This window comes from Actinomycetospora chibensis (assembly GCF_028737215.1).
GTDB lineage: Bacteria > Actinomycetota > Actinomycetes > Mycobacteriales > Pseudonocardiaceae > Actinomycetospora > Actinomycetospora chibensis.
In genome coordinates, this window is sequence record NZ_JAQZAM010000002.1 from 1 (window position 1) to 230686 (window position 230686).

216 protein-coding genes, 4 tRNA genes, 2 pseudogenes and 1 riboswitch (1 of these 223 cut by a window edge) are annotated in these 230686 nt (G+C 73.9%); of the genes and pseudogenes, 87 read left to right on the forward strand and 135 right to left on the reverse strand.

Features of this window, described 5'->3' with window-relative positions; genetic code table 11:
• Positions 1-55: 55 nt before the first annotated feature.
• The 8 genes from cobA to PH189_RS02485 all read right to left on the reverse strand — a co-directional run bounded on the left by cobA (position 56) and on the right by PH189_RS02485 (position 8671).
• The gene (gene cobA / locus PH189_RS02450) at positions 56-1273 is read right to left on the reverse strand and encodes a uroporphyrinogen-III C-methyltransferase (RefSeq protein ID WP_274187167.1); all 1218 of its coding nucleotides are present in this window, start codon (positions 1271-1273) and stop codon (positions 56-58) included.
• On the reverse strand, positions 1270-3051 hold the full coding sequence (gene cobT / locus PH189_RS02455; protein WP_274187168.1) for a nicotinate-nucleotide--dimethylbenzimidazole phosphoribosyltransferase: 1782 nt from the start codon (positions 3049-3051) through the stop codon (positions 1270-1272). Before cobT ends, cobA begins: the two co-directional genes overlap by 4 nt.
• Positions 3048-4106, reverse strand: coding sequence for an Rv2231c family histidinol phosphate aminotransferase CobC (gene cobC, locus PH189_RS02460; protein ID WP_274187169.1), 1059 nt, complete (start codon positions 4104-4106; stop codon positions 3048-3050). The genes cobT and cobC overlap by 4 nt, the downstream gene beginning before the upstream one ends.
• Complete coding sequence (locus tag PH189_RS02465; RefSeq protein WP_274187170.1) at positions 4103-4384, reverse strand: hypothetical protein; 282 nt, start codon at positions 4382-4384, stop codon at positions 4103-4105. Before PH189_RS02465 ends, cobC begins: the two co-directional genes overlap by 4 nt.
• Before the next feature lie 106 nt (positions 4385-4490).
• Positions 4491-4616: riboswitch (cobalamin riboswitch) on the reverse strand.
• A 136-nt stretch (positions 4617-4752) separates the two neighbouring features.
• Positions 4753-5370 (reverse strand): helix-turn-helix transcriptional regulator, encoded by a 618-nt coding sequence (locus PH189_RS30280; protein ID WP_337994120.1) that lies wholly within the window; start codon positions 5368-5370, stop codon positions 4753-4755.
• A gap of 30 nt (positions 5371-5400) precedes the next feature.
• Entirely contained in the window at positions 5401-6363 is a 963-nt protein-coding gene (locus PH189_RS02475; RefSeq protein ID WP_274187171.1) for an asparaginase, read from the reverse strand.
• Complete coding sequence (locus tag PH189_RS02480) at positions 6360-6899, reverse strand: cyclodeaminase/cyclohydrolase family protein (RefSeq protein WP_274187172.1); 540 nt, start codon at positions 6897-6899, stop codon at positions 6360-6362. Before PH189_RS02480 ends, PH189_RS02475 begins: the two co-directional genes overlap by 4 nt.
• 74 nt (positions 6900-6973) lie before the next feature.
• Positions 6974-8671, reverse strand: a complete 1698-nt coding sequence (locus PH189_RS02485; RefSeq protein ID WP_274187173.1) for a formate--tetrahydrofolate ligase — start codon at positions 8669-8671, stop codon at positions 6974-6976.
• A gap of 204 nt (positions 8672-8875) precedes the next feature.
• On the opposite strand from PH189_RS02485, the gene PH189_RS02490 reads away from it, so the two are divergent.
• Positions 8876-9655 (forward strand): cutinase family protein, encoded by a 780-nt coding sequence (locus PH189_RS02490; RefSeq protein WP_274187174.1) that lies wholly within the window; start codon positions 8876-8878, stop codon positions 9653-9655.
• Positions 9656-9686: 31 nt separating this feature from the next.
• Positions 9687-10634, forward strand: a complete 948-nt coding sequence (locus PH189_RS02495; protein WP_274187175.1) for an AEC family transporter — start codon at positions 9687-9689, stop codon at positions 10632-10634.
• Positions 10635-10636: 2 nt separating this feature from the next.
• On the opposite strand, the gene PH189_RS02500 is transcribed toward PH189_RS02495, so the two are convergent.
• Positions 10637-10870 carry a hypothetical protein gene (locus PH189_RS02500; protein ID WP_274187176.1) on the reverse strand — a complete coding sequence of 78 codons (234 nt, stop codon included), beginning with the start codon at positions 10868-10870 and terminating at the stop codon, positions 10637-10639.
• 98 nt (positions 10871-10968) lie between these two features.
• On the opposite strand from PH189_RS02500, the gene mobA reads away from it, so the two are divergent.
• The 3 genes from mobA to PH189_RS02515 are packed head-to-tail and all read left to right on the forward strand — an operon-like array spanning position 10969 to position 12483.
• Positions 10969-11613: a molybdenum cofactor guanylyltransferase gene (mobA, locus tag PH189_RS02505; protein ID WP_274187177.1), complete on the forward strand. Its 645-nt coding sequence runs from the start codon at positions 10969-10971 to the stop codon at positions 11611-11613.
• A 10-nt stretch (positions 11614-11623) separates the two neighbouring features.
• Entirely contained in the window at positions 11624-12049 is a 426-nt protein-coding gene (locus PH189_RS02510; RefSeq protein ID WP_274187178.1) for a PPOX class F420-dependent oxidoreductase, read from the forward strand.
• On the forward strand, positions 12046-12483 hold the full coding sequence (locus tag PH189_RS02515) for a cupin domain-containing protein (protein ID WP_274187179.1): 438 nt from the start codon (positions 12046-12048) through the stop codon (positions 12481-12483). The genes PH189_RS02510 and PH189_RS02515 overlap by 4 nt, the downstream gene beginning before the upstream one ends.
• 17 nt (positions 12484-12500) lie before the next feature.
• Here the strand turns inward: PH189_RS02515 and PH189_RS02520 are convergent, their stop codons facing one another.
• Positions 12501-16049: a transglycosylase domain-containing protein gene (locus PH189_RS02520; protein ID WP_274187180.1), complete on the reverse strand. Its 3549-nt coding sequence runs from the start codon at positions 16047-16049 to the stop codon at positions 12501-12503.
• A 332-nt stretch (positions 16050-16381) separates the two neighbouring features.
• Between PH189_RS02520 and PH189_RS02525 the strand changes: the two genes are divergently transcribed.
• Positions 16382-16693 (forward strand): hypothetical protein, encoded by a 312-nt coding sequence (locus PH189_RS02525; protein WP_274187181.1) that lies wholly within the window; start codon positions 16382-16384, stop codon positions 16691-16693.
• 7 nt (positions 16694-16700) lie between these two features.
• On the opposite strand, the gene PH189_RS02530 is transcribed toward PH189_RS02525, so the two are convergent.
• The 5 genes from PH189_RS02530 to PH189_RS02550 all read right to left on the reverse strand — a co-directional run bounded on the left by PH189_RS02530 (position 16701) and on the right by PH189_RS02550 (position 21515).
• Positions 16701-17459 (reverse strand): SDR family NAD(P)-dependent oxidoreductase, encoded by a 759-nt coding sequence (locus tag PH189_RS02530; protein ID WP_274187182.1) that lies wholly within the window; start codon positions 17457-17459, stop codon positions 16701-16703.
• A 20-nt stretch (positions 17460-17479) separates the two neighbouring features.
• Positions 17480-18490, reverse strand: coding sequence for an acetamidase/formamidase family protein (locus PH189_RS02535; protein ID WP_274187183.1), 1011 nt, complete (start codon positions 18488-18490; stop codon positions 17480-17482).
• A gap of 16 nt (positions 18491-18506) precedes the next feature.
• Positions 18507-18875: a hypothetical protein gene (locus PH189_RS02540; RefSeq protein ID WP_274187184.1), complete on the reverse strand. Its 369-nt coding sequence runs from the start codon at positions 18873-18875 to the stop codon at positions 18507-18509.
• Positions 18876-18997: 122 nt separating this feature from the next.
• Positions 18998-20782, reverse strand: a complete 1785-nt coding sequence (locus PH189_RS02545) for a serine/threonine-protein kinase (RefSeq protein WP_274187185.1) — start codon at positions 20780-20782, stop codon at positions 18998-19000.
• Between the two features lie 82 nt (positions 20783-20864).
• A complete protein-coding gene (locus PH189_RS02550; RefSeq protein ID WP_274187186.1) occupies positions 20865-21515 on the reverse strand; it encodes a DUF1707 SHOCT-like domain-containing protein in 651 nt (216 codons plus the stop codon).
• Between the two features lie 68 nt (positions 21516-21583).
• Here PH189_RS02550 and PH189_RS02555 point away from each other — a divergent pair, with 68 nt between their 5' ends.
• Both PH189_RS02555 and PH189_RS02560 read left to right on the forward strand, forming a co-directional pair.
• Positions 21584-22486: a DUF3048 domain-containing protein gene (locus PH189_RS02555; RefSeq protein WP_274187187.1), complete on the forward strand. Its 903-nt coding sequence runs from the start codon at positions 21584-21586 to the stop codon at positions 22484-22486.
• 57 nt (positions 22487-22543) lie between these two features.
• Positions 22544-22717 carry a CsbD family protein gene (locus PH189_RS02560; protein WP_274187188.1) on the forward strand — a complete coding sequence of 58 codons (174 nt, stop codon included), beginning with the start codon at positions 22544-22546 and terminating at the stop codon, positions 22715-22717.
• Between the two features lie 57 nt (positions 22718-22774).
• Here the strand turns inward: PH189_RS02560 and PH189_RS02565 are convergent, their stop codons facing one another.
• The gene (locus PH189_RS02565) at positions 22775-23020 is read right to left on the reverse strand and encodes a hypothetical protein (protein WP_274187189.1); all 246 of its coding nucleotides are present in this window, start codon (positions 23018-23020) and stop codon (positions 22775-22777) included.
• Between the two features lie 291 nt (positions 23021-23311).
• Between PH189_RS02565 and PH189_RS02570 the strand changes: the two genes are divergently transcribed.
• Positions 23312-23647, forward strand: coding sequence for a hypothetical protein (locus PH189_RS02570; protein WP_274187190.1), 336 nt, complete (start codon positions 23312-23314; stop codon positions 23645-23647).
• Between the two features lie 2 nt (positions 23648-23649).
• Here PH189_RS02570 and PH189_RS02575 read toward each other — a convergent pair whose 3' ends face one another.
• From PH189_RS02575 to PH189_RS02605, 7 genes are all read right to left on the reverse strand, one after another.
• Positions 23650-23985 carry a VOC family protein gene (locus tag PH189_RS02575; protein WP_337994121.1) on the reverse strand — a complete coding sequence of 112 codons (336 nt, stop codon included), beginning with the start codon at positions 23983-23985 and terminating at the stop codon, positions 23650-23652.
• A gap of 8 nt (positions 23986-23993) precedes the next feature.
• Positions 23994-24161 (reverse strand): VOC family protein, encoded by a 168-nt coding sequence (locus PH189_RS02580; protein WP_274187192.1) that lies wholly within the window; start codon positions 24159-24161, stop codon positions 23994-23996.
• A gap of 20 nt (positions 24162-24181) precedes the next feature.
• Complete coding sequence (locus PH189_RS02585) at positions 24182-24685, reverse strand: hypothetical protein (RefSeq protein WP_274187193.1); 504 nt, start codon at positions 24683-24685, stop codon at positions 24182-24184.
• Positions 24682-24939 carry a hypothetical protein gene (locus PH189_RS02590; protein ID WP_274187194.1) on the reverse strand — a complete coding sequence of 86 codons (258 nt, stop codon included), beginning with the start codon at positions 24937-24939 and terminating at the stop codon, positions 24682-24684. Before PH189_RS02590 ends, PH189_RS02585 begins: the two co-directional genes overlap by 4 nt.
• Before the next feature lie 298 nt (positions 24940-25237).
• The gene (locus PH189_RS02595) at positions 25238-26146 is read right to left on the reverse strand and encodes a bile acid:sodium symporter family protein (RefSeq protein WP_274187195.1); all 909 of its coding nucleotides are present in this window, start codon (positions 26144-26146) and stop codon (positions 25238-25240) included.
• Positions 26147-26303: 157 nt separating this feature from the next.
• Positions 26304-26376 (reverse strand) — tRNA-Arg (locus PH189_RS02600).
• Positions 26377-26419: 43 nt separating this feature from the next.
• A tRNA-Ser gene (locus PH189_RS02605) sits at positions 26420-26509 on the reverse strand.
• Between the two features lie 157 nt (positions 26510-26666).
• Between PH189_RS02605 and PH189_RS02610 the strand changes: the two genes are divergently transcribed.
• Positions 26667-27698, forward strand: coding sequence for a zinc-binding dehydrogenase (locus PH189_RS02610; protein ID WP_274187196.1), 1032 nt, complete (start codon positions 26667-26669; stop codon positions 27696-27698).
• 83 nt (positions 27699-27781) lie between these two features.
• Here PH189_RS02610 and PH189_RS02615 read toward each other — a convergent pair whose 3' ends face one another.
• Entirely contained in the window at positions 27782-29512 is a 1731-nt protein-coding gene (locus tag PH189_RS02615) for a phosphatidylglycerol lysyltransferase domain-containing protein (protein ID WP_378014946.1), read from the reverse strand.
• Between the two features lie 81 nt (positions 29513-29593).
• On the reverse strand, positions 29594-30346 hold the full coding sequence (locus tag PH189_RS02620; protein WP_274187197.1) for a dienelactone hydrolase family protein: 753 nt from the start codon (positions 30344-30346) through the stop codon (positions 29594-29596).
• 88 nt (positions 30347-30434) lie between these two features.
• On the opposite strand from PH189_RS02620, the gene hisC reads away from it, so the two are divergent.
• Positions 30435-31487 carry a histidinol-phosphate transaminase gene (gene hisC / locus PH189_RS02625; RefSeq protein WP_274187198.1) on the forward strand — a complete coding sequence of 351 codons (1053 nt, stop codon included), beginning with the start codon at positions 30435-30437 and terminating at the stop codon, positions 31485-31487.
• A gap of 59 nt (positions 31488-31546) precedes the next feature.
• On the opposite strand, the pseudogene PH189_RS02630 reads toward hisC, so the two are convergent.
• Together PH189_RS02630 and PH189_RS02635 are read right to left on the reverse strand one after the other, a co-directional pair.
• A pseudogene (locus PH189_RS02630) lies at positions 31547-32509 on the reverse strand (acyltransferase family protein); the annotation flags it as partial.
• Between the two features lie 67 nt (positions 32510-32576).
• Positions 32577-33293: a DUF1990 family protein gene (locus tag PH189_RS02635; protein ID WP_274187199.1), complete on the reverse strand. Its 717-nt coding sequence runs from the start codon at positions 33291-33293 to the stop codon at positions 32577-32579.
• An 82-nt stretch (positions 33294-33375) separates the two neighbouring features.
• On the opposite strand from PH189_RS02635, the gene PH189_RS02640 reads away from it, so the two are divergent.
• Positions 33376-34053, forward strand: coding sequence for a DUF1990 family protein (locus tag PH189_RS02640; protein WP_274187200.1), 678 nt, complete (start codon positions 33376-33378; stop codon positions 34051-34053).
• A 7-nt stretch (positions 34054-34060) separates the two neighbouring features.
• Here PH189_RS02640 and PH189_RS02645 read toward each other — a convergent pair whose 3' ends face one another.
• Entirely contained in the window at positions 34061-34876 is an 816-nt protein-coding gene (locus tag PH189_RS02645; RefSeq protein WP_274187201.1) for a PIG-L deacetylase family protein, read from the reverse strand.
• A gap of 123 nt (positions 34877-34999) precedes the next feature.
• Between PH189_RS02645 and PH189_RS02650 the strand changes: the two genes are divergently transcribed.
• The 6 genes from PH189_RS02650 (at position 35000) to PH189_RS02675 (ending at position 40606) form a co-directional block, all read left to right on the forward strand.
• Positions 35000-35191 (forward strand): hypothetical protein, encoded by a 192-nt coding sequence (locus PH189_RS02650; RefSeq protein ID WP_274187202.1) that lies wholly within the window; start codon positions 35000-35002, stop codon positions 35189-35191.
• Positions 35192-35507: 316 nt separating this feature from the next.
• A complete protein-coding gene (locus PH189_RS02655; protein WP_274187203.1) occupies positions 35508-36485 on the forward strand; it encodes a 3-oxoacyl-ACP synthase III in 978 nt (325 codons plus the stop codon).
• Positions 36482-37399 (forward strand): alpha/beta fold hydrolase, encoded by a 918-nt coding sequence (locus PH189_RS02660; protein WP_274187204.1) that lies wholly within the window; start codon positions 36482-36484, stop codon positions 37397-37399. The genes PH189_RS02655 and PH189_RS02660 overlap by 4 nt, the downstream gene beginning before the upstream one ends.
• Complete coding sequence (locus PH189_RS02665; RefSeq protein WP_274187205.1) at positions 37396-39045, forward strand: fatty acid CoA ligase family protein; 1650 nt, start codon at positions 37396-37398, stop codon at positions 39043-39045. Before PH189_RS02660 ends, PH189_RS02665 begins: the two co-directional genes overlap by 4 nt.
• The gene (locus PH189_RS02670; protein ID WP_274187206.1) at positions 39042-40058 is read left to right on the forward strand and encodes an NAD-dependent epimerase/dehydratase family protein; all 1017 of its coding nucleotides are present in this window, start codon (positions 39042-39044) and stop codon (positions 40056-40058) included. Before PH189_RS02665 ends, PH189_RS02670 begins: the two co-directional genes overlap by 4 nt.
• 89 nt (positions 40059-40147) lie before the next feature.
• Positions 40148-40606 (forward strand): VOC family protein, encoded by a 459-nt coding sequence (locus tag PH189_RS02675; RefSeq protein WP_274187207.1) that lies wholly within the window; start codon positions 40148-40150, stop codon positions 40604-40606.
• Here the strand turns inward: PH189_RS02675 and PH189_RS02680 are convergent.
• From PH189_RS02680 to PH189_RS02690, 3 genes are all read right to left on the reverse strand, one after another.
• A complete protein-coding gene (locus tag PH189_RS02680; protein ID WP_274187208.1) occupies positions 40590-41213 on the reverse strand; it encodes an SRPBCC family protein in 624 nt (207 codons plus the stop codon). The genes PH189_RS02675 and PH189_RS02680 overlap by 17 nt on opposite strands.
• Positions 41214-41569: 356 nt before the next feature.
• A tRNA-Ser gene (locus tag PH189_RS02685) sits at positions 41570-41654 on the reverse strand.
• A gap of 19 nt (positions 41655-41673) precedes the next feature.
• Entirely contained in the window at positions 41674-42141 is a 468-nt protein-coding gene (locus PH189_RS02690; RefSeq protein ID WP_274187209.1) for a MarR family winged helix-turn-helix transcriptional regulator, read from the reverse strand.
• Between the two features lie 43 nt (positions 42142-42184).
• On the opposite strand from PH189_RS02690, the gene PH189_RS02695 reads away from it, so the two are divergent.
• Positions 42185-43195, forward strand: coding sequence for an NAD(P)H-quinone oxidoreductase (locus PH189_RS02695; protein ID WP_274187210.1), 1011 nt, complete (start codon positions 42185-42187; stop codon positions 43193-43195).
• A 167-nt stretch (positions 43196-43362) separates the two neighbouring features.
• Here the strand turns inward: PH189_RS02695 and PH189_RS02700 are convergent, their stop codons facing one another.
• Positions 43363-44580 carry a cysteine desulfurase-like protein gene (locus PH189_RS02700; RefSeq protein WP_274187211.1) on the reverse strand — a complete coding sequence of 406 codons (1218 nt, stop codon included), beginning with the start codon at positions 44578-44580 and terminating at the stop codon, positions 43363-43365.
• Positions 44581-44680: 100 nt separating this feature from the next.
• Between PH189_RS02700 and PH189_RS02705 the strand changes: the two genes are divergently transcribed.
• The 5 genes from PH189_RS02705 to PH189_RS02725 all read left to right on the forward strand — a co-directional run bounded on the left by PH189_RS02705 (position 44681) and on the right by PH189_RS02725 (position 51663).
• A complete protein-coding gene (locus PH189_RS02705) occupies positions 44681-45259 on the forward strand; it encodes a bacterial proteasome activator family protein (RefSeq protein ID WP_274187212.1) in 579 nt (192 codons plus the stop codon).
• Positions 45260-45327: 68 nt separating this feature from the next.
• Positions 45328-46281, forward strand: coding sequence for a galactan export ABC transporter permease subunit Wzm/RfbD (gene wzm / locus PH189_RS02710; protein WP_274187213.1), 954 nt, complete (start codon positions 45328-45330; stop codon positions 46279-46281).
• Positions 46282-46303: 22 nt separating this feature from the next.
• Positions 46304-47104, forward strand: coding sequence for a galactan export ABC transporter ATP-binding subunit Wzt/RfbE (gene wzt / locus PH189_RS02715; RefSeq protein ID WP_274187214.1), 801 nt, complete (start codon positions 46304-46306; stop codon positions 47102-47104).
• Positions 47101-48018, forward strand: coding sequence for a galactofuranosyltransferase GlfT1 (gene glfT1, locus PH189_RS02720; RefSeq protein WP_274187215.1), 918 nt, complete (start codon positions 47101-47103; stop codon positions 48016-48018). The genes wzt and glfT1 overlap by 4 nt, the downstream gene beginning before the upstream one ends.
• A 90-nt stretch (positions 48019-48108) precedes the next feature.
• On the forward strand, positions 48109-51663 hold the full coding sequence (locus PH189_RS02725; protein WP_274187216.1) for an arabinosyltransferase domain-containing protein: 3555 nt from the start codon (positions 48109-48111) through the stop codon (positions 51661-51663).
• Positions 51664-51843: 180 nt separating this feature from the next.
• On the opposite strand, the gene PH189_RS02730 is transcribed toward PH189_RS02725, so the two are convergent.
• Positions 51844-52278, reverse strand: a complete 435-nt coding sequence (locus PH189_RS02730; RefSeq protein ID WP_274187217.1) for a GtrA family protein — start codon at positions 52276-52278, stop codon at positions 51844-51846.
• 97 nt (positions 52279-52375) lie between these two features.
• On the opposite strand from PH189_RS02730, the gene PH189_RS02735 reads away from it, so the two are divergent.
• The 6 genes from PH189_RS02735 (at position 52376) to PH189_RS02760 (ending at position 62387) form a co-directional block, all read left to right on the forward strand.
• Positions 52376-55528: an arabinosyltransferase domain-containing protein gene (locus tag PH189_RS02735; RefSeq protein ID WP_274187218.1), complete on the forward strand. Its 3153-nt coding sequence runs from the start codon at positions 52376-52378 to the stop codon at positions 55526-55528.
• Positions 55512-58589 (forward strand): arabinosyltransferase domain-containing protein, encoded by a 3078-nt coding sequence (locus PH189_RS02740; protein ID WP_274187219.1) that lies wholly within the window; start codon positions 55512-55514, stop codon positions 58587-58589. Before PH189_RS02735 ends, PH189_RS02740 begins: the two co-directional genes overlap by 17 nt.
• 11 nt (positions 58590-58600) lie before the next feature.
• Positions 58601-59971 (forward strand): decaprenylphosphoryl-beta-D-ribose oxidase, encoded by a 1371-nt coding sequence (locus tag PH189_RS02745; RefSeq protein ID WP_274187220.1) that lies wholly within the window; start codon positions 58601-58603, stop codon positions 59969-59971.
• An 8-nt stretch (positions 59972-59979) separates the two neighbouring features.
• The gene (locus PH189_RS02750; RefSeq protein WP_274187221.1) at positions 59980-60735 is read left to right on the forward strand and encodes a decaprenylphospho-beta-D-erythro-pentofuranosid-2-ulose 2-reductase; all 756 of its coding nucleotides are present in this window, start codon (positions 59980-59982) and stop codon (positions 60733-60735) included.
• An 81-nt stretch (positions 60736-60816) separates the two neighbouring features.
• Complete coding sequence (locus PH189_RS02755) at positions 60817-61173, forward strand: YciI family protein (RefSeq protein ID WP_274187222.1); 357 nt, start codon at positions 60817-60819, stop codon at positions 61171-61173.
• A complete protein-coding gene (locus tag PH189_RS02760) occupies positions 61173-62387 on the forward strand; it encodes an RNA polymerase sigma factor (protein WP_274187223.1) in 1215 nt (404 codons plus the stop codon). Before PH189_RS02755 ends, PH189_RS02760 begins: the two co-directional genes overlap by 1 nt.
• Before the next feature lie 60 nt (positions 62388-62447).
• On the opposite strand, the gene PH189_RS02765 is transcribed toward PH189_RS02760, so the two are convergent.
• Positions 62448-63809: an acyltransferase family protein gene (locus PH189_RS02765; protein ID WP_274187224.1), complete on the reverse strand. Its 1362-nt coding sequence runs from the start codon at positions 63807-63809 to the stop codon at positions 62448-62450.
• 344 nt (positions 63810-64153) lie between these two features.
• Between PH189_RS02765 and PH189_RS02770 the strand changes: the two genes are divergently transcribed.
• A complete protein-coding gene (locus PH189_RS02770) occupies positions 64154-64726 on the forward strand; it encodes a GNAT family N-acetyltransferase (RefSeq protein ID WP_274187225.1) in 573 nt (190 codons plus the stop codon).
• A gap of 12 nt (positions 64727-64738) precedes the next feature.
• Here PH189_RS02770 and mscL read toward each other — a convergent pair whose 3' ends face one another.
• From mscL to PH189_RS02785, 3 genes are all read right to left on the reverse strand, one after another.
• Positions 64739-65185 (reverse strand): large conductance mechanosensitive channel protein MscL, encoded by a 447-nt coding sequence (mscL, locus tag PH189_RS02775; protein WP_274187226.1) that lies wholly within the window; start codon positions 65183-65185, stop codon positions 64739-64741.
• Between the two features lie 334 nt (positions 65186-65519).
• On the reverse strand, positions 65520-65837 hold the full coding sequence (locus PH189_RS02780) for a hypothetical protein (RefSeq protein ID WP_274187227.1): 318 nt from the start codon (positions 65835-65837) through the stop codon (positions 65520-65522).
• 142 nt (positions 65838-65979) lie between these two features.
• A complete protein-coding gene (locus PH189_RS02785) occupies positions 65980-66285 on the reverse strand; it encodes a hypothetical protein (protein ID WP_274187228.1) in 306 nt (101 codons plus the stop codon).
• A gap of 421 nt (positions 66286-66706) precedes the next feature.
• Here PH189_RS02785 and PH189_RS02790 point away from each other — a divergent pair, with 421 nt between their 5' ends.
• Positions 66707-68038 (forward strand): MFS transporter, encoded by a 1332-nt coding sequence (locus PH189_RS02790; protein ID WP_274187229.1) that lies wholly within the window; start codon positions 66707-66709, stop codon positions 68036-68038.
• A gap of 7 nt (positions 68039-68045) precedes the next feature.
• Here the strand turns inward: PH189_RS02790 and PH189_RS02795 are convergent, their stop codons facing one another.
• The 4 genes from PH189_RS02795 to glf all read right to left on the reverse strand — a co-directional run bounded on the left by PH189_RS02795 (position 68046) and on the right by glf (position 72999).
• Complete coding sequence (locus PH189_RS02795; protein ID WP_274187230.1) at positions 68046-68747, reverse strand: hypothetical protein; 702 nt, start codon at positions 68745-68747, stop codon at positions 68046-68048.
• Between the two features lie 50 nt (positions 68748-68797).
• Positions 68798-69367 (reverse strand): DinB family protein, encoded by a 570-nt coding sequence (locus PH189_RS02800; protein ID WP_274187576.1) that lies wholly within the window; start codon positions 69365-69367, stop codon positions 68798-68800.
• A gap of 184 nt (positions 69368-69551) precedes the next feature.
• Positions 69552-71594, reverse strand: coding sequence for a glycosyltransferase (locus tag PH189_RS02805; protein WP_274187231.1), 2043 nt, complete (start codon positions 71592-71594; stop codon positions 69552-69554).
• Between the two features lie 208 nt (positions 71595-71802).
• The gene (glf, locus tag PH189_RS02810) at positions 71803-72999 is read right to left on the reverse strand and encodes a UDP-galactopyranose mutase (protein WP_274187232.1); all 1197 of its coding nucleotides are present in this window, start codon (positions 72997-72999) and stop codon (positions 71803-71805) included.
• Positions 73000-73052: 53 nt separating this feature from the next.
• On the opposite strand from glf, the gene PH189_RS02815 reads away from it, so the two are divergent.
• Positions 73053-73493: an SRPBCC family protein gene (locus tag PH189_RS02815; protein ID WP_274187233.1), complete on the forward strand. Its 441-nt coding sequence runs from the start codon at positions 73053-73055 to the stop codon at positions 73491-73493.
• On the opposite strand, the gene PH189_RS02820 is transcribed toward PH189_RS02815, so the two are convergent.
• A complete protein-coding gene (locus PH189_RS02820; RefSeq protein ID WP_274187234.1) occupies positions 73490-74917 on the reverse strand; it encodes an amidase in 1428 nt (475 codons plus the stop codon). The two genes, PH189_RS02815 and PH189_RS02820, sit on opposite strands and share 4 nt — an antisense overlap.
• Before the next feature lie 130 nt (positions 74918-75047).
• On the opposite strand from PH189_RS02820, the gene PH189_RS02825 reads away from it, so the two are divergent.
• The gene (locus PH189_RS02825; RefSeq protein ID WP_274187235.1) at positions 75048-76010 is read left to right on the forward strand and encodes a helix-turn-helix transcriptional regulator; all 963 of its coding nucleotides are present in this window, start codon (positions 75048-75050) and stop codon (positions 76008-76010) included.
• Here the strand turns inward: PH189_RS02825 and PH189_RS02830 are convergent, their stop codons facing one another.
• From PH189_RS02830 to PH189_RS02865, 8 genes are all read right to left on the reverse strand, one after another.
• On the reverse strand, positions 76011-77135 hold the full coding sequence (locus PH189_RS02830; RefSeq protein ID WP_274187236.1) for an alpha/beta hydrolase: 1125 nt from the start codon (positions 77133-77135) through the stop codon (positions 76011-76013).
• The gene (locus PH189_RS02835; protein ID WP_274187237.1) at positions 77132-78559 is read right to left on the reverse strand and encodes an APC family permease; all 1428 of its coding nucleotides are present in this window, start codon (positions 78557-78559) and stop codon (positions 77132-77134) included. Before PH189_RS02835 ends, PH189_RS02830 begins: the two co-directional genes overlap by 4 nt.
• Positions 78556-79056 (reverse strand): hypothetical protein, encoded by a 501-nt coding sequence (locus PH189_RS02840; RefSeq protein WP_274187238.1) that lies wholly within the window; start codon positions 79054-79056, stop codon positions 78556-78558. The genes PH189_RS02835 and PH189_RS02840 overlap by 4 nt, the downstream gene beginning before the upstream one ends.
• Positions 79053-82553, reverse strand: coding sequence for a lysine--tRNA ligase (gene lysS / locus PH189_RS02845; RefSeq protein WP_274187239.1), 3501 nt, complete (start codon positions 82551-82553; stop codon positions 79053-79055). The genes PH189_RS02840 and lysS overlap by 4 nt, the downstream gene beginning before the upstream one ends.
• Position 82554: 1 nt before the next feature.
• Positions 82555-83355 (reverse strand): hypothetical protein, encoded by an 801-nt coding sequence (locus PH189_RS02850; RefSeq protein ID WP_274187240.1) that lies wholly within the window; start codon positions 83353-83355, stop codon positions 82555-82557.
• Positions 83352-84230 carry a DMT family transporter gene (locus PH189_RS02855; protein ID WP_274187241.1) on the reverse strand — a complete coding sequence of 293 codons (879 nt, stop codon included), beginning with the start codon at positions 84228-84230 and terminating at the stop codon, positions 83352-83354. The genes PH189_RS02850 and PH189_RS02855 overlap by 4 nt, the downstream gene beginning before the upstream one ends.
• 78 nt (positions 84231-84308) lie before the next feature.
• Positions 84309-85859, reverse strand: a complete 1551-nt coding sequence (wsfD, locus tag PH189_RS02860) for a glycan biosynthesis hexose transferase WsfD (RefSeq protein ID WP_274187242.1) — start codon at positions 85857-85859, stop codon at positions 84309-84311.
• Positions 85860-85983: 124 nt separating this feature from the next.
• Positions 85984-87378: a glycosyltransferase family 87 protein gene (locus tag PH189_RS02865; RefSeq protein WP_274187243.1), complete on the reverse strand. Its 1395-nt coding sequence runs from the start codon at positions 87376-87378 to the stop codon at positions 85984-85986.
• A 174-nt stretch (positions 87379-87552) separates the two neighbouring features.
• Between PH189_RS02865 and PH189_RS02870 the strand changes: the two genes are divergently transcribed.
• The 6 genes from PH189_RS02870 (at position 87553) to PH189_RS02895 (ending at position 97483) form a co-directional block, all read left to right on the forward strand.
• Positions 87553-88209, forward strand: a complete 657-nt coding sequence (locus PH189_RS02870) for a hypothetical protein (RefSeq protein WP_274187244.1) — start codon at positions 87553-87555, stop codon at positions 88207-88209.
• 82 nt (positions 88210-88291) lie between these two features.
• On the forward strand, positions 88292-89188 hold the full coding sequence (locus PH189_RS02875) for a class I SAM-dependent methyltransferase (RefSeq protein WP_274187245.1): 897 nt from the start codon (positions 88292-88294) through the stop codon (positions 89186-89188).
• A 133-nt stretch (positions 89189-89321) separates the two neighbouring features.
• Positions 89322-91199, forward strand: coding sequence for a glycosyltransferase (locus PH189_RS02880; protein ID WP_274187246.1), 1878 nt, complete (start codon positions 89322-89324; stop codon positions 91197-91199).
• On the forward strand, positions 91196-93229 hold the full coding sequence (locus tag PH189_RS02885) for an SGNH hydrolase domain-containing protein (protein ID WP_274187247.1): 2034 nt from the start codon (positions 91196-91198) through the stop codon (positions 93227-93229). The genes PH189_RS02880 and PH189_RS02885 overlap by 4 nt, the downstream gene beginning before the upstream one ends.
• Positions 93230-93288: 59 nt before the next feature.
• A complete protein-coding gene (locus PH189_RS02890; RefSeq protein WP_274187248.1) occupies positions 93289-95370 on the forward strand; it encodes an acyltransferase family protein in 2082 nt (693 codons plus the stop codon).
• Between the two features lie 163 nt (positions 95371-95533).
• Positions 95534-97483 (forward strand): DUF6541 family protein, encoded by a 1950-nt coding sequence (locus PH189_RS02895; protein WP_274187249.1) that lies wholly within the window; start codon positions 95534-95536, stop codon positions 97481-97483.
• Here PH189_RS02895 and PH189_RS02900 read toward each other — a convergent pair.
• Positions 97459-98580, reverse strand: a complete 1122-nt coding sequence (locus PH189_RS02900; protein ID WP_274187250.1) for a glycosyltransferase — start codon at positions 98578-98580, stop codon at positions 97459-97461. The two genes, PH189_RS02895 and PH189_RS02900, sit on opposite strands and share 25 nt — an antisense overlap.
• Positions 98581-98724: 144 nt before the next feature.
• Between PH189_RS02900 and PH189_RS02905 the strand changes: the two genes are divergently transcribed.
• From PH189_RS02905 to PH189_RS02915, 3 genes are all read left to right on the forward strand, one after another.
• Complete coding sequence (locus PH189_RS02905; RefSeq protein ID WP_274187251.1) at positions 98725-99783, forward strand: FkbM family methyltransferase; 1059 nt, start codon at positions 98725-98727, stop codon at positions 99781-99783.
• A gap of 94 nt (positions 99784-99877) precedes the next feature.
• Positions 99878-101212 (forward strand): hypothetical protein, encoded by a 1335-nt coding sequence (locus tag PH189_RS02910; RefSeq protein ID WP_274187252.1) that lies wholly within the window; start codon positions 99878-99880, stop codon positions 101210-101212.
• Between the two features lie 12 nt (positions 101213-101224).
• Entirely contained in the window at positions 101225-101965 is a 741-nt protein-coding gene (locus tag PH189_RS02915; RefSeq protein WP_274187253.1) for a methyltransferase domain-containing protein, read from the forward strand.
• An 18-nt stretch (positions 101966-101983) separates the two neighbouring features.
• Here the strand turns inward: PH189_RS02915 and PH189_RS02920 are convergent, their stop codons facing one another.
• The 4 genes from PH189_RS02920 to PH189_RS02935 all read right to left on the reverse strand — a co-directional run bounded on the left by PH189_RS02920 (position 101984) and on the right by PH189_RS02935 (position 105147).
• Positions 101984-102409, reverse strand: a complete 426-nt coding sequence (locus tag PH189_RS02920; protein WP_274187254.1) for a DUF2304 domain-containing protein — start codon at positions 102407-102409, stop codon at positions 101984-101986.
• Entirely contained in the window at positions 102409-103122 is a 714-nt protein-coding gene (locus PH189_RS02925) for a glycosyltransferase family 2 protein (protein ID WP_274187577.1), read from the reverse strand. The genes PH189_RS02920 and PH189_RS02925 overlap by 1 nt, the downstream gene beginning before the upstream one ends.
• Before the next feature lie 142 nt (positions 103123-103264).
• On the reverse strand, positions 103265-103978 hold the full coding sequence (locus PH189_RS02930; RefSeq protein WP_274187255.1) for a class I SAM-dependent methyltransferase: 714 nt from the start codon (positions 103976-103978) through the stop codon (positions 103265-103267).
• Between the two features lie 23 nt (positions 103979-104001).
• Positions 104002-105147: a glycosyltransferase family 4 protein gene (locus PH189_RS02935; protein WP_274187256.1), complete on the reverse strand. Its 1146-nt coding sequence runs from the start codon at positions 105145-105147 to the stop codon at positions 104002-104004.
• A 130-nt stretch (positions 105148-105277) separates the two neighbouring features.
• Here PH189_RS02935 and PH189_RS02940 point away from each other — a divergent pair, with 130 nt between their 5' ends.
• Positions 105278-108595, forward strand: coding sequence for an arabinosyltransferase domain-containing protein (locus tag PH189_RS02940; protein WP_274187257.1), 3318 nt, complete (start codon positions 105278-105280; stop codon positions 108593-108595).
• Between the two features lie 3 nt (positions 108596-108598).
• On the opposite strand, the gene PH189_RS02945 is transcribed toward PH189_RS02940, so the two are convergent.
• The 4 genes from PH189_RS02945 to PH189_RS02960 all read right to left on the reverse strand — a co-directional run bounded on the left by PH189_RS02945 (position 108599) and on the right by PH189_RS02960 (position 112938).
• Entirely contained in the window at positions 108599-109294 is a 696-nt protein-coding gene (locus tag PH189_RS02945) for a class I SAM-dependent methyltransferase (RefSeq protein ID WP_337994128.1), read from the reverse strand.
• Positions 109291-110511, reverse strand: coding sequence for a lipopolysaccharide biosynthesis protein (locus PH189_RS02950; RefSeq protein WP_274187258.1), 1221 nt, complete (start codon positions 110509-110511; stop codon positions 109291-109293). The genes PH189_RS02945 and PH189_RS02950 overlap by 4 nt, the downstream gene beginning before the upstream one ends.
• Positions 110512-110630: 119 nt before the next feature.
• Complete coding sequence (locus PH189_RS02955) at positions 110631-112583, reverse strand: aconitate hydratase (protein ID WP_274187259.1); 1953 nt, start codon at positions 112581-112583, stop codon at positions 110631-110633.
• Positions 112584-112677: 94 nt separating this feature from the next.
• On the reverse strand, positions 112678-112938 hold the full coding sequence (locus PH189_RS02960) for a helix-turn-helix domain-containing protein (protein ID WP_274187260.1): 261 nt from the start codon (positions 112936-112938) through the stop codon (positions 112678-112680).
• A 148-nt stretch (positions 112939-113086) separates the two neighbouring features.
• On the opposite strand from PH189_RS02960, the gene PH189_RS02965 reads away from it, so the two are divergent.
• The 3 genes from PH189_RS02965 (at position 113087) to PH189_RS02975 (ending at position 114081) form a co-directional block, all read left to right on the forward strand.
• Positions 113087-113335: a hypothetical protein gene (locus PH189_RS02965; protein WP_274187261.1), complete on the forward strand. Its 249-nt coding sequence runs from the start codon at positions 113087-113089 to the stop codon at positions 113333-113335.
• 120 nt (positions 113336-113455) lie between these two features.
• Positions 113456-113608 carry a hypothetical protein gene (locus PH189_RS02970; protein ID WP_274187262.1) on the forward strand — a complete coding sequence of 51 codons (153 nt, stop codon included), beginning with the start codon at positions 113456-113458 and terminating at the stop codon, positions 113606-113608.
• A gap of 77 nt (positions 113609-113685) precedes the next feature.
• Positions 113686-114081: a DUF2267 domain-containing protein gene (locus PH189_RS02975; protein ID WP_274187263.1), complete on the forward strand. Its 396-nt coding sequence runs from the start codon at positions 113686-113688 to the stop codon at positions 114079-114081.
• On the opposite strand, the gene rfbA is transcribed toward PH189_RS02975, so the two are convergent.
• The 17 genes from rfbA to PH189_RS03060 form a co-directional block, all read right to left on the reverse strand.
• Positions 114078-114986 carry a glucose-1-phosphate thymidylyltransferase RfbA gene (gene rfbA / locus PH189_RS02980; RefSeq protein ID WP_274187264.1) on the reverse strand — a complete coding sequence of 303 codons (909 nt, stop codon included), beginning with the start codon at positions 114984-114986 and terminating at the stop codon, positions 114078-114080. The genes PH189_RS02975 and rfbA overlap by 4 nt on opposite strands.
• Positions 114983-116008: a dTDP-glucose 4,6-dehydratase gene (rfbB, locus tag PH189_RS02985; protein WP_274187265.1), complete on the reverse strand. Its 1026-nt coding sequence runs from the start codon at positions 116006-116008 to the stop codon at positions 114983-114985. Before rfbB ends, rfbA begins: the two co-directional genes overlap by 4 nt.
• 109 nt (positions 116009-116117) lie before the next feature.
• Complete coding sequence (locus tag PH189_RS02990; protein ID WP_274187266.1) at positions 116118-116612, reverse strand: Asp23/Gls24 family envelope stress response protein; 495 nt, start codon at positions 116610-116612, stop codon at positions 116118-116120.
• 65 nt (positions 116613-116677) lie between these two features.
• On the reverse strand, positions 116678-116965 hold the full coding sequence (locus PH189_RS02995; protein ID WP_274187267.1) for a gas vesicle protein K: 288 nt from the start codon (positions 116963-116965) through the stop codon (positions 116678-116680).
• On the reverse strand, positions 116958-117221 hold the full coding sequence (locus PH189_RS03000; protein WP_274187579.1) for a gas vesicle protein: 264 nt from the start codon (positions 117219-117221) through the stop codon (positions 116958-116960). The genes PH189_RS02995 and PH189_RS03000 overlap by 8 nt, the downstream gene beginning before the upstream one ends.
• 41 nt (positions 117222-117262) lie before the next feature.
• On the reverse strand, positions 117263-118045 hold the full coding sequence (locus PH189_RS03005) for a GvpL/GvpF family gas vesicle protein (protein WP_274187268.1): 783 nt from the start codon (positions 118043-118045) through the stop codon (positions 117263-117265).
• Positions 118042-118599: a gas vesicle protein gene (locus PH189_RS03010; RefSeq protein WP_274187269.1), complete on the reverse strand. Its 558-nt coding sequence runs from the start codon at positions 118597-118599 to the stop codon at positions 118042-118044. The genes PH189_RS03005 and PH189_RS03010 overlap by 4 nt, the downstream gene beginning before the upstream one ends.
• Positions 118600-118638: 39 nt before the next feature.
• Positions 118639-119754 (reverse strand): gas vesicle protein GvpO, encoded by a 1116-nt coding sequence (gvpO, locus tag PH189_RS03015; RefSeq protein WP_274187270.1) that lies wholly within the window; start codon positions 119752-119754, stop codon positions 118639-118641.
• Positions 119751-119984, reverse strand: coding sequence for a gas vesicle protein GvpG (locus PH189_RS03020; RefSeq protein WP_274187271.1), 234 nt, complete (start codon positions 119982-119984; stop codon positions 119751-119753). Before PH189_RS03020 ends, gvpO begins: the two co-directional genes overlap by 4 nt.
• A gap of 13 nt (positions 119985-119997) precedes the next feature.
• The gene (locus PH189_RS03025) at positions 119998-120804 is read right to left on the reverse strand and encodes a GvpL/GvpF family gas vesicle protein (protein WP_274187272.1); all 807 of its coding nucleotides are present in this window, start codon (positions 120802-120804) and stop codon (positions 119998-120000) included.
• A gap of 10 nt (positions 120805-120814) precedes the next feature.
• The gene (gvpJ, locus tag PH189_RS03030) at positions 120815-121198 is read right to left on the reverse strand and encodes a gas vesicle protein GvpJ (RefSeq protein ID WP_274187273.1); all 384 of its coding nucleotides are present in this window, start codon (positions 121196-121198) and stop codon (positions 120815-120817) included.
• A gap of 83 nt (positions 121199-121281) precedes the next feature.
• Positions 121282-122553 (reverse strand): SRPBCC family protein, encoded by a 1272-nt coding sequence (locus PH189_RS03035; RefSeq protein ID WP_274187274.1) that lies wholly within the window; start codon positions 122551-122553, stop codon positions 121282-121284.
• A complete protein-coding gene (locus tag PH189_RS03040; protein ID WP_274187275.1) occupies positions 122546-123463 on the reverse strand; it encodes a hypothetical protein in 918 nt (305 codons plus the stop codon). The genes PH189_RS03035 and PH189_RS03040 overlap by 8 nt, the downstream gene beginning before the upstream one ends.
• A 445-nt stretch (positions 123464-123908) precedes the next feature.
• Positions 123909-124616 carry a PadR family transcriptional regulator gene (locus PH189_RS03045; RefSeq protein WP_274187276.1) on the reverse strand — a complete coding sequence of 236 codons (708 nt, stop codon included), beginning with the start codon at positions 124614-124616 and terminating at the stop codon, positions 123909-123911.
• The gene (locus PH189_RS03050) at positions 124613-125698 is read right to left on the reverse strand and encodes a ParA family protein (protein ID WP_274187277.1); all 1086 of its coding nucleotides are present in this window, start codon (positions 125696-125698) and stop codon (positions 124613-124615) included. The genes PH189_RS03045 and PH189_RS03050 overlap by 4 nt, the downstream gene beginning before the upstream one ends.
• 126 nt (positions 125699-125824) lie before the next feature.
• A complete protein-coding gene (nhaA, locus tag PH189_RS03055; protein WP_274187278.1) occupies positions 125825-127120 on the reverse strand; it encodes a Na+/H+ antiporter NhaA in 1296 nt (431 codons plus the stop codon).
• A 156-nt stretch (positions 127121-127276) separates the two neighbouring features.
• Positions 127277-128755 carry an alpha/beta hydrolase gene (locus tag PH189_RS03060; RefSeq protein WP_274187279.1) on the reverse strand — a complete coding sequence of 493 codons (1479 nt, stop codon included), beginning with the start codon at positions 128753-128755 and terminating at the stop codon, positions 127277-127279.
• Between the two features lie 158 nt (positions 128756-128913).
• Here PH189_RS03060 and PH189_RS03065 point away from each other — a divergent pair, with 158 nt between their 5' ends.
• The 4 genes and pseudogenes from PH189_RS03065 (at position 128914) to PH189_RS03080 (ending at position 132058) form a co-directional block, all read left to right on the forward strand.
• The gene (locus tag PH189_RS03065; RefSeq protein ID WP_274187280.1) at positions 128914-129201 is read left to right on the forward strand and encodes a PASTA domain-containing protein; all 288 of its coding nucleotides are present in this window, start codon (positions 128914-128916) and stop codon (positions 129199-129201) included.
• 256 nt (positions 129202-129457) lie between these two features.
• A pseudogene (locus tag PH189_RS03070) lies at positions 129458-129565 on the forward strand (LLM class F420-dependent oxidoreductase); the annotation flags it as partial.
• The gene (locus PH189_RS03075) at positions 129562-130377 is read left to right on the forward strand and encodes a TIGR03557 family F420-dependent LLM class oxidoreductase (protein WP_274187281.1); all 816 of its coding nucleotides are present in this window, start codon (positions 129562-129564) and stop codon (positions 130375-130377) included. The pseudogene PH189_RS03070 and the gene PH189_RS03075, both read left to right, overlap by 4 nt.
• A 61-nt stretch (positions 130378-130438) precedes the next feature.
• Complete coding sequence (locus PH189_RS03080; RefSeq protein ID WP_274187282.1) at positions 130439-132058, forward strand: peptide chain release factor 3; 1620 nt, start codon at positions 130439-130441, stop codon at positions 132056-132058.
• A 6-nt stretch (positions 132059-132064) separates the two neighbouring features.
• On the opposite strand, the gene PH189_RS03085 is transcribed toward PH189_RS03080, so the two are convergent.
• Complete coding sequence (locus PH189_RS03085; RefSeq protein ID WP_274187283.1) at positions 132065-132442, reverse strand: hypothetical protein; 378 nt, start codon at positions 132440-132442, stop codon at positions 132065-132067.
• Between the two features lie 138 nt (positions 132443-132580).
• The gene (locus tag PH189_RS03090; protein WP_274187284.1) at positions 132581-133048 is read right to left on the reverse strand and encodes a hypothetical protein; all 468 of its coding nucleotides are present in this window, start codon (positions 133046-133048) and stop codon (positions 132581-132583) included.
• Positions 133049-133459: 411 nt separating this feature from the next.
• Here PH189_RS03090 and PH189_RS03095 point away from each other — a divergent pair, with 411 nt between their 5' ends.
• From PH189_RS03095 to PH189_RS03105, 3 genes are read left to right on the forward strand one after another with little or no spacing between them, the layout of a single operon-like run.
• On the forward strand, positions 133460-134566 hold the full coding sequence (locus tag PH189_RS03095) for a protein kinase domain-containing protein (protein ID WP_274187285.1): 1107 nt from the start codon (positions 133460-133462) through the stop codon (positions 134564-134566).
• Positions 134566-135828 (forward strand): PP2C family protein-serine/threonine phosphatase, encoded by a 1263-nt coding sequence (locus tag PH189_RS03100; RefSeq protein WP_274187580.1) that lies wholly within the window; start codon positions 134566-134568, stop codon positions 135826-135828. Before PH189_RS03095 ends, PH189_RS03100 begins: the two co-directional genes overlap by 1 nt.
• A complete protein-coding gene (locus PH189_RS03105) occupies positions 135825-136298 on the forward strand; it encodes an FHA domain-containing protein (RefSeq protein ID WP_274187286.1) in 474 nt (157 codons plus the stop codon). The genes PH189_RS03100 and PH189_RS03105 overlap by 4 nt, the downstream gene beginning before the upstream one ends.
• Positions 136299-136316: 18 nt before the next feature.
• Here PH189_RS03105 and PH189_RS03110 read toward each other — a convergent pair whose 3' ends face one another.
• The 4 genes from PH189_RS03110 to PH189_RS03125 form a co-directional block, all read right to left on the reverse strand.
• Positions 136317-136811 (reverse strand): GtrA family protein, encoded by a 495-nt coding sequence (locus tag PH189_RS03110; protein ID WP_274187287.1) that lies wholly within the window; start codon positions 136809-136811, stop codon positions 136317-136319.
• A 36-nt stretch (positions 136812-136847) separates the two neighbouring features.
• Positions 136848-137897: a decaprenyl-phosphate phosphoribosyltransferase gene (locus PH189_RS03115; RefSeq protein WP_274187288.1), complete on the reverse strand. Its 1050-nt coding sequence runs from the start codon at positions 137895-137897 to the stop codon at positions 136848-136850.
• Positions 137894-138466 (reverse strand): phosphatase PAP2 family protein, encoded by a 573-nt coding sequence (locus PH189_RS03120; protein ID WP_378014948.1) that lies wholly within the window; start codon positions 138464-138466, stop codon positions 137894-137896. Before PH189_RS03120 ends, PH189_RS03115 begins: the two co-directional genes overlap by 4 nt.
• A 127-nt stretch (positions 138467-138593) precedes the next feature.
• The gene (locus PH189_RS03125) at positions 138594-139406 is read right to left on the reverse strand and encodes an HAD family hydrolase (RefSeq protein ID WP_274187289.1); all 813 of its coding nucleotides are present in this window, start codon (positions 139404-139406) and stop codon (positions 138594-138596) included.
• 86 nt (positions 139407-139492) lie between these two features.
• On the opposite strand from PH189_RS03125, the gene PH189_RS03130 reads away from it, so the two are divergent.
• Entirely contained in the window at positions 139493-140092 is a 600-nt protein-coding gene (locus PH189_RS03130; protein WP_274187290.1) for an endonuclease, read from the forward strand.
• Here PH189_RS03130 and PH189_RS03135 read toward each other — a convergent pair whose 3' ends face one another.
• From PH189_RS03135 to PH189_RS03150, 4 genes are all read right to left on the reverse strand, one after another.
• Complete coding sequence (locus tag PH189_RS03135) at positions 140093-143209, reverse strand: arabinosyltransferase domain-containing protein (protein ID WP_274187291.1); 3117 nt, start codon at positions 143207-143209, stop codon at positions 140093-140095.
• 121 nt (positions 143210-143330) lie between these two features.
• On the reverse strand, positions 143331-143768 hold the full coding sequence (locus tag PH189_RS03140) for a DUF350 domain-containing protein (RefSeq protein ID WP_274187292.1): 438 nt from the start codon (positions 143766-143768) through the stop codon (positions 143331-143333).
• Between the two features lie 51 nt (positions 143769-143819).
• Positions 143820-144980, reverse strand: a complete 1161-nt coding sequence (locus PH189_RS03145) for a glutathionylspermidine synthase family protein (RefSeq protein WP_274187293.1) — start codon at positions 144978-144980, stop codon at positions 143820-143822.
• Between the two features lie 24 nt (positions 144981-145004).
• Positions 145005-145913, reverse strand: coding sequence for a hypothetical protein (locus PH189_RS03150; protein ID WP_274187294.1), 909 nt, complete (start codon positions 145911-145913; stop codon positions 145005-145007).
• Positions 145914-146031: 118 nt separating this feature from the next.
• Between PH189_RS03150 and PH189_RS03155 the strand changes: the two genes are divergently transcribed.
• Positions 146032-147267, forward strand: coding sequence for a septum formation family protein (locus PH189_RS03155; protein ID WP_274187295.1), 1236 nt, complete (start codon positions 146032-146034; stop codon positions 147265-147267).
• Between the two features lie 88 nt (positions 147268-147355).
• Positions 147356-147700, forward strand: a complete 345-nt coding sequence (locus PH189_RS03160; protein WP_274187296.1) for a metallopeptidase family protein — start codon at positions 147356-147358, stop codon at positions 147698-147700.
• A 45-nt stretch (positions 147701-147745) separates the two neighbouring features.
• On the opposite strand, the gene PH189_RS03165 is transcribed toward PH189_RS03160, so the two are convergent.
• Genes PH189_RS03165 through PH189_RS03175 form a run of 3 tightly spaced genes read right to left on the reverse strand, consistent with a single transcriptional unit; the run spans position 147746 to position 150321 of the window.
• Positions 147746-148405 (reverse strand): histidine phosphatase family protein, encoded by a 660-nt coding sequence (locus tag PH189_RS03165; protein ID WP_274187297.1) that lies wholly within the window; start codon positions 148403-148405, stop codon positions 147746-147748.
• Positions 148402-149376 (reverse strand): prephenate dehydratase, encoded by a 975-nt coding sequence (pheA, locus tag PH189_RS03170; RefSeq protein ID WP_274187582.1) that lies wholly within the window; start codon positions 149374-149376, stop codon positions 148402-148404. Before pheA ends, PH189_RS03165 begins: the two co-directional genes overlap by 4 nt.
• A gap of 42 nt (positions 149377-149418) precedes the next feature.
• Positions 149419-150321, reverse strand: coding sequence for a hypothetical protein (locus PH189_RS03175; protein WP_274187298.1), 903 nt, complete (start codon positions 150319-150321; stop codon positions 149419-149421).
• 122 nt (positions 150322-150443) lie between these two features.
• Between PH189_RS03175 and PH189_RS03180 the strand changes: the two genes are divergently transcribed.
• On the forward strand, positions 150444-151271 hold the full coding sequence (locus PH189_RS03180; protein ID WP_274187299.1) for a DUF2470 domain-containing protein: 828 nt from the start codon (positions 150444-150446) through the stop codon (positions 151269-151271).
• Here PH189_RS03180 and PH189_RS03185 read toward each other — a convergent pair.
• Complete coding sequence (locus PH189_RS03185) at positions 151243-151578, reverse strand: DUF3817 domain-containing protein (RefSeq protein ID WP_274187300.1); 336 nt, start codon at positions 151576-151578, stop codon at positions 151243-151245. The genes PH189_RS03180 and PH189_RS03185 overlap by 29 nt on opposite strands.
• The gene (locus PH189_RS03190) at positions 151575-152012 is read right to left on the reverse strand and encodes a hypothetical protein (RefSeq protein ID WP_274187301.1); all 438 of its coding nucleotides are present in this window, start codon (positions 152010-152012) and stop codon (positions 151575-151577) included. The genes PH189_RS03185 and PH189_RS03190 overlap by 4 nt, the downstream gene beginning before the upstream one ends.
• Positions 152013-152210: 198 nt before the next feature.
• On the opposite strand from PH189_RS03190, the gene PH189_RS03195 reads away from it, so the two are divergent.
• On the forward strand, positions 152211-153029 hold the full coding sequence (locus PH189_RS03195; protein WP_274187302.1) for a CPBP family intramembrane glutamic endopeptidase: 819 nt from the start codon (positions 152211-152213) through the stop codon (positions 153027-153029).
• Between the two features lie 78 nt (positions 153030-153107).
• On the opposite strand, the gene PH189_RS03200 is transcribed toward PH189_RS03195, so the two are convergent.
• Positions 153108-154019: an SDR family NAD(P)-dependent oxidoreductase gene (locus PH189_RS03200; RefSeq protein ID WP_274187303.1), complete on the reverse strand. Its 912-nt coding sequence runs from the start codon at positions 154017-154019 to the stop codon at positions 153108-153110.
• A 38-nt stretch (positions 154020-154057) separates the two neighbouring features.
• Here PH189_RS03200 and PH189_RS03205 point away from each other — a divergent pair, with 38 nt between their 5' ends.
• Both PH189_RS03205 and PH189_RS03210 read left to right on the forward strand, forming a co-directional pair.
• Positions 154058-155278: an arginine deiminase gene (locus tag PH189_RS03205; protein ID WP_274187304.1), complete on the forward strand. Its 1221-nt coding sequence runs from the start codon at positions 154058-154060 to the stop codon at positions 155276-155278.
• Between the two features lie 165 nt (positions 155279-155443).
• A complete protein-coding gene (locus PH189_RS03210; protein WP_274187583.1) occupies positions 155444-156400 on the forward strand; it encodes a Rieske (2Fe-2S) protein in 957 nt (318 codons plus the stop codon).
• 11 nt (positions 156401-156411) lie between these two features.
• On the opposite strand, the gene PH189_RS03215 is transcribed toward PH189_RS03210, so the two are convergent.
• Positions 156412-157158 carry a class I SAM-dependent methyltransferase gene (locus tag PH189_RS03215; protein WP_378014949.1) on the reverse strand — a complete coding sequence of 249 codons (747 nt, stop codon included), beginning with the start codon at positions 157156-157158 and terminating at the stop codon, positions 156412-156414.
• 408 nt (positions 157159-157566) lie between these two features.
• Here PH189_RS03215 and PH189_RS03220 point away from each other — a divergent pair, with 408 nt between their 5' ends.
• Entirely contained in the window at positions 157567-158961 is a 1395-nt protein-coding gene (locus PH189_RS03220; protein WP_274187306.1) for a ferric reductase-like transmembrane domain-containing protein, read from the forward strand.
• Positions 158962-159004: 43 nt separating this feature from the next.
• Positions 159005-159559, forward strand: a complete 555-nt coding sequence (locus PH189_RS03225) for a ferritin (RefSeq protein WP_274187307.1) — start codon at positions 159005-159007, stop codon at positions 159557-159559.
• Here PH189_RS03225 and PH189_RS03230 read toward each other — a convergent pair.
• The 22 genes from PH189_RS03230 to PH189_RS03335 form a co-directional block, all read right to left on the reverse strand.
• Positions 159488-160528 carry a DUF4328 domain-containing protein gene (locus PH189_RS03230; RefSeq protein WP_274187308.1) on the reverse strand — a complete coding sequence of 347 codons (1041 nt, stop codon included), beginning with the start codon at positions 160526-160528 and terminating at the stop codon, positions 159488-159490. The genes PH189_RS03225 and PH189_RS03230 overlap by 72 nt on opposite strands.
• 17 nt (positions 160529-160545) lie before the next feature.
• The gene (locus tag PH189_RS03235) at positions 160546-160875 is read right to left on the reverse strand and encodes a rhodanese-like domain-containing protein (protein WP_274187309.1); all 330 of its coding nucleotides are present in this window, start codon (positions 160873-160875) and stop codon (positions 160546-160548) included.
• Between the two features lie 93 nt (positions 160876-160968).
• Positions 160969-162573 carry a solute symporter family protein gene (locus PH189_RS03240; RefSeq protein WP_274187310.1) on the reverse strand — a complete coding sequence of 535 codons (1605 nt, stop codon included), beginning with the start codon at positions 162571-162573 and terminating at the stop codon, positions 160969-160971.
• Positions 162570-162929 carry a DUF485 domain-containing protein gene (locus PH189_RS03245; protein ID WP_274187311.1) on the reverse strand — a complete coding sequence of 120 codons (360 nt, stop codon included), beginning with the start codon at positions 162927-162929 and terminating at the stop codon, positions 162570-162572. Before PH189_RS03245 ends, PH189_RS03240 begins: the two co-directional genes overlap by 4 nt.
• A gap of 228 nt (positions 162930-163157) precedes the next feature.
• Complete coding sequence (locus PH189_RS03250) at positions 163158-164897, reverse strand: sodium/solute symporter (protein ID WP_274187312.1); 1740 nt, start codon at positions 164895-164897, stop codon at positions 163158-163160.
• 5 nt (positions 164898-164902) lie between these two features.
• Complete coding sequence (locus PH189_RS03255) at positions 164903-166117, reverse strand: hypothetical protein (protein ID WP_274187313.1); 1215 nt, start codon at positions 166115-166117, stop codon at positions 164903-164905.
• Positions 166114-166971 (reverse strand): LytR/AlgR family response regulator transcription factor, encoded by an 858-nt coding sequence (locus PH189_RS03260; RefSeq protein ID WP_274187314.1) that lies wholly within the window; start codon positions 166969-166971, stop codon positions 166114-166116. The genes PH189_RS03255 and PH189_RS03260 overlap by 4 nt, the downstream gene beginning before the upstream one ends.
• Positions 166972-167178: 207 nt before the next feature.
• Positions 167179-167541 carry a hypothetical protein gene (locus tag PH189_RS03265; RefSeq protein WP_274187315.1) on the reverse strand — a complete coding sequence of 121 codons (363 nt, stop codon included), beginning with the start codon at positions 167539-167541 and terminating at the stop codon, positions 167179-167181.
• The gene (locus PH189_RS03270; protein ID WP_274187316.1) at positions 167538-168296 is read right to left on the reverse strand and encodes an ESX secretion-associated protein EspG; all 759 of its coding nucleotides are present in this window, start codon (positions 168294-168296) and stop codon (positions 167538-167540) included. Before PH189_RS03270 ends, PH189_RS03265 begins: the two co-directional genes overlap by 4 nt.
• The gene (locus tag PH189_RS03275) at positions 168293-169807 is read right to left on the reverse strand and encodes a hypothetical protein (RefSeq protein ID WP_274187317.1); all 1515 of its coding nucleotides are present in this window, start codon (positions 169805-169807) and stop codon (positions 168293-168295) included. Before PH189_RS03275 ends, PH189_RS03270 begins: the two co-directional genes overlap by 4 nt.
• Positions 169808-169922: 115 nt before the next feature.
• Positions 169923-170807 carry a S49 family peptidase gene (locus PH189_RS03280; protein WP_274187318.1) on the reverse strand — a complete coding sequence of 295 codons (885 nt, stop codon included), beginning with the start codon at positions 170805-170807 and terminating at the stop codon, positions 169923-169925.
• A gap of 129 nt (positions 170808-170936) precedes the next feature.
• Positions 170937-172139 carry a histidine kinase gene (locus PH189_RS03285; protein WP_274187319.1) on the reverse strand — a complete coding sequence of 401 codons (1203 nt, stop codon included), beginning with the start codon at positions 172137-172139 and terminating at the stop codon, positions 170937-170939.
• A 4-nt stretch (positions 172140-172143) separates the two neighbouring features.
• Positions 172144-173004 carry an Fpg/Nei family DNA glycosylase gene (locus PH189_RS03290; protein WP_274187320.1) on the reverse strand — a complete coding sequence of 287 codons (861 nt, stop codon included), beginning with the start codon at positions 173002-173004 and terminating at the stop codon, positions 172144-172146.
• A 17-nt stretch (positions 173005-173021) separates the two neighbouring features.
• A complete protein-coding gene (locus PH189_RS03295) occupies positions 173022-173477 on the reverse strand; it encodes a hypothetical protein (RefSeq protein ID WP_274187321.1) in 456 nt (151 codons plus the stop codon).
• A 9-nt stretch (positions 173478-173486) separates the two neighbouring features.
• Entirely contained in the window at positions 173487-175145 is a 1659-nt protein-coding gene (locus PH189_RS03300) for a class I adenylate-forming enzyme family protein (RefSeq protein ID WP_274187322.1), read from the reverse strand.
• Between the two features lie 10 nt (positions 175146-175155).
• Positions 175156-175992, reverse strand: coding sequence for an alpha/beta fold hydrolase (locus PH189_RS03305; protein ID WP_274187323.1), 837 nt, complete (start codon positions 175990-175992; stop codon positions 175156-175158).
• On the reverse strand, positions 175989-176396 hold the full coding sequence (locus PH189_RS03310; RefSeq protein ID WP_274187324.1) for a helix-turn-helix domain-containing protein: 408 nt from the start codon (positions 176394-176396) through the stop codon (positions 175989-175991). The genes PH189_RS03305 and PH189_RS03310 overlap by 4 nt, the downstream gene beginning before the upstream one ends.
• Positions 176397-176401: 5 nt before the next feature.
• Positions 176402-176767: a hypothetical protein gene (locus PH189_RS03315; RefSeq protein ID WP_274187325.1), complete on the reverse strand. Its 366-nt coding sequence runs from the start codon at positions 176765-176767 to the stop codon at positions 176402-176404.
• 109 nt (positions 176768-176876) lie between these two features.
• Positions 176877-177065 carry a hypothetical protein gene (locus PH189_RS03320; protein WP_274187326.1) on the reverse strand — a complete coding sequence of 63 codons (189 nt, stop codon included), beginning with the start codon at positions 177063-177065 and terminating at the stop codon, positions 176877-176879.
• Positions 177066-177237: 172 nt separating this feature from the next.
• Positions 177238-178989 (reverse strand): PHA/PHB synthase family protein, encoded by a 1752-nt coding sequence (locus PH189_RS03325; RefSeq protein ID WP_274187327.1) that lies wholly within the window; start codon positions 178987-178989, stop codon positions 177238-177240.
• 129 nt (positions 178990-179118) lie between these two features.
• A complete protein-coding gene (locus PH189_RS03330; protein WP_274187328.1) occupies positions 179119-179988 on the reverse strand; it encodes a class I SAM-dependent DNA methyltransferase in 870 nt (289 codons plus the stop codon).
• A gap of 209 nt (positions 179989-180197) precedes the next feature.
• A complete protein-coding gene (locus PH189_RS03335) occupies positions 180198-180821 on the reverse strand; it encodes a hypothetical protein (RefSeq protein WP_274187329.1) in 624 nt (207 codons plus the stop codon).
• A gap of 166 nt (positions 180822-180987) precedes the next feature.
• On the opposite strand from PH189_RS03335, the gene PH189_RS03340 reads away from it, so the two are divergent.
• Positions 180988-182232, forward strand: coding sequence for an alpha-hydroxy acid oxidase (locus PH189_RS03340; protein WP_274187330.1), 1245 nt, complete (start codon positions 180988-180990; stop codon positions 182230-182232).
• Positions 182233-182250: 18 nt separating this feature from the next.
• On the opposite strand, the gene PH189_RS03345 is transcribed toward PH189_RS03340, so the two are convergent.
• The 7 genes from PH189_RS03345 to PH189_RS03375 all read right to left on the reverse strand — a co-directional run bounded on the left by PH189_RS03345 (position 182251) and on the right by PH189_RS03375 (position 190397).
• On the reverse strand, positions 182251-182730 hold the full coding sequence (locus PH189_RS03345) for a nitroreductase family deazaflavin-dependent oxidoreductase (RefSeq protein WP_274187331.1): 480 nt from the start codon (positions 182728-182730) through the stop codon (positions 182251-182253).
• A gap of 20 nt (positions 182731-182750) precedes the next feature.
• Positions 182751-183785, reverse strand: a complete 1035-nt coding sequence (locus PH189_RS03350; protein WP_274187332.1) for a hypothetical protein — start codon at positions 183783-183785, stop codon at positions 182751-182753.
• Positions 183782-184609, reverse strand: a complete 828-nt coding sequence (locus tag PH189_RS03355; protein ID WP_274187333.1) for a hypothetical protein — start codon at positions 184607-184609, stop codon at positions 183782-183784. Before PH189_RS03355 ends, PH189_RS03350 begins: the two co-directional genes overlap by 4 nt.
• A 78-nt stretch (positions 184610-184687) precedes the next feature.
• Positions 184688-185737 (reverse strand): aldo/keto reductase, encoded by a 1050-nt coding sequence (locus tag PH189_RS03360; RefSeq protein WP_274187334.1) that lies wholly within the window; start codon positions 185735-185737, stop codon positions 184688-184690.
• Between the two features lie 131 nt (positions 185738-185868).
• Positions 185869-187356, reverse strand: coding sequence for a GDSL-type esterase/lipase family protein (locus PH189_RS03365; RefSeq protein ID WP_274187335.1), 1488 nt, complete (start codon positions 187354-187356; stop codon positions 185869-185871).
• Between the two features lie 87 nt (positions 187357-187443).
• Entirely contained in the window at positions 187444-188817 is a 1374-nt protein-coding gene (locus PH189_RS03370; protein WP_274187336.1) for a purine-cytosine permease family protein, read from the reverse strand.
• Between the two features lie 242 nt (positions 188818-189059).
• Complete coding sequence (locus PH189_RS03375; protein ID WP_274187337.1) at positions 189060-190397, reverse strand: DUF1996 domain-containing protein; 1338 nt, start codon at positions 190395-190397, stop codon at positions 189060-189062.
• Positions 190398-190810: 413 nt separating this feature from the next.
• Here PH189_RS03375 and PH189_RS03380 point away from each other — a divergent pair, with 413 nt between their 5' ends.
• On the forward strand, positions 190811-191497 hold the full coding sequence (locus PH189_RS03380) for a response regulator transcription factor (protein WP_274187338.1): 687 nt from the start codon (positions 190811-190813) through the stop codon (positions 191495-191497).
• Between the two features lie 13 nt (positions 191498-191510).
• Here PH189_RS03380 and PH189_RS03385 read toward each other — a convergent pair whose 3' ends face one another.
• The 4 genes from PH189_RS03385 to PH189_RS03400 are packed head-to-tail and all read right to left on the reverse strand — an operon-like array spanning position 191511 to position 197088.
• Entirely contained in the window at positions 191511-193046 is a 1536-nt protein-coding gene (locus PH189_RS03385) for a hypothetical protein (RefSeq protein ID WP_274187339.1), read from the reverse strand.
• 58 nt (positions 193047-193104) lie between these two features.
• Positions 193105-194745 carry an NAD-dependent malic enzyme gene (locus tag PH189_RS03390; protein ID WP_274187340.1) on the reverse strand — a complete coding sequence of 547 codons (1641 nt, stop codon included), beginning with the start codon at positions 194743-194745 and terminating at the stop codon, positions 193105-193107.
• Positions 194746-194770: 25 nt separating this feature from the next.
• Positions 194771-195547, reverse strand: a complete 777-nt coding sequence (locus PH189_RS03395) for a PIG-L family deacetylase (RefSeq protein WP_274187341.1) — start codon at positions 195545-195547, stop codon at positions 194771-194773.
• A gap of 23 nt (positions 195548-195570) precedes the next feature.
• A complete protein-coding gene (locus tag PH189_RS03400) occupies positions 195571-197088 on the reverse strand; it encodes a hypothetical protein (RefSeq protein WP_274187342.1) in 1518 nt (505 codons plus the stop codon).
• A 247-nt stretch (positions 197089-197335) separates the two neighbouring features.
• On the opposite strand from PH189_RS03400, the gene PH189_RS03405 reads away from it, so the two are divergent.
• Together PH189_RS03405 and PH189_RS03410 are read left to right on the forward strand one after the other, a co-directional pair.
• A complete protein-coding gene (locus tag PH189_RS03405) occupies positions 197336-198595 on the forward strand; it encodes an SAM-dependent methyltransferase (RefSeq protein WP_274187343.1) in 1260 nt (419 codons plus the stop codon).
• A 66-nt stretch (positions 198596-198661) separates the two neighbouring features.
• The gene (locus PH189_RS03410; protein WP_274187344.1) at positions 198662-199420 is read left to right on the forward strand and encodes an SDR family NAD(P)-dependent oxidoreductase; all 759 of its coding nucleotides are present in this window, start codon (positions 198662-198664) and stop codon (positions 199418-199420) included.
• A gap of 1 nt (position 199421) precedes the next feature.
• Here PH189_RS03410 and PH189_RS03415 read toward each other — a convergent pair whose 3' ends face one another.
• Positions 199422-201188, reverse strand: a complete 1767-nt coding sequence (locus PH189_RS03415; protein ID WP_274187345.1) for a TM0106 family RecB-like putative nuclease — start codon at positions 201186-201188, stop codon at positions 199422-199424.
• Positions 201189-201326: 138 nt separating this feature from the next.
• Between PH189_RS03415 and PH189_RS03420 the strand changes: the two genes are divergently transcribed.
• The 7 genes from PH189_RS03420 (at position 201327) to PH189_RS03450 (ending at position 208200) form a co-directional block, all read left to right on the forward strand.
• A complete protein-coding gene (locus PH189_RS03420; RefSeq protein WP_274187346.1) occupies positions 201327-202070 on the forward strand; it encodes a DUF6474 family protein in 744 nt (247 codons plus the stop codon).
• A gap of 372 nt (positions 202071-202442) precedes the next feature.
• Entirely contained in the window at positions 202443-203429 is a 987-nt protein-coding gene (locus PH189_RS03425) for an IclR family transcriptional regulator (RefSeq protein WP_274187347.1), read from the forward strand.
• Positions 203426-204112, forward strand: coding sequence for an ABC transporter permease (locus tag PH189_RS03430; protein ID WP_274187348.1), 687 nt, complete (start codon positions 203426-203428; stop codon positions 204110-204112). The genes PH189_RS03425 and PH189_RS03430 overlap by 4 nt, the downstream gene beginning before the upstream one ends.
• Positions 204105-205226, forward strand: coding sequence for an ABC transporter ATP-binding protein (locus PH189_RS03435; RefSeq protein ID WP_378014893.1), 1122 nt, complete (start codon positions 204105-204107; stop codon positions 205224-205226). The genes PH189_RS03430 and PH189_RS03435 overlap by 8 nt, the downstream gene beginning before the upstream one ends.
• Positions 205223-206035 (forward strand): ABC transporter permease, encoded by an 813-nt coding sequence (locus tag PH189_RS03440; RefSeq protein ID WP_274187349.1) that lies wholly within the window; start codon positions 205223-205225, stop codon positions 206033-206035. Before PH189_RS03435 ends, PH189_RS03440 begins: the two co-directional genes overlap by 4 nt.
• Before the next feature lie 79 nt (positions 206036-206114).
• Positions 206115-207137 carry a glycine betaine ABC transporter substrate-binding protein gene (locus PH189_RS03445; RefSeq protein ID WP_274187350.1) on the forward strand — a complete coding sequence of 341 codons (1023 nt, stop codon included), beginning with the start codon at positions 206115-206117 and terminating at the stop codon, positions 207135-207137.
• A gap of 103 nt (positions 207138-207240) precedes the next feature.
• On the forward strand, positions 207241-208200 hold the full coding sequence (locus PH189_RS03450; protein ID WP_274187351.1) for a glycine betaine ABC transporter substrate-binding protein: 960 nt from the start codon (positions 207241-207243) through the stop codon (positions 208198-208200).
• A gap of 5 nt (positions 208201-208205) precedes the next feature.
• On the opposite strand, the gene PH189_RS03455 is transcribed toward PH189_RS03450, so the two are convergent.
• Entirely contained in the window at positions 208206-208898 is a 693-nt protein-coding gene (locus tag PH189_RS03455; RefSeq protein WP_274187352.1) for an NAD(P)H-binding protein, read from the reverse strand.
• 171 nt (positions 208899-209069) lie between these two features.
• Between PH189_RS03455 and PH189_RS03460 the strand changes: the two genes are divergently transcribed.
• Together PH189_RS03460 and PH189_RS03465 are read left to right on the forward strand one after the other, a co-directional pair.
• Positions 209070-210137: an amidohydrolase family protein gene (locus PH189_RS03460; RefSeq protein ID WP_274187353.1), complete on the forward strand. Its 1068-nt coding sequence runs from the start codon at positions 209070-209072 to the stop codon at positions 210135-210137.
• Positions 210134-210877: a metal-sulfur cluster assembly factor gene (locus PH189_RS03465; RefSeq protein WP_274187354.1), complete on the forward strand. Its 744-nt coding sequence runs from the start codon at positions 210134-210136 to the stop codon at positions 210875-210877. Before PH189_RS03460 ends, PH189_RS03465 begins: the two co-directional genes overlap by 4 nt.
• Before the next feature lie 118 nt (positions 210878-210995).
• Here PH189_RS03465 and PH189_RS03470 read toward each other — a convergent pair whose 3' ends face one another.
• The 3 genes from PH189_RS03470 to PH189_RS03480 are packed head-to-tail and all read right to left on the reverse strand — an operon-like array spanning position 210996 to position 213965.
• Positions 210996-212123, reverse strand: coding sequence for a 5-methyltetrahydropteroyltriglutamate--homocysteine S-methyltransferase (locus tag PH189_RS03470; RefSeq protein WP_274187355.1), 1128 nt, complete (start codon positions 212121-212123; stop codon positions 210996-210998).
• A 10-nt stretch (positions 212124-212133) separates the two neighbouring features.
• Positions 212134-212967 (reverse strand): IclR family transcriptional regulator, encoded by an 834-nt coding sequence (locus PH189_RS03475; protein WP_274187356.1) that lies wholly within the window; start codon positions 212965-212967, stop codon positions 212134-212136.
• A gap of 17 nt (positions 212968-212984) precedes the next feature.
• Positions 212985-213965: an aldo/keto reductase gene (locus PH189_RS03480; protein ID WP_274187357.1), complete on the reverse strand. Its 981-nt coding sequence runs from the start codon at positions 213963-213965 to the stop codon at positions 212985-212987.
• Between the two features lie 132 nt (positions 213966-214097).
• Here PH189_RS03480 and PH189_RS03485 point away from each other — a divergent pair, with 132 nt between their 5' ends.
• Entirely contained in the window at positions 214098-216455 is a 2358-nt protein-coding gene (locus PH189_RS03485) for a glycoside hydrolase family 65 protein (RefSeq protein ID WP_274187358.1), read from the forward strand.
• Positions 216456-216464: 9 nt separating this feature from the next.
• Here the strand turns inward: PH189_RS03485 and PH189_RS03490 are convergent, their stop codons facing one another.
• Entirely contained in the window at positions 216465-216863 is a 399-nt protein-coding gene (locus PH189_RS03490) for a hypothetical protein (RefSeq protein ID WP_274187359.1), read from the reverse strand.
• Between the two features lie 136 nt (positions 216864-216999).
• On the opposite strand from PH189_RS03490, the gene PH189_RS03495 reads away from it, so the two are divergent.
• Positions 217000-217875, forward strand: coding sequence for a helix-turn-helix domain-containing protein (locus PH189_RS03495; RefSeq protein ID WP_274187360.1), 876 nt, complete (start codon positions 217000-217002; stop codon positions 217873-217875).
• Between the two features lie 61 nt (positions 217876-217936).
• Entirely contained in the window at positions 217937-218293 is a 357-nt protein-coding gene (locus tag PH189_RS03500) for a DUF397 domain-containing protein (RefSeq protein ID WP_274187361.1), read from the forward strand.
• On the opposite strand, the gene PH189_RS03505 is transcribed toward PH189_RS03500, so the two are convergent.
• On the reverse strand, positions 218290-219735 hold the full coding sequence (locus tag PH189_RS03505; RefSeq protein WP_274187362.1) for a serine/threonine-protein kinase: 1446 nt from the start codon (positions 219733-219735) through the stop codon (positions 218290-218292). The two genes, PH189_RS03500 and PH189_RS03505, sit on opposite strands and share 4 nt — an antisense overlap.
• A 253-nt stretch (positions 219736-219988) precedes the next feature.
• Here PH189_RS03505 and PH189_RS03510 point away from each other — a divergent pair, with 253 nt between their 5' ends.
• Positions 219989-220531, forward strand: a complete 543-nt coding sequence (locus PH189_RS03510) for an antitoxin (protein ID WP_274187363.1) — start codon at positions 219989-219991, stop codon at positions 220529-220531.
• Positions 220532-220558: 27 nt separating this feature from the next.
• Positions 220559-221368 (forward strand): thioesterase family protein, encoded by an 810-nt coding sequence (locus tag PH189_RS03515; RefSeq protein ID WP_274187364.1) that lies wholly within the window; start codon positions 220559-220561, stop codon positions 221366-221368.
• A gap of 14 nt (positions 221369-221382) precedes the next feature.
• Here PH189_RS03515 and serS read toward each other — a convergent pair whose 3' ends face one another.
• Both serS and PH189_RS03525 read right to left on the reverse strand, forming a co-directional pair.
• The gene (gene serS / locus PH189_RS03520) at positions 221383-222678 is read right to left on the reverse strand and encodes a serine--tRNA ligase (protein ID WP_274187365.1); all 1296 of its coding nucleotides are present in this window, start codon (positions 222676-222678) and stop codon (positions 221383-221385) included.
• 199 nt (positions 222679-222877) lie between these two features.
• Positions 222878-222960 (reverse strand) — tRNA-Leu (locus tag PH189_RS03525).
• Positions 222961-223134: 174 nt separating this feature from the next.
• Here PH189_RS03525 and PH189_RS03530 point away from each other — a divergent pair.
• The 6 genes from PH189_RS03530 to PH189_RS03555 form a co-directional block, all read left to right on the forward strand.
• The gene (locus PH189_RS03530; RefSeq protein WP_274187366.1) at positions 223135-224433 is read left to right on the forward strand and encodes a DUF3662 and FHA domain-containing protein; all 1299 of its coding nucleotides are present in this window, start codon (positions 223135-223137) and stop codon (positions 224431-224433) included.
• Positions 224434-224452: 19 nt separating this feature from the next.
• Complete coding sequence (locus PH189_RS03535) at positions 224453-224932, forward strand: FHA domain-containing protein FhaB/FipA (RefSeq protein WP_274187367.1); 480 nt, start codon at positions 224453-224455, stop codon at positions 224930-224932.
• An 88-nt stretch (positions 224933-225020) separates the two neighbouring features.
• A complete protein-coding gene (locus tag PH189_RS03540) occupies positions 225021-226391 on the forward strand; it encodes a PP2C family protein-serine/threonine phosphatase (RefSeq protein WP_274187368.1) in 1371 nt (456 codons plus the stop codon).
• 83 nt (positions 226392-226474) lie between these two features.
• On the forward strand, positions 226475-228001 hold the full coding sequence (locus PH189_RS03545; protein WP_274187585.1) for an FtsW/RodA/SpoVE family cell cycle protein: 1527 nt from the start codon (positions 226475-226477) through the stop codon (positions 227999-228001).
• Positions 227998-229479, forward strand: a complete 1482-nt coding sequence (locus PH189_RS03550; RefSeq protein ID WP_274187369.1) for a peptidoglycan D,D-transpeptidase FtsI family protein — start codon at positions 227998-228000, stop codon at positions 229477-229479. Before PH189_RS03545 ends, PH189_RS03550 begins: the two co-directional genes overlap by 4 nt.
• On the forward strand, positions 229479-230686 hold the 5' portion of the coding sequence (locus tag PH189_RS03555) for a serine/threonine-protein kinase (protein WP_274187370.1). The gene runs 205 nt beyond the window's last position; the window shows 1208 of its 1413 coding nt (coding positions 1-1208); the start codon lies at positions 229479-229481; the stop codon falls past the right edge of the window. Before PH189_RS03550 ends, PH189_RS03555 begins: the two co-directional genes overlap by 1 nt.

The window sequence follows — 230686 nt, forward strand, 5'->3', positions numbered from 1 at the left end:
CACCTTCCGCGCCACCCTGGCCTGGCTCTCATGAACCACCAGACACGCGCTAGCGCTAGCCCAGATCCGCGACCGCGCCGATCACGATGACGGCGGGCGGGCGCAGGCCGGCGTCGGCGATGGCGCCGGGGAGCTTCGCGAGCGTCGCCCGGGTCGTGACCTCGCCGGGCAGGCCGCCCTCCTGGACGGCCAGCGCCGGGGTCTCCGGGTCGCGGCCCGCCGCGACGAGCGCCTCGGTGATGGCGCCGATGTTCTCGACGGCCATGAGCAGCACGATCGTGCCGCGCAGGCGTCCCAACGCCTCCCAGTCGACCAGCGACTGCGCGTGCCCCGGCGGAAGGTGGCCCGAGACGACCGTGAACTCGTGCGTGACGCCGCGGTGGGTCACCGGCACGCCGGCGAGCGCCGGCACCGCGATCGCGCTGGTGATGCCGGGGACGACCTCGACCTCGACGCCCGCCGCGACGCAGGCCTGGATCTCCTCGACGCCGCGGCCGAAGACGAACGGGTCGCCGCCCTTGAGCCGTACCACGCGCCGTCCGGCCAGGGCTTCCTCGACGAGCACCTCGTTGATCGTGTCCTGGCTCATGTAGCGCCCGCGCGGCAGCTTCGAGGCGTCGATGACGGTGACGTCGGGCGGCAGCTCGTCGAGCAGCGGCTGCGGCGCGAGCCGGTCGGTGACGACGACGTCGGCCGAGGCCAGCGCCTGGCGCCCGCGGACGGTGATGAGGCCAGGGTCGCCCGGCCCGCCCCCGACGAGGGTGACGCCGGGTCGTACGACGCGGTGGCGGCGGTCGGCCAGCGTGCCGCTGCGCAGGGCCTCGACGGCCCCGTCGCGCACCCCCGTGGCGCGCCGCGGGTCGCCGCCGCCGTGCACGGCCACGGTGATGTCGTCGTAGCGACCGACCGCGGGCGTGACGGCCGTGCCGGCGTCCGCGATGTCGGCGCGCACGCAGAACACGCGCAGCAGCTCGGCCTCGGCGGCGACCGCGGCGTTGACCTCCACGTCGTCGGTGGCCGCGACCGCGTACCAGGCGTCGGCGAGGTCGCCGTGGCCGTAGGGCCGGGCGTGCCAGGTGATCTCGCCGGAGTCCGCGAGGGCCTCGAGGGCGGTGGTGAGGGTCGGGCTCACGACGAGCGTGTCCGCGCCGACCTCGTGCAGCCCGGCCACCCGGCGCTGGGCGACGGACCCGCCGCCGACCACGACGACCCGCCGGTCCTGCAGGCGCAGGCCCACCGGGTACACGCGGGCGGGCGGCTCGCTCGGGCTCACGGTGCGTCTCCCCTGCTCTCCGTCGGATCCTCCGTAGCCAGATCCTTCTCGGCACGGTCCTTCTCGGTCACCCCGGCCGCGTCGAACGTCGCGACGTCGGCGAGCGCGCGGGCCGCGGCGGTCACCACCGGCACCGCGAGCAGCGCCCCGGTGCCCTCGCCGACCCGGAGTGCCAGGTCCAGCGCGGGCGCCAGGCCCAGGTGCTCGAGGGCCAGGGTATGGGCCGGTTCGACCGAGCGGTGCCCCGCGATCCAGGCGTGTGACGCAGTCGGGGCCAGCGCGGCCGCCACGAGCGCCGCCGCGCCGGACACCACGCCGTCGAGGAGGACGGGCGTGCGCAGTGCCGCCGCGCCCAGCAGGAACCCGGCGACCCCCGCGTGCTCCAGGCCCCCGACCGCGGCGAGCACGCCCAGCGGGTCGGCGGGGTCCGGGCGGTGGAGGGCCAGGGCCTCGCCGACGACGTCGGTCTTGCGGGCGTGGGTGGCGTCGTCGATGCCGGTGCCGCGGCCGGTGACCTGCTCGGCGGAGGCGCCCGTGAACGCGGCCACGAGCGCCGCCGAGGCGGTGGTGTTGGCGATGCCCATGTCGCCGGTGACCAGCAGCCGGCTGCCGGCCGTGACCAGGTCGCGGGCGGTCTCGACGCCGGCCCGCATCGCGGCACGGGCCTCGTCGCGGGTCATCGCGGGCCCCGCGGTCATGTCCCGGGTGCCGTGACGGACCTTGCGCGGCAGCAGGCCGGCCGCGGGGTCGAGGTCGGCGGCGACCCCGACGTCGACCACCTGGACCTCGGCGCCCACCGTCGCGGCGAAGGCGTTCACCGCGGCGCCGCCGGCGAGGAAGTTCGCGACCATCTGCGCCGTGACCTCCTGGGGCCACGGCGTCACCCCGCGGGCGTGCACCCCGTGGTCCCCCGCGAAGATCGCGACGACGGCCGGCTCCGGGAGCGGCGGCGGGCAGCTCCCGGCGAGCCCGGACAGGCGCACGCCGAGCTCCCCGACCTCGCCGAGCCCGCCGGGCGGCACGGTCATGCGGGTCAGGTGCTCGCGCGCCGCGGCCTCGCCCTCGGCGGTGTCGAGGTCGGCGAGCGCCGCGAGCGTCTCGTCCAGCGGATCCATCGCGTGGTTCCCCCAGGTGTCGGTGTGCACGGCCCACGCCAGGGGTCGGCGTCGGGCCCATCCGGCGGTGGCGAGCTCGGGCTCGTCGGCGAAGCCCTCGACGTGCCCGACGCACAGGTAGGCGACGACCTCGAGGTGGAGGGGCATCCCGACGCGCTCGTGCAGCGTCCGGGCCAGCACCCGCTCGTCGAAGAAGCTCACCCAGCCGACGCCGAGATCCTCGGCGCGGGCGGCGAGCCACAGGTTCTGGACCGCGCCGGCCACGGAGTGCGCGGCCATGCGCGGCTGGGTGTGCCGCCCGAGGACGTGGCGCCCGCCGCGGGTCGGGTCGCAGGTGACGACGACGCCCAGCGGGGCCTCCCGGATCGCCTCGACGCGCAGGCCCGCGAACTGCCGGGCGCGAGCGGCGGGCAGGGACGCCGCGAACTCCCGGCGCTGCTGCTGGGCCAGGGTGGCCAGCTCGTCGCGGAGTCCGGGCGAGCGCAGGACGAGGAAGTCCCAGGGCTGCGAGAACCCGACGCTGGGCGCGGCGTGGGCGGCCGCGAGCACGCGGTGCAGGCGCTCCTCGCCCACCGGGGTGTCGACGAAGCCGGTGCGCACGTCGCGGCGGGCGCGCAGGACGCGGTGCAGGGCGTCGCGGTCGCCGGGCTGCAGGGCGCTCACAGGATCTCCCTGAGCGTGGCGACGAGGTGGTCGGTGATGTCGGAGGACCGCACCGCGATGCGCACGTGCTCGACGTCGAGACCGGGGAACGTGTCGCCGCGGCGGACGGCGAGGCCGCGCTCGCGGAGCCGTTCGCGGACGTCGGAACGTCCCGGGGTGCGCACGAGGACGAAGCTCGCCGCCGGGGTGCCGCGGACCTCGAGGCCGGGGAGCTTCTCCAGGGTGGCGACGAGGTGGTCGCGGTCGGCCTTGACGATGCGGGCGGCATGGTCGGCCTCGGCCCGGGCGCCCTCGGTGCTGCAGGCCTCGAGCGCCACCAGCGCCGGCGTCGACACCGACCACCGCGGAGCGGCGGCGCGCAGCGCCCGGGCGAGCTCCGCCGGCGCGAGGGCGTAGCCGACACGCAGGCCGGCGAGGCCCCAGGTCTTGGTCAGGCTGCGCAGCACCACCAGGCCGGGGAGGTCGCGGCGCTCGGCGAGGCTGTCCGGTTCGCCGGGCGCGGTGTCGATGAAGGCCTCGTCGACCACCAGCGTCCGGCCGGGCCGGGCCAGCGTGGCGAGGACCGCGGCGGGGTGGCGCACGGAGCTGGGGTTGGTGGGGTTGCCGACGACCACGAGGTCCGCGCTCGCCGGGACCGCGTCGGGGTCGAGGGTGAGGTCGCCGTGGGGATCTCCCTGGTCGAGCACGACCCGGTCGACCTCGTGCCCCGCCGCCCGCAGCGCCGCCTCCGGCTCGGTGAACTGGGGATGCACGACGACCGCGTGGCGCGGCCGCAGGGCCCGTGCGAGCAGCACGAATCCCTCCGCGCCCCCGGCGGTCGGCACGACCTCGCTCTCCGGTCGCCCGTGGCGGGCGGCGACCGCCGCGGTCGCCGCCGTCGGGTCCGGGTAGGCGGCGAGGTCGCCGAGACTCGCCGTGAGGCACTCGCGCAGCCACGTCGGCGGGGTCCCCGCGCGGACGTTGACCGCCAGGTCGACGAGACCCGGCCCGACCTCGGCGTCGCCGTGGTGGTGGAGGTCGTACAGGGTCGGGTCCGCCTCCCGGGTCCGCGTCACCGGCGGGCGCGCGCGGCCCGCAGGAGCACCGTCTCGGCCTCGGGCACCGACGCGGCGAGCACCGACGTCACGGCCGACGGCGCGGCGCCCTCGTCCCAGTCCGCGTCGCGCATCCGGGCGACCAGCTCGCGCGCGAGGGTGTCGACGCGGGCGGCGGCCTCGGCGCGGTCGCGGACCGGGCCGTCACCGAGCAGGTCGAGCGGGAGGTGGCCCGTGCCGGCGAGCACCCGGCGCAGGTCGAGCAGCAGCCGTTCCTCACGTCCCCGGGTGCGAGTCACCGGGGGGTGGGATCGAGCGTGCGGGGTCACGGGTGCGTGCATCGTCGCCGGCCTTCCTCGGGGTCCTCGCCCGATGTCTGCCTGAAGCCTTCCTCGCGACGGCCGGAGTCTCCTGGCTCCCGGATCGCTGCTCGCCCCGGCCTTCCCGCCGGCAGGTGCCGGCCGTGGCCTCTCGTGGGGTCCGCTCACCGGTGACAGTGGCGGGACCGCGCCGGAATCACACCGGCTTCCTCCGCGTCCGTCGACGGCTCAGACGACCACGCAGGTCACGAGTGCGTCAACGTCGCAGCGGGGTTCGAGTGCGTGGCGTTACGGACACCGAGTGTCTGCGGAGTGCCGCCGCTGACACGAGTGCTCCGCCGAACGGCTCAGCGCAACAGGCCCTGACGGAAGCCGCGGGCGACGGCGTCGGCGCGGTCGCCCGCGCCGAGCTTGCGGAACAGGCGCCGGGCGTGGGTCTTCACCGTGTCCTCGGCGAGCACGAGCTCGGCGGCGATCTCGGCGTTGGACAGGCCCTCGGTCATCCCGAGCAGCACGTCCATCTCGCGGTCCGAGAGCTCGGTGGTGGCGGGGCGGGCGCCGGGCAGGGCGGAGGGGTCGACGAGGTCGCCGGCGCGCAGGAACCCGCGGGCCCCGAGACGCAGGGCCCAGGCGGCGCGCTCGTCCTCGGCCGTGGCGGCACCCGGGGCCGGCGCCGGGCGCTCGGGCAGGGGGTCGAGCTCGGTCGACGGCGCCTCGCCCACGACGAGGACCGGCGTCTCCGGGGCGTGGCGACGCACCTGGCGGACGGCCTCCATCCAGACGCTGCCGTCGTCGGCGCCGACGAGCACGACGTCGGGCCCGTGCCCGTCGACGAGGTGGCCGAGGCCGACGACGAGGTCGGGGACGTTGTCGACGCACGGGAGGTCGTCGAAGACCGAGGAGAGATGGCCGACCAGGCGTTCCCGCGCGGGCGTCGCTCCGGCGAAGACGAGGCACGATCCCATTTCACACTCTCCTCACCCCGATGAGTGCTCTCACGATCGCACACGGTGAACGCCGATCGGGTGACCCCCTCCTCGGACGAGTGGCGCGGCGATGGTGGTCAGTTCGGCCGTCCGGTCGAGGTGGTCGAGGCCGCGACGGCGCAGCACCTCGAGGAGCACCGGGCCCACCGCCCGGCCCGCACCGTCGACGACGGCGAGCGCGAGCGACGCGCCGTCGGGCAGGACGGCGAGCAGGACGCCCTCGGCCCCGACCTTCGACAGCGCGCCGGGCGCCACGGTCATGAGGACGGTGTCGAGGCGGTCGGGGCCCGCGACGAGTCCGGGGTGGGCGCGCATCGCGGCGGCGACGCGACCCTCGGGGGTGTCGGCCCGCGCGGCGTCCAGCGCCAGCCCGAGGCGCGCCACGGCGAGGAGGTCGGTGGCGAACGCGGGCGCCCCGCAGCCGTCGACGGTGACGGCGCGGACGGGGCCCGCGAGGCGCTCGAGGGTCGCCCGGACCCCGCGCTGCAGCGGGTGCTCGGGGGCGAGGTAACCCTCGATCGGCCACTCCCGCGCCACGCAGGCGGCGAGCATCGCGGCGTGCTTGCCCGAGCAGTTCATGGCGAGCCGCTCGGGGGCCCGCTCGCCCCACGCGTGGTCGGCGGCGACCCCGAGCGGGCGCGCGGGCGGACAGCCCAGTGCGTCGGCGTCGAGGCCGTGGCGCGCGAGCAGCCCGGCGGCGAGGACGAGGTGCTCGGGCTCGCCGGAGTGCGAGCCGGCGGCGAGCGCCAGCTCCCGGTCGTCGAGGTCCGCGGTGGTCCCGGCCAGGGCCTCCAGCACCGCCACCGCCTGCGCCGGCTTGAGCGCCGAGCGCGGCAGCATCGGGACGTCCACGGCCTCGGTCCGCAGCGCCGTCGTCCCGTCGGGCTCGAGCACCACCAGCGCGACCCGGTGCTCGGACTCCACGAGCTCGCCGCGGGTGACCTCGACGACCCAGGGCCCGGTGGGACTCACACCAGCCGCTCCGCCAGGGCCCGGGCGTGGCCGGCACGTTCCTCGACGTGCTCGAGGCGGGGGTCGGCGAGCTCACCGGCATCCGCGATGTTCGCGCCGACCAGTGCCGCGGCGCTCTCGGCGGCCGCGGCGGCGAGGAAGGCGGCGGTCACCGCGTCGCCGGTGAGGTGGTCGGGTCCGCTCTCGGCCAGGAGCGCCGCCAGCTCGGCGACCCGCACGGCGAGGGCGACGACGTCGGAGGGCACCTGGACGATCGCCTCGGTCGCCGCGGGGCCCCCGCCGGGCTTGCGGCGGGCCTCGAGGAAGCCCGCGAACGCCTCGACGTCGTCGTCGGCGAGGCGCAGGGCCTTCGCGCGCAGGGCGTCGAGCTCCTGCACGGCCTCCCGGTCGGCGGCGGCCTTCGCGACCTTGGTGGCGAGCCCCGCGGCGAACGAGGCGGTCACGGCGGCCGTCGACCCCGCCGCCGGGCCGGGCCCGGCGGCGGCGAGGACCTCCCCGAACCGCGCGACCCCCAGCTCACCGATCGGCCGGCTCACGGGTGCGCCTCCGGCGCACGGGAGCACTTTCCTGCGCTACAGGGCACGAAAGTGCTCACACGGGAGGAGCCCACCTAGAACAGCCCCACGATCGTCCCGTCGGGCTTGACGTCGATGTGGTGCGCGGCCGGGTTCTTGCCCAGGCCCGGCATGGTCCGCATGTCGCCGCAGATCGGGTAGATGAATCCGGCCCCGACCGACGCCCGGACCTCGCGCACCGGCATCCGCCAGCCCGTCGGCGCACCGAGGAGCTTCGGGTCCGACGAGATCGACAGGTGGGTCTTCGCGATGCACACCGGCAGGTTGCCGAAGCCGTTGCGCTCGTAGAGGTCGATCGAGGTGTTCGCGGCCGGGGCGTAGTCGACGCCGTCGGCGCCGTAGACCTTCGTGGCGACCGTCTCGATCTTCTCGCGCAACGAGGCGTCGTCGGGGTAGAGCAGCTGGAAGTGGCTCTCCTCGTTCGCGGCCTCGGCGACGGCCTCCGCGAGCTCGGCGGCCCCGCGCCCGCCGTCGGCGAAGTGCGTCGACACCGCCACGCGCGCGCCCATCGACTCGGCGATCTCGCGGATGGCCTCGTGCTCGCTCGGGTGGTCGGTGGGGAACGCGTTGATGCACACCACCGGGGACACGCCGTGCAGGCGCATGTTCTCGATCTGCTTGCGCAGGTTGGCGCCGCCGACCTGCACCTCCTCGGGGTTCTCCTCGAGCAACGCCGGGGGCAGGTCCTTGCCGGCCACGATCTTGTGGTTGCCGGAGTGGGCCTTCAGGGCGCGGACGGTGGCCACCACGACCGCGGCGTCCGGTGTCATCCCCGACGCCCGGCACTTGATGTTGAAGAAGCGCTCGGCCCCCATGTCGGCGCCGAACCCGGCCTCGGTGACGAGGTAGTCGCCGCCGTGGATGCCGATGCGGTCGGCGACGATCGACGAGTTTCCGTGCGCGATGTTGCCGAACGGCCCGGCGTGCACGAGGACCGGCGTGTTCTCGAGCGTCTGCATGAGGTTCGGCTTGAGCGCGTCGCGCATGAGCGCGGCCATCGAGCCGGCGGCGTGGATGTCCTCGGCCGTCACCGCGTCGCCGTCGGGGGTGTAGCCCACGACGATCCGGCCGAGGCGCGCCCGCAGCTCGGCGAGGTCGTTCGACAGCGCGAGCACCGCCATCACCTCGGACGCCGAGGTGATGTCGAAGCCGGACTCGCGCGGCACGCCGTCCATGCGTCCGCCGAGGCCGGTGACGACGTTGCGCAGCGCGCGGTCGTTGACGTCGAGCACCCGACGCCAGGTGACGCGGTACGGATCCAGGCCCGCCGCGTTGCCCTGGTAGAGGTGGTTGTCGAGCACCGCGGAGAGCATGTTGTGGGCGCTCGTGACCGCGTGGAAGTCACCGGTGAGGTGCAGGTTGAACTTCTCCATCGGCACGACCTGCGAGTAGCCCCCACCCGCGGCGCCGCCCTTGATGCCGAACGTCGGCCCCATCGACGGCTGGCGGATCGCGACCACGCCGCGCTTGCCGATGTGGGAGAACGCCTGGCCGAGCCCGACCGTCGTCGTCGTCTTGCCCTCGCCCAGCGGGGTCGGGGTGATCGCGGTCACGACGACGTACTTCGCGCGCGGCCGGTCGGCCATCGCCTCGATGGCGTCCAGCTCGATCTTCGCGACGTCGTGGCCGTGCATCTCGAGCATCTCGAGAGGCAGGTCCATCTGCCGGGCCACGTCGTCCAAGGGCTTCAGCGTCGCCGCCTGCGCGATGTCGAGGTCCGACGGAATGCTCACTCGAGTCCTCCTGCAGTCCACGCCACCCCGGCTCCGGCACCGCCGCCGGGGGACTCCTTGGAGGGGAACGCTGGCAGAACCGGGACGACTTGTCAGTACGGCCGGTCACGCTCGGTGTGTGCAAGCCCTGCGTCCACGCTGACGCTCAACGCCAGGAAATCCACATCCTCGAGTGCTCCCCGGCGGTGTCCCCCATCGGCGAGGATGTCCGATGTGGCGGGGGCGGCGGGGCGACGACTGCTGCTCGGGCTCGTGCTCCTGCTCGGAGCCGGGTTCCTCACGGCGCCCCTGGCCACGGCGGCGCCGGCGTGCCCCGCGGTGGCCCTCTTCGCCGTCGCCGGCACCAACGAGACGTCCGAGGCCGCCGACCCGGCGCGCTCGGTCGGGCTGCTCGCCGGCCTCACCGATCCGCTCGCGCGCCGCTGGGGTGAGGACCTGTCGGTGCGCTACGTCCCGTACCCGGCCTCGTTCGACCGGCCGGTGTTCTACCCGTTCAGCGAGGGCCGCGGGGCCGAGCGCCTCGCCCGCGACGCCGGCGACCTCGCCGCGCGCTGCCCCGACACGACGATCACCCTCGTCGGCTTCAGCCAGGGCGCCGACGTGGTCTCCGACGTCGTCCACCGGGCGACCAACGGCACGATCGCGCTGCCGCCCGACCGCATCGCCGGCGCGGTCATGCTCGGCAGCCCGCGACGCGACCCTCGTGCGCCGAACCTCCTCGACACCCCGGGACGCGGCGTCCTCGGGCCGCGCCCCACCCGCGAGCTCGACGTCTACGACGGGCGGGTCTACGAGGTGTGCGCGCCGGGCGACCCGATCTGCGCCACCGAGAACCTCGACGTCACCGTCTTCCGGGACGGCTGGGCCTCCGGCGCGCACCGCTCGTACCCGACGGTCCGGATCGACGGCGCGCCCCTGTTCACCGTGCTCGAACGGGCGGTGGACGCCGTCGTGGCGCGCGCCACGACGGGACCGGTGAGCTGAGCGCGCCCGTACGCTCGCACAGTGATGCGACGTGCTTGAGCTGCTCGGCCGCGTCCTGCCCGTGTTCGCGGTGATCGCCGTCGGGGCGGTCGCCGGACGCTCCGAGCGCTTCGGCGAGCGCACCGCGACGGTGCTCAACGACCTCGTCTACTGGATCGCGCTCCCGGCCCTGATCTTCATCTCGGTGGCGGACGCCGACCTGTCCTCCGGCGTCCCGTGGTCCGCGCTCGTCGCCTCGACCGCGGTGGTGATCGTCGCGTACGCGCTGGGTGCGGTGGTGGCGCGGGCGGCGGGACGGCCGTCGGGCGAGGCCAACGCGGCCGGGCTGGTCGCGGGGTGGGGCAACGTCGGCTATCTCGGCATCCCGTTGACCGTCTCGGTGCTCGGTCCCGCGACGGCCTTCGCCGCGTCGCTGACCTCGACGCTGCACACGGCCCTGTCCATCTCGATCTTCCTGGTGGCGGCCACGCTGCACGGTCGCGGGCGGGGCGAGGAGGCCGCCACGTCCCTCCCGGTGCTGCTCGCCCGCCGGGTGCTGGGCAACCCCGTCGTCATCGGCATCGCCGCCGGTGTCGCCGTGGCCGCCGTCGGCGTCCCGCTGCCGACGCCCGTCGCGAGCACGATCGGGCTGCTCGGCGACCTGGCCGCGCCGGGAGGCCTGTTCGCGCTGGGCATCCTGCTGCGCGGGGCCGTCCGGTCGCTGCGGGGTGCGACGGACCAGTGGGTCCCGATCGCCGCCGCGGTGCTCGTCAAGCTCGTGGCGATGCCGGCGCTGGCCCTCGGCGCGGTGGCGCTGCTCGATGTGCCGGCGCCGTGGGCCGCCGTGCTCGTCGTCATGTGCGCGCTGCCGGATGCTGCGACGGTGTTCGTCCTCACGGCGCAGTACCGGACCTGGTACCGCGAGAGCACCGCCGCGGTGGTGCTGACGACGGTGCTCTCGCTGGTGACGCTGCCGTTGACCCTGCTGGTCCTGCCGTGAGGTCAGTCGCGGTCGCGGAAGGCCGCGCGGCGCTGCTCGTGGGTCCGGGCGTCGTCCATGCGGCGCACGTCCGCCTTCTGGTCGTCGGTGGCCGTGCCCGTGGCGACCGCGCGCTCGGCGGCGGCCATGGCGCGGTCGGCGGCGGCCTCGACCGCGTCCGCCGGAGTGGGGGCGACCCACCCGCGGTGGGCGTCCTCGGGCTCGCTCGGACGCCGCTTCTCGGTGCTCCCGATCATGATGCACACCTCCATCGGCACGCTGTTGTGCCTCGCCCGGCATTCCCTCGCCCCGTGGCGGCGAACCGGTTGCATACATCACCGCGGGTCGGGCAGCGATGAGCGCCGGCGTCGTGCTCGCGGGCGGTCGCTCCCGCCGGATGGGCACGGACAAGGCGTCCCTGCCCCATGGCGCCACCACCCTGCTCGGCCACGTCCTGGACGCCCTCGCCGCCGCCGTCGACGGCCCGCTGCTGGTGGTCGGCGCGGCCGACACCGCCCGGGCGCTGCCGGACGGGAGCTGGCGCGGGCGGTGCCGGGTGGTGCACGACCCGGTGCCGGGTCGCGGACCCCTGCAGGGCCTCGCCACCGGCCTGTCCGCCGCCGCGGCGGACGGCGCGGAGACGGCCTTCGTCGCGGCCGTCGACCTCCCCCACCTGCACGCGGCGTTCGTCCGGGCGGTCCTGGCGTACCGGGTGCCGCCGGTGGAGGTCGCCCTGCCCGTGCTCGACGGGCACCGCCAGCCGCTGCTCGCCGCCTACGCCACCGCCCTCGGCGCCCGAGCCACCGACCTGCTGGCCCGGGGCGAGCTCCGCCCGGGCGCCCTGTTCGCGGCGAGCGACGTGCGCGAACTCGACGCCGCCACGCTGCTCACGGACCCGGCGCTCGCCGCCCGGGACCCCGAGCTCCGGGCGGCCCGCGGCGTGAACACCCCCGAGGAGTGGGCGCGCGCCACGGGCGAGACCCCCGAGCGGCCCACCTAGGCTGACCTCCATGGCCGATCTCACCGACCCTGCGATCCACGCCTTCCTCGCCGAGGGCACCCGCACCGGCAAGATCGGCTGGACCGCGAAGGACGGCCGGCCCCTGGTCACGCCGATCTGGTTCCTCGTGGAGGACGCCACGGTCGTCTTCACCACCGGCAAGGACACCGCCAAGGGACGCGCGCTCGCCCGCGACCCCCGCGCGGTCCTCTGCGTCGACCTCCAGGAGCCGCCGTACGCCTTCGTGCAGGTCCAGGGCTCGGTGACGCTCTCGGAGGACCCCGACGAGCTGCTCCGCACGGCCACCGACCTGGGCGCGCGCTACATGGGCGCCGACCGCGCCGAGGAGTTCGGCCGGCGCAACGGCGTCCCGGGCGAGCTGGTGGTGCGCCTGCACCCGTCGAAGGTGATCGCCGCGCTGGACATGACGGCGTGACCGCACCGCCACCCCTGGCCCGCGCGCTGGACCTCGCGCCACACCCCGAGGGCGGCTGGTTCCGCCGCACCTGGGCCACCGGCCCCACCCTGCAGCCCGCGGGCTACCCCGGCCCCCGCGTGAGCGCCACGGCGATCCACTACGTGCTCGCACCCGGCGAGGAGTCGCGCTGGCACCGCGTGCGCTCCGACGAGCTGTGGTGCTGGCACCGCGGTCCGGCGCTGTCGCTGTGGCTCGGCGGCGACGGCGAGCACCCCGTCGAGGCCGACGCGATCGTCCTGGGGGCCCGGGTCGAGGACGGCCAGGCGCCGCACGCCCTCGTGCCCGGCGGCGTGTGGCAGCGGGCCGCGCCGGAGCCCGGCGCCGACGCCGAGGTGCTGGTGACCTGCGTCGTCAGCCCGGGCTTCGACGAGGACGACTTCACCCTCGCCTGAGGGCCGCCCGAGGCCGGCTAGTTCGCCGCCGGGTCGGCGGCGACCTCGCCCTCGCCGTCGGCCGGGGCACCGCCCGCCGCCGGGTCCTCGGCCGCCGCGGCATCCCCGGCGACGGGCGGGACCTCGTCGGCCGGCTGGGCCGCGCCGGTGTCGGGTGCCGGGGCGGTGGTCGACGTGGGCGCCGAGGTGGAGCTCGGCGCCGAGGTGCTCGACGGCGCGGACTGCGTCGGACTCTCCGCGCTGTCCGCGGTGTCGCCCGGGTCGGTGCCCGCGATCGGTGTGAACGTCCCGAACGTCTGGCGCGGGGTGTCCTCCAGCGCGTCGTCCATGAACGTCTTCCAGATCTCGCTGGGCAGCCCGTGGCCGTAGACGGGGCGCCCGTCGGCCGTGCGGATCGGGGTGTTGTCGTCCGTCCCCACCCACACGACGGTCGAGGCCTGCGGGGTGTAGCCCGCGAACCAGGCGTCGTTGTTCTGGCTCTCGACGTGCGACTGCACGGTGCCGGTCTTGGCCGCCGCCTGCCGACCGCCCTGGAGGCCGACGCCGTCGTAATCCGGCACGTCGCGCATCGCCTCGGTGACGTTGCGCGCCACCCGGGGATCGATGCGCTGCTCGCCGGGGGTCGTCGACTGGTCGTAGAGGACCTCGCCGCTGGCCGTCGTGACGCGCTGGACGAGGTGCGGCCGGTGGTACATGCCCTCGTTGGAGAACGTCGCGTAGGCCGAGGCCAGGTCGACCGCGGTCGTCTCCTGGTTGCCCAGCGAGATGCCCGAGTTCGGGTCGTTCATCGGCTGGCTGATCCCGGCCTGGCGCGCGGCGGCGGCCACGGCCTGCGGGCCGACCCGGTTGCCGAGCGCGGTGAACACGACGTTGTTCGACAGCGTCATGGCGCGCTTGAGGCTGCAGTTCGTGCAGTCGGCGCCGTCGACGTTGCGCACCGTCTGCCCGGGGATCGACCGCCCGTCGAACTCCGTCGAGATGCCGATCGGCGGGTCCTGCTGCAGCGCGGCGAGCAGCACGAACGGCTTGAACGTCGAGCCGGCCTGCTTCTCGACCCGGGCGTAGTCCAGGCCCGAGCCGTTGTCGCCGCCGTAGTAGGCGAGGATGCCGCCCGTTTCCGGGTCGACCGACACGGTCGACGTGCGGAGATTGTCCGGCTGACCCCCCATCTTCGACCGTACCGCCTCGACGGCCTCGCGCTGCGCCTCCGGCTGGATCGTCGTCTGGATCTGCAGGCCCTCGGTGACGAGCGCGTCCTGGTCGATGCCGAGCGTCCGGAGCTCGTCGCGCACCGCGCTGTAGATGTGGCCGCGGTCGTCGTCGGGGACGCCGCCGGTGACGCGACGGGGCGGCACCGTGACGGGGAACTGCGCCGTGGCGCGCTCCGGGGCCGACAGCCAGCCCTGGGCGACCATGCCGTCCATGACGTAGTTCCAGCGGCGCAGTGCGTCGTCGGGGTTCTGCGCGGGGTCCCACTTCGACGGGGCCTGGATGACCCCGGCGAGCAGGGCGCCGTCCGCCGGGGTGAGCGTCTCGACCGGCCGCCCGAAGTACGCCTGCGACGCCGCCTGGATGCCGTACGCGCCGCGACCGAAATAGATGCTGTTCAGGTAGTCGCCCAGGATCTCGTCCTTCGAGCGCTCCTGGGAGATCTTCAAGGAGATGATGAGCTCCTTGTACTTGCGCATCAGCGAGTACTCGTCACCCACCATCGCGTTCTTGACGTACTGCTGGGTGATCGTCGACCCGCCGCCGGAGCCGCCGGTGAGGTTCTTCCAGACGGCGCGGCCGAAGCCGGTGACGTCGAAGCCGCTGTTCGAGTAGAAGGTGCGGTCCTCGGCCGAGAGCACGGCGAAGCGCACCGCGGGCGGCACCTGCTCGAGGCCGACCTTCTGGCGGTTGCCCTGCTCGCCCGGGGCGATCCGCGCGAGGACGGTGCCGTCGGAGAACGAGACGGTGTTGAGCTGGCTCTCCACCGCGTCTTCGGCGTTGGGCACCGGGATGAACACCCAGCCGACGAGCAGCGAGAACACCGGGGCGGCGATCATTGCGGCGACGCCCGCGTAGGCGCTGCGACGGATCCGGCGCCACCGCAGGGCGGCGGGCGCGAGCGTCTCGGGGTGCGGTCCGTCCAGGTAGAGGACGACCCGGGACCGCACGCGGCGGCCGAACGCGACGACCTTGTCGCCGTGGGGCAGGCGAACGACCCGGGCGGCGACGACGGACAGGACCGCGGCGATCGCCAGCGCGATGCGGCCGCGGGGGACGCGGGAGGCGTCACTCTCGACGGCCCGGGTACTGCGCCCGGCGCTCCGGTTCGCGGTGGTGCGGGCGCCCGTGCGGTCGGCCGCGCGGCCCCCGGTGCGAGAGCGGGTGGTGGCGCGACGGGTCGTGTGCCCGGCACCGGTCCGGGTCGGGCGCGCCGCGCGGGTGGTGCCCGCGTCGGCGGCCTCGTCGGGCTCGTCACCGGGCTGGTGGTCGTGCGGGGTCTCGGGGAGGTCCTCGAGGTCGTCGTCGACCGGGGCGGGCTCGTCGTCGCGGCGACCGCCCCGTCCGCGCGGCAGAGGGCCGGACCCGGGACCGCGGGGCGACGGGGCGTCGATCGCGGGCATCGCCGCGGTGCCGCCGGGACGGTTGCGGGTGGTGGCGGCGGTGGCGCTGCTCGTCGCGGGTGCCGACGGCGTCGCCGCGGTGGTGCTGGTCGTCGGGGGTGTCGCGGGCTTCGCCGACGGCGGGGTGCCGTGGGCCGGCGGCGGGGCGCCGCCGCCGGGCGGGCGGCCGGGCGGCGGGGCGGTCGGGCGGCCCGCCGGGGCGGGGCCGCCGCGCACGGGGCCTCGGGTGGGGCCGGCCGGCGGGGGCCCGGCGGGGGCACGGCCACCGGGCGCGGCACCGGGCCGGCCCTCGGGGGCGCGGGGCGGACGGGACGCCGGGCCGGCGGGACGGCGCGCGCCGGCGGGCTGCGCCGGACCGGGAGGCGGGGTGGAGCGCGCGGGACCGGGTCGGGCCGGACCGGATCGGGCGGGCGGGCCGGGCGGCGGTGCCGCGGGGTTCGGCGGTGGGCCCGCGGGCGTGGGGGGCGCCGCCGGCGCCGAGGCGGCCGGACGGCCCGGGGGCGGCGGCACCGTCGGGACGGGCGCCGGCGGCACCGGACGTCCCGTGGGCGCGGGACCGGCCGGGGCGGCGGGCCGGGTGCCCGTGGGAGCGGCGGTCGGACGTGCCGCGGTGGCCGTCGCGGAGCGGGCGCCCGCGGCGGGAGCGGCCGGGCGGGAGGGCGCCGCCGGGGCGGGCGTGGCGCCGGTCGTCGAGCGGCCGGGCCGGAACGACCCGGTCGACAGCGCCGACGGGAAGCCGACGGGCGGTGACGACGGCGCAGGCTCCGAGCGGAGGCGCTCACTCACGTAGTCGCCGTAGTCGCTGTCGCGCTCGCGGTCGAGCCGTTCGCGGTCCTCGCGGCGTGCGCGCCGTCCGCCGGTGGCGCCGGGCGTGCGGCGCTCGCCCTCGTCGGCGGCCTCGTCGGGGTCGACGGCATGGCGCCGCCCCGACGGACGAGAGTGCGTTCCCGCCACCGAGCCACCACCTCCCCGTACCACTCGCGTCCGATAAGCCCTGGTCAGAGGCCCGGCCGGGGTGTCGACCGGACCCACCCGGCCCGCACGCAGACGTACGGGCCCGCACGAAGGCAACGCGTCGGTGACGGCGACGTCGCGCTCTGGCCGGGGGCCGTCCGTGACCGGAGCGCACGATGCGGTGAGTGGTGGTCTGGTGTCACTCCGTCGTGCACCCGGTCCGTTGGGCCCGGCCCAGCGCGCTGAGTGGCGACCCCGATCACCGAGTGCTAACGGCGGCGCACCGCGGACCGATGAGCGGGACGACGGTGATCGGCGAGAGGACTGACGGCATGGAACCCGACCAGGACCCCCGCGTCCCGGCTCCCCGCGACGGGGGCCGCGAGACGGCGGAGGACGGCGGCTACCCCTTCCTGCCCTTCGTCCCGGCCCCGCGCGTCGCCCCGTGGATCGAGCGCATGCCCGTGACGACCCCGCTCCCGACCCCGTCCACCGCGCTCGTGCCCGCGCCGGTCGTCCCCGATGCCGGCCTGCCCGCGCTGCTCCGCACCTGGGGACGGGCCGTCACCCGTGCCGTGCACGTCGCCGTCGACGGCGTCCGGTCGCTGTTCGACGCGCTGGTCCCCGCCCCCGCCTCGCGCTGAGACCGGGCTACAGCTGCACCCCGCGCGTCAGCGCCCCGTCGACGACGAGGTTGGTGCCGCTGATGAACGTGGCCGCGGGGCTGGCCAGGAACGTCACCGCCCGCGCGACCTCCTGCGGCGTGGCCATCCGCCCGGTCGGGTTGAGCCCGAGAGCGTGCCCGTAGAGGTCGGGGTCGTTCTGCTCGATCGACTCCCAGACCCCGCCCGGGAAGTAGACGTTGCCCGGGGAGACCGTGTTGGCCCGGACCCGGCCCGCGAGCTGGTAGGCGAGGCCCTGCGTGTAGTGGACGATCGCGCCCTTGAACGTCCCGTACGGGCCGGCCGCGAAGTCGATCTCGCGGCCCGAGACGCTGGAGATCGTGACGATCGCGCCCGCGTCGCTCGCCTCGAGCGAGGGCAGGGCCGCCTCCACGAGGCGCACGGTCCCGAGCATGTCGGTGGTGAAACTCGCCGCCCAGTTCTCCTCGGTGGACGGGATCGCCAGCGCCGAGACGTTGGCGACGACGACGTCGATGCCACCGCGCTGCGCGGCGGACTCCCGCACCCAGGCCGCGAGCGCGTCGCCGTCGGCGACGTCGACCTCCGAGCCGTACACGTCGTAACCCGCGCCCCGCAGCTCCTCCTCCGCGGTGCGCACGCCGTCCGCCGACCGCGCGCAGAACGAGACGGTCGCGCCCTCGGCGGCGAGCGCCTCGACCACCGCCCGCCCGATGCCCCGGCTGCCGCCGGTGACGAGCGCGGTCCGGCCGTTGAGCTGGAGGTCCATGGGGCTCCTCTACGTCAGGTCTACGTCAGCGAGGTGGCGCGGGCGCGCAGGTCCGCGTGCAGCCCGTCGAGCGGTCGCAGGCCGGGCACGAGCGTCTTGGACACCTTCGTCACGGCGCTGTAGTTGGTGTCGACGACGTTGGCCAGCGGCGTCAGCGACACCTGGGTGAGCAGTTGGTAGGCATCGAGGCGGTCGAGACCGAGCAGCTCGCCGAGCCAGCCGATCATCTCGACCTGGCTGATCCGCCACGCGTCCTCGAGCGGCCGTGACGAGCCGACGACGAGGATCTCGCCGTCGTTCTCGATCCGCGGCCACAGCGGCGCGCGCGCCGCCGAGGCCTTGACCAGGTCGACGATGAGCGTGACGTCCATGGCGCCCTCGACGGCGGTGCCGCAGGACTCGCCCTCGCCCTGGCGGAAGTGGCCGTCGCCGACCGAGAAGATCGCGCCCGGCTCGTTGACCGGCAGGTAGCAGGTGGCGCCGGCCCGCATCTCGGGCGTGTCCATGTTGCCGCCGAAAGCGTCCGGGGTGAGCGACGACCGGACCTCGCGGTTGGCGGGCGCCACGCCGACGGTGCCGAGCATCGGGTCGATCGGCAGGTCGAGGGAGAACTCGCCCTGGTGCGCGACGAACGTGACGGTGCCGCGGGCGCGGTCGAGCTCGTAGATCCAGGTGCGCTCGGGCAGCGGGTCGGCGAGCAGGGCGGTGCGGTCGGTGCCGGTCAGTCCACCGAAGAAGGGGACGAGCGTCGAGGCGCCCCAGTCGCGCGCCGGGGTGAGGTCGACGATGTGCAGCACGAGCGTGTCGCCGGGCTCGGCGCCGCGCACCGCGAACGGGCCGGTCTGCGGGTTGAGGAACCGCGGGTCGAGCGTCGCGCTCGCGAGGTCGGAGACGGTGCGGATGGCGCCGCCGAACGCGTCGTCGCACCACAGCCGCAGCACGGTGCCGGGCTCGATCTCGCGGATCGGGGCGGCGCCACCGAAGGTCCAGGCGTACTGCGACGGCTCGGGCCGGAACTCGACGACGTCCACGACGGCCTCCCGCGGGCTAGTACTTGTCGGTGCCGGTGAGGGCGTGCTCGAGCTGGTCGGCGATGTGCGTGACCAGGCGGAACGGGGCGTCGAACTCGGCGAACGAGAGATCTTCGAGCGGGGTGGCGTGCCGGAACACGGCGACACCGCCGACCGCCACCGCTCCGCCGACGACGGCCTCCTCGGCGAGCTCGAGCAGGCGGCGCGTGTCGATCTCGTCGAGGCGGGCGATCGGCGACTCGATCTGCAGCCAGTCGTGCCCGTCGACCTCGCCCCGGTGGTGGACGTAGACCAGCTGCGTGCGGTCCTCGGTGGTCGGGAGCCGGAACGTCAGGCTGCTCGTGTTCTGCGCCATGACCTCGTACCGCAGGCGAACCCAGGTCACCAAGTCGTCCCACGAGGCCACCGACCACTCACCGTCCTCACGAGGGGTGCCCGGACGGCGCGCCGGGCGGAGCGAGCGCACCGTAACAGCGCGCCTGCGTGGCGATCGTTCGCTGTTCTCGCTCACCGGACGCCTCCGCCGACGAGACGGTCCCAGCCGGCGTGGCCGGCCGCGGACGTGGCGCCGCTGCGGTCGAGCAGGCGCAGCAGCGCGGCGCCGTCGCGGGGCCGGTCGGACGCATCCTGGGCCGTCGCGCGGCGCAGCACCGGGACGAGCCGCGGGGACAGCCGGTGCACGGCGCCGAACGCCTCGGACCCGGGGCCGTCGAGGATGCGCCGCGCGATGTCGAGGATGTTGTCGCCGTCGAAGAGGTGATCGCCGCGGGCGGCGAACACCACGCAGCAGGCCCAGGCCCACACGTCGGTGGCGGGGCCGGCGCCGTTGCCGGTGACCTGCTCGGGCGCCATGTAGCCCGGCGTGCCGACCATGTTCCCGGCCGGCGTGTGGTGGGTCTGCCCCACGACCCGGGCGATGCCGAAGTCGACGACTTTCGGCCCCGCCGAGGTCAGCAGGACGTTGCCGGGCTTGAGGTCGCGGTGGGTGATGCCGTCCGCGTGCAGGGCCGCGAGCGCGCGGGCCAGCGCGATCGCGGTGCGCGTGAGCATCTCGCCGTCGGTGACCGCCCCCGAGGCCGCGACGAACGCGTGCAGGGACGGCCCGTCGAGGCGCTCCATGACGATGTAGGGCATCGACCCGTCGAAGCCGACGCCGTGGACGCGCGCGGTGTAGTCGCCGGTGACCTTCTGCAGGGTCTGGCCCTCGCGCAGGAAGCGGGTGCGGGCGTCGACGTCGTCGAGCAGGTGGGGCGCCAGCACCTTGATGGCCACGACGCCGTGCGTGCCGGCCCGGTGGCCGAGGTAGACGGTGCCCATCCCGCCGGAGCCGAGACGTCCGGTGAGCGTGTACTCGCCGACGGAGCGCGGGTCGTGCGGCGAGAGGGGCTGCTCGGGCGCGGCGAGGTCGACCAGGCGGGTCGACGGGCCGACGACCGGCGGGGGCGGGAGGGGGCGCGACGGCGGCGGCGGGACCGACCGGGCCGGGCCCGACGGCGCCGGCGGGGCGATCTGCGCGCGGCTCACGTCGGGCGCCTTCCGACGAGCGCGCAACAGACGCCGCTCGCGCACCGGGGGCAGCCGCGCGGCCCGCAGCGCCTCGGGGACGACGGGGGCCTCGCGGCAGGCGCGGGGCCGCCCCGCGCGGGCGGTGACCTGGTGGGCGAGCAGGAAGATCGCCGCGCCCAGCCCGACGCCCGGGACCGCCGCGGCGCCGACGGCCAGGACGAGGACGAGGCCGAGCAGCAGGCCGAGCGCGAGCGTCGCCTTCCCGCGGCTGGCGGGCCACGGCCGCGTCACGGGCATGGCGCGCCGGCGCTCGAGGTCCAGGCCGCCGACGTAGAGGCCGGCCACCGTGAGGGAGAGCAGACCGACGACGACGAGCCCGGCGACCGTGATGGTCGGGCCGCTCGTGGTGGGAGCCGGCAGGCCCGCGTCGTCGAGGCGGGCGATGAGCCCCCGGATCGCGAGGCGGCGCCCGGCGGCGAGCTCGTCGGCGACGAGGGACACCGTGAGCACGCCGGTGACGACCGTGACCAGGGCTGTCAGCACCGTCAGGCCGATCGCGCGCGGCACGGGCAGGTCGGCGGCGCGGTGCAGGTGGCGGCGCGCGCGCCGGCGCTCGGCCCCCGACAGGCGCGCGACGCGGTCGGTGACCACGCGGTCGACCAGCATCGCGGTGCGCCGCTGCGCGGCCGCGCGCCGGTGCAGCGGGGCCATCGCGAGGGCGGTCAGCACGCCCGCGACGACCACCACGAGGACGGGTACCGCCGGGCCCAGCTCGGCCAGCCCCACGCCGACCTCCCCTCCCGCCGTCCGCGTTCCCGCGGTCGGTTCGTCCTCCGACGCCGTGCCTTGAGGTTACCGGGGTACCGGATCAGCTCCGGGTGCGGCGACCCGGCGCGCCGTCACCCTCACGCGTCACGGTGGTCTTCCTCCGCCCCGGACGCCACCGAGGCTTGCGGGGGTGGCGCAGGACGACATCGCCGAGACTGTGCCTTCCCCGGATCGCGAGGTGCGGAGTGCCGCGCTCGCGCCGGTGGGTCGTGTCGTCGCGGACCTTGCCCGCGGAGATGAGCAGGTCGTCGACGTCGGCCGTGGCCCCCTCGGGCAGCACCAGCACCGGGGAGCACAGCCCCGTCGCCAGCTCGACCGCGATGACCGGCGCGGTGCACTCGGCGCCCGTGAAGTCCAGCGTCACCCCGCCGACCCAGCTGTGGACGCGCACCACGGGCGGCACCCGCCAGTACCCGCGCCGGGAGATCGCGCCGCCGACGCCCGCGCGCAGGTCGAGCACATCGACCGAGCGCTCGACGTGCAGCGAGGCCCCCGGCAGGTCGTCGAGCAGGCCGACGAGGTCGCCCCGCACACGCGCGGCGAGGGCCGCGGCGGACCGGTCGCTGTACTCGGCCGGGGTGATCTGCCCGGCCACCATGGCCCGCGACAGGAACTGCTGGACCTGCTCGCGCTCGGTGTCCGAGACGCGCAGGCCCGCGGGATCCACCGGCTCCGGGCTCGCGGACGTCACACCGGAATGATAGGTCGCCGCGAGCACCCGGCCGGGAGTGCTCGACGCAGTCGGGACGGAGGTGGGCGGTGCCGCGCGGCCTGGCGCTCGTCGTGGCGGTGCTCGCCCTGGCCGCCGGCTGCGCGGGTGCGAGCCGGCAGGTGTCCCCGCTGACGGGGATGCCCGCGCCGTCGGGTGCGCCGGTGCTCGCGGTGAAGGTGGACAACTCCCCCGCCGGCCGCCCGTGGACCGGTGTCGAGGACGCCGACGTCGTCTACGTCGAGCCCGTCGAGGGCGGCACGACCCGGCTGCTGGCGGTGTTCTCGTCGCGCCTCCCTGCCTCGGTCGGCCCGGTGCGCAGCGCGCGTGAGTCGGACGTCACGGTGCTCGGCGCCTACGGCCGTCCGGCCCTCGCGTTCTCCGGCTCCGCCCCCGAGCTGGCCGGGACGCTCGCCGGCGCCCCGCTCGTCGCGGTGACCCCCGCGACCGCGGCCTCGGCGTTCCGCCGCGACCCCGACCGCCGCGCGCCGGTGAACCTGTACGCCGATCCCGCCGCCCTGCTCGCCGCGGCCGGCGAGGTCTCCCCACCCCGCGACGTCGGCTTCCGGTTCGGCGCGACCCCCACGGGCGGCGAGGTCGTGCGGCACCGCGAGGTGGCGTTCGGGTCCGCGATCGTGGGCCTGACCTGGGACGCCGTCCGCGGCCGCTGGGTGGTCGAGCCCGGCGGCGACCAGGTGGTCCCGTCCGGCGGCGGCGATCCGGTCGGCGCCGCCACCGTGCTCGTCCAGAAGGTGACGACGCGGCCGTCGGCCATCCGCGACGCCGCCGGAGCGGTCTCGCCCTACGCCGTGACGACCGGCGAGGGCGAGGCGGAGGTGCTGCGCGACGGCCGCGCCTTCCCGGCGCGGTGGTCGCGACCGACCCCGACCGATCCCACCCGCGTCCTCGACGCCGGCGGCGCCCCCGTCCCGTTCGCCTCCGGACCACTGTGAGTCCTGCTGATGCCCGAGGGCGGTTGACCGCCCCCGCCACGGGGGTACTCCCGGGGCATGGGAGCCGACGACAAGATCGACAACAAGACCGACAAGCTCAAGGGCAAGGTCAAGGAGGCCGCCGGCACCGCTCAGGGTGACGAGGACCTCCGCGCCGAAGGCAAGAAGGACCAGACCAAGGGCGACGTCAAGCAGGCCGGCGAGAAGATCAAGGACGCCTTCAAGTCCTGATCCCGCCACACGTTCACACGAGCCCCGGGGACCTCGTCCCCGGGGCTTTCGTGTGTCCTAGTAGCCCCGCGACTCGCGTCGTCCGGCAAAGGAGTAGACCGGCGTGCCGTCGCCCTCGCGACGAGCCAGGCGGTGCACCGCGAAGGTGTTGACCCCGGGGATCGAGCCGCCGTGGATCTCGCTGACCTTCTGGCGCGGACCCTGTTCCACCAGCACCAGGAACTCCTCGGGGAGGCTGGCGCCCTCGGCGATCGTCAGGTCGTGGTCGCCCTGACAGGGACCGTCGGCGAGTCGGATACGCACCCGTCACCCCCTCGTCTCGTCGCTGACGGCGACCATGGTGGCACGCCCCCCGGGACGCGGTGGACCGTCCGGACCCGCTCTTTGCGGATGTACTTGCACATGCAAGGATGATCGTCGCCGGTCATGCCCCCCGTGATCGGCAACGGACCCGGTCGGTGTCCCCCCGCCGGCCGGGTCCTCCCACACTGATCGGACGAGCCCGACATCACCGTCCGTCGGTCGCCGACCGAGGTTGGGCCGGTCCCCGAGCGGACATCCTCATGTCGTCCCCGACGGATGATGAGAGCGGACGTGGAGAAGGACGAGGCGGCGGCTGAGCTCGCCCGGCAGGCGTCAGAGGCGCTCGCGGGGCTCCTCGAGCACGAGCGCACCCAACCGCCGGACGGCGACCGCTTCGACCGGTGCAGCGAGACCCTCGACGAGCTCGCCCGGGCCCTCATGACGATCGTCGAGGTGGTCGACCACTGCACCGCGAGCTCGCCCGTCGAGGAGGACCCCGACGGGCTCACGGAGAAGGCCCGCGACCTCGCGACGGCCATCGTCCGGCGCCGGAACTCCCTGCTCGCCGAGAGCGCGGCCGCGCGCCTCAACGTCCTGCGCCCGGCGCCCGTCCCCCACGCGGGCTGAGCTCACCCGATCCCGGCTCCGAGCCCGATCTCGTTGCCGTCCGGGTCGCGGAAGACGACCTTGCGGACGCCACCCGGGTAGTCCTCGTGCCGCGCGGGCTCGAGGCCCCGGTCCGCGGCGGCCGCCACCATGGCGTCGAGGTCGTCGTAGAAGATCGTCTGCTCGCCGTGACCCGCGTGCTCTGGGTCCTGCTTGATGTAGAGCCACCGGTGCTCGGCGAGTTCCCACACGGCCTCGGTCTCCGAGGCGAGGAACGCCGGCTCGCGGCCGAACAGGCGCTCGTACCAGGAACGTGAGGTCTCGAAGTCGCTCACGAACAGTCCGGCGAAGAGGTCCACGGCCACGACTACGGCCCCCACAGCCCGACGCGTTGGCCGTCGGGATCGAGGACGACCAGGCCGTCGTCGATCTCCTCGACGACGTCGATCCGCCAGCCGAGGAGTTCCCCGTAGAACTGGCGGGACCTCCCGGCGTCGCTCGCGGTGACGTCATTCCACACGGACGGGCGTCCCATGGATACCTCCAAGTCCTGTTTCAGGACTGAAAAGTATCAGAGAGGAAGCCCAAGCGGCGACGGCTCCGGGCGAGCCCCAGGCCGACGACCACGACCACCACGGCCGCGGCCACCCGGCCGACCCGGGCCGCGCCCGGCGGGAGGGCCGCACGGACGGGCAGGGCCCAGCCCGCGCGGTCCAGGGTCACGTGGGGGCTGCCGGTCAGCAGCCGTCCCACCCGGCTGGACCGCTCGGGGTCGATCATCGCGACCCGTCCGCGCGGCCCGTGGAGCTCGGCTCGCACCCCGGCGGCGGCGAGCCGGGCGCTCACGCCCTGCGTGGCGCCGCGACCGGCGGCGGCGACGACCACGGCGGGGTCGGTGACCTCGAGATGCAGCCGGTGCCCGGTCCCGACCAGCCGGCCGGACGTGTGGCGCCCGGACGTGTCGGTGACCTCCATGGCGAGGTCGATCTCGGCGACCAGGTGGCTCGGCCCGTCCTCGAACGGGCCCCTCGCCGCAGGCCCGGCGGCGTCGGGGTTCACGCCGACGAGCTCGCGGAGCCCAGCGAACCGCGGCTGTCCTGGTCGCTGGTGCGGATGCGCAACGTGCCGTGCATCTTCCAGGTCGCGCGCGGGGAGTCCGGCCCGGTGGTCTGGGGGACCTCGACGCTCATGTTGTCGAGCTCGTACTCGATCACGGCGCCCTTGCCGGTCAGGTAGGCCCACAGCTCGTGCCCGAACTCGCGGATGTCAGTGGGCGTGGACGTGGTGCCGTTGCCGGTGGTGGTGCTGCTCATGGTGTTCACCAGGTGCTGATCGACGGGTGGAGGACCCGGCGCCCTGCACACGACAGCACCCGGGGACGGCGACCGGGGTCTGGGGCAGCTCTCCCGGATCGGCCCGCCGGCCCCGGCCGAAACCCCCTACCGGCCTCGGTGAGCGGAGTGTCGGGGGGGGGCAGTTCCCGGGCAGCCGTTGCTGTCCGTGCACGTTGATGCAGCGATCGATGTACGGGAGGCCCAGCCCGAGATCGCTCCGACGGGCTGCGCAGGGGCGTCGTCTCGGAGCGACGGGTGGGTTCCCGACGACGCGATCTCACGAGCGTGTGCGAGACGAGCCGACCTCGTCGTCGGGCACGCTCGGCGCCCGAGGTGCGAGCCGGCGCAGGAGGACGCCCGCGCCGACGGCCAGCGGGAACATGAGGACGCCGTAGACCGCGGCCGGCACCGCGAGCCGCTCGGTCTGCAGGACGCTCACCGCGACGGCGATCGCGAGCGTGCTGTTGTGGATCCCGACCTCGAACGCGGAGGCCATCGCCTGCGGGTGCCCGACGCGCAGCAGCCGGGGCACCAGGTAACCCAACGTCAGGCTGATCAGGCAGAACGCCACGGCGACGAGGCCGATCGCAGCCAGGTACTCGCCGAGGTTCTCCCGCTCACCGAGGAGCGCGCCGACGATCACCACGACTAGCACCACGGCCGAGAGGATCCGCACGGGTCTGTCGGCGCGGTCGGCGAAGGTGGGCGACGCGCGGCGGATCAGCATGCCGATCACCACGGGGACGAGGACCACGGCGAAGACCTGGGCGGTCTTGCTCAGATCGAGCCCGAGGCCGACCTCGACCACGGGGCGGAAGTACGCGAGCGACAGGTTCACGACGACCGGCAGGGTGATCACGGCGATCACCGAGTTGACCGCCGTCAGCGTGATGTTGAGGGCGACGTCCCCGCGGAAGAGGTGGCTGAACAGGTTGGCGGTCGTGCCCCCGGGCGACGCCGCGAGCAGCATCGTCCCGACGGCGAGCAGTGGATCGAGCCCCGCTGCGATCACCAACCCGAAACAGATCACCGGCAGCACGACGAGCTGGGTCACCAGAGCCGCCACGACCGCCACCGGCCGTCGCGCCACGCGGGCGAAGTCGCCGAGGGTCAGCGACAGCCCGAGCCCCAGCATCACGACCGCGAGAGCGGCAGGCAGACCGACGGTGGTCAGCGCGGAGTCCATGAACACTCCCGAGGGTGAACAGGGTGCCCATCGTGCCGTCGGGACATCTCGCGAGGAAGCCGTCGAAACACGTCATTCCGGACGTCTGCGGTCGCCCCTCAACAAGACAGAGGGGCCGCAGCAACGCTGCGACCCCTCTGAGCTGCCTCGACCGGCGCGCGCCCGAAGGGATTCGAACCCCTAACCTTCTGATCCGTAGTCAGATGCTCTATCCGTTGAGCTACGGGCGCAGTGTGTACTTGTGAAGCCTCGACCCTTGCCGGACCGCGGCCGCGGAGGCTCCGGGATTTGAACCCGGGAGGGAGCCGAACTCCCAACCGCATTAGCAGTGCGGCGCCATAGACCAGACTAGGCGAAGCCTCCCGAGGTCCCCCTGGGGCCTCCGTCGGGAAACAGTACACACCGCCGTCCGCCCGGTCGTCCGCCACCCCCCGGCCGCGCCGACGTGTGCACGGTCTCGCATGCGAGCGCTCGGGAGATGGGTAGCCCACAACCGAACGTACCCTCAGGAAGGACTGCAGTGAAGGCGACGTTGATCTACGGAGCGGGCGACATCCGGGTGGAGGACGTCCCCGACCCGACGCTCCAGAACGCGGGCGACGCGATCGTGCGCATCACGCACTCGTGCATCTGCGGCAGCGACCTCTGGCCGTACAAGAGCCGCGAGCAGACCGAGCAGGGCGACCGCATCGGTCACGAGTTCATCGGCGTGGTCGAGGAGACCGGCTCCGATGTGGACCGCATCCAGAAGGGCGACCTGGTCGTCGCCCCCTTCTTCTACGCCGACGGCACCTGTGAGTACTGCCGGGCGGGCCTCACCAGCGCCTGCCCGAACGGCAACGCCTGGGGCGCCGACACCGACGGCGGCCAGGGCGAGGCGGCGCGCGTGCCCTTCGCGGACAACGTGCTCATGAAGCTCGACGTCCCGCAGGACTCGGAGCTCATACCGAACCTGCTCACGCTGTCCGACGTCTTCGGCACCGGGCACCACGCCGCCGTGTCGGCGCAGGTGGGGCCGGGCAAGGACGTCGTGGTGGTCGGCGACGGCGCGGTGGGCCTGCTGGGCGTGCTCGCCGCGAAGCGCCTCGGCGCCGAACGGATCGTCCTCATGGGCCACCACAAGGACCGCACCGACCTCGGCCGCGAGTTCGGCGCCACCGATGTCGTGGCCGAGCGCGGCGAGGAGGGCGAGCAGAAGGTGCGCGACCTGCTCGGCACCGACGGCGTCCATTCGGCGATCGAGGCGGTGGGCTTCGAGGAGTCGCTGACCTCGGCGATCAACCTCACCAAGCCGGGCGGGCACGTCGGCATCGTCGGCGTCCCGCAGAGCGGCTCGATGCCGAACCTGGCGCAGAAGTTCTTCAAGAACGTCACCATCGCCGGCGGCATCGCCCCGACGCAGGCCAACATGCACGAGCTGCTGCCCGACGTCCTCGACGGCACGGTCGAGCCGGGCAAGGTGTTCAACCGGACGATCTCGCTCGACGAGACGCCCGAGGGCTACCGCGCGATGAACGACCGCGAGGCGCTCAAGGTGCTCGTGCGTCCCTGACGCCCGACCGCCGAGGGGCGCCCTCGCTGCTCACGACGCAGAGAGGGCGCCCCTCGCTCGTTCCGGGTCCGGCGTCGACCGACTCAGCGCCGCAGCAGGCGCAGCAGCGCCGGCGGGCGGCCCCCGTAGCCCTCGGCCTCGAAGGCGGCGACGGCGATGCGGGGCAGGTCGCGCACGGCGTCGAAGACGAGGAAGCGCGGGACCCAGACGGGCCCGAAGCGGGCGTTGAAGCGGTAGAGCGTCTCGATCTGCCACCAGCGCGACGCGGTGCGCAGCAGGCGGGCCCACAGGCGCGCGACGGGCCCGGCACCGATCTTCTCGCCGCGCTCGAGCGCCGAGCGGAAGACCGCGAAGTTCAGCGAGACCCGGTCGACCTCGAGGCCCCGGCAGGCGCCCAGCAGGTCGGCGATGAGCAGCTCGTTGAGGCCGTTGTCGGGCACCGCGGGGTCACGGACCATGACGTCGAGCGACAGGCCGTCGGAGCCCCACGGCACGAACTGCAGCAACCCGCGCGTCTCCCCCTCGGCGGTGGCGACGACCAGCACGGCGTCGGGATCGGCCGCGGCGTCGGCGGTGCGCGAGAGCGCCATCGAGAAGCCTCGCTCGGCCGGGCCGCCTCGCCAGCGGGCGACGAGCTCGCGGAGCTGCTCGAGCTCCTCGGCAGGGATGTCGGACAGGCGCCGCACGGTCGTGTCGTAGCCCGCGCGACGGACGCGCGAGACGGCCTGGCGCACCGTGCGCATCGAGCGGCCCTGCAGGGAGAAGGTCGCGACGTCGACGACGGCCTCGTCGCCGAGCTCCAGCGCGTCGAGCCCGCCCTCGCGCGCCCAGACCCGCGCGCCGGCCTCGGAGCAGCCGAGCACCGCGGGCACCCAGCCGTAGCGCCGGCAGCTGGCGAGGAACTCCGTGATCGCGCCGGGCCAGGCCTCGACGTCACCGAGCGGGTCGCCCGACGCCAGCGCCACCCCGGCCACCACCCGGTGGGGCACGGCGGCCTTGCCCGACGGCGAGAACACCACGGCCTTGTCGGGCCGCAGCGCGAAGTAGCCCAGGGAGTCGGCGCGGCCGTGGCGGGCGAGCAGCGCCCGGATGCGCTCGGCGTCGTCGTCGGTCAGCGTCCGACGGGGCTCCGCGGAGCGCAGCAGGAAGTAGCCGCCGAGCACGAGCGCGGCGATGCCGAACGTCAGGCCGAGGACCGCGGTGAGGTCGTCGAACCAGGTGACCCGGAACTGCACGGGCCCGCTGACTCCCACCAGCGAGAGCGCCGACTGCGCCAGGATCTCCCCCGTCGACGGCCGGCCCTCGAGCAGCGACGGCCGCACCAGCAGCAACAGGGTGACGACGGCGAAGCCGCCGAGGAGCATCTGGACGACCACCCGCACCGCAGCCAGCGGCCCGACGGGATCGGGCAGGGCCGTGAATTCGCGGCGGGTGAGCAGCAGCCCGACGAGCAGGACGAGCACGACGACGGTCGGGACGAGCGCGTGCCGACCGACGACGTGCGAGACGACCAGCAGAACGCACGCCACGACGGCGAGCTGCCACGCCCGGCGCTTGCGGCGCCGTAGGCCCGTGGCCAGCATCATCAGCCCGACGCCGAGTGTCGCGACGACGACGGAGCCGACGAGCGGCGCCTCCGGCGGCAGCCCGAACCAGGTCGCCGGCTGCAGGCGCCGGCGCAGCAGGGGCGTGAGCAGCGACAGGATCGTCAGGAGCCCGGCGACGCGCGCCGCCCAGGTGACGACCCGCGCGGTGCGCCGTCCGCGCCAGCGGGCGAAGCGCCCCTCGACGGCCGCCGCGGTGGGGCGATCCACCTGCACCCCCGACGCCAATGGGACCTCCGGTCGTGTGAGCACTTCCCCGTGCCCTGGCACGGATGATCGCTCACGAGCGCGTCAGCGCAAATGTGCGTCCAACCAGTTCAGTACCCGGCTGCGCGCCTCCATCTTGGTCGCCTCCTCCGAGTTCCCCTCGTCGAGGGGATCGGGCTGGACGGTGGCGTGCTCGTCGGCGTCGAAACGGTGCTCGCGCGAGGGGTAGACGACGACGTCGACGACGCGGCCGGAGGCGTGTGCGGCCTCGCGGAGGCGGTCGACGTCGGCGGGGTCGACGGGGTCGCCCCGCTCGCCGTAGAGACCGAGCCACGGGCAGGTCAGCTCGCCGACCACGTCGAGCAGCCGCGGCAGGCCCTCGGCCAGCGGGGTCGCGACACCCGCCGCCGAGACCGTGATCACCGCGCCGAGCGAGCGCTGCGCGGCGACGACGAGGGCGGCGGTGGCGCCGAGGTCGAAGCCGAGGACCGCCATCCGGTCGGAGGTGACGCCGCGGTCGGCGAGCACCCCGAAGGCGGCGTCGGAGTCCGCGAGCACCGACTCCCCCGAGATCGCCGCCGCCGCACGGCCGACGGCCTCGTCCTCGCCGGTCTGGTCGTCGATCTCCGGGTCGTCGCGGTGGTAGAGGTGCGGGGCGACCGCGAGCCACCCCTCCCCGGCGAGGGCCTCGACGATCGCCTGCGTCCGCGAGGTGACGCCACGCGACTCGTGCAGCACGACGACCCCGCCCCGGACAGCGCCCTCGGGCTCACCGATCGTCAACCTCAGCTGCGTCTCGTCGACCAGGGGGATGGTCTCCGTGCGCGTCCCCGTCATCCCCTCAGCCTTCCACGTCCCGCGAGTCCCGTCCCACGGACCTCGTCGATCACGAGGGGCCCTGGTGACGCCGTCTACCGTGGTTGTCGTGCCCGTGCGACTCCGTGACGACCTCGCCGCCCTCCCCGCCTACGTGGCGGGACGCACCGTGCCCGGCGCGGTGAAGCTCGCGAGCAACGAGATGCCGCTGCCGCCGCTGCCCGCCGTGCTCGACGCGATCACGCGGGCCGCGGAGGCCGGCAACCGCTACCCCGACATCGCCGTGACCACGCTCACCGCCCGCCTCGCCGAGCACCACGGCATCGACCCGGCCCGTCTCGCGGTCGGCTGCGGGTCGGTCGCCCTGTGCGGGCAGCTCGTGCAGTCGGTGTGCGCGCCCGGAGACGAGGTCGTGTTCGCCTGGCGGTCGTTCGAGGCCTACCCGATCGTCGCGCTGACGGGCCACGCGCAGGCCGTCCGCGTCCCGCTCACCGCGGACCACGTCCACGACCTCGACGCCATGGCCGATGCGATCACCGACCGGACGCGCCTGGTGTTCGTCTGCAACCCGAACAACCCCACGGGCACCGCGGTCGACGAGGACGCGCTGCGGGCGTTCCTCGCGCGCGTCCCGTCCGACGTCCTGGTGGTGCTCGACGAGGCCTACCGCGAGTTCGTCAGCGACGCGCGGGTGCCGGACGGGCTGGCGCTCGCCGAGGAGTTCGACAACATCTGCGTGCTGCGGACCTTCTCGAAGGCCCACCGCCTCGCCGGCCTGCGGGTGGGCTACGCCGTCGCGCCGCCCGAGCTGGCCGCGGCCCTGCGCGGGGTCTCGGTGCCGTTCGCGGTCTCCTCGCCGGCGCAGGCCGCCGCCCTGGCCGCGCTGGAGCACCTCGACGAGCTGCTCGCCGACTGCGCGGGCGCGGTGGCGGAGGTCGAGCGGATGACCTCGGAGCTGCGCACCCTCGGGTACGAGGTGCCGCCGTCGCAGACCAACTTCGTCTGGCTCCCGCTGGGTGAGCGGGCGACCGAGTTCTCCGAGCACGCGCTGGAGAACAAGGTGGTCGTCCGCGCGTTCGCGGGCGACGGCGTGCGGGTCAGCGCCGGGACGTCCGAGGAGGTCGACCTGTTCCTCGCGGCTGCCGGCTCCTTCCCCCGCTGAGAGGGCCGCCGGACCAGCCAGCGGTGCACCGGGCGCTCGACGAGCACGGTGAGCGCCCAGCCGAGCACCACGGCGACGGCCACCACGAGCACCAGCCGCGGCCAGCCGTGGACGCCGAAGCGCGCCTCGAGGCCCCAGGCGACGAAGTAGCCGATCTGCTGGTTCACCAGGTAGATGCCGTAGGAGAGCCCGGCGAGCCAGGTGACGACACGCGGGAGCGCGCCGACCCGCAGCACGCTCCAGTCGCGGCCCGCGGCCGCCGCGGTGATCCCCGCGACGGCGACCGCGAGCACCAGCACCGACGGCAGGTCCGGCGTGTGGACGTACTCCGCGGCGAGCCCGGTGACGACGAGGGCGGCGAGGTGCGGGGCGCTCAGGCGGCCGCGCGACCAGAGCCACACCGCCAGCCCGATCCCGAAGACCTGCCAGCGGTACATCACGAAGCCCTCGAACGCCGAGGCGATCAGGCCCTCCGGCCGGGCCGTCCGCATCACGACGACGGGCAGGACGATCACGGTCCAGGCCACGGCCGGAAGCGTCCACCGGCGGCGCCAGACGTCGCGGCCCAGCCACGCCGCCGCCACCGCGGCGAGGGTGAACATCGTCAGCTGGGCGGGCAGCGTCCAGTAGGAGTGGTCGATGTAGGTGACGCGCGAGTCCCAGCCCTGCAGCAGCAGGAGGTTGCCGATGAGGTCGCGACCGCTGGGCCGCCAGTAGCCGTACTGCGCCGCGTAGAGGGTCGCGAGGTAGGTGACGGCCACGGCGACGGCGTACGCGGGCAGGAGACGGGCGAGCCGGTCGGCCCACCAGCGCGCGGGCGGGCGCGTCGCGAGCGTGACGCAGACGAAGTACGCCGAGACGACCATCAGCGTGTTGGCGCCCGCCTGGATGCTCCAGGTGAACGGCGTGGGCGTCACCCACGGCAGCACGTCGCCGACCGTGTAGGTGGCGTGCTGGACGACCACGCTCGCCACGGCGGCGACGCGCAGCACGTCCCAGCTCAGCTGGCGCGATCCGCTCATCGTGCCGAACGCTAGGAACGCCTCCTGAGGAGTGGCTGAGACGACCCCACGGCGGACCTGAGGCCCGTCAGGACCGCAGCTCAGAGGCCGGGACACGCCGCGTGACGTCGCACACCGACCCCTCGCGCCGCCCCCCGGTGAGACGCGCGGCACCCAGGCAGAACTGCAGCCAGAGCGCCGCCTGGACCTCGCGGCCGATCGCGAGGCGCCGGTAGACGATCTCGGCGGCGCGGTCGCCCGCCCGGGACCAGGCCTCGATCGTGAAGTCGACGACGCCCTGGCCGGCGTCGGCGGCGCGGAACTCGATGACGCCGGCCTCGAGGTGCCCGTCGAGCGTGCCGAAGCGGAACCGGTCCCCGGTCCGTGCCAGCACCCGCACCGGCCCGTCCCACGGCGCCGGCATGTAGACCCGGTACTCGTCGCCGACGTGCATCGCCTCTGGCTCGCCGCGCTCGCGGGCGAACGTCACGACGTGGGGCGGGACCGCGCGGTCGAGGTCGCCGCAGATCATCTCGATGAGCCCGGCCGCGTCACACGTCGCGGCGACCGCGCGGACGGTGAACGTGCGGTGGTAGAGCGGGCCGAAACCGTCGGCGATCGTCTTGGTGCTCCGGTCGACGAGGGCGAGGGGCCAGGGCGCCGGAAGGTCGGTGGCGTTCCCCTCGGAACGGTGCCGCTCGGTGATCGGCAGGGTGCGCAGGTGGCGGACGGCCAGGATCCCCGCGCCCCAGCCACGTCGGAGGCGGCTGGTCGGCGGTCGGCTGGGGAGGAGGCGTCGAGGCACCTCGAGTGGGTAGCCGTCGGGCGCTGACAGCATGCGCCCCCGTGACGACCACCTGTGAGGACCACCCCGTGAGGACCCGCTCGTGAGGCTGCGCCCCCACCCCGACCCCGCTCGAGGCCTGCGGGACATCGCGGCCTACGACATCAACTACGACCCGGCCGAGACCGACGGTCGCGGCTGGCACCACGATCGGGAGCGCCACCTCCTCGGCGACGAGGAGCCCGGCGAGCCCGTGCCGGGCGGGCCGTTCGACATCGCGTGCCGGCTCGTGCACGACTACGAGTTCGCCGACCCGAGGATCATGCATGCGTACTTCCACGCCGACGCGCCGCTCGTCGGGCGGGACATGCTGCTGGAGGGCCGGTTCGTCGTCCTGCGCTTCCCGATGGGCGTGCGCGTCGACGTCGAGGTCGACGAGGTCCGCGACCGCGCCGACGGCACCCGCGAACGCTCGTGGGGCTGGAGCTACCGGACGCTCGAGCACCACCTCGAGCGCGGGCGGCTGATCTACGAGGTGGTCAAGAACCTCGACACCGGGCGCGTGGAGTTCGTCATCACCGGAGTCTCCAGCCGGGCCCACATCCGGAACCCGGTGATCGCCCTCGGCTTCGGCGTCTTCGGCCGCTGGACCCAGACGCGGTTCTACTCCAGAGCGGGCCGACGGCTCGCCCGGCTGGTCGCGGAGGTGTACGCGGGGGGCGAGCGCCCCGTGCCCGACCGGATCGGGCCCGGCGACGTGGTGGTGGCGCCGTCGGGCTGACGCGCCCTCACCCCCCGGGGGTTCGCCGGCGTGCGGCCACGTCGAGCAGCCACGCCCGGTAGAGCGGTCGCAGCCGGGCCGAGCTCAGGATCGACAGGTCGTCGAGGGGCGCCCACTGTCCGGGCTGGTCGAACGTCCGGGCCCGGCCGACGAACCAGCGGTGCCGGTACGCGGTCACCTCCGTGAGCAGCTCGGCGGAGGTCACCGACGCCGCGTCGCCCCGCGCACTGCCGAACCCGAACACCGTCTCGACCCCCCGCACGGCGTTGGCGGCACGCATCGACGTCTGCAGCGCCCGGTAGTCGTTGCGGTCGTTCTCGCCCGCGTGCTGATCGAGCATCCGGGCGCTGGTGCGCAGGTGGTCCTCGCCGCACGGGACCATCAGCGTGGGTCGCGGGAGATCGGTCCAGAGCGGCCACATCCACCAGGTCAGCGGGCGCCGCGAGGTCCACACCAGCTGGCGGATCGCCCGCGCGACGGTCTCGTGACCGTGGTGCCCGTCGCGGGGGTGCGGGCCGATCACGAGCTCGGCGTCGTGGCGCTCGACGATCCCGGCCAGCTCGCGGGTCAGGACCCTGCGGGCGCGGGAGAGGTCGTCGCCGCGGGACAGCCCGGGCAGCGACGGCGACTCCTCGTGGGTGAAGCCCGCGACGCCCAGCGCGGCCGCGAGCTCGGCGCGGCGCCGCTCGTGGTCCGCGGGACGACCGAGGCCCGCCGCGACGTTGACGACGTGCCAGCCGAGGTCCCGGAGGGACAGCAGGGTGCAGGGCGCGCCGAGGCTCTCGTCGTCGGGGTGCGGCGAGATGTGGACGACCGTGGGCACGGGGCGCTCCCGGGTCGGCGGCAGGGGCACCGAACGCTAGATCGTCGGCCGGGTCGTGGGCCCTGCATCGTCGTCGGGGCGACCGGGCACCCCCACCTGCTGTCGGCAACGGGAGGGCCACGCATGTCCGCACACGAGCCCGACGACGATCCACCCGGCCGGCTGGCGGACGCGGTCGAGGACGCCCTGGAGCCCGAGCTCCGGCGGAGCCTCGCGCCCCTCCCCGACCGGCCCGACCAGGACCGCGCCCGGCGCCCGAAGGAGCGCGAGGACGAGATCCTCGAGGACCTCCGCGAGCGCTGCCACGACGAGTGAACTCACCGGTAGGGCACAACCGACCGCTCGGCGAGTGCGGCGAATGTCGCAGGCGGCCGACCGCCGAGAATCGCGCAACCCGTGTATTTTGCGCCGATTCCGGATTTCGCCGCGTTTGTCGGACAGTCGCGAGATCGAGCTGATCCGTTCGGCTCAGCACCGGACAGAGCGTTCCTGTTACCCGGGTTCGTGTGACCGAAAGTAGCGCATTCAGGAAACCCCGCGCAATCCGACGGAGAATCCGCGAGTCGCGCATTCTGAGGACATGCGAGCGACCAAGAGGTACACCCATGTCGCCATCCGGGGCCTGGCGCACGTGGATGCCCCCCACGTCGTCACCTCCGCCGACCTCGAGGAGCGGCTCGCGGAGGCGTTCGGGCGCTTGAAGATCAGCAACGGCCTGCTGGAGAAGCTCGCGGGCATCGTCGAGCGCCGCGTCTGGGACCCGGGGACGATGCCCAGCGAGGTCGCCGCGCGGGCCGGCGAGGAGGCCCTCGCCCGCAGCGGGGTCGCCCGCGAGGAGATCGGCGCGCTGATCAACACCTCGGTGAGCCGCGACCACCTCGAGCCCTCGACGGCGAGCATCGTGCACGGTCGCATGGAACTGTCGCCCGAGGCCGTCAACTTCGATGTCGGGAACGCCTGCCTCGGATTCCTGGACGGCATGAACGTGGTGTCGACCATGATCGAGGCCGGTGAGATCGATCACGGCCTCGTCGTCGCCGGCGAGACCAGCCGATTCGCGATGGACTCGACGGTCGCGCGTCTCTCCGGCCCGGAGGCGTCGCGGGCGATGTTCCACGAGCAGTTCGCCACGCTGACCGTCGGCTCGGGCGCCGTCGCCATGGTGCTCTCGCGCGACGACGGATCGGACGGGCACCGCTACCTCGGCGGGCTCGGTCGCGCGTCGACGGCCGGCAACTCCGGGCTGTGCATCGGGCAGGCCGACGAGATGCGCACCGACACCAAGGGCCTCCTGATGGCCGGCATGGAGCTCGGCGGGCGGACGTGGAAGGAGGCCGTCGCGGCGTTCGACTGGGACGCCGAGGGCTACGACACGTATTGCCTGCACCAGGTCAGCAAGGTCCACACCCGCGCGGTGGCCGACCAGATGGGCCTGCCGATCGAGCGTTTCCCGTCGCTCTTCCCCCGCTTCGGCAACATCGGCCCGGCCGGGGTCCCGACGGTGCTGAGCAAGGCCGTCGAGGACGGCACCGTCACCGACGGCTCGCGGGTGATGCTCATGGGCGTCGGCAGCGGCATCAACGCCGCGGCGGCGGAGGTGGTCTGGTGACCGCCGCCGCCACCGTCGAGCTCGACGGCTACCCCTTCGCCCCGAAGACCGTCGAGGTCAACGGGCACGTGATGTCCTACGTCGACGAGGGCGACCCGGACGCGCCGCCGGTACTGCTCGTGCACGGCAACCCGACCTGGTCGTTCTACTACCGCTCACTGCTGCGCAGCCTCCCCGGCCTCGGCCGCCGGGTGATCGCGCCCGACCACATCGGGATGGGCCGCTCGGACAAGCCGGCGCTGGGCGACTACCCGCACACCCTCGCCCGCCGCGTCGAGGACCTCACGGCGTTCGTCGACGCCCTCGGGCTGAGCCGCCCGATCTCGCTGGTGGTGCACGACTGGGGCGGCCCGATCGGGCTGTCCTGGGCCGCCGACCACCCCGGTGCCGTCGACCGGATCGTCGTCCTCAACACCGGCGCGTTCCCCCTGCCCCACGACCACGGCCTGCCGTGGATGCTGCGCGCCGCCCGCCTGCCCGTCGTGAGCGACGTGCTCGTGCGGCGCCTCAACGCGTTCTCGCTCGGCGCCCTCGTGATGGGCACGGGGCAGAAGTGGCTGCCGCGCGAGGCGCGGCGCGGGCTGCTCGCGCCCTACGCCCGTCCGGAGGACCGCGTCGCCGTCCACGCGTTCGTGCAGGACATCCCGCTCGGCCCCGACGACCCGGCGCACCCGGTGCTCGAGCGGCTCGACGAGCGCCTCGCCGTGCTCGACACCCTCCCCGTACAGGTCCATTGGGGGATGAAGGACCCGGTGTTCGACGGCGACATCCTGGCCCACCTCGAGCAGCGCCTCCCCCACGCCGAGGTGCACCGCTACCCCGACGCCGGCCACTACGTCCTCGAGGACGTCCCCGGCCCGATCGTCGAACGGGTCGGCGCCTTCCTGGCGGGGCCGTCGGCGGAGCCCGCATGACGATCCTCGACGCCGCCACCCTCGACGCGCTGCTCGACGAGCACGCGCGGTCCCGTCCCGACGCCCCGGCGCTCGTCCTACCCCGGCCGGGCCTCGGGGTGTTCGAGTCCCGGCTCGGCGAGCGCGCCACGCAGCGGGTGACGTTCGCCGAGCTCGCCCGCCGGGTCGACGACGTCGCCGCCGGTCTGCGCGCCGCGGGCATCGGCCCGGGCACCCGGACCGCGCTGCTCGTGCCCCCGACGGCCGACTTCTTCGTGATCGCCTACGCGCTGATGCGGGTGCGCGCGGTGCCCGTCGTCGTCGACCCGGGCATCGGGCTGCGCCGCGTGCGCAGCTGCCTGGGCGAGGCGGCGCCCGAGGCGTTCATCGCCGTCCCCCGCGGCCACCTGGCGCGGCGGGCGCTCGGGTGGTGCCCGGACGCGCGGATCGCGATCTGCACCGGCGCGGCGCCGATCCCGGGGACGATCGCGCTGCGACGCCTCGAGCGGACCGGAGCCCGGGGCCCGCGGATGCCGCTCGTGGCCGAGCGCCCCGCGGGCGACCCGGCGGCGATCCTCTTCACCAGCGGCAGCACCGGCGCCCCCAAGGGCGTCGAGCACCGCGACGAGGGCCTGCTCGCCCAGGCCGGGCTCGTCGGCGGGCTCTACGGCCTCGGCCCCGGCGACGTCAGCCTCGCGACGTTCCCTCCGTTCGCGCTGTTCGGGCCCGCTCTCGGGATGACGACCGTCGTCCCGCGCATGGACCCGACCCGCCCGGCCCGCGTGGTGCCCGGCCGTCTCGTCCGTGCGGTGGAGCGCACCGGCGCGACGGTCATGTTCGGGTCGCCGGCCGTCCTCGACCGCCTCGGACGCGGCGCCCCCGACGGCACGCTGCTGCCGACGCTGCGCACCGTGATCTCGGCGGGCGCGCCGGTGCCGCGCGACGTCCAGCGTCGCGTGCTCGCCCTGCTCGCCCCGGGCGCCCAGGTGCACACGCCGTACGGCGCGACCGAGGCCCTGCCCGTCGCGACGATCGGCAGCGACGAGCTGCTCGACCTCCCCGACGACGGCATCTGCGTCGGCCGGCCGGTGCCCGGCGTCGACGTCGCGCTCATGCGCGTCACCGACGGCCCGGTCGCCGCGCTGACGCCGGAGATGCGGGTGCCCGACGGCGAGGTCGGCGAGGTCGTCGTCCGTGGCCCCGTCGTGAGCCGCGCCTACGCCGAGCGCCCGGAGGCGACGGCGGCCGCGAAGCTCGACTGGGACGGCCGGCTCGCGCACCGGATGGGCGACCTCGCGTCGCTCGACGACGCGGGGCGGCTGTGGTTCGCCGGGCGGGTCACGCACGTGGTGCCGACCGCCGACGGACCGCTCTACAGCGTGCCGTGCGAGGAGGTCCTCAACCACGACCCCGCCGTGCGTCGCAGCGCGCTGGTCGGCGTCGGCTCGGGCCCCGTCCGCGAGCCGGTGTTCGTCGTCGAACTGGCCGACGGCGCCCGCCTGACCGACGACGTGCGCGAGCGCCTGCTCGCCGTCGCCGCCTCCGACGCGCGGACCCGCACCGTGCGCACCGTCCTGCCCCACCGTGCGCTGCCCGTCGATCCGCGTCACAACTCCAAGATCGACCGCGAGGCTCTCGGGCGCTGGGCTGCCGGGGAGCTGTCGTGAAAGCACTGGTCACCGGCGGGGGCGGGTTCCTCGGGGGCGCCGTCGTCGACGCCCTGCTCGCCCGCGGTGACGAGGTCACGAGCCTCGCGCGCGGGGCGTACCCCGCGCTCGCCGACCGGGGTGTCCGGGTGCTGCGCGGCGACCTCGCGGAGCTCGGAGCGGCGCGCGAGGCCGTCACCGGTCAGGACGTCGTGTTCCACGTCGCCGCGAAGGCCGGCATCTGGGGCACCGACGCCGACTTCCACCGCAGCAACGTCGAGGGCACCCGCGTGCTGCTCGCCGCCTGCCGCGAGGCGGGCGTCGGGCGGTTCGTCTTCACCAGTACCCCGAGCGTCGTGCACACCGGCGGCGACATCGCCGGCGGCCACGAGGGCCTCCCGTACGCCACGCACTTCGACTCCGCCTACCCACGCACGAAGGCCGAGGCCGAGCGTCTCGTCCTCGCCGCGAACGGCCCCGCCATGGCCACGACGGCCCTGCGACCGCACCTCGTCTGGGGTCCCGGCGACACCCAGCTCGTGCCGCGCATCCTCGACCGGGCGCGGGCGGGGCGACTCGCGCTGGTGGGGGACGGGTCCGCGGTCATCGACACGACCTACATCGACGACGCGGCGCGCGCCCACCTCGACGCGGCCGATTCGCTCGCGACACCCGGCGCGGTCTGCGCGGGGCGGCCGTACTTCGTGACCTCCGGCGACCCGCGCCCGGTCCGCGAGCTCGTCGACGGCATCCTCGCCGCCGGCGGGATGGGGCCGGTCCGGGTCACGGTGCCGCGACCCGTGGCGGTGGCCGCCGGCGCGGCGGTGGAGACGGTGTGGCGGGGTCTCGGCCTCGCGTCCGCGCGGGGCTGGATCGCCGACCCCGGCGAGCCGCCGATGACCCGCTTCCTCGCCCGTCAGCTCGCCACCGAGCACTGGTTCGACATCACCGCCGCTCGCCGTGACCTGGGCTACGCCCCGCAGGTCGACCTCGACGAGGGGTTCGCGCGCCTGGCGATCTCGCTGGCCGGGTGAGTCCGGCCGGCTGTCGAGAACCGCCGGCCGGCTCCGTCCCCGGGGTACGAGCGGCCACGACGGGCCGCGGGACCCGCGGGAGCGCCAACATGTCGATCAAGCGGATGGACCACGTCGGCGTCGTCGTCGACGACCTCGAGGCCGCCGTCGCCTTCTTCGTCGAGCTGGGCGTGGAGCGGGTGGGCGGCGCGGAGTCGGTCGAGGGCGCGTGGGTGGACCGGGTGGTCGGGCTCGAGGACGTCCACGTCGAGATCGCCTTCGTGGCGACCCCCGACGGGCACAGCCGGCTGGAGCTCACGCAGTTCCACCGGCCCGTGGCCACGACCACCGAGCCGAGCGCCCCGGCGAACACGCAGGGGCTGCGTCGCCTGATGTTCGCCGTCGACGACATCCACGACACCGTGACACGGCTGAAGGCCCACGGGGGCGAGGTCGTCGGCGAGATCGCGCCGTACGAGGACGTGTTCCTGCTCTGCTACCTGCGCGGACCGAGCGGCATCATCGTCGCCCTGGCCGAGGAGATCGGCGGAGCTACCCCGCCCCGGTGAAGAAGGCGATCGTGCGGTCCGCGCGGGCCTTCGCGTCGTCGGGGTCGAGGCCGTCCGCGATGCTCACCGGCACCCAGGCCTCGCCGACCGCCGTCAGGAACGCGGCGCCCTCGGGCGAGGCGGCCCACTCCTCGGACTCGCCGTGCGGGGTCCCGCCGTCGTCGAGGTGCCAGGCCAGGCCGACCAGCCCCAGGTCCCACCCCATCCCGGTGGCGGCGGGGCCATAGCGGGGCCAGTGCTCGTCGTCGGGGTGGAAGACGTGCGTGAGGTCGAGCCGGGCGCCGTCCCCGTCCGGGCTCAGCCGGAGCTCGATCCAGCTGACGTCACCGTCGTACTCCCAGGTCGCGTCGAGCGCGTGCGGGGCCTCGCAGGCGGTGATCGTCCCGCCGGCCTGACCCTCGAGCTGGTAGCGCCCACCGACATGCAGGTCGCCGTGCACGGGCAGGAACCACCGCGCGAGGCGGGCGGGGTCGGTGCACGCCGCCCAGAGGTCCTCGACGTCGGTGGGGTACCGGCGGGAGAGGGTGACGACGCGTGCGGTGCCGGCCTCCAGCTCGCGCGTGCCGAGCCGACGGTGGGTCGCGTCGATCTCGCGGCGGATGTCCACGGCCGCAGTGTTCAGCCGATACTTATATAAGTCAAGACGGGTTTAGCGAGCGGACCTCGCCCTCCACGGCGTCGAGGACCTCGGTGAGGGCGCCGGCGTCCGGGTCCTCGATCCAGCGGGTGAGGGCCTCGCCGACGCAGGCGATCCCGATGCCGGCGATGCTCGGCCATCGAAATGACCATGACCGTCTACGGCCACGTCAGCCTCGACAGCCAGCGCGAGGCCCTCGGCCGGCTCGACGACCAGCTCGGCACACCCACCGACGACCAGCCCGAGGAGTGATCCGTTGCTGTCATCGACCGCTGTCACCGGATCATGGAGCGACTGTAGAGACCGTCCGCACCGGCTCTCACCTGCGGAAGCGGGGGGATTCGAACCCCCGGTCACTCTCGTGACGTCCGCTTTCAAGGCGGATGCAATCGGCCGCTCTGCCACGCTTCCGCGGGTCAGGGTAGGGCGATCAGCCGTCGGCGCGCAGCTTGGTCACCACACGCTCGAACACGTCGCCGACGACGCGGCGCTCGTGGTCGTCGAGCAGGTCGACGAAGTGGGCCCGCACGCCTTCGAGGTGATCGGGCGCGGCGCGCTGGAGGACGTCGTAGCCGTGGGCGGTGAGCACGGCGAAGACGCCCCGGCCGTCGGAGGGGCAGAGCTCGCGGCGCACGAGGTCGTCGGCCTCGAGGCGGGACACCTGGTGCGACAGGCGGGACTTCGAGGCCACGACCTCGTCGGCGAGCAGGCTCATCCGCATCCGGTGGTCCTGCTGCTCGGAGAGCCGCACGAGGATCTCGTAGTCGGCCAGCGAGATGCCGTGAGCGTCCGACAGCTCGCGGTTGAGGCGGCCCGCGAGCAGCGCCTGCCCCGCGATGTAGTTGCGCCACGCGTGCCACTCGACGGGGTCGAGCCAGCGCGGTTCCTGCTCGGCCATCCGACCAGGGTACTGCGGGCGCGGCCCGCTAGCGTCGCGCTTCGTGTACGCGATCAGCATCCGTGAGCCCGGCGGCCCCGACGTCCTCGAGTGGACCGAGCACCCCGACCCCGAGCCCGGGCCGAACGAGGTGGTCGTCGACGTCGTCGCGACCGCGGTCAACCGCGCCGACGTGATGCAGCGTCAGGGGATGTACCCGCCGCCGCCCGGGGCGTCGGAGGTCCCGGGCCTCGAGTGCTCGGGCCGCATCGCCGCGCTCGGTCCCGACGTCGAGGGGTGGGCCGTCGGCGACGAGGTGTGCGCGCTGCTCGCGGGTGGCGGCTACGCCGAGAAGGTCGTCGTCCCCGTGCCCCAGCTGCTGCCCGTGCCGCGCGGGGTCTCGCTGACCCAGGCCGGCGGGCTGCCCGAGGTGGCCTGCACGGTGTGGTCGAACCTCGCGATGACCGGCCACCTGAGCGAGGGCGAGACGCTGCTCGTGCACGGCGGGACCGGGGGCATCGGCACCCACGCCATCCAGGTCGGCAAGGCGCTCGGCGCGCACGTGCTCGCCACGGCGGGCTCGCCCGAGCGACTCCAGGTCTGCCTCGACCTGGGCGCCGACCTCGCGATCGACTACCACGACGACCTGCCCACCGAGGTCGCGAGCGCCACCGACGACCGCGGTGTCGACGTCATCCTCGACAACATGGGCGCCTCGGGGCTCAAGGCGAACCTGGCCTCGCTCGCCACCGGCGGCCGCCTCGTGATCATCGGGCTGATGGGCGGGCCGAAGACGGAGATCAACCTCGCGACGCTGCTCACCAAGCGCCTCAGCGTCGGCGCCACCAACCTGCGCGGACGCGCGGTCGAGGAGCCCGACGGCAAGGGCGCGATCGTGTCCGCGGTGCGCGAGAACCTGTGGCCGCTCGTGGAGCAGGGGGCGGTGCGCCCCGTGGTGCACGAGTACCTGCCGGTCGCCGAGGCGTCCCGAGCTCACGCGGCGCTGGACGAGGGCGGGGTCGTCGGCAAGCTGATCCTGGTCGTGCGCGACGAGGACGGGGTGCTGGGCGGCTGAGCTGACCGGAGCGAGGGACGCCTCGGCTGCGTCCCATGCAGCAAGGGTGACCCTCGCTCCACGGCGGGCGGCCGGCCCCCGAGCAACGAGGGACGCCTCGGCTGCGTCCCACGCAGCAAGGGTGACCCTCGCTCCAACACCGCAGCCCGGCGCCCGCGGGCCGAGCCTCAGAGCCGAGCGAGCGCGCTCACGAGCGTGTCGATCTCGGCGCGGGTGCTGTAGTGCGCGAGCCCGACGCGCACCACGCCGCCGACCTCGGCGCCGCCGAGCACCTCGAGCGCCCCGGAGTCGCCGGTGTCGGTGACGACGCAGACGCCGTGCTCGGCGACCCGCTCGGCGACCTCTCGCGCGGTGCGCCCGGCGACGGTGAACGCGACCACGGGGATCCGGCGCGGGGGCTCGCCGATGACCATCACGCCGGGCAGGAAGCGCAGCTCGGAGACGAGGTAGGCGGTGAGGTCGTCCTGGTGGCTGCGGACCGAGCTCATCGAGGTGAGCACCTTGTCGCGACGCGGGCCGTCGGCCCTGTCGTCGAGCTCGGCGAGGTAGTCGATCGACGCGACGAGCCCGGCGAGCAGGGCCCAGGGGGCGTCGCCGACCTCGAGGCGCTCGGGCCCGCGGGCCGAGGCGTCGAGGGACGCGGCGGGCAGGCGATCGAGCAGGTCGGGCGTGCGGAACACCAGCGCGCCGACCGGCGGGCCGCCCCACGCGGCGGCCGAGAGCACCATGACGTCGGCGCCCATCGTGTCGAGGTCGAGCGGCAGGTAGGGCGCCGCGGCGGTGGCGTCGACCACCAGGAGCGGCTCGACGCCGGTGCTCCGCGCGGGCAGGGCGTGCACCTTGCGCGCGATGGCCGCGACCTCGGTGCGGGTGCCGATCGCCGGGCACGCGGCGGTGACGGCGACGGCCCGCGTGCGCTCGCCCAGCAGCTCGTCGTACTGCCAGCTCGGCAGCTCGCAGGTCTCGACGTCGATCTCGGCGGTGAGCACGCGCCCGCCGGCGCGCTGCGCCGCGCGCTCCCACGGGGCGACGTTCGCGAGGTCGTCGAGCCGCGAGACCACCACCTCGTCGCCCAGGCTCCACTCGGACCCGAGGGCGTCGGCGAGGCGTTCGAGCAGCGGGGCGGGCCCGGGGCCGAGGACGACGCCCTTGGGGTCGGCGCCCACGAGGTCGCCCACCGCGCGCCGGGCGGCCTCGACGATGGCGCCGCCGCGCAGGGACGCCGGGAACACCCCGCCGGGGCGCGAGACGGGGGCGCGGAGGGCCGACGACACCGCCGTCGCCACCTGCTCGGGGACCTGCATGCCCGTCGGTCCGTCGAGGTGCGCCCATCCGTCACCCAGGGCGGGCACCAGCCCGCGGACCCTGGCGACGTCGAACGTCATGCTTTCGGAGGGTACGGAGCAGGGTTGCGGGCGGCGACGGTGGTCGGGCGAGGAGACGGTCAGGGGCGCCGGACGGGCGCTGCGCGCCGACGGGTGGAGGATGGGGAGCATGAGCGAGGCACCCTCCGGACCCAGTGCGGGCGACCAGGTCATGGTCGTCGGACCCGACGGCCAGCCGGTCGGCACCGTGCGGATGCCGGGCGGCGAGGACGGCGGCGGCGAGGTCGTGGAGGACTCCGCCCAGGACGCCGAGAACAGCGAGGACCTCTCCGGAGCCGTCGAGGAGCCCGCGAAGGTCATGCGCATCGGTATGATGATCAAGCAGCTGCTCGAGGAGGTCCGCGGCACCGATCTCGACGACGCCAGCCGCGGGCGCCTGCGCGAGATCCACGCCTCGTCGCTGCGCGAGCTCGAGACGGCGCTCTCGCCCGAGCTGCGCGAGGAGCTCGCCCGCCTCGTCGAGCCGTTCGCCGCCGACGAGCCGCCCTCCGCCGGCGAGCTGCGCGTCGCCCAGGCCCAGCTCGTCGGCTGGCTCGAGGGGCTCTTCCACGGGATCCAGACCGCGCTGGTCGCCCAGCAGATGGCCGCCCGGGTGCAGCTCGAGCAGATGCGCAAGGGCCTGCCGGCCGGGTCGTCGGGCGCGGCGGCGGGCATGGGCACCACGGGCCAGTACCTCTGAGCGACGAGGTCGGCGCGCCCCTGCCGGGACGCGGAGCCGCACCCCCCGCGCAGGTACGCTCACCGGTCGTGGCCGTCCCCGCACTCGCGCGCCAGGACGCCGACGACCCGGCGCCCCTCGAGCACGCTCCGTCCCCGCGCAGCTGGGGGCGCGCGTTCGGGGACATCCGCAAGGCCGTGGACCAGCGCGAGCTCTGGGGTCACCTCGGCTGGCAGGACATCAAGCAGCGCTACCGCCGCTCGGTGATCGGGCCGCTGTGGATCACCATCAGCATGGCGGTCACCGCCGCGGCGCTGGGCGGGCTGTACTCGCAGCTGTTCGGGCAGCCCATCGGCACGTTCATGCCGTACGTGACCGTCGGCTTCATGATCTGGTACTTCATCAGCGCCTGCGTGCTGGAGGGCACCGAGACCTTCATCGCCAACGAGGGGCTCATCCGCTTCCTGCCGGCCCCGCTGATGATCTACGTCTTCCGGACGGTCTGGCGACAGATCCTCTTCTTCGCCCACAACGTCGTCGTCTACGTCATCGTGCTGGCGATCTTCTTCGGTCAGCTCGACCAGCCGTACCGGATGGTCAACGTGGTGCCGGGCACCGACGGCGAGCCCGGCATCCTGCACCCCGGCCTGAGCTGGTGGGCGTTGCTCGCGATCCCCGCGTTCATCGTCATCGTCATCAACGGGATGTGGGTGACCCTGCTGTTCGGGATCATCTCCGCGCGCTTCCGCGACATCCCGCCGGTGGTCGGTAGCTTCATGCAGCTGTTCTTCACGATGACGCCGATCATCTGGACCACCGACCTGCTGCAGGGCGGCGCGCCCGGCAGCATCAAGGCGATCATCGAACAGCTCGCGAAGCTGAACCCCTTCTACCACTTCATCGAGATCTTCCGGGCGCCGCTGGTCGGCCAGGTGCAGAGCTGGACGCACTGGGCCGTCGTCGGCGTCATCACGGTCGTCGGGTGGTCGCTCGCGCTGATCGCGCTGCGCAACTACCGCTCCCGCGTCGCGTACTGGGTGTGAGCCGAGCCATGGAAGAAATCTGATGGTCAGCATCGAGGTCCGCGGGGCGTCCGTCGAGTTCCCGATCTTCGACGCCAAGAACAGGTCGTTGAAGAAGTCCGTGCTCGGGCGCGCGGGCGGGCGCATCAGCGAGCAGAAGGTCCCCGTGGTGGAGGCCCTGCGCGACATCGACCTGACCCTCGGCGAGGGAGCCCGCGTCGGGCTCGTCGGGCACAACGGGGCGGGCAAGTCGACGCTGCTGCGCCTGCTCGCCGGCATCTACGAGCCGACCCGCGGGCGCGCGAGCATCCGTGGCCGCGTCGCGCCGGTATTCGACCTCGCGGTGGGCATGGACCCCGAGATCTCCGGCTACGAGAACATCCTCATCCGCGGCCTGTTCCTCGGGATGACGCGCCGCGAGATGGAGCGCCGTGTCGACGAGATCGCGGACTTCAGCGAGCTCGGCGACTACCTCAACATGCCGCTGCGGACCTACTCGACGGGCATGCGGGTGCGGCTCGCGCTCGGCGTCGTCACCTCGATCGACCCGGAGATCCTGATCCTCGACGAGGGCATCGGCGCGGTGGACGCCGCGTTCCTCGAGAAGGCGCGCGACCGCCTGCGCGACCTCGTCGGACGCTCGGGGATGCTCGTCTTCGCCTCGCACTCCGACGAGTTCCTCGTCGAGCTGTGCGACACCGCGATCTGGATGGACGGCGGGGTCATCCGCGAGCAGGGCCCGCTGCGCGACGTGGTCAGCCACTACAAGGGGCGCGACGTGTTCGAGAACCTCAGCCCGGAGACGATCGAGCGCCTCGAGCGGGCGAGCGTGACCGGGCCGTGAGCCCACCGCACGGCACCGACGCCGAGACCGTGACGGCTGTCGTCGTCACCCGACACCGGGCCGACCTGCTCGTCGACGGGCTCGCGGTGGTCGCGAAGCAGACCCGCCCGCCCGACCACCTGATCGTCGTCGACAACGGGCCCGACGAGGCGACCCGCGAGGTCGTCGAGAACTGCGGCCTGCCCGTCACCTACCTGCCGTCGCACCACAACCTCGGCGGCGCCGGCGGCTACGCGCTCGGCATGCTCACCGCGCTGGCGCGGGGCACCGACTGGCTCTGGCTGGCCGACGACGACGGCAGGCCCGTCGACGAGCACGTGCTGGCGACCCTGCTCGACGTCGCCCGCCGGCGCGGGCTGGCCGAGGTCTCCCCGGTCATCGCCGACATCGACGACCCCGACCGACTGGCGTTCCCGCTGCGCCAGGGCCTGCACTGGATGCGGCGCCGCAGCGAGCTCGCCGCGTACGGGGACGACGAGCTGCTGCCCGGCATCGCGCACCTGTTCAACGGCGCGCTGTTCCGCGCGAGCACCCTCGACGTCATCGGAGTGCCCGACCTGCGCCTGTTCGTCCGGGGCGACGAGGTCGAGGTCCATCGCCGGCTGGCCCGCTCCGGGCTGCCCTACGGCATCTGCCTCACCACGGCCTACGTCCACCCCGACGGCTCCGCCGAGTTCAAGCCGATGCTCGGCGGACGCCTGCATGCCCAGGATCCGGGGGACGCCACGAAGCGCTACTACACGTACCGCAACCGTGGCTATCTCCTCGCCCAGCCGGGTCTGCGGCGGTTCGGGGCGATCGAGCACCTGCGCTTCGCCTGGTACTTCCTGGTCTCCCGCCGGGATCCCGCCGCGCTGCGCGAGTGGCTGTCACTGGTCCGTCTCGGACGTCGCGAGCGCTTCCTGCGTCGCTGACGTCCCTCTCGCCCCAGGGGTCACCCGATCGATGAGCCACAGCATGGTCCACCTCACGGTGCCCACCGGCGCCCGGACTAACCTCGCCGCGTGCTGACCTCGGAACAGGCCGTCAGTCCGGCGCGCCCGGGCAGCGGCGACTCCGAGACCCCGGACGGGGGTCGTCCGACCCGGGGGCCGCGATGGCTGCGCTTCACGGCGGTCGGTCTCGGCCTGTTCGGCACGGTGCTGGCGCTGCTCTTCCCGTTCCTGCCCGTCGTGCAGGAGACCGCCACGATCTCGTGGCCGAGCGCGACCACCGGCACCCGTCCGGTCGACGCCCCGCTGGTGGCCTACCGGCCGGAGACGATGAGCGTCACCGTCCCCTGCCGGGCGATCCAGGACCTCGACGGTCGTACCGGCCCTGCGGCGAACGTGCTCTCGACGTACCCGCCGCTCTCGCCGGACGGCCCCTCGGTGGGCATGCGCCTGACCGTCGAGAACGGCCAGCTCGTCCTGAACGACCGCGGGCAGCAGATGGCCGCCGCCGCGGTGCCGCCCGGCGACTGCACGGTGCGCATCGTCTCGGACGCCGGCTCCACGCTCGTCGACCTCGGCATCGGGCAGGAGATCCGGCTGCCGTTCGACGCCCGTCCCCAGGTCGTCGGCATCTACTCCGACCTCGACCAGGACCGCGACGACGTCGCAGGCGTCGCGGTGTCGATCACTCCGGACACCCGTTTCGAGACCAGCCCGACGACGCTGAAGATCCTCGCCGGGCTCCTGGCGGTGCTGGCCGCGGGCGGCGGCGTCTGGGCCCTGCACGCCCTCGACGTCCGCGCGGGCCGGCGCGCGCCGCGCCTGGCGCCCAAGCGCTGGTGGTGGCCGACGAGCCGCGACGCCGTCGTCACCGTCGTGCTCGCGGTGTGGGCGGTGATCGGCAGCCAGACCTCCGACGACGGCTACATCCTGGGCATCGCCCGGGCGCGGGAGTCGGCGGGCTACATCGGCAACTACTACCGCTGGTTCAACGTCCCCGAGGCGCCGTTCGGCTGGTTCTACGAGCTCTACGCGCTCTGGATCCGCCTCGGAGACTCCATCCTGTGGTTGCGGCTGCCGTCGCTGATCATGGGGATCGCCTCCTGGATCCTCATCAGCCGCGAACTGCTGCCGCGCCTGGGCCAGCAGGTCCGGCGGTCGAAGGCGGCGGCCTGGGCGGCCGCGGGCGTGTTCCTCGCCTTCTGGCTGCCCTACAACAACGGGCTGCGCCCCGAGCCGGTCGTGGTGATCGCCGCCCTGCTCGCCTTCTGCGCCGTCGAGCGCGGCGTCGCGACCCGCCGCCTGGCGCCGGTGGCGCTGGGGCTGCTCGCCGCGGCGTTCGCGGTGGCGGCGACGCCAACGGGGCTCATCGCCGTCGCACCCTTCCTCTCCGCGGCCCGCCCGCTGTGGCGCCTCGTGATCGAGCGCGTGCGCTTCGGCGGCTGGCTGCCGGTGCTCGCCCCGGTCTCGGCGGCCGGCCTGCTCGTGCTCGTCCCGATCTTCTCCGACCAGACGTGGGCCGCGGTCTATGAGGCGACGCGGCTGCGCACCCTGCTCGGGCCGAACTGGACGTGGTTCCAGGAGGTCGTGCGCTACCAGTCCCTGTTCGGGACGGCGGCCGACGGCTCGCTCGCGCGCCGCTTCCCGGTGCTGCTGCTGATCCTCGGGATCGTCGTCTGCATGGTGGTGCTGCTGCGCCGCGACAAGATCGCCGGCGCCGCGCTCGGGCCGTCGCAGCGGCTCATCGGCTCGTCGGTGATCGCGTTCGCCGTACTCGCTCTGACCCCGACGAAGTGGACCCACCACTTCGGCGCCTTCGCCGCCCTCGGCGCCGGCATCGCCGCGCTGACGGCGCTGGCGACGTCGTCGGACGTCCTGCGCTCGCGCCGCAACCGCCTGCTGTTCCTGGCCGCCCTGTTCGCGATCCTGGCGCTGGCATTCACCGGCCCGAACACCTGGTGGTACACGAACAACTGGGGCGTGCCGTTCAACGGCGGCCCGCCCTTCTGGGACGGCTGGCCGTTCGCCTACGGCCTCGTCGAGCCGTGGCCGGTCTACTCGTTGTGCCTCCTGGTGTCGGTGATCCTGCTGGCGGCCGCCGGGATCGAGCACGTGCGCGGCGTGCCGCGGCCGCCGGAGGACGACGACGCCAAGCCCTCGGCCGCCTCGGCCGCCGTCGGGGCGGTGCTGGCCCCGCCGAAGGACGCGATCGACAAGCTGCGGGCGACCCGCGGCGGGTCGAGCGTGGAGCGCCGTGCCCGGGCCCTGCGCATCGGCTCGGCGCCGATCGCGCTGGTGTGTGCCGGGCTCCTCGCGTTCGAGATGGTCTCGATGACCGACGGGATCGAGGCCCAGGCCGGCAGCTTCTCGCTCGGCGGCGACGTGCTCGACCACCCCTTCGGCGACAGCTGTGGCCTCGCCGACCGCGTCCGCGTCGAGGGCTCGACGGTCGCCGGTGTCCTGCCGGTCGCGCCGGCGCCGACCGGGATCACCGCCGCCTCCGGCGTGCTGCCGACCGTCGCCCCGGCCACCCCGACCCCGACCACCACGACCGCCGACGGGGCCGGCTCGGGGTCGTCGGCCGGGGAGGGCGCGGGCGGCACCGACGGCGGTGGGACGACGACCACGACGCCGCCGACGACCTCCACCACCCCCGGGGCGGTCACGCCCGGCCAGCCGAGCCCGGCGCCGCTGCCCGCCAACACCGTGCCCGCGTCCGCCCCGGAGGCCCAGCTCGTCGACCCCCAGCCCGGCAACAGCGGGTTCACCGCCGCCGGCGCGACCCCGCCGGTCGGCGGCGGCACCGGGGTCTCGGGCTACGAGTACTCGCTGCGCAACGGCCTCGCCGACCAGGCGATCGGCTCCTACGACGCGGCCGGCACGGGCACCGGCGTCCTGCGCACCGACTGGTACTCGCTCGACGACGACCTCCGCGCGGGCACCACCCCGCTCGTCCTGTCCGTCGCCGGGCGGCTCAACGGCGGCAACTTCCTGACGATCCAGTTCGCCGACCGCCTGCCCGACGGGCGCGTGCGCATCCTCGGCCAGCAGCCGATCGACGACGGCCGCTTCGGCGAGCCGGGGTGGCGCGAGATCCGGCTCAACCTCGCCGGCGGCCCCGGGGCACAGGCCGACGAGGTGCGGCTGATCGCGCAGGATCGGGCGCTGGGCCCGGACGGGTGGCTGGCGATCGCGCCGATGCGCGGCCCCCAGCTCGTGCCGCTGACCCAGATCCTCGGCCCGGAGAACCCGGGCTACCTCGAGTGGCCCGTGCAGTTCGCGAGCCCCTGCCTGCGGCCGTTCGAGGTGCGCGACGGCATCGCCGAGGTCGCCCGCTACCGCCTCATCGGCGACGCGAGCCAGCTGCGCCCGGGTGGCGTGAACTGGTCGTCCTCCAACGCCGGCGGGCCGCTGGGGTGGATCGAGATCCTCGAGCGGCGCACCGAACTGCCGACCTACCTCGAGGGCCAGCCCCAGCGCGACTGGGGCATCGTCGAGCGCCTCGACCCCTACACCCCGAACGCCGCCGCGCCGGCGGTCACCCGCGGCGAGCGGACGATCTCGGGGACCTTCACCCCCGGCCCCATCGGCGACCCGCCGCCCGGGACCCCGTCGCCGGAGCGCTGAGCTCGCCCGCGGCGAACGCCCTGTCGACGTGCTTCACCTGTGGTTCGCCGCTTCTACCCGCGCACGATCCCCGTTCGCCCTCGGGCAGTGGACACGCCCCGCGCTCGCTCGCCCGAACGTCGGCTCGCTGGCGTCCGGATGCGCGCGCGTTCGTCTCAGGGGCGGGACCTCGCGCCGACCTCAGTCGCGGAAGATCACGGTGCGCATGACGATGAAGTTGATCGTCGTCGCGCAGGCCTGGGCGATGAACCAGGACAGGAAACCGGCGAGGGCGCCGGGGTTGATCGACGGCGCGTCCATGACGACCAGGACGAGGCTGGCGACGCCGACGTTGACCGCGAAGGTCGAGCCGTAGAGCAGCACGAAGCCGAGGAACTTCCCCGCGCCGCCGGAGGACGAGGCGAAGGTGAAACGGCGGTTGAGCAGGTAGGCCGTCGTGGTGCCGAGGATGAACGACACCGCCTTGGCCAGCGGCGCCCAGACGCCGAGGGCGAGGAGTCCGGCGTACACGCCGAGGTCGACGCCGGCGGCGACGGCGCCGATCGCCACGAATCGCACGAGCTGCGCCTTGAGCCCCAGGGGGGCGGGGCGCTCGCCGGTCTCGGCCGCGGTCATGGCTCGAGGGTACGAGGGAGCACCGGGCACCACGGAGCGGCCCCGCCGGGTCGGCCCTTGTCAGCGCACCGGGGGCGCGTCGATATCGTCGCAACCCATGGCCGTGGTGGCAGCGCAGGAGAGCCGGCCGGGCCCGGCCCCCGACGCCCCCGGCGACGAGACCGGTCCCGGGCGTCGTGGCGGCTCGCGCGCCGCCGGCTGGTGGCTCGCGGCGCTGGCGGCGCTCACCGTCGTGCTCGGGCTCGCGATCCCGCTGGCGCCGGTGATCGCGGACGACCCCGTCGTCACCTGGCCGAAGGCCGGCACGCCGGCGGCGTCGACGAGCCTGCCGCTGACGCCCTACCGCCCGCTGAGCATGACCGCCGACGTGCCGTGCGCCGCGCTGCGTCCGGGCGGCGACGCGCTGCGCACCCAGCCGGAGTCCGCCGGCACGCCCGGGCGGGGACTGACGGCCGGCACGAGCGGCGGCCGCGTCGTCATCACGAGCTCGGGCGCCACGGTGCTCGACGAGCTCCTCCCGCTGGGCGACTGCACCTACCGGATCGTCGCCGACCAGGCGGGCACGCGGGTGGAGCGCGACGGGCAGCTGCTCGTCGACCGGCCCGGCGCGCTCGTGCCGCAGGTCGCCGAGCTCGCCACCGACGCGCCGGGGACGCCGGGCCTCGCCGCGACCGTGCACACCGACGACCGGTACGCGTCGTTCCCGAGCACCCTGAAGCTCGTCCTGCTCGTGCTCCACGCGCTCGCGCTGGCGGCGACGCTGTGGATGGCGGTCCGGCGGTGGCGCGGCCGGGGACCCGGCCTCGAACGACCACGGTTCCACCCGGCGGACGCCGTCGTGCTGCTCGTCTCGGCGGCGTGGGTGGTGCTCGGGCCGCTGCAGAACGACGACTCCTGGTACACGGCGATGGCCCGGGCCGCGACGCCGACGGGCTACATCGGCAACCAGATCTACATGTTCAACACGACGGAGAACCCGTTCGTGCTGTCCCAGTACCTCATGGCGCTCTGGGGCCACCTCGGCGTCGCGATCGGGCTGCCGGGCTGGGGCCTGCTGTGGATGCGCCTGCTGCCGCTGCTGCTCGGCCTCGTGACGTGGTGGCTGCTGCGGACCCTGCTGGTCACCCTGCTCGGCCGGTCCGGACGTCTGCCCGGTGTCGCGTGGGCGCTGCTGCTCGCGCACCTCGCGTGGTGGCTGCCGTACGGGATGGCGCTGCGGCCGGAGGTCGTCATCGTCCCGCTGTCCGCGGGCGTGCTCGTGCTCGCCGAGCTCGCGCGCCGGCGCCAGGCCGTCGGTCCCCTGATCCCGGCGACGGCCCTCGCCGCGCTCGCGGTGAGCGTCTCGCCGTCGGGGCTGGTGGCCGCGGCACCCGTGGTCGTGGCGCTGCCGTGGTTGTGGCGCTGGCTCGTGGCCCGCGGCTGGCGCTCGCGGCTCGGCGCGGCGGGGGCCGTGATCGCCGCCGGGACGATCGCGATCCCGATCGGCTTCGGCGACGCGACCCTGGGTGACGTCATCGAGGCCACCGACGTCCACAGCTGGTACTACCTGACCTTCCCCTGGTACGAGGAGTGGGCCCACTACCGGACGATGATCGAGACCGGGACGTGGGGACGCCGGCTGCCGGTGCTGCTCACGGTGGTGCTCCTGGTCGTCGTGTCGATCGGCAGCGGACGCGGCCCGGGCAGCGGACGTCTGCGCGACGCCACCCTCGCGACCGCGGTGACCACCGCCGTCGCGCTGGGCCTGCTCGCGCTCGGCCCGACGAAGTGGGTCAACCACTTCGGGGCGGTCGCGGCACCGGCCACCGTGCTGCTCGCGCTGACGCTGCTGCACTCGCCGCTGCCCCGTCGCGCCGGCGCGCTCGTGAGCGGGGCGTCCGTGCTGCTCATCAGCGGCGCGACCGTGCTCGGGTTCGCCGGGCCGAACACCTGGAAGCCCTACAGCGACCGCGGCCAGCCCTTCGGCGACCACCTCGACATCGAGATCTCGATGCTCGACCTCGAGCAGTTCGCCCCGCACTGGGACCAGTTCTACCTGCGCGACGTCTGGTGGTGGCTGCTCGTCGCGGTGGTCGCCTCCGCCTGGCTGTGGTGGCGGCGCCGCGCGAAGAAGCGCACCTACGGCGTGACCCCCGAGCGCGCGGTGCTCGTCACCGCCACGACGGTCCTGGTCGGGCTGCTGATCGCGGTGATGGTGCTGGCGCCCGTGTGGCAGGGCGCGGGCTGGAGCGTCGCGGGCAGCCAGATGCAGGCGCTGGCGGGACGCGGGTGCGGCCTCGGCGAGGCGGCCACGGTGATGGCCCGGACCCGCGAGGACGTCGGGACACCCACCACCCCGGACACCCGCACCGGCGACTTCGCCCTCGCCGCGGACGACCCGTCCCCCGTCCCGGCGCCCAACCCCGGACCGGTGTGGCACGACCAGGTCGAGCTCGTGCCCGGCGCCGACCCCACCATCCCGCCGCCCGGCGTCACCGGCCTCGGCACCCTGACCACCGGTTGGTTCCCGCTGCCCGTCACCGACCCGATCGACCCCGAGGCGCCCACCCACCTCGTCGTCCCCGTCGCGGGCAACGACCCCGATCGCCAGCGGGTCGTCGTCCAGTTCGGCTCCGGCGATCCGAACGCGCCGGTCGAGGCCGAGTCCGTGGTGGCGACGCCCGTCGGCGGGTTCACCGCCCGGCAGTGGCAGGAGGTTCCGGTGCAGCTCCCGGGCAGCCGCCCGACCGCGGCGCGCGTCGTGGTCGAGGACCGCGTCGCCGGGCCGGAGAGCGCCCTCGCGGCCGCGGCGCCGCACCTGGCCCGCATGCAGCCGGTGGGCACCCTCGTGGACGCCGCCGCCCGGCCGGACCCGGACGTGGTCGCCGGCGGGGCGTTCGCCGACCAGCTCTCGGTCGTGCTCTGGCCCTGCGTCGACCAGGTCTCCGTCCAGGACGGCATCGCCCCGACCCCGACCCTGCGTCTCAACGCCGCCGAGAACACCCCCGAGTTCATCCTGACCAACCCGACCTACGAGTCGTGGGGCGGCACGATGGTCCAGTCGGAGCGGACCTGGGCCACCGTGCGCCCGTTCTCCGCGCTCCCCGACGGCGGGGTGCCCGCGCTGCCGTGGGGCACCGTCGAGCGGATCGTCTACGACCACCCGACCGACGGCTACGACCTCCGCGTCGACCAGGTCTCCCGCGGCGGGTTGGAGCGGTTCGCGACGCTGGCGTCCGAGGAGTACTCGGGGCGTGAGTACCTCGGCTGAGACGACCCCGCCCCGGCTCGTCAGGCAGGGTCCCGGGCTGCTCCTGGCCTCGGCCGTGCTCACGCTGCTGTGCGCGATCGCGTTCCCCCTCGCGCCGGTGACGCAGCCCGTCGTGACGTTCTCCTGGCCACAGGCGCCGGGGCAGACCGCCGCCGCGCTGCCGCTCATGCCGTACCAGCCGGTGGCGCTGGACGCCGCGGTGAGCTGCGACGCGCTCGCGGCCACGCCGCCCGGGGCGACGACGCTGGCCACCACCCCGCCGGGCACCCCGTCCGCGCCCGTCGGGGGGCTGACCGTCCGTCCGGTGCCGGGCGGCGCGCTGGTGACGAGCAACGGCGAGGCCCTCGCCGCGGTGGCCCTGCCGCGCGGCCCGTGCACGCTGGGCGTGGCGTCGACACCGTCGGCGACGACGGTCCTCCTCGACGGCCGGGTCGTGGCGTCCCGCGAGGGCGACGTCCGTCCCGTCGTGGCCGCGGTGGTCACCGGGGCGCCGGGCACCGACGGTCTGTCCCTGTCGCTGCGCACCGACACCCGCTTCCAGACCACCCCGGGCGTGCTGAAGTACCTGCTCGGGCTGGGGGTGCTGGTCGGGCTCGCCGGGATGGCCGCCGGCGCGTGGCGACGCGACGGGCGGTCGTTCGCCCGTCCTCGTCGGCCACGACCGCGGCCGGTCGACGCGGTGGTGACCCTCGGTCTCGCCGGGTGGGCGGTGGTGGGCCCCGCGACGGTCGACGACGGCTACATCGCGGGCATCCTGCGGGCGCGCGACTCCAGCGGCTTCACCGGCAACGTCTACCGCTGGCTCAACGCGCCCGAGGCGCCGTTCAGCTGGTTCTACGAGCTCACGCGGGCCTGGGCGGAGCTGGCGCCCGGGGCCCCGTCGGTGCTCTGGCTGCGCGTCCCCGCGACCGTGCTCGGGCTGCTCATCTGGATCCTGCTGCGCCGCCACGCCCTGCCCCGCCTCGGTCCGGCCCTGCGCCGGCCGGGGGCGACGTGGGTCGCCGCGGCGGCGTTCGCGGCGTGGTGGCTGCCGTTCGGGCTCTCGCTGCGCCCCGAGCCGTGGCTCGCGCTGGGCGTGCTGGCCGTCTGGGTGTGCGTGGAGCGGGCCGTGGCCACGCGGACGCTCCTGCCGCTGCTCGGGGCCGGGGTGGTCGCGGGGTTCACGGTGGCGCTGACGCCGGGCGCGCTGCTGGGCCTCGCGCCGCTGCTCGTGGCGCTGCCCGCGCTGGCCCGGGCGGGGCCCGGTAGGCGAGAGGGGTGGTTCCGCACGCTCGTCGTCGTGGCCGGGCTGGCCGTCGCCGTGCTGCCGATGGCCGCCGACCAGTCGCTCGCGGGGCTGCTCGAGGCCACGCGGGTGCGCCAGCTCGTCGGAGGCGGGCAGCCGTGGTGGCAGGAGCTGTCGCGCTACTCCTCGCTCCTGGAGCCGGGCAACGTGCAGGGCGGGATCGGGGCGCGGCTCGCGGTGCTGCTGACCCTGCTCGCGCTGGCCGCCGTCGCGTGGGCGGTGCTCGCGGTCCGGGTGCGCGCGGGGGTCGCGGTGGGCCCGGTGCGGCGGCTGCTCGCCGTCACGGCGCTCGGACCGGTGACCCTGATCGTCAGCCCGACCAAGTGGACGCTGCACTTCGGCGAGCTCGCGGGTGTCGGCACGGCGGTGCTGACGCTGTTCGTGGTGCTGTGGTCGCCGCGGCTCGTGGCGTCGGTCGCGCGGCTGCGAGGGCCCGCCCTCGTCGTCGTGCTGGGTGGCCTCGGGCTCGTGACGACGCTCGTGCTCATCGGCTACAACCAGTGGGCGTGGGCCTCCGCGTGGGGCGTGTTCTGGAACGACATCCCCCCGCAGATCGCCCGCGTGGCACTGGGCGACATCGCGCTGCCGGTGACGATCGTGGGCACGCTGGTGCTCGGCGTGCTCGTGGCCGTGCGCGGACGGGCGCCCCGCCGGCTGGCCCGGGTGCTGGCGCCGGGGACGGTGGCGCTGGTCCTCGTGATCGCGGTGATCGCGCTGGAGGGCGGCTCGTTCCTCAAGGTCACCGCTGACCGGCGCGGCACGTTCAGCTACGGCTCGGACTCCGTCGCGGCCCTGCGCGGCGACCCCTGCGGGCTGGCCTCGGACCTCGCGGTGGAGACCGATCCCCGGGCGGGCGTGCTGGTCCCCGGTCCGCCCTCGATCGACGAAGCGGATTTCCTGGCACCCAGTGCAAGCGAGGACGCAGGGCTTGCACCGGGCACGCGATTCCTGCCCACCTCCCCGCAGACGCCGGCCGCGGTGCCGCTGGCGATCGGGGGGACGGAGCTCCCGGGCTGGGCGGCGCCGGTGACGTCGCCGGACGAGGGCCCCGCGCAGCTGCGGTCGGACTGGTTCGTGCTGCCGCCCGAGGCGCGCGAGCGGCGCGCGCCGGTGGTCGTCACCGCGAGCGGGTCGGTGTCGGCGGGCTCGGTGAGCCTCGAGTTCGCGGCGTCGCCGGGCGAGGCACCGATCGCGGAGACCCCGGGCGGCCCGATGAGCGGCGTCGCCCCGCGCGACCTCCGGGCGCTCGCTCCCGAGGGCACGTCGCTGGTCCGGGTGCGGGCGACGAGCGCGGCGCGCGACGCCGAGGACGCCCGGACCGCGACGCCCGTCGGGCGCACGCCCGACCTCCCGGTCGCCGTCAGCCTGCCCCGGGTGCCGCGCACGGTGCCGTTCGACGACGTCGTCCCGCCCGGCAGCACCGCGCTCGTCGACTGGCCCGTCGCCTTCGCCTTCGGATGCCTCGTCCCGCCGCCGCTCACTGGAGGGACGGCGGGCATCCCGCCCTGGCGCGTGACGCCGCCCGGCCTCGCCGACACCGGCGAGATCGAGGTCGCCCCGACCACCGGCGGCCCGTTCCTCACCCCGCGGCTGCTGGTCGAGGAGATCCGCCTGCCGGTGTACCTCGACGGCGACCCGACCCGCGACGCCGTCGGCCTCGCGCGCTGGGTGCCGCGCCTGCCCCTCGGGGCCCTGTCGCCGCAGGTCGGCGAGGAGACCGTCGCCGGTTGGACCCGGACGGGACGCGCGGGAATCCCCGTCCTGGACACCCCCTAGACTCGCGCGGGATGCCTCGCTCCGTGAAGACGCTCGCCGGGTGGGCGCGCACCGCCCCGAGTCGGGCCACCGTGCTCTCCGGCGACGAGGTCGCCTCCACCGAGGCACTGGCGGAGGCGATCGCCGGAGCAGGGCACCGCGGGGTCATCGCCCGCGGCCTCGGGCGCTCCTACGGCGACACCGCGCAGAACGCCGGCGGCCTCGTCCTCGACATGACCGCCCGCGACCGCATCCACTCCGTCGACGCGGAGACGGGGCTGGTCGACCTCGACGCCGGAGTCTCGCTCGATCGCCTCATGCGCGTCGCCCTGCCCTTCGGGCTCTGGGTGCCGGTACTGCCGGGCACCCGCCAGGTCACGATCGGCGGCGCGATCGCCAACGACATCCACGGCAAGAACCACCACTCGGCGGGCAGCTTCGGCCAGCACGTCGTGTCGATGGACCTGCTCACGGGCACCGGCGAGGTCCGCCACCTCGAGCCGGACGGCGTGGAGTCCGAGCTGTTCTGGGCCACGGTCGGCGGCATCGGCCTGACCGGGGTGATCCTGCGCGCGACGGTCCGGATGACGAAGACCGAGACCGCCTACTTCGTCGCCGACACCGAGCGCACCGCAAACCTCGACGAGACGATCGAACGCTTCTCCGACGGCTCGGACGAGGCCTACGACTACTCGTCGGCGTGGTTCGACTCGATCTCCACGGGGTCGAAGCTGGGGCGCGCCGCGCTCGGACGGGGCTCGCTGGCCCGGCTCGACGAGCTGCCCACGAAGCTCCGCAGCGACCCCCTGAAGTTCGACGCCCCGACGCTCGCGAACCTGCCCGACGTCTTCCCGAACGGCCTGGCCAACAAGCTCACGTTCTCGGCGATCGGCGAGCTGTACTACCGCAAGACGAAGAACAAGCGGGGCCAGATCCAGAACCTGACGGCCTTCTACCACCCCCTCGACCTGTTCGGGGACTGGAACCGGGCGTACGGGTCGAAGGGCTTCCTGCAGTACCAGTTCATCGTCCCGCTGGACGCCGAGGCCGAGTTCCGGGCGATCGTGCGCGACATCGCCGAGTCCGGGCACGTCTCGTTCCTCAACGTCTTCAAGAAGTTCGGCGAGGGCAACCGCGCGCCGCTGTCCTTCCCCATGCCGGGGTGGAACATCTGCGTCGACTTCCCGATCGTCGACGGGCTCGGCGCCTTCTGCCGCTCCCTCGACGAGCGCGTGCTGGCCATGGGCGGTCGCCTCTACACCGCCAAGGACTCGCGCACCGATCCCGACACCTTCGCCGCCATGTACCCGCGGCTGGACGAGTGGCGCAAGGTCCGCGACGCCGCCGACCCCGACGGCGTGTTCGCCTCGGACATGTCGCGCCGCCTCCGGCTCACCTCCTGAGGAGAACCATGATCGACGCTGTCGGCCACCCCTCGTCGCTGCTGCTGCTGGGCGGCACCTCGGAGATCGGCCTCGCCACGGCCGAGAAGTACCTCGAGGGCGGTCCGGTGCGCGTGGTGCTCGCCGGACGCCAGTCGCCGCGGCTCGCCGACGCCGCCGCCCGGCTCACCCGCGCGGGCGCGACGATCGAGACCGTCGAGTTCGACGCCCGCGACGCGGCGGTGCACACCGAGGCCGTCCGCAAGGCCTTCGCCGGCGGCGACATCGACGTCGCGATCGTCGCGTTCGGGCTGCTCGGCGACCAGGAGAAGGCCTGGCAGGACATCGACGTCGCCGTCGAGCTCGCCGAGGTCAACTACGTCGCCGCGGTGTCCGTCGGTGTGGCGCTGGCCGCGGAGTTCCGCCGCCAGGGCCACGGGCACCTCGTCGCGCTGTCGTCGGTGGCCGCCGAGCGCGCCCGGCGCTCCAACTTCGTCTACGGCTCGACCAAGGCCGGGCTGGACGCGTTCTACACGGGCCTCACCGAGGCGCTGCGCAGCGAGGGCATCGGCGTCACGGTCGTCCGCCCCGGCTTCGTGCACACCAAGATGACCGAGGGCCTGTCGCCCGCCCCGCTCTCGACCACCCCGGAGAAGGTCGCCGAGGTCATCGTCTCGGCGGTGTCGTCGGGCAAGGAGCAGGTCTGGGCGCCCGCGCCGCTGCGCGCGGTGATGACCGTCCTGCGCCACATCCCGCGCCCGATCTTCCGCCGCCTGCCCGTCTAGTTCGGGTCGCGGTGTCCGATCCGGGGCCCGTCGTTCGTCAGGATGACGACGGCACCGGATGGACGTGGGAGGAGCGACGCCGTGGCGCGCTACGTGTTCCTGATGTACGACCCCGAGGACTGGCACGACACCGTCGACGAGCAGGGCGTGGTCGACGAGTTCCGGCTGCACGAGGAGTTCATGACCGCCGTGGTCGAGGCCGGGGCGAGCGTGGTCGGCGGGGAGGCGCTCGAGCGGTCGTCGACCGCGAGCACCGTGCGCCGCGGCGAGGGTGACCCCATGGTCACCGACGGCCCCTTCGCCGACACCAAGGAGGCCCTCGGCGGCTTCTACGTCATCGAGGCCCCCGACCTCGACGTCGCGCTGCACCTCGCGGCGGTGTGCCCGGCCGGGACCATCGAGGTGCGCCCGGTGATGGAGATGCCCGACGGCGTGTGATGGCGGCGCTCGACGAGGTCTTCCGCCGGGCCTGGCCCGTGGTGGTCGCGTCGACGGCTCGGCTGACCCGCGACCTCGACCTGGCCGAGGACTGCACGCAGGAGGCGTTCGAGCCCGCGGTGGCGAGCTGGTCGGCCACCCCGCCGGACAACCCGGCGGGGTGGCTGACCACGACGGCCCGCCGGGTCGCGCTCGACCGGCTACGTCGCGACGCGGTCCTGGCCCGCAGACTGCCGCTGCTGGTGGAGCCGGGCGGCGCGGACGAGGGCGATCCCCCGCCGACCGACCCGCTCCGGCTCGTCTTCATCTGCTGCCACCCGGCGCTGGCCCGCGAGTCGCAGGTGGCGCTGACGCTCCGCCTCGTCTGCGGGGTGGACGTCCCCGCGATCGCCGCCGTCCTCCTCACGGGCGAGGCGGCCGTCGCCCGCCGGATCACCCGCGCCAAGCAGAAGATCGCGACGGCGCGCATCCCGTTCCGCGTCCCGCCCGAGGAGGACCTCCCGGCCCGGCTGGACACCGTGCTGACCGTCGTGCACCTCGCCTACACCGCCGGACACGTCGCGGCCCGCGGGGCGCTGCGCGACGATGCGCTGACCGAGCGCGCCACGGCCCTGGCCCGCATGCTCGTCCGGCTCCTACCCGACGAGCCCGAGCCGCCGGCGCTCCTCGCGCTCGTCCTGCTCACCGAGGCCCGCGGGCCGAGCCGGACGACCTCCGACGGCGACCTCGTCCTGCTCGCCGACCAGGACCGGTCCCGGTGGGATCGCGCGCTGATCCGGGAGGGCCTCGTCCTCGCGACTGCGGCGTTGCGGCACCCGCGGCACGGCCGCTTCGCTCTGCAGGCCGCCGTCGCCGGGCTGCACGCGACGGCCCCGAGCTGGTCGGACACCGCGTGGGCGCAGATCGTGACGACCTACGACGCCCTCATGCGACGGTGGCCGTCACCCGTGGTCGCGCTCAACCGCGCGGCGGCGCGCAGCCGCCTCGAGCACGCCGACCTCGACGAGGTGCTGCACGACATCGACGCCCTCGCGCCCGACCTCGCCGGCTATCCCTACCTGCCGGCGGCCCGCGCGGACGTGCTCGCCCGGCTCGGACGGAGCGACGAGGCGGCGCGGGCTTACGACGACGCGCTGGCGTTGACCACGAACCCCACCGAGCGGCGGTACCTGGCGCGCCGGCGCACCGAGCTCGAGCCTTCCGACGACCGGTGATCGAAGTACCGATACGGACACTGAACGTCTGCGACGGCACTTCGCTGACACTCCGGGCCCCTACGCGGCCGCCGCTGCCGGCCGGACGGCGTGGCTGCCCCCACGCCGCCCGACCGTCCGTCCACCGGAGTGCGGGGTGGCCTCCGGTCGACGGACCTCCGCGACGTCGCGGCGCGCGCTACCCCGGCGCCGCGACGGGTCCTTGTCCCGCATCCAGGCCTGTGCGGGCTCCTCCACCCAGCGGTAGGCGAGATGCGCGAGCAGCAATGACGCCACCGCGAGGTGGGGCACCAGGAGGGCCGCCGCCGCCGTGTCCGGGGCGAGCGCGGGGATGCGCGTCATGGCGACGAGCGCCATCTCGATCAGGGGGAAGTGCACGAGGTAGAGGGCGTACGAGATGCGCCCGCCGTGCCGCAGCCGCGGGGTGCCCAGGGCGCGGGCGACCGGCCCGTCGGTGAGCGCCAGCGCGCCGAGCAGCACCGGCAGCATCGGCACGGCCAGGAAGACGCGGGCGTCGGCGCTGACGGCGGCGGTCGCCGGCGCGGTGGCGGCCCAATAGACGACCAGCGCGATCTCGGCGAGGGCGACCACCAGCACACGGTGCGCCCAGCGCGAGACCACCTGGGTGCGCGGCACCCGGCGCACGACCAGCCAGGTCAGCACGCCCGCGCTGAAGCCGGCGACGAGGCGCACCGCCCAGAAGCCCTCGAACGCGCCGTGCAGTGCGCCCTGCACGGCGAAGACGGCCGTCGGCATCGCCGCGAGCACGGCCAGCACCGCGAGGACCGGGCGCGGCCAGCCCCGCACGAACCAGGCGGCCGCGGCCAGGAGCGGGAAGGCCAGGTAGGCGGCCCACTCGGCGCTGATCGACCACGCCGGCAGGACGAAGGACACGCCGTCGATGCCCGGCGAGTCCCACATCTGCGTCATCGTGACCTGGCGCAACCAGCTCAGGGGGTCCAGGCCGGGCTGGGCGCCCTGCCACGTCACGACGCCGTCGCTCCCCAGGACGGCGCGCGCCGCGCACCACAGCCCGACCAGGACCACCACGACCGCGTACAGCGGCCACACCCGGGCGAGTCGCGCCCAGACGAAGCCCAGCGCCTGCCGCGGCCCCGGCGCACCACGCCAGCGGTCGAGGTAGGAGCGGGCGAGGAGAAAGCCCGAGAGGGCGAAGAACAGGTCCACCCCGAGCGGGCCCGCCGCGAGCAGCGGGGCGATCGGCCCGAACCACGCGGCGTAGCCGGTGACGGGCAGGAAGCTCAGGTGGTGGACGAGGACCCACACCGCGGCGACCGCGCGCAGCCCGGTCAGCGCCGGGATCTCGACGGTGGCCGACCGACCCACCGGGGCCGTCGGGCGGGACGACGTTCCGCCCCGTGGCGACGGGATGTCGTGGTCCTGCCCCACCACCGTCCGCATCGCGCCTCCCCGACGTCCACCGGCGGGATCGGCATCCACCGACCCTCGACCTGGTTAACGGCTCCGAGTGGCCGCTACCTGATACTCCGATCGGTGGATCGGTGGGTGGTGCCGTTCGATCAGGGATCACAAGGGGTCAGCACTGTCGCTGTCCGTCACATGCCACGAACGGAGCAACCACCGGCGGGTGGCGATGACACCGGGTCGAGGGTCGGCCTCCGGACGGCACTGCGGGAGCTCCGTGCACCGCCCGGGCCCGTTCGTACCGCCACGTCCCGCCCGATCGGAGAGACTGGCGCCTCCAGGTGTTCCTCCGTTGCCAATGCTGTGCAACAGTGCCGACCATGACCCTGGCGATCGCGCCGCCCGTCGTCCGCGCCGTGCGTCCCGAGGACCTCCCCGCGGTCGCGCGGCACATGCGCGGCATGCTCGGGCGCGAGCTCGGCGGCTACGACCCACGCCTGCACGCCGACATCGACGACCTCGCCGGCACCTACCTGGGCGCGCGTGGGACGCACCTGCTGGTGTGCCTGGCCGAGGGGCCCGACGGGCCCGCCGTCGCGGGCACCGCGTCCGTGCGCGCCGGGGGACCGAAGCCGCAGTTCACGCCGACGTGGCTCGCTCGCCGCTATGAGGGCCGGCGCATCGGCCAGATCTGCCGGGTCTGGGTCGACCCCGAGCACCGCCGCTCGGGCGTGGGTCGGCTGCTCGCGACCGGGGCCGCGCGATGGGCCCTCGACGCGGGCTACGACCCGGTCTGCCTGCACACGAACGCGTCGATCCCGGGGGCGCTGGCGTTCTGGTCGAACTTCCCCGGCGCGGTGCTGGTGCACGACGCGCGCCCGGACCCCTGGTCGACGGTGCACTTCGAGATCGACCCGGCGACGTTCACGGCCGCTGCGGACCTCGCGGCCTGAGCAGGGCCGGACTCAGCGGTCCTGCTGGGGGATGCGCCCGCCGGCGCCACCCGCGTCGCCGCGGCCGTCACCCGGGACCGGGCGGGCCTGGGCCTTGAGCAGGTCACGGATCTCGATGAGCAGCTCGACGTCGGAGGGGTCGGCCGGGCCCTCCTCCTCGCCGCGGCGCCGCCGTTCCTCGACCACCTTCAGCGGCATGACCACGAGGAAGTAGATGACGGCAGCCGTGAGGACGAGCGTGATGATCGCGTTGATGAAGCTCGCGTAGTCGAACACGACGCCCGAGACCACGAAGGAACCAGCGAATTCGCCCCCACCGGAGAACACCTGGATCAGGGGCTTGAGGAAAGCGTTGGTGAACGCCGTCACGACGGCGGTGAACGCGGCGCCCACGACGACCGCCACCGCGAGATCGACCACGTTCCCGCGGAGCAGGAAATCCTTGAATCCCTTGAGCACGTCTATTCCTCCGGCATACGGATCGCTTTCCGTGCCGAAGGATAGGGGCACCGGTCGGCGTGCCCTCACCGCCCACGCTGGGGAGTCGCGATTCCCGGACGGGCCGGGGGAGAACCCGGCGCGAGACCCTCCCCCGACGGGCGGTCTCGCACCGGGTCCTCGGCCCGGACCCACTCGTCCGGAGAGGGGACCTCTCACGTCCTCGGGCGGGTCCGTGCGATCACACGGCCCGAGCGCCCCCTCGGGGCCGGAAGGCCGGGCCGACCGGCCCGAGGGGGTGCTCGTCCGCGGGGTGCACCGCCGATACGGGGTCGACGGGCACCGGTGGAGAGACCTAGTTGTCGGCGTCCACGGCGTTCGCGCAGCTCTTGCTGACGCCCGCCTCCTGCTCACTGCCCTTCTCCACCGAGCTGAGGATCGGGACGGTGCCGGCGACGTCCTGGACCGGGACCTGCACCCCGAGGACGTTGACCGGGACGTTGTTGCCGCAGACGTTGGTCGGCACGATCGTCTGGACATCGCTGATGTTGACCACACCGTGCTGCTCGGTGCCGTGGTCGTGGTGCTCACCGGCGAAGGCCGCACCGGTGGTGCAGGCCAGGCCGGTGCCGATCAGAGCAGTGGCGGTCAGGGAGCGACGCAGAAGCTTCACAGCAGGGTTCTCCTCGGTTGAGGTCGTCGACCCCGCAACTCGACGGGATCGTGGGGAGCAGCGGCCGACCGTGGAAGGGCAGGTCGCGCCTGCTCTCCCGTCACCGAGCCGCGAAGTGTTGCCAGGAGCGGGTGGGTCCTGCTCAGTCGTTGTCGGCGGCGACGTCGTTGTCGCAGTTCTTCGCGACACCGGCGGCCTGCTCGCTGCCGTGCTCGGCCGGGCTGAGGACCGGGATGGTGCCGGCGACGTCCTGGACCGGAACCTGGACGCCGAGCACGTTCACCGGGACGTCGTTGTTGCACGCGTTCGTCGGGACGATCGTCTGGATCGAGTCGACGTTCGCGAATCCCTCCTGACCACCCTCGTGAGCAAAGGCGGCGCCGGTCGTGCTGGCCAGGCCCGCACCGATGAGCGTGGTCGCCAGCACGGACTTACGGAGAATTCCCACAGTGATGTCCTTTCGCATGGTCCTTCCCGTGCCGGGGCGGCGACGAGAAGCCTTCACCGGCGGCACCGGAATGCCGCGCGGCGGACATTAGTGGTTGATGACCGAGCAGTTCGGGCACAGAGGATCTCGCCTATTGGTCACCCGCTCGTGATCGTCCGAACCCTGATGAGGTGATCGGCATGCAGGCTTCCGTACTCGTCACGGACGGCGGGTGATCATCTGGGCCAGTGATCCACTACGGGGTGCACACCGCACTCACCGAAGATCACGACGGGTGGTGGACTGCTCTTTTCGGGCGAACGCCGAGCGGCTCGTCGACGGCGGTGGGTGGCACGTGTCGCGGTGCGCCAGGCCCATTCGGGCCGCTCGCCCGCCCATCCGGAGCAAGCGCGGACGGGTCCCTTGTCGCTACCGTTCGCGCGTGTCGTCCTCGACCACGCCGTCCGCGTCGACCGTCCGCATCGGGCGTCCCCTCGCGGCCTGGGCCACCTGGGACTGGGGCTCGGCCGCCTTCAACCACGTCGTCACCACCTTCGTCTTCACCGTCTACCTGACGAGCTCGGTCGCCGCCGACGAGGCGGGCGGCTCGGCGGCGCTCGCCACCGCGATCACGGTGTCCGGCATCCTCGTCGCGCTCGTGGCGCCGGTGTACGGGCAGCGCAGCGACGCGGCGGGAGCCGAGACCGGGCGGCAGCGCCGGCTCGGCTGGCTCACCACGGTGATCGTGGTGTGCACGGCGCTCATGGCGTTCGTCGCGCCGGAGCCCTCGTACCTGTGGTGGGGGCTGCTGATGCTCGGCATCGGCACGTTCGCCTACGAGCTCGCGCAGGTCGAGTACAACGCGATGATCTACCGCCTCGCGCCCCCGGGACGCACCGGACGCGTCTCCGGGATCGGCTGGGCCGCGGGCTACGTCGGCGGCATCGTGCTCCTGCTGCTCTGCTTCGTCCTGTTCCTGTCGGACTCGCCCGTGATCGCCTTCGAGGGCGAGGGGACGGCTGTGCGGGTCGTCGTCGTCCTCGCCGCGCTCTGGTTCGCCCTCGCGACCATCCCGGTGCTGCGGATGCGGTTCCCGTTCCCCGCACCCCCCGGGGACACCGAGGCCGCGGTCGGGTGGGCGGCGTCGTACCGGCTGCTGTTCCGCCGTCTGGCGCGCCTGTACCGCGACGACCGCAACCTGCTGGGCTTCCTGGTCTCCAGCGCGATCTACCGCGACGGCCTGACCGCGGTCTTCACCTTCGGCGGCGTGCTGGCGTCGGGGACCTTCGGGCTGACCCCCGGCGACGTCATCATCTTCGCGATCGTGGCCAACGTGGTGTCGGCGGTCGGCGCGATCGTCGGCGGGTGGCTCGACGACCGCGTCGGGCCGAAGATCGTGATCATGGTCTGCCTGGCGGCCCTGGTCGTGACAGCCGGCGGCATGCTGTTCGCGTCCGGGCCCACCGCGTTCTGGATCGGAGGGACGTTCCTGTCGCTGTTCGTCGGGCCGGCCCAGGCGTGCTCGCGGAGCTATCTCGTGCGCCTCGTCCCGCCGGGGCGCGAGGGCGAGCTGTTCGGGCTGTACGCCACCACGGGACGCGCGGTGAGCTTCCTCGCGCCGGCGCTGTTCGCTCTGTTCATCACGCTGTTCGGCGCGCAGCGCTGGGGCATCCTCGGGATCGGGATCGTGCTCCTGCTCGGGCTCGTGACCCTGATCCCCGTCCGGTCGGTGGCCGGCAGCGCGGCGGCCGGCGAGGAGGCCGTCCGCACGTGACGCGCCGTCAGCTCAGGCGCGCCCCGATCCAGCGCACCAGGCGGGCACCGAACTCCGCGACGAGGATCCAGAAGATCGCCGCCAGGCCGTAGTTCACAACGTAGGCGAAGATCGGGTCCGCGAGCACGAAGAGGTCGCGGAAGCCGAGCACCGCGGTGTCGGCGACGCCGCCGATGAACCGCGCGACGCCGTTGGCGACGTTGACCCCGACGATCGTCAGCACGATCGACGCGAGGAGCACGGCGGCGAGGACGTAGCCGATCACCCGCACGACGGTCGCGAGGATCGTGGCCGTCTTCCAGATCGTCTCGCCGACGTTCCGCGGAGCGCGCTCGTCGCGGCCGTGCGGGGCGTCGGCGCCGTCGGTCTGCTCGGCGTGCTGGTCCTGCTTCTGGTCCTGCGACCGGCTCTGCCGGGGCTCCTGCTGCCGGGACTCCTGCTGGTCCTGCCCGGAGTCCTGCGACCGGCTCTGCTGGTCCTGCTCGGCGTCCTGGGACTGCGGGGTGTCGTCGGAGGTCGTCGACTCCGAGGACCTGGTCGAGCTCGAGCCCTCGCTGGTGGACGACGAGGAGTCGGACGACGCCGTCGGGCTCGCACCCTGGTCGGCCGTGCTGCTCGCCGTCCCGGTGTTCTCGCCCCCGGCCGCGCTCTCCTGGTCGTCGGTGTCGGTCCCGCCCTGGGTGCGCTGCGCACCGGCCTGCTCGGTCACGCCCGGCATGATGGCACCGGCTCCGTGACCGAGCAGTACCGAGGGGTAGCTCACATGGATGTCGCGCCGTCGATGTGCTCGCGGAGCATGTCGGCGTGCCCGGCGTGCTGGGTCGTCTCGGCGATGATGTGGAGCAGGACGCGGCGCACCGACCACGAGGTCCCCGGCTCGTGCCAGGGGGCCTTCGGCAGCTCGTGGCGGGCGTTGAGGTCCGGCAGCGTCGCGAGCGTCGCCTCGGTGCGGGCCGCGACGTCCTCGTAGTGCGCGACGACGCCGGCGAGCGTCTCGTCGGGCAGGAGCTTGAACTCGTTCTCGCGCTCGACCAGCCAGGCGGGCTTCTCGTCGAGGCTCGCGATCCAGCCCTCGAAGTCGTCGATCGTCATCCCCTCGGGCAGCTCGAAGCCCTCCTCGGCCGAGGCGCCCTCGACCGCGAAACGCATCCAGCCCTCCTCGACCTTCGCGACGTGCTTGATCAGCCCCCCGAGGGTGAGCTGCGACTGCGTCGGCCGGGACCCGGCCTGCTCGTCGGTGAGGTCGCGGGTGGGGAAGACCAACCAGTGGCGCGCCTGGGCGAGCTCGGCGAGGAGGTCGGCACGCTCGTCGGCGTCGGTGCTGCTCATCGGGGTCTCCTGCGTGGCGGTGACGGTCATCGGGGCCTGCTTTCCTCGTCGTCCCTGATGAGGACGACGTTAGGCAGCCAGGCGGACAGCTTCGGTCCGCCTTTCCCGACGAGTACGCCCGAGGATGCGGATTTCCTGGCACTGGGTGCAAGCGTGGACGCAGGGCTTGCACTCACAGACGGACTCAGCGGAAGCGGTCGAAGACCTGCTCGCGCCAGGCCTCGCGGCTCACCAGCTCGCCCATCGCCTCCTGGTAGCGCGCGCGGGCCGACGGCCAGGCCTTGGCGATCTCGGCGTGCAGCGCCACCGACTCGCGCAGCATCGACCAGAACATCTCGCGGTCACGCTTGCGGAAGGTGACCCCCGAGCCGTCGGAGGTCGTCACCGCGGCCCCGTCGAGCCGGGACAGCATGAACCACTGGCTGTGTTCGGCGGGGACCTCGCGCTGGGGGCGCTCGAGGGCGGCGCGGTCGACGGGGCGCAGCTGGTGGGCGAGCCCGCGGGCGAGGGCGGCGACCTGCGCGACCTTGCCCACCGGCGGCTTCGGCCACAGCTGCGACTCGCGGGCACCCATGGCCGAGCGGGGCACCTCGTCCGCGCCGCGGTGCACCGTGCCGTCCGGGAACTCCGCGCGGGTCGCCCGCACGGCGCCGAGGGCGGTCGGCAGCGCGCCGAACAGGGACTTCGGCCCGGACAGGAAGTCGCGCATCGCCATGTGGTGCAGCGCGATCGTCGAGTACTCGAGCAGGAACAGGTGGCGCAGCGTGCGCTTGAGCGAGTCCGCGAGCATCGCGCGCGGGTTGTCCGGGCCGTGCAGTGCGCCGACGACGAGCCGGTTGCGGACGTGGAAGTACGCCTGCCAGTCGGAGCTGTCGTCCTTCTCCACGAACGAGAGGTGCCAGATCCCGACGCCGGGCACGGTCGCGGTCGGGATGCCGTGGCTGCCGGCGCGCAGGCCGTACTCGCAGTCGTCCCACTTGATGAACAGCGGCAGCGGCAGCCCGATCCGCTCGGCCACCGAGCGCGGGATCAGGCACATCCACCAGGCGTTGTAGTCGACGTCGGTGCGCCGGTGCATCCACAGCGTCTCGCGCAGCGAGTCGACGGCGAAGTCGTGGTCGTCGGTGGTGTGCGGGGCGAGCTGCCAGAAGAACGTGCCGCGGTCGACGACCTCGCCCATCGCGTGCAGGTGCGAGCGCGCCTGCAGCGAGAGCATCTGGCCGCCGACGAGCATGTCCTCGCGGGCGAACCGCGAGAACGCCAGCGCGCGCAGCACCGAGTCCGGCTCGAGGACGATGTCGTCGTCCATGAACAGGATCTGCTCGGCGTCGGTGTTCTCCAGCGCCTCGTACATGATCCGCGCATAGCCGCCGGAACCGCCGAGGTTGGGCTGGTCGATGATCCGCAGCTTGTCGCCCAGCGCCGCGGCCGCCTCGTCGAACCCGGGCTGGTCGCGCACCTTGGACGTGCCCTGATCGGGGATGATCACCGCGGTGAGCGAGTCGCGGACCAGCGGGTCGTCGCCGAGGGCCTTCAGCGTGGCCACGCAGTCCGTCGGCCGGTTGAAGGTCGGCATCCCCACCGCGATCGCGGCCCGACCGGGCGCCTCGCGCTCGGCGTACCAGCCGCCTGCGACGAGCTCGAGGGACGAGCCCTCGCTGGTGAGGTCGAACCACACCCAGCCGCCGTCGCCGAACGGCGCGAGCGAGACGGGGACGACGACCTCGTGCTCGGTGTCGTTCGCCTCGGTGCCGACGACCTCACCGGACACGTGCACGGCCACGCCGCGCGCCGTCGAGCGGTGGACGTCGACCCGTCCGCGCCCGCGCAGCCGCAGCCGCAGGGTGATCCCGTCGAGGATCGACCAGCGCCGCCAGTACGCGGCCGGGAAGGCGTTGAAGTACGCGGCGAACGAGACCTCGCTGCGCTCGGGCAGGCGCACGCCCGTGCGGGACACGACCTCGGCGACACGCTGACCGCTGCGGCGTACGTGCATCACGTACTCGTCGGCGGTCTCGTCGTAGGTCCCGGGACGATGGGCGGTCGGCGCGGTGGTCTTCACCGAGGTCGCGGTGCCCTCGTCCAGGTAGAGCGCGCGGACCGAGGTGGGCTCGGCCGGGCGCGGCAGGATGACGCGCTGCAGCAGTGCCGTGCCCGCGGGACGCACCGACATCTCCACCGTCCCGGTGGCGCCGCCGCGCCGTCCCTTGTCCACCGTGCTCGTCACACCGACGACGGTAGCCGCGAGGGGGCGCCGGACCCGGGAGCACCCCGGCGGGTCGGACGAGCCGTCGTCCCGCACGATCGGGTCGACCGGTTCCCGAGACGCTCAGCAGACCAGGCCGGACGGGCAGTTCCGCGGGTCGTCCTTCGACGGCTGGGTCGGGGCCGTCGACTCATGAACGACCCGCGAAGCGGCCGCACGAGTGACGACGTCAGGCCTCGGCGAGGTCGGCGCCGTCGAAGGACTCGCCCTCGGTGAACCACGGGGCGATGCGGTTCTCGAACAGCGTCAGCGCAGACCCGATCGCCATGTGCATGTCGAGGTACTTGTACGTCCCGAGACGGCCGCCGAACAGCACGCGGCGGTTCGTCGCCTCCTTGCGGGCGAGCTCGCGGTAGCGCTCGAGCTTGGCGCGGTCCTCGGCGGTGTTGATCGGGTAGTACGGCTCGTCGCCGGACTCGGCGAAGCGGCTGTACTCCTTCATGATGATCGTCTTGTCGGTCGGGTAGTGCTTGCGCTCCGGGTGGAAGTGCCGGAACTCGTGGATGCGCGTATAGGCGACGTCGCGGTCGGCGTAGTTCATGACCGGCGTGCCCTGGAAGTCGCCGGTGGTCGTGAGGACCTCGGGCTCGAAGTCCAGCGTCCGCCAGCCGAGCTCGCCCTCGCTGAAGTCGAAGTAGCGGTCGAGCGGCCCCGTGTAGACCGTCGGGACGTCGGCCGGGAGCGAGTCCCGCATGTCGAACCAGTCGGTGTCGAGGCGCACCTCGATGAGCGGGTGGTCGGCCATCCGCTCGAGCCAGGCCGTGTAGCCGTCGACGGGCAGTCCCTCGTAGGTGTCCGAGAAGTACCGGTTGTCGAAGGTGTAGCGCACCGGCAGGCGGCTCACGATCGACGCCGGCAGCTCCTTCGGGTCGGTCTGCCACTGCTTGGCGGTGTAGCCGGCGAAGAACGCCTCGTAGAGCGGGCGGCCGACCAGCGCGACGCCCTTCTCCTCGAAGTTCTGGGCGTCGTCGACGTCGATCTCCGCGGCGTGCTCGGCGACCCAGGCGCGGGCCTCGTCGGGGCTCATCGCGCGGCCCGCGTACTCGCAGATCGTCGCCAGGTTGACCGGCATCGGGTAGACGCGGCCCTGGTAGATCGTGAAGACCCGGTGCTGGTAGCCGGTGAAGTCGGTGAACCGGTTGACGTACTCCCACACGCGGGTGTTCGACGTGTGGAAGAGGTGGGCGCCGTAGCGGTGCACCTCGATCCCGGTCTCCGGGTCCGGCTCCGAGTAGGCGTTGCCACCGAGGTGGGAGCGGCGCTCGATCACCAGGACCCGCTTGCCCAGTTCGGTGGCGGCCCGTTCGGCCACGGTCAGCCCGAAGAAGCCCGAGCCCACGACGACGAGATCCGGATCCGCGCTCACGACCTCGACGGTAGCGGGCGGGTGCGCCGCTCCCGGCCGGGGTATCCGCGGCCATGCCCACCGTCGAGCGCACCGCGCACTCCCCCGCCCCGCCCGGGACCGTCCAGGCCTACCTGCGCGACTTCGCCAACGCCGAGGAGTGGGACGCCGGCACGATCTCCTGCACACCCGTCGACGACTCCCCGGTGGGCGTCGGGAAGCAGTGGCACAACGTCTCGGAGTTCCGCGGGCGCGAGACCTCGCTGACCTACACGCTGGAGGTCGACGAGCCCGGCCACCTGCGCATCGTGGGCCGGAACAAGACCGTCACGAGCGAGGACGACATGTACCTCACCGACGACGGGCCGGGCACCACGGTGACCTACCGCGCGACGTTCACCTTCCACGGCGCCGCCAAGCTCGCGACCCCCCTGCTCGTCCCCGCCCTCGGCAAGCTGGGCGACGACGCCCAGAAGACCCTGCAGAAGGCGATCGAGGGCCTCCCCGTCAGCTAGGACGTCGGCAGGCGGTGCCCGGCCCAGGGCATCGCACGCTCCAGGTCGGCGGCCAGCGCGAGCAGCGTCGACTCGTCGCCGTAGGGCGCCATCACCTGCACGCCGACCGGCCAGCCCTCCTCGGTCCGCCCGAGCGGCAGCGAGATCGCCGGGTTGCCGGTGACGTTGGACAGCGCGGTGAAGCCCGCCGTCGAGAAGATGTGGTCGTACCACCCGCGGGCGTCGCGCGAGGCGTCGTTCTGATCGAGGTACCCCAGCGGCGTGTTCGGCACGTTCATCGTCGGTGTGAGGACCACGTCGTAGCCCTCGTGGAACTCCGCGACGGCCCGCCGGGTCGCGTTGAAGACACGGTCCGCGGCGTAGAGGTCCGACGCGCGCAGCCCGCGCCCGTACTCGGCACACGCCAGCGTCGCCGCCTCGAGGACATCGGGCCCCGGGGTGACGCCGAGGGCCGCGGCCAGCCCGTCGACGCCGTCGGCGAGGAAGCTCGTCCAGGCGACGAGGTTGGCGGCGTCGAACGCGTCGGCGTCCAGCGACGGGCCGGCGACGTCGACGGCGTGGCCCAGGCCCTCCAGCGCCCGCGCCGCCGCCTCCGTGGCCTCGACGCAGCGCGCATCGACCGCGCCGCTCCCCGAGAACGGCGTGGTCTGAACCGCCACCCGCAGGCGGCGGCTGCCCGCCCCGACCTCGTCGAGGTAGGGCCGGCCCGGGTCCGGCAGCAGGTAGCGGTCGCCGGGCTCGGCGCCGTGCACCGCGTCGAGCAGCCCGGCGCAGTCGCGCACCGTGCGGGTGACGACGAACTCGATGCCCATGCCGAGCAGGGGGTCGGCGTAGTCCGGCCCCGGCGACGTGCGTCCCTGGCTCGGCTTGAGCCCCACCAGCCCGCACGCGGCCGACGGGATGCGGATCGAGCCGCCACCGTCGCTGGCGTGGGCCACCGGCAGGGCCCGCGCGGCGACGAGCGCCGCCGAGCCGCCGGACGAACCGCCGGGGCTGCGGGTGGTGTCCCAAGGGTTGCGCACCGGGCCGGTGGCGACCGGCTCGGTCGTGGCGTTGAACCCGAGCTCCGGGGTCGCCGTCACCCCGAGGGTCGCGAGCCCGGCCCGGCGGAAGCGCGCCATGAGGTGGGTGTCGGCCGGCATGGCCACGCCCGCCCCGAGCATGCGGCTGCCGGCGGTCTGCGCCACCCCGGTCGCGTGCAGGATCAGGTCCTTGATCGCGAACGGGACACCGGCGAAGGGACCGTCTGCGGCGTACTCGAGCGGCGCGACGAAACGCTCGCCCACCAGCGCGTTCAGCTGGGGATTCACCGCGTCGAGAGCGGCCGTCGCGGCCTTCTGGACCTCCTCGGCGGAGACCTGTCCGTCGCGCACGAGCGCGGCCAGGGCGGTGGCGTCGAGGTCGGCGTACTCGTGGGCTTCCATGGTTCCTCCCGGGTGACGGCACCTCGGACGCTAGGGCCGGTGAACGGCTTGCACATCGGTCGGTTGACGGACCCGCCCCGGCGAACGGGCGCTGGTCGGTCGGGCACCCGCGCCAGTAGCGTCGCCTCCCATGACCGCCGTGGCGGCCGCCCGCGAGCTGCGGTCGTTCCTCCGGCGCCACGGCAGCCGTACGCCCGGCGCCGCCCGCACCGTGCTCGACGGGCTCCACGACGTCGTGCCCGCCGACTGCGTGGCGATCTCGGTGTGGGACCCGACGGCGGGCGCGCACCGGACCCTCGCGTCGTCCTACCCCGTCGCGACCACCGCGCTGATCGACGGACGGATGCACACCGACCGTCTGTTCACGGCGGTGCGCGCGGGCGGGCGCCCGGTGCGGGTGCGCGACCTCGAGCCCGCGCGACGTCGAGGAGAGATCTTCGAGCGGATCATCGACCCGCACGGCTTCCGGGACGGGGTCACCCAGTGCCTGTTCGCCGCCGACGGCCGCTACGTCGGGATGCTCAACGCGAGCTCGCTCGACGGCCAGCACCCCGACGACGACACCGTGGCCCTGCTCGAGCTGCTCGGCGCGGAGCTCGCCGCCGCCCTCGACCCCGTCCCGGCGCCGTCGGCGCGCACCGGCGGCCTGGGCGACGGCGGCGCGGACGGGGTGGTCGTCGAGCGGGACGGGCGGGTCGTCGTCCTCTCCGCAGGGGCGCGGCCCGACCTGGTGCGTCCGCCCTCCGCGCTCGCCGACCTCGCGGCCTCGGTGCTCGCGGGCGCCCCGGCGCCGGGCCGGGTGCTGCTCGTCGCGGCGACCGGGGAGGTCGTCGACGTCGAGATGCACGCCACCGGGAGGGGCGTGCTGGTGCTCCACCGCGAGGTCGGACCGCCCGCCGGGCTCACCGTGCGGGAGCTGCAGGTGCTCGACGGGGTCGGCCACGGCCTCTCCAACCCCGAGATCGGCGCGCGGCTGGGGATCGGGGCCCGCACCGTCGCCACCCACGTCGAGCACGTGCTCGCCAAGACCGGAGCGCGGAACCGGGCGGCCGCGGCCCGGTGCGCGGCGCGGTGGGGGCTGCTCGTCTCCTGATCAGGACGGTGGACAGGCCACCGGGGGCCCCGCCCCGATCCGCCCGGCCATCCAGGGCAGGGAGTCGGAGAACGCCTGCGAGAACAGCGCGAAGGTGTGGTCGCCGCCGGGCACCACGACCTCGCAGGTGCTGATCCCCGCCCGGCGGGCGGCCGGGACGAGCGTGCCCGCGGCGGCGGCGGGCTCCGGGTCGGCGTCGCCCACCTCGAACCAGCCGCCGAGCTCCGGGAAGCGGCGCGCGGCGAGCAGGTCGGCGGGCTCGTGGGCGGCGAAGGCCTGCTGGGAGCCGCCGAAGAGCTGGGCCACCGCGGAGTCGGTGTCGGCGTTGGTGTCGCCCGCCCGGGGTCCGGCGAGGCCGGCGTAGTCGCCGAACGTCGCGAAGAGATCGGGGTGGCGCAGCGCGAGCATCAGCGAGCAGGACCCGCCCTCGGACAGGCCGGCGACGGCCCAGCCGCGACCCGGGGGCGCGGTGTGGAACACCTGCTCCACGAAGCTCGGGACATCGACGGTCAGGTAGGTCTCGACCTTCCCGCCGGGGCCGTCGACGCACTCGCTGTCGCCGTCGATCGTGCCGTTGACGTCGGGCATCACGAGGATCGGCGCCCTCCCGTCGTGCGCGGCCGCGTAGGCGTCGGCGGTGGCCGCGGCCTGGCCCCCGTCCAGCCAGTCCTGCGGGGTGCCCGGAGTGCCGTGCAGCAGCACGACCACCGGGAGCTCCGGCCGCGGGCGGGCGAACCAGGCCGGGGGCACGTAGATCGTCCCGGGGCGGCCGACGAACCCCGAGCGCTTGCCCGGTAGCGCCGTGGTGGTCACGACACCGCGGTCGGGGACGTCCTTCCGGGCCAGCAGGGCGGCGAGCTCCACCTCGTCCGACGGAGGCAGCCCCATCACGTCGCCGAAGGTGCGGAAGTAGTCGAAGTGCGCATTGATTCCGGCGCCTGCGCCGACCAGCACGAGGAGCGTGGTCACCAGCACGACGATCGACCGGCCGAGCCTGCTGAAGCGCCTGACGCGGGTGCGCAGCACGAGCACCAGCCCGATCACGACGACGAGGGCCGCGATCGCCCCGACGCCGAGGAAGGAGTCCGTCGTGATGTCGATCTCGGCGATGCCGTTGACGCTCACCCGGCCGCCACCGCCGTCTCGTCACCGGCCTCGCGCTCGCTGCCGTCACGACCCGCACGCCGCCGTGCCAGCGCCGCGAAGACGAACGGCGGCGCCGACAGGACGACCACCGCGGCCGCGAGCAGGAGCACGTAGGTGACGGTGCTGCCGGTGGCGAGCTGGCCGGGCGGCACGAACCCGAGCACGAAGGCGAGCAGGCACCCCACGAGCCCGATCCCGCCGACCGCGTACACGCCGGGCAGCCCACCCGGGATGCGGTAGGGCCGGGGTGTGTCGGGCTGGAGGTGCCGCAGGCGCACGACCGCCGCGAACATCAGCCCGTACATGATGATCACGATCTGCGCCGTGACCGCCGACAGCATCCAGTACGACGTGCTGACGCTGGGGACCAGCAGGAACAGCAGGGTGAAGACGGTGCCGGCCGCACCCTGCAGCAGCAGGAGCGTCACCGGCACGCCGTGCGCGTTGAGCCGCCCGAGCCGCGCGGGCACCGACCCCTGCCGGGCCACCGCCGCGACCCCGTTCGCGGGCCCGAGGATCCACGGCGCGAGGTGGGCGATCCCGCCGAACGCCACCACCAGCGCGAGCGGTGCGACGGCCCACCCGACGCCGAGCCGGTCGAGCACCCGGGAGAACAGCTCCATCGTCCCGGAGACCAGGCTGATCTCGCTCGCGGGCACCACCATCGCGAGGAAGAGCGAGCCGACCACCGAGAACACGACGACCACCCCGACGCACAGGGCGATCGCGCGCGGGACGGTGCGTCCGGGGTCGCGGGTGTCGCGGGCGTGGAAGCCCGCCATCTCCATGCCGGTGAACAGCAGGATGATCCCGCCGAGGAACGCCAGGTTGTTGAGCTGCACGTCGGGCACCAGCGCGCCGGCCGAGAACGGGATCTCGCTCGGGTTGCCCTGGGCCAGGTACGCGACGGCGAGCAGGACGAGACCCACCGCCGGGATGATCGAGCCGGCGAGCGTGCCCACCGAGCCGATCCACGACGAGGTGCCGACCCCGCGCAGGCTCACGATCGTCGTCGCCCAGAAGAACGCGAGCATGACCACGACGAGGAAGAGCTTGTCGTTGGCCAGGGACGGGTCGATCGCGTAGGCGAGGCTCGCGGCCATGAACGAGAGCACGGTGGGGAACCAGGCGACGTTCTCGGCGTAGTCGCACCAGACGGCCAGGAAGCCGGCGCGCTCGCCGAACGCCTCCTTGACCCAGGCGTAGACGCCGCCGTCACGCGGCCAGCCCGTGCCGAGCTCGGCGGCGACCATCGCGATCGGCACGAGGAAGACCACGATCGACAGCGCGAACAGCGCCAGCATCGACCAGCCGTACTCGGCCATCACCGGCAGGTTGCGGATGCTGACGATCGCCGCGATGTTGATCATCGCGAGGGCCAGGATCCCGAGCTTGGCGTTCACCGGGCGCCCTTCGCGAGCAGCATCGCGTCGATCCGGTCGGCCACCACGTCCTCCGCTCCTCCGCCGACGACCACGACGAGATCGCCGTAGGTGCGCACGGTCGTCGACGTCCGCGTGCGCTCGGGGCCCTCGACGCTGCGCGCCGCGGCGTCGCGGTCGGCGTCGTCGGCGAAGGCGTCGGCCTGGACCGTCGCCGTCTCACCCCCGCGGCACCGGACGGCCACGACGAGCGTCCGCGCGGCGACGGCGTCGGTCGCCCGCGGGTCGGGCAGGTCGGTGCGCGAGCAGACGACCAGCCCGGCCGCGGTGATGTCGGCCTGCAGCGCGTCGAGCGCCCCGGCCCCGCGCGGTCCCTGGGGCGACCGGTTCCCGCCCGCGGCGATGACGACGACGGTGACCACGACGGCCAGCGCCATGCCGACGAGCAGGACGATCAGCACGACGTCCCCGAACCCGCCGCCCTTCGTCCGGCGCGGGTGCGTCTCGATGACGCTCACGCGGCGGTCGCGCCGGGTGGTGCCGACGCCTCGGGTGCGGTGCTCGACGGCGAGGGGGCCCCGCCCACGGCGGCCGGGACGAACAGCGGGCCGAGCCCGGGGACGGCGAGGAAGCCCTCGGCGCCCGCGTAGAGCAGGCCGACCCGGGGCAGATCGGCGGGGCTGCGGTAGGCGAGCACGCGCGGCAGCCACTGCGGCCCGAACTTCTCGTTGAAGTCGTGCAGCGACCGGACCTGGAAGAACGGGTTCAGCACGCCGACCGCGCGCCGGGCCAGCTTCTGCGTCGGCGTGAAGGGCACGTCGTCGGCGAACAAGCGGCCCCACATCGCGAAGTTCATGGACAGCCGCGTCACCCCGCGCTCGTCCAGCGCCGAGGCGCTCTTCGCGATGAGGAACTCGGTCATCCCGTTCGGGGCGCCGGGGTCGTGGCGCATGAGGTCGAGCGTGTAGCCGAACGTCGTGCCGGTGGCCGGGCCGCCGTAGGCGGGCACGAGCCGCAGGAAGCCGCCGGGCACGCCGTCGGCGTCGAGGGCGACGCAGAGCAGGAAGTCGCGGTTGGCGTCGGACCCGGTGATGTCCTGCGAGAGCGACATCGTGAAGCCGCGCTCGGGGTCCTTGCCGCGCCACTTCTCCGAGATCGCGTTGAGCGCCGCGACGAGCTTCGGCGACGCCGCCGACTCGGCGATCATCTGGAACCGGTAGGTGCGCTCCACCCGCCGCACGGCCGCGCGCACGCTCTTGCGCTCGCGGCCCTCGAGGGTGAACGACGGGCAGTCGATGATCGCCTCGTCGCCCAGGTAGAACGACCGGAAGCCCCGCGAGGCGAGCAGACCCCCTTCCTGCGTGTCCTCCTCGCGCGCGGCGAGGAACGCCGGGGTCCAGGCGCGCTGGGCGCACATCGCCAGGAACTCGTCCACGACGGCCGGCAGCGACGCCTCGTCGCCGATCGGATCGCCGGCGGCGAGCGCGTAGCCGCCCAGGTACGTGTACGCGATCATCGCGCGTCCGTCGGAGCCGAAGAAGAAGCTCTTGTCGTCGCGCAGGGCGAAGGCGGCGAGCGTGTCCCACCCGTAGGTCTGCACCAGGAGCCGCGCGCGGCTCCAGTCGTCCCGCGTGTGCGGGTCGCGCGCCGTGAGCGGCCGGAACAGCAGGATGAGGAAGACGACGAGCCCGACGACCCCGAGTGTGAGCAGCGCGGCCGGGAACGTCTCGGCGAACAGCCGCCGCGAGAACGTGTACGGCCCGTCGATCCCCACGAGCCCCCCGAAGATCGTCTCGAGGCCGCCGAGGAAGGTGAGCTCGGGCGTCATCCGGCCGCTCTGCAGCCCCAGCGAGACGAAGCCGAACGCCAGCACGGCGGTCAGGTAGATCGGGACGAAGCGCACCAGGCGCAGCAGGGACGGCGGGTCGGCCGGCGCGCGGAAACTCTTCCGGGCGACGAGCAGCAGGACGAGCAGGGCGACGCTGATGCCGAGCCCCACCTGGTGCGGGCCCTTGAGGACGTGGGCCACCACCGCGAGTGCGGAGAGGACCACCGCCACCCGCCACGCCGCCTGCTTGCGCTTGGCCAGCTGATCGGCGAGCAGCAGCAGGAGCAGGCCGATCGCCGCGGAGAGCACGTGCCCGGTGACCGCGAACCACGGTGGGACGAGGTCGACGTTGATCCGGTCGCCCAGCCGCTCGTGGACGATCGGGACGTGCACCATGAGGTGCAGCAGGCCCGCGAGCGCCGTGAGCCCGGCGATCACGGTGACCACCCAGGGCCGGCCCGGTGGACCGTCGTCGGTCGCCGAGGCCCTGGCGGGCACCGCCGTGACCGACGCCGGCGGTGTCGCCGCCGCGAGGGCGGCGGCGGGCATCGGCGTGGGCGGCAGGACCGGCCGGTGGGCGCCGCCCGGGCCGCCGCCGGGCGGCGGGGCGAACTCGGGGCGCAGGGTCGGGAACAGGATGACCTCGCGGATCGAGTCGACGCTCGCCAGCAGCATGACGAGCCGGTCGATGCCGATGCCCAGCCCGCCGGTGGGCGGCATGCCGTACTCGAGGGCGCGGACGTAGTCGAGGTCGATGTCGCCGGCCTCGGGGTCGCCGTCGCGCTTGGCCTGCGCCTCCTCCTCGAAGGCCGCCATCTGCACGACCGGGTCGTTCTGCTCGGAGTAGGCGTTGCACAGCTCGAAGCCGGCGACGATCAGCTCGAAGCGCTCGCTGTAGGCGGGGTCGTCGCGGTGCGCGCGGGCCAGCGGGGACACCTCGCGCGGGTAGTCGATGCAGAACACGGGGCCGACGACGTCGTGCTGGACGCGCTCGTCGTAGACCTCCTTCATCAACCGGCCCGGGCCCCAGCCCTGCTCCCACGCGATCCCGAGGCGGTCGAGGGCCGCCCGGGCGTCGGCGATCGGCATGTCCGGGTGCATCACCTCGCCGGTCTTCTCGGCGATCATGTCGGCGAAGCGTCGCCGGGGCCACGGCGGCCGGAGGTCGATCTCCTGGCCCTGGTAGCGCACGGTGAGGTCGTCCCCCAGGGCGGCGTGCGCGGCCGCGGTGACCATGCCCTCGGTCAGGTCCATCATGTCGTGGTAGTCCGCGAAGGCCTGGTAGGCCTCGAGCATCGTGAACTCGGGGTTGTGGCGGGTGTCGACGCCCTCGTTGCGGAACACCCGCCCGAGCTCGAACACCCGCTCCATGCCGCCCACGATCAGCCGCTTGAGGTGCAGCTCGAGGGCGATCCGCAGGTACATGTCGAGGTCGAGCGCGTTGTGGTGGGTGACGAACGGCCGGGCCGAGGCGCCCCCCTGGATGCTCTGCAGCACCGGGCCCTCGACCTCGGTGAAGCCCTTCTCCGCGAGGTGGTTGCGGATGGCGTGGACCGCCGCGTGGCGGATGCGGAAGATCTCGCGGGTGCGCTCGTTGACCTCGAGGTCGGCGTAGCGCTGGCGGTAGCGGGTCTCGACGTCGGCGAGGCCGTGGTGACCGCCGGCCGGGGGCCGCAGCGCCTTGGCCAGCAGGGCGCACTCGTCGACGCGGATCGAGAGCTCGCCGCGCCTGGTGGTCATCACCGTGCCGCGGACGCCGACCCAGTCGCCGCGGTCGAGGTCGTCGATCGCGACGTGCGCGTCGTGCCCGACGACCGCGGTGTCGACGAAGAGCTGGATGGTGCCGCTGCGGTCGCGCAGCGTCCCGAAGCTCAGCCCGCCCTGGCGGCGCAGGCCCATGAGCCGGCCGGCGACGTGGACCTCCTCGCCGGTGAGCGTGTCGGGGGCGAGGTCGCCGTGGGCGGCGCGGAGGTCGGCCAGCGAGTGGTCCACCGGCCAGCGGTAGGGCTCGGTCTCCCCCGCGGCGCGGCGCGCGGCGAGCTTCGCCGTGCGGATGTCCTGCTGGCCGAGGTGCGCGTCGGGGCCGTTCGAGGCGTCGGGGCCGGCCGCGGAGTCGGGCACATCGGGAGGGGCCTCGCCGTGGGCGTCCGTGGGGGCGTCGGTGTGGGCGTCGGTGTGGGCGTCCATGTCAGCGCGCTCCCTCCTGCTCCCGTGGCGTCCCGGTCTCGCCCGTCGACCCGGCAGGGGGGCCGTTCGGTGGATCGTTCTGGGGCTCGTTGGGCCTCCCGGCGATCGCCTCCACGACCGCGTCCCAGCGCCGGCTGTCCCGCTCGGGGAACCGACGGCGGCTGCGCAGGGCCTTGCTCGAGCCCTCGGGGTAGCGCCAGCGCGCCCACGGCGAGGTGGGCCGGGCCAGGCGCACCGCCGCGAACAGCGCGAGCACGGGCACGAGCAGGCCGAGCAGGCCCAGCAGCGGGCGTCCCTTGAACAGGGCCACGATCGCGAGGAGACCGCCGACGACGATCGTGCTCACCACGGCCACGACCCCGTCGCCGGTGTCGGAGTCGAACGGGTTGGCCCCGACCACGAGCAGCGCCATCAGCGCGCCGACGATCAGCACGGCGTCCACCGAGACGCGGCCCTCCCGCTCCCAGTAGACGTCGGAGAGGTGCAGCCAGAGCGCGAACTCGTCGAGCGTCAGCGCCGCACCCGCCCCGAAGGCGGCCGCGAGCACGTAGAGCCAGGGGCCCTCGGGCTGGTAGGTGAACTCGCCGACCCCCGCGACCAGCATGAGGAAGATGCCCCACACCAGGTGGTGGAGGTGGACGCCGCCGACCGACTGGTTGCGGAACGGGCCCTTCCCGGCGCGGATCAGCCGCACGACCAGCCGCGTCCCGAGGAACACGACGATGAACGAGCCGAGCATCCAGGCAGCGGCGGCCCGGGACTCGAGATCGAGGCCCAGATCGAGGTTCACGTCGGGACTCACGTCGGGGCTCCCACGGTTTCCGGTTCGGGCAGGGCCGCCGCCGACGAGCGCGACAGCGCCGCCGTGGCCACGATCATCAGGACGACGAGCAGACCGATGAGGCCCCACTCGAGGCCGTCGGCACGCACCTGCTCACCGAGCACGACCACCCCGAGCACCGCGGCGACGATCGGCTCGCCCACGGTCACCGCCGGCAGCGACGCCGCGAGCGGGCCGGCCCCGAAGGCCGTCTGCTGCAGCAGCGTCCCGCCGAGCACCGCGGCGATGAGGACCCAGGTCTCCCACGAGGTGATCAGCGCGAGCGGCCCGTCGCCCAGCAGGTCGACCACGGACTTCGTCAGCGCGGCCACCAGGCCGTAGGCGAGGCCCGTGGCCACCGCGAGCAGGGCCGCGCGCCGGGGACCGCGCTTGCGTCCCGCCGCGAGCACGCACACGGCCAGGAGCACGAGCAGCGTCGCCAGCGACGGGAGCCACCCGTCGAGCGGGGCCTGGTCGACGCCCGCGGTGGGCTCGCCGATCACGACGAACAGCGCCAGCGCGGCGACCAGCACGACGGCCCAGCGGATCTCGGGACGCCCGATCCGCCGGCCGGTCAGGCGCGCCTCGAGGGGCAGCGCGAAGAGCACGGTGGTGACGAGCAGGGGCTGGACCAGCAACAACGCCCCGACGCCGAGCGCCGCGGCCTGGACGACGAAGCCCCCGGTGTCGCCGATCGTGCCCGCCCACCAGCGGGGCGAGCGGACGAGGCGGACGATCAGCCGGCCGCCGCGCGCCTCCTCGTCGGGCACGTCGGCCGCCGCGCCGCGCTGGGCCACGGAGGCGATCGCGAAGAGCAACGCGGCCAGCACCGCGAGCGCGCCCGCCAGGAGGGTCACCTCCGCGTCCGATCAGCCCACGTCACCGCGCCAGTGCATCACCGGGCGGGCACGCAAAGCGACAGGATCTTCGCGTCGTCACCCGATCGGTGGAGAGATCATCGATCGGCCTGTCGCGGATGTGACCTGGCGTATCTTGGCGGCGCCGCTCTCGTCCGGTGATCCGCCACTGCGTGGTCCAGCCGTCGGCGCTGGACGCCGTAGGACGCGGGACGCCGCGGCCCTGATGACCACGGCAGCGGCCACGGCGAGGGCGACCACGACCACCGCCAGGCAGTAGGCGCCGAGCCAGACGTGCTTGAAGACCTCGAGGTAGCCGTCTCCGAGCACGGCCGCGGCAGCGAGCATCACCCCGGTCAGCGCGGCGACGCCCGCGATCCGGCCTGCCGCCGCGGCCCGGGGAGCAGCCCTCCGCGTGGCGCGCAGTGCACCGAGAGCACCTGCGACGACGCCGAGCAGGGCCACCAGCGACGGCGCCCAGGGAACCGGGGTCGCATCGAGCGTGGCGCGGAAGCGCGGGATGTCGGCCCCCTGCTCGCCCATCGGCGGGTCCGGCTTCGGTGGGTAGGAGGACTCCGGAAGCCCGAGCGGCAGGGACGGGAGGTAGCCGAGATCCGCTCGCAACGTCGCCTGCATCCCGACGCCCAGGACGGTGACGAGGACGGTCGGTCGTTCTGCCAGCAGGCGGTAGGTCGTGGAGCGGGCACGAGCCGGGTCGTCGGCGATCGCCTCGGTCCACCCGGGGATCCCCTCCGCGTTGCGGACGTAGTAGCCCTCGCCGCTGCGGTCGTAGGCGCTCGGGGGGAGGCCCAACGGCGCGGTTGCCGTCGGTCCGAGCTCCGGCAGCGCCAGGGTGAACACGAGGTTGTGAGCATTGATGCTCGCGTAGGCGCGCGCCTGGTGGTCCACCGACGCCACCAGCAACGGGACGGCGGCGACGGCGAGCGCGACGGCTGCGGTCGGCCCCGCGAGTCGACGGAGCCGGGCGCGTGCGCCGACGGTGGTCGCCGTGCACACCAGCAGTCCGACCAGGGCGACCGGGGCGTAACCCGGTTTAGCCGCGGCCGCCACGACCGCACCCGAGACCACGAGGGCCAGGCCCGTCAGTCGCGGTGCTCGCTCCTCCGGTCCGGTGACCACGATCGTCGTGGCCCCGAGCAGGAGCGCGACTGTGCCGAGCAGCCCGGCGGGCTCGCTGAACGTGGACACGAAGAACCGCGAGAACGCGGCGAGGACCAACGGCGCCAGGGGGACTGCGAGCCATGCCGCACGGCGGGCGCCGCTGGCGAACGCGGCGACGGCGGTGACCGCTCCCACCAGGGCGGCGTAGAGGAGTCCCAGGCGGTTGAGGGACCAGGTCGGCCCCGCGCCGAGGGTGGCGGCACGGAGGATCGGCAGGGCCGAGGACGCGGCGTGGTCTTCGCACGGCGGGTGACCGGTCGTGAACCGCATGACGACCGCGTTCTTCCAGTTGGATGCCTGGTCGGCGGTGTCGGGCCGGATGCCCGCGGCGCAGTAGAGCCGGTACCCGTCCCCGTTGTCGCCTGCGCCCGTCGGGGTCGGGCCCACCAGCCCGAGCACCGCGACGACCAGGACGGTCGCGAGGAGTCCCGCGGCTGCGGCGACCACGCTCCGGCGGACGCGTTGGCGACGTCGCGTCGGAGCAGGAACGACGGGCGGCATCCTGCTAGTGAACCGGCTGCCCACGGTGCCCGCCCGGGTCGGGGGACCCGCCGCCCTCCTCCGCCCCGGATCAGCCGATCGCGTGCACGTCCATCGTCGAGAACCCGTTGAAGCCGAACGTCACCACGCCACCCTCGCGCACCACCACCTCGTGCGTGGCCGGCGTGGGTGGACCAGGCGGAACCCAGCCCGGATAGAGCGCCCGTAGGAGCGGCGAGTCCGCGAGTCGCTGTTCGATCACCGGCGCGATCCGGGCCCGGTCCGAGAGCGGATCCACCACCGTGCACCGGTCGGCGCAGAAGAACGCCACCGCGCCGAGCTCCTCGTAGGTCTCGACCACGGCACGGTCGGGAGCCCGGGCCACGACTGCGGCGTACTGCGACGGGGTGGCCCGGTTGTAGTTGAACGGTGAGCCGGTGCCGGCATAGTCGTGCCGGACCACATACGCGGCGCCCACGGAGACGAGGACTGCGCACGCGGCGACGGCGACCCATCGGGCCATCCCGGGAGCACCGGCGGCGAGGGCGAGCAGCACCAAGCCGGCGCCGACCGCCGGCGCCGGGTACCACGGGTACGGCGCCACGTCGAGCAGGTAGAGAAGGAAGACGTGGGTCAGCGCCCCGACCGCCAGCAGCGCGACGGGGCGACGCCGAGGAGCTCGCCACAGCAACCACAGAGCGGCCACGACCCCCGCGGCGGCGCCGGCCAGGGACAGCCACGTCGCCGCCGGCCACGTCCGGGCGAAGAGGACGACGGCCTCGCCGAACATGTAGCCGCGCAGTCCGGCCTTCTGCCCCGGTGACTGCTTCCAGATGAGCGTGTCGGGCAGCACGGTGCCGAAGCGCAGGAGCGACACGACCAGCCAGGGCAGCACGGTGAGCGCGGCGGCCGTCACCGCCACGAGCACGCGACGTCCCGTGAGCGCCACGGCCAGGATCGCCACGACCCCGAGGTCGGGTCGCACCAGCAGTAGCGCCCCTGACGCGATCCCGACCCCGACCGGTCGGCCGACGGCGACCTCGTGCGCGGCGACCGTCAGCACGGCCACCGCCAGGAGCGACTCGAGCCCGAAGGCGGCCTGCGTCGTGGGCGAGGACGCCAGCAGCGCGGCGGCGACGGGCCCTGCCCACGCCGACCACCCCCACCGGCGGGCGAGCCCGGACACCGCGGTCGAGATCACGGCCATCAACCCCGCCGACACGATGCCGAGGGCGGGTACCGGCGGCAGCACCAACATCGGCAGCGCCAGCAACACGACCCACAACGGGCTGGTCGCCGTGTTGGACGCGAGGTCGGGCGTGACACACCAGCATCCGTGCTCAGCGAGGTTCCGCGCGTAGGACAGCGTGATGAAGGCGTCGTCGAGCAGGGCCTGGTGAGCGATGCCGGTCAGCACCACGCCGAACACGGCACCGAGCAGCGCGGGCGCCCACCGACGAAAGCCACGGACTATCTCCGGGTCCACCAGGTGCCTCGTCGGCGCCGGGAGGACCCCCACCGGCTCATCAGTCACCGTCATGCACCCACCGTGCCGTCACCGGAACCGGACCATCCGGTATCGGTACCCACCTGCGGCGTGTCGCACGATCGTCACCGGCCGAGCCCCAGCAGCCGGACGAACTTTGGAACAGTGTGATGGATGCGCGTCCCGACGGCAGTCGCTGCCACCGCCCTCCCGGCCCTGGCCCTCGCCGTCCTGGGGTCCTCGCACCCCGCGATGCTGACGCCGGAGTCGGCGCCGTGGTGGCGCGACCTGCACCTCATCGGGATCGTGCTGTTCCCGCTGCTGGCGCTCGGCCCGTGGGCGGTGGTGCGGGCGTCCCGCCCCGCCGGACCCGTCGGGTGGGTGCTCGAGGGCCTCACCGTCGTCCTCGGGTTCGTCTACGCCGGCTTCTACACCGCGCTCGACGTCCTGGCCGGCGTCGGCGGGGGCCACCAGACGATGCGCCTCGGCCCCGGACCCTGGGTAGCCTCGCTGTTCGAGATCGCCGACGTCGTGACGGTGCCCGGCGTCTACGCCTACCTCGCCGCGACCGTGCTCGCCGCCGTCCTCGCGCTCGTGCGTGCCCCGGGGGCCTGGCGCCTGCTCGCGGCCGTCGGCGCCCTGTTCGCCGTCGTCGGCGCCTGGTCGTTCCTCACCAGCCACATCTACTACCCCTACGGCGTCGCGACGATGGTGATGCTGGCCCTCGGTCACACCCTGCTCCTCGTGGCCGCGACCCGGCGACCCGCGACCCGCCGACACCGCCGGGCGACGTCCCCCGCCCCCGCGGAAGAGGCCGCGGCCACCCCGTAGCGGGCGCCCGACCGTCCACCCGCCGGACCCCGCCGACCGGTCCTCGACGGGTCCTCGACGCCGAACCGGCCTGTCCGATTCCATGGGCGACGTGCTCCCCCGCCTGTCCCGCCTGCGCCACGCCCTTCACGTCCGGTTGATCCGCGCTGTGGAGCGCGGGACGGCCGCTGCGCTCGATGCGCGGGTGACGCCGCGACTCGACGATCTCGAGGCGCGCGTCCGGGAGCAGAGGGCCGAACTTGCCGCGGTCCGGGACGAGCTCGCCGCGACGCGCCGTGACGCGCAGGCTCGTGATGTGCGGGTCCACCGGGACATCGTCGCGGCCGGGGAGCGCGACGCCGCCGCCTCGAGCGCCCACTTCGTGCGCCAAGCGATGCCCGGCGCGCGGACGTTCCCCCTGCCGGCCGCCACCCTCGCCCATGCGCTCGGGCTCGCGCCGCGCGGTGGGATGGCGCTCGAGTTCGGGGTCTACACCGGCACCACCCTGCGCGCGATCGCCGCGGCCCGCACGGACGGCAAGGTGTACGGCTTCGACTCGTTCCAGGGCCTGCCCGAGGACTGGCGGGCAGGCTTCGCCGCCGGCGCCTTCGGCGGCGTCGAGCCCCCGGACGTGCCCGGTGCCGAGCTCGTCGTGGGGTGGTTCGCCGACACGCTGCCCACCTTCCTCGACGCCCACCCCGGCCACGTCGACCTCCTGCACCTCGACGCCGACCTGTACACGTCGACGGCGACGGTGCTCGAGCAGGTCGGTCCGCGCCTGCGCCCGGGCTCGGTCGTCGTGTTCGACGAGTACCTCAACCACCCGGGGTGGGAGGAGGGCGAGCACCGCGCCTGGACCGAGTACGTCTCCCGCACAGGGCTCGGCTTCACCTACGAAGCGTTCACCCAGGACAACGAGCAGGTCGTCGTGATCATCACGTCGACACCGCCTCCGCGTGAGGCCCCGCTCCCGCGGAGCGCCGCCGAGATCGCCCGCTGACCTCACGGCGGCCGCCGCTCGCCCGGCGCCTACGCCGCGACAGGGCGTCGTGGGCCGTGCCGCCCGGCGTGTCTCCTACTCTGGGAGTCGGCCTGCACGGGAGACACCCGACCCACCGCCGGGAGCCGCAGACATGACCGACGTCCACGCCGTCAGAAGCGCCACGACCACCTCGCGCGCCGCGCGGGCCGTGGTCGCGCGAGGACTCTTCGCCGGCCCCACGAGCGACACCCCGGACGAGCTCTACGCCGAGATCGTGCGGGGACGCGCGGAACGACGTCGGCACCACGTGCGGGTGGGCGAGTACAGCCACATCAGCACGAACACCTACTTCGGCCGCTTCTTCGCGAGCTACTGGCAGCGCTGGGCCACCGCCACCGAGGTCCGCTTCGAGGGGCGCATCCGCGGCCACGGTCGGGTGTCGCTGCGCGCCTCCGACACCAACGGCGTGCCCCGCACCCTGGCCGTGCACGATGTCGGCACCGGGGACCTCTCCCTGTCCGCCACCCTCGACCGGTTCCTCGACGGCGGCGGGCTGTGGATCGAGATTCAGACCGACGACGAGGAGCTGCTGCTCTCCGAGAGCCGCTGGACGGTCGCGGCGCCGACCACCGACCGGCGCACATCCCTCGTGGTCTGCACCCACAACCGGCCGGTCGACTGCGTCACCACCCTGCGGGCGATCCTCGACGACACGACCGCGCTCGAGACGCTCGACCGGATCGTCGTGGTCGACCAGGGCACCGACCGCGTCGAGGACCAGCCGCGGTTCGCCGAAGTGGCAGGCGACCTCGGGGCGCGGCTCACCTACCTGACCCAGGGGAACCTGGGCGGCGCCGGAGGCTTCACCCGTGGTCTCTACGAGCTGGTGGAACTCGGCTCGGACCCACACACCGATGTGCTGCTCATGGACGACGACGTCCGCTGCGAGCCCGAGGTCGTCGTCCGACTGTCCGCCTTCGCGCGCCACACCGCGGTACCGACGATCGTCGGGGCGCAGATGCTCAACCTGCTGCATCCGACCCAGGTGATCGCCGGCGCAGAGCGCGCCGACTTCGTCGATCTCGCGTGCGGGCGGCGACCCGAGGGCGCGATCGGCGAGTCGGATGTGACCGGCTACTTCCCCGACGGGACCAAGAACGTCCAGGACCGCCGCGTCGACGCGGACTACACCGGGTGGTGGGCGTGCCTCATCCCCGCCGAGGTCACCCGGGCCATCGGCTACCCGCTCCCGCTGTTCTTCCAGTGGGACGACGTCGAATACGGCTACCGGGCGCGGGCGCACGGGTTCCCGACGGTGACCCTGCCGGGCGCGGGGCTGTGGCACGCGGACTTCATGTGGAAGGACTGGGACGACTGGCGGCGGTACTTCAACCACCGCAACGCGATGATCACCGCGGCGATGCACTCGGAGTTCCCGGTGCGCGCGATCGGGCGCACCATCCGTGATCACCTCTTCCGGTACGTGCTCGCCATGAACTACGGCCTCGCGGCCACCCTGATCAAGGCGGTCGACGACTTCCTGGAGGGTCCCGGCGTGCTCGCCGACGGCGGTGTGAGCGCGGCGTTCGCCATCCAGGAGGAGCGCCGCCGCTACACGGAGACGACCCTGCACTCCGTGCACGACGTTCCGGGGCTCCCGGGCGTCGAGATGCCCATCGCGCGCGCCGGTTTCGAGCCGTCGCGGCCCGGGCTCGTCCGCGCCAAGCGCGTCGTCCAGCAGGCGACCGGCCGTCTCCCGCACCACGGCGGCCTCATCGGCGCCGGTGAGGCCCACTGGTGGCACGTGTCCCTGTTCGACCGTGTCGGTGTCGTGGATGCGGGGCAGAACGGGGTACGGCTCCGCCGTCGCGACCCGGCGCACCTCAAGCACCTGTCGCGGGAGAGCGCCCGCGTGCTGTGGCGCTTCGCGCGCGAGGGCTCGGCGGCCGCCGAGCGCTGGCGCGCCGCCCAGGGCTCCCTGACAGCACCCGCGAGCTGGCGCCGCCTCTTCGGCCTCGACGAGGCGTGAGTCTCCGGCCCCGCAAGGACGGCGCGACCGTCCTCGCGGGCGACCCGGAGGTCGCCGCCGTGCCGGGGGCGCTGCGGGGGTTCGGGGGGATCGCGGTCGGGCTGCTCGTCGCGCTCGGCGTCCTGGGCGAGGAGCCGCGCGCCGCGGTCGCGCTCGACGTGCTGCTGGTCCTCGCCGGGTTCCTCGTCGTGCGCCACGGGCTCGCGGCCGTGCACGGCGGCTCCTGGTCGGTGGGACGGGGCCTGACCCGCGCCCTGCGGACCCTGCTGCCCGTCACCGTCGTGGTGCTGCTGGCCGCCGCCGTCGCGACCGCCGTGTCGCTGCCCTCCTCGTGGTGGCCCCAGATCCAGGCCGACGTCGTCGCCTCGGTGCTCCTGGTCCAGAACTGGCACCTCGCGCTGTTCGCGCCGGCCACCGCCCCGGGTGGCGCGCTGGCCGGGCCCCTCGCCTACCTCTGGGCACTCGCGGTCCTCGGTCAGCTCCTCCTCGGAGTCGTCCTCGTGCTCGGCCTCGCCGTCGCGCTGGCAGGTCGGCTCGGACGTCGCGTCGAGACCGTCCTCGCGGTCCTCCTCCTCGTGATCACGGTGGCGTCCGGGGTCTGGGCGACGGTCGGCCCGGCTCCGCTCGACACCGCCGCCCGGGCCTGGGTCTTCGCCGGCGGGGGACTGCTCGCCACCGCACCCGGGACGTGGGCCCTGCGCTCCCGCCCCACGGTGGGTCTGTCGACCCTGGTGGGACTCGCCGGGATCGCCGCGGCACTGCTCTCATCCTCGCCGCTCGTGCCGATCGTCGCCGTGCTGGGCGCCCTGACCGTCGTCCACGCCCTCGCGCACGGCCCGGCGACAGCGGTGTCCCGACTGCTCGGGCTCCTCCCGCTGCGGACCCTCGGAGCGGTCGCCCTCCCGCTCTACCTCTGGGCCGGCCTGGTCCTCGGTTTCTACCTCGTGTGGAGGGGCCGGCCCGAGGTCGGTCTGCGCGGGAGTGCCGTCGTCCTCGGCGTCGCCGTCGTCCTGGCGCTCGTCACCAGAGCGGTGCGCCGCTGTGCTCCGCGGTCACGACGAGGCGGTGACGGCAGTGGCGGCGGCGGTGTTGGTGGCGTCGGCCGCCTGCGGTCCATGGCCGCCCTGGTCGTCACGCTCGTCCTGGCCACCGGCGGCTGGTACGTGGCCTCGACTCTGCGCCCAGGCGCGTTCGTCGCGGCCGCCGACCCCGCCCATCCCGGTGCCGCCGCGCGGCTCCCCGGCTACGGCGAGGTCCCGGCCGGACCCGTGCTGCCCGGGCCCGAGTCGCGCGCGGCGGACTGGGCCCCGGGCGCCAGCCGGTGCCGGACGTCCCCGCTCGAGGCGACGCTCCGCATCTGCGGCGAACCGGTCGCAGACCCGCCGTTCCGCGTGGTCGCCGTGGGCGACTCCCACGTCGAGCAGCTGCTGCCCGCGGTGCGCCCGATCGTCGACGAACGCCGCGGTCAGCTGGTGACGATGCTGCGCGGCGCCTGTCCGTTCTCGACCGGGTCGGACACGGTGCCCGGCGACGGCGAGTGCGCCGCCTGGAACCGCGCCGCGATCAGCGAGATCGTGGCGCTGCGGGCAGACCTCGTGGTCACCCTCGGCTCCCGCGACGGTCGCTCGGCGCTCACCGAGGAGACACCGGCGGGCTTCGTCGAGGCCTGGCGCGAGCTCGAGCGCGCGGGGATCCCGGTGCTCGCGATCCGGGACAACCCGCGCCTGCCGTTCTCGCCGACCGACTGCGTCGACGCCCAGCCGACGGACCCCGGCGTCTGCGCGGCGCCGCGGGCGCCGCTCGTGGCGGCGAGTCCCCCCTGGACCCGGTCGGGGCCGCTTCCGGGCAACGTCGTCTTCCTCGACCTCGCCGACACCTACTGCACCGACACCGCTTGTCCGGCCGTGGTGGGCAACGTCCTGATCTACCTCGATGCGAACCACGTCAGTGCGACGTTCACCGGTACTGCGGCACCGGTCGTCGCACCCGCGCTGCTCCGTGCGATGGAACACGTCACCCCGGGGTACTGACGGATCACCTGGCCTCGCGTCGTAACGTCAGGTGAACGGACCGACACGCTGGGAGCCGGATGACTGCGAGCGGGGCCACCACGCCGATGCCCGCGTCCGGGGTCACGACGCCGATCCCGGCGTTCGTCACCCCGGGTCGCCACCGGATCGATCGACCGGTCACCGAACGCCGCTTCCGCCCCGAGCTCCAGGGGCTGCGGGCGCTGGCTGTGGGCCTGGTCGTGATCTACCACGTGTGGATCGGACGCGTGTCCGGCGGCGTCGACGTCTTCTTCGTCATCTCCGGCTTCCTGCTCGCCGGGCAGATGACCCGCGCCGCCGAGCGCGGCGCCGTCGACGTCCTCGCCTACTGGGGCAAGACCGCGAAGCGCCTTCTCGCCCCGACGTCGATCGTGCTGGCCGGCGTTGTGCTCGCCTCGCTCGCGATCCTCCCCCAGTCCCGCTGGCCGCAGACCGTCCACGAGATCGTCGCGTCGGCACTGTTCTTCCAGAACTGGCAGCTGGCCGCCGACTCGGTCGACTACTACGCCGCCCACAACACGGCGAGCGTGGTGCAGCACCTGTGGTCGCTGTCGATCCAGGGGCAGTTCTACCTCCTGTTCCCCCTGGCGGTCGTACTCGTCGCGCTCGTCGCCCACCGCCTCGGAGCAGATGTCCGGCGCGCCGTGACGGCGGGCCTGATCGTGCTCTCGCTCGGCTCGTTGGCCTACTCGGTAGTGCTGACGGCGACGTCGCAGCAGCTCGCCTACTTCCACTCGGCGACGCGGCTCTGGGAGTTCACGCTCGGCGGCCTGCTGGCCGTCGCCGGCTCCGGCCTGGCGTTGCCCCGGTGGGTGGCGATCGCCGCCGGCTGGATCGGGGTCCTCGGCCTCGTGCTGACCGGGGTCGTGCTGGACGTCGAGGGCGGCTTCCCCGGCTACCTCGCCCTGTGGCCGGTGCTGTGCGCGCTGGCGATCCTGCTGGCCGGCGAGACCCGCCACCGCCTCGGCGCCGACCGCTTCCTGTCGTCGCCGGTGATGCAGTACCTCGGCAACATCAGCTTCCCGCTGTACCTCTGGCACTGGCCGGTCCTGCTGTTCACGCTGGCCCTGACCCGCCAGCCCGACCTCGGCCCCGAGGGCGGCCTCGTGGTCATCGCCCTGTCCGTCCTGCTGGCCGTGATGACCCGCCACCTCGTGGAGGTCCCGCTCGAGGCCGTCTCACTCGGCCGGCCCTCCCGCTGGGGCAACCACCGGGTCGCCGTCGTGCTCCTGGTGCCCGTGCTCGTCCTGGCCTTCGCGTGGCAGGGCCTCATCAGCCTGGATCAGCGCGCCACGGCCGACCTCGGTCAGGGACAGCACCCGGGCGCGATGGCGCTCGTCGACGGCGCCGCCGGGGAGGAGGGCGCACCGACGATCCCGTCGTTCGTCGCACTGAACGGGGACTGGGAGCCCGCGCCGCCGGAATGCCGGTTCTCGACCTACGAGCCCACGATGCAGGTGTGCGCGTCCCCGATCGACGGTGAGCCCACGAGGCGGCTGGTGCTCGTCGGGGACTCCCACATCCAGCAGTTCACGGCGGCCCTGCTCCCCTACGCGGAGAGCCAGCGGTGGCAGCTCGTGACCATCCTCAAGGGCGCGTGCCCGTTCGGTCTCGGTGCTCCGTCCGACGGCGAGGCCGCCGGGTGCCAGGAGTGGAACCAGCAGGCCCTGCAGGAGGTCCGTGACCTGCGACCGGACGCCGTGGTCACCATCGCGTCGCGCGAGGTGCGCGTCGGCCAGACCGAGAACACCCCACCGTCCTTCGTCGAGGGTTGGAAGGCCCTGGATTCCCTCGGAATCCCGGTCCTGGGTGTGCGCGACAACCCGCGGTACGACTACGCACCGGCGGCCTGCGTCGAGGGGCAGCTGCCGCCGGACATCCCCTGCGCCCAGCCGCGGGCGGCCCTCTACCCCGAGGTGCCGTCCTACGAGCGCGCCGGCGAGCTCCCGGGCAACGTCTCGTTCCTCGACCTCAGCCACTACGTGTGCACCGCGACCGAGTGCCCGCCCGTCATCGGCGGCGTGTTCGTCTACCTCGACAACAACCACCTGACCGCCACCTACGGACGCTCGATGTCCCCGGTGCTCGGACCGGAGGTCGCCCGCTTGATGGGTTGGTGACGATGGCGACACGGCGACGCGAGGCGGTGCGTGACGACCACGCCCTCGCCCCTACGCTCGGGGCGAAGCCGGTCCGACGCCGGATCAGCCGCTCGGGGTGGGCCGGTCAGGACCCGGAGTGGGTCGTGACCGGGCTCGTCGAGCACGGTTCCGAGGGGGCGCAGTGACGATTCCCGTGGTCGGCGTCGCGGACGTCGGCCTGGTCCTCCTCTACGTCCTGGTGCTCTGGCTCCCCGGCGCGGCGGCCCTGGCCGCCTCGGGGAGCAGGGGATGGGCCGTGGCGGCGGTCGCCCCGCTCGCGACCTACGGGATCGCGGGCGTGGCAGGTCCCGTCAGCTCCGGGATCGGGGCCCGTTGGGGCGTCCTGAGCCTGGTGCTGGCCACGGTGGTCGCTGCCCTGCTCGGATTCGGGGTACGGCTTCTGACCCAGCGGTGGGCCGAGGGCACGTCGGCGACACCACCGGGCTGGCCGAGGCCACAGACGATCGTCGTCGCCGCCGCGACCAGCCTCGCCGCCCTCATCGGCGGCCTCGCGGTCCTCGGTGGGTTCCGGAGGCTCAGCACCCTCCCCCAGGACTGGGATGCGGCGTTCCACGCCAACGGCATCGCGTGGATCGCCAACACCGGCGACGGCGGACTCACCGGGATGAGCCGGATCGTCTGGTTCGGCAGCGCGCCGCCGCAGTACTACCCGAACTCGTACCACCTGCTCGGCGCCGTGGTCACCGAGCTGACGGGGCGGGACATCCCGTCCGTGCTGAACGCGAACACCGTCCTCATCCCCGGGGTCCTCGCGCTCGGCATCGCCGCGCTCTGTCGCCAACTCGGGAGCCGAGCCCTCCTCGCGGTCGGCGCAGTGCTCGCCGTCGTCGGCATCTCGTCGGTGTACGACATGCTCTGGCGAGGCCCGCTGCTGCCGTTCGCGATGGGCGTGGCGCTGATCCCCGCCCTCCTCGTGACCCTGCTCGAGTACCTGGCCGCACCACGAGTCCCGCGCCGGCTGCCGACTCTGGTGCCGCTCAGCCTCGCGGCCTGCGGACTCTTCGCGCTCCATCCCGGCGCCTTCATCGCCGGAGCGCTCTTCGCGATACCGATGATCGTGTCGGCGTGGATGGCCCGACCACGGACGATCCTCGTCGACCTCCTCTCCCTCGGGATCGCCGCGCTCGTCGCCGTGGTCGCGCTCCTCCCTCACCTCCTGGGGTCGTTGAAGAGCGCGGCCGACGCGACGAGTGACTGGCCGGCCGTGGGGAACGCCGCCGAGGGTCTCGGCGAGGCCCTGCTCTTCGCGCACGACTCGGAGACGGTGCAGGTGTGGTTCGCGCTCCTGCTGGTCGTCGGTGGGATCACCTGGCTGCGGATGGGCTCGTTGCGCTGGACGATCGTGCCCGCACTCCTGTTCGTCGGGCTGTTCGTGACCGCGTTCGCGAGCGACGCGCCGATCCTCGACGCGCTGACCCGTCCCTGGTGGAACGACCGCTACCGCTTGATCGGCATCGCCGCGATCCCGCTGGCGTTGTTCGCTGGGCACGCCGTCGCGCAGGTCCACGCCACCGGCGTCGCCGCGACCGCGAAACTGATGCCCGCCACGGCGGCCCGCCGAGTCGGGGTGGTCGTCCGCTGGTCGCTCGCCGGGGTGATCGTCGCCCTCCTGCTCGGCGTCACCGGCGCCAGCTATCTGGTGCGCAACCAGGAGCTCATGGCCAGGAACACCGGCGAGGGACCGGCGCTGTCCTCGGCGGAAATCGAGGGGCTCCGGGTCCTCGGCGGGATGGTCCCGCCCGGAGAGCGGGTCATGAACGACCAGGGCGACGGCTCGGTGTGGATGTACGCCCTCGGGGGCGCACTGCCCGTGGCCGGTCACTACAACCAGTCGTTGGTCGACCCGGACGTCACCCTGCTGTCGAAGAGGTTCGACGACTACGACACCGACCCGGCCGTGCGTGCCGCCGCCGGCCGTCTCGATGTGCGCTGGGTGGTGCTGGGACGCGGGTTCCTGCGGGAGAGCGCGACCCGGCAACCCGGTCTCGACGACCTCGGCCGCGTGTCGGAGCTCCGGCTCTCGTACCAGAACCCCGACTTCGCGATCTACCGGCTCGACGCGGCGCGCTGACGTCCCCGGGCGGCGACCTCTCGCACGGCCGCGTCCATCTCCCTGCCGGACCGCTCCCAGCTCATGGCAGACACCGACTCCCGGGCTCTCTCGACCCGTGCCCGGTCCCACGGCTCGCCCAGCATCTCCTCGAGCTCGCGGGCGAACGTCGGCCCGTCGTCGGCCTGTCGGACACCCCGGCGGATCGCGTCCGACAGGCCACGAACGCCGACGGAGGTCGTCAGGAGGTCCCGACCCGCGGCGAGGGGCTCGAGGACCTTGTTGTTCATCCCGGCTCCCCGCGTCACCGGCGCGACGACCGCACGCGCACCCCGGTATACGTCGGCGAGCTCCTCGACGAATCCGCCACGGCCCATGATCGCCGCCGCCCGGGCGGCGTCCTCTCCGGCGTCAGCCGCCGCCCAGGGCTCACCGTTGCCGAACAGCGTCACTCGAGCGAGCACGTCGTCGGACAGCAGCGGTGCGACCTCACGGGCGAACCACCGCAGTGACTCCTGGTTGGGCGGATAGATCCAGTCCGCGAGCCAGGCCAGGTACCCGTCCTCCGGTGGCGCCTCCGGCTCGACGGCCGACAGCTGCGGGTGAATGCCGTTCGGCACGACATGCGTCGACGGGAGTCGACGGACCCGCGCGGCATCGGCCGTGACGTCCTCGTCGGAGATGTAGGAGACCGCGTCCGCCATCGGCAGCAGTACCTGCATCACCGGGACGAGCTGGGCGTCCTGAGCGACGGCCGACACCCGCTCGCGCACCGTCGAACGCGGCGCAGACCCGACGAGCCGGTACGGGCTGTCGACCAGGTCGACGAGCACCGGGACACGGGTCCGGCGGAGGGCCGGCATCATCGGCAGACAGAAGACGTCCCCGAGCAGGACCACGTCGACCGCGTGCACGCGCCGCCGGAACGCGGGGGTCAACGACACCCACGTCGCGCGAGCGGCCGAGCGCGGGCCGGGGCGGGCCGGGATGTCGAGCCGGTCGACAGTGTGCCCGCTCGCGCGCAGGCCCCGCACGACGTTGTCGCGTCGCAGCCGACCGCCGGTGAGTGCGGTGTGGTCGCCGTAGCTGGTCACCACGAGTACGTGCAGTCCGCTCATCGTTCCCCGGTCGTCCGATCGACAGGGAGCGCGACGTTACCAACGGGGGCCGGGACCCATCGCGCCGACCACACCCACGCCGGCCCGGACGCGTCTCCCCCGACCCGCCGGTGGCCCGGTGGTCGATGGCGGGAGGATGGCGCGGTGACGGGCAAGCACGCGGGAGCAGGTCGACCGACGGCGGCCGAGCCGCTCGGGCCGACCGGACCGGACGACCCCGGGCCCGACCCGAGGGCCCTCGACGACGTCCGGCCCGAGGTACCCCTCCGGGACATGGCGCCCCTACGTCGCGTGCAGACCGTGGCCCGCTGGGGTCTGCGCCAGATCGGCACCCGCCGTGGCCGGCGTGTCGTCCTGCGCCGGGTGGCGTTCGGCATGGCCCGTTCCCTGACCTCGGTAGTAGCCGTGGACGTCGCCGGTGAGAAGTACCTGGTCAGCACGCACGATCGCGCGATCGGGGCGATCACCTTCAGCGAGGGCGGGCTCGACCTGGACCTCATGACCGCGGCCCTGGAACTCGTCGAGGCCCGTACCGGGCGGGCACTGCGTGGTCGCACGTTCGTCGACATCGGCGCGAACATCGGGACCGCCACCGTCCCCGCCCTGGTCCGGTTCGGGGCCGCCGGCGGCGTCGCCATCGAGCCGGCCTCAAACAACCTCAAGCTCCTGCGCTGCAACCTCATCGCCAATGAGCTCGCCGACCGGGTGGTCGTCGTCGAGGCCGCACTCTCGGACAGCCTCGGCACGGCGTTCCTCGAGCTCGGCGAGTCCAACTGGGGCGACCACCGGGTCCGGGCGAGCACCTCGTCCGGCCCGGCGCGGTACGGCGAGGACGGACGTGCGGTCGACGAGGTCCGCCTCGTCACCTTCGACTCGCTGGTCGAGGACGGGACCGTGGACGTCACGTCGATCGGTGTCGTCTGGGTCGACACCCAGGGCCACGAGGCCCAGGTGCTCGCCGGCGCGGAGGCGCTCCTCGCGAGCGACGTGCCGGTCGTGATCGAGTACTGGCCGTACGGGCTCCGGCGCGCGGACGGGCTGGAGCAGCTGCACGCCCTCATCGCGAGCCGGTACCGCACGGTCGTGGACCTCCGGGCCTCCGCCGCGAAGGGCCGGCCCGTGGAGTTCCCCGCCTCCGAGATCGAACGGCTCGCACCGATCTACGTCGGGACCTCGTACACCGACCTCCTCCTGGTCTCCTAGGCGGATCGGCCGCGCCCGCAGGGCCCGGACGCGGTTCGGGTGCCCGTCGGGACGTGCGTAGCCTGGCCCCGTGCTGGGCCGTCGGGGTGCGCGGATGGCGAGCCCCGCCGTGCGCGCCGCCCTCGGCGTACCGGCCAGCCAGGTGCTCCTCGCCGCGTCCGGCTACCTCGTGCTCGTCATGGCGGCCCAGCGGCTGCCCGCGAGCGGGTTCGCGATCCTCAGCTCGTTCTATCTCCTGGTGAACACCATCGGCCGCGGCGTCTTCGTGGCGATCGAGCTGGAGGTGACCCGGGCGATGGCCGCGGCGATCGCCCGCGGAGAGAGCAGCGCGCCCACCCTGACCGTGGCGCTCCGGCGTGCCGCGGTCTTCGGAGCGGCGGCACTCGTGCTCGTGCTCGTCTGTGCGCCCCTCGTCCTGGGGACCGGCGGAGGACCGGCCATCGTCGTGCTGCTGGGGTTCGGTGCGTTGTCCACAGCGACGACCTATCTCGTGCGCGGGCCGCTGGCCGCACAACGGCGTTTCCACGCCTACGGCGCGACCTGGTGGGGTGAGGCCGCCATCGCGCTGGCCGGGGCCGGGGTGCTGCTCGGCCTCGGCGTCTCGGACACGGACCTCTGGGCTCTGGTGTTCGTCGTCGCCCCCGTGTCCACGACCGTCATCACCCTCGCGATCGTCCTGCGCGGGCGGCTGGTGGCGAGGCTCCGTCTCCAGCTGTCGGACCTCCGCGACACCGGCGTCCGACCCAGCCCGGACGCCCACCTGACCAACGCCGCCCTCGTCTGGCTCGTCCTCCTGTTCCTGTCCTCCCAGGGCGTGTGGAACCTGGTGCCCGTCTTCGTCACGTCGCGGCTCGGCGCCGAGCCCGCGGCCGCCGCCGCCTTCGTCTCCGTCGCCATCCTCATCCGGGCGCCGGTCTTCGTGTTCCCGGCCGTCCAGGCGTTGCTCATGCCGTCTGCCTCCAGCGCGGCGACCCGTGGCGACCGGGAAGCGCTGGACCGCACGTTCCGGCCCGTGCTGGTGCTCCTCGCGGCCGGCGGCCTCCTCTGGATCGCGGCATGCGTGAGCGTCGTCCCGTGGTTCTCGCGGGTCGTGTTCCGGGCTGCGCAGACCCCGAGCACGACGGTCCTGGCCCTGCTGGGGCTGTCGACGCTGCTGGGTGCCGCGGCCATGGTTCCCCAGACGAAGCTGGTGGCCTCCCTCCGGCACCGCCAGGCGGCCCTCTCGTGGCTGGCCGGCCTCGCCGTCGGCCTCGGCGTCGCCACCGTCGGGCTCCGCCCGGAGCTGGCGGGCGCCCTGGCCCAGCTCGCCGCGGCGTGCGCGGTCGTCGGTCTGCTCTGGTTCTTCGACCGCCGCGCCGCGCGGGGACCCGACCGGGCGGTCGGGCTTCCGGCGGACGGCGGGCCGGGGGGACCCCTCACGGGCGGCTGATACCTTGCCCGCGTGGTGAGCGTGGGCGTCGTCAGGGTCGAGGCCACCAGGGTCTGGAACCGCGCGAACAAGATGGTGCGGGAGGACGGTGCCGGACGCACCGCCGGCTTCTTCGCCGGTCAGGCGTGGGAGCACGCCACCCTGCCGCTGCTGCGCCGCCGCCGCGCCGAAGCCCGGTTCACCTTCGACGGGGCCGAGCTCCCTTACGAGTACTCGCTCTACGGGCAGACCTGGCGCAACGAGCGGACGATCGAGATCGCGATCGCCCGGCACTTCCTCGCCGCCCGGGATGCGGGCCGGATGCTGGAGGTCGGCAACGTCCTCAGCCACTACGGCATCCACGGACACGACGTCCTGGACCGCTACGAACGCGCCGTCCCGGGCGTCCTCAACGACGACGTCATCACGTTCGACCCCGAGACCCGGTACGACACCATCGTCTCCATCTCCACGCTCGAGCACGTGCGCTGTGACGAGGAGGAGAAGGACCCCCGTGGCTCCACGAAGGCGCTGGGGAACCTCCGTCGCCTGCTCGCCCCGGGCGGGCGCATGCTGGTGACGGTGCCGGTCGACTGGCACGCGGGCCTGGACGCTGATCTCGCCTCCGGCCGGTTCGCCCTCGACCGCGGGACGTTCTACCGGCGGACGACCCGCTTCGACTGGGTCGTGGCCGAGCCCGAAGAGGCGCTCGCCATGCGCTACGGATCTCCCTACGAGGCCGCCAACGGCCTGTTCGTCACGACCACGCCCTGACCCGGCCCACCGACCGGATCACTCGGGCTCGCCACGGGTCGGCAGAGGTTCCGCGAGGTCCGAGGTGGAGCCCTCCGCGGCGGCCTCGGCCTCGGCGCGCCACCGGGCCTCGCGCTCCACGGTGAGCCGCAGGGCGCCGACCTCCTCCGCGAGACGCCTGGTCTGCTCCTCCAACGTGCCCACCTCACGGGACAGTTGCAGCGACACGGCGAAGAGCACCAGCAGGGACATCAGGAAGAGCAGGTTGCTCGGCACGGCGACACCGAGGACGGCCGCGGCGCGCACCAGCAGACTCGGGAAGATCGAGAGCAGAACGACGATGCCGGCGACGACGATCCAGAGGGCTGCGTACTTCTCCCGCAGCTTGCGGCGGCGCAGCAGCTCGAAGACGAGCACGAACGCCGCCAGCGCGATCACGAGCGTGATCACCGTGAGCCGGGCCATCAGGCACTCGCGTCCGGCGGCTCGCGGCGCGCGGGCCCCCGCCGGGCCACTGCCAGGAGGATGGCCGCGACGGCCCGCACGAGGTAGGCGGACGACCGCAGCGCACCCTGGCTGGGCCGGCCGGCGGTGCGCTGCCTCATGGCGACGGGCACCTGCTCGATCGTGAGACCTGCACGATGGGCGATCACGAGCGCCTCGACCGTGTCCCCCAGGTACTCCTCGGGGAAGTCGAACGCGAACAGCTCGAGGGCACTCGGTCCGATCATCCGGAACCCCGACGTGGGGTCCGAGACGGGAACACCGGTCAGGCGCGAGAGGATCACCGACAGCGTGCGCATCGCCCACCGGCGCGGGCCGCGCATCGCGTAGTCGCCGACACCCGCGAACCTCGCTCCGATCGCGATGTCAGCCCGCGACATCGTGGTCAGCAACCGCTGGATGTCCTCCGGGTCGTGCTGCCCGTCGGCGTCGACCTGCACTACGTGGCTGTAGCCCGCCTCGAGGGCATAGCGGTAACCGGCCCGCATGGCGCCGCCGACACCGAGGTTGAAGGGGAGGCGCATGACCTGTGCGCCCGCGTCCGCGGCACGCTCGGCGGTGGCGTCGGTCGAACCGTCGTCGATCACGAGCACGTCCGCGGACGGCTGCGTCCGGCGGATCTCCGCGACCACCGACGCGACCGACGCCTCCTCGTTCAGCGCGGGGAGCGCGATGAGGAGGCTCGCACCACGGGTGCGCGCCCGGTGACGTCTCGCACCCGCGAAGAGAAGCCGGTCCTCTGCGTCGGCAGTGTCCGAGACCACGGGCTCATGGTAGGGCGCGAGAGGCCACTCGTTCGGCAACCCCCCGCGCGCGTCAGCCGGGCGTCGTGACGTACAGCCGGCTCTGCCAACGGTCGCCGGCGCTGGTGTCGGGGTCGGCCGTGACGACGCGGGCCCCGCTCCTCTGGACCAGGGCGCGGACCTCGCGCTCCGGCGTCCCGTGCATCTCCATGCCCCTGCGCAACCGGACGGCGACCCTGTTCGGCAGGAGACGCAGCGCGAGCCCGGCCGGGGTGCGGGCCGGGGCGGTCGGCACCTGGAACACGACGACCCCGCCCGGACGGACCACCCGGTGGAACTCGCGGGCGTAGCCATGGGCCAGGGACGGGGGCATGTGCTGGAGGACGCGGCACGAGTAGACGAGGTCGACCGAGTCGGTGGCGACCCCCGCGAGGTCCGCACCGACCACCTGCTCGAACCGGCAGGCGGACGCGGTCACGGTGCGTCGGGCCGCCGCGAGCATCGTCGGCGAGATGTCCAGGCCGAGCACGTCACCGAACCCCGCCTGCGCGAGCCCGTGACTCAGGCGGCCCGCACCGCACCCGAAGTCGAGGGCGCGCCCCCGCCCGGGGTCGAGGCCGAGCTCGGTGAGCCGGGCGAGGACCGCGGCGATCTCCTCGGCGCCGGTCGCCAGGAAGTCCTCCTCGCGCCAGCGCCCGCCGGCCTTGTCGGTGTCGGTGAGCACGGCCCAGAGGGGGTCCTCCTCGCCGAGGCGGGTCCAGGTCCTCGAGACCTCGTCGATGCCCAACTTCTCGCTCCTGGTCGCTCGGCTCACCGGTCGGCAGCCTTGGTGAAGACCGCCTCGTACGCGTCGAGGACGGCCTCGACGCCGAAGTGCTCGTCGGCGGCGGCCCGGCCGGCCGCAGCGTCCGGCGGATCGTCGCGGAGGCGGCGCAGCGCCGCGGTCAGCTCGCGGACGTCGCCGGGTGGGACGACCTCGCCGAAACCGGTGGTCCCGACGACGGTGCGGACGCCCGGCAGATCGCTCACGACCGCCGGGACCCCGGCGCGCATGGCGACGACCTGCACGATGCCGAACGCTTCGAACGCGTTCACCGACGGCAGAGCGAAGGCGTCCAGCGAGGCGTAGAAGTCGTCGAGGCGCTCGTCGGCCACGAAACCCAGCAGCGAGATCCGGGGATCGTCGCCGGCGTGTCGCCGGACCCGATCGACGACGCTCCCGCCCGCCACCCCGAGATAGTCCCCGCCGATGAGCAGCCGGGCGCCGGGGTCGTCGAGGGCGCGGAACGCGTCGACCAGGTGCTCGACGCCCTTCTCCTCCACCAGCCGGCCCAGGAAGCCGACGTGGAAGCCGGTGCCGTCACGGAAGCCGGGCCGACCCTCGCCGCGCGGGAGGCACGGGGGCGGGATCTCGGCGAGAGCCGGCCGGATGACGTCCCACATCCGGCTGTGCCGGGCGTAGTCCTCGCTGCTCACCACCGTCGTCACCGAGTGGCGCAGTGCCCCGGCGCTGGCGCGGTCGATCGCCCGCCGCTGCAGGCCGTTGACCAGTCCGGGGGGCAGGGTCACGTCGCAGTGGTAGGTCGACACCACCGGTACCGACGACAGCCGGCTCAGCAGCCCGGCCTCGATCAGCGGCAGGTGCAGGTTGGCCACCCGCGAACGACGCATCTCGTGGAGCGCCATCCGGGTCAGATTGATCCCGATGGTCCCCTTGCCGACGCGGGCGAGCACCGGCGCGCGCACGATCCGGACGCCGTTCCGCTCGTCGTGGGTGGGCAGCGCCGGGTCGTGCTTGCTGGTGACGACGCACACCCGCCACCCGCGCGCGGCGAGGCCCTCGGCGACGTCCCGGGCGACGTTGGTCAGGCCCGACACGTAGGGCGCGTAGTAGGTGAGGACGATGACGACGTCGTTCACGACGTCCTCGGCGGTGGGCGGAAGCCCTTCCTGCACCGATCGACCTCCCCGCCCGTGGCGTCCGAACCGTCCCGTTCCCCGGGCCCCGACGGTACGGGGGTCGGAGCGCTGCCGGCGCAGTGGGCGGTTAGCGTGGCGACCTCGGCGATCAGGTGGGAGCGGAGGCTTGAGCACGGACGCCCCGTCACGGGACCAGCCGGTCCTCGACAACCCTCCGCAGGGACCTCCGGACCGCGTGCGGCCCATCGCCCGCACGGTCGCCGTGGTCGCCGGACTGGTCGCGATCGTCGGCGCGCTGGTCCTGCCGTTCGCTCCGGTGGACGTGAGCACCCCCGAGGTCCGCTGGCCCGTCGACCCGCGTGACCCCGCGCCGACGATGCTCATGCTCACGGCCTACGAGCCCGTCGACCTCGAGGCCCGCTTCAGCTGCCGGACCGCGCGAGCTGCCACGGCCACGTCGGACGGCGTGGTCCTCTCGACCATGGGTCCGGACTCGCGTGACGCGGACTCGGACGCACTGACGGTCACGGCGCGCGACGGCGGGGTGACGATCCGCAGCGGGGGCCAGGCCCTGTTCGCCGGCGCTCTGCCGGACGGTGACTGCAGGTTCGTCGTCTCCGGCGACGCCGCCGGGATGGCTGTCGCGCTCGACGGCACGGTCGTCTCGACGACCGCGAGCCGCATGCCCGACCCCATCGACCCGGACGAGCTCGAGGAGGGTGAGGAGGAACCCCTCCCCGACGCCGAGCCCGAGGTCGAGCCCCTCACCCCGCTGCCCGACGTGGACGTCCTGCGGACCTCGACACCGGCCTCGCCGGACGCCACCGCGGACGACCTGTCGGTGCGCCTCTCGGTCGACGACGCGTTCAACCACGTCCCCTCCGCCACCAAGTCCGCGCTCATCGTGGTGATCGTCCTGGCCCTGGTCGTGGGGGCCGTGGCGATGTCCGTGCTCGCCCTGCACGCCCGTCGACCCGACCGGGGCGACCGCGAGCGGGGGCCGCCCGGTGAGCGGATTGCCGCCTGGGCCCGGCACCACGGGCGGCGCCACGTGCAGCGCCTGCGAGCGGCGCCGTGGAGGGCGCTGCCGCGCCTCGTGGACCTCGTCGTGCCCGCGGTCCTGATCGCCTGGCTCTTCCTCGCGCCGATCACCGACGACGACGGCTACTACAGCGCGATGGCAGCCAACGTGCCCTTCTCCGGGTACGTGCCGAACTACTACCAGCTCTACAACCAGGGCTTCACGCCGTTCTCCTGGCCCTACTACGCCCTGTCCTGGTGGCAGACGACGTACGGCGTCGGACCGGTGACGCTCCGGGTCCCCTCCCTCGTCCTCGGGATCGCCACCTGGTTCGTGGCCCGGGCGTACGTGGCACGCACGCCACTGCCGGGCTCGGGCCGGTGGACGCCGGCACTGGCCCGGCTGGCCCTGGCAGCGGGATTCCTCGCCTGGTGGCTGCCCTACAACATGGGCGTGCGGCCGGAGCCGGTGGTCGGGTTCTTCACGGTCGCCGCTCTCGTCGCGGTCGCCGAGGGACTCGAACGCCGCCGGCTCGCGCTGCTCGGTCTCGCCGTCGGCCTGGCCACGGCGGGGCTGATGGCCGCGCCGACGGGGTTCATCGCCCTGGCGCCCCTGGTGGCCGCCGCACCGGCGACATGGCGACTGATCCGTGAGGGCTCGGCGACGTGGTGGGCGGCGGTCGGCCGGTGGGTGGTGGTCCTCGCCCCGGGCGCGGTCGGGAGCCTGCTCGGCTTCTCGGACGGCGCCTATCGCGACTTCGTCCGCTCCCAGGCCATCTTCGCCCCGATCCAGCGCGCGCAGACCTGGTACCAGGAGCTCTCCCGCTACGAGTCGCTCCTGGGCACCGCGAACCAGTTCGGGTCCTACGCCCGGCGTGCCGCGGTCCTGGTCTGCCTGCTGGCCCTGGTGTGGTTCCTCGTCCTGCTCGTGGCGACACGGGCCCGCGACATCGTGGTGCCGGCACGCCTCCCCCTCGCGGGGTGGGCGACGCTCCTCGCGTTCGTGCTGCTGCTGCCCACCCCGAGCAAGCCGACCCACCACTTCGGGGCGTTCGCCGGGCTGGGCGCGGTGTTCCTCGCCCTGCTGCTGATCGCCGGCCCCCGGCTGGTCGCCGCCCTCGACCGGGAGCGACGGATCCCGCAGGCCGCGCTGGTCGCCACCGGGCTCTCGGCCGTGCTCGTGCTCGCCCTCGCCGGGCACGGCCGGGACATCTGGCCGTACAGCTGGGGCCTCGGGCAGCCGGCCTACGGCGACTACCCGTCGGTGCGCGGGCTGGATTTCGACCAGCCGCTCTGGTGGGCGCTCGGGCTCGTCGTCGTCGCGGGGGTGCTCGCCCTCGTCGCTCACCTCCGCGCACCGCACCTACGCCGTCTCGCCCTCGCGGGCGCCGTGCCCGTGATGGTCGGCGTCCTGCTCGTGGGGTTCACCGTGTGGACGGTCGGCGACTTCATCCGCGCCGCAGATCGCACGTCGGCCACCTGGTCGCCCCAGGTCGACGCGTGGCGGGACCCGGCGGGAACGCGGTGCGGGCTCGCGCAGCAGATCGACGTACTCGACCCGCGCGGTGCCGAGGTCCTACCGACGGCGGTCCTGCCCGGCGGGACCCCTCCTCCGCCCCTGCTCACCGTCGACTCGCCGGACGCGCCACCTCCTGAGCAGCGCACCGAGCCCTTCGTCCCCGGCGCGGTCTACCCCGACAGCCTTCCGTCGGAGGAGGTGCCGGCCGGGACGCCGACGTGGGGGAGCTTCCTGGTGCCCGAGGAGGGGGCGACCGCCGACGCCCGTGTGGGCGCCTTCACCACCGACTGGTTCCGGCTCCCTCCGGCCGCCACCGACGCGGGGATCGCCGTGGCCGTGTCCGGTCGGACCGGGCGGGACGTCTCGCTGGAGGCGGAGTACGGGCGCGAGACGGCGGACGGATTCACGCTCCTCGGGACCCAGTCGGTCGCGACGCAGGAGGAGTCGACCACGTGGCGGACCGTGCCGCTGATCGACGACGACGCCCCGCCCGCCGGTGCGGACGTCGTGCGTCTCGTCGCGAACGACGCGAGCACCACCACCGGCGGCTGGCTGGGGTTCAGCGCCCCCCTCGAGCGTCGTTGGACGCCCCTGCAGCAGTACCTGCAACCCGACGGTGCGGTCGGTGTCGCCTGGCAGCTCAAATCGCTCTTCCCCTGTCAGCGCCAGCCCCGCCAGGCGAACGGCATCACCGAGCCCGGGATCGCCGCCATCGGTTACGGTGCGACGCCCGAGGCGGCGCTCGGCGACTGGACATGGGACCCGGAGCGGGGCGGCCTCATGGGTCACGCCGAGCGCGAGTCCGACGTCACCCTGCTCACCACCCGGGTGCGGGCCGTCGGCGACGACGTGGACGACGTTCACGTCTGGGACTTCCGCGAGCCCTACCCGAGCCACGCCTACGAGCTCATCCGGAACCGGCAGACCGTCTCCGGACTTCCGTGACGATCAGTCGCGGCGCAGCACGAACAGCGACGACTCACCGCTGCCCGGACGCACTAGCATCCGGCCCGAGAGGAACTGCACGAAGGCCGGCACCGCGTGGACCCCGGCGTCGAGCAGCTTCGGCAGGCGCGAGTACGGGACGTCCCACAGACCGTCGCTGCCCTCGCGCTCGACGGTGAAGCCGTGGGCGGTGAGGAACTCCCGCCACGCGGCATGGGGCTTCAGGTTGATGTGCGTCGGGTCGGCGAAACCCATCCACCGCTCGCCCGCGAGCCGCCGGCCCCGTCCGGCGGGGTCGGGCATGACGACCAGGGCGTGCCCGCCGGGACGCAGGATGCGCCGCCACGTCGTCATGGTCTGGACGGCGACGTCGTCGGTCAGGTGCTCGAGCACGTGGATGGCGGTGAGGGCCCCGAACGACGCCGGCGGGAGCTCGTCCGCCCTGGTGTGCACGGCGCAGCCGGGGGCGTGGCGACGGGCCTGCTCGGCGGAGTACTCGGACACCTCGAACCCCGTCGCCGGGCCCAGCGCCGACAGGCGCCGGACGAGGTGCCCCGTGCCGCACCCGAAGTCCAGGTAGGGGCCGCCGTCGGCGTAGCGGGCGACCAGGCGGGTGTAGTACCGCAGGGCGGGCCGGTCGTCGGCCTGCCCGTTGGAGCGGTAGTAGGCCTCGTCGTAGGTGGTGTGCTCGGGGTTCAGCGGAGGCTCCTCTCGGCGTGACGCATGATCAGGAGGGCGGCCGCGCTCACCAGGACGCCCGCCGCCGACCCGGCGAGGAACCCCACCTCGGCGCCGAGGACGGGGCCGGGCAGCAGCGCGTACGCGAGGCCGGCGGTGACGAGGGCGGCGGCCCAGCTCAGGGCGACGATCCCGTGGCGGGCACGGGCGACGTGCACCTGGGTGACCACGACCAGCCCGATGTGGACAAGGACGCCCGTCGCCATGAGGGCGAGGTCGATCCCACCGACCGCATAGTCGTCGCCGAAGATCAGCGAGATCACCTGCGGCCCCAGCCAGAGCATGACGGGCACCGCGAGGGCGATCAGCCCCGTCATGGCGGCAGCGCCCTTCGCGAGCAGCACCATGACCTCATGCCGCCGCCCCGCGCCGATAAGGCGGGTCAGGGTCGGGACGATCGCCGACTGGAGCGGGACCACCATCGCCAGCGGCGCCTTGATGAGGGTGAACGCCGCGACGAACGCGCCCGCCGTCGCCTCCGCCGCCTCCGGGGACTGCGCGACCACGAGCACCGGCAACCCGTTGAGCAGCAGCTGGGCGCACACCGAGCCGAGCAGCAGGGGCACGCACGCGGCAGTGACCTGACGCGTCGACACTCCCCCGCGGGGGGCCGACGGCGGTGTGTCGGCGACCGCGCGTCGCCACACGTGCGGGAGCTGCGGGAGGTGCGCGAGCGCGATCGCCGCGACGAGGGCCCAGCAGAACGAGGCACTGTCGGCTCCGCCGACGAGGAAGACGGCGACCGCCAGCCCCAGCCGTAGCAGTGCGTCGAGCACCATGATCCCGGCGTGCCGGACCAGACGATCGGTGCCGATGAGCGTGCCGCGCACCAGGAACTGCCCCGCCGAGACCACGCACAGCGCGCCGAGCGCGACGAGGGACGAGACGTTCCCGTCGAAGGAGCGCAGGACGAGCGGGACGGCGAGGAAGAGGACCACCAGCGCGACGGCGGCGAGGACCCCCGCCGCGCCCACACCTGCCCGTAGGAGGGCGCGCCGGTCCTGGAGCTGGGGCAGCCGACGAGCCAGCTCCTGCTCGAGCGGGAGGAACGCGCCGAAGCCCAGCACCATCGCGAGCGCCCAGAAGGCGCCGAACGTCGCGTACTCGGCCGGGGGCAGGATCCGGGCCACGACCGCCAGGTAGACATTGACGATGAGCCCGGAGAGCAGGACCCCCACGCCCGCTGCCCCGACGAGTCGGCGTGCGCTCGGTCGGCCGCGGTCGTGCCAGACGGTGCGGTGCTCCTCGCTCGTGATCCCGATGCCGACAGACTATCCGGACGCCGCCGAGCGGACCCTCAGGCCTGACCCTCCGCGAGCTGCCGGATCAGCCCGCCCGCGAGCACCATGGACACCTGGCGGTCCGAGAGCTGGTGACGGAAGGTGTACTCGGTCCCGTCCACCCGGCCGGTCACCTCGTGCCCCTGCTGCAGCTGCTCGTGCACGTTCTCGAACGACAGGGTCGCGCCCTGGTCGATCTTCGGGTGCTCACCCTCGTCGCCGAACTCGAGCGCGAGGATCCCGAAGTTGGCCAGGTTCTGCCAGTGGATGCGGGCGAAGGACTCGGCGATCACCACACGCAGGCCGAGGTAGCGCGGGCAGATCGCGGCGTGCTCGCGGGACGACCCCTGGCCGTAGTTGGCGCCGCCGACGATCGCGTGGCCGGTCGAGTCCTTGATCTCCTCGGCGTTCGCCGGGTAGTCGGGGTCGATCCGGACGAAGGCGAACTGCGCGAGCTGCGGGATGTTCGAGCGGTAGGGCAGGGCCTCCGCGCCTGCCGGGGAGATGTCGTCGGTGGAGATGTCGTCGCCGACCGCGAGGAGCACCGGCACCTCGAAGGAGTCGGGGAACGGGTCGAACTCCGGCAGCCCGGAGATGTTCGGACCCTTGACCAGCTCCTCGTTCTTCGCGTCCTCCTCGGGCGGCGGCTCCTCGAGCATGTCCGGGATGACGGTGGGCTCGGGGAGGTCCAGGTCGCCCCAGGTGAGGCCGAGCTCCTCGGCGAGCTCGCGGGGGTCGGTGATCTCGCCGCGCAGCGCGCTGGCCGCGGCGGTCTCGGGCGAGCACAGCCAGACCTGGTCGTCCTTGCCGGCCCCGGAGCGTCCGGGGAAGTTGCGGGGGAAGGTCCGCAGGGAGTTCGTGCCGGGCGCGGGGGCCTGGCCCATCCCGATGCAGCCCATGCAGCCGGACTGGTGGATGCGGGCGCCCGCCGCGATCAACGAGGTCGTCCCGCCCCAGCGGGTGAGGTCGACGAGGATGGGCCGCGACGTCGGGTTCACGTCGAAGCTGACGCCGTGGTGGGTCTGGCGGCCGTCGACCATGCGGGCGGCGACGGCGAAGTCCCGCAGCCCCGGGTTCGCCGACGACCCGATGACCACCTGGCCGACCGGCGTCCCGGCCACCTCCCGCACGGGGACGACGTTGGCCGGCGACGACGGCTGGGCGATGAGCGGCTCGAGCTCCGAGAGGTCGATCGACTCGGTGACGTCGTACTCGGTGCCCTCCTCGGCGAGCAGCTCGGTGAAGTCGTCCTCGCGCTTCTCGCCCGCGAGGAAGCGACGCACCTCGTCGTCGGCCGGGAACACGGTGGTGGTCGCCCCGAGCTCGGCCCCCATGTTCGCGATGACGTGGCGGTCCATCGCCGTGAGCGTCGCGAGCGCGGGCCCGTGGTACTCGAGGATCCGGTTGGTGCCGCCCTTGGTGCCGTGACGGCGGAGCATCTCGAGGACGACGTCCTTCGCCGAGCACCACGGGGGCAGCTCGCCGGTGAGCTCGATGCCCCAGATCTCGGGCATGCGGATGGTCAGCGGCTTCCCGGTGATCGCCAGCGCCACCTCGAGCCCGCCGACGCCGATGGCGAGCATCCCGAGCGAGCCGCAGGCCGGGGTGTGCGAGTCGGAGCCGATCATCGTCTTGCCCGGCGCGCCGAAGCGCTGCATGTGCGTCGGGTGGGAGACGCCGTTGCCGGGCTGGGAGTACCAGAGCCCGAAACGCCGGCTGGCCGAGCGCAGGTAGGCGTGGTCCTCGGCGTTCTTCTCGTCGGCCTGGAGCAGGTTGTGGTCGACGTACTGCACCGACACCTCGGTGCGGGCGCGGTCGAGACCCAGCGACTCCAGCTCCTGCATCACGAGCGTCCCCGTCGCGTCCTGCGTCAGGGTCTGGTCGATCCGCAGGGCGATCTCCTCGCCGGGCGTCATCTCCCCGTCGACGAGATGGGACGCGATGAGCTGGTGGGCGACTCCGTGGGGCATGCGGAACTCCCGAGGGGCGGCGGCGGTGGCCCCTCGGGTACCCGATCAGCGCGGTGACGCTGCATCGGGTGGGCGACGTGTGTGGGCTCGGGTGTCAGGCGGGCTTGGCCGCCGCCTTGGTCACGTAGTCCTCGACGACCTGACGGGCCTCGTAGATCGTCCGGGCCGTGCCCCAGGCATTCGGGTCGAGCCTGTTGTGGACCCAGCCGCCGGGAATCTGCCGCGTCCCGAGGCTCAGGTGCCCGACCTCCCGCTGCCACAGAATCTCGGACTGGAATCCGCGCGGGTCGTCCCAGTGCCAGGAATAGCCGTAGTCCTCCTGCTCCTCGAAGACCTCGACGCCATCGATCTCCATGACACGACCTCCCCGTCGGGGCCCAGGGTGGGACTCCCGATCTAGGATCGGTGGCCGCCGTGGTCCTCACGCGTGGCACTCGGAGCATTTTCGATGTGGCGTCCGGCGCAATTCCCCGCCGCCGGACGGATCGAGGTGGAGGACGAACGTGACGGTTTACGTGTCGGTGCCGCAGATTCCCCTGACGCTGAAATTCGAGGAGGACCTCGGCGCGGTCGTCGCGCGGTTCACGGAGATCATCAATGAGGGCGAGGTGCACCGGTACGCGTTCGCCGACAACCAGGTCGTCCTGGTCAACTACGGCGTCATCGCGTCGGTGACGTTCTCCGAGGGTCCGCGCACCCTCGAGGTGTCCGAGCTGAACCGCGGGCTCGCCGCCCGACTCGACGACGCGTGAGCCGTCCAGGTCCGTGACCTGCGCTGAGCAGAGCATCGGCGTGTCCCGTCCGAATGAACGTGACTGCCGCCCGTCGCACTGGTAGTGACGGATGTTGCTGTGGTGACTACCGTGTGCAGCATGCAACGGGTGTTGGGTCTGCTCGCGTTGGCCCTCGTGCTGTTCTGGATCATCGACTCGCCCGCGACCGCGGCGGCGACGGTCACCAGCATCCTGACGATCCTCGCCGGCTTCGCCGAGTCCATCGTGGACTTCTTCCGGGCCCTCTTCTAGGCCGTCCGCCCCCACGTGTGGGCGGAGCGGGGTGCTGGGCACCCGCCTCGTGACATCACCGTCACGAGAGGAGAACGATGCAGGAGCAGCAGTTCGTGTCCGCGGTCAAGGAGAGCCTGGACCTGCCGGACAACCGCACCGCCGAGCGCGCCGTGAAGGCGACGCTGACCGTCCTCGGCCAGCGGCTCGAGGGTGGTGAGGCCAAGGACCTGGCCTCCCAGCTCCCCGGTGGCCTGGCCGACGCGCTGCCGAACGAGGGCGGCGGCGAGCGCTTCGACGTCGACACCTTCTACCAGCGGATCGCCGAGCAGGAGGGCGAGGGCGTCACCGTCGCGCAGGCCCGTCAGCACGCCCGCGCGATCGCCAAGGGCCTCGAGACCGCCCTGACCGACGGCGAGTGGCAGAACTTCACCAGCCAGCTCCCGAAGGACTTCCAGGACTTCCTCGGCACCGACCCGGTGCAGAACCGCTAGTCGGAATCGTCGGGTCGGGCGCCGGCTCCGGCGCGGCGTGCGACGTCCATGACGTACGCGCCGTAGCCGGAGCTGGCCTGCCGCTCGCCGAGCGCGAAGGCCTGGTCGGGGGTGATCCAGCCCTTGGCCAGCGCGATCTCCTCGAGGCACGCGAAGCGCACGCCCTGGCGGTGCTCGAGGACCTGCACGTACAGGCTGGCCTCGATGAGTGACTCGTGGGTGCCGGTGTCGAGCCAGGCGAACCCACGCCCGAGGTCGATCAGGCGGGCGTCGCCGCGGGCCACGTAGGCCTGGTTGACGTCGGTGATCTCCAGCTCGCCCCGCGCCGACGGGGTCAGTGTGCGGGCGATGTCGAGGACGTCGTTGTCGTAGAAGTACAGCCCGGTGATCGCCCGGTTGCTCCGCGGCGCCGCGGGCTTCTCCTCGATCGTGAGCAGCCGGCCGGTCTCGTCGGCCTCGCCCACGCCGTAGCGACCGGGGTCGCGTACCGGGTAGCCGAACAGCACGCAGCCCTTCTCCGCCTCCAGGCGGGCGACCTGGTCCTGAAGGACCGTCGCGAAGCCCTGGCCGTGGAAGATGTTGTCGCCTAGGACCAGGGCGGCGGTGTCGTCGCCGACGTGATCGGCGCCGATCAGGAACGCCTCGGCGAGCCCGTTGGGCGCGGCCTGCTCGGCGTAGTCGAAGCGGACCCCGAGCTCGCCGCCGTCGCCGAGCAGCCGGCGGAACGCCGGCAGGTCCACGGGGGTGGAGATCACGAGGATGTCGCGGACCCCGGCCAGCAGCAGCACCGAGATCGGGTAGTAGATCATCGGCTTGTCGTAGACCGGCAGCAGCTGCTTGGACACCGCCCGGGTCACCGGGTGCAGCCGCGAGCCGGAGCCGCCCGCGAGCACGATCCCCTTCACGCCCGGCCCCACACCGCGCCGGCACCCTCGACCACCGGCGCCCGGCCGAGCAGCGGGCGCCACCATTCCTCGTGGGTCCGGTACCAGTCGACGGTCGCCGCGATGCCCTCGTCCCACCCGATCCGCGGCGCCCAGCCCAGCTCCGAGCGAAGCTTGGTGGAGTCGAGCAGGTAGCGGCGGTCGTGGCTGGGCCGGTCGGGGACGATGGTCTTGAGCTGTGATGCTTCCTGGGGCCCGAGCCCGAGTGCGCCGAGCACCGCGTCTGCGATGCCCTCGACGTCGACCTCGTGCCCGGAGCCGACGTTGTAGGTCTCCCCGACCCGGCCGTGGTGGACCACGGCGTCGATCGCCGCGGCGTGGTCCTCGACGTGCAGCCACTCCCGGCGGTTCTTCGTCGACGCGTACAGCGGGAGCGGCTCCCCGGCCAGCGCCCGCGTGGTGAACAGCGGGATCACCTTCTCCGGGAACTGGAAGGGCCCGTAGTTGTTGCTGCAGTTGGTGATCGTGATCGGCACGTCGTAGGTCAGCCCGTAGGCGCGCACCACGTGGTCGCCGCCGGCCTTGGCCGCGTTGTAGGGCGTGCGTGGGCGGTACGGCGACTCCTCGGTGAACGACTCGTCGACGTCGAGAGGCAGGTCGCCGTAGACCTCGCAGGTGGAGATGTGGTGGAAGCGGCCCACCCCGACCCGGCGGACCGCCTCGAGCAGGCCCTGGGTGCCCATCACGTTGGTGGCGAAGAAGTCGCCGGGACGGAGGATGGCGAGGCTGTTGTGCGACTCCGCGGCGAAGTTCACCACCACGTCCACGCCGTACGCCCGGAGCAGGTGCTCGACGAGCTCGGTGTTCGCCATCGAACCGTGCACGAACTCGACGCCGTCGAGGCCCTCGACGTTCTCCCGCACCCCGGCGTAGGTCAGCGCGTCCAGCGCCACCACCCGGTCCCCGGGATGCTCACGGCGCCAATACCGCACGACGTTCGAGCCGATGAACCCGGCCGCGCCGGTCACGAGCACGGTCGCCACCGGTGGCCTCCCCTGGTCGTCCCGCGCGCCCGTCGCACCGGGCTGGTCGACGCCCGATGCTGCCACGACCACCGGCGGAGCCGGGCCGGCCCTCCCGGCGCGGGGCCCGCTACAGCGTCGCGGCGGGCGGCGGAGGCGGCGTCGCGCCGGCGTCGGCGTCGTCGCCTCCGGGCAGGTGCACGTCGGTGATGACGATGTTGAGCTCGACGACGGTGACGCCGGCGATCTCCTCGACGGCCTTCGGCACGTGGCGGCGCAGCGCGCGGACGAGCTCGCGGGCCCCGACGCCGTACTCGATCTCGACGTCCAGCCCGATCCGGGCCGTCTGGTTCTCGAGCTCGACGCGGACGCCTGCGGTGTTCTCGGTGCTGCCCGTGAGCGTCTGGCGCACGGCCCCGACGGCGCGGGAGGAGCTGGCTCCGAGCGCGACGACCCCGGGGATCTCACGGGCGGAGAACGCCGTCACCTTCTGGACGACCGAGGGGAGCACCTCGGTGGTGCCGTCGACGGCGGTCGGATCGCCGACGGCGCCGGCGCCGCCGACCGACGTGGCCGTCGGGGTGGGGCTGGAGGGGGTGCTGCTCGGACGCTCGGCGCTGGTCATGTGCCCCGAGTACCCCGCCTCGTCCCGGCGGAGTCCGATCCCGTGCGCACGATCGGGCACCGCGGTCAGCGGTCGCGGGGCAGGAGCGGGCCCAGCGGTCCGAGATCCAGGTTGAGGTCGTCCGCCGTGAGCCCGAACTGCTCGGTGAGCTCGTCCATCGCCTCCGCCAGCAGCATCAGTGAGGTGCCGAGGTCCTCCTCCTGCTGCTCGGTGAGGTCCCCCTGGTCGACGCGCCGGATCGCCTGTCGCTCCATGAGCTGGCGCAGCAGCTCGACGATCGTGAGCACCAGCTTCATGAGATCTCGGCGGACCGCGTCCTTGTCGATCTCGATGCGGTTCGCCCGCTCACTCATCGCCCAGCTCCAGCTCCCGGGCCGTCAGGGCCTTCGGCGCGGCGGCCCCGTTCCGCGGCGTGTCGCCACGTTCGGCCCGCTCCGCGAGCGTGCCCTGCCGCTCCACCGGCGCGATCGACATGACGAGGGCGCGGAGCGAGATGCGCACGAGGTCGACCCCGGCGAGCGAGATCGTCAGGTCGCCGACGAGCACGACGCCGCCGGCGAGCAGCCGGTCGAGCAGGTCGACCAGGGCGACCTCCTCGTTCCCGAACAGCGACGTCGCCCGTGGCTCGAGCTCTCCCGAGGACGGGCCCGTCACGGCGCCGATCCCCCTGAGGAGGAGGTGGCGGCGGCGGCGAAGGAGTAGGGGACCCAGGGCCCGGTGAGCTCGACCCGCACCTTCGGGTGGTCCTGGTAGGAGGCGACGACGGCGCGGAGCTCGTCGACCCGCTCGACCGGCAGCAGGTAGGCCTGGTTGAGGACCATCGGGTCGGTCTGCCCGGACAGCTGGGCGTCCTGGAGCCGGTGGCTCTTCACAGCCGCGGCGAGGGCCGAGACGGCCGCGTCCACCTCGTCCGCGGCCCGTCGGGCGTCCTCGAGCGTCGTGTCGCCCTCGCGCAGGGCCTTCCGTCGCCGGCGGAGGTAGTCCGCACCCGACTTCGGCTTCTCGGCCTCCGCCTCGGCCGCGGCCGGGCTCCCCTTGCGGGCGTAGACCTTGAGGCCCCACTCGGCGCGTCCGGCGAGGCGGTCGAGCACCGCGGAGAAGGTCTCGGCGCTCTCGTCGAGCACGGCCCGCACCCGCTCGTCGTCGAAGTACACCGTCGCCAGCCCGAGCGGCGCCACGAGGTGGTCGCGTCCGAGGGTGTCGACGACGTGGTGGTGCGCCCGGGCGGTCGCGGCCAGCCACTCGAGGTCCTCGAGGCGCTCCTCGAGCGCCCGTTCCTGGAACTCGGCGCGGTCGGCGTCGCTCACCACGGCCGTCACGCCGCGGTGCTCGACGGTCCGGACGGGCCGTCCTCCGAGCCCCTCGAGCCCCGCGACGGCGGCGGGGTCGACCTCGCGGGCGACGGCGTAGACGTAGGTCAGCGTGTCACTCATTCCTCCGCCTTCCGACGTCGGCGCGGAGCGGCCTTCCCCCCGCCGCCCTGTCGCGCCGTCTGCTTCGACCGCCGCGCGGGCTGGGGTTCGGGTTCCTCGGTGTCGTCGACGATCTCGGCGTCGACCAGCTCGTCCTCGTCGTCGGCCTCGTCGTCCACGCCCTCGAGGTCCTCGGGCTCCTCGTCACCCTCGAGGGCCGCCTGCCCGTTGCGGCCCTCCAGGGCCTCGAGGCGCTCCTTCAGCCGGCGGTTCTCCTGTTCGAGCTCGCTGTGTCCCGAGGAGAGGGTGGGGTCGCGCTCCCACCAGTCGATGCCCATCTCCTTGGCGCGGTCGACGGACGCCACGATGAGCCGGAGCTTGATCGTCAGCAGCTCGATGTCGAGCAGGTTGATCTGGACGTCGCCGGCGATGACGATGCCCTTGTCGAGGACCCGCTCGAGGATGTCGGCGAGGTTCGTGCCGTCGCCGCCACCGCCCTGGGCGGCCGGCTGGCGGCCGCCGGCCTGGTTCGGGGCGGACGGCATCTGCCCTGTCCAGCGCACCGGGTCACTCATGGTCACTCCCTCTCGTGTCCCCCGGCTCGCGTCGGGCCGTCACTCGTCGTCGCCGCGACCCCGTGTGTAGCGCTTCAGCCGTTTGTAGCTGATCAGCTCGCCGTCCTCGTCCATCTCGGCCTCGTAGATCGCCAGGATGTCGGTCGACTCGGGGATGCGGTGGCTCTCCACCACCTCCAGACCCACGACGTAACCCTCGTCGGTGCGGCGCACCGAGGTGATCGACTCGCTCTCCTTACCGCTCATCTCCATCACCTGCTCCGCAGCGAAGCGAGCGATCTTGCGAGCGGGGATGGGCTTCTTGGGCGCCGGCTCGGGGTCCGGTTCGGGCTCGGATTCCTCGACGCTGTCCGGCTCCTCGACGCCCTCGGGCTCGTCGAGGTCCTCGGCGTCGTCGGCGTCGTCGACCTCGTCCAGGTCCTCGGGCTCGTCGGCCTCGTCGACGTCGTCGGCGTCGTCGGCGTCGTCGACCTCGTCCAGGTCCTCCGGCTCGTCGATCTCCTCCGGCTCGGCCGCGTCCTCGCTGGTGTCCTCCGCGCGGCGGCGGCGGGGCCGTTCCTGCTCGCTCTCCGAACGGCGCCGGCGGCGCGGACGCTCCTCGCCCCCACCGGAGTCCGTCGGGGCCTCGTCGGCGGCGGGCCGGCGTCGACGACGGGGTCGTTCCTGGTCCGGGGCCGAGTCGCCGTCCTCCTCTGTCCGGCGCCGACGGCGCGGGCGCTCGTCGTCCGATCCGGCGGTGCCGTTCCCGGCGTCGGACGTCCGGCGCCGCTTCGGGCGCTCCTCGTCCGAACCGCTCGACGACTCCGACGTCCGACGCCGCTTCGGGCGCTCCTCATCCGAACCGCTCGACGACTCCGAGGTCCGACGACGTCGCGGCCGGTCGCCCTCCGCCTCGCCCTCCGAACGACGTCGCCGGCGTGGACGCTCCTCGTCCGAGCCGGACGCGGTCTCGGACGTGCGGCGCCGACGGCGCGGCTTCTCCTCGCCCGAAGAGTCCGAGGACTCCGAAGGGGTCGGGTCCCCGTTCGACCGGCGTCGTTCGGGCGCGTCCTCTCCGGATTCCCCGGACGCCGCCGACCGTCGGCGGCGGGGCCGCTCCTGATCGGTGACGCGCGGGGCGTCGTCGTCCTCGGTGACGTCGGCGGACCGCGTCACGTGCCACCCCCGCCCACGAGGCGCTGCAGCAGGACAGTCTGCTGCTCGTCCCGTTCGTCCTCGCTGATCTCACCGCGGTCGAACGCGGCGTCCAGCTCGTCGATCTGCGCACGGATGACGCCGGGGTCGTTCATCTGGTGGTCGACCTGGTCGGCGATCTTCTCGCCGACCCAGGCCACCCCGCGGACCGGGGCGAGGGGCAGGAGCAGCAACTCGGTGAAGAAACCCACGATGCGCCGGCCCTCAGGCCTGGGCCTCGGGGGGCGCTTCGAACTCGGGCAGGAAGTCGAAGGCCGCCGTGGGCCCGATGAGCCGCAGCTCGACCCGTCCCGCCCAGGCGTTGCCCAGGTCGTCGACGGCCTGCTCGAAATCGTCACGCCCGTCGGTCTTGACGAGGAACGCGAGGTGCACGGCCCCGTTCTCGCCGCCCGCCTCCTTCACCTCGGTCGCCACCGCGAACTTCGAGAGCGCGTCGACCGTGGCCTGCGCGTCCTCCTGCCGCAGCTGGTCCATCGCCTTCGAGATCGACTCGCCGAGCTGGATGCGGTCGTAGTAGCTCGCGTCCTCGTCGACCCCGGCGATCTTCTCCCGCAGCTGCTGGATGCGGGGATCGGACTCGACGATGCGGGTGAGGATGACGTCCTGGTTGTAATCGCCGCGCAGCCGGAACTCGAGATGGCCGCGGAGCTGATCGAGCGCGCGCAGGAAGTAGTCCTGGTGCGGCTTCAGCAGCTCCTCGGCGACCGCGTCGTCGTCGGTGACGACCGCCCCGAAACGCATCGGGAGGACGGGCACCTCCTGCGCGATCGCGTTGAGGACGGCCTCGTGCGCCATCAGGTCGCGCCGGGTGCCCAGGGGTCGGTCGGCGGAGACGTCGCTGACGACGGCCGCCAGCCCGCCCTCGGTGACGAGACCCAGCTCGCCGTCCTCGTCACCGTGCGGGATCGGCTCGAGCCCGTCGGGGATGCGCATCCCCGCCGGGACGATGCCGTAGATGTAGGACCCGCGGGTCGTGCTCCGGGACTTGGTGGAGTCCTCCGTCGTGGTCACCTCGGCCCCCTCATGCCTTCTCGCGCTTGCTCTGCTGGCGCTCGCCGCGGACCTCGTCCCACTTCTCCTTGCCGGCGTCGAGCACCCCCTTGGTCTTGCCCTTCGCGCCGCCCTCGGTGGCGCCCTCGGTGAGGCCGCCCATGAACTCCCCGAGGTCCTTGCCACCCTTCTGATGCAGGTCGAGGCGGTTCGTGGCCTCGGCGAACTTCAGATAGGTGTCGACACTGGCCACGACGATCCGGGCGTCGATGGTGATCAGCTCGATGCCGACCAGCGACACCTTGACGAACGCATCGATGACGAGGCCCTTGTCGAGGATGAGATCGAGGACCTCGGCGAGCCCGCCCTGGGGCGCCTTCTGGACGCCGCCGCCCGATTGCTGGCTGATCGTCACGCTGTCTCACTTCCTCCCTGTGCGGATCGCCCACGACGGGCCCCGGTGACCGGGACCCGTCGTGGGCGTCGATCGGCCGGCGATCAGGCCGGGGTGCGCTGACGTCGCGAGCGACGACGCGGGCGGTCGTCCTCCTCGGCGGGGGCGTCCTCCGCGGCCTCGTCCTCGGCGTCCTCCGGGAGGTCGTCGTCGACGTCCTCCTCGGCCTCGTCCTCGAGTTCGTCCTCGAGCTCGTCCTCGTCCGCCTCGTCCTCGAGCTCGTCGAGGTCCTCGTCGGCGTCCTCGTCCTCGTCCTCGGCCACGAGGTCGTCGTCGACGTCCTCGTCCTCGTCCTCGTCGAGGTCGTCCTCGGCGAGCTCGCCCTCCTCGGAGTCCTCGAGCTCCTCGTCCTCCTCGGCCGCCCGCTGCTCCTCCTCGAGGGCTTCCTCGTGGGTCTTGACGACCTCGCTGTCGCGGATCTCGCCGCGCCAGCCCTCGAGTTCCTCACGGTTGATCAGCGTGTCCATCATGACGTGACGGCAGAAGTGCTTGAACTCCAGCCGGGCGCGACGCCCGACCGCACGCCAGAGGTTCCCCGTCTTCTCGAAGAAGCCCTGCGGGTAGTACTCCATGATCAGGACGATGCGCGTCAGGTTCGGCGCGAGTTCACTGAACGTCACGATCCCGTCCGCAGAACCCTTGGCCCCCGACGACACCCACAGAATGTGGCTATCGGGGACCTGTTCGCGGATAGTCGTCTCCCAGGAACGACGCGACCAGAACACCTTCGCGGTCCAGACGACCTTCTCGTCGGACTCCTGATTGACCGTCTCGACCTTCTTCATGAAGCTCGGGAAGTCGGCCATCTGGGTCCACTGGTCGTAAGCCACGCGCAGCGGGACCCCGACGTCCTGGACCTCGTAGATGTTCATGAACTTGAACTTGCCGCGGCCGGTGCTGTTCCCACCGCCACCACCGCCGCCGCTGCCGTCCTCGTCGCCCTCGTCGTCGTCGTCTCCGCCGCCGAGACCGACCGCCCCCAGCGCCTTGTCCTTCACCGTCGAGAGACCGCTCTTGATCGCTCCGCCGATGCCGCCGCCCGACGAGTCGTCGTCATCGCCCGACCCACCGCCGAACGCGGCACCGAGGTTGCCCGGGTTCCCGGCGACGTCGGTGAGCTTGCCGGTCAGCCCCTCGACCTGGTCGAGAGCGGCGTTGACCGCCTTGTCGGTGGCCGCCTTCAGCAGCGTCTGAGCCGCCTGCTTGAGACGGTCGACGGGCAGCACGTCGGTGATCGACGAGCCGGACCCGCTGTCGTCGTCGTGCGGGAGCTGGCCGTTGGAAGCCGCCCGCGGATCGGTCGTGGTCTCAGTCATCGCGCTTCCCCGATCCACGGCGCGAGCCCGAGCCGGCCGTGGCCTTGCTGCGCGACCCCGACGACGTCCGACGCGTCGAGCCGTTGCTGGTGCGGTTCGAGCTGTCGTCGGACGACGAGCCCGACGACGAACGCTTGCGACGCTCCTGGCCGGTGTCGCTGCTGGTCGAGCCACTGCTCGACGAGCTGCTCTTCGACGCCGACGGGGGCCGTGAGGCACGACGGCGCGACGAGGCCCGCGCGGGGGCCTCCTCGGCCTCCTCGGCCTCGTCGGCCTCCTCAGTCTCGGCCACGGCCTCGTCCGACTCGGACTCCTCCGTGTCGTCGACCTCGTCGTCGAGGTCCTCGACGTCCTCGGTCTCGTCGGCGGCGTCCACGCCGTCGTCGACCGGCTCCTCGGCGGCAGCCGCCTTGCGACGACGTCCACCGCGCGCGGCCCTGCCGACCGCGCCGCCGGCACCGCCGACCGCGCCACCGACCGCCGACCCGGCCGACCCGGCCACGTCGCCGACAGCGCCACCGGCCTGGCCGACGGCGTCGCCGGCGGCACCCGCGGTCTGACCGGCGGCCTGCGTCGCCGCACCCGCCGCGTCCGCGGCCGGCTTGCCGAGGTTCTCGACCCGGTTGACCAGGTTGTCGGTGAGAGCCTCCATGCGCGAGCTCGCGACGGCCAGCGCCGCGTCCTTGCCCGCCTCGAGCAGCCGACCCCGCACCGCACTGTCGAGCTTCTGGAGCTCCGGTGACGCCTGGATCAACTTCGAGGCCTGCCCCAGCAGCTGGGCGGGATCGGTGGAGATCTTCTTCCCGGCCAGCGCAGCGCCGAACATGATGGCGAGCTTCATCTTCTTCGTACGACCGAGTAGATAGCCGCCGATGACCGCGAGGGCCAATTTCAGGCCGGTTCCGGGCACCGTGCACCTCCGAATGGATTGGTCCGCCTGTGCGGTGGACCACGGCCCGCCGCCTACGGAGCCGGACATTACATCGCGTGCTTCCGGAATGCGCTAGACCGGTAAGATCAAATTCGCGGTGGGCCGTTCGACCCAATTAGTGATCACCAGAGCACGAAGGGTGATCGCGCATTCGGGTGTCGTTCTCGTGCTTCAAGCATCTGCGTCCGTTCGCTCATTCTGAATGGGCGTACGTCGGGGAGTGCTCGGCCGAATGCGTGGAGTGAGTGTGCGGCGCCGCGATCACCAAGGGTCATGTCGAACGCCATTTCGTTGACGCTCGGCGGTGATTTGGATCATACGGGTGTTCTGCCACCGCCGCCAGCTCTCGGCGGTTGGGCAGCACAGCCCAACGTCGTACCGCTCGATGCGCCGGGGTGTTGCTCCGGCCCCGGACGCGCCGAGGTCAGCCCTCGTCGGCGGCGTCCAGCACCCGGTCCACCGCGCGCCGCACTGATCGCCACGCCCGCACGCGCGCACGGGCGATCCGCGTGCCCAGCTCGGTCAGACGGTAACGCCGCCGATCGGTGTCGGTCCCGAGCTCGACGAGACCGTGCCGGGCGAGGTGATGGAGGGTCTTCTGAATCGTGGTGGGAGGTGGGGCGAGGCCGCCCCCGCTGTCCGCCCGTAGCCGCTCCGCGAGCTCCCGCCCGTTGGCCGGGCCGCGACGCAACGTGACCAGCACCAACAGCTCGACGTGCTCCTGGGAGGCCATCCGGACCGAGCCCCACCGCCGGTTGGCGGTCCCGGCGGTGGCGCCCGAGGCGGGCGCCGGGCGGCGTGCGCCGCGGGGGGCGGGTGCGGCCGATGGGACGTCGTTGGGTGCGGGCGCCGGGGCGACCTCGATCGGCGTGTCGGAGCCGGACTCCGCCCCGGTGACCTCGTCGGGCGCGGGGGTCCGCACGGTGAGGGGCACGACGGCGGCGCGGCGCGCGCCCTGCGCCGGGATCTCAGGCGAACCCGTGCCGGTACCCTCGGCCGCGTCCTGCTCGGAGCTCCGCCGGGGCCGCGGGGGCAGGAGTCCGCGCAGGCTCGCCGTGGCCGACCGCCCGAACGCGTCGCTGAGGTCGGGCGGCTGCTCGTCGTCGCTGGTCATCCGGAAGTCGGCGGTCACGAGGTGGCCTCCTGCTCGGGGCGGTGGTCCGCGGTCGTGGTCTCCTCGGCGGCACGCAGGAGGGTCAGGAGCTCGACCCCGAGGTCGCGGTAGTCACCCGCCACGCTTGCGGCGGTCGGGGACAGGCGACGCCCGGACGAGGTCTTCGAGGTCCCCTCCCGCAGGGCCGCCCACCACGCGGGCTGCGCGGCCACCTCCTGCTCGAGCTCGTGGGCGAGCCGGCCGAGGCGCCGGGCGTCCTGTGCGGTGCGCTCCGCGTGGCGGATCGAGGTGGTGAACAGCGGCGACTGGCCGCCGAAGGCGCGCTCCATCGCCTCGCGGAGCTCGGCGTGCACGACGCGCGAGCGCGAACCGGTGGCGAAGAGCACGGCACCGAGCAGGCCGAGGTCGGGGTTCTGCTCGCGGGCGAGTGCGAAGCGCTCCCCGACCAGGCGCATGCCGACCAGGCCGCCGCCGTCCGACTTCGTGGGCATGAGCACCCACCGGGCGGCGGTGAGCGCGAGGTCGGTGAGGATCGTCGTCTCGGGCGGGCAGTCGACGAAGACGAGGTCGTAGTCGCCCGCCACCGGCGCGAGCACGGTCGCGAGGGCACGGAACGCCTCCCGCCCCTGCTCCTGCACCCGGGACACCATCAGCGGCACGAGGTCCACGAGGCGGGCGCCGCCGGGCACCACGTCGAGGCCGGGGCGGACACCCTCGGCCGGGCGCAGCGGCGAGCCGGCCACGATGCTCATGAGCAGGCCCGCGCCGTGGTCGTCGATCGGCCCGTCGCGGAACCCGAGGTCGTCGGCGAGGTTCGCCTGGCGGTTGAGGTCGACGAGCAGGCACCGGTACCCGGCCGCGGCGAACTGCCCGGCGAGGTTGGCGACGAGCGAGGTCTTCCCGACACCGCCCTTGTCGTTGACCATCGCGATCGTCCGCGTCAGCGCGTCCATGTCCGGGTCCGTGGTGGCCGCCGCGTCGTCGACTCCGACCACGACGGGCGTCGGCGCCCCCGTGCGGTCACCGCCCGCGCGGTCCCTCCCCGCGCCTCTGCGGCGGCGGGTGGCGTTGCGGGCGGCGCGGCCCGCCGGTCCGGTCATGCGGCGAGGGTGCGTCCCGGCCCGTGCCCCGGCAAGGCCGACACGGGCGTCCGGAGCCTCTTGGGGCCGCACGGCGGCAGGAACTCACGCTGTCGGCCCAGTCGACTACGGCAGGCGAGAGGGCCGTCACGCGTCGCGTTCGCGGGTGTCGTCCTCGTAGACGTCGGGCACGTTGTCGTGGTCGGTGTCGACCCGCTCTCGCTCGTGGATCCGCCGGTGCACCCCGTTGCGGTGCCGCAGCACGACCGTGGCGAGCACGGCGGCGAGCAGCGAGGCGGTCAGGACCCCGATCTTCACGTGGTCGTCCGCGCCGCTGCCGGTGCCGAACGCGAGCTCCCCGATGAGCAGGGAGACGGTGAACCCGATCCCCGACAGCAGCGAGAGCCCGAGGACGTCGCTCCAGGCCAGCTCGTCGGCGAGCCGGGCCCGCGTCAGCCGCTGGACGAGCCAGGTCGCCCCCATGATGCCGACGGTCTTGCCCGCGACCAGCCCGGCGATGATGCCGATCGTGATCGAGTCCGTGAACGCCGCGCCCAGACCGCCGCCGACGACGGTCACCCCGGACGCGAAGAACGCGAAGATCGGCACCGCCACCCCGGCGGAGAGCGGCCGCCAGCGGTGCTCGAAGTGCTCGGCGAGCCCGGGTCCCGGGCCCTCCCGCCGCCGGACCACCGGCACGGCGAAGCCCAGCAGCACCCCGGCGACGGTCGCGTGCACGCCCGACTCGTGCACGAGCACCCAGGTCAGGGCGGCGAGCGGGAGCAGCAGCCACCACGACCGCACACGCCGCTGGACGAGGATCGTGAACGCCCCGAGCGGCAGCAGCGCCAGCAGCAGCGGCACGAACGCGAGCTGATCGGTGTAGAAGAGCGCGATGATCGTGATGGCGAGCAGGTCGTCCACCACGGCGAGCGTGAGCAGGAAGGTGCGCAGCGCGTCGGGCAGGCAGGAACCGATGAGGGCGAGCACCGAGAGCGCGAACGCGATGTCGGTGGCCGTCGGGATCGCCCAGCCCGCCGCCCCCGGCCCGCCGAGGTTGATCGCGGCGTAGATCAGGGCGGGCGCGATCATGCCGCCGACCGCGGCGGCCACCGGCAGCAGTGCCCGCGACGGCTCCCGGAGGTCGCCGGCGACGAACTCGCGCTTGAGCTCCAGGCCGGCGACGAAGAAGAAGATCGCCAGGAGACCGTCGGCGGCCCAGGTGGCGAGGGTCAGGTCGAGGTGCAGGGACACCGGACCGATCCGCGTCTCCGAGAGGGCCGTGTAGGCCTCCCGCCACGGCGAGTTGGCCCACAGCAGCGCGAGCGCCGCGGCCACGACGAGCAGGACGCCGCCGACGGTCTCGCGGCGCAGGATGTCCGCGATGCGCGCCGTCTCCGGCCAGGAGCCGCGGGCGAACAGGCGGGGGGTCGACCGGGTCACGGTTCCTCCGGCGGGCAGACGTCAGGGACTGCCGACCAGACTTCCCGGCGCACCGGGAGCGACCCTACGTCACCGCGACACCCGCCCGCCGGTGATCGAAGTGCGCTCACGGACACTCAACGTCAGCGACGGCACTTCGCTGACACCGCCTCAGGACTAGCAGGTCGTGTTCGGCGGGGGCAGGACGCCGTCGAGGAGGTAGCGGTTGACGGTGTCGTCGACGCACGGGACGCCGTTGGTGTAGACCGTGTGGCCCTCGCCGCGGTAGGTCAGCAACGCCGAGCCGGGCACACGCCGGGAGAGCGCGACGCTGTTCTGGTACGGCGTGGCCGGGTCGTTCGTCGTCCCGAGGATCAGCATCGGCGGGCCCGCGTAGTTCTCCAGCGGGGTCAGCGGCTGCTGGGGCGCGGGCCAGTCGGAGCAGGTCAGGCCGCTGACGAGCACGTTGCCGGAGAAGTGGGGCGCGCGGGACTCGGTGACGCGGGCCGCCGCGAGCACCTGCTCGTCCTCGGTCGGCCAGGCGTTGTCCAGGCACGTCACGGCGTTGTAGGTGTCGGAGTTGCTGCCCCGGAAGTAGGCAGTCGCCAGCGAGCGCAGGGGGGCGCCGTCGCCCCGGTCGGCCGCGGCGAGGGCCTGGGCGAGCTGGGGCCAGCTGTCCTGGCTGTAGAGCGGGTAGACGACGCCGATCTCGAGCAGCCCCGCCGAGAGCGGGCTCGTGCCGGCGACGGGCAGCGGGGCGGCGGTGACGCGGGCGCGCACCCGGTCGAGGGTGCCGATCGGGTCGGCCCGCACGGGGCACGTCGGATCGGTCCGGCACGCGGCGTCGAACTGGCGCAGGGAGTTCTCGAAGCTCTCGGCCTGCGCGGAGTCCAGCCCCGGCTTCGTCACGTCGACGACGCCGTCGAGCACGATCGCGCGCAGCCGGGTCGGGAAGAGCTGCGCGTAGGTCTGCCCGATCGACGTCCCGTAGGAGAAGCCCAGGTAGTTGATCCGCTCCTCGCCCAGCGCCTCGCGGATGCGGTCCATGTCGCGGGCGACGTTGCGCGTCCCGAGGTGGGGCAGGAGGTCGCGGTAGCGCTGGCCGCAGGCGGCGTCGTAGCGGTCGACCGCGTCGTTGGTGGCCGCCTCGTCGGCGGGGTCGCCCGGGTCGGGATCGGCCAGATAGGGCGTCTCGGGGCCCAGTGGGCACTGCAGCCCGGTGCTGTCGCCGACGCCGCGCGGGTCGAAGCCGATGACGTCGAAGCGGTCGGTCACCTCGCGCGGGAGCACCCCGGCCTGGACGAGCTCGATACCCGAGCCGCCCGGGCCCCCGGGGTTCACGAGGAGCACGCCCAGCTTGGCGGCGGGGTTCGCCGCGGGCCGGCGCGCGATGGCGATCGGTATGGTGGGCCCGGCGGGGTTCGCGTAGTCGACCGGCACCGGCACGGTCGCGCACTCGAGGTCGCCGCGGCACGGAGTGAAGGCCGGACCGGGCCCCCCGTCCGGACGGGGACTGGGGGCGGCGACCGGCGCCGAGGAGCTCAGCGGGATCGGCGGCACCGCCGGCTCCGGGGCACGGGCGCACCCCGAGAGGACCAGCGCCGCGGCACCGACGACCAGGAGACCCCGCAAGACCGCTCCGTGTCGCTGCGCCATGTGCTCTCCTGCCCGTCCGGGGTCGGTCCGGCTGGGCCGGGCGGCCCATCATGCCCGTCCGCTCGTCGCAACCCCGCGGGGCTCCGGTCCGGACAAGCATCCTCCGGCCACGACCGACCGTGCTGGCCCGCACACCCTGCGCTGGCTACCGTCCCAGCATGAGGACACCCGAGCTCGTGCTCGTGCCCGCGCTCGTGGGGCTCCCGGCGGCGCAGGCCCACGAGGTGGCCATGGCCGCCCGGGTCGTCGCCATCGATCCCGACCCGGACACCCCGCCCACGGTGGAGGGCACGGTGACGGCCCAGCAGCCGGAGGCGGGGACGCGGGTGCCGGCGGGCGAGGCCGTGACGATCTGGGTGGAGCCCGACTCGGGCGGCGGCGGAGGCGGCGGCAACATGCCGCGGGTCCAGCCGGACAAGCCGCTCGACGGCGCCGGCGCGAACTAGGCGCCCGGGGAAGCGGTGAAGGCCCGCGGGATCGTCGGGTCGGGGGTCCGACGACCCCGCGGGGCCACCGGATAGTTCGTCCGTGCCCGGTCGGGCGTTACGCCCTCCGGACGGATCCATGAGATCCCGCGAGACCGGCCTCCGGGTACGACCGCGCGCGACCGGGAACCACGGCCGGAGTCATCGCTCTCCTCCGGAGGTGTCCGTCGTGAGAATCGGCTACAAGCTCATCGCCGAGGCCTACTCGCCGACCGAGATGGTGCGCCAGTGCGTGCGCGCCGAGGAGGCCGGCTTCGACTTCGTCGAGATCTCCGACCACTACCACCCGTGGGTCTCCGAGCAGCAGCACTCGGGCTTCGCGTGGTCGATGCTCGCCGCGATGGCGGCGAAGACCGAGCGCATCGAGCTGGCGACGGGGGTGACCTGCCCGTTCATCCGCTACACCCGGCGATCATCGCCCAGGCCGCCGCGACGACCCAGCTGCTCGCCGACGGCCGCTTCACCCTCGGCGTCGGGTCGGACGAGCGGCTCAACGAGCACGTCGTCGGGCAGGGCTGGCCCGCCGTGCACGTGCGCCACCAGATGTTCCGGGAGTCGCTCGAGATCATCCGCCTGCTCTGGCAGGGCGGGTACCAGACCTACGAGGGCAAGCACCTGACGCTCGAGGACGCGCGGGTGTTCGACCTGCCCGACACGCTGCCCCCGATCGTCGTCGCCACCGGCGGCCTCCGGGCCTCGACGCTGGCCGCCGAGCTCGGCGACGGGATCTTCACCACCGAACCGCGCACCGATCTCATCGAGGCGTTCACCGCCGCCGGCGGGACGGGCCCGCGCTACACTGAGGTGCCGATCGCCTACGCGCCCACCGAGCAGGAGGGGGCGGAGTCGGCGCGGCGGCTGTTCCGCTTCGGGGTCACCGGCTGGAAGGTGCAGTCCGAGCTGCCGAACCCCGTCAACTTCGACGCCGCGACCGCCTACGTCACCACCGAGGACATGCGCCAGGCGTTCGGGTGCGGCCCCGAGGTCGCCACCCACCTCGCCGCCGCGCAGCCGTTCGTGGACGCCGGGTACGACCACCTCGCGCTCATCAACGCCGGCACCGACGTCGACGGGTTCTTCGACCACTTCGCGACCGAGCTCGCCGAGCCGCTGCGGGCGCTGCGCCCGTCGTCGTAGGACCCGGGTCGTACCCTCGGTACGGGCCCGCGCGTGCGGGTCCGTTGCGAGGAGGAGTGCGATGACCGCGGTGTCCGCCGCGCCCAGCGTCGAGGGTGTCCCCGACGACCCCGGGACCCAGGCGCGCCGCCGGCGCACGTTCGCGGTCATCAGCCACCCGGACGCCGGCAAGTCCACGCTCACCGAGGCGCTGGCCCTGCACGCCGAGGTCATCTCGGCGGCCGGGGCGGTGCACGGCAAGGGTGGCCGGCGCGGCGTCACGTCCGACTGGATGGACATGGAGCGCGAGCGGGGCATCTCGGTGACCTCGGCGGTGCTCCAGTTCGCCTACCGCGACCAGGTGATCAACCTCCTGGACACCCCGGGCCACGGCGACTTCTCCGAGGACACCTACCGCGTGCTCGCCGCCGTCGACGCCGCGGTGATGCTCCTCGACGCCGCCAAGGGCCTCGAGCCGCAGACCCTCAAGCTCTTCGACGTCTGCCGCGACCGCGGCGTGCCCGTGCTGACGTTCGTCAACAAGTGGGACCGGCCGGGCCGCGAGCCGCTCGAGCTGCTCGACGAGGTGGAGCAGACGATCGGCCTGCGCCCCATGCCGATCACGTGGCCGGTCGGGATCGCCGGCGACCTGCACGGACTCGTCGAGCGCGCGGACGGCACGATGCACCGCTTCACCCGCGCCGCCCACGGCGCGTCGAAGGCGACCGTCGAGGTCCTCGACGCCGACACCGCCGCGGCCGAGGAGGGCGCGGACTGGGAGCGCGCGGTCGAGGAGCTCGAGCTGCTCGACGAGATCGGCGCCGAGTTCGACCCCGCGCCGTTCCACGAGGGCACGGCGACGCCGGTGATGTTCGGCTCCGCGCTGTCGAACATCGGCGTCGCCCGCCTGCTCGACGCGCTCGTGGAGCTGGCCCCGCCGCCCGGCCCGCGCCCCGACCAGAAGGGCGAGCTCCGCGAGGTCGACGCGCCGTTCTCGGGCCTGGTGTTCAAGGTGCAGGCGTCGATGGACAAGTCGCACCGCGACCGGGTGGCGTTCGTGCGCATCTGCTCGGGTCGCTTCGAGCGCGGCATGGTGCTCACCCACGACGCGACGGGACGCCCGTTCGCCACCAAGTACGCGCAGGCGATGTTCGGCCGCGACCGCTCGACCATCGAGGAGGCGTTCCCGGGCGACATCGTCGGGCTGGTCAACGCCACCGCGCTGCGGCCGGGCGACACGCTCTGGGCCGACGACCCGGTCACGTTCCCGACGATCCCGAGCTTCGCCCCCGAGCACTTCAGCGTGTGCCGGGTGGCGGACATGTCGAAGACCAAGCAGTTCCGCAAGGGCATCGAGCAGCTCGACTCCGAGGGCGTCATCCAGGTGCTGTCCTCGGACCTGCGCGGTGACCAGGCCCCGGTGCTGGCCGCGGTGGGCCCGCTGCAGTTCGAGGTCGTCTCCGCGCGGCTGTCCGACGAGTTCGGCGCGCCGGTGAAGCTCGACCGCCTCGACTACCAGATCGCCCGGCGCACGGACGCCGCCGGCGTGGAGACCCTCAAGGGCGCCGTCGGCATCGAGGTGCTGACGCGCCGGATCGACGGGGAGCTCCTCGCGCTCTTCCCGCACAAGTGGCGCCTGCAGGCCGTGGCGCAGAACAACCCGGGCCTGCTGCTCGCGCCGCTGGTGGCCGACACGTTGTAGAGCGCGTCACGCGGGCAGCCGGCGCGGGGGCAGCGCTTCGTTGATCGTCTTGCTGGTGGTCTCGGGGTCCGGGACCTCGACGACGACCCGGTGGTACGGGTCGCCGCGCAGGTAGATCGCGAGGAGCTGGTCGGCCCGGCGCACCATCCACAGCTGCCGTCGCTCGCCGACGCCGTAGGACCCCGCCCGCAGCACGCGCGGCACGCTCACGCCGGGCAGGTGCACGCGCGGGCTCGCCGAGACCGCGTCACGGCGCTTCATCGGGCGGGCGAGCAGAACGCGGCTCAGCGGCAGGTACACCCCTCGACAGCACGCCCAGACGCGGTCGGAGCCGGTGAAGCGCACGACGACGCCGTCCGCGGTGATGCGGAGCTGGACCGCCATGTCTCACCTGCCTCGTGCGCGGGCGTGCCGGGCGCCGCGGGTGCGGCGCAGCGTCGGGGACCGGACCGAGTGATCATCGTGGGGCCCGCGCGCCCGGACGGCGACACGTCCGGGCGCGGAGCACCTCGAGGACCGGCCTCAGCTCATCCGGTCGTGCTTGGCCGCGGCTTCCTCGTAGGCGCGATCGTTGGCGCGCTGCGCGTCGGCGTACCCCTTCTGCACGGCCTGGGTCCCGTCGGTGTGCGCGTCGCGCACGGCCTGCTCGGCGTCGCGGGCGGCCTGGGCGAGCGCGCGCTCGGCCTCCGCCGCGGCGTCGGCGACGGACGACGCGGACTCGCCGGCGGCGGTGCCGGTCGGCGGGTCGGTCGAGGGGCCGGTGGACGACGGCGCCGAGGGGGACGACGGCGTCGGGCCCGTCACGGCGTCGTCGTCGACACCGAAGGACGGGACACCCGGCGTGGCGGCGGAGGATCCGAGGCCTCCACCGGGCACACTGGCGCCGGCCTCCGGGAGGTGGTCGACGTCGGGACGCCGGTGCTGGGCGGACCGGTCCCCGGCCCGCTCGTCGGACCCGACAGGACGGTCGGTGTCGTCGGTTGCGCTCACGGCACGACCTCCGGAATGTGGCACGGACGATCGCGCGCCGGCCTCCGCGGAGGCACGGCACCCAACCCCCCGATCGGCTTCGGTGCCGCGACAGCATGGCAGGCGGCGGCCCGTCCGGCCCGGCCACCCTCCTCCGGCGCGACCTCGCGAAACCCCGGCTGACAAGCACCAGAGCCGAGCGGACGCCAGGAAACACCCGGATGGGTGAGCCGCGTTCGGGCCGCGGACGCAGGGCCGGCGTGGAGAGCGCCCACCGCGGACCGATCGTCCGGAGCGTGATGATCCACGTCGGACGGCGGAGCGCAGCGTGCGGCGTGGCGGTGACACCATGGCGTGGGGCGTAGTCACCCCGGTCACCACCCGCACGCCACCGGCCCGCCACCCGCACGCCATCCGGACGCAGGAGACGAGATGGACCGAACCGACCCGGGGACCGCAGGTCCCCCGGTCCCGGAGCAGGCGCGGTTCTGCGCGCGCTGCGACGGACCGGTGGGCCGGGGACGTGCCGGACGCCCCGGACCGGAGCGCGGCGTCTGCCCCTGGTGCGGCGCGCGGTTCGACGTCCGCCCCGACCTGGCGGTCGGCACCGACCTCGCCGGCTCGGCGAGCCGCTACCGGGTGCGGGCCCCGCTGGCTCGCGGGGCGCGCGGCTGGTCGTTCACCGGCACGCGCGTCCGGGACGGCGCCCTCGTCGTGCTCGGGCGCCTCGAGGGCCCCGAGGGTCCGGCCGCGGGCGCGCTCGCGGTGAGCGAGACCGCGGTGCTGCTCGGGCTCGACATCCCCGGCCTGGTCCGCGCGAGGGACGAGGTGCGGGCCGAAGGACGTGACGGCCCGGTGCGCCTGCTCGTGCTCGACCACGTGGACGGCGAGACGCTCTCCGAGCACCGCCCGTGTCCGCCCGCCGAGGCGCTCGACGCCGTCCTGGGCGCGGTGCCCGCAGTGGCGGCCCTGCACGCGCACGGGCTGCTGCACGCCGACCTCAACCCGTCGAACCTGCTCACGGGGCCCGACGGGATCACGGTGCTCGACCTCGGCAGCGTGCGGCGCGTCGAGGACCACCGGAGCGATGTCTGGACGACCACCGGGTTCGTCGCCCCCGAGATCCACCCCGGCGGGGCCGGCCCGTCGGTGGCCTCCGAGGTCTTCGCGCTGGGCCGCACGCTCGCCGTGCTGCTCGCCGACTTCGACCACCAGCGACGGCACGCCCACCGTCTGCCCGACCCGGCCGGCGTGCCGGTCCTGCGCGATCACCCCGACCTGGTGGCCCTCCTGACCCGCGCCACCCACCCCGATCCCGCCCACCGTCACCGCAGCGTCGAGGCGTTCGCCGCCCAGGCCCGGCGGGTGCGGGCGCGCTACGGCACCGCCGGCCTGATCGATCCGGCCACCCGACCGGGCGTGGAGAGGGTGGGGGCCGGCGTGGTCGCCGGGACGGGCCGGGAAGATGGCCCGACCCCCCACGGCGTGCCCCGCGACACCCGTGACCCCCGTGACGTCCGAGGAGCAGCGATCCCGTGATGGAGATGGCCGGGCGCGCCCCGATGCCCGGGGGGCGTGCCGCCCGGTCCGGGGACGCCGAGCCCGGGGGCCCCCTCGTGGAGCGCACCGACCTGCGCTCGGAGCTCGCGACGGTCGCGCCGCCGCGCTGCCCGCGCTGCGGGGACGAGACGCCGCCCGCGAGCGACGGGGCCTGCCCGACCTGCGGGTCGCCCCGCCCGGCGGTGCGCGACCACGTCGAGCTGGTCCTGGGCGCCGCCGCCGCCGTCACGGACCGCGGCCTGCGGCGCCGTCGCAACGAGGACGCCGTCGAGCTCGGCCGGCGCGTCGAGGGCGGCATCGAGACGTGGGTCGCGGTGGTCTGCGACGGCGTCGCCTCCGCCCGTCGCGGCGACGAGGCGAGCCTCGCCGCCGTCGGTGCCGCGGTCGGTGCCGCGCTGGAGACCGCCGCGGCCCCCGCGACACCGCCGTCCGGGTTCCCGGCCATCTCCTCCGGGGAGGCCGTCTCCTCCGGGGACACCGGGCCGATCGCGACCGTGTCGGAGGACCCGGGCGAGGCCGCCGAGGCCGCCGAGGACGCCGCCGGCCGCGCCGGCACCGGTCTGAGCGGGGAGCTCGACGCGCTCGCGACCGCGGCGTCGGCAGCGGCGGCCACCGCGGCGGCCGACCTCGGACGCGGGGGCGGTGACAGCCCGGCCTGCACGTACGTCGCGGCGGTCGTGCGCGGCGGCGACGCCGTCGTGTCGTGGATCGGGGACAGCCGGGCCTACTGGCTGGCCGGCGACGGGTCGTCGCGCCTGCTGAGCACCGACGACTCGTGGGCCGAGGAGATCGCCAACGCGGGGCTGATGTCCCGCGAGGACGCCGCCCGGGACCGGCGCGCCCACGTCCTCACCCGCTGGTTGGGGCGCGACGCCCCGAGCGGACCGGCGCACGCCCGCCGGGTGCGGCTCGGCATCCCCGGTGTCCTGATGCTCTGCAGCGACGGGCTGTGGAACCACCTGCCCGACCCGGACGTGCTGGCCCGCCTCGCGGCGCCGGCGCTCGGCGGCGCGGTGCCCGGTGACGGCGACGACGGCGAGCAGCACCCCGCCCTCGCGGCGGCGCTCGCCCTGCTCTCGGCCGCGCTCGACGACGGCGGCCACGACAACACCACGCTCGCGATCGTGCCGATCGTTCCCCCCGCCGACTCGGGACGGCCGTCGGTGGCCGTCGACGGCCGCGGCCCCGACGAGCGCACCGGGCCCATCCCGCTCGACGGGGAGGGTGTGGTCGACCGGTGAGCGACGAGGCGCCGGGGGGCGGCTCCTGGGTGGTGACGATCTGGGCCGATCGCGACTACCACGACCTCGTGCGCGCCCGGGAGACCGCGGACTCGACCGCGCCCCTCGCCGACGACTTCCCGTCCGGGCTCGCGCCGCGCGAGGTCGTGCTGCGCGCCGACGAGGTCCGCATCGGGCGCGCCGGCGACCCGGCCGGTGGCCACCCCGGCAGCCACCCCGGAAGCCATCCCGGGGATCTCCCCGAGATCGATCTCAGCGGCCCGCCGCGCGATCCGGGCGTCTCGCACCTGCACGCGGTGCTCCTCGCCCTGCCCCGCGACCGGTGGGTGGTGATCGACGCGGGGTCGACCAACGGGACGACGCTGAACTACGCGGAGGAGGCCCTGACGCCGGACACCCCGGTGCCGCTGCAGTCGGGCGACCGGATCCACGTCGGGGCCTGGACGACGCTGACCGTCGAGCGTCGCTGAGTCGCCGGCGCCGGCCGTTCAGCGCCGGTCCACCAGGGGGATCGGGCGCGTCACGGCCTCGCCGACCGACGGCGCCGACGGCGGCGTGACCGCGGGCGCCGCAGCGAACGGGCGCGGCTCCAGCACCGCCCGGGTGATGACGAAGCGCGCGGCGAGGAAGCTCACCGGCAGCGCCAGCGCCGCCGCGGCCAGCGGGGCGAGGCGTTCGTCGACACCGAGGTGCACGAGCCCGACGACGCCGACGGTGGTGGCGAGGATGTTGACCACCTGGGACGCCGGGTAGAGCAGGAACCGCGTCCACGTCGGGCGCACGCGGAACGTGAAGCGGCAGTTGAGGAAGAACGACACCACCATGGCCGTGCCCAGCCCGACGGTGTGCGCGACGAGGTAGCCCGCGCGCGGGTGGGCCAGGAGGTACGTGCCGTAGTACGTGGCCGCGTTGGCCAGCCCGACCAGCCCGTAGCGCACGAGCCCGCCGAGGAGCTCGCGCGCCGGACGGGCCGTCCCCGTCATCCCGGGACCGTCATCCCGCGAGGGCTCCGGCGGGCCTCACGCGATGCCCGGCGCGAAGTAGACCGCGAGGCCGATCAGCGCGACCCAGACGAGGCCGAGCACCTGCAGCACGCGGTCGCCCAGGACGATCTCCTCGGGCTCGCCGCCGTTGCCGCCGTCCACGTCGACCGCGTACCGCAGGATCGCGACGACGAACGGCACGATCGAGACGATCGCCCAGGTCGAGGGCGAGGTCGGCATCCGGCCGGGCGTCGCCGTGACGCCGATACCGAACGCCCACAGGCCGTAGGCCATGATCACGACGGTGGCCGAGAGCGACCACACGAAGCGCAGGTAGGACGCGGAGTAGCGCTCGAGCGACTTGCGGATCTTCGCGCCGGTGCGCTCGGCGAGGCGCATCTCCGCGTAGCGCTTGCCCGACGCCATGAACAGCGACCCGAACGCCATGGTGAGCAGGAACCAGGGCGACAGGGGCAGGCCCGCGGCCGCGCCACCCGCGATGGCCCGCATGAGGAAGCCGGACGAGACGATGCAGATGTCGATGACCGGCTCGTGCTTGAGCCACAGGCAGTAGGCCAGCTGCACGACGATGTAGATCGCCGTGACCAGCAGCAGATCGGGATCGGCGAGCAGGCTGACGCCCAGCGCGGCCGCGAACAGCACGATCCCCGTGACGACCGCGAGCGCCGGCGGGACGATGCCCGCCGCGATCGGGCGGTTCTTCTTCTTGGGGTGCGCGCGGTCCGCCTCGACGTCCTTGGTGTCGTTGATCAGGTAGACACCGGAGGCCGCGAGCGAGAACGCCACGAACGCCAGCGCGACGTCCGGCAGGACGGTGAGGTCGAACAGGCGGCCGGCGGCGAACGGCGCGGCCAGCACCAGGATGTTCTTGACCCACTGCCGCGGGCGCATCGCCTTGAGCAGGCCCAGCGGCACGGCCACGGGGCGGGGGCGGCGGGTGGTATCCGGCGTGGACCCGGTGCTCGACTCGGCAGTCGTCTCGGTGCTCGAGCCGGCGGGATCGGCGACCACCGCGGTGGTCTCCTCCTGCTCGCGGGCGGCGCTCGACGGCGTCACGGGGGTCATGCGGTCCTCCAGCGGCCGACCGAGCCCCGGCGCACGGCGCGGCGCGCGCCGGCCGCGCACACCGCCCCGAGCACCGAGCCCGCCAGCACGTCGGTCGGGTAGTGGACGCCCAGGACGAGGCGCGAGAGCGCCATGCCGGGCACGACGAGCGCCGCGACACCCGCTCCCCCGCCGCCGACGAGGCCCGCGTAGAGCAGGGCGGCGGCGGTGGTGGACGAGGCGTGCGACGACGGGAAGCTCAGCCGGCTCGGGGTGCCGACGTGGACGGCCAGCCGGGGATCGTGGGGACGGCGCCGGCGCACGACGCGCTTGACGGCGATCGAGCCACCGTGCGCGGCGACCACACCGGCGACCGCGGTGCCCCACTGGCGGCGACGCGGGGCGTCGAGCGCCGCGCCGAGCACACCGAGGGCGATCCACCCGGCGGCGTGCTCCCCGAAGAACGAGAGCGCCCGCGCGGCGCCCACGACCGGCGGGGTGCCGAGGCGGTGCTGCACGGTCTCGAGGACCGCGACCTCGCCCCGGGCCGGCCCGATGGTCACATCGGGCCCCTCGGCACGATCGAGCACGTGGTGGTCCCTCCTGCTCGCGAGGCGGCGTTCGCCTGCCACCCGAGCGGATGCTACGCGGGTCTTGACATCGCCCCTGCAGTGGTCCATCGCGCCACGCCGGGCTGCGGTTCGATGCGGGGTTCGGTCAGAACCACCTCTCGAGAACAGACGCGACGCCGTCCTCGAGGTTGCTCGCCGTGACCTCGTCCGCGACGCGGAGCACATCCGGGTGCGCATTGGCCACCGCGACGCCGTGTCCCGCCCACGCCAGCATGGCCAGGTCGTTGGGCATGTCGCCGAACGCGACGACGCCCGCGGCATCCACCCCGTGGTGCGCCGCGGCACGCGCGAGCCCGGTCGCCTTGGTGACCCCGCGCACGGCGCACTCGAGCAACCCGCCGCTCGCGGAGTACGTGATGTCGACGAGGTGTCCGACGGCCCGCCGCGCCTCCGTCGCCATGGTCGCGCTGTCGAGGGTCGGGTGGCGGGCGAGCACCTTGACGACCGGCTCGGCCAGGAGCTCGCCCGGCACCACCTGCCGATGGTCGGGCAGGGGGTAGGCGTGCACGTACGTGGGGTCCGAGACGAACTGCTGGTCACGCCGGTCGAAGGCGCCGTCGCCGACCCGCTCCACCGCGATGCCGCACCCCGGGATCGCGGCGCGCAGGCCGTCGAGGACCTCGGCGAGCGCGTCCACGTCGAGGGTCTCCGTCGCGAGCACCCGGTCGGTCGCCGCGTCGTAGAGCACCGCGCCGTTGGCGGCCACGGTGAGGGGGTGCACGCCCAGCGCGTCGCACACCCGGGGCACCCAGCGCGGCGGGCGACCCGTGGCCAGCACCAGCGGCACCCCGCCGGCGAGCATGCGTCCGACGACGGCGCGCGTGCGGTCCGAGAGCTCCCCGTCCTCGCCGAGCAACGTCCCGTCGACGTCGCTGGCGACCAGGCGCGGGCTCTGCACGCTCCCGAGACTATGGCCTGCGGCCACGTGAGCGATCCGGGTCGCCGGGACGACCCATATCACCCACGTGCGGGGTACCCGCCTCGATGACGACGATCGAGACCCTGCTCGACGAGGGCGGCCGGACCTTCGCCGACGAGGCCGGCATCCAGCTCGAGGACACGCCGGCGCCGCTCTACCGCCTGCTCGTGCTCAGCGTCCTGCTCTCGCGCCGCGTGCAGGCGCAGCTGGGCATCCGCGCCTGTCGCGAGCTCGTCGAGTCCGGCCTGGGCACGCCCGCGCGGATGCGCGACGCGACCTGGCAGGAGCGGATCGACGCCCTCGCCCGCGCGAAGTACCGCAGCACCGAGCAGACCTCGACGGCGCTGGGCGAGGGCGCGCAGCTCGTGCTCGACGAGTGGGGCGGAGACCTGCGCCGGATGCGCAAGGCCGCCGACGGGGACGCCGGGACGCTCGCCGAGCACCTCACCGCCGTGCCCCGCCTCGGTCCCGTGGGCGCCGACATCTTCACGCGCGAGGTCCAGGCCGTGTGGCCCGAGTTCCGGCCCCACCTCGACGCCAAGGCCCTCGACGGCGCGGAGAAGCTGGGGTTTCCCCGCGATCCCCGGAAGCTCGCCGAGCAGGTGCCCGGCGACGACCTCGCCCGCTTCGCCGCCGCCCTCGTCCGGGAGACGGTGAACGGCTGACTAGCCGACGGCGCCCTGCGGCTCGACGCCGACGTACTCCTCGCGGGCGAGGGTCGGGCCGCGTTCCCAGCCGGACTTCGTGCGCTCCGTGGTGGTGACGCCGTAGCCCCCGGTGGGCAGGTCGCGGACGACGAGGTCGACGCGGCCCCACGGCTTGGCGGCCTCCGCGCCGGGCGGGACGGCCGTGGCGAGGCGGACGTAGGTGGCGCCGACGGTGTCGAACCGCCACACGCCGCCGCGGAACCGGCTGTCCTGCAGCCCGTAGTACGCCGAGGTCAGGTCCTCGTCGGCGTGGATCCGCACCTCCGAGGGCGGGGCGATGCCGTCGTGCACCGCCACCTGGTTCACGCACGGCCACATCACCGCCGACATCTGGTCGACGAGCACGGGCCGGTCGCCCAGCACCGGCGCGATCGGCGACGGGCGCGCGAGGAAGGGCTCGGCGACGGCGAGGCGGTCCGACCCGCGCTGCCCCGTCGAGTCGACGACGACCCGCACGAACGTCGGGTCGCCGGGCGCGTCGACGAGCGACGCCGGGCGCTGCTGCCAGGTCCGCTCGTCGGCGTTCGGGAGGTAGTCGATGCCCGTCCGTCCCAGGACCCTGGGGTTCGCCGCCGGACCGTCGCCGAACTCGACCGACACCTGCTCGTCGGGGGGACCGTCCTCGAGCATCGGGACCACGACGTCGGTGGCGTCCGAGCCGGCCGGCACCGGATACCAGCCGGTGACGACGGTGCCGCGGCCGCTCGAGTCGTCGGTGACGTCGTGCCAGACCCGTCCGAGGCCGGGCACCGGTTCCGGGACGGGCGCGACGGTGTCGTCGACGAAGTTGCCGGTGGTCGTCGCCGGGTTCACGGGGCCGCCGAGCGGGACCGGCGTGGGCCGCAGGACCGTGACGTTGTCCTCGAGCCCGCAGCCCTGGCGCACGACGTCCTTGACGTTGCCCAGCGCGACGGTCCAGCCCGGGTACTGGCGCAGGGGCGCGAGGATCATGATCCCGATCAGCCCGACGACCACGCTGCCGCACGCGACGGCGAGCAGGGCCCGGTCCGGCTCCGGACGCGGCAGCCGGCGCTCGGGCCAGCGCCGCAGCGACCAGTGCGCCCACGCGGCGGCCAGCAGCGCGACCGCGACCCAGACGAGCGGATTGCGCAGGAACACCGGCCCGAAGTGCGGGGCGAGGAGGTTCTGGCTCAGCGGCGTCGGATACGGGTCGGCGTGCGCGCCGAAGAACTGCCCGCGGTCGGTGTAGGGCCGCCACAGGTTCCACCCGGCGTAGCTCACCGACGTCGCGATGACCAGGATGGCGACGCCCCCGGTGGTCGCCAGCGCGCGGTCGTGGCGTGGCATCGGACCGCGCAGGAGTGCCAGCGCGATCAGCACGGTGCCCGAGGCGGCGATGGCCGGGAAGTGCAGGACCCACTTCGTCGGGCTGGCCGCGACGAGGGCGAAGGCGACGGCGGTGGTCGCCGCGGCGTGCAGCAGCACGCGGCGCAGGGCGTCGTCGTCGGGCCCGCGCCGCCCGCTGCCCGCCGCGACCAGGAGCGTCAGGCCGAGGGTGATCAGGATCGGCATGCGGGCCGCCCAGGGCGTGCGCCCGGGGCCCAGCAGGGTCTGGTAGTGGACGAGCTCGTCGTACCAGGGGACGGTGTCGTAGTAGTACGCGTGCACCGCCGACGCCTCGATCACGTCTCCGAGCGAGGCGTCGGCGAAGGCCACGGGGATGGCGACCGAGGACGCCGCGGCCAGCACGGCGAGCACGGTGAGCTGCTCGCGCCGGGGCGTCGCGACGATCTTCGGCCACGCCCGCGGGAGCTCCACCAGCAGCGGGGCGATCGCGACGACGCCGGTCGGGGAGCACGCGATGGCCATCGCCGCGGCCATCATCGCGCCGGCGTAGAGGATCGGGGCCTCACGGTCGCGGGCGAGCTCCACGAGCAGCAGCACGATGACCGAGAGCAGCACGATCAGCGCCTCGGGCCGCAGCGTCAGCCCGAACGGCAGCCACCACAGCAGGTGCGCGAGGAGCAGCGCCCAGGGCACGTAGGCGTAGCGGACCTCGGTGCGCCGCCCGAGCAGGACGAAGAACGTCCGCAGCAGCGCCCAGGTCGCCAGGCCGAACAGCAGCGGCAGGCAGCGCTGCCAGACCAGGCCCCAGCCACCGATCGCGCCCCAGACCTGCATCGCGTACTGCGAGGCCACGAAGGGGTTCTCGGTGACGTTGAACATGTAGACGGCGTTGCCGATGTAGCCCGCCTCGCCGGCGTCCCGCGCCATCAGCGGGTACCAGCTGTCGTCGAAGTTCATCGGCGCCACGAACACCCAGCCCGCCGAGATCGCGAGCAGCAGGCCGTCGGCCCAGGAGAGGTGCCGTCGCAGACGTCCCGGCCAGGACCGCGGGCCGAGCCAGCCGCGCGCCCGCCGCCAGCGGCCCTGGCGGTGCACGAGGACGAGCAGCACCGCGAGGGCCGCGAGGTGCGCGACGAGCAGCACGACCTTCAGCGGCCCGGGGGTCGAGTCGTAGCGGTCGTCGGTGCGCACCGTCGCGGCCAGGCCCGCGGCGGCCTGCGTCCCGTCGGTGCTCGTCGTGAGCTGGGACATCATGGGCGGCAGGACGCCCGCGCAGTCCCCGCAGGACAGCGGCAGGGGCACGCCGTCCTGCGTCACCCGCAGGCCCGCCTCGTCGGCGGTGACGACGAGCCGGCAGTCGCCCGCGGGCACCGGCCCCGCCGCGACCGTCGTGCCGGAGACCGTCAGGGCGGCCTGCGTGCCGGTCGAGGCGAGCAGGAGACCGCCGCCGCCCGCGTCGGACGGCATCGTGCTCAGCACGTTGCCGCCCGCCCGCAGCGCGGCGCACGGCACGGTCGCGGAGAAACCCAGCGGCCGGGGCGGGTTGAGCGCCAGCTGCGTCGAGACCGGGGCGCCCGCCGCGGCCGCCGGGTCCGGCCACGTCACGGTCGTGTCCTGCACGGTCACCGGGGCCAGCGGCACCGCGATGCCCAGGAGCAGGGTCAGCAGCGCCCACACGAGCACGGTGGTCCCGCTCGGACGCGTCACCGGGTCGGGTCCGTCGCCCGGCGGCGAGGTCGCGCTCCCGGCGCGCACGAGCGTCGTCACCGCCCGCCCTCGGGGCGCGCGGTCGACAGCGGGACGAACCGGGGAGTTGGCACCACGGGGAAGGGTAGGTCGTGCGAGGCCGGTGAAGGGGTCGGGGTGGGGCGCGTGTCCCGTGACGGGGCTAGATGATGGCGACGGCGACGACGAGCCCCAGCGCCACGTGCATCGCCGCGATCACCGCGGAGTCCGCGGTGAAGCGGTCGTCGTGCAGGCAGGCGTCGACGTCGAGACGCGCCACGGCCTCGAGCCCGCGCACCGCGAGCACCTGGGCGACGATCCCGACCAGGCCGTAGATCGCCGTGTTGAGCATGCCCTCGACGAAGCCGCCGCCGGAGATGTAGATGGCCACGACGACGATCAGCGCCATCGAGACCATCCCCGCGGCCGAGACGACGACGGCGTTGGGCCGGCCCTCGCGGACCAGCCCCCGCAGGTCGCCGGGCGTCGTGAGGTCGATGGCGAAGTAGCCCACGTACATCAGCACGGCCCCGATCACGGCGTAGACCGCGATCAGGCCGACGTTGACGCCCACGGTGGGCCAGAATTCGGGAGCGAGCACCTGTCGTGGCCTCCATCGCCGGCGATCGGGGCGCCAGATTAGGGCACGGCGTCAGTCGGGGATGCGGTGCGGCACGAACGCCGCGCCGTTGTCCGTCACGAGCCCCGTCGTCTCCCGGATGCCGAGCCCTGCGGAGGTGTCGCCGACGATCCAGGCGCCGAGGGCGGGGCGGTAGCCGTCGAACTCGGGCAGCGGGTCGAAGAGCTGGTAGACGTAGCCCTCCTCGCCGTAGACGCCGCCGGTCTCGGTCTCGTAGCCCGGGGCGACGATCGCGATGTTCGCGCCCTCGCGGCCGAGCAACGGCTTGCGGACGTACTCGGTGAGCAGGCCCGGGTCACCCAGCGAGGCCGGGAGCAGGTTCGGGTGCCCGGGGTACATCTCCCACAGCACCGCGAGCAGCGCCTTGTTCGACAGCAACGTCTTCCACAGCGGCTCGATCCACGTCGTCTCGGGCAGGCTGCGGACGACGTGCTTGCCGAAGTCGTCGCCGAGGACCCACTCCCACGGGTAGAGCTTGTCCACCGTCGCGATCGGCGCCTCCTCGAGGTCGACGAAGCGGTCGAGCGCGGAGTCCCACCCGAGCTGCTCGATCGCGAGGCCGATGGTGTCCAGGCCGGCCTCGGCCGCGCACTCCTGCAGGTAGGCGACGGTGACGTGGTCCTCGCCCGTGGGATCGGCCTGCGACCAGCAGAAGTGCACCTCGTTGCGCGGCAGCTTCGCGGCGATCTCGCCCCAGCGCTCGACCAGCTTCTCGTGCAGCGAGTTCCACTGGTCGTCGTCGGGGTGGACGTCCTTGAGCCAGTACCACTGGCAGATCGACGCCTCGAGCAGGGTGGTCGGGGTGTCGGCGTTGTACTCCATCAGCTTCGCCGGCCCCGAGCCGTCGTAGCGCAGGTCGAAGCGCCCGTAGAGGTGCGGGTCGCCGCGTCGCCAGGACGCCGCGACCTGCTCCCAGGACCACTCCGGCAGCGCGAAGTCGCGGAACCGCTCGGTGGTGACGACGTGGTCGACGGCCTCGAGACACATCGAGTGCAGGAGCTCGACGTCGGCCTCGAGCGAGAGGACCTCGGCCATGTCGAAGACGTAGTGCACCGACTCGTCCCAGTAGGGCCGGGCGCCGTTCAGCCCCGCGGCTGGGGTTCCGAACACCAGCCCCTGCTCCTCGATCTTCGACTGCCAGTCGGGACGGGGCCTACCGGTGGCGCGCTGCACGACGCCGATCCTGCCGTACCGCCACTAGCTGCCGCTGGAGCTGCTGCCCCCGCTGCTGCTCGAGCTGCCCGACGAGCCGCTCGTGCCGCTGGAGCTGCCGCCGACGCCCAGACCGCCCCGGCTGACCGTGCCGCTGCTCGAGGTCGACCCCAGCGAGCTGCCCGTGGTGCCGCTGCGCACGCTGGTGCCGGCCGCCGGCGGTGCCGTCGTCCCGCCCTGCGCGACCGTCCCCACGGGGGACCGGCTGCCGTAGTTGTAGTGGTACTGGTTGCCGAAGCCGCCGATGAAGATCGGGACGAAGACGCCGCTGCTGTTGTAGTAGCCGCCCTGCTGGCTCCCGCCGCAGTTCTCGTCGGGCACGACGACGCCTTGCGGGTCGACGCACTGGGCCTCGACCTCGTCCGGCTGGCTGGCCGCGTAGACGATCGCGACGACCGCGACCACGCCCACCGCGACACCGCCGCCGACCAGCACCCGCTTGCGGATCTTCTTCTTGCGCTGCTCGGCGGCCTCCGCGGCGTCGCGCTGGGCCCGCTCGCGCCGCTGCGCCTCGCGGCGCGCGCGCTGCTCGGCGACCGTGGGCTCGCGGGGCTTGGTGGTCTCGGGGTCCTGGTAGCGCACGCGGCCACGGGACCGGCCCCGGGCCTCCTGCCCGGAGTCGGCGCCCACCGCCGCCATCGCCCCGCTGCCGGATCCCGTCGTGGCCGCGGGCACGCCCGAGGGCGGGGTCGCGGTGTCGTCGGAGCCCGCGGCATCGTCCGTGGCGTCGTCGGCCCCGCGGTGGCGCCCGGCGGACACCGCCGAGGTGTCGACCTTCTCGGTGGGCTGCACCCCCGATGTGTCGACCTTGTCCGTCGGCCGCGCCGCCGAGGTGTCGACCTTCTCGGTCCGTCCGTCGGACGGGCGAGTGTCGTCGCCCTCTCGCTCCGTCATCGGTTCCCTCCCGCCCGCCGTCACCGGCACCGTCCGGCGCGCGCCGGTCACCACCGATCCTGCCCGAAGCGGGGTCGACGGGCCCGGCCACATCCGGGAACGGCATGATGTCAGGGCGATGCTGCTCCGGGAACGCCAGTCCGGGCCGTCCGGTGAGGACCGCCCCGACTCCGGCGACGACGCCGCCCACCGCCGCCTGCTCGACCGCGTCCTCGGGCCCGACGACGGCACCGACCCCCGTCGTCGCGCCGCGCGCCGCGGTGTCATCGGCGTGCTGGCCGGGGCACTGATCATGCTGATCGCCGCCACCGCGCTCGCCGCCACCGGGCAGGCCCCCGGGGTTCTCGGGGTCGCCGACCAGCAGCCGAGCGCGTCCGGCGGCTCGAGCGGTGAGGACGTCGACGAGCGCCCCGCGCTGACCACCGAGCCCGGCCGCTGCCTGACCTGGGGCCGCGACGACGCCGGCGACGTCCGCGAGGTCGAGTGCGCGCAGCCGCACCTCTTCGAGAGCGTCGGTGCCGTCACCGCCACCCAGCCGCCGGGGGCGCCGTTCCCCGCCGACCCCGCCTGGCAGCAGCTCGTCACCGACCAGTGCACCCCGCAGGCCACCCGGTACCTGCAGGGTCGCCTCGACCCCGCGGGCCGCTACAAGACGGGCGCCCTCAAGCCGACCCAGGCCGCGTGGGACGGCGGCGACCGGACGGTGCGCTGCGGGCTGCAGGCCCCGGGCCGCACGGGCGCGCTGTTCCCGTCGAGCGGCCGGATCGCCGACGCCGACCAGGCCGTGGTGTTCGATGCGGGCACCTGCCTCGGGCTCGCCGGCAAGGAGGTCTCCGACCCGGTCGCCTGCGGCGAGACGCACGCCGCCGAGGTGGCCGGGATCGTCGACCTCGGCACCCAGTTCCGCGCCGCGTTCCCGTCGGTCGACGAGCAGGACAACTACCTGCAGCCGACCTGCCAGCGGATCGCCGAGCAGTACGTCGGCTCCGCACAGAAGCTCACCGACTCGAAGCTCACGGTGTACTGGACCAACCTCGCGCAGGAGTCCTGGACCGCGGGCACCCGGCGCGTCACCTGCAACCTCGGCTCGCTGCTCACCGACAACTCCGGCTTCGCCCCGCTCACGGGCAAGGCCGCGGACGGCGTCACGATCGGCGGCGAGGCGCCCGCGACGACGGCGCCGAGCCTGCGTCCCGGCGCACCGGCGTCGGTGCCGGGCTCCGCGACGCCGGCCCCGGAGGGCGGCGGCAGCGCGACCGGCGGCACGGCCGGCGGGGCGGGGCAGGAGACCGGCGGGCAGCAGCCCGGCCTGCCGGTGCCGTCGCTGCCCGTCCCGGGCCTCGGCGGCGGCTGACCCCCACATCCCCCGCGCCGGAATCGCAGGGCAGCGCGACGGAGGAGCGCTGCCCTGCCGATCTCCTCGGCGCGGTTAGCCTGCGCGGGTGGAGGTCGGCCCCGAACGGTTCGAGGAGCTCGTCGCCGACGCCCTCGACGAGCTCCCGGCACCGTTGACCCGGGCGATGGACAACGTCGTCGTGCTCGTCGACGACCGCCATCCCGAGGAGCCCGACCTGCTCGGGGTCTACGAGGGCGTCGCGCTCACCGAGCGCTACAGCGACTACGGCGGTGTCCTGCCCGACCGGATCACGCTCTACCGCCTCGCCCTCGGGGACGTGTGCTCCGACGAGGACGAGCTGCGCGAGGAGGTCGCGGTGACCGTCGTGCACGAGATCGCGCACCACTTCGGCATCGACGAGGAGACCCTGCACCGCCTGGGGTGGGGATAGGGCCGTGGGCGAACTTCGGGCCTATAGGCCCGAAGTTCGCTCACGTCAGCCGGTGACGTCGTCGCTGCTCGAGGGCAGGCCGCCGGGGACGGCGGCGCGCCAGGCGACGAGCTCCCAGCCGCTGCCGCGGGGCCGCAGCACGACGCGGCCGCAGTTGGCCACGTGCTCCTCCTCCGCGCGCGGCGTGCCGACGTGCTCGACGAGCTCCTGGGCGGCCAGGCGCAGCGCGGCCCCGTGGCTGACCAGCACGAGCGTGCCGCCGTCGGGATGGCGGTCGCGCAGGTCGGCGACGGCGGGGAGGTACCGGTCGAGCAGGTCGCGCCCGCTCTCCCCGCCGGGGTGGGCGACCTCCAGGGCGCCGGCCTGCCAGCAGTCGTAGACCCGGCGGAACTCGGCGACGGCGGCCTCGTCGTTGCGGCCCTCGAGCTCCCCGACGAACACCTCGTGCACCCCGGTGACCTCCACCGGTGGGAGACCGACGTAGCCCGCGACGATCTCGGCCGTCTCGCGGGCCCGCCGCGCCGGCGAGTGGTACAGCGCGGTCACGGTGCCCTCGGAGCCGTCCCCGAGCTCCCCGCCCAGGGCGTGGGCCTGCGCGCGCCCGAGCTCGGTCAGCGGCGGCCCCGGCAGGACGGTGTCGAGGACCCGGTCGATGTTGGCCTGGGTCTGGCCGTGGCGGGCCAGGACGAGTCGTCGATCGCTCACGCGCCCGTCCCGTCGCGCAGCGCCGCCACCCAGGCCGCCGCCTCGGTGTGGTCCTTGAGGGTCTGCCCGGGCTCCTGCTCGCCGGGCACGGCCACCGCGTCCCCGCGGCGCCCGTCGAGCCGGGCGCGCGGGTAGGAGCCGAGGAACCGCACGTCGGTGCACCGGCGCCGCAACGCGGCCAGCGCCTCCCCCATCGCGGGGTCGGCGACGTGCCCGCTGCCGTCGAGGAAGAACCAGTAGTCGCCGCGGCGGTCCTGCAGCGGGCGCGACTCGATGCGGGTGAGGTCGACCCCGCGCATGGCGATCTCGGTGAGGACGGCGAGCAGCGCGCCGGGACGGTTCACGGTCGTCGCCGCGATCGAGGTGCGGTCGTCGCCCGTGGGCGTGGGCAGACCCGGCGGCCCGGGCGGGCGGACCAGGACGAACCGCGTCACGGCGTCACCGCTGTCGTGCACCCCGGTCGCGAGGGCCTCGAGCCCGTGGTGGGCCGCGGCCACGGGCGCGCACACCGCGGCGTCGACCTCCCCGGCGGCCACCTGCGCCGCGGCAGCCGCGGTGGAGCCGGTGAGCCGCACCTCGGCGCCGGGCAGGTGCTCGGCGATCCAGCGGCGGGTCTGGGCCTCGCCGTGCGGGTGCGACGCCACGCTGGTGACGTCGGCCGCCGTGGTGCCCGGGCGCACCAGCACCGCGAACTCCACGCGGAGCAGGATCTCCCGCACGATCACCAGCGGCGGCTGCTCGACGAGTCCGTCCATCGTCGCGGGCACGCCGCCCTCGACGGAGTTCTCGACGGGCACGCACGCCGCGTCCGCGTCACCGCGCCGCACCGCGTCGAGCACCGCGGTGGTGCTCGACAGGGGGTGCTCCGAGGGCTCGGCGTCGCCCAGGGCGGCGTCGAGGTCGGCAGGCGTCAGGGTGCGCAGCGCCTGTTCGCAGAACGTGCCGTGCGGGCCGAGGAACGCCACGCGCAGACCGGTCACGCCCACCGAGCGTACGCAGGCGCCCGCCGTGCGTCAGAGCAGGCCGAGGCGGGTGAGCTCGGGGCCCTGGTCGGCCACGGAGGTCGAACCGAACGACGAGAACAGCGCGCGGACGCGCAGCGCGGCGTCCGGGCCGACGCCGGCGAGCTCGACGGCCAGCGCGTCGCCGTCGGTGATCGCGAGCGCGTCACCGATGCGTTCCTCGACGGGGGTCTCGGCGCCCGGGGCGAGGGCGCGCAGCGTGGCCACGAGCAGGTTCAGCCAGCCGTGGTGGGTGAAGCCGGTGACGTGGTCGGTGTGCCGCACCGCGGACTGCAGGCCGATGCTCGCCGTGAACGACCGTCCCGCGCCGACGGCCAGGGCCACGAAGCCGGCCACGTCGGGGATGCCCGGGAAGGCACCGGCGCGCCCGCCGCCGCAGCGCAGCTTGGGGCGGCAGCCGTGGTCGACGACGCGGCGCACGCCGTCGAGCCAGTCCGACGAACCGTCGGCGTCGGGACGGCGCGGCTCGACGACGGCCACGACGTCCTCGGGCACGAACTCGGTGACGCGCTCGAGCCAGACCGTGTCGACGTCGTGGGGCGCCGGCATCTCGACCGTGCGGGGATCGAGCAGGGCCGCCCGCGACGAGGTCAGCGAGAGCGCCTTGGGGACACCGCCGAGGCCGGTGTCGACCGCGAGCGCGACGGGGACGGGCGCGGCGGGCCTGCGCTTCACGAGCTCCGCGACGAGCTCGGAGAGCCGGGACACGGGGACCACCAGCGAGCCGAGCAGCCCGCCGGCGTCGGCGGCGCGCGCCGCGAGGTGCTCGTCGACGACCGTCGCCATGGACGGGCGCGTGCCCTCGTCCACGAGCGCCGCATTGTCGACGATCGCGCGGAGCAGCGGGGGAACACCGTCGACCGGTGCCCCGCCGGCCTGAGGGACGGTGGACACGTCCGCACGGTAGCGGGCGGCCCGCGACGGCCCCGGCACCGGCCCGGGGATCCAGATCGGTCTCGCGACGAGCGCCGAAGTTTGGTTAGGCTCCCCTCAGTTCGCCGGACCGAGGGAGCCCGATGGCCAGGAGTCGACCGCCCGCGCCGCCCGTCCCGACGCCCGCCGAGCGGGCGCGCACCCTGGCGGGGCGTGCCCGGCACGCCGCCGTCATCGGTGAGCCCGAGCAGTCCGACGGCGACCTGCGGGCCGCCCCGACCCTGCACCACGTGCCCGCCACCGGGGCCGCGACGCTCCAGTTCCCCGACGACCACGCCCTGGTGCTGGCCGCCCGCGAGCGGGGCGACGCCCTGCTGCCGGTGATGCTCGAGCTCAGCGACGTCGCCCCGGTGTCCGTGCGCCGCCCCGTCCGCGGCCTGCTCTGGATATCGGGCCGCCTGCGGGTCCTGCCGCTGCGCGTCGCCCGCCGGGCCGCGCTGCGCATCGCCGCCGAGCAGCCCGACGAGCGGCTCCTCGACGTCGGGCACGGCGAGACGCTCCTGCGCCTCGAGCCGACGATGGTCGTGCTCTCCGACGCGGAGGGCACCGAGGCGCTCGCCCCGACCGCCGTGGCCGCCGCGCCCCCGGACCCCGTCGCCGCCACCGGCGACGCGTGGCTCGCCCACCTCGCCGCCGCGCACGCGAACACGCTGTCGGCGCTCGTGCCGCGGCTCCCCGTTCATCTGCGGCGCCCCGGGAACCGCATCGCCCCGCTCGGCGTCGACCGCCACGGCCTGCGGCTGCGCATCGAGACCGAGGACCCCGACGCCACCGACCACGACGTGCGCCTGCCGTTCGACGCGCCGCTGTCGTGCCCCGGTCAGCTCGGCGAGGCCGTCCGCTCCCTCATCGGATGCCCCGGCGAGGTGCCGGGCGTGCGGCCTACGTCGCGTCGCGCAGCGGGCGCGTGATCTTCCGCTCCGCGACGAACGAGACGAACGGGATCGTGCCCGCCAGCGCCACGAGCACCGCGCGACCGACCGGCCAGCGGTCGCGGTAGGCGAGGTCCGCGGTCAGCAGCAGGTAGCCCATGTACAGGAAGCCGTGGATCGGGCCGACGATCGCGACGACGGTGCCGTTGCCGGCCAGGTACTTCAGCGGCATCCCGACCAGGACGAGCACGAGCAGGCCCACACCGACCACCCAGGCTCCGACCCGGTAGCGCTTGAGCGCGGCGACGACGTCGGGGGTGGGCCGGGCGGGCGCACGGGTGGTCACGACGGATCGCTCTCCTTCTCGGGGGTCCTCCCGCGGGCCGCGAGCTCGGCCAGCATCGCGTTGTACTGCGCGCGTCCCGGGCCCGGGTCGGCGCCGGCGTCGAGGCCGCCCTCGCGCACGCCGACCGGGCGCGGCCCGAACGGGGAGTCCGCGGCGACGGCCCGCACGGGCCGGAGCCCGCGGTCGGCGGGCGCCTCGGCGGCGCGCACCTCGGCCAGCGCCTTCGCCTCGGCGCGCAACATCCGCCACCACAGGGCGGCGAAGAACAGGCCGAACAGCGGCCACTGGAACGCGTAGCCGGCGTTGAGCAGCGACCCGCCGGGCGACTCCGCGCGCACCACCTGCCACCAGGCCATGAGGCCGCAGACCACGACCGCCGCGAGCGCGAACAGCGTCCACCCGATCCACCGGGGCGTGACGAGCAGGCGCAGCACGGTGTCGAGGTTACCGACGCCGGGGCGGGGCCGCGGTCAGGCCGCGGAGCGGTCGTCGGAGGGCTCGATCACCTCGGAATCACCTCGGACGGCGGCCCGGGAGTGCCCGACCAGCCCGCCGAACCGCCGAGAGGAGCGCCCCGACGGCGGGCTCGACGGTCCGGTGGCCCCGCCCGGGCGTGCGCCTAGCCTGGGCCCGTGATCAGCCGGGAGACGTGGCGGGCATGGCTGCGTCCCGCTCCCCCGGCCGGCGTCGTCGTCCTCGATCCGCCCGGGCGCCGCCTGCTGCGCACCGAGCTCGTCGTGGTCTTCGCGGTGACGCTCGGGCTGTCGGGTGTGCGGAGCCTGATCTCGCTGCTCGACGCACTGTCCTCGCCGGTGCCGCTGGACCAGCGTCAGGTGGCCATCGACGAGAGCCTCGCCCGCAACCCGTGGGCCGACCTCGCGGCGCAGCTCGCGGGCTCGCTCGCCCTCGTCGCGTGGGGCGCCCTCGGGCTCTACCTGCTCGTCCGGAGCGGGTCAGGGCCGCGCGACGTCGGGCTCGACGGGCGGCGTCCCGGGCGCGACGCGCTGTCCGCGGTGGGCCTGGCCGCGCTGATCGGCATCCCCGGCCTCGCGCTCTACCTGGCCGCGCGCTCGCTGGGCCTGAACACCACCGTCGTCCCCTCGCTGCTGGAGGACCACTGGTGGCGGGTGCCGGTCCTGGTCGTCTCGGCGGTGGCGAACGCCTGGGCCGAGGAGATCCTGGTGGTCGGCTACCTGCTCCACGGCCTGCGGCGCCTCGGCGTCGGCGAGAACCGCGCGCTGGCGATCTCGGCCGCCCTGCGCGGGTCGTACCACCTGTACCAGGGCTTCGGCGGCGGGCTGGGCAACCTGCTCATGGGCCTGGTGTTCGGGCGGTACTGGCAGCGCACCGGCCGGCTGTGGCCCCTCGTCGGCGCCCACGCGCTGCTCGACGTCGTCGCCTTCGTCGGCTCGGCGCTGCTGGCCGGTGTGCTGCCGTTCCTGCCCGCGTGAGTGTCAGCGGCGTGCGCCGCAGACGTCGAGTGTCCGGGTCAGGGGAGCACGCCGATAGGGCCACGCACTCGCCGGCGTCTAGGAGATGATCTTGTGGCGGGAGCGCGCCATCATGTTCTCCGGCGCCGGGTCCATGCCGGCCTCGGCGAACAGCTCGTCCATGCGGCCCGGGATGTTCTCGGCGTCCCAGCGGTGCCCGTCGCCGCGGATCTCGGCCACCGACGTGAACGGCTGGTAGAGCTCGATCGAGTCGCCCTGGACGCCGAACACCTTGCCGCTGATGTGCGACGACGCGTCGGAGGCGAGGTAGGCCACGAACGGCCCGACGTTGTCGGGGTCGAAGAAGTCGAACTCGCCGCGCTCGAGGCTCGCCCGGCGGTCCTCGCGCACGTCCGGGGGCAGCAGTGCCTCGGTCATGCGGGTCAGCGCCGAGGGCGCGATCGCGTTCGAGGTGACGTTGTAGCGGGCCATCTCCATCGCCACGATCGTCGAGAACGCCGCGATGCCGGCCTTGGCTGCGCCGTAGTTCGCCTGCCCGAAGTTGCCGAGGATGCCCGAGGTCGACGCCGTGTGCACCAAGTGCCCGGGCCGCTCGTTCTCCCGCCAGTAGCGGCAGGCCGCGCGCGTCGGGGCGAAGTGCCCGCGCAGGTGGACGCGGACGACGTCGTCCCACTCGGCGTCCGACATCTTCACCAGCGTCCGGTCGCGCAGGATGCCCGCGTTGTTGACCACCGCGTCCAGCGCGCCGAACCGCTCGACGGCCGTGGCGACGAGCGCGTCGGCGACGTCGGCGTCGGAGACGTCGCCCGGCACGGCGGCCGCGCGCCCCCCGGCGGCGGTGATCTCGCCGACGACCTCCTCACCGGCGTCGGCGTCGAACTCGGCGACGACGACGGCCGCCCCCTGCCGTGCGCACTCCAGCGCCTCGCCCCGCCCGATGCCGCGACCGGCTCCGGTGACGACGACCACCTTGTCCTCGAGGAGTCCCATGGCGCGCACAGTAGATCGGGCGTCCTACCCTCGCCGAGGTGGATGCGCCGCGCGTGGACTCCGAGGTCGGCGCGCTGCGCACGGTCGTCCTGCACCGTCCCGGCCCCGAGCTCGAGCGCCTGACCCCGCGCAACGCCGATCGCCTGCTCTTCGACGGCATCCCCTGGGTGGAGCGCGCCCAGGTCGAGCACGACGCCTTCGCCGACCTGCTGCGCGCCCACGGCGTGCGGGTCCTCCTGCTCGGAGACGTGCTCGTCGAGGCGCTCGCGAGCCCGGCCGCGCGCGAGGCCGGGATCGCCGACGCCGTCGACGAGCGGGCGCTGGGACGCGAGCTCGGCGAGGCGGTGCGTGCCGAGCTGCGAGGGTTCGACGACGCCGAGCTGGCCGCGGCCCTCATCGGCGGGCGTGCGTTCGCCGAGCTCGGTGTGACGGGAAGCTCACTGGTGCGCGCCATGTCCGCGCCGCACGACTTCGCCGTCGACCCGCTCCCCAACCTCATGTTCACGCGCGACTCGTCGATCCGGGTCGGCCCGCGCGTCGTGGCCTCGTCGATGGGGATGCCGGCGCGCCGGCGGGAGGCCTCGCTGGTCGCGCTCGCCCAGCGCCACCACCCGGAGCTCGGCGTCGTCGCGCCGACCGCGCCCCGCGACCCCCTATCGGTGTACTCCTCTGATCCTGCGGTCGAGGGCGGCGACGTGCTGCTGCTCGCGCCCGGGGTGCTGGCGGTCGGGGTGGGCGAGCGCACGAGCCCCGCCGGCGCCGAGTCGTTCGCGCGGGCGATGTTCGCCGACGGCCTCGCGCACACCGTCCTCGCGGTCCCGATCGCCCAGCGCCGGGCGACGATGCACCTCGACACGGTCGCGACCATGGTCGACACCGACACGATGGTCATCTACCCCGGCGTGCTCGACGGGCTCGAGGCGTGGACGGTGCGCCCGGACGGCCCGGACCACCTCGACATCCGCGGCCCCGAGCCGTTCCGGCCGGCCGCGGCGCGCGCCATGGGCATCGACGAGCTGCGGGCCGTCGACACCGGGGTCGAGTCCGTCGCCGCCGAGCGCGAGCAGTGGGACGACGGCAACAACACCCTCGCGCTCGCGCCCGGCCGCGTCGTCGCCTACGAGCGCAACACCACGACGAACGCCCGGCTCGGGGCCGCCGGGATCGAGGTGCTGACGATCGCCGGGTTCGAGCTCGGCTCCGGACGCGGTGGCCCGCGGTGTCTGTCCTGCCCCTGGGAACGTGCCCCCGTCGAGTGATGGGGTGCACGTTCGGCGCAGCGTGGCGTGCATCCAGCCACAGAGGGCTTCCCGTGACTGCGACGACACCGCACCAGGCCTAGCGTCGATTCCGTGCTGAAGAAAGCGGATCGGCGCACGCCGGCGAACCCGCTACGACGGCTGTCCGGACGCGAGTGGGCCGCCATGGAGCCCACGTGGCGCGACGCCAAGGTCGGCGTCATCGACGCGGCGCTCGCGCGCGCCACGGCCCGTCCGTCGGGCAACTGGTACGTCGTCGGCGCGAGCCGCGACGTCCGCACCGGCACCCCGTTCGGCACCACGGTCGCCGGGGTCGAGCTCGTGCTCTGGCGTTCTCCCAGCCAGGAGAACGGTGGGCGGGGCTCGCTGCACGCCGGGCCCGGCGCGTGCCCGCACCTCGGCGCGGACATGAGCACCGCCGTGCAGTCGGGCTGCGAGCTGATCTGCCGCTGGCACGGCCTCGCCCTCGGGCCGTCGGGACGCGCGGGCTGGCGCACGCTGCCCGCGTTCGACGACGGCGCGCTGGCCTGGGTGCGCCTCGACGCCGTCGGCGGCGAGGAGCCCACCGACGCGCCGATCCTGCCGGAGCGCCCGGACGTCGACGAGAGCCTCGTGGCCGTGGCGTCGATGGTCGGCACCTGCGAGCCCGCCGACGTCCTCGCGAACCGGCTCGACCCCTGGCACGGCGCGTGGTTCCACCCGCACTCGTTCGCCGACCTGCGCGTCGAGCGCGCGCCCGGGCGCGACGCGAGCGAGGAGGACGACCACTTCGACCTCGAGGTGGCGTTCCGGATCTCGAAGAACTGGGGCGTGCCCGTGCGCGCCCGGTTCACCTGCCCGGAGCCGCGCACGATCGTCATGCACATCACCGAGGGCGAGGGCGCCGGCAGCGTCGTCGAGACCCACGCGACCCCGCTGGCCCCGCACCCCGACGGGCGGCCCCGCACCGCGGTGGTCGAGGCGACGATCGCCCACTCCGCCCGCCCGGGCTTCGTCCACGCCCGCCGCGTCCAGACCCTCGTGCGCCCGATGATGGAGTGGGCCGCCAAGCGCCTCTGGACCGACGACATCGAGTACGCCGAGCGCACCTACGCCGTGCGCGCCGCCCGCCGTCGCGGCTGACGGACGTCGCCTCAGCGGCGTCCGAGCACCGTGTGGACGATGCCGCGCTGCCAGCCGTCGACGGGACGGGTGTGGACCTCGCGCAGCCCGGCGTCGCGCAGGCGCTGCTCGAGCCGTCCGAGGCCGTCGAAGGCCAGGACGCTGCGCCAGAGGTACCGGTAGAGCGAGGCGTCGCCGGTGACGCGCCACCCGAGCGGGATGATCACCGCCCAGCACACGGCGCTCCAGACACCGCGCGAGTAGGCCGAGTCGGCCACCGCGTACTCGTGCACCGCGATCGGGGCCCCGGGCGCGAGATGGTCGACGAGAACGCCGACGCCCGCGTCGCGGTCGGGCAGGTTGCGGACGAGGTAGGCGGCGAGCAGGCCGTCGAACGGGCCCTCGAGGCCTTCGGCCGCCAGCGCGTCGTGCAGGTTCTCGGCCCGCGCGTGCACGAACCGCACGGTCTCCGGCCAGGACTTCTCGCGGGCGCGGGCGAGCATCTCGGCCGACGCGTCGACCGCGACGACGCGGGCCTGCGGGTAGGTCTCGACGAGCGCCGCCGTCGAGAGGCCCGTGCCGCACCCGACGTCGAGCAGGACGGCGCCGGCGCCGGCGTCGGGCAGGCCGAGGCGACGGGCCGACAGGCGCAGGTGGTCGTGGTAGCCGGGGTTCGCGCCGACGAGGCGGTCGTAGGACGTGGCGTCCTGGTCGAACTGGGCGGAGACCCCCGCCGCTGCGGTCGCGCGGTCGAAGCCGGGGCGCGGACGGGGACGCAGCGACCGCCAGGCCGGCGGGACCAGCGCCACACCGGCCGCGGCGAGGGCGAGCACGGCCGGGAAGCGGAGACGCGAACGCGAGATCACGCGCGCATCCTGCCCGGTGGCGTCCGATCGGGCGCTTCGTGGTGGGCCGAGGTGCGTCCACTCGGCTCCCAGCATCGGCGTGTCGCGCGATCGAGGATGTGGCGATCCTGGCGTTCAGTGCCAGCGTGGACGCAGCGCTGGCACCGGAGGTGCGCCGCCCGGCGAAGCTGAGAGCCGGTCCCAGCAGACGGAGCAGGTGTTCACCCGATCAGGGGAAGAGAGTGTGCCTGGGCGCGTCGCAGGCGCCCGTCGCCGCGCCGCGGGCGGACCGGCTCTCAGACGCGCCGGAGCCGCGGATCCACGGTGCCTACCGTCCGCCCCGTGCAACAACGGTCAACACGCGCCGTGTGGGTGGCGGTCCTCGCCGCCCTCGTGGTGATCCCGGTCGGTCTCGTCGCGGTCCGCGGCGGGGGCAGCTCGGTGCTCGGTGTGCTCTCGGTCGGCCTGGGCCTGCTCGCGCTGACCCTGCTCGTGGTCGTCGTGGTGGTCCCCTCGCGGGTGCGGGCGCTGACCCGGGCCTTCGGGGTCGAGAAGATCCTGGGCCTGCACCGCTGGCTGGGCACCCTGGCGATCGTCCTCGTCGGCATCCACATGGCCGTCGCCATCCTCAACCACCCGACCCTGCTCAACCCCTTCCAGGGCACCGCGGCCGCGCGGGCCGGCTGGAGCTCGGTCGGCGGGCTGCTCCTGGTCGGGTTCGTCGCGGTCCGCGGCCGGCGTCCCGGCGCGCGCTACGAGATCTGGGCACGGCTGCACGTCCTGCTCGCCGGCGCCGCGCTCGTCCTCGCCGGCCTGCACGTCCTGTGGCTGGGCAACCTCGTCGCCGACCCCGTGATGCGCGTCGTGCTCTCGGCGCTCGTGCTGGTGCTGCTCGGGGTGCTCGCCCACCGCTGGGTGTGGCGCCCGCTGTTCTCGCGCCAGGGCGCCTACGTCGTCTACGGCGTGCGCCGCGAGAGCGAGACGGTGAGCACGCTGGTGCTCGCCCCGGTGCACCTGCGCCGCGGCGGCCTGCGGTTCGCGCCCGGCCAGTTCGTCTGGCTGCGCCTCAAGCGCGGGGTGGTCGGCGCCGAGGAGCACCCGTTCACGATCGCGTCCAGCGCGCGGGTGACCGGACGCATCGAGCTCACCGTGCGCGACCAGGGCGACTTCTCCGGCCTCCTGTCGACGCTGCGCACCGGCAGCAAGGTGTGGCTCGACGGGCCGCACGGCTCGTTCTCGACCGAGGCCGCCCCCGGCTCGGCCGGGCTCGTGCTGCTCGCCGGCGGGGTCGGCATCACCCCGATGATGAGCATGCTGCGCACGCTCGCCGACCGGGGCGACACCCGCACGCACCGGCTCGTGCTCGCCGAGCGGGGCACCGAGCCGCTGTTCGCCGACGAGCTCACGGCCCTCGCCCGTCGCCTCGACCTGCGGGTCACGCGCACCGACGGGCGCCGCATCGACGCCGACCTGCTCGCCGAGGTCCTGCCCGCCGAGACCGCCGCCCGCCAGGCGCTCGACTACTTCGTCTGCGGCTCGCCCTCGGTGCTCGCGGGCTCGCTGGCGGCGCTCGACCAGATCGGGATCCCGGCGCCGCGCATCCACACCGAGCAGTTCGGGTGGTCCGGCGCGATCCCCCTGCAGGCCGGCGGAGAGCCCGCCGGGGTCGCGGGGAACGAGGCCACGGGTGGGCGACGTCAGGGCTCCAAGCACGGTCGCCGCAGCGTACGGACATGAGCGAGGGGTCGGGGCCGGCGCGCCCTGACCTAGACTCGGACGCATGACCGCCGCGCAGTCGAAGTTCCACGAGCTGCTGCGGACGCAGATCCGCAACGAGTTCACGGCATCGCAGCAGTACACGGCGGTGGCCGTGCACTGCGACGACCAGGATCTCCCGCAGCTCGCCGCGCACTTCTACGCCCAGGCGCTCGAGGAGCGCAACCACGCGATGGGCATGGTGCAGTACCTGCTGGACAACGACCTGCCGATCACCATCCCGGGCATCGACGCCGTGCGGAACGACTTCGCGTCGCTCGAGGACGTCGTGGAGCTGGTGCTGCGCCAGGAGCAGACGGTCACCGACCAGATCGCCACGCTCGCGCGCACGGCCCGCGACGAGGGCGACTACCTGGGCGAGCAGTTCATGCAGTGGTACCTCAAGGAGCAGGTCGAGGAGGTCGCCTCGATGACCACGCTCCTGCGCATCGTGCGCCGCGCCGGCGACAACCTCTTCCACGTCGAGGACTTCGTCGCCCGCGAGATGTCACCCGACGTCGGTACCGACCCCACCGCTCCGCCCGCCGCCGGCGGCAACGCGATCGTCAGCGGGGGCTGAGACACCGGTCCCGACAGTCCCGGCAGTCCCGACTGACAGCACCGCCTCCCGTCCCGCCGGGCGCAGGTCGGGGGCGAGCAGCTCGGTCAGGTCGGTGACGACGCGGATCGTCACGAGCGCCACCACCGCGGCCGCGACGTCGGCGACGGCGTGCAGCAGCACCGCGTCGGCCAGCGCCTGCGTGCTGTCCCCGAGTCCGCGCAGCACGGCCAGGACTCCGAGCACGACGCTCGCGACCCACGCGAGCCACCACTGCCGCACGGGGCGCGACGGCCGCGGCCGCTCGTCGGCGGGACGACCCGACGCGGCGTGCTCGACCTCGGTGAGCGCGGCCCCGGGGATCGTGAGGTTCGGGCCGGGCAGCAGGCTCCCGAGCACCACCGCCCAGTCCCGCCGGGCGGGACGCGTCCCGGAGATCGTGGCGGCGATGCCGCGCGCGAGCAGCAACCAGCGCAGGAAGAGCACGCCGGTCGCGACGGCCGCGACGGGCGTGAGGAGCCCGATGAGCGTGACCAGCGCGTCGGAGAACGCGAGCGGCGCCGAGGAGAGGGCCTCGGAACGGCTGGCCACGAGCAGGCCGTAGCGCCACAGCTCGGCGAGCGCGGCGATCCCGGCGAGCACCGCGGTCGTCATCGCCAGGCGGCCGAGGAGCCCGGTGGTGCCCCGGAGGACGGCCTCCGGATCGCGGGGCGGCGTGGTCGGGAGCGGGCCCTCGTCGCCGCCCGGCTCCGGCGCGGGCATCCAGGTCCGGAGGCTCCAGCGCGGGACGGCGGGATAGCGCGGCGGGCCCGCGTACGGCCGCCGCGGTACGCGGGGCTCGCGGGGCCGCAACGCGTCCGGGGGCAGCGCCACCCACCGGACGCCGGCGAGGACGCGGCCGCAGTGCACGCAGTAGCGGGTCGCGCCCGTGCGGGGCGCGCCCGGGGAGTCCGGCGGCGGCTGGGGCCGCCCACACCGCGGGCAGGTCACCGACGCCTCCCCACTCCTCAGACCACCCGGGCCGGTCCGGGCCCCTCGGTGGTCATCGGACGGCCCTCGGCCTCCCAGGCCAGCATCCCGCCGGTGACGTTGACGGCTTCGTGGCCGCGCTGGGCGAGGAACATCGTGACCTGGGCCGAGCGTCCGCCGACCTTGCACACGACGGCGAGCGGGCCCTCCGGGATCTCGTCGAGACGCCCGGTGATCTGCGACATCGGCAGATGCACCGCGTCCGGCGCATGCCCGGCGGCCCACTCCTCGTCCTCACGGACGTCGAGCAGCGTCGCCCCGGCCGGGATCTCGCCGGGGCCGACCGAGGGGAGTCCGGGGTGGCTCACCACTCCATCCCATCACGACCCCCCTGTGGTCGCAGCGAAGCCCGCCACCCCGGGTGGGGTGACGGGCTCCGGAGCCTGCGGGTGGTCGGCGGGTCAGTGGTCGGCGGCGGTGCGGGACGCGCCCGCGCCGGTCATCGACCGGACCTCCATCTCGGAGAACTTGGCCTCGTTCACCGGCTCCCGCGCACCGACGTACGTACCGATCACGCCGAGCAGGAAGGACAGCGGGATCGACACGATGCCCGGGTTCTGGAGCGGGAAGATCGCGAAGTCGACGGTCTCGCCGAAGATCGCCGTCGCGCTGCCCGACACCACCGGCGAGAAGATGATCAGCAGGATGCAGATCGCCAGGCCGCCGTAGATGCTGAACAGGGCCCCGGTGGTGTTGAACTTCTTCCAGAACAGCGAGTACAGCAGCGTCGGCAGGTTCGCCGAGGCGGCCACCGCGAAGGCCAGGGCCACGAGGAAGGCGACGTTCTGGCCGTTGGCCAGGATGCCTCCGACGATGGCGACGATGCCGACGACCAGGGCGGTCCGGCGGGCGACCTTGACCTCCATGCCCGGCTCGGGCTTCCCCTCCTTGATCACGCTCGCGTAGATGTCGTGCGCGAACGAGGCCGCGGCGGTGATCGTCAGGCCGGCGACCACGGCGAGGATCGTCGCGAACGCGATCGCCGCGACGATGCCGAGCAGCAGGGTGCCGCCGAGCTGGAAGGCGAGCAGCGGGGCCGCGTCGTTGACGTTGGCCGAGCTGAGCGTGCCCCGCGGCAGCAGTGCGGCGGCGCCGTAGCCGATGACCAGGGTGAACAGGTAGAAGATCCCGATGATCCAGATCGCCCACTGCACCGAGCGGCGCGCCTCCTTGGCGGTCGGCACCGTGTAGAAGCGCATCAGGATGTGCGGCAGACCCGCGGTGCCGAGGACCAGCGCGAGGGAGAGCGACAGGAAGTCGATCTTCGTCGTCACCGTCTTGCCGTACTGGTTGCCGGCGTCCAGGAGGGGCTTGCCGGTGTTCTCGACGGCCGCGCCCAGCAGGCCCGACAGGTTGAACCCGTAGAGACCGAGCACCCACACCGTCATCACCGCGGCGCCGATGACCAGCAGGGTCGCCTTGATGATCTGCACCCACGTGGTGCCGCGCATGCCGCCGTAGAGCACGTAGATGACCATGAGGATGCCGACGACCGCGATGACGAGCGACTGCCCGTCGAAGGGCGTGCCCGGCACGTTCTTGACGCCCAGCAGCAGCGAGATCAGACCGCCGGCGCCGGCCATCTGCGCCAGCAGGTAGAAGAAGGACACCAGGAGCGTGGACACCGCCGCGGCGGCACGCACCGGGCGCTGGCGCATCCGGAAGCTCAGGACGTCGCCCATGGTGAAGCGCCCGACGTTGCGGAGGAGCTCGGCGACGAGCAGCAGCGCGGTGAGCCAGGCGACGAGGAAGCCGATCGAGTACACGAAGCCGTCGTAGCCGTTGAGGGCGATCGCACCGGCGATGCCGAGGAACGACGCCGCCGAGAGGTAGTCACCCGAGATCGCGATGCCGTTCTGGGGCCCGGTGAACGAGCTGCCGGCGGCGTAGTAGTCCGAGGCGGTGCTGGAGGAGCGACTGACCCGGTAGACGATCACCAGGGTCACCACGACGAAGAGGGTGAAGATCCCGATGTTGAGCGCCGGGCTGCCGATCTGAGTGCTCACAGCTTCTCCTCCACGCGCTGCCGCAGCGCCTCGGCGTCGTCATCCAGGTTCTTGTTCGCGAACCGGACGTAGAGCGTCGCGATCAGGAAGGTGGACACGAACTGGAGCAGGCCCAGCACCAGGCCCACCGTGAAGTTGGTGCCGCCGATCCGGGTGTCGACCACGCCGTGGGCGAAGTCCGACAGCAGGACGTACACGAGGAACCAGCCGAGGAAGACCGCGGTCATCATGAAGATGAACCCGCGCCAGCGACGGCGCAGGGACCCGAACTCCGGTGAGCTCTGGACCTCCTGGTAGGCGGACGGGGTGGCGTCGAGCGCGCTCGACCCCCCTGGGGTGTCGTCGGTGGCACTCACGAGATCTCCCCGGGGTCGTCCGTCGTCGTCACGATCGGGCAGAACCCTAATCCGCTACCGATCAACCCGATTAGTCCTTTCGTGTGACTACTCACGGCGAAATCACGCGAGGAGCGGATCCGCTGAGCCATCCGATCCCTCCTGTTCGTCCGAATCGTTCGGAACGTCACGGCGCGTGGCATCCACTCACGCAGCGTCGCCGGAAGGTTACGGGACGGAGGAGCGTGGTCAGGCCGAAGGACGCGCGCCACGCCGGACGTCGCCGAGCCCGAGGCGCTCGGGGGCGTGCAGGCGCAGGAGGGTGCGGCCCACGTTCGCGGGAACGCGCTGGGGGGACGATCGGCTCACGAGGACCATGACGAGGAACGTGAGCGGCACCGTGACCAGCGCGGGACGCGCGAGCAGCACCCCGACCGCGCCGCCCGGGGCGACGCCCGCGAGCGTCGACCCGACGGCGAGCACGGCGAGGCCGCCGCCGATGAGCATGCCCATGGTCGCGCCGCGGTCGGTGAGGCCCTTCCACCAGATGCCGAGCACGAGCAACGGGCAGAACGTCGAGGCGGCGAGCGCGAAGGCCAGGGAGACCGTCAGCGAGAAGTCGAGACGGGTGGCGCCGAGGGCGGCGACGATCGGGACCACGCCACCGACGTGTGCGGCGATGCGGAAGTCCCCGAGCTTGCGGGGCAGCAGGTCGGTCGAGAGGACGCCGGCCACCGAGAGCAGGAGCCCCGACGAGGTCGACAGGAACGCCGCGAACGCGCCGGCGGCGACGAGCGCGGCCAGGCCGATGCCGATCCAGCCCGGCAACGCCGCCGTCGGCAGGAGCAGCACCGCCGCGTCCGTCTGGCCGGTGACCAGCAGCTGCGGGACGTAGAGCCGCGACAACGCACCGAGCAGCACGGGCAGCAGGTAGAAGCCGCCCAGCATCACCAGCACCATGAGCGTCGTCCGGCGGGCCGCCCGGCCGTCCGGGTTCGTGTAGAAGCGCACGAGGACGTGCGGAAGGCCCATGGTGCCCAGCAGGAGGGCCAGGACCAGCGAGTACGTCGCGAGCAGGGAGTGCCCGTCCTCGCTGCCCCCGGTCAGCGGCGCGGACCACTCGCCCGCATCGGGGTCGGCGTCGGTGACCACGGGCACCGTGGCCCCGGCCGGGAAGCTCAGCGTGGTGCCGGCGTCCACCGTGTGCAGCCCCGGCGCCCACGACACCGGCCCGTTGACGGTGGCGCCGTCCACCTCGCCGCGCACACCGATGTCGATCGGCGCCGCCACCTGCAGGGTGACCGGTGTGCTCACGTCGACGCTGGTGGCGTCGGTGAACACCGGCGGCGGGGGTGTGCCGTCGCGGTCCGGCCCGAACACGAAGACGGCCAGCAGCACCAGCGCGGGCACGGCCAGCGCGGTCAGCTTGAGCCAGTACTGGAAGGCCTGCACGAAGGTCATCGAGCGCATGCCGCCGAAGGTGACGCTGGCGGTGACCACCAGACCGACGGCCACCACGCCCACCCACTCCGGCGCGGTCGTCAGCACCGTGAGCGCCAGGCCGGCGGCCTGCAGCTGCGGCAGCAGGTAGAGCCAGCCGATGATCACGACGAACCAGGTGGTGACCGTCCGCAGGAGCGTGGAGTCGAGCCGGACCTCGGCGAAGTCCGGCACCGTGTAGGCGCCGGAGCGGCGCAGCGGGGCGGCGACGAAGAACAGCAGCGCGAGGTAGCCCGCCGTGAAGCCGATCGGGTACCAGAGCCCGTCGACGCCGTCCTTGAGCACGATGCCGGCGACGCCCAGGAACGACGCCGCCGAGAGGTACTGCCCGGAGATGGCTGCGGCGTTGGCGCGCGTTCCGACGGTGCGCGAGGCGGCCAGGAAGTCGTCCGTCGTGCGCGCGACCCGCACACCCAGGGAACCGATGACGATCGTGACGATGCCGACGACGACGATGGCGGCCACGGCGACGTACCCGGCGGTCTCCACGCCGGTCAGTCCTCCACGTTGTCGGCGAAGTCGAGCTCGTTGCGCTCGGCGGTGCGGATGTAGAGCCAGGCCAGCGCGAGCATGAACGGGTACGGCAGGAAGCCCAGCACCAGCCAGGGCAACGTCACGCCCGCGATCTCGACCGACCCGACGCGCGGGACCACGAGGAAGAGCACGGGCAGGGCACCCAGGACGAACACCGCGACGAGCCCCAGGCGCAGGCCGAGCGCGAGCTGCGCGCGCAGGAGGTTGCGCAGCAGGAGCTCACCGGTCTCGGTCTGCTGCTCGATCTCGGCCACCGTGCGCACGGCGCGGGTGGGCACGCGCCGCTCGGCGAGCACGACGCGGACGCGGTCGCCCGCGCCGTCGGTCTCGGACGACAGCGGGGGCACGACGACGCCGGGGCCGGTCCACAGCGCCATGTCGGCGTCCGAGATCGGGGTGTTGTCGGTGGTGGCCGAGGCGTTCACCGCCGTGGTGCGGGCGGCCATCGGCACGGGCTCGTGCGGGTCGCCGGCCTCGTCGTCGGACGGGGGACGGGCCAGCGGCGCGGGGCCGAGGCCGCCCGGGCCGGTGTAGGGCACCGCCGCGAACTGCTCGGTCTCCGCGTCCGGTGCCGCGTGCCGGGGGCGGTAGCCCGACGGCGGGGTGTGCACCGCGCCGACCTCTGGGCGTGCGTGCCGGCCGTGGCGCCGTGCGACGCCCGGCGGCGGCTGGCCCGGGGACGAGAACGTCGGCGGGACCGGGCGCCGCGGCGGGTCGGTCATCGCGACCGGGGTCGGGCCCGCGCCCGGCGCCGGGGTCGCGCCGGTGGCCGGACCGGGGGTGGCGCCGACGGCGGCCGGGCCGGCGGTCATCGGGTTCGGAGGTGTCGCGACGCCCGTGGGCGACCGGCCCGACCGGGAGGGCCGCGACCGTCGGACGGTGCCGGTGTCGGGCCCGCCGCCGGTCCAGGAGTCGCCGTCGGCGTCCGGCGGCGGGGCTGCGTCCGGCGGCGGACCTGCGTCCGGCGGCCGGGCTGCCTCCGGCTCCTCCGGCGCGGCGGACGTCACGGGTGCCGGCGGGTCGGGGACCGAGCGCAGCGCCTCGCCCGAGGCGTTCGGGGCGACGTCCGCGGCTCCGTCGGGGGAGCCGTCGTCCGCGACCTCCGTCGTGCTGTCCGCCCCGGCAGAGCCCGACTCGGGCCCCGAGGCCCGCGCCGAGCCGCCGGGGGAGCTCACCGTCGGCCCCAGGCCTGTTTCGTCGAGCGGACGAGACGGTCCTTGAGCTCGCGCGTGTGGCGCCGGCTCACGGGCAGCTCCGCGACGTCCCCGCCGCTGCCCAGGCGCACGACGTACCCGGAGCCGGCGAGCCGCAGCTCCGTGATCAGCGGCAGCGCGACGAGGTACGAGCGGTGGATGCGCACGAACCCGGCGTCCGACCAGCGCTCCTCGAGCACCGACAGCGGGATGCGGACGAGGTGGCTGCCCTCGGTGGTGTGCAGGCGCGCGTAGTCGCCCTGCGCCTCCACCCAGCGCACCGTCGAGCGCTGCACCAGCTTCGTGGTGCCGGCGAGCTCGACGGGGATCACCTCGTCGTCGCCCTCCTCGTCGGCGGCCGGCTCGACCGGCACGGTGGTGCCGCGCGAGGACAGGATCCGCGACAGCGAGGCGTACAGGCGCTCGGGACGCAGCGGCTTGAGCAGGTAGTCGACCGCGCCGACGTCGAAGGCCTCGACCGCACGGTCGTCGTGCGCCGTCACGAAGACCACCGACGGCGGGATGACGTACCGCGACAGGACGTTCGCGAGCTCGAGACCGTCGAGGCCCGGCATGCGGATGTCGAGGAACAGCACGTCGACGTCCGACTGCTTGGCCGGTGCCGGGAGTCCGGTCGGGGGCGTACCACCCCCGAACCCGCCCAGGTCGACACGGTCGCCGCCCGTGAGGATGCGCAGGGCCGCGATCGCGTCGGACGCCCGTAGGACGGTCCCGACCCGCTGGTCCTGCTCGAGCAGGTACGCCAGCTCCATGAGAGCCGGCTCTTCGTCGTCGACGGCCAGTACTACGAGGCCGTCGTTCTCACTCGTGTTCACTGCGTCGCCATCCTGCCCAGCCGAGGTTCGCACGTCCACGATAGGACCCGATCGGCTCGCCACCCTTCCGTGCCCCACCCCTCGTGCAGGGCGAGCCGGGGACGACCCGGTGTGTCGCCCCGTGGGACCACCCGTTCGGGGGTGCGCCGCTGCGCCACCCGAACGATCACGCGGGGCTCGCACGGGCGTCCGCCGGTGTCCACGGGCTCAGGTGGACCCGGGATCGGGGCGGTAGGTGGCCGCGGCTCCGGCATCCGTGTGCTCCCACGCGGCGGCGCTCTCGCGGACGGCGCGTCGCAGCGCGTCGAGCTCGGCGGCGAGGGTGCGCGCGGCCGGCACCGTGTCCGACGTCACCAGCTCGCGGTACCAGGCGGCGATCGCCGCGTTGTCCTCCCCGGATCCGACGGCCAGCGACTCGGCCCCGAGGCCGTCGAGCGCCGCCTGCGCCTCGGTGACGCCCTGCTCGAGCGCATCGACCTTGCCCGCGAACGCCCGCGCCTCGTCGGGCCGCATCGCGGCCTCGCCGCCGGTGCCACCGTCGCCGCCGGGAGGCGACTGGGGTGCGCTCATGCGGTGCTCCTTCCCGGCGGGCGCGGCACGACCGCGTCGGCCAGCACGGTACGGACGTCGGAGAGCAGTTGTCCGCCGGTTGCGGGAACGAGCACCGGCGGCCGCGCGGCGGACCCGGATGGGGGCGAGCGCAGGACGTGCCGGCCGCGGGGACCGTCGAGCCAGCACAGCGGCTCGGTGACGCGCCGGGGTGTGCCGTCGCGTCGGTCGGCCACCCCGACCTGCGTGACGGCCGTGACGGTCGCGAGCAGGTCCTCGGCGGCGTCCCGGGCGCGCATCGCCCGCGCGGTCGACGGCAGGTCGGCGGGCACGGTGCCCGCGGGTACCGGCACGGGCGGCCCGCTGCCCGGGGGCACGGGCGGGACCAGGCCGAACAGGGCCTCGGCGAGCCCGTCCGGCGGGCACGGCGTGACGCGCACCGGCGCCTGCGCGTGCTCGGGCGAGTCCAGCAGGGCCGCCGTGCGTCCGTCGGTGAGGGCCACCGCCGCCCGGGACGCGGTCGCGCCGCGGCGGACGAGGTCGACGGCCAGCACCCACCCGGCGACGGCGGTCCCCGCGTCGAGCAGGACGCGCGCGGGCCCCGGCTCGAGCAGGCCGCGGGCGCGCAGGGCGTTCTCGGTGGCCTCGCGGTGGCGCCGGACCTCGGCATCGGTCTCCGCGGACCAGTGCGCCGGGCGCAACGGGTAGGGCCACCCGGCCCCGCACTGCTCGAGGACCCACAGCAGCTCGTGGCGGTCGAGGACGAGTCCGCTCACCGGTCGTCCTGCTCCCCGAGCACCGGTGGCGTGACCAGGCGGCGGTCGTCGGGGTCGTCGGCGGGATCGCGCCAGGGGTCGGCGTCGACGAGGTACTCGGGATGGCGGACGCCGGACCTGCGAGGCCCTCCGGCGGCGAAGCCGGTGCCGCTGATCGGGGGCGTCATCGGGACGTCGGGGCCTGGGGTGGGGGTGGGGGTGTGGCCGGGGCCCGGGCCGGTCGCGGGCGGGGTGCCGGGGTCGGCCGGGGCGCCGACCGTCGTCCCCGTGCCCGCGGGCGGCCCGGCCGCCGCGGTGCGGTCGGGCCCGGATCGGTCGGGCCCCGGTTCCGGCTCGGGACGGTCGGTGGACGGCGGGGCCTGCTCCGGCGGGTGGGCGGTCGACGCGGGGTCCGCGGGGCCGCGCGCGCCACGACGCTCCCGCGGGTCACCGCCGCGTCCCGGGACGACGCCGCCGGTGAGGCGGTCGGCGGGGGTCGGGCCGGCGGGTACCGCCGGGCCGCGCGTGCCGGCCGCGGGGACGGTGCCCGGGGCCGGGAACGGGCCCCGCGTCGTTCCCGGCGGAACGCCGGGCCGGCCGGTCGGCCCGGCGGGACGGCCTCCGCCACCCGCGGCACCCGGTGCGCCCGGTTCCGGACCCCCGAGCAGCCGCGACACGAGGCGACCGACCGGCCCCGGCCGTGGCCCGGCGCCCGGGGCTCCGGGCCCAGTGCCCGGTGTGACCACGCCCCCGCGACCCGCCGGGCCGGCCGGCGCCCCGCCCCCGGGACCTCCACCGGGGCCACGACCCGCAACCGTGCCCGTCGGGACCCCGACCCCCGGAGCCGAGCCGCCCGGGCCGGCGGGCCCCGCGGCCCGCGCGAGGACGCCGGGGCGCCCCGACCCCGCCCCCTCGGGGCCGGCCGGGAGCCCGCGCGGCGGTGCCGGCACGCCGGGGGCGGCCGTCGACGCCCGTCCCGCGAGCCCGTCGACGGCCGACGGGGCGCCACGGGCCGCGAGGCCGGTCTGCTCCAGGTAGGCGCGGTACGCGCCCTGAGCGGCCCGCTCCTCGGCCTGCGCGGCGTGGAAGGCCCCGAACCCGTCCGGCGGGCCTCCGCTCGTCAGCGCGCCCGCCAGGCCCGGCGTGGCCGGCGAGGCACCGAGGACCGGCAGCGCGGGCGGGCGGGGCGGCCCGACGAGCGACTGGACGCGTGCGAGGGCGTCGCACACGCCCTGGAGGCTGCCCGCCTGCCCGGTGACGGCGTCCCCGAGCCGGCTCATGCGGGCCACGAGCGTGCGCACGTGCTGCGTGGCGGCGTCGGCGTCCCGGCCGCGCCAGGAGGCCCCCAGCTCGCCGTGCGCCCGCTGGAGCCGCTGCGCCGCGGCCCGCAGCTCCTCACCGCGGGCGGCGTGGCGCAGGCGCGCGGAGTCGAGGGCCGCCGGGTCGGCGCCGTCGTGGATCCAGCGGTGGATGAGCTCGTGGCTCAGCGCCGACGTGTCGCGCCCACCCCACGGGACACCGGGGACCGGCACGGTCCACCACCTCCCGCAGCGGTGAGCTCACGACGTCCGGACCCGGAAGCCTAGGTCCGAGCAGGCGACGACGGGGAGTGAATCGATCGCCCCGGTGTCCGGACCGGGGTCCTGCTCAGAGCCCGAACCGGCTCCAGAGGGCCCGCTGCTCGAACCACTCGAGCGCCGTGCCGACCGGGTCCAGTGCCGTCGCCGGGGCCGCGGCGGGCCCGAGGACGCCACCGAGTCCGAGGCGCGCCAGGAGCGGCTTGCGGGGCTCGACCGTGACGGGCTCGGCGTCGGGGAATCGGCGGGCGAGGACGTCGCGGGCGGTGCCGAGCTCGTCGATGAGCCCCAGCTCCAGCGCCCGCTTCCCCGTCCACACCTCGCCGGTGAACAGGTCGTCGTTCTCCTGCAGCGCCGTGCCGCGCCGCGAGCGCACCCAGTCGATGAACATCTCGTGCAGCTCGCCCTGCATGCCGAGCAGCCACTCGACGTCCTCGGCCTTCTCGGGCTGGAACGGGTCGAGGCGCGCCTTGTTCTGGCCCGCGGTGTGCAGGCGGCGCTCGATGCCGAAGCGCTCGATGAGCCCCTGCAGCCCGAAGCCGCCGGACACGACGCCGATCGAGCCGACGAGCGAGGTCGGGTGCGCGTAGATCTCGTCGGCGGCGCAGGCCAGCCAGTACCCGCCGGACGCCGCGACGTCCTCGCAGAACGCGAGCACCGGCATCTGGTGCTCCTCCGCGAGGCCCCGGATGCGGTCGGCCACCAGAGCGGACTGCGTGGGCGCACCGCCCGGTGAGTTGATCACCAGGGCGACGGCCTCGGCGCGCTCCGCGGTGAACGCCCGCTTGAGGGCGTCCTCGACCGCGTGGATGTTGATGAGCGACCTCGGCACCGGCCCGCTCGCCGCGGCGATCACGCCCTGCAGGCGCACGACGCTCACCGTGCGCGTGCCGGTGGCGGCCGCGAGGGGACCGGGCAGGACCGAGGACAGGGCCGAGCCGAACCGCAATTCCATGCCCCGAGACTATCGGCGCCGAACGGGTGCCCGTGATCGCCGCCGAGGCCCGCCGATGCTCTCCGCGCGGTGGGTCGAGCACGTCGAGCGACGAAGGAGCACGACGGGCTGCACACCTTGCGCGAAAGACTAGACGCGGACGCCGGCCCGGAACTTCGGGACGCGCAGGATGATCTTCGTCCCCGCGCCGCGCTCGGTCTCGACGATCAGGCCGTAGTCGGGGCCGAAGGCCGAGCGCATGCGGTCGTCCACGTTGCCGAGGCCCACGTGGGCGCCGGAGAGGTGCGCGTCGCGGTTCTCCTCCTTGAGCGCCTGCGGGTCCATGCCGACGCCGTCGTCCTCGACGATGATCGTGCACTCGGCGCCGGAGTCCTCGGCGGTGAGCGTGACGGTGCCGCCGCCCGGCTTGCCCGACAGCCCGTGGCGCACCGCGTTCTCGACCAGCGGCTGCAGCGCCAGGAACGGCAGGACCACCGAGAGCACCTCGGGCGCGACCTGCACCTTGACCGTGAGCCGGTTGCCGAACCGGGCGTGCTCGAGGGCCAGGTAGCGGTCGATGTTCTTGAGCTCGTCGGCCAGCGTCGTGTACTCGCCGGCCTGCCGGAACGAGTAGCGGGTGAAGTCCGCGAACTCCATGAGCAGCTCGCGGGCGCGCTCGGGGTCGGTGCGGATGAACGAGGCCACCGTGTTGAGCGCGTTGTAGATGAAGTGCGGCGAGATCTGCGCGCGCAGCGCCCGGACCTCGGCGCGGTTGAGCCGCGCGCGGGACTCGTCGAGGTCGGCGAGCTCGAGCTGGCTCGAGACGTAGCGCGCGACCTCCGCGGAGGCACGCAGCAGCACCGGGCCCGGGGTGTCCGCGCTGACCGCGGCCAGCGTGCCAGCGACGTTGCCGTCGACCTCGAGGGGCACGACGACGATCCCGCGCACCGGGCAGTCCTGCGAGCCGCATTCAATGTCCTTGCGGCTGGCCACCTGCTGGCGCCCCGTGCGCATGACCTTCTCGGCGTACTGGCGCACGTCCAGGCTGTGGTGCTCGGCCTCGCCGTCCCAGGCCAGCGGCACGCAGTCCGAGCCCGTCATCGACAGCGCCTCGGTGTCGAGCAGCGTGCGCAGGTAGGGCACCGCGAACTGCGCCGAGCCCTCCGACAGGCCCTCGCGCAGCGCGGGCGCGGCCAGCGAGACGGTGTGCAGCGTGGAGAACGTCGCGCGCTCCAGCGGCGAGGCGAACTGGTTGCGCCGCTTCACGCGGCGGTAGACCAGCACCGCGGCCACCAGCGCGACCGCCACCACGACGGCGGCGACGACGCGCGGATCGGTCAGCCAGGCGGGCACGGGGCTATTTGACCAGACGGGACAGCCGGCGGTCCGCCAACGCCCGACCCTGCGTCTGGCATGTGGGGCAGTACTGGAAGGACCGTTCGGCGTACGAGACCTCGCGGACGGTGTCGCCGCACACGGGACACGGCAGCCCGGTGCGCGCGTGCACCCGCATCCCCGAGCGCTTCTCGCCCTTGAGACGGGCGGCGTCCTGGCCGACGGCGCGCTCCACCGCGTCGGAGAGCACGCCGACCATCGCGGCGTGCAGCCGGTCGACCGCGTCGGCGTCGAGCTTGCCCGCCGACGCGAACGGCGACAGCTTCGCGACGTGCAGGATCTCGTCGGAGTAGGCATTGCCGATCCCGGCGAGCACCTGCTGGTCGACGATCAGGGTCTTGAGCCGCTCGGAGCGACCGGCGAGCAGCTCCCCGAACGACGCGCGGTCGAGCGAGAGCGCGTCCGGGCCGAGCTTGGCCACGCCCGGGACCTGCGACGGATCCTCGACGAGGTACACGGCGAGGCGCTTCTGCGTGCCCGCCTCGGTGAGGTCGAATCCGGGCCCGCCGACCTTCTCCAGGTGCACCCGGAACTCCAGCGGACCCTTGCCCGGCTTCGGCGGGGTGACCGACGCCTGGTCGTGCCAGCGCAGCCACCCGGCGCGCGAGAGGTGCACGACGAGATGGAGCCCGTCGAGCTCCAGATCCAGGAACTTCCCGTGCCGCGCGGCCCCGGTGACGAGCCGGCCGGTGAGCGCCGAGAGCGGCGGGTCGAAGGTCTTGAGGACGGTCATGCTCGCGAGGTCCGTGCGCGCCACGGGCCGGGCGAGCGCGTGCGTGCGCAGGTGCTCGGCGAGGGCCTCGACCTCGGGAAGCTCGGGCATGTCAGCTCATCGGCCCCTCAGCTGACCGGTTGCAGAGGGCTGTCCGCGTAGGCGGGCGTCGCCCGGGTCTCGAGGCTCCGGATGGTCGCGGTCATCTCCTCGCGCGCGGCGGCCGTGCCGCGCACCCACCCCACCCAGCGTTCGGGTGCGGAGCCGTCGGCGCCGCCCGGCGTCTCGGCGACGAGCGTGCGGGGACGCCGCAGCACCCAGCGACTCGGGAAGAACCCGGCGACCACCAGCAGGATCAGCCAGACCCAGATCGGGACGACGACGCCCTGGCTGCCGGTGAACCACCAGGCCAGGAGCGCGACCCAGAGCAGGCCCATGATCGAGACGATGCCGATGGCCGCCAGCTGGCCGCCCTGCATGTCGTGCTCGAAGTCCTCCCCCGTTGCGGGGTCGGTCCACTCCAGCTTCTGGCGCACCATCCACTGCCGCCCGTCCGCGGCGCGCACGATGCGAATCTTGGCCACGCCACCACTCTAGCCCGCCGGACGCGTCCAGATCGGTGCGCCGAGCAGGTCGGATCCCCCGGTCAGGGCGTCGCGCAGGTCCCGCTTGAGCACCTTCCCGGCGGCCGAGACGGGCAGCGCGTCGACGACGTGCACCGCGCGCAGGCGCTTGTAGGGCGCGACCTGCTCGTCCAGGGCCGCGGCGAGGGCCGCACCCAGCTCCGGGGTGGGCTCGTGGCCCGGCGCCGGGACGATCACGGCGACGGGCTCCTCGCCGACCGCCGCGTCCGCACGTCCCACGACGGCGGCCGCCGCGACCTCGGGGCGGGCCGCCAGCAGCTCCTCGAGCTCACGCGGATACACGTTGTAGCCCTTGTAGAGCAGCATGTCCTTGGCCCGGTCGACGATCTCGAGCTGACCGTCCTCGCCGAGCACGCCGATGTCGCCGGTCCGCAGCCACCCGTCGACCAACGTCTCCGCGGTGGCCTCCGGCCGGTCCAGGTAGCCCGCCATGACCTGCGGTCCGCGGGCCCACACCTCGCCGGCCTCGCCCTTCCCGGCGGGCGCGTCCGGCGAGCCGATGCGGATCTCGGTGTCCGGCACCGGGACGCCGACCGTGCCGACGCGGCGGTGCGCCGACCGCGCGGTGGCGCCGATGGTGAGACCCATCGTCGCCTCGGTCATCCCGTAGCCCTCGACGATCACCGCCTCCGGCATGCGCTCGGCGATCCGCCGGGCCAGCGCGAGCGGCATCGGGGCGGCCCCGGACGTCACCGTCCGCACCGAGGTGAGGTCGCGCTGCGCCGCCTCCGGGTGCGCGAGCAGGGCGTGGAAGAGCGGCGGCGCACCCGAGATCGTGGTCGCCCGATGGGTCTCGACGTCGGCCAGGAAGCGGACGGGGTCGAAGCGCTCGTGGACGATGCTCGTCGCCCCGGACACCACGGCGACGCCGATGCCGCCGATCGTGCCCATGGCGTGGAACCACGGGGCGACGGCGATCCCGGTCCCCTCGCCGAGGCGGATCGGCCACTCCTCCGCCGGCCCGATCTGCTCGAGCCCCACCTCGCCGCCGACCCCGGGGACGGGACGCGACCCGCTGCCGTGGCACGCGTACTGCAGGACGTTGGTGACGACGTTGGCGTGGGTGAGCACCACGCCCTTGGGGCTGCCGGTCGTGCCGCCGGTGTAGGCGAGGTGGGCGCGGGCGACGGTGGGGTCGACGTCGACCACCGGTGGCGCCTCGGCCCCGTCCACGCTGTCGACGCCCTCGAACCCGACCCCGTCCGTCGCGATCAGGGGGACGCCGGCGCCCACGTCGGCCAGGCCGACCACCGCCACCGCCCCCGCGTCCGCGAGCTGGGCGGCCACGCCGTCGGGCGGCAGTTGCGGGCTGACCGGCGTGAACGTGGCCCCGGCCAGCAGGATCCCGTAGTAGGCGATCGGGAAGGCGAGCACGTTGGGCAGGTGCACGCCGACGACGTCGCCGGGCACCACCCCGCGTGCGTGTAGGTGGTGGGCGAACCCGCTCGCCGCGCGCCACAGCCCGGTGAAGGTCAGCGTGCGGTCGTGGTGCCGGAACGCCACGCGGTCGCCGTGGCGCCGTGCCGCGCCGTCGAGCAGCGCGCCGACCGGCACCTCGGGGTACGCCAGCCGCTCGGGAACCCAGGTCCGCCAGTCGGCCGTCGTCATGGCCCGGACATTAGGCGTCCAGGAAGTCCTCCACCACGCGCCCGAGCTCGTCGGGCCGGGTGAGCAGACCGAGGTGCCCGCCCTCGTGCAGGTGCACGGTGCCGCGGGGGATCAGCGCGCCCATGAGGTGGGCGTTGACCACGGGGATGACGGGGTCGCGACGGCCCGCGAGCACCAGCGTCGGCGCCCCGATGAACGGCAGCACCGGCAGGCTCGTCCAGCTCATGAGCGCCATCAGCTGGAAGAGGTAGGCGCGGAACATGACCGGGTGCACGCGGGAGAACACCGCGTCGACGGCCGCCTGGGACTCGCCCTGGTAGATCTCCGCGCCGGCCTCGCGCCGGTAGGAGCGGTCGTTGTAGCGCCGGGGGGTGAGCATCTTCGCCAGCACGGTGAGGCGGGCGGGGACCATCATCGCGCCCGTCCCCGTGCTCACCAGCGCGAGCCGGCCGGTGCGGTCGGGGTGCTGGAGGGCGAACTGCTGGGCGACCCCGCCGCCCCACGACAGGCCGAGGATGTCGGCCCTGCCGTAGCCGAGGTCGTCGAGCAGACCGCGGACGAGCATGGCGAGCCCCGCCATCGGCAGGGGCACCCACGGCAGCGGCGAGCCGCCGATGCCCGGGACGTCGAAGCGCACGACGGGCCGCTCGGGGTCCAGCGCCTCGACGAGCGGGTCGAGCAGCTCGAGGCTCGCGCCGATCCCGTTGACCAGCACCAGCGGCATGCGCCCGGGCGCCCCGGGGCGGTGCGCGACGTGCACGCGGTGTCCCAGGACGGTGCGGTCGTGGTGGTCGTCGGGCGCGGAACGGGGGGACGGCTCGGGAGCCGAGGCCAGGAGGACGCTCACGATGTCGACCTCCCGTCGGGTGAGCCTGTGACGTAGCTCCGGTACACGGAGATCAGGGCCTCCTTCTGGGCGTCCGAGAGCCGGGAATCGGCCCGGATCGCCCGCTCGGTCGACGACGGCGCACCGTCGTCGCCGGACGTGGGGTGCCCACCGGCCTGCTCACGCACCAGGCCCGCCTGCAGCAGCAGGGTCTCGGCCGAGATGTCCAGGGCCTCCGCGATCGAGTGCAGTACGCGCACGGACGGTTCGTGGAGCCCCCGCTCGACCTGGCTGAGGTAGGGGTTCGAGATGTTGCTGAGGGCCGAGAGCTGCCGCAGCGAGAGACGGGCGAGCTTGCGCTGGCTACGGATGAACCCGCCCAGGGCGCGGCGGTGGTCCTCCCAGGGCCCGCCCGGGTGCGACACCTCGGTCAGCGGCGCGCGGCAGGCGGCGTGACCACGGTCAGCGACTGCAGCGCGGGCGCCATGGCGCCGAGCACGTGGTGCGCGGCGGAGCGCTGGGCCTCGAGGAGCTGCACGCCGGTGTCGTAGAAGCGGTCGACGGCCTCGACGGCGGTGTGCGGCGCGCCGGTGGCGCCGAGGGCACTGCCGAACGAGTTGCCGAACGGCTGGCCGGACGTGTCGGCCCCGAGGACGCTGCCGACGCCGGGGACGCCGCGCAGCACCGCGGCCCAGCTCTCGGCGACGGAGCCGGCGAACCGGAGTCCCGCCTCCTGGGCCTGGGCGATCACGTCGAGGGCCTGGTCGCGGGCCTCGTCGGCGGTCGGGGTGGCCATGGTGGATTCCTCCGCGTCGTCGGTGACAGCGCTCAGTTTACCAAGCGCCCACCGCCACGGGTCCCGTCGCGGTGGCACCGGCCACACGTGGGACGGCGATTCCCGCCATTCAGAGGGGTGGCAGCGACGCGAGGAGCCGCTCTCGTTCCTCCGACGTGCGCGAGGAGCAGGACGCGCACGGGCACCGCGCCTCCCGGCCGGCCAGCAGGAGGTCGAGACGCAGGAACACCTGGTCGTACCCCGGCCCCACGGCCTCGTCCACCTTCCGACGCAGGACGACGGACGCGTGACGGTTCATGGTCCCCCACACCCTCGCAGGCGGCGACGGAGCGACGAGTTGCGCGGAGCGCGGCGGGACGCGCTCTACGCAACACCGTGGCGGCCTCGGCGAGGTCCGTCAACCGACGATCGGGTGCGGGGGGCCTCGCGTTACCCAGCCTTGACCGGGCGGAACGCGCGGACGATCGGGATCAGGCGGAGCCGAGGACGTACGAGCCCGGCGCGTCGCCCAGCGGCGGGTGGGCGTCCGAGCCGGTGGGCGGCGGGGTGCGCATGCCGCCGGCGCGCTCGCCGATCCAGTCGCGCCACGGCTCCCACCAGGAGCCCGCGACCTCGCTCGCCCGCTGCAGCCAGGTGTCGGGGTCCGGTGCGGACTCGCCGCCGACCGTGCCGATCCAGTGCTTGGCCTTCTTCCCGGGCGGGTTGACGACGCCGGCGATGTGGCCGCCGTTGGAGAGGGTGAACGTGACGTCGCCACCCAGCAGACCGGTCGAGGTGAACGACGTCCGCCACGGCGCGATGTGGTCGTTCACGGCCCCCACGATGAACGTGTCGTTCGTGACCGACTTCAGCGACAGGTGCTCGCCGAGCAGCTCGAGCTCGCCGCGCGCCAGCTCGTTCTCCAGGTAGAAGTGCCGGAGGTAGAAGGCGTGCATCTTGGCCGGCATGCGCGTCGAGTCGTTGTTCCAGGCGAGGATGTCGAACGCCGGCGGTGTCCTGCCCTCCAGCCAGTTCGGCCCGACGTAGTTGAAGATCAGGTCGTTGGCCCGCAGCAGGTCGAAGGTGCCGGCCATCGAGTCCGCGGGCAGGTAGCCGGTCTTCGCCATCTTGCGCTCGAGGCGCTCGACGATCTCCGGGTCGACGAAGCTCGCGACGGGCCCGGGGTCGGAGTAGTCGAGCAGGGTGTTCTGCAGCGTCAGCGAGTTGACGCGGTCACCCTGGCCCCGGGCGTGGAGCATCGCCGTCGCGATGGTCGCCATGAGCCCGCCGAGGCAGAGCCCGACGAGGTTGACCGTGTCCGCGCCCGTGATCTCCTGGACGACGTCCATCGCGGCCAGGTCGCCGAGCTCGAGGTAGTCGTCGAGGCCCGTGTCGGCCATGGACTCGTCGGGGTCGCGGTAGCTGATGACGAAGACGGTGTGGCCGTGCTGGACGGCCCACTCGAGGAAGCTGCGACCCGGCGCGAGGTCCATGACGTAGTACTTGTTGATCCACGGCGGGCTCACGAGGATCGGGATCTCGTGGACCTCGTCGGTCTGGGGCTCGAACTGGATGAGCTCCATGAGCCGGTTGCGGTACACGACCTTGCCCGGCGTCGCCGCGAGCTCCTGGCCGACCCGCAGGTTCGTGCGGTCGACCTGCTGGGGACGGCCCTGGTTGGTGGCGAGGTCGTCGAGCATCTGACGGAAGCCCGCCACCACGCTCGACCCACCGGTCTCGAAGGCCCGCTTCAGGGCGGCCGGGTTCCCGGGCAGCAGGTTGGTCGGTGAGAGCACGCTGCCCAGCACGTCGGCCAGCAGCGCCGCGCGCTCGCGGGAGGACTCGTCGAGGCCCGCGGCGTCGACGAGCTCGTGCAACGTCGCCACCAGCGCGAGGTACTCCTGGCGGAGCCCCCAGTAGACGGGGTTCTCCTCCCAGGTCGTGTCGCGGAAGCGGCCGTCCTTCTCCACCGGGACGGGTCCCTCGGCCGTCGAGCCGAGAGCCCGGGCGATGGCGGCCGTGCCGATGCGGGCGGTCAGGGCGGCGTGCGAGGCCACCACCCGGCCGACCTCGGCCGGGTGGGTTGCGAGGCCCTGGGCCACCTGCACGACGGTGCGTCCCCACAGGGCGGGGTCGGCTTCGGCCAACAGATCGGCCGGCAGCAGCGACTCCAGCGTGCTGGCCACATCGATGGCGGCACCCGGCATCGTCGCCGGGCTATTGCGGTGCGACTCCACGGTCATGCGAGGGGGACCTCCACGTCGACTCCCGGAGCGCGCCTGGCCTGGCGCGCCCCGGGTGAAGTGTGCCCGTCTGGGACCTGGATCACACGGTTACCGACGGGTCCGAGGCCAGGCTCACCCCGGCGGGCCTCACCCCGCGAGCGGTCCGCGCTTGCGCGCGACGATCCCCTCGTAGAGCAGCGGGCTGCTGTCGGTGGCCAGACGGTGCTGGAAGCGCTCGCGGCGGACGACCTCCAGGGCACCGGAGCGGATCGACTCACCGATCATGCCGCCGAAGCCGGAGGTGTCGGTCTCCTCGAGGAACGCGTCCTTGATCGTCATGACGACCCACCCGTCCGGCGCGATGAGGTCGTAGGCGGTGCGGAACGCGGCCGGCGGGATGTCGCCGAAGCCGAGGGCGGCCACCACCGTGAGGGTGTTCAGCCCGTGGGAGGCCAGAGCCTCACGCTCCGACGCGGGCAGGGCCGTGAGGTCGGCGACGTGGTACCCGTCGTAGAGGCCGGGACGGTCGCGCTCGGCCGCGTCGCGGGCCTCGGGGAGGATGTCGACCCCGACGGAGTGCTCGACGCCGACGGCGGCGAGCTCCTCGGCCATGATCCCGTTGCCCGCGCCCAGATCCAGCACGCGCAGCGACCCGGCCGGCACGTCGGCGGACGCCAGGGCGTCGTTGAGCAGACCGACCATGAAGCGCGGCGAGTCGCAGCCCAGCACGTCGTAGAAGATCTTCTCGTACAGGCCGCGGACGCCGAAGATGCGGTCGTAGTCGTGGAACCGGTACTCGGCCCACGAGCCGTCCGGCTCGGCCACGACGCACCACTCGTCGTCCTGGCTGAACTTGCTGCCGGGCTCGGGGAGGGCCAGCCGCAGGGCCGCCCGCGCGGCCTGGAGGTCGACGGGGTGACCCGGGCCGGGCGCCGTGCCGTGTGGCGTGACCGGGGTGCGTCCGGTGACCTCGTGCTCGCGGCTCGTGCTCGAACCGTTGACCGCCGTGGGTGACATCGCCGACCTCTCGTCCCGTTGTCGCCCCACCTGGGGCGACGGAGCTGGACGCGGGCAGGAGGGATCGCCCGCGTAGAGCATCACGCCCCTCAAGAGTCGTCAGGGCCGGCACGGAGGGTCAAGCGAAGTGGCGTCAATAGAATCAACGTCACGGAAGGTCCGGGCGCCGCCACCGGGCGCGTCCCGAGGCAGGAGAGAGGCCGTTCGGCCTACCAGCCGGCGCCGCCGCCGCCCTGTGCGCCACCCGGGCCGCCCCGCGGGTCGTAGCGGGTCGTGCGCTGGTCCCCGCCGGCGTACGGGCCGGGGCGCTGCTGCTGGTCGTAGGAGCCGTAGCGCTGGTCGTAGCGTCCGTCGTACTGCCGTCCGCCCCAGCCGCCGGCGCTCACGGGCCGCACCGCCGTGCGCGAGACACCCGAGAGCATCGAGATGATCGCCAGCCCGATCGCCGCGTAGAGGATCGCGGTGGCGATGTGGTCGACGACGCCGCCACGGGCGAGGAAGACCTGCAGCAGCAGGACCACGAGCACCAGCAGCACGATGGCGGAGAAGAAGGTGGCCGGGCGGGGCGTGGTGAGCAGCAGCAGGTGCAGCAGGGCCGTGCCGGCGAGCGCTGCGATGGCCGCGCAGACCGGGATGATCGTGATCGCGTTGTCGACCAGCGCGCCGCTGCGCTGCGCGGTCTGGATGCCGAGGTCGAAGACGTTGGTGAGGATGAGCACGCCTACGATCGCGATCCCCGCGGCGACCACGGCCGTGGCGACCCCGCCGGCCCACAGCCGGCTGCCGATGACCTCGACGTCACCGTCGTCCCACGAGCGCTGCGGGTAGCTCACGACCGTCGTCCTCTCCCGACACCCTCCACCGGTCCCGGCGGAGTCCGGGTCGGTTGTACCGCACCGGCCCTCGCCACGGGGGGACCATCCCCGCGCGCTTGACGTGCCGCCCCCGGCGTCGTTCGGTAGGGGACGACCCGATCGCCGCGAGCAGGAACGAGGACGGATGACGACCTCCGAGGAGCAACCGCTCCGCGTCCGCACCCCGCGGCGGCTGCCCCGCCCGTCGGAGCTGCGGCCCCTCCTGCGCCTGGCCCGACCCGACCCGGACCCGACGCGCCGGCGTCTCGCGCGGGCGCACACCGTCGGCGACCTGCGGGAGATCGCCCGGCGTCGCACGCCGCGGGCGGTGTTCGACTACACGGACGGCGCCGCCGAGGGCGAGCTCTCGCTGACCCGGGCGCGGGCCGCGTTCGCGGCCCTCGAGTTCCGACCCTCGGTGCTGCGCGACGTCTCGCACATCGACACCTCGACGACCCTGCTCGGCGGTCCGTCGGCGCTGCCCTTCGCCTTCGCCCCCACGGGGTTCACCCGGATGATGCACCACGCCGGCGAGCCGGCCGTGGCGCGTGTGGCGGGGCGCATCGGGGTGCCGCACACCCTCTCGACGATGGGCACGACGTCGCCGGCGGACCTCGCCGCGGCCGCCCCGCACACCCGGCGCTGGTTCCAGCTCTACCTCTGGCGCGACCGGGCCGCGAGCGAGGAGGTCGTGCGCCGGGCGGCGGAGGCCGGCAACGAGGCGATCATGCTGACCGTGGACACCCCGGTCGGCGGGGCCCGCCTGCGCGACGCCCACAACGGGCTCACCATCCCGCCGGCCCTCACCGCGCGCACCCTGTTCGACATGGCGCGCCACCCGCACTGGTGGGCGAACGTCCTCACCACCGACCCGCTGGAGTTCGCGGCCCTGACGTCGTGGGAGGGCACGGTCGCCGAGCTCATCGACACGATGTTCGACCCGGCGCTGACCCTCGACGACCTCACCTGGCTCCGATCCACGTGGAACGGACCGCTCGTGGTGAAGGGCGTGCAGACCGCCGAGGACGCCCGTCGGGTGGTCGACGCCGGCGCCGACGCGGTGATCGTGTCGAACCACGGCGGACGGCAGCTCGACCGCGCGCCCGTCCCCCTCGAGACGCTGCCGTCGGTGGTGGCCGAGGTCGGCGGGGAGGCCGAGGTGCTGCTCGACACCGGGATCATGTCGGGCGCCGACATCGTCGCCGCCGTCGCGCTCGGCGCCTCGGGCTGCCTGGTCGGCCGCGCGTACCTCTACGCGCTCATGGCCGGCGGCGAGCGCGGCGTCGAGCACCTCGCGACGATCCTCACCGCCGAGATCCGCCGGACGATGGCGCTGCTCGGGGTGTCGTCGGTCAAGGACCTGACCCCGGACCACGTCCGGCTGCGGTAGGTCCGGCTCAGGAGCGGCTCACGTGCGGCGGGTGAGGATCACGAACGGGATCGTCCGCCCGACCTCGTCGGCCCGCTGCTGGTATCCCGCGTACGACGAGTAGGTCGCGGTCGCCGCGGGCCAGAGACGGGCGCGCTCGGCGTCGGTGGCCACCCGCGCGTGCACCGGCCGGACCTCGTCGCGCACCTGGACGGTGGTGTCCGGGTGCGCCCGGAGGTTGTGGAACCAGGCGGGGTGGCGTGGGTGGCCGCCGTACGACGCGACGATCACGAGGTCGTCGGGGTTGTCGGGGTCGGCGAAGTAGAGCAGCGGCGTCGTCCGCGGCCGGCCGCTGCGCGCCCCGACATGGTCGAGCAGGAGCATCGTCGGCATGCCCGGCATCGAGTGCCCGAGCCGGCCGCCGGTGCGGCGATAGAGCGCGATGTGCGCCCTCGTCACCGCACCGACGACGGGCTTGAGGCGGTCGAGGGTGCGTCCGAAGTCCGGGGTGGAGACCATCGACGCACCGTAGTGGCGATCTACAGGGTCAGCAGCCGGTCGAAGAACTCCCGGTAGCGCTGCACGGCCCGGCGCATCTCCTCGGTCGACGGCTCGCCGCCGAGGGAGTTCGGGTCCAGGGCGCTGCGCTGGTCGGTGAACGTGCGCGAGAGCTCCTCGAGCACCTCCCCGACCAGCCCGTCCGCCCGGGCCACCGCGTCCTGCGGCCGGTCGACGAACATCATCCGGACGTCCTCCCACTGGGAGCGCCACTGTCCCGCGCGTTGCGGGTCGATGATCGTGTTGCCGCCCTCGGCGCCGTCTCCCGCACCGTGGCCGTCGCCGTTCCCGGCGCCGTGGCCGCCCTGCGCGCCCGCCGGCTCGCCGGGGGCGCCGGCGGCGCGGTCGGGCGGTCCGGGGTACGCGCCGTGCTGGTCACCGTGCTGGTCACCGTGCTGGTCACCGTGCGGGCCGCCGAACCCGGCGCCGCCGCCGTACTGGTCGCCCTGGCCGGGCTGGCCGGGCGTCGGCTGTCCGGGGCCGCTGCCGCCCGGCCCGACACCACCCGGGCCGACACCGCCCGGTGCGTGCCCGACCTGCTCGCCCGGCCCGGCCTGCCCCGGCCCGTACTGCTGGCCGGGAACCTGGCCCGGCCCGCCCGCCTGCGGCCCGTACGGGTCGCCCTGCTGACCGCCGTACGCGCCCGCCTGCTGCCCGCCGTACTGGTCACCGCCGTACTGGTCACCGCGGTACTGGTCCGTCTGGCCGGGCTGACCGCCGTACTGATCACCGCCGTACTGCTGACCGCCGTACTGGCCGCCGGGCTGCTGGCCGCCGTACTGGTCGGCCTGGCCGGGTGCGGGCTGCTGCCCGCCGGGCTGTCCCTGGGGGGCGCCGCCGTGGCGCTCGGCGAAGCCGCCGTGCTCCGCGCCGTGCTGACCGCCGGCCGGGTTCCCGTACTGGTCGCCGAAGGGGTCACCGGCCTGCCGGCTCTGCCGCGGGTCCTCGTCGTACCCGCCCGGGCGCTCCTGACCTCCCGGGTACTCGGTGGGTCGACCCTGCTCGGGGTGGCTCATGGCCTGCGCTCCTGGTGTCCGTCGGATCCGCCGGGCGCGGGAGGCGCCGACGGTGGCCGGCCCGGGCCGACCGGGCCGCCCTGCGGCGCGCCCTGGGCGGGCGCTCCCCCGGGAGGCGCACCCTGCCCGGGCGCTCCTGCGGGCGGCGGCTGGTGGATGCGTTCCGTGCCGGCGTCGGGGTGCCCGATCTGCCGGTCGCCGGCACCCCGGGGCGAGCCCGAGATACGTTCGGTCGAACCGTTCTGCTGGTGCCGGCCCTGCTGGTCGTGACCGCCGCGCCCCTCGCCGCCGTCGTCGTCGAGCATCGCCTCGACCAGGGTGCGGAACGACGTGAAGGCGTAGCGGAGGTCCTCGGTGCTCGCCGTGCCCTGCCGGTGGGAGGTGACGACGTCCTGAGCCCGCCGGTAGTCGTCGACGAGGTGGGGCTGGGCGACCGAGAGGTCGTCCGTGCGGCGCTGGCCGTCCTCGACCGGGTAGCCGCGCTGGCGCATGATCGTCACCAACAGGGCGTCGGCGTGCTCGACGGCCCCACCGGGGTTGTCGACGAACCCGCGCTGGACCTGCTGCCAGTCCGCCTGCAGGCGCTCGCGCTCGTCGGGCTGCAGCGGCCGGAGCTGGTGCTGGTCGTGGCGTTCCTTGCGCTGCTGCAGCTCCTGCTCGGCCTGCTTGCGGTCGCCGGTCTCGGCGACCCGGCGCTCGTACTCGGGGCCGAACTGCTCGACGAGCTGCTGCTGCTTGCGCCTGCGCGCCAGGACGAGGGCGGCGACACCGGCAACGGCCAGCAGCACCACCACGATGATGATCACGATGGCGACGGTGCCCATCGGCAGACCCCTTCCGAGTGTTCCGAATCCTTCTGAGTGTTCCCAGTCCCGGAGGACCGGTGTCGGCGTTGCCGGGAATTAGTTCCCGGCCGCCGCCCGCTCCTCGCGCGGCCGACGACGCTGGGACACCTCACCGATCGCCGGCGGCTCGTAGGAGACGTCGCCGGGGTTGGCGTCCACGCCGGGCGGGACGATCTCGTCGATACGGTCGAGCACCTCGTCGTCGAGGGTGACCTCGGCGCCGGCGAGGACGTCGTCGAGCTGCTCCATCGTGCGCGGCCCGATGATCGCCGAGGTGACGGCCGGGTGGGACACGGCGAAGGCCATCGCCATGTGCACCATCGACAGGCCGGCCTTCTCCGCGAGCGGGACCAGCTGCTCGACCGCGTCGAGCTTGCGCTCGTCGGTGAATCGGCCCGGGGTGCGCTGCGACCGCTGCGTGCCGCCCTCCTGCCCCTTGCGGATCTTCCCGGTGAGCATCCCCATGGCCAGCGGGCTCCAGACGAGCGTCCCCATGCCGTACCGACGGCAGACCGGGAGGACCTCGCGCTCGATGCCCCGGTTGAGGATGGAGTACGGGGGCTGCTCGGTGCGGAAGCGCTCGAGGCCGCGCCGCTCGGCGACCCACTGGGCCTCGACGATGTCGGAGGCGGGGAAGGTCGACGATCCGATCGCCCGGACCTTGCCGCTGCGCACGAGGTCGGTGAGCGCCGAGAGCGTCTCCTCGACGTCGGTGTCGGGGTCGGGGCGGTGGATCTGGTACAGGTCGAGGTGGTCGGTCTGCAGGCGGCGCAGCGAGTTCTCGACCTCCTGCACGAGCCACCGTCGCGAGTTGCCGCGGTGGTTCGGGTCGTCGCCCATCGGGGCGTGCGCCTTGGTCGCGAGCACGACGTCGTCGCGGCCGTGACCGTTGCTCCTGGCCTGCAACGCCTTGCCGACGATCTCCTCGGACTCGCCCTGCGCGTAGACGTCGGCGGTGTCGACGAAGTTGATCCCGGCGTCCAGCGCCCTGTGGATGATCTTGATCGAGTCGTCGTGGTCGGTGTTGCCCCAGGCGCCGAACATCATGGCGCCGAGGCAGTACGGGCTGACCTTGATGCCGGTCCGGCCCAGCGTGCGCATCTTCACGAGCGCATTGCTCCCTTCGGTCCTACGTGAGCGAACTTCGGGGCTATAGGCCCGAAGTTCGCTCACGTAGCGAGGGGAGTGCCCTCTCGGGGCCGGTCCAAGCAGCCGAGCGCCAGGTGGTCTCGGCGGGGTCAGGGAGGCGGCACCGGGGCGGGCACGCCGACGCGGTCGACCACCGGGATCGTCAGGCGGAGCTCGCCCACGGCCGTGGGGTGGAACGGGTACCGGTCCTGGATCGACTGCAGGTCGGGGCCCAGGCCGTCGCCGTCCGGGACGCACAACGGGGACAGCGGCGGGGTCACCACGTCGAACCCGTAGCGACGGGCGCCGGCGGTGAGCACCTGGTTCAGCGCGGCGTTCCGGTCCGCCAGCAGCTGAATCTCCCCGGGGGTGAGGCCGGGGTACTGCAGCGGGCCGCGCACGGTGGCGCACTGCGCGTCGGGGCGCAGGACGTCGTAGGAGGTGATGACGACGACGCGGGGGTGCGACGGCAGCGTCGCGAGGTCGGCGAGCAGGTCGGCGTAGTCGCGGTCGAAGGCCGCCAGCCGGTAGCCGAACTCGCCGGCGGTGAAGTTGTCGGCGCAGTCCGCCGCCGCGTAGCAGTAGCCGATGAGGTCGGTCCAGTTCAGGTCGTTGGGGCCGACGGCGACGGCCACGAACGCCGGGTCCTCGACCTGCTTGAGCCGCCCGATCTGCGGCGGAACCGTCACCCCGCCCGCCTGCTGCGGACCGCGCAGGCCCGTGGAGATGCGCGCCCCCGAGCAGGCGAGGTTGAGCACCTCGTCGCCGATCGCCGTCGAGATCTGGTGGGCGAGCGAGTCGGTGCTGCGGGCGCAGGCGACGTCCTCGGCGGGGGCGCCCGGGGCGAGCGGTCCACCGAGCCGGGCCACCCGCGAGTCCCCGATCACGACGCCCCGGACCCCGGAGACGGTGGGCCCCACCGGGGACGGGGTGACGTGGTGGGCGCCGGTGAGGTCGGTGAGCGAGCGGGCGTCGCGCAGGCCCTGGGCCCCGGCGACGGCCAGCACGCCGCTGACACCCCACACGACGAGGGCCGCGGCGAGCGCCACCACGGTCGAGCGCGTGAGCGTCCGCGAGAGGCGCCGGGCGACGACCGCGGGCCGCGCGCCGGCGCCCGAGCGGCGCACGGTGAACCGCAGCATCGCGAGCACCCGCAGCGAGCCGACGAGCCCGCAGATGCCGAGCACGACCGCGACCAGGATCAGGGTGGCCCAGCCGTACCAGTGCTCGAAGCCGGTGACGATCGCCGCGAGCGCGTCCGCCGGGCTGCGTCCCTGCGCGAGCGCGGCCACGGCGTCGCCCGCGGTCTCGTTGCGCTGTACCGGGCCGATCGTCAGCTGCGGGCGCAGCGGCCCGTAGATCGCGACGTCGGGGACGTCGAGGCTGGTGTTGCCGATCTGGACGATCCGCGGCGGGCCCGACACCGTCGCCGTCGGCGCCTGGGCCCCGACGCTGAGCTGCTGCCCGAGCACCTCCACGTCCTGGTGGGGCGTGAGCGTCACGGCCGCCCAGACCCCGCCGACCACGCTCGCGACGACCAGCAGGAGCGTCACCGGCGAGCGCAGCTCACGCGTCCATCCGCGCAGGTGACCCGCCATTCGGCCCCCTCCGCGCGTCGGTGTCGTCGTCCGGCTCTCCAGCCGTACAGGACCGACCCGGCCCCCGTCACCGGGGCGGAGGTCACGTCACCGCGGTGACCTCCGACGCCGTTGCTCCAGACGGGCCAGCACCGCGGCCGCGAGGACGGCGACGACGAACGACGACAGCGACGCGGACAGCCACGACGGCGGCGCGAACCCGATCGCCTCGCGCAGCAGGGTCCAGGCGTCCGACCAGACGGGCGCACCGCCCGGGTTGATCAGCTGGTAGACCACCAGCCCGACCACCCAGGCCACGACCATCATCGGGCGCGACGGCGCCCAGCGGGAGAGGTCGGGCGGGGTGCCGCGGCGCACGAGCGCGTCGCCGACACCGACGCCGAGCAGGGGCACGAACACCGAGCCGATCACGGCGAGGAAGACCGCGTAGTCGTCGATCGTGACGCCCAGGGCGAGCACGGTGATCACGGTCCCGATCGCCAGGCACAGCACCCGGCGGTCGGCGCGCGGGGCGAGGTTCTGCACCGAGACCGCGGTCGAGTAGACGTTCGCGAACGACTGGTCGGTCTCGCGGGCGGTGAGCACGAGCAGCGCGACCAGCCCGAGGGGCGCGGCGAGCATCGGGGCGAACACCTCGTCGCCGTTGCCCCCGACCAGCGCGAGTGCAGCCAGGCCCACGACGAAGCAGAGGATCTGGGTGACCCCGTAGCCGACGGTTGCGGACGTGAACGCCGTCGAGACGCGCCGCGAGTGGCGCGAGAAGTCCGAGGCCACCGGGATCCACGACACCGCGACGGCGATCGCCGCGTCGGTGCCCGCCCAGAACCCGGCCCAGGAGCCGCCGGTGGCGGCGAGGTCGAGCTCGGGCCGAGTGAACAGCCACCAGGAGAGGTAGGCGACCGAGATCGCGACGAGCACCGTCACCACCCGCCGGAGCAGGCGCAGCATCCCGAGCGGGCGCAGCGTGAGCACGGTCGTGACGACCCCCGCGCCCAGCACCCACGCCCACGTCGGCCCGCCGAGCGCGAGCGTGCCGGCCTGGGCGATGACGACGAGCTCGAACGTGCCCCAGCCGATGAGCTGCACGACGTTGAGCACCGACGGGATCCAGGACAGCACCCCGCCGAACAGGCCGCGCAGCAGCACCATCGCCGGGGCACCGGTGGCCGCACCGGGCATCGCGGAGAGCCCGACCATCGCGCTGCCGATCACCGTGCCGACGACCGTGGCCACGATCGCGGCGGTGACCGTCAGCGGAGGCGCTCCCGCCGGCTCCAGGACCGCGAGCACCCCGGCGAAGCCGAGCAGGCTCACCCCGAGGTTGGCCCAGAAGGCGCCCTGGTCGAGGAAGCCCAGGGTCTTCGGCACCGGGCCGTCGAGGGTGGGGGCGACCTCGGCGGGGGCCCGGCCCGCGGCGGTGCCGCCGGGAGCGGGCCCTGAGACGGACGGCGACGTGCTCACCTGCAGCCTCCCTGCGCCGGCATGATCCGGATCAGGTTCGAACGGTCGGGACCGCTGCCGCTCGTCCCCAGAAATTGGGCGCGGTGCGGCCTGGTCCCCTCTCAGCCCGGTGACCCGGACTCCCGTGAGCGCCTCCTCGGCGCCTGCCCCGACCGTAGGTCGCCGGGCGCACGAACGCGAGAGGGCCGCCCACCGTGATCGCGGAGATCACGGGGACGGCCCTCCCGGGTCGTGCGGTCGCGCTAGGAGCTGATCCCCTCACGCGGGATGTTGGTGCACTGCGCAGCGGGGATGCGACCGGCGATGCACTCGGCACCGGCCTCGTTCTGCGCCTCGGTCGCGACGTTCTCGTAGTCGGAGTGGTCCGTCGCCGGGTCGTGCTGCTCGTTCGGGAAGCTGTCGATCTGGAACGTGCGGCCCTCGGGCTGGTCGTACTTCAGCGTGATCCGCAGCGCCGGGATCGGCGTCTGGTCGGACTCGCAGTTGCCCTGGTCGTCCGGGAAGAAGATGTGCGAGCGGAAGTCCTTCGAGTCGAGGTTCTCGCCGTCCCAGCAGCTCGGGTAGTCGAGGATGCGCGTGAGCTGCTCGCCCTCACCGCAGATCGGGTACTGCGCCGTGATCCGGTTCTCGTTGCCCGCCCCGGAGCAGGTGTACTTCGCGTTGACGTTCTTCCCGTCCTGCGCGCCCTGCTTCGCGTTACCCATGATCATCATAAGGTGCGTGGGCATCGGCTGGACCTCGCGGTCACCGTGGCCGTGGAACCGGAGGTCCACCGACGCCGGCTTGACGATCGAGCCGACGTTGCCGTCGAGGCTGCCGCCGTCCTGACCCTCGTCGGGGCTCGCGCCGTTGATGTCGCGCAGCACCGGCCAGAAGAAGGTCGACCCGTCCCCGTTGGTGCAGGACGTCTGACCGTCGTCGGCGGCCTCCTGCAGGGAGTCGTCGTCGGAGTCCGCGTTGGTCGTCTGGTTGCCGACGTAGTCGTGGACGTGCTGGGCACCGTTCCGCTTGCCCGGCGCGGCCATGTAGTTGTCGGAGTTGTTGTGGTCGCTCACGCCGCAGTCGACGGCGTAGGACGCGCCGCTGAACACGCCGCCCTCGCCGATGTTGCCGTTGGCCTCGACGTCGCTGATGTCGACGTAGTCGCCCCTGTCGGCGTTGGCCGCCTCGGCACGGCCCGGGAACGGGTCCTCGGCCTCGGCGGCCTCGACGGCCGCGCCCTCGTTGTCGGCGTTGACCTCGCCGACGTCCTCGGTCATCCCGTTGTTCTCGTCGGCGGCGGCGCGGCGTTCGTTGCCGCCCTGGTCCTGACCGTTCTCGCCCTGACCGTCCTCGCCCTGGTCGCCCTGGTCGTCCCGGCCCCCGGACCCCTGGTCGTCGCCGTTCTCGGAGCCGTCGTCGGAGGACCCGTCCTCCGAGTTCTCCTCACCGGAGTCCGAGCCCTCGTCGCTCGAGAAGGCGCTCAGGAGGCCGGAGTCACCCGAGCCCGAGCCCGAGTCCGAATCGGCGAAGGCCGAGCCGGCGACGGTGACGACACCGCCGGTGACCAGCAGCGCAGCCACGATCGCGAGGATGCGCATGGGGAGTGTTGTGCGATGTCGTCCGCGTCGGGGCACGGGGAACCTCCTGACGGTGCCCGGGGCGCCGGGACGGGGGAGCTCGTCCAGGGGTCGACGCCGGGGGACACGGGTGTCCTGGTGTGGGCGGAGCGAGGACGGCGGCAGCGAGGGGGAGCGTCGCCGTCCGGGCTCCGACGGGAGGTCACGGTAGGGACACGACCGCTGGGCCGGGGCGGACCTGAGAAAACCTGTGACTCAGCGCCGCTGGCAGGCCCGCCCAGCGCGACGAAGGGACGGTCTATGCCGCCGAACGGAGGAGTTCATGCGCCGCTCGCCGCACGTGGCTCTCAGGAGAGCGCCGTTGGTGAGCATCACGTTCCCGCTCGCCGCTCGCCGATTGAACTCGGACGCGGGCCGCGTCAAGCTGGGCCGCGATGAGACCTGATCGTTATGCGGGCGCGGAGCGGGGCCGCGTGCTGTGTGTGGCCCCTTCCCATCGCACAACGAGCGTCCTCGTGGGGACGTTGCGGTCGCACGGCTTCGAACCCCAACTCCTTCGTGAGAGCTGGAGCGTCGGGGCGACGGCACGGGCCAGCGGGGCACGCGCCGTGGTGCTCGACATCGAGATGCCCGGGCTGCGGCCGGTGGAGGTGCTCGCCGACCTCCACCGCGACGCCCCGCGCACGCCCGTCATCGCGCTGACCAGCCCCGAGGCCCGGGACCGCACCGTGTCGACCCTGCGCGCGACGCAGGACGACTACCTGGTGACGCCCTTCCCCATGGAGGAGCTGCTCGCGCGGCTGCGCCTGCGGCTCGGTGACGACCGCCCGACCGCCCAGCTGTTCCTGCGCCGCGGCGAGGTCATGGTGGACACCGCTCTCGAGCAGGTGTTCGTCGAGAGCAAGCCGGTGAGCCTCTCGCGCACCGAGTACGCCGTGGTCGACGCCCTCATCCGGCACCCCCGGGGGCAGGCGATGTCGCAGGAGCAGCTCGTCACCCGCGTGTGGGGCGGACCGCCGACCTCGAACATCGTCGAGGTCTACATCGGCTACCTGCGCCGCAAGCTCGGCGCGGAGCGCATCCGCACCGTCCGCGGGCGCGGCTACATCCTCGAGGGCTGAACCCTCGGAGCCCTCAGGGTTCCAGGACGAGGTGCCCCGCACCGCGTCCCAGGACGTAGGTGGGCCAGCCCGGACCGGGACCCGTCTCGTAGGTCAGGATCCGGTCGGGCGGCTCCACCGGCGTGCGCTCCGCGTGCAGGAAGTTCAGCCGCAGCAGGAACCCCCCGACGGGACCGCTCGCGGCCAGCCGGGAGTCGACGACCGACATCAGGCGCGCACGGTCGCTGAACTGGTCGACGATGTCGCACCGGCAGGCGAACGCGAGGGTGCCGATCTCGCCGGGCGCGAGGACGCTCTGGTCCGGGGGCAGCACCCGGCCGAGCTGGGTGCCGGCTTCGATGTAGTCGGACGCGGTGGCCCAGTTCCCGAACACCGCCGGGTTCGGCCACGGCGTGCCGAGGCCGGTCTGGTGACCGACGCTGACGCCGGCGACGACCGCGAGCCCGGCGACGACGGCGCCGGTGCGCCGCAGGCTGAGGTCGGCGGCGCCGAGGGACGCCGCGAGGGTCAGCAGCGCCAGGGACGGGCAGTAGTACCAGATGTAGGACGAGACGCCCATGGCCGCGTAGGCGGCGTAGTGGACCGCGCCGGCCAGCCCCGCCGCCACGATGACGCGGTCGGTGAGCCGGCCACGGCCCGCGATCCAGCGGACCGCCGACGCCACGACCGCGACGACGCCCACGCCGACCACGAGGCCGACCACCAGCATCGGGATCGGCCAGCGCTCGGCCATGAACAGTGGCCCGTTGCCGAAGACCTCGCCGCCGGGGAAGGCACCACTGGTCTTGATGATGAGGCTGTCCGGCACGAAGCTGCCGAGCACGAACCACGACCAGATGTGCCACGGCAACGTCACCAGCGCCCCGACGCCGATCGCGAGCACCGCCTTGCGCGGCTGGCGGGGCGCAGCGGCCACGAAGAGCACCGCGACGAGGACGACGGCCGGCAGGGCGAGGTCCGGTCGCGTGAGCACCGCGAGGCCGGTGACGATCCCCGTCGCGACCACCCGCCGCGCGGTTGCGTAGCGCACCACCGCCACCAGCAGGGCCGCGACCAGGAACGACTCCATCCCGACGACCGAGGCGAAGATCGGCGACGAGACGACGAGACCGACCGTCAGGACCCCGACGACGGCGCGCCGCAGACCGAGATCCCCGGCGAGCTGAGCGGCCCACACCGCCATCGCCGCCGTGGTGAGCACGAGCACCAGGCCTGCGGCCACGACCGGGCGGCCCGTGACGAGGATGCCGCCGGCGAGCAGCCAGACGTTCAGGGGCGAGGTGGCGGAGTTCGCGTCCCGGAAGGGCGTGAGGCCCCAGTGCCCGTGCTCGACGACGTTCCGGGCGTAGTCGAGCGTGATGTAGGAGTCGTCGGGCATGCCCTTGTAGGCCACGAGGAACAGCAGCCCGCCGAGCAGCCCGCCGGCCGCGGCGACGAGCGCCGTCCCCGACCACTCCCGGCGGCGGTCCACCCGCGGCGGGTCGCTGTCGACGATGGTCGGGACGTCACGGACCGGACGGGTGCCCGTCTCGTCGAGGCCGGTCGCCACGTCACGTCTCCTCGGGGTCCCGTACGCCAGCTGTCGACGTCCATATCACCACGGGGGGCTACGGGTGCTGGTACGTGGGCGTCCAGCGGGTCGAGCGGACGAGCGCGCGCAGCTCGTCCTCGTCGCGCGTCGGTGCGACACCGTCGGCCACCGCCTGCACCGCGACCGCCACGGCGATGTCCTCGGCGACCGCGCGGACGTCGGCCCACGGCGGGAGCAGCGGGGCGTCCGCATCCCGCAGGGCGGGCGAGGCGGCGCCGAGCGCACGGGCCGCTGCGCGCATCATCCCGTCGGTGACCCGGGTCGCCCGCGCCGCGGTCACGGCGAGTCCCATCGCCGGGAAGATGTAGACGTTGTTGCACTGCGCGACGGGCACCTCGCGGTCGCCGCGGCGCAGCGGCGCGAACGGCGAGCCGGCGGCGACGAGGGCACGGCCGTCGGTCCACGCGTCGAGGTCCGCGGGCCGGGCCTCGGCGTTGGCCGTCGGGTTGGACAGCGGGAAGACGATCGGCCGCTCGACCTTGCCCGCCATCGTCCGCACGATCTGCTCGGTGAACGCTCCGGCCGCGGTCGACAGGCCGAGCAGCACCCCGACCGTGACGTGCTCGACGACGTCGGCGAGCTGCGGCAGGCCGTCGATCCCCCACCCGGCGACGACCCCGGGGTCGACGGTGAAGCGGCGCTGGGCCTCGGAGAGGTCCTCGCGGTCGGCGGTGAGCAGGCCGCGGACGTCGACGACCCAGCAGCGGGCGTAGGCGTCCTGCTCCGAGAGCCCCTCGTCGACCATCTCCTGGGCCACCATCTCCATGACCCCGATTCCGGCCGAGCCGGCGCCGAGCATCACCACCTGCTGGTCGCGCAGCCGCGTCCCGGCGACGTCCGTGGCCCCGCGCAGCGCGCCGAGGGCGACGGCGGCGGTGCCCTGGATGTCGTCGTTGAAGGTGAGCAGCCGGTCCCGGTAGCGCTGCAGGATCGGCAGGGCGTGGGGCGTCGCGAAGTCCTCCCACTGCAGCAGCACGTCGGGCAGCTCCGCGCGGACGGCCTCGACGAAGCGGTCGACGAACTCGGTGTAGGCGTCCTCGTCGATGCGGTGGTGGCGCCAGCCCAGGTAGAAGGGGTCCTCGAGGAGCTCGGCGTTGTCGGTGCCCACGTCGAGCAGGATCGGCAGGGTGCGGGCGGGGTCGATGCCGCCGATCAGCGTGTAGAGCGAGAGCTTGCCGATCGGGATGCCCATGCCGCCGACGCCCTGGTCGCCGATGCCGAGGATGCGCTGGCCGTCGGTGACGACGATGACGTCGACCTCCTCCTGCGGCCGGTTCCGCAGCGCCTCCCGCAGGTCCTCGCGGTCCGGCCAGGACAGGTAGAGGCCGCGGGGACGGCGCCAGATCTCGGAGAAGCGCCGACAGCCCTCGGCCACCGTCGGTGTGTAGACGAGCGGGAGCGTCTCCGGCACGTGCGCGGCGAGCAGCGCGTAGAAGAGGCGCTCGTTGCGGTCCTGCAGCGAGCGCAGGTACACGTAGCGGTCGAGGTCGCTCGAGAGTCGCTGGACCTCCGACCAGCACCGGCCGATCTGTTCCTCGAGGGTCTGCACCCCGGCCGGGAGCAGCCCGAGCAGGCCGCGCTCCCGCCGTTCCTCCGGGGTGAACGCCGTGCCCTTGGTGTGGTGGGGGTCCGCCAGCAGCCGCCGTCCTCGTTCCACGACGCCCACCCTGGCCGGTGCGACGCTATGCGGGGAAGAGCGTGTCCTCCCGTCGTGCGGGATCGCCGCCCGCGCGGATGAACCACTCGGTGCCGAACGCGAGGGCGAACCGGTCGTCGTCGAGCGTGAGGAAGAAGGAGTCGTCGGCGATCTGGCTGCGGTGCGCGCGCATCGCCGCGCGCTTGGCGTCGAGCCAGGGGGTGACGTCGACGCGGGTGGTCAGCTCCGACTCGGGCGACCCGAAGCCGTCGGGGTCCAGGTCGGGGGCGTCCTGACCGGCCTCGCGCGCCATCGCCATCATCCGGCGGAACTCATCGCGGTTCGACGTCGCCTCGTAGACCCGCGGCGTCCCCGCGAGCGCGCCGGCGCGCCGACCGACCCGGTGCACCTGGATGTGGTCGGGGTGGCCGTAGCCGCCGATGCGGTCGTAACAGGTGAGGACCTCGGCGTCCTCCTCACGCAGGATCGCCGCGAGACGCTCGGCGGCCTCCTCGACGTCGGCGGACCAGAACGACCCGGACGCGCCGTTGGTGTGCGTGTCGACCATCCCGGAGTCGACGTAGCCCAGGAACTCCACGCGGGCGATCCCCAGCACCGCCGCGGCGTCGTGGGTCTCCCTGACCCGACGCTCGGCGAGGGTCTCGCCGTCGGCCAGCACCCCGGGAACGATCTCGCCGTGCTCGCCCCGGGTGGCGACCACCAGCACCACCCGGTGTCCCGCGTCCGCAGCCGCCCGCATGACGCCGCCGCAGGAGATGCACTCGTCGTCGGGGTGCGCGTGGAAGCTCACCATGGTCGCCACGCCCCGAGCCTAGTGATCGGCCCTCAGCTCAGCGCGATCGACGCCACCAGCACGACGAGGACGAGCAGGACCACGGCGGCGGTGCCCAGGATCGCGCCGGCGCGCGGGCCCGGGCCTCGGGCGAACAGCTCGCGGCCCGGCAGGCCCTCGGACCGCGCCGCGCCCGCCGCCCACGGCGGGGCCGTCTCCTCGGGGCGGGCGACCCCTCCCCCGGCCGACCGCGCCGTCACCGATCCCGGCACGAACTGCGTGCGCTCGGGGGCGGGTGGCGCCGCACGGGGCGGGACACCGCGAGGAGGCACCGACGAGCGGCGCACCACCTGGGTCGCCTCCGGCTCCGGCCCGCGCGGAACGACCTGCGTCCGGTCGGCGGCGGGTCCGGCCGCGTCGCGGACGACCTGTGTGGTGTCCGGCGACGCGTGACCGTCGGTCCCCTCCGTCGACCAGCGGAACGGTGGCGGGAACGGGTCGGGCGGCAGCGGGCGCTCGTCGGTGCGCGTGGCGTCGTCCGCGTCGTCCTCGTCCTCGTCGACGGGTGGGGGCGGCGGGCGCAGCGCGGGCGGCGCCGCCGGCGTGCCCGGCAACGGCGGGGCGTCGGCGGACGGCCCCGGCACGGGGATGCCGCGGGGGGCATCCGCCACGGAGGGCGCCGAGGTGCCGCCGTCCTGCTCCTCTGTCCGGGTGGGCACGGCTGCCGGGGCGCCGTGTCCTGGAGACACGGTGTCCGCCGTGGTCTCGGCGGGAGCGGCCGGCTCCCGCGCTCCGGACGTCTCCCCGCGCGAACCGTGTCCCGAGGACACGGTCTTTGCGGCGGTCTGGGCGGGAGCGGCCGGCTCCCGCGCTCCGGACGTCTCCCCGGACGAACCGTGTCCCGAGGACACGGTCTCGGCGGGGGTCGGGAGAGCGGGCGGCGCCGTACGGGGCGCGGGTGCGTCGCCGTCCGCAGCGGCGGGCGTCGGCGGGGCGAGGGCGTCCGTGAGGGACCCGGTCACCGGACGAGCGGGGCGAGCTCCGGCCTCCGGACGGTCGCGCTCGGCCGGCGTTCCCGCTGCCGTCGGCCCGTCCGTCGGCCGGGCCGGAGGCGGGGTCGCCGGGGCCGCGGCGCCGGGGACGCGGGTGCGCGCCGCCCCGGAGATCGGAGGCCGCCGGGAGAACGGCGGGGTCCCGGGCGGCGGGGTGCGGAGCGGCGGGGGCTGCGGGTCCTGTGGGGTCGGCGCGGGACCGGACCCGGGGCGCGCGGCGGGGCCCGTCGGCGGCCGCGACCCGTTCGGGCGCGCGGGCGGCGGCGCGCCGCGCACGCCGTGCCGGGCGTCGGGCGTCGTCGTCGCCGCTCGGGTGTGGGCGGCGGTGGTGTCGTCCTCGAGGCCCAGCTCGCGGTCCGCCGCGTCGAGCTCGCTGTCGTCGAGATCGTCCGCGGGGGTGGGGGGCGCGGGCAGCCGGGCGGCGAGGAGCTCGTCGCGTCGCCGCCGATAGGACTCGGCGTCGACCCGCCCGGTGGCCAGGTCCTCGTCGAGCCGACGCAGCTGCTCGGGGACGCCCATCTCACCTTCCTCCGGGGCTCTCGGCGGACGGCGCGGTCACCCTCCGGTCTCGGGGACTCCGCACGGTAACCCACCGAAGGGCCTCCTGAATGATCGTCGGCGAGGACCTCGGACGTGATCTCCGCGAAAAGCGGCGAACACTCCGGCGCCCGATCACGAAGGTGGCGTGGAGTGCGGCGACAGGGCTCGCACCGCGAAGGATGCACAGGCGGTCCCGAAGACGGCCGCGGACGAGAGGACTCCCCACGTGTCATCGACCTCGCGCACCACCGAGCCCCGCCGCGTCGTCCCGCGGCCCGCCGAGGGTGTGTGGCCGAACCTGCAGGACCCGGGCGAGAACTGGCTCCGCATGCGGGTGGCCCGAGCCCTGGTGCGCGCGGCCGTCCGTCGCCTCCCGCTGCACCTCGTGTGGCCGGACGGGTCGGTCGAGGGCGACCCGCGGGGTCCCGAGCTCCGCCTCATCCGCCCGGAGGCCTTCTTCACGCGCCTCGGCCGCCAGGGCCTCATCGGCTTCGGCGAGGGATGGATGGTCGGCGACTGGGACTCCGACGACCTCGTCGGCGTGCTGCGCTGCCTCACCGACCACGTCGAGCAGCTCGTGCCGCGCCCGCTGCGCAACCTGCGCCGGGTCTACGACCGCGGCCAGCCCTACGAGGAGGTCGCGGCCGACGCGACGGTGTCGCGCGAGAACGTCCACCGGCACTACGACCTGTCGAACGACCTGTTCAGCCTCTTCCTCGACGAGTCGATGATGTACTCCGCCGCCTGGTTCGACCCGGCCCGACCGGCCGAGTCCCTCACGGACGCCCAGCACCGCAAGGTCGACGGCGTCCTCGACCTCGCGGGCGTGCGCGCCGGCAGTCGCGTCCTCGAGATCGGCACCGGGTGGGGCGAGGCCGCGATCCGCGCCGCGCAGCGTGGCGCGCGGGTGACGACGCTGACGCTCTCGGTCGAGCAGGCGGGGCTCGCCCGCGTCCGCGCCGAGCAGGCCGGTGTGTCCGACCGCATCACCATCGACGTGCGCGACTACCGCGAGGCCGCCGGCGAGTACGACTCCGTGATCAGCATCGAGATGATCGAGGCCGTCGGCGAGCGCTTCTGGCCCGACTACTTCGCCACCGTCGACCGGCTGCTCGCCCCCGGCGGGCGCTTCGGGCTCCAGTCGATCACCATGCCGGACCACCGGCTCCAGGCGACGAAGGACAACTACACCTGGATCCACAAGTACATCTTTCCCGGCGGTCTGATCCCCAGCCTCGAGGCGATCGACGCGACGCTCGCGGGGCACACGTCGATGGAGGTCGTCGAGCGCCGGTCGATCGGCCTCGACTACGCCGAGACGCTGCGCCGCTGGCGGGCCACGTTCCTGGCCCGGGAGCCGGAGGTCCGTGCGATCGGGTTCGACGAGACCTTCGTGCGGATGTGGGACTTCTACCTCGCCTACTCCGAGGCCGGGTTCGCCGCGCGGTACCTGGACGACTTCCAGCTGGGCATCGCGCGGCGATAGACGTCACGGGCTGAACGGTCAGGGCTGACCGGCGGCCCGGTCGGCGCGGCGATAGCCTGCGCACCCATGGACACGACCGATGTCGCCGCGATCGTCACCGGTGGGGCCTCCGGCCTCGGGGGCGCCACCGTCCGCACGCTCGCCGCGGGCGGCGCCCGGGTGGTCGGGATCGACCTGCCCTCCGCGGTCGAGGACGCCGAGAAGCTGGACAACGTCGAGTACGTCGGCGCCGACGTGACCGACCCCGACCAGGTGGCGGCCGCCGTGGAGGCGGCGACGTCCACCGGGCTGCCGCTGCGCGTGGTGGTCAACTGCGCGGGCATCGGCACCGCCGGGCGCGTGCTGTCCAAGAAGGGCCCGCACGACCTGAAGGTCTTCCAGCAGGTCATCGGGGTCAACCTGGTCGGCACGTTCAACGTCATGCGCCTGGCCTCCGAGGCCATCGCCGCGACCGAGCCGCTGGCCGACGGGGCGCGCGGCGTCGTCGTCAACACGGCGTCCGTCGCCGCCTTCGAGGGCCAGGTCGGCCAGATCGCCTACTCGGCGTCCAAGGGCGGCGTCGTGGGCATGACCGTGCCCGCGGCCCGGGACCTCGCGCAGTACGGGATCCGCGTCATGACCATCGCCCCCGGCATCATCGACACCCCGATGCTGGCCGGCGTCGAGGAGTCGTTCCGCGAGCAGCTCGCGGCCGGCATCCCGTTCCCCCAGCGGCTCGGGCGCCCCGACGAGTACGCGCAGCTCGTCGCGATGATCGTCGAGCACGACTACCTCAACGGCGAGGTCATCCGGTTCGACGGCGCCCTGCGGATGCAGCCCCGCTAGCTCACAGGTCCTCGAGGAAGGGGACCTCGAGCACACGGTCGGACGTGAGCCACGTGCGCAGCGTCCACGTGGCCCGCACGTCGTCGGCGTTGTAGACGAGCAGCCGCTCGCGCTGCGCGGTGTCGGGCTCGCCCCCGTCGAGGGCGACCGCGTCGCGGTACCAGCGCATGGAGTTCTCCCCGCCGGCCTCCGGGTCGTGCCAGGAGAAACCCGCCGACGGCGCGACCCGCTTGAGGCCCTTGCCGTGCGGGCAGAGGAAGGCGTCGCTGACGACGGGGAAGAGGTCGATCCAGGCGTCGGAGGCGATGAACTCCTCGATCTCCGCCGCCGGGGGCACGCCGGCCATGCCGGCGAACCGCTCCGCGGAGGCGCGCAGCCAGCGGTTCTCCGCCTGCTCGTTGTAGCAGTAGGCCCGCAGCACCAGCCCGCGCTCCGCGCAGCGCGCGCGGACGTCGGTCAACCACGTCCAGAACTCCCCGAAGGAGCGGCCCTCGTCTCGGGTGGGCAACGGGTCCCAGGTGACGAAACCGCGGTAGCCGGGCTCGAGGCCGATGTCGACGCCGGAGAGCAGCACGCCCCACAGGTACGCGCCGTCCTCGCCGAGGCTCTCCATGTCGACGTCCACCTCGACGTCCCCGCGCGCGACGGCGGGGCGGCGGACACGGCGCACCAGCGGGACGTCGCGACGCCAGGCGCGGGCGAGGGCCACCGCCTCCCGCAGCTCGGCGCCCTCGAGCGCGCCGTCGCCCACCTCGGGGTCGTCCGGGGGCGGGCCGGGCAGCCCCATCGCGGGGTCGAGCGCCGCGAGCTCGCGCACCGTGGTGACGCCCCGGCCGCGCAGCCGCAGTGCGGCGTCGCCCCGGACGACGAGGCTGACGTCGTCGACCGCGCGCAGCTCGGCCTCGCACGTCGGCCACCACGGGCAGCGGCGGCACTCGGTGATGCGCGAGGGCTCGGCGAGCGCGGGCGCCCGCCGGCGCGCGGCCTCGGCCACCGCCAGCCGGTCGGCGTGCCGACCGTCGTAGGTCTCGAGCGCGCTGCGACCGCCGGAGCCCGACGGCGCCGCGAGGTCGATCCACACGACGACGTCGGCGTCGAGGCCCACGACCCCGCCCCAGACCGGAGCGCCCGGGCTCTCGGGGGGCGCCAGGCCCGCCGCACGCAACATGCGGTGCAGATGGGCGAGACGCAGCACGTCGCGGGTGACCGTGCGGATCCGGCGCGTGTCGTCCGGGGCGGCCGCCGCCGGGTGCGGCCGGTCGAGCGGGGACGTGAGCGCCCCGCCACCGGGATCGGTGACGCGGTGCCGCACGACGACCAGCGGCCACCAGCCCGAGCAGGGATCGCCCCGCTCGGCCCGCACCAGCACCTCGACGTTGCCCCGGCGGCCCTCGGCGGCGGGCAGCTCCGCCCCGCCCACGAAGTCGGGCACCGGGCCGGGACCCGAGAGGAGCGCCTCGGTGGCCTCCGCGCGCGCCCGCGAGCCGGACGCCGGCGGCACCGACGTCCAGTGCGCACCGAGGAGCTCCGCCCACCGGGCGGCCAGCTCGGCACGATGGGCCGCCGCGTCGGCACGGCGCATCGCGACCCCGGGATCGGCGTCGTCACCGCTGGGCGGGGGGCCACCCGGGAGGTCCTCCACCGGCACGTGCTCGAGATGCACCCGGCGACGGCAGCGCGTGGTGGCGGCCGCGTCGAGCAGGACCGGCCGGGGCGCGGCGGCGGGCGCGCACCCGTCGTCGGCCTCCCGCGCGGTGGTCGTGCTCATGTCCCGAGCTTCCCACGCCCCCCTGACACCCCGTCACGCTGCGGGATCCACGCCGGGCGCGCCGGGTGGGCGGACCACTAGGGTGCGGGCGTTCGCCCGGGCGCCCGACGCGCCGCGGGCACGAGACGGGGAGGGTCCATGGGACTGCTGCGCCGCGGACGGCCCGCGACGGAGGCCGACGCGCTCGAGATCAGCGACGACGTCTTCGTCGTGAGCCCGAAGGCCGCCGACCTCGCGGTCTCGGCGCAGAAGGAGCGGCGCAAGGCGGCCCGGGCGGAGCGGCTGCTCGCCGAGACCCAGGAGGCCACGCTGCTCGGCGACAAGAAGGCCCTCAAGGCCGCGAAGAAGCGCCGCAAGAACGAGCCCGAGGACGACGACGACGACCTCACCGGCACCGCCGCCGACCCGCTGACCGGCGCGAAGATCAAGCGCTACATCGGCATCGCGCGCATCGTCGTGCCCGTCGTGGCGCCGATCGTCTACCAGGCGGTGGGCATGGCACGGGACCGCTGGGACGCCCACCGCGCCCGCCAGTTCGGCGTCGCCCCCGACGAGCTCGCGGAGTTCACCGGCCGCGGCGCGGCGCTCTACGCCCGCATCCACAACCTCGCGCTCTCCGCCCGGGACCTGCGCTCGCGCTACGGCGACGGCGACGACGCCCGGGCCACCGAGGTCCGGTCCTTCGTCGACGACGCCCAGCAGCGCCTCTCCGACCTGGAGGCCGCGGTGCGGGCCGCCGAGCAGATGCCCGGCTCACGGCGACGCAGCGCGCACGTCGCGGTGGGCGGCGAGCTCGACCGCATCGAGAACCGGCTGCTGGCGCTCTGGGGCGTCGGCTCCCCGACCCGGACCGCGATCTCCGGCGGCACCGGCCGCTCCTGAGGAGCGCCGACCACCCCTCACACGGCCCCGATCGGGCGACCGCCGGGTGTTCCCGGCACATCACGATCTCGATACGCGTCCGCCATCACGCATGGTGACCTCGGCGTCCCTCGGGTGGGCGTGATCCCCTCAGCGTGGCCTGGAGCTGGCCGAATCCGGTTGTGGGCGGCCCATCGGGGCGCCCGCGGCTACCCGCTGCGTCCATGACGCGCGAGAAACATCCCTCGAATGTCGGACCTACGGGGTGACAACCTCCGCCTGACACGCCTACTGTCCCCGCAGCCGTTGCCGCAAGGACAACGCCCGTTGCCGCAGACGCCCCGAGTGAGGCGCGTCACCCGAGGTCGGCGTGAGGGGGGAGGGAGGGGGTCGATGAGCCCACGCGCGCGCACCGGCGGGCCCGACGCCCCGACCCCGCGGTCGCCCGCGACCTCCCTCGCCGCCACCGCAGGCTCCGCCGCCCCGCACGGCCGCCGCAACCGCGACGAGGCCGGCGGGCCGGTCCACCGCGCGCTCGACGTCCTCGACCTGCTGGGGGCGCCCGGCGGGCCGTCCTCGCTCGGCGTCGTCGAGATCGCCCGGCAGCTCGGCCGGGACAAGTCGCAGGTCTCGCGCCTGCTCAAGGTCCTCGCGGACGCCGGCTACGTCGACCGGGAGCCGGGGTCGCTGCGCTACCGCATCGGCACGCGCCTGTTCGCCATCGGTGCCACCGCCGTCGACCGCCGCCTGCGCGACGAGGCCGACGCGGCGGTCGCCCGCGAGGCCGCCCTGCTCGGTGAGCGCATCGACGTCGGCATCCGCAGCGGCGGCAGCGTGATGACCATCAGCACGGCCGCGCCGGACAGCGAGCTGCGGGCCTCGGGCTGGGTGGGGCGCACCGCCCCGTTGTCCTGCACTGCGACAGGTCGTGTGCTGTTGTTCGACCTGGACACCGCCGCCATCGCCCGCGTGATCGTGCCCGAGGGCCTCGGGCCGGCCGGGCCGGCCGCCCCGCGCTCGCTGGACGAGCTCGTGTCGCGGGTGGTCGAGGAACGCCGGCGCGGATGGTCCACCGCCCGCAACGAGACCGACCGCGGCCTGCTCGCCGTCGGCGCCCCGGTGCGGGACAGCGGCGGGACGGTGGTCGCCGCGCTGGGCGTCAGCGGCCCCGAGTCGCGCGTGGACCCGGTGTTCGACGAGGTCCGCGCCGCCGTCCTGCGTGCCGCGGCCGATCTCTCCCGAGCGCTCGGCGCCGGTGCTGGTTCCGGTGCTGTTTCCGGGGGCCTCGCGGGCGCCCGGGCCGGTCCACCGCCGACACCGGCCACCGACGGCGTGTCCCCCCTGTCCACTCCCCCTGCTCCCGAGAGAGGAGCGTCGTGAACTATCTGGACTACTTGTCATCGAACTCGCAGCAGATCCTGTTCCTGACCCAGGCGCACTTCCTGGTCGTGCTCATCGCGGTCGGTGTCGGCTCGGCCATCAGCATCGTGCTCGGGCTGGCCGTCTCCACCGGCGAGCCGAACCCGAACCGGTTCTCGCTGGACTGGTTCGCCACCGGCATCCGTGAGGGCTCGCTGGTGTTCACGGCGGCGCTGCTGACCGTGCCCTCGCTCGCTCTCTACGCGCTGTTCCTCCCCTTCACCGGGCTGGGCGTGACCACCGCGATCGTCGTGCTGACCTTGTACTCGCTGTACACGGTGCTGCGGAACACCGTCGCCGGCCTGACCACCGTCGACCGCGCCGTCCTCGAGTCCGCCCGCGGGCTCGGCTACAGCCGGATGCGCCGTCTGCTCACCATCCAGCTCCCACTGGCCTGGCCCGTGATCCTCAACGGCATCCGCGTCACCACGCTGATCTCGATCTCCATCGCCGTGGTCGGGGCCGTGGTCCAGGGTCCCGGACTCGGCACGCTCCTCATCAACGGAATCTCCCGGATCGGGGCGTCGAACTCCTTCTACCAGGTGCTCACGGGCACCTTGTTCTGCCTCGTGGTCGCCGCCGTCTTCGAGATCTTCTTCGCCATCGTCCAGCGCCTGACCATCCCCAGGGGGATCCGTGTCTGACACCGCAGACCAGACCGTCGTCGTCCCGGAGTCCGGCGCCGGGCGGTCCGACATGATCGTGCTGGAGGGCGTCGAGAAGATCTACCCGGGCAGCACCCAGCCCGCGGTCAGCCAGCTCGACCTGGCCATCGCGCAGGGCGACATCGTCATGCTCATCGGCCCGTCGGGCTGCGGGAAGACCACGACCCTCAAGATGATCAATCGGCTGATCGAGCCGACCGCGGGCCGGATCCTGCTCGACGGCAAGGACGTCACGCACGTCAACGGCGACCAGCTGCGGCGCCAGATCGGCTACGTCATCCAGCAGGGCGGCCTCTTCCCGCACTTCTCCATCGCCGACAACATCGGCGTGGTCCCGAAGATGCTGGGCTGGGACAAGCAGCGGATCAAGGAGCGCGCCGACGAGCTGCTCCACCTCGTCGGTCTCGAGCCGTCGACCTTCCGCGACCGCTACCCGCGCCAGCTCTCGGGTGGTCAGCAGCAGCGCATCGGCGTCGCCCGTGCGCTCGCCGCGGACCCGCCCGTCATGCTCATGGACGAGCCCTTCGGCGCCATCGACCCGATCACGCGTGACCGACTGCAGGACGAGTTCCTGGAGATCCAGCGCACGGTCGGAAAGACGATCGCCTTCGTCACCCACGACCTGCAGGAGGCCGTGAAGCTCGGCGACAAGATCGCCGTCTTCGCGACGGGCCGACTCGAGCAGTACGCCGACCCGGACACGATCCTCACCCGCCCGGCCAACGACTTCGTGTCCGACTTCGTCGGGGGCGGCGCGGCGGTCCGGCGGCTGAGCCTGGTGGAGCTCGCCCACCTCGAGCTGCACCCCATCGAGACCGACGAGAAGGCCGCCGACAGTCGCAACGGCGTCGCGGTGGCCGAGGTCGACGGCTCCGGCAAGCCCGTGTCGTGGCGGCACCTGCCCGGTGCCGACGCCGCCGGCACGCCGCTGGTGACGGTGCCGATCTCGGGCTCGGTCTACGACGCGGTGGACGTCATGCTCGACGGGTCCGCCTCGCTCGTGGCCGTGGTCGACGACGAGGGTCGCGCGCAGGGCGTCCTGCACTGGAACGACCTCGTCGGCGGCCTGCGCACGCGGAAGGGTGACGCATGAGCACCGCGACCTCCGAGACCGTCGACACGCAGGCCGAGGCCGCCGTCGAGGAGGAGGAGAAGAAGCAGGGCACGTTCGCGAGGCTGTGGTTCCAGCACTACGACCTCGTCATCCTGCCGATGATCGTCATCCTCCTGCTGCTCTTCCTGTTCCTCTACGTCGGCACGCGCGACCTCGACACCATCGAGGTGCGCGTCCTGGCCTTCGACAACGTGCAGGGCCTGCTCGCGCAGCACCTCTACCTCGTGCTGATCTCCACGATCCTCGTGCTCGTCATCGCCGTCCCGGTCGGCATCCTGCTCAGCCGCCGTTCCGCGCGTCGACTGCAGGGGCCGGTGCTCGCGATCGGTGGCTTCGGCCAGGCCCTGCCGCCCTTCGGGGTGCTCCTGCTCATGGCGTTCGCGTTCAGCTTCGGGCCCACCACGGCGATCGTCGGCCTCACCCTGGCCGCGCTCCTCCCCGTCCTGCGCAACACGGTCATCGGGCTCCAGCAGGTCGACCAGTCCCTGATCGAGGCCGCGCGCGGCATGGGCATGACCTCCCGGGCGACCCTGTTCCGGGTGGAGGTCCCGCTCGCCGTGCCGGTCATCGTCGCCGGCCTGCGCGTGGCCCTCGTGCTCAACGTCGGCACCGCGACCCTCGCCAGCTACATCGGCGCGGGCGGACTCGGCGAGCTGGTGCAGCAGGCCCTGCGCCTCAACCGCATCAACGTCCTGCTCGTGGCCGGCGGGATCATCGCCGCGCTGGCCCTGCTCATCGACTGGCTCGCCGGCGTCGCCGAGCGGATCGTCGTGACCCGCTCCGGCTAGCGGGTCGATCCCCAGAGATTTTCTCGGCCGTCCGCCCCGCACGCGAGGCCCGGCCACCCCGGAGGATAAGGAGAACACTGTGCGGTGGACATTCCGCGGCGACCGCTCCGGTCGTCGTTCCGGTTGGCGGGCGGGCGCGGTCGTGCTCGCCGCCACGGCCCTGCTGGCCGCCGGCTGCGGCGGCCTGTCGGGCTCGGGCGCGCCTCAGGCCCAGGGCGGCAGCCTTGCGGCCAGCGGCATCAACCTGGCCGGCCAGACCTACACGGTCGGCGGCAAGGAGTTCGACGAGCAGCTCGTGCTCTGCAAGATGACCATCGCGGCCCTCCAGTCGGTGGGCGCGACGGCCAACGACCGGTGCAACATCACCGGCACCGCGTCGACGCGCGCCGCCCTCGTCGGCGGCCAGATCGACATGTACTGGGAGTACACCGGCACCGGCTGGATCACCCACCTCAAGAACGCCAGCCCGATCCCGGAGTCCCAGGCCCAGTACGTCGCCGTCCGTGACGCCGACCTGGCCCAGAACCAGATCGTCTGGCTGCCGCCGTCGCCGTTCAACAACACCTACGGCATCGCGGTGACCCAGCCGTTCGCGCAGCAGAACAACCTGCGCACGCTCACCGACTGGGGCAACTTCATCAACAGCGGCAACCCGGCCGCCACCACCTGCGTCGAGGCCGAGTTCGCCGGCCGCGACGACGGTCTGGCCGGGCTGTTCCGGACCTACGGCGTCACCAACCCGCCGTCCGGTCCGCCCGGGCTGAACACGCTCGACACGGGCGCCATCTACCAGGCCACCGCCAACGGCAACCCGTGCAACTTCGGTGAGGTCTTCACCACCGACGGCCGCATCCCCGGCCTGAACCTGGTGACGCTCCAGGACGACAAGAACTACTTCCCGAAGTACAACGCGTCGCCGACCATCCGCAAGGAGGTCTTCGACCGGAACCCGAGCGTCGCGCGGGTGTTCGACCAGATCACTCCGCGGCTCACCGACCCGGTGATGCTCGACCTCAACGGTCAGGTCTCCTCGCAGGGACAGGACCCGCAGCAGGTGGCCACCCGGTGGCTGCAGCAGCAGGGATTCATCGGCGGCAGCTGACGCCGATGACGGTGTGACGGCGGCGGCCGGTCGTGGGTCCTCGACCCCGGCCGGCCGTCGTCGTCGCTGCCCCCTCCCCTCCCGACCCGAAGGCCCCACGCCCGTGCTCCGACTGCGGCTTCCCCTGGTCCTGCTCACCACCTTCGTCGCGGTGCTCGCGCTCGCCGGCTGCTCGAGCAGCGAGCGGCTCACCCCGCCCGGGAGCCTCGCCCGTGAGCTCGACCTGACGGGGCAGACGCTGACGGTGGGCGGCAAGGAGTTCGCCGAGCAGCTCGTGCTCTGCAAGATGACGATCGCCCTGCTCCAGTCGACCGGGGCGACCGTGGTCGACAGGTGCGACACGAAGGGCTCGTCGAACGTGCGGGCCGCCCTGAGCAGCGGCCAGATCGACATGTACTGGGAGTACACGGGCACGGCCTGGCGGACCTATCTGTCCCAGGAGTCGACGATCGCCGACCCCCGGGTCCTCTACGACGCCGTGCGCTTCGCCGACGCCGGTAACCAGATCACCTGGCTCGACCCCACCCCGTTCAACAACACCTACGCGGTCGGTGTCCGCAGCGACGTCGCGCAGCGCCTGCGGGTGCGGACCATCTCCGACTTCGCCGCCCTCGTGCGCGCCGGCTCGCCCGCGGCCACGCTCTGCGTCGACCAGGAGTTCACGGGCCGCGAGGACGGCCTGCAGGGGCTCCTCGCGACCTACGACATCACGCTCGGCGACAGGGCCCTCCACACCCGCCAGATCGAGCAGATCTACGGCGCTGTCGCCAGCCAGAACCCCTGCACCTTCGGCGAGGTGTTCGCCACCGACGGGCGGCTCAACCCGCTGCGGATCTCGACGCTGGTCGACGACCGCGGGTACTTCCTGCCCTACAACGCAGCGCTGACCGTGCGCAGCGACGTGATGGCCCGCGCCCCCCGCCTCGCTCTGCTCGGACGCATGGTGGCGCCGACGCTCACCGAGCAGGTGATGCGCGGGCTCAACGAGCGCGTCTCCGCCGGCGGCCGCAGCCCGGACGAGGTCGCGCGGTCGTTCCTGCGCGAGCAGGGCCTGATCGGCTAGTCGGTTCAGCGCGGGGCGTTCGCGCCGACCAGCGCGGCGACGGCCTGGGCCGGCGGGACGGTGCCGCCGATGAGCTCGAGCACGGTCCCGGCGGACTCGGGAGCGTCGAGCAGCGCGAGGAGGACGGCGGCGACGTCGTCGCGGGTCACCTCGCCGTAGCCGACCGGCGGTTGGGTGCCCGCGGGCCCGAGCCGCACCAGGCCGGTGCCCGGGTCGTCGGTGAGCTTGCCGGGCCGCAGGATCGTCAGGTCGAGGTCGTCCCGGGCACGCAGCGCGTCCTCGGCGGCCTTCTTCGCACGCAGGTAGTAGCCCCAGATCGAGTCGTCCTCGTCCTCGGTGGGCGGTGCGTCGATGCCCATGGCCGACACCAGCAGGTAGCGCCGGACGCCCGCGGCGGCCGCGGCGTCGGCGAGGAGCAGGGCGGCGTCGCGGTCGACGGTCTCCTTGCGCTCCGCGGTGCTGCCCGGGCCGGCGCCCGCGGCGAAGACGACGGCGTCCGCGCCGGTCAGGTGGCCCGCGAGCTCGCCGGAGCCGATCGCCTCGAGGTCGGCGACCACGGGGTCGGCGCCCGCCTCGCGGACGTCGTCGGCCTGGCCCTGGTCACGGATCAGTGCGGTCGTCGCGTCCCCCCGGGCGGCCGCCTGCCGCTCGAGCCGCAGGGCGATCTTGCCGTGTCCGCCGGCGATGACGATGCGCATCTCCCGACCCTAACGCGGGCCACCGGGGGGGTCGCCGATGTCCGTTTCGGCGACAGGTGGAATCAGTGGTCTTGCCCGCGCCGGATCCGTCACGTGTGATGTGGGCCGCCGTGTCCACCACCACGTTTCGCGTCCGGGCCTCTCGTCCGCGCGCACCAGGAGGCTGTCGCCGTGTACGAGAAGAACGGTGAGAAGTACTTCGTCGTCGACTCCCACATGCACTACTGGGACGCCTCGCCCGAGAACTGGGTCCAGGGTGCCGAGCAGTACGCCAAGGGCTGGATCGAGTGCTTCCACGCCTACCAGTCGCTGGGGCCGGCCGAGACCCACCAGACGCTCGAGGACTTCCAGAAGGTCTCCGAAGAGCAGCTGATGCGCGAGGTCTTCGACGAGGGCCACGTCGACGTCGCGATCTTCCAGTCCACCTACCTGCGCGAGTGGTACAAGGACGGCTTCAACACCAGCGAGCGCAACGGCGAGCTGGCGAAGAAGCACCCGGAGAAGTTCCGGGTCAACACGCGCTTCGACCCGCGCGACGGCGACGCCGGCATGCGCGAGTTCGAGAGGAACGTCGAGGAGTACAGGCCCACCGGCGTGAAGCTCTACACGGCGGAGTGGAACGGGGACTCGCGCGGCTACAAGCTCTCCGACCCCGAGTGCTACCGCTTCCTCGAGCGGGCCCAGGAGCTGGGCATCAAGAACGTCCACGTGCACAAGGGCCCGACGATCTGGCCGCTGGACAAGGACGCGTTCGACGTCTCCGACGTCGACCACGCGGCCACCGACTTCCAGGGCCTGAACTTCATCGTCGAGCACGTCGGCTTGCCGCGCATCGAGGACTTCTGCTTCATGGCGACGCAGGAGCCCAACGTCTACGCCGGCCTCTCGGTCGTGCTCGGCGGCCTCATGCACGCCCGCCCGCGCTTCTTCGCCAAGGTCATGGGCGAGCTGCTGTTCTGGGTAGGCGAGGACAAGATGACCTTCGGCTCGGACTACAACATCTGGGAACCCAAGTGGCAGGTCGAGGGCCTCGTCGACTGGGACTACCCCGAGGGCCACGACTTCGACGACTACCCGCGCCTGGGCGTCGACGGCAAGAAGAAGATCCTCGGCCTCAACGCTGCGCGGCTCTACGACATCCCCGTTCCGGCCGAGTGCCAGCTGTCCTCGGACACCAGCGCGCCGGCGTCGTCGGACGACGCCGAGCTGGTCGAGGACCGGGCGGTGGCTCAGGCATGACGGTGCTCTCCGACGCGCGCATCGCCGGCTCCAACGAGGCCGAGGCATCGGCCGCCACGGGGACGGCGTCGCGGGTGTGGGAGGCGCTGCGCACCGTGCGCGACCCCGAGCTGGACACCGACGTCGTCTCCCTGGACTTCGTCGGGTCCTGCTCGGTGTCCGACGACGGGGTCGCGCACGTGTCGCTGCGCCTGCCCACCTACTTCTGCGCCCCGAACTTCGCGTTCCTCATGGTCGCCGACGCCCACGACGCGGTGTCGGCGGCGGAGGGGGTCGCCCGGGCCGACGTGGTCCTCGCCGACCACTTCGCCTCCGACGCGATCAACTCCGGCGTGGCCGCACGGGCCGGCTTCGTGTCCTCGATGGCGGGCACCGAGGTCGGCGAGGCCGTCTCCGAGCTCGACGACCTGCGGCGCACCTTCACCGAGCGCGCGCTCATGGCGGGCACGGACCTCGTCGTCCGGCCCCTCATGCGGGAGGGCGCGACGCCCGAGGACGTCGCGGCCATGACCCTCGGCGACGCCCCCGCCTCCGACGACCTGTCGCGGCTGCGGAAGCGCCGTCGCGAGCTGGGGATCCCGTCCGACGACGGCGACCCCCTGGTCGTCGACCCCACCGGCGCCACCGTCGGCGTCGAGGCCCTGCCCCTGCACCTGCGCAAGGCGCGCAGCTACCAGGTGGGCGTCGATGCCAACACCAGCATCTGCCGCGGCCAGCTCGCGGCCCGCTACGGCGTCTGACGGTTTCCGGGGCCCGCTGGACGAACGGCGCTTTCGCTGCTTCCGAAGCTGCGAAAGCGCCGTTTCGCTCGACAACCACGCCCAGCGCCAGCGCGGGCGGCGGGCGGAGTCCGGCGGCTCAGCCCCAGACGTCGCGGGCGACGGAGACGACGAGGTCGAGCTTCGCGCGCTGCTGCTCCGGGGTCAGGTCGTTGCCCTCGACCGTGGAGGAGAAGCCGCACTGGGGCGACAGGCAGAGCTGCTCGAGCGGCACGTACTTCGTCGCCTCCTCGATGCGGCGCTTGAGGGTGTCGGGGTCCTCGAGCTCGCCCGTCTTGGTGGTGACGAGGCCCAGGACCACCTGCTGGTCGCCGCGGGGCAGGAAGCGCAGGGGCGAGAAGTCGCCGGAGCGGGCGTCGTCGTACTCGCAGAAGAAGCCGTCGACCTGCAGGCCGCCGAAGACCGCCTCGGCGACGTGGTCGTAGCCGCCCTCCGCGGCCCAGGACGAGCGGTAGTTGCCGCGGCACATGTGCGTGGTGACGCGCAGGTCCGACGGCCGGTCGCGCAGGACCTCGTTGATCGTGTCCACGTAGCGCTGGTGCATGTGGTCCGCGTCCTCGCCGCGCGCGGCCATCGACTCGCGCTGGGCGGGGTCGTTGAGATACGCGAGCGAGGTGTCGTCGAGCTGGAGGTACCGGACGCCCGCCGCGTAGAGCCGGGAGACCTCGTCGCGGTAGGCGGCGGCGAGGTCGTTCCAGAAGTCATCGGGATCCGAGTAGGGCGAGCCCTCGTGCACCGGGGCGCCGCCCAGCCGGTAGTGCAGCATCGACGGCGACGGGATCGTCAGCTTCGGCACGGCCGTGGTGACCGTCGACGCCAGCATCGAGAACGCGTCCCCGAAGATCGTCGTCGACAGCCCGATGCGCTGGTCGATCACCAGGGACATGGCCGCGAACGTCAGGTCGCCGGAGGCGTTGCGGAAGGCCACCTCGACCGACGAGTCCTTCGAGGAGGACACGCCGTCGAGCTGGTAGAGGAAGTCCATGTGCCACGAGCTGCGGCGGAGCTCTCCGTCGGTGGCCGCCTGCAGGCCCACCGACTCCTGCAGGGCGACGGCCTCGCGGATCGCGTCGTCCTCGGCGGCGCGCAGGGCGTCGTCCGGGAGCCGGCCCTCCGCGTGCGCGGTGCGGGCCTGCTTCAGGGCCGGCGGGCGCAGGAGGCTCCCGACGTGGTCGGCACGGAACGGGGCGGTGGTCCGGGCACTCATGCGCGGCAGGCTATCCGCGACGGACGGCCCCCGGACCCCCGTCGTCCCATCCAGTGGAAACGGGATCCCGCAGGGCGGCGGCGAGGCGCCGGGCCCCCTCGCGGATCGCGCGCTCGAGGCGGCTCCGGCGGTCGGCGATGCTGCCCGGCCCGCCGGCCGGGACGACGGGCACGGCCACGGCGACGGCCCCGACGAGCGTCGGGACTCCGGCCTCGGACCTCCGCACGGGCGCCGCCATGCACGCGAGCCGCTCACGGAACTCGCCCCGGTCGATGGCGAGGTCGTTGCGCCGCACACCGGTGAGCTCGCGCTCGAGCGCGTCCCGCTCGGTCATCGTCCGGTAGGCGTGCGCAGGCAGCCCGTCGCGGTCGAGGATCGCGCGGCGGGTCACCTCGTCGGCCTCGGCGAGCAGCAGCTTGCCGATCGCCGTGGCGTGCAGCGCGCCCCGCCAGTCCGAGATCACGGGTACCGGGTGGTCGGCGCAGTCGTCGTGGGCGACGACCACCACGTCCCCGTCGCGGAACGCCGCGTACAGCGCGCCCGCCTGCGCCGTGCTGTGCACCTCGCCGAGGATCCCGCCGAGCCCTCGCGGCACGGGCAGCTGGGCGACGAGACGGTCGTGCAACGCCGGGAGCTTGGGGCCGAGACCGAAGCCGCGCGAGGCCTCCAGCCGCACGAGGTAGCCGTCGGTCACGAGGCTCTCGAGGAGGTGATAGGTCGTCGAGAGGTTGTACTCGAGGCGCCGGGCGACGGCCTTCGCGCTGATCCCGTCACCGGCCGCCGCGACGACCTCGAGCACCTGCAGGGCGCGGTGCACCGACGAGAGCGCGCTCACAGCACCCATGACACCTCAAGCGGCGCTCACCCCGCCAGCCGAGTGTCCTCCGACGCCTCGGTGAGGGCCGCCAGCTCGTCGGGGGCGAGCGTCAGTTCGGCCATCGGCAGGATCGTGCCGAGCTGCTCGACGGTGCGCGCGCTCGCGATCGGCGCGGTGACGGTCGGCTGCGCGGCGAGCCACGCCAGCGCGACGGCGGCCGGCGGGACGGCGTGGGCGCCCGCGACCTCGTCCAGTACCCCGAGCACCCGCTCGCCCCGCGCGTCGAGGTAGGCCACGGCGCCCCCGGCGCGCGCCGAGGCCATCGGGCCGCTGGTGTCCGGCGGCGCGTCACCGGGCCGGTACTTCCCCGTGAGGAAGCCCTTGGCCAGCGCGAAGTACGGCATGACGCCGAGGTCCGCCGACGAGACGATCTCGGCCAGCTCGTCCTCGTAACCCGCGCGCTCGACGAGGTTGTAGTGCGGTTGCAGCGCCACGGGACGCGCGAGCCCGTGGCGCTCGGAGAGCGTGAGCACCGTCGAGAGCCGCTCCGCGGAGTAGTTCGACAGCCCCACGTACCGGATCTTCCCGGCCCGCACGAGCTCGTCGAACGCCCCGAGCGTGTCCTCCACCGGCGTGTCCGGGTCGTCGCGGTGGGCGTAGTAGAGGTCGATGTGGTCGGTGCGCAGGCGCCGCAGCGAGTCGTCGCAGGCGGCGCGCAGGTTCTCCGGCGAGAGCCCGGGGCGCTCCGGCCACGAGCCGACCTTGGTGGCGACGACCACCTCGTCGCGCACCCCGCGCTCGGCCATCCAGTCGCCCAGCACCCGCTCGGAGTCGCCGCCGGTGTTGCCCTCGACCCGCCAGGTGTAGGAGTCGGCGGTGTCCACGAAGTTCCCGCCGGCCGCCCGGTAGGCATCGAGCACCGCGAACGAGGTCGGCGCGTCCGCCGTCCACCCGAACACGTTGCCGCCGAGGCAGAGGGGGTGGACGTCGAGCTCCGTACGGGGGATCCGGACGCGTGCGGCCATGCGTACCACCGTATTCCCGCCCCTGTCACACGCGGCGGCTACGCTCCCGCGCACCCGAGCAGGAGATCGACGACGTCTCCTCAGGGAGGTGGGGCGCGGACCGCGCGCATCCGGAGTGGACGAGGAGACCCCGTGATCACGAACGCGTTCCGCGTCGACCCCTGGACGATCCACGAAGCGCACGTCGACCTCGACGCGCTGCCCCAGACCGAATCCCTGTTCGCGCTGGCCAACGGGCACGTGGGGATGCGCGGCAACCTGGACGAGGGGGAGCCGCACGCGATGCCGGGCACCTACCTCAACTCGTTCTTCGAGTCCCGCCCGCTGCCGCACGCCGAGGGCGGGTTCGGCTTCCCGGACGAGGGCCAGACGCTGGTCAACGTCCCCAACGGCAAGCTGATCCGGGTGCTCGTCGACGACGAGCCGCTCGACGTGCGCTACGGCCAGGTGCGCGCGCACAGCCGCACGCTCGACATGCGCGCGGGCACGCTGACCCGCCACGTCGACTGGGTCTCCCCCAACGGCCAGCGGGTGACGGTGACGTCGGAGCGGCTCGTGTCGTTCTCGCAGCGGTCGGTGGCGGCGATCTCCTACGAGGTCGGTGTGCCCGAGGACGCCGGCTCGGACGCGCTGCTCGTCGTCCAGTCCGAGCTCTTCGCGAACGAGCAGATGCCGGTCATCGAGGGCGACCCGCGCGTCGCGGCCGCGCTGCACGACGTCCTGGTGCCCGAGCACCACTCGAACTCCAGCCACGGCGCGCGCATGACCCACCAGACGCGGCGGTCCGAGCTGCGGGTCGGCGCGGCCATGGAGCACCAGGTCTTCGGGCCCGACGACGCCCAGGTCACGAGCTCGTGCTCCAACAACGTCGGACGCACCACGGTGATCACCCGACTCAAGCCCGGCCAGACCCTCCGCGTGGTCAAGTACATGGCCTACGGCTGGTCGAGCCAGCGCTCCCAGCCCGCGATCGTCGACCAGGTCGAGGCCGCGCTCGACGCCTCGGTCTACACCGGCTGGGACGGGCTCGTCGCCGCGCAGCGCAAGTACCTCGACGCATTCTGGGACAAGGCCGACCTCGAGATCGACGGCGACCCGCGGCTGCAGCAGGCGCTGCGGTTCTGCCTCTACCAGGTGCTGCAGGCGGGCGCGCGGGCCGAGCACCGGGCGATCGGCGCCAAGGGCCTCACCGGGCAGGGCTACGACGGGCACTGCTTCTGGGACGGCGAGACGTTCGTGCTGCCGGTGTTCATGTACACCCAGCCGCGGGCGGCCGCCGACGCGCTGCGCTGGCGCCACAGCACCCTCGACATCGCCTACGCGCACGCCGAGCACCTGGGCCTCAAGGGCGCCGCGTTCGCCTGGCGGACGATCAACGGCGAGGAGTGCTCGGGCTACTGGCCCGCGGGCACCGCCGCGTTCCACGTCAACGCCGACATCGCCGACGCCGCCATGCGCTACGTCGCGGCGACCGACGACAAGGAGTTCGAGCGCGAGATCGGCGTCGACCTGCTGGTGGCCACCGCGCGGCTGTGGCGCTCGCTGGGCCACCACGACAGCGACAGCGCGTTCCGCATCGACGGCGTCACCGGCCCCGACGAGTACTCCGCGGTGGCCGACAACAACGTGTACACGAACCTCATGGCGCAGAAGAACCTGCGCGGCGCGGCCGACGCCGCGGTCCGCTGGCCCCGCGAGGCCGAGCGGCTGCACGTCACCCCCGAGGAGGTCGCGAGCTGGCGCAGTGCGGCGAGCGCGATGGTGATCCCGTTCGACGAGGCCCTGGGCATCCACCAGCAGAGCGAGGGCTTCACCCGCCACGCGGTGTGGGACTTCGAGAACACGCCCGAGGACACCTACCCCCTGCTGCTCAACTACCCGTACTTCGACCTCTACCGCAAGCAGGTCGTCAAGCAGCCCGACCTCGTCCTCGCCATGGTCCAGTGCCCGGACGCGTTCACCCCGCAGCAGAAGCACGACAACTTCGTCTACTACGAGCGGATCACCGTCCGGGACTCGTCGCTCTCGCCCGGCACGCTCGCCGTGATGGCCGCCGAGACCGGCCACCTCGACCTCGCCTACGACTACCTGTGCGAATCGGCGCAGATGGACCTCGCCGACCTCGAGCACAACGTCCGCGACGGCGTGCACCTCGCGGCCATGAGCAGCGCCTGGACCGCGGTCGTGCTGGGCCTCGGCGGGATGCGCACCCACGACGGGCGACTGTCCTTCGCGCCCCGCCTGCCCGAGGCACTCTCCGGGCTGCGGTTCCGCATCCAGTGGCGCGGGCGCTCGGTGCACATCGCCGTCGCGGGCGCCGAGACCACCTACACCCTCGAGCACGGCGACGACCTCGAGCTCAGCCACCACGACGAGAAGTTCACGCTGAGCGTCGACGGTCCGGTGACCCTCGACGTCCCGCCGGCCCCCGAGATCGGGGAGGTCGAGCAGCCGGCCGGCCGGGCGCCGCTGTTCCGACGCCACTCGTAGATCGCAGGGTCAGGAGCGCAGGCGACTCGCCACCGGGATGATCCGGTGGCGCCGGGACGCCCCGCACACGCCGAGCGCGCGCCAGGGCAGCGAGGGTCCCGGCGACTGGTAGCGCGAGCGACCGGGGTGCCACAGCCCGTCGGCACCGCGGTCCCACCGGGCGACGGAGGGCACCTGGCCGAGCACCGTCACGGCCACGACGTCCGTGGGCTCGGGGTCGACGGCGACGTCCCAGCCCTCGCCGCTGACCGGCAGGCCGCAGCGGCAGTGCGTCAGCGTCGCGCGGTGTCCGGTGGCGGTGGTCGTCAGGACCCCGCAGGCGGGCTCGGTCGGCAGGATCCAGGCGTCCCGGCCGGGGAACACGGCGCGTGCCGCCTCCACCGCGGGCTCCACACGACGGTCGGACACCGGGGCCTCCGCGTCACGCGTCCGGTGGGTTACATGTAGAGCAAAGAGTAGTTTGCCGGTTGCTGTCGGCTCCACTGGCTACCCTCCCCCGGACGAACGGCGCCGATCGGTGGCGTCGCGGGCCCGGGGGGAGGGCGTGGTCGACCGCAACGGGGCCGGACCCGACCGGATCGATCCCAGCGCGCTGCGCTGGTTGATCGGTCACGAGCTCCGGGCCGCCCGGGAACAGGCCGGGCACACCCAGTCGGCCGCGGCCCGGGTGCTGAGCTGCACCCACGCCAAGATCAATTATCTGGAGCAGGGCAAGAACCAGCAACGCCCCGACGAGGTCGGCATGCTCCTGCGGTCCTACGGCGCCGACCCCGGCGACGTGGAACGCCTCGCGTCGCTCGCGTCGGCCTCCGACCGCGGCACGTGGTGGGCGCCGTTCGCGGACGTCGTGCCCGACTGGCTGCGCACCTTCGTGGGCCTCGAGGGCCTGGCGGCGGCATCGTTCGCATACGAGCCGTTGCTGCTCCACGGGCTGCTGCAGACCCGCGCCTACGCCACGGCCCTGCTCGTCGATCCCCTGCGCGTCCCGGTCGTCGACGTGGAGCGCGTCGTCGGCCTGCGCCTCGCGCGCCAGCAGCGCCTCCACGACCGGGCGCGCCCGCTGCAGTACGAGGCGGTGATCGAGGAGACGATCCTCGACCGTCTCGTCGGCGGCCCCGCGGTGATGGCCGAGCAGCTCGACCACCTGCTCACCCTCTCGGCGCAGGACAACGTCACCATCCGGGTGATGCCGTTGGCGGTCGCCGTCCACGACGGGCTCGACGGCGAGTTCACCCTGCTCGATTTCGACGTTGCGCGATCGATCGGTTACGTGGAGTTCCAGGACGGAGCGGTCTACGTTCAAGATCCTGACCGGATTGGCGGATACCGCACGGCCGCTGTCAGACTCCGCGACGCGGCGCTGCCGGTGGACGCCTCCCTGGAGGTGATCCGGAGCCGCCGCACGGCGCTGGACTTCTGAGCCACGTGGACGCCTCCGGCGCCGGCATTCGCCGTACCGCTCCCCCGGTGCAAGGAGACACATGGCCACGACGCACGGATGGCGGACCTCCAGCTTCAGCTCCAACGGCGCGAGCTGCGTCGAGGTCCTCGAGGCCGACGGCGCCACCTACCTGCGCGACACCAAGTCCCACGGCGAGGGTGCCGTGCTGCACCTCGACGGGCCGGCGTGGGCGGCGTTCCTGCGCGAGGTCGCGCACGACGCCCCGTCCGCCAACGGGGCGGTGGAGGTCACGGCCGACGAGGACGGCGGCCGCCTCGTGCGCGAGACCTCCTCGGACGCCGTGCTGCTCTTCCGCCACGACGAGTGGACGGCCTTCCGGCGCGGGGTGCTCGCCGGCGAGTTCGGCGCGACGCCGACGGACCGACCCGGCCCCTAGGGCGCCGGGAGCACCGGCTGCTCGTCGGTGCCGCCGGAGTCGGTGCCGGTGCCGGTGTCGGTGCCGCCGGTGCCGGGCTCCGGGATCGGGTTGGCCGGGACGCTGCGCGTCGTGGTCGTCGTGCGCTGCGTCGTGGGGACGACGGGCGGGGGCGCCACGGTCGTGGTCGGCGCCACGGTGGTGGTCCGCCGCGACCGCGTGGTCGTTTCCTCCTGCGTGGTGGTCGTGCTGCTCGACGTGAAGGCCGGGGGCGCCGCCGGGATCACGGGCGGCGCCGCCTCCTCACGGTTCGAGAGCAGGAAGTAGCCGCCCACGCCGCCGGCGAGCAGCAGCGCGAGCAGGGCGACGACCGCGGCGCGGCGACCGCGCCTCGGCGCCGGCTGCTCCGGGGCCGGCGCACCACCGACCAGAGCCGTCGGGTCGGCGGCTCCGTAGCCCGCCGTGCCGTAGGTGGCCGCCGGGGCGTAGCCCCCGGGCGGCGTCCCCATCCGGCGCGTCGCGCCGCCCGTGGCCGGGCCGGCCATCGGGGCGTAGGCGGTGGGGCCGGTGCCGGTGCCCATCGCCGTCGTGCGCATGGCGCCGCTGCCGGTGACGGGCGCCGGGGCGAGCACGGTCTCGGCGTCCATCCCGCTCTCGCGGGCCAGCGCGCGGAGCTCGCCGACGACCTGCTCGGTGGTCGGGCGCTCCATCGGCTCGTCGCGCGTCATCGCGGCCAGCAGACCGCCCAGCGGTCCGGGCAGCTCGGGCGGGATCTCCGGCGCGCGGTGCAGCCGGGCGACGGCCGCCTCGAGGGCGTTGCCCGGGTACTCGCGCCGGGCGGTGATGCACTCGAGCAGCACGAGGCCCAGTGCGTAGACGTCGGATGCCGGACCGACCTGCTGGCCGCGCACCTGCTCCGGCGACAGGTAGGACGCCGTGCCGATGACCATGCCGGTGGCGGTGATGTTCGTGGCGTCGGCGAGCACGGCGATGCCGAAGTCCGACAGGTGCGGGCGCCCGTCCGTGTCGAGCAGCACGTTGCCGGGCTTGATGTCGCGGTGGACGACACCGTGACGGTGCACGTAGGTGAGCGCGTCGCCGAGCGCCGAGCCGAGCGCGACCACGTCGCCGAGCGCCAGCGGTCCGGTGCGGATGCGGTCGGCGAGGGACTCGCCCTCGATGAGCTGCATCACGAAGTAGGCGCGGTCGCGCTCCTGGCCGACGTCGTAGATCGTCACCAGGCCCGGGTGGTTCATCCCGGCCAGCGTCTGGACCTCGCGCTGCCGGCGGGACTCGTCGGCCTCGCCGACACCGGCCGGGAAGAGCTTGACCGCGACGTCGCGCCCGAGCAGCTCGTCCCGCGCCCGGTAGACCTCCGCCGCGCCGCCACGTCCGATGAGGTCGCCGAGGGTGTAGCGCCCGCCGCCCACGGTGGGTGGCGGGCCCGCCTCCGTCGAACTCACGCCCGCGCGCCTCCTCGATCCACGTGCTGCCGACCCTGTGCGTCGGCGTCGTCCCGTTCGGACACAGGTGTCCGTCGGACCGCTGTCGAGTGCCCATCGTGCCTGGCCGCCCGGCGCGTCCGACGGCCACCCTGCCGCACGGGGTGCCTCCGGAACCAGCAGGGCCGGGCCGGGACCGGCTCCCGATCGGGTGTGGCACGGGTCGTGCCCCGGGTACCGTGCCAGCTCGAACCCCCGTCGGCCTGGAGGACCCATGAGCCGTGACGACTACGTGCAGCAGGGCAAGCAGTTCGCCAACGACCTGCGCGACACCGCGAGCAAGAAGGTCGCCGACAACGAGGACAGCATCCTCGGCGCCGTCGGCAAGGCGGCCCGTTGGGTCGACCAGAAGACCGGTGGCAAGTACGCCGACCGGATCGGCAAGGCGGAGGCCAAGGTCGGCGAGAGCGTCGGCCGGGTCGCCAAGCAGGGCACCGGTGAGCCGAAGGCCCCCGGCGCGGCGGCCGGCGACGGCACCGAGCCCGTGACGCCGCCGTCCGGCACCCGCCCGGCCGGCAGCCAGCCCCCCGGTACGCAGCCCCCCGGCAGCACCACGCCCACCGGGACCCCGGACGCGACCCCGCCGCACGCGGAGGGGGCGCCGGCCGGCCCCGGGGCCGCGACGACGGGTCCCGGCCCGACCGAGCCCCCGACCGGGCCCGTCGGCCCGCCCACCCGGGGCGCCACCGAGCCGACGCGCCCCACGCACCCGCCGCGCGACGACGCCGCCGACTGGCCGCGCCCGCCGCAGTCGTGAGGCCTCCCCGGAGCACCGGCGCCGCGCATGGCTGAGTTCGACAAGGCGACGCGCCCCGAGCCGACCGAGCGGCCCGGTCACTACACGATCCTGCTCGACGAGCAGTGGAGCATCGGGCCCAAGCTGCACGGCGGCTACCTGCTGGCCGTGCTGGCGCGGGCGGCCCGGGCGGCGATCGCCGACGAGCGACCGGACCACACCTGCCCGCAGGCGGTGACCGGCACGTTCCTGCGGGCCCCCGAGCCGGGGCCGGCGACCATGGAGGTCACCGTCCTGCGGCTCGGGCGCGGGGCGTCGCAGCTCCGCGTCCGCCTCGACCAGGACGGACCCGCCGTCGAGGCGGCCTGCGTGCTCGGCCCACCCGCCGCGCTGTCGCCGGACGACCACGAGCCCGGGCCACCCGAGCTCACGCCCGTCGACGACTGCCCGCGCAGCCCGACGGCCACGGACGACGGGCGCGGCTCGCTGCCGATCATGGGTGTCCTCGACACCCGGCTCGACCCGCGGACCACCGGGTTCCTGCGGGGACGTCCCTCCGGGGAGGGCCGCGTCGCGGGCTGGGTGTCGCTCGACTGCGGCGAGCCGTGGACCCCGGAGGGCCTGCTGGTGGCGCTGGACATCCTGCCGCCGGCCACGTTCGACATGGGGCTCGCGGGGTGGTCGCCGACGATGTCGCTCTCGGCGCACGTCGTCGCGGCGCCCGTGCCCGGCCCCCTGCGGGTGGTGCAGTGGGTCGAGCGTGCCGGCACGGACCGCATGCACGAGACATGCCGCGTGTGGGACCCGGCGGGGCGCCTCGTCGGCCACGCGCACCAGCTCGCGGCCATCCGCAGGTAGGCGGCTCCTCCCGCCTACTCCGTGGTGCCGTCGGGCAGCAGCCGGCGGAACCCGGTGTACGGCACGAGCACCTCTGGCAGCGTCACCGAGCCGTCCTCGGCCTGGCACTGCTCGAGCACCGCGGCCATGGTCCGCCCGATCGGCAGGCCGGAGCCGTTGAGCGTCGCCACCTGCCCCCGCGTGCCCTGCGCGTCCTTCGACCGGATACCGGAGCGGCGGGCCTGGAACGTGCCGCAGTCGGAGCACGACGAGATCTCGCGGTAGGTGCCCTGGCTCGGCAGCCACACCTCGATGTCGTAGGTCAGACGGGCGTTGAACCCCATGTCGCCCGCGGCGAGCCGCACGACCCGGTAGGCGAGCCCGAGCTCCTGCAGGCACGCCTCGGCGTGGCCGAGCATCGTCTCGAGCTCGGCGTCCGACTCCTCGGCGGCGCAGACCCGCACCAGCTCCACCTTGGAGAACTGGTGCAGCCGCAGGATGCCGCGGGTGTCGCGGCCGTAGGAGCCGGCCTCGGAGCGGAAGCACGGCGTCCACGACGTGTAGGCCCGCGGCAGCGACTCGGTGGGGAGGATCTCGTCGGCGTGCAGCGCCGTGAGCGGGACCTCGGCGGTGGGGATGAGCCAGAGGTCACGCTCGTCGGTGCCGGTGCGGAAGAGGTCGTCCGCGAACTTGGGCAGCTGGCCGGTGCCGGTCATCGTCGTCCCGGTGACGAGGTAGGGGACGGAGAACTCGGTGTAGCCGTGCCGGCCGGTGTGCAGGGTGAGGAAGAACGTCGCCAGCGCCCGCTCGAGCACCGCCCCCGGGCCGCGCGCGACGCTGAACCGGGCGCCCGAGAGCTTGGCCGCGCGACCGAAGTCCAGGATGCCCATCGCCTCGCCGAGCTCGACGTGGTCGCGCGGGGCGTCGAGCGCGGGGAGGTCGCCGACGCGCCGGACCTCGACGGCATCGGCCTCCGAGGCGCCGTCGGGGGCGTCGTCGGACGGCAGGTTGGGGATCGTGAGCAGCAGGTCGCGCAGCGCGGCCTCCGCGGCCTCGACCTCCTCCTCGGCCTCGCGGATGCGCTCCTTGAGCTCGCGGGCGCGCTCCTTGAGCCGATCCACGTCGGCCGACGGCGACCCGCTCTTCGCGGCCTTCCCGACCTCGGCGGCGGCGCGCTTCGATTCGGCGCGCAGCTCGTCGACCGCGCCGATGGCCCGCGCCCGTCGCGACGACAGCGCCTCGAGGCCGGACAGGTCGAGCGCGTAGCCGCGCCGACCCAGACGGCGGACCGCCTCGTCACCGAGCTCGAGCAGGAGCCGTGCGTCGTGCATCCGGGGGCGTCCTCTCCGGGGGTGGGTGGAACCGCAGGGTTCCAGGGTCCCGCACGCGGGCGTCGGCGTGACGCTCAGGGCCGCCCGGCGCACCGGGCGCACAGGACGGCGCCCCGGAGGGAGGTGGTCCGGCCCCCGCGGCGGACGACACGCGGGGACGACGAGCGTGCCGGGGGCACGCGGGGTGGCACCGGAGGGGTGGGCGAGGGGGGAGTTGAACCCCCACATCCTTTCGGATACACGGACCTGAACCGTGCGCGTCTGCCATTCCGCCACTCGCCCGGAGTGATCTGATTCGAACGCTAGCACGGGGCTTTCGGGCCTTCCCGAAGGAGGTCCACGCCCTCGCGACGGCGACCGATACCATCGGAACTGCCCGGCCGGTGTGGCGACACTCCGGACCGGGCAGCAGTCATGCGAGGCGACCGGGCGAGTGTCGGACGAGGAGGGATCGCGGTGGGGCGCGCACAGCGCTTCGAGCGGAAGCTCGAAGGTCTGGTGGGTGACGCCTTCGCACGCGTGTTCGGCGGCAAGGTCGTCCCGCAGGAGATCGCACAGGGTCTTCGCCGTGAGGCGGAGGACGGCGTGCGAGAGTTGGCAGGTGGGCGCCGCTTGGCGCCCAATCAGTACACGGTGGTGCTCAGTCCCGCGGACCACGAACGCCTGGCCGGCGACGAGGAGACCATCACCCACTCGCTCATCGAGGTCGTGGAGGAGCACCTCACGGAGGGCGGGTGGGAGACTTACGGTGAGGTCGTAGTCTCTCTGGAGCGTTCCGACGCGCTGCACACGGGACAGTTCCGCACCAGGTCGTCCGTTGACCCCGACGCGTCGCGGCGACGGGCCGCGAGCCCCCGATCCGCAGGAGAACAGCCCATGAGTCAGGCACCCGGCCGCTACCCGGACGACCAGCAGGGTCGTGACGGCAACTACGGCCAGCCCGGATACGACCAGTACGGCCAGCCTCAGCAGGGCTACCCCCAGCAGGGCGGCTACCCGCAGCAGGGCGGCTACGACCAGTACGGCCAGCCGCAGGGCTACCCCCAGCAGGGCGGCTACCCCCAGCAGGGCGGCTACGACCCGTACGCGCAGCAGGGTGGTGGCTACCCGCAGCAGGGCTACGGCCAGCCCGGCTACGACCAGTACGGCCAGCCCCAGCAGGGCTACGGCCAGCCCGGGTACGACCAGTACGGCCAGCCCCAGCAGGGCTACGGCCAGCAGGGCTACGACCAGTACGGGCAGCAGGGCTACGGCCAGCCCCAGGGGTACGACCAGTACGGCCAGCCCCAGCAGGGCTACGGCCAGCCCCAGGGCTACGACCAGTACGGCCAGCCCCAGGGCTACCCGCAGCAGGGGGGCTACGGCGGCCAGTACGGCCAGGGCGGCTACGACCCGTACGCCCAGCAGGGCGGCTACGACCAGTACGGCCAGCAGGGTGGCGGCTACGGCGGCGTGCAGACCCGTCAGCTCACCGCGTCGCTGACCCTGGACGACGGCTCGAACCGCTCGTACCAGCTCGTCAACGGCTCGAACGTCATCGGCCGCGGTCAGGACGCCCAGTTCCGCCTCGCCGACACCGGTGTCTCCCGTCGTCACCTCGAGATCAACTGGGACGGCCAGCAGGCCACCCTGTCGGACCTCGGGTCGACGAACGGCACCACCGTCAACGGGACGCCCGTGCAGACGTGGCAGCTCGCCGACGGCGACACCATCCGCGTCGGCCACTCGGCTCTGCTGTTCCGCGCGCAGGGCTGAGGTCCGAAGGCCCGACGGCGTGCCCGAACTCGTCCTCCAGATCACGAGGGCCGGATTCCTGGCCCTCCTGTGGCTGTTCGTCCTCGCCGCGTTGCGGGTCGTGCGCAGCGACCTCTACGCGGCCTCGGGTCTGCGGGCCGCGGCGCCCGGCGGCCGACGGCCCCCGCGAGGGGGCACGTCCAAGCCGGCCCGCGGCGGCGGTCGCTCGGGCCCCAAGGCCCTGATCGTCACCGCCGGTGCCCTCGCGGGCACCCGTATCGCCCTGGACGGCCGCCCGATCATGATCGGTCGGGCGGACGACTCCACGCTCGTGCTCGACGACGACTACGCGTCGACCCGGCACGCGCGCATCTCCCAGTCCGGCGACGACTGGTACGTCGAGGATCTCGGGTCCACCAACGGCACCTACCTCGACCGCAACAAGGTCTCCGGACCGACCCGTGTGCCGCTCGGCACCCCGATCCGGATCGGCAAGACGGTCATCGAGCTCCGGTCATGACCGCGGCGGCGCCCGACTCCGCCGCGGAGACACCCGTCATCCGGACCCGGGTGTCGTTCCCCCATCCCCTCCCGTGCAGGATCGTCCCGTGACCCTGGTGCTGCGCTACTCCGCTCGCAGTGACCGGGGCCTGGTACGGCAGAACAACCAGGACTCGGTCTACGCGGGCCCGCGCCTGCTCGCCCTCGCCGACGGCATGGGCGGGCACGCGGCCGGCGAGGTGGCCTCGAAGCTGGTCATCGCCGCCCTCGTGCCGCTCGACGACGACGAGCCCGGTGACGACCTCCTGGGCGAGCTCGCCGAGGCCACCGCCCAGGGCAACGACGCGATCACCGAGCTCGTCAGCGAGGAGCCCGACCTCGACGGCATGGGCACGACGCTCACCGCGGTGCTGTTCGCCGGCAGTCGGCTGGGCATGGTGCACGTCGGCGACAGTCGCGCCTATCTCTTCCGTGACGGCGTCCTCACGCAGATCACGCGGGACGACACGTTCGTGCAGTCCCTGATCGACGAGGGCCGGATCACAGAGGACGAGGCCGCGAGCCATCCCCAGCGCTCGCTGCTGCTGCGCGCTCTCACCGGCCACGACGTCGAACCCGCCCTCACGGTGCGGGAGGCGCGGTCAGGTGACCGGTACCTCCTGTGCTCCGACGGGCTCTCCGGCGTCGTGAGCGCCGAAACCCTCGCCGAGGCCCTGACGATCGCCGACCCGCAGGACTGTTCGGACCGGCTCATCGAGCTCGCCCTCAAGGGCGGCGGCCCGGACAACGTCACCTGCATCGTCGCCGACGTCGTCGACGTCGACTACGGCGAGCACGACCCCATCTACGGCGGCGCCGCCGGCGACGGCCGCCCCGACCGCCCGCCGGGCGACTCCGCGGCCGCGCGCGCCTCCGCCGCGACGCTGACCCGCAGCGAGCCCGAGTCGCGTCCCGCGCCCGCGGTCTCCGAGACCCCGCGCCGGGGTGGCGCGAAGCGCGGACGCCTGCGCCTGGCCCTCGCCGCACTGGCCGTCGTCGCCCTCGCCCTCATCGCCGTGATCGCGGCGAAGATCTACGTCGACAACCAGTACTACGTGGCCAGCAGCGGCGACCAGGTCGCGATCTACCAGGGCGTGCCCGGCACCTTCCTCGGCGTCACGCTGCAGGAGGTCGTCGAGAACCCCGGCCTGCGCATCGCCGACCTCACGCCGGTCGCGCGCCAGCAGCTCTCCGGCGACGGCATCCGCGTCGCGGACCTGGACGGCGCCCGCGCCACCGTCGCCCGGCTCGGTGCCGAGCAGATGCTCCCGCCGTGCCAGCCGGCCGTGCTGCCCGGCACCGTGCCGCCGGCCGGTGCGCCGCAGCCCGGGGTCTCCGCGCCCACCGCCGCCCCCGGCGTGGCCGGTCCGGCCCCGGTGGCCTCGCCCACCACGACCGAGCCGCAGGTCCCGGGGCGGGACTGCCGCCAGGTGCCGTAGTGACGCGCCCGACCGCTCCCGGCGGCGCCGGCCCCGGTCCTGCCGGGGCCCCCGGGATCGAGCGTCCGGCCGACCGCACGGCCATGCGGCCCGCGGTCGCGGCCGCCGTGTCCACGCGTCGCGGGGTCGAGCTGGCGCTGCTCGGCTTCGCCGCGGTCATCACCACCGGCGCCCTGGTGCTCGTCGAGGCGAACCAGGAGCAGGAGCTCACCTGGACGCTGCTGTACCTCGGCGCCGCCTACATGGCCATCCTCGCGGCGGCGCACGTCGCGGTCCGCAAGTTCGCGCCCTACGCCGACCCGCTCGTCCTGCCCCTCGCCGCGCTGCTCAACGGCCTGGGCCTGGTCATGATCCATCGGGTCGACCTCGCCCGGATCGCCCGCGCGGCCAGCCTCGGCAACGACGAGCCCACCCAGGAGGCGCTGCGCCAGGTCGGCTGGACCGCGATCGGCATCGTGTTCTTCGTCGGGATGCTCGTCCTCGTGCCCGACCACCGCACCCTCGCCCGCTACGGCTACACCGCCGGATTCGTCGGCCTGGTGCTGCTCGCCCTGCCCGCGGTGCTGCCGGCCTCGCTCTCGGAGGTCAACGGCGCCCGCATCTGGATCCGCCTCGGGCCGGCCAGCATCCAGCCCGGCGAGTTCGCGAAGATCCTGTTCGTCGTCTTCTTCGCGTCGTTCCTCGTGGTGAAGCGCGACCTGTTCACCAGCGCGGGCAAGCGGTTCCTCGGCATGACGTTCCCGCGCCCCCGCGACCTCGGGCCCCTGCTCGTGGCATGGGGCGTCGCGATGGCGGTGCTGGTCTTCGAGTCCGACCTCGGCACGTCCCTGATGTTCTTCGGGATCGTGCTGGTGATGCTCTACGTCGCCACCGAGCGCATCTCGTGGGTGATCATCGGTCTGGTCATCTTCGGTGCCGGCGCGTTCGCGGCGTGGACGTTCGTGTCCCGCGTCCAGACCCGCGTCTCGGTGTGGCTCGACCCCTTCGCCGACTTCAACGGTCGTGGCTTCCAGGTCAGCCAGGGCCTGTTCGGTCTGGCGACGGGCGGGGTCGGCGGCACCGGTCTCGGCGCCGGTCGCCCGGAGCTCGTGCCCTTCGCCAGCACCGACTTCATCTTCACCTCCCTGGGTGAGGAGATCGGCCTCGTCGGGATCGCGGCGCTGCTGCTCATCTACTGCCTGCTCGCCACCCGGGCGATGCGCAGTGCGCTGGCCGTGCGCGACACCTTCGGCAAGCTGCTCGCCGCGGGCCTCGGGTTCGCGATCGCGTGGCAGGTGTTCGTCGTCGTCGGCGGCGTCATCAACCTCATCCCGAACACCGGCATCACGGCGCCGTTCGTGTCCTACGGCGGGTCGTCGCTCGTGGCCAACTACGCGCTGGTCGCGCTGGTGCTGCGCGTGTCGAACGCGGCCCGCCAGCCCGCGAGCGAGAAGCGGCCCAGCCCGGCGGCCGGGCCGTCGGCGCCGCTCGCGCCCCTGGCCGAGGCCAGCACCGAGATGGTGCAACGCGACCAGGTGCGCACCCCACCGTCCGGCGTGCACCACCAGGAGCCGGCCGGACCGGCGGCCCCCACGGGCCGCGCCCCGCGAGGAAGGACCCGAGGAGAGTGAACACCCCGCTGCGACGGGTCTCCCTCGCGGTCATGGTGCTGGTCCTGCTGCTGCTGGGCCAGGCCACCTGGATCCAGGTCGTCAAGGCCGACGAGTACCGCGCCGACCCCCGGAACGCCCGCGTCCTGCTGGACGAGTACGCCCGCCAGCGCGGCCAGATCTCGGCCGGCGGCGAGGTGCTCGCCCAGAGCGTCGAGAGCCCCGACCCGGGCGACCGCCTGCGCTTCCTGCGCCAGTACACCGACGGGCCGCTCTACGCGCCCGTCACCGGTTACTACTCGCAGATCTACGGCGCGGGCGGCATGGAGCGCGCGATGGACCCGGTGCTCAACGGCACCGACGACCGCCTGTTCGTGCGCCGCATCTCCGACGCCGTCACCGGTCGCGACCCGGCGGGCGGCAACGTCGTGCTGAGCATCGACCCGCGGATCCAGCGGGCGGCCTACGAGGCCATGACCTCGCGGAACTACCAGGGCTCGGTGGTCGCGATCCGCCCGCAGACCGGCGAGATCCTCGCGATGGTCTCCACGCCGTCGTACGACCCGAACCCGCTGGCGAGCCACTCGGGCACCACGCAGCAGAACGCGTGGAACGAACTCACCGAGGACGACCCGCCGACGCTGTCGAACCGCGCGATCAACGAGACCTACCCGCCCGGCTCGACCTTCAAGATCGTCAACACGGCGGCCGCGCTCGAGGCCGGGATGATCACGCCGCAGACCCCGGTCACCGCGGCCCCGCGCATCACGCTGCCCGACTCGACGACGCAGCTCGAGAACTACGACGGCAAGCCGTGCGGGCCCGGCGGGACCGTCCCGTTCGCCACCGCGTTCGCGAAGTCCTGCAACGGGCCGTTCGCGCAGCTCGCCGTGCAGGTCGGCGCCGACCGGCTGCGGGGTATGGCCACCTCGCTGGGCTTCAACAACCCGGCGCTCACGGTCCCGATGCCGGTGCAGCCCTCGCAGGTCGGCGACCTCGACGACGGCGCGTCGGTGGCCCAGTCCGGCATCGGCCAGCGCGACGTCCGCCTCACGCCGCTGCAGAACGCGCAGATCGCGGCGACGGTGGCCAACGGGGGCGTCCCGATGACCCCGAACACCGTGTCCCAGATCCAGGGCCAGGACCTCTCGACGGTCGACACCACCGAGCCCGACCGCCTGGCCCGGGCGTTCTCGCAGTCCACCGCGGACACCCTGACCCAGCTCATGATCGGGTCGGAGAACAACGGCTCCGGAGAGGGCAAGATCCCCGGCGTCCAGATCGCCTCCAAGACCGGTACCGCCGAGTGGGGCGCCGACCCGAAGACCAACCCCCCGCACACCTGGTACGACGCCTTCGGCCCGGTGCCGAACCCGCAGATCGCGGTGTCGGTCATCGTCGAGCGCGGCGGCAACCGCGGCGAGGAGGCCACCGGCGGCTCGGTGGCCGCTCCGATCGGCCGCGCGGTCATCGCCGCCGCCCTGGGGGGTGACGGCTGATGGCGCCGACGACGGGGTCGCTGATCGGCGACCGCTACCGGCTCGGGCGGCGCATCGCCGTCGGCGGCATGGGCGAGGTCTGGGAGGCCGAGGACTCCCGCCTGGGCCGCACGGTCGCCGTCAAGATCCTCAAGGCCGAGCTCACCGGCGACCCCGAGTTCCTGCACCGCTTCCGCACCGAGGCGCGCACGGCCGGCTCGCTGAACAACTCGGGCATCACCGCGGTGCACGACTACGGCGAGACCACCACCGAGTGGTCGACGGCCAACGGCACCGTGCAGGTGCCGACGGCCTACCTCGTCATGGAGCTGGTCCGCGGCGAGCCGCTCGCCCAGATCCTCGCCGTCCACGGGCGCCTCGGCGTCGACTACACGCTCGACATCCTCGAGCAGAGCGGATGGGCGCTCGAGGCCGCGCACGAGCGCGGGCTCGTCCACCGCGACGTCAAGCCGGGCAACATCCTCGTGACCCCCGCGGGCCAGGTGAAGATCACCGACTTCGGCATCGCCAAGGCCGTCGACGCGGCCCCGGTGACACGCTCGGGCATGGTCATGGGCACCGCGCACTACATCGCCCCCGAGCAGGCCGGCGGCGGCGACGCGGGCCCGGCCTCGGACGTCTACTCCCTCGGCGTGGTCGGCTACGAGTGCCTCGCGGGGCGCCGTCCGTACCTGTCGGAGAACGCGGTGACGGTCGCGATGATGCACATCCGCGACCCGCTGCCCCCGCTGCCGGGCGACGTCCCGCCCGTGGTCCGCCAGCTCATCGAGGCGACCCTGGCCAAGGACCCGCGTCAGCGCTACGCCACGGGCGGCGAGTTCGCCCAGGCCGTCGCCGCCGTCCGGCGCGGTGAGCCGCTCCCCCTGCCCGGTGCCGGCTCCGCGCCGACCGAGCGGGTCAACCCGCAGACCCGGGTGGCGCCCGCGATGTCGCGCGAGCCGTCGCCGCCGCGAGGCCAGGACCGTCCCGACCGCTGGGCGTCCCGGCCCGAGGAGCCCCGTCGCCGCGGACCGTGGGGTGCGGTGGCCGCGCTCGCGGTCGTCGCCCTGCTGCTGGTCGCCGGGGTCTTCTGGGTGATCAACTCGGCGGAGACCTCGGCCCCGCCGCCCCCCACCGAGACCACGGCGGCGTCCTCGACGACGACGCCCCGACCCACGACGACCACCCGGACGTCGCGGACCACGACGAGCTCGTCGGCCGCGAACGG

Excerpts from the sequence above, each read along its gene's own strand:
- PH189_RS30280 (WP_337994120.1), bottom strand. The coding sequence starts at position 5,370 with ATGGGATCGTGCCTCGTCTTCGCCGGAGCGACGCCCGCGCGGGAACGC.
- PH189_RS02490 (WP_274187174.1), top strand. The coding sequence starts at position 8,876 with ATGTCCGATGTGGCGGGGGCGGCGGGGCGACGACTGCTGCTCGGGCTC.
- PH189_RS02500 (WP_274187176.1), bottom strand. The coding sequence starts at position 10,870 with ATGATCGGGAGCACCGAGAAGCGGCGTCCGAGCGAGCCCGAGGACGCC.
- mobA (WP_274187177.1), top strand. The coding sequence starts at position 10,969 with ATGAGCGCCGGCGTCGTGCTCGCGGGCGGTCGCTCCCGCCGGATGGGC.
- PH189_RS02510 (WP_274187178.1), top strand. The coding sequence starts at position 11,624 with ATGGCCGATCTCACCGACCCTGCGATCCACGCCTTCCTCGCCGAGGGC.
- PH189_RS02525 (WP_274187181.1), top strand. The coding sequence starts at position 16,382 with ATGGAACCCGACCAGGACCCCCGCGTCCCGGCTCCCCGCGACGGGGGC.
- PH189_RS02530 (WP_274187182.1), bottom strand. The coding sequence starts at position 17,459 with ATGGACCTCCAGCTCAACGGCCGGACCGCGCTCGTCACCGGCGGCAGC.
- PH189_RS02560 (WP_274187188.1), top strand. The coding sequence starts at position 22,544 with ATGGGAGCCGACGACAAGATCGACAACAAGACCGACAAGCTCAAGGGC.
- PH189_RS02580 (WP_274187192.1), bottom strand. The coding sequence starts at position 24,161 with ATGGGACGCCCGTCCGTGTGGAATGACGTCACCGCGAGCGACGCCGGG.
- PH189_RS02590 (WP_274187194.1), bottom strand. The coding sequence starts at position 24,939 with ATGAGCAGCACCACCACCGGCAACGGCACCACGTCCACGCCCACTGAC.
- PH189_RS02595 (WP_274187195.1), bottom strand. The coding sequence starts at position 26,146 with ATGGACTCCGCGCTGACCACCGTCGGTCTGCCTGCCGCTCTCGCGGTC.
- PH189_RS02620 (WP_274187197.1), bottom strand. The coding sequence starts at position 30,346 with ATGACGGGGACGCGCACGGAGACCATCCCCCTGGTCGACGAGACGCAG.
- PH189_RS02650 (WP_274187202.1), top strand. The coding sequence starts at position 35,000 with ATGTCCGCACACGAGCCCGACGACGATCCACCCGGCCGGCTGGCGGAC.
- PH189_RS02665 (WP_274187205.1), top strand. The coding sequence starts at position 37,396 with ATGACGATCCTCGACGCCGCCACCCTCGACGCGCTGCTCGACGAGCAC.
- PH189_RS02675 (WP_274187207.1), top strand. The coding sequence starts at position 40,148 with ATGTCGATCAAGCGGATGGACCACGTCGGCGTCGTCGTCGACGACCTC.
- PH189_RS02690 (WP_274187209.1), bottom strand. The coding sequence starts at position 42,141 with ATGGCCGAGCAGGAACCGCGCTGGCTCGACCCCGTCGAGTGGCACGCG.
- PH189_RS02700 (WP_274187211.1), bottom strand. The coding sequence starts at position 44,580 with ATGACGTTCGACGTCGCCAGGGTCCGCGGGCTGGTGCCCGCCCTGGGT.
- PH189_RS02705 (WP_274187212.1), top strand. The coding sequence starts at position 44,681 with ATGGGGAGCATGAGCGAGGCACCCTCCGGACCCAGTGCGGGCGACCAG.
- wzt (WP_274187214.1), top strand. The coding sequence starts at position 46,304 with ATGGTCAGCATCGAGGTCCGCGGGGCGTCCGTCGAGTTCCCGATCTTC.
- PH189_RS02730 (WP_274187217.1), bottom strand. The coding sequence starts at position 52,278 with ATGACCGCGGCCGAGACCGGCGAGCGCCCCGCCCCCCTGGGGCTCAAG.
- PH189_RS02735 (WP_274187218.1), top strand. The coding sequence starts at position 52,376 with ATGGCCGTGGTGGCAGCGCAGGAGAGCCGGCCGGGCCCGGCCCCCGAC.
- PH189_RS02745 (WP_274187220.1), top strand. The coding sequence starts at position 58,601 with ATGCCTCGCTCCGTGAAGACGCTCGCCGGGTGGGCGCGCACCGCCCCG.
- PH189_RS02750 (WP_274187221.1), top strand. The coding sequence starts at position 59,980 with ATGATCGACGCTGTCGGCCACCCCTCGTCGCTGCTGCTGCTGGGCGGC.
- PH189_RS02760 (WP_274187223.1), top strand. The coding sequence starts at position 61,173 with ATGGCGGCGCTCGACGAGGTCTTCCGCCGGGCCTGGCCCGTGGTGGTC.
- PH189_RS02765 (WP_274187224.1), bottom strand. The coding sequence starts at position 63,809 with ATGCGGACGGTGGTGGGGCAGGACCACGACATCCCGTCGCCACGGGGC.
- PH189_RS02770 (WP_274187225.1), top strand. The coding sequence starts at position 64,154 with ATGACCCTGGCGATCGCGCCGCCCGTCGTCCGCGCCGTGCGTCCCGAG.
- PH189_RS02800 (WP_274187576.1), bottom strand. The coding sequence starts at position 69,367 with ATGAGCAGCACCGACGCCGACGAGCGTGCCGACCTCCTCGCCGAGCTC.
- PH189_RS02815 (WP_274187233.1), top strand. The coding sequence starts at position 73,053 with ATGCCCACCGTCGAGCGCACCGCGCACTCCCCCGCCCCGCCCGGGACC.
- PH189_RS02820 (WP_274187234.1), bottom strand. The coding sequence starts at position 74,917 with ATGGAAGCCCACGAGTACGCCGACCTCGACGCCACCGCCCTGGCCGCG.
- PH189_RS02825 (WP_274187235.1), top strand. The coding sequence starts at position 75,048 with ATGACCGCCGTGGCGGCCGCCCGCGAGCTGCGGTCGTTCCTCCGGCGC.
- lysS (WP_274187239.1), bottom strand. The coding sequence starts at position 82,553 with ATGGACGCCCACACCGACGCCCACACCGACGCCCCCACGGACGCCCAC.
- PH189_RS02870 (WP_274187244.1), top strand. The coding sequence starts at position 87,553 with ATGCGCGTCCCGACGGCAGTCGCTGCCACCGCCCTCCCGGCCCTGGCC.
- PH189_RS02875 (WP_274187245.1), top strand. The coding sequence starts at position 88,292 with ATGGGCGACGTGCTCCCCCGCCTGTCCCGCCTGCGCCACGCCCTTCAC.
- PH189_RS02880 (WP_274187246.1), top strand. The coding sequence starts at position 89,322 with ATGACCGACGTCCACGCCGTCAGAAGCGCCACGACCACCTCGCGCGCC.
- PH189_RS02890 (WP_274187248.1), top strand. The coding sequence starts at position 93,289 with ATGACTGCGAGCGGGGCCACCACGCCGATGCCCGCGTCCGGGGTCACG.
- PH189_RS02900 (WP_274187250.1), bottom strand. The coding sequence starts at position 98,580 with ATGAGCGGACTGCACGTACTCGTGGTGACCAGCTACGGCGACCACACC.
- PH189_RS02910 (WP_274187252.1), top strand. The coding sequence starts at position 99,878 with ATGGCGAGCCCCGCCGTGCGCGCCGCCCTCGGCGTACCGGCCAGCCAG.
- PH189_RS02920 (WP_274187254.1), bottom strand. The coding sequence starts at position 102,409 with ATGGCCCGGCTCACGGTGATCACGCTCGTGATCGCGCTGGCGGCGTTC.
- PH189_RS02955 (WP_274187259.1), bottom strand. The coding sequence starts at position 112,583 with ATGCCCCACGGAGTCGCCCACCAGCTCATCGCGTCCCATCTCGTCGAC.
- PH189_RS02960 (WP_274187260.1), bottom strand. The coding sequence starts at position 112,938 with ATGGAGATCGATGGCGTCGAGGTCTTCGAGGAGCAGGAGGACTACGGC.
- PH189_RS02970 (WP_274187262.1), top strand. The coding sequence starts at position 113,456 with ATGCAACGGGTGTTGGGTCTGCTCGCGTTGGCCCTCGTGCTGTTCTGG.
- PH189_RS02975 (WP_274187263.1), top strand. The coding sequence starts at position 113,686 with ATGCAGGAGCAGCAGTTCGTGTCCGCGGTCAAGGAGAGCCTGGACCTG.
- PH189_RS02990 (WP_274187266.1), bottom strand. The coding sequence starts at position 116,612 with ATGACCAGCGCCGAGCGTCCGAGCAGCACCCCCTCCAGCCCCACCCCG.
- PH189_RS02995 (WP_274187267.1), bottom strand. The coding sequence starts at position 116,965 with ATGAGTGAGCGGGCGAACCGCATCGAGATCGACAAGGACGCGGTCCGC.
- PH189_RS03005 (WP_274187268.1), bottom strand. The coding sequence starts at position 118,045 with ATGAGTGACACGCTGACCTACGTCTACGCCGTCGCCCGCGAGGTCGAC.
- PH189_RS03010 (WP_274187269.1), bottom strand. The coding sequence starts at position 118,599 with ATGAGTGACCCGGTGCGCTGGACAGGGCAGATGCCGTCCGCCCCGAAC.
- PH189_RS03035 (WP_274187274.1), bottom strand. The coding sequence starts at position 122,553 with ATGACTGAGACCACGACCGATCCGCGGGCGGCTTCCAACGGCCAGCTC.
- PH189_RS03050 (WP_274187277.1), bottom strand. The coding sequence starts at position 125,698 with ATGACCGGACCGGCGGGCCGCGCCGCCCGCAACGCCACCCGCCGCCGC.
- PH189_RS03060 (WP_274187279.1), bottom strand. The coding sequence starts at position 128,755 with ATGGCGCAGCGACACGGAGCGGTCTTGCGGGGTCTCCTGGTCGTCGGT.
- PH189_RS03065 (WP_274187280.1), top strand. The coding sequence starts at position 128,914 with ATGAGGACACCCGAGCTCGTGCTCGTGCCCGCGCTCGTGGGGCTCCCG.
- PH189_RS03080 (WP_274187282.1), top strand. The coding sequence starts at position 130,439 with ATGACCGCGGTGTCCGCCGCGCCCAGCGTCGAGGGTGTCCCCGACGAC.
- PH189_RS03085 (WP_274187283.1), bottom strand. The coding sequence starts at position 132,442 with ATGGCGGTCCAGCTCCGCATCACCGCGGACGGCGTCGTCGTGCGCTTC.
- PH189_RS03095 (WP_274187285.1), top strand. The coding sequence starts at position 133,460 with ATGGACCGAACCGACCCGGGGACCGCAGGTCCCCCGGTCCCGGAGCAG.
- PH189_RS03100 (WP_274187580.1), top strand. The coding sequence starts at position 134,566 with ATGGAGATGGCCGGGCGCGCCCCGATGCCCGGGGGGCGTGCCGCCCGG.
- PH189_RS03110 (WP_274187287.1), bottom strand. The coding sequence starts at position 136,811 with ATGACGGGGACGGCCCGTCCGGCGCGCGAGCTCCTCGGCGGGCTCGTG.
- PH189_RS03115 (WP_274187288.1), bottom strand. The coding sequence starts at position 137,897 with ATGACCCCCGTGACGCCGTCGAGCGCCGCCCGCGAGCAGGAGGAGACC.
- PH189_RS03130 (WP_274187290.1), top strand. The coding sequence starts at position 139,493 with ATGACGACGATCGAGACCCTGCTCGACGAGGGCGGCCGGACCTTCGCC.
- PH189_RS03150 (WP_274187294.1), bottom strand. The coding sequence starts at position 145,913 with ATGACGGAGCGAGAGGGCGACGACACTCGCCCGTCCGACGGACGGACC.
- PH189_RS03155 (WP_274187295.1), top strand. The coding sequence starts at position 146,032 with ATGCTGCTCCGGGAACGCCAGTCCGGGCCGTCCGGTGAGGACCGCCCC.
- PH189_RS03180 (WP_274187299.1), top strand. The coding sequence starts at position 150,444 with ATGGCCAGGAGTCGACCGCCCGCGCCGCCCGTCCCGACGCCCGCCGAG.
- PH189_RS03200 (WP_274187303.1), bottom strand. The coding sequence starts at position 154,019 with ATGGGACTCCTCGAGGACAAGGTGGTCGTCGTCACCGGAGCCGGTCGC.
- PH189_RS03210 (WP_274187583.1), top strand. The coding sequence starts at position 155,444 with ATGGAGCCCACGTGGCGCGACGCCAAGGTCGGCGTCATCGACGCGGCG.
- PH189_RS03225 (WP_274187307.1), top strand. The coding sequence starts at position 159,005 with ATGACCGCCGCGCAGTCGAAGTTCCACGAGCTGCTGCGGACGCAGATC.
- PH189_RS03265 (WP_274187315.1), bottom strand. The coding sequence starts at position 167,541 with ATGAGCGCACCCCAGTCGCCTCCCGGCGGCGACGGTGGCACCGGCGGC.
- PH189_RS03280 (WP_274187318.1), bottom strand. The coding sequence starts at position 170,807 with ATGGAATTGCGGTTCGGCTCGGCCCTGTCCTCGGTCCTGCCCGGTCCC.
- PH189_RS03290 (WP_274187320.1), bottom strand. The coding sequence starts at position 173,004 with ATGCCCGAGCTTCCCGAGGTCGAGGCCCTCGCCGAGCACCTGCGCACG.
- PH189_RS03300 (WP_274187322.1), bottom strand. The coding sequence starts at position 175,145 with ATGACGACGGCCGACTGGCGGACCTGGGTTCCCGAGCGGCTGGCGTAC.
- PH189_RS03315 (WP_274187325.1), bottom strand. The coding sequence starts at position 176,767 with ATGGCCACCCCGACCGCCGACGAGGCCCGCGACCAGGCCCTCGACGTG.
- PH189_RS03320 (WP_274187326.1), bottom strand. The coding sequence starts at position 177,065 with ATGAACCGTCACGCGTCCGTCGTCCTGCGTCGGAAGGTGGACGAGGCC.
- PH189_RS03325 (WP_274187327.1), bottom strand. The coding sequence starts at position 178,989 with ATGACCGTGGAGTCGCACCGCAATAGCCCGGCGACGATGCCGGGTGCC.
- PH189_RS03330 (WP_274187328.1), bottom strand. The coding sequence starts at position 179,988 with ATGTCACCCACGGCGGTCAACGGTTCGAGCACGAGCCGCGAGCACGAG.
- PH189_RS03340 (WP_274187330.1), top strand. The coding sequence starts at position 180,988 with ATGACGACCTCCGAGGAGCAACCGCTCCGCGTCCGCACCCCGCGGCGG.
- PH189_RS03345 (WP_274187331.1), bottom strand. The coding sequence starts at position 182,730 with ATGGTCTCCACCCCGGACTTCGGACGCACCCTCGACCGCCTCAAGCCC.
- PH189_RS03350 (WP_274187332.1), bottom strand. The coding sequence starts at position 183,785 with ATGAGCCACCCCGAGCAGGGTCGACCCACCGAGTACCCGGGAGGTCAG.
- PH189_RS03355 (WP_274187333.1), bottom strand. The coding sequence starts at position 184,609 with ATGGGCACCGTCGCCATCGTGATCATCATCGTGGTGGTGCTGCTGGCC.
- PH189_RS03365 (WP_274187335.1), bottom strand. The coding sequence starts at position 187,356 with ATGGCGGGTCACCTGCGCGGATGGACGCGTGAGCTGCGCTCGCCGGTG.
- PH189_RS03375 (WP_274187337.1), bottom strand. The coding sequence starts at position 190,397 with ATGCGCATCCTCGCGATCGTGGCTGCGCTGCTGGTCACCGGCGGTGTC.
- PH189_RS03380 (WP_274187338.1), top strand. The coding sequence starts at position 190,811 with ATGAGACCTGATCGTTATGCGGGCGCGGAGCGGGGCCGCGTGCTGTGT.
- PH189_RS03400 (WP_274187342.1), bottom strand. The coding sequence starts at position 197,088 with ATGGGCGTCCCCGAGCAGCTGCGTCGGCTCGACGAGGACCTGGCCACC.
- PH189_RS03410 (WP_274187344.1), top strand. The coding sequence starts at position 198,662 with ATGGACACGACCGATGTCGCCGCGATCGTCACCGGTGGGGCCTCCGGC.
- PH189_RS03415 (WP_274187345.1), bottom strand. The coding sequence starts at position 201,188 with ATGAGCACGACCACCGCGCGGGAGGCCGACGACGGGTGCGCGCCCGCC.
- PH189_RS03420 (WP_274187346.1), top strand. The coding sequence starts at position 201,327 with ATGGGACTGCTGCGCCGCGGACGGCCCGCGACGGAGGCCGACGCGCTC.
- PH189_RS03425 (WP_274187347.1), top strand. The coding sequence starts at position 202,443 with ATGAGCCCACGCGCGCGCACCGGCGGGCCCGACGCCCCGACCCCGCGG.
- PH189_RS03440 (WP_274187349.1), top strand. The coding sequence starts at position 205,223 with ATGAGCACCGCGACCTCCGAGACCGTCGACACGCAGGCCGAGGCCGCC.
- PH189_RS03455 (WP_274187352.1), bottom strand. The coding sequence starts at position 208,898 with ATGCGCATCGTCATCGCCGGCGGACACGGCAAGATCGCCCTGCGGCTC.
- PH189_RS03465 (WP_274187354.1), top strand. The coding sequence starts at position 210,134 with ATGACGGTGCTCTCCGACGCGCGCATCGCCGGCTCCAACGAGGCCGAG.
- PH189_RS03470 (WP_274187355.1), bottom strand. The coding sequence starts at position 212,123 with ATGAGTGCCCGGACCACCGCCCCGTTCCGTGCCGACCACGTCGGGAGC.
- PH189_RS03475 (WP_274187356.1), bottom strand. The coding sequence starts at position 212,967 with ATGGGTGCTGTGAGCGCGCTCTCGTCGGTGCACCGCGCCCTGCAGGTG.
- PH189_RS03480 (WP_274187357.1), bottom strand. The coding sequence starts at position 213,965 with ATGGCCGCACGCGTCCGGATCCCCCGTACGGAGCTCGACGTCCACCCC.
- PH189_RS03500 (WP_274187361.1), top strand. The coding sequence starts at position 217,937 with ATGGCCACGACGCACGGATGGCGGACCTCCAGCTTCAGCTCCAACGGC.
- PH189_RS03510 (WP_274187363.1), top strand. The coding sequence starts at position 219,989 with ATGAGCCGTGACGACTACGTGCAGCAGGGCAAGCAGTTCGCCAACGAC.
- PH189_RS03515 (WP_274187364.1), top strand. The coding sequence starts at position 220,559 with ATGGCTGAGTTCGACAAGGCGACGCGCCCCGAGCCGACCGAGCGGCCC.
- serS (WP_274187365.1), bottom strand. The coding sequence starts at position 222,678 with ATGCACGACGCACGGCTCCTGCTCGAGCTCGGTGACGAGGCGGTCCGC.
- PH189_RS03545 (WP_274187585.1), top strand. The coding sequence starts at position 226,475 with ATGCGGCCCGCGGTCGCGGCCGCCGTGTCCACGCGTCGCGGGGTCGAG.